General features: G+C 53.5%; 242 protein-coding genes, 2 tRNA genes, 1 other RNA gene, 6 pseudogenes and 1 riboswitch (2 of these 252 running past the window's edge). Of the genes and pseudogenes, 107 read left to right on the top strand and 144 right to left on the bottom strand.

Translation table 11 applies throughout. From position 1 onward, the window contains the following. The 5 genes from ACQG19_RS09985 to ACQG19_RS09965 all read left to right on the top strand — a co-directional run. A protein-coding gene (locus ACQG19_RS09985) for a TVP38/TMEM64 family protein (RefSeq protein WP_038979894.1) crosses the window boundary here: on the top strand, positions 1–300 show its 3' portion. 384 nt of this gene lie to the left of the window's left edge; 300 of the gene's 684 nt are visible here — the last part of the coding sequence; its start codon lies beyond the left edge, outside the window; it ends in the stop codon at positions 298–300. A 15-nt stretch (positions 301–315) separates the two neighbouring features. Then, positions 316–1,476: an ABC transporter substrate-binding protein gene (locus tag ACQG19_RS09980; protein ID WP_407200890.1), complete on the top strand. Its 1,161-nt coding sequence runs from the start codon at positions 316–318 to the stop codon at positions 1,474–1,476. Then, on the top strand, positions 1,449–2,978 hold the full coding sequence (locus tag ACQG19_RS09975; protein WP_246932028.1) for a thiamine ABC transporter permease: 1,530 nt from the start codon (positions 1,449–1,451) through the stop codon (positions 2,976–2,978). Before ACQG19_RS09980 ends, ACQG19_RS09975 begins: the two co-directional genes overlap by 28 nt. Continuing rightward, a complete protein-coding gene (locus ACQG19_RS09970; RefSeq protein WP_038419146.1) occupies positions 2,978–3,598 on the top strand; it encodes an ATP-binding cassette domain-containing protein in 621 nt (206 codons plus the stop codon). The genes ACQG19_RS09975 and ACQG19_RS09970 overlap by 1 nt, the downstream gene beginning before the upstream one ends. 73 nt (positions 3,599–3,671) lie before the next feature. Further along, entirely contained in the window at positions 3,672–4,979 is a 1,308-nt protein-coding gene (locus ACQG19_RS09965) for a sulfurtransferase (RefSeq protein WP_246932027.1), read from the top strand. Here ACQG19_RS09965 and ACQG19_RS09960 read toward each other — a convergent pair. Then, a complete protein-coding gene (locus ACQG19_RS09960; RefSeq protein WP_038419143.1) occupies positions 4,976–5,593 on the bottom strand; it encodes a CDP-alcohol phosphatidyltransferase family protein in 618 nt (205 codons plus the stop codon). The two genes, ACQG19_RS09965 and ACQG19_RS09960, sit on opposite strands and share 4 nt — an antisense overlap. After that, positions 5,586–6,155, bottom strand: coding sequence for a carboxymuconolactone decarboxylase family protein (locus tag ACQG19_RS09955; protein ID WP_038419142.1), 570 nt, complete (start codon positions 6,153–6,155; stop codon positions 5,586–5,588). Before ACQG19_RS09955 ends, ACQG19_RS09960 begins: the two co-directional genes overlap by 8 nt. Before the next feature lie 75 nt (positions 6,156–6,230). On the opposite strand from ACQG19_RS09955, the gene ACQG19_RS09950 reads away from it, so the two are divergent. Then, complete coding sequence (locus ACQG19_RS09950) at positions 6,231–6,647, top strand: pyrimidine (deoxy)nucleoside triphosphate diphosphatase (protein ID WP_038979880.1); 417 nt, start codon at positions 6,231–6,233, stop codon at positions 6,645–6,647. On the opposite strand, the gene ACQG19_RS09945 is transcribed toward ACQG19_RS09950, so the two are convergent. After that, positions 6,607–6,879, bottom strand: a complete 273-nt coding sequence (locus ACQG19_RS09945; RefSeq protein WP_013097042.1) for a YnjH family protein — start codon at positions 6,877–6,879, stop codon at positions 6,607–6,609. The two genes, ACQG19_RS09950 and ACQG19_RS09945, sit on opposite strands and share 41 nt — an antisense overlap. Positions 6,880–7,107: 228 nt before the next feature. Between ACQG19_RS09945 and gdhA the strand changes: the two genes are divergently transcribed. Beyond that, entirely contained in the window at positions 7,108–8,451 is a 1,344-nt protein-coding gene (gene gdhA / locus ACQG19_RS09940) for an NADP-specific glutamate dehydrogenase (RefSeq protein WP_148791099.1), read from the top strand. A 58-nt stretch (positions 8,452–8,509) separates the two neighbouring features. On the opposite strand, the gene ACQG19_RS09935 is transcribed toward gdhA, so the two are convergent. The 3 genes from ACQG19_RS09935 to ACQG19_RS09925 all read right to left on the bottom strand — a co-directional run bounded on the left by ACQG19_RS09935 (position 8,510) and on the right by ACQG19_RS09925 (position 12,133). Beyond that, on the bottom strand, positions 8,510–10,417 hold the full coding sequence (locus ACQG19_RS09935) for a DNA topoisomerase III (RefSeq protein WP_023620725.1): 1,908 nt from the start codon (positions 10,415–10,417) through the stop codon (positions 8,510–8,512). A gap of 4 nt (positions 10,418–10,421) precedes the next feature. Continuing rightward, a complete protein-coding gene (gene selD, locus ACQG19_RS09930; RefSeq protein WP_014831513.1) occupies positions 10,422–11,465 on the bottom strand; it encodes a selenide, water dikinase SelD in 1,044 nt (347 codons plus the stop codon). Between the two features lie 116 nt (positions 11,466–11,581). Beyond that, the gene (locus ACQG19_RS09925) at positions 11,582–12,133 is read right to left on the bottom strand and encodes an NAD(P)H nitroreductase (RefSeq protein WP_013097046.1); all 552 of its coding nucleotides are present in this window, start codon (positions 12,131–12,133) and stop codon (positions 11,582–11,584) included. A gap of 167 nt (positions 12,134–12,300) precedes the next feature. Between ACQG19_RS09925 and sppA the strand changes: the two genes are divergently transcribed. The 4 genes from sppA (at position 12,301) to ACQG19_RS09905 (ending at position 17,316) form a co-directional block, all read left to right on the top strand. Next, positions 12,301–14,157, top strand: a complete 1,857-nt coding sequence (gene sppA, locus ACQG19_RS09920; RefSeq protein WP_020690337.1) for a signal peptide peptidase SppA — start codon at positions 12,301–12,303, stop codon at positions 14,155–14,157. 63 nt (positions 14,158–14,220) lie between these two features. Then, entirely contained in the window at positions 14,221–15,237 is a 1,017-nt protein-coding gene (gene ansA, locus ACQG19_RS09915; RefSeq protein ID WP_013097048.1) for an asparaginase, read from the top strand. Positions 15,238–15,246: 9 nt separating this feature from the next. Next, entirely contained in the window at positions 15,247–15,888 is a 642-nt protein-coding gene (gene pncA / locus ACQG19_RS09910) for a bifunctional nicotinamidase/pyrazinamidase (protein WP_246932025.1), read from the top strand. Positions 15,889–16,059: 171 nt separating this feature from the next. Continuing rightward, the gene (locus tag ACQG19_RS09905; RefSeq protein WP_023620727.1) at positions 16,060–17,316 is read left to right on the top strand and encodes a glycoside hydrolase family 18 protein; all 1,257 of its coding nucleotides are present in this window, start codon (positions 16,060–16,062) and stop codon (positions 17,314–17,316) included. 60 nt (positions 17,317–17,376) lie between these two features. Here ACQG19_RS09905 and ACQG19_RS09900 read toward each other — a convergent pair whose 3' ends face one another. Beyond that, the gene (locus ACQG19_RS09900) at positions 17,377–17,655 is read right to left on the bottom strand and encodes a YeaC family protein (protein ID WP_013097051.1); all 279 of its coding nucleotides are present in this window, start codon (positions 17,653–17,655) and stop codon (positions 17,377–17,379) included. Between the two features lie 41 nt (positions 17,656–17,696). Further along, on the bottom strand, positions 17,697–18,110 hold the full coding sequence (gene msrB / locus ACQG19_RS09895; RefSeq protein WP_013097052.1) for a peptide-methionine (R)-S-oxide reductase MsrB: 414 nt from the start codon (positions 18,108–18,110) through the stop codon (positions 17,697–17,699). 341 nt (positions 18,111–18,451) lie between these two features. On the opposite strand from msrB, the gene gapA reads away from it, so the two are divergent. Then, entirely contained in the window at positions 18,452–19,447 is a 996-nt protein-coding gene (gene gapA / locus ACQG19_RS09890) for a glyceraldehyde-3-phosphate dehydrogenase (protein ID WP_013097053.1), read from the top strand. Positions 19,448–19,519: 72 nt separating this feature from the next. After that, positions 19,520–20,404 (top strand): D-hexose-6-phosphate mutarotase, encoded by an 885-nt coding sequence (locus ACQG19_RS09885; protein WP_013097054.1) that lies wholly within the window; start codon positions 19,520–19,522, stop codon positions 20,402–20,404. A 91-nt stretch (positions 20,405–20,495) separates the two neighbouring features. On the opposite strand, the gene ACQG19_RS09880 is transcribed toward ACQG19_RS09885, so the two are convergent. Next, a complete protein-coding gene (locus tag ACQG19_RS09880; protein ID WP_013097055.1) occupies positions 20,496–21,242 on the bottom strand; it encodes a MipA/OmpV family protein in 747 nt (248 codons plus the stop codon). Between the two features lie 431 nt (positions 21,243–21,673). On the opposite strand from ACQG19_RS09880, the gene yeaG reads away from it, so the two are divergent. Both yeaG and ACQG19_RS09870 read left to right on the top strand, forming a co-directional pair. After that, positions 21,674–23,608, top strand: coding sequence for a protein kinase YeaG (yeaG, locus tag ACQG19_RS09875; RefSeq protein ID WP_013097060.1), 1,935 nt, complete (start codon positions 21,674–21,676; stop codon positions 23,606–23,608). Between the two features lie 74 nt (positions 23,609–23,682). Next, positions 23,683–24,966, top strand: coding sequence for a YeaH/YhbH family protein (locus ACQG19_RS09870; protein ID WP_350389308.1), 1,284 nt, complete (start codon positions 23,683–23,685; stop codon positions 24,964–24,966). 299 nt (positions 24,967–25,265) lie between these two features. Here ACQG19_RS09870 and ACQG19_RS09865 read toward each other — a convergent pair whose 3' ends face one another. The 26 genes and pseudogenes from ACQG19_RS09865 to ACQG19_RS09740 all read right to left on the bottom strand — a co-directional run bounded on the left by ACQG19_RS09865 (position 25,266) and on the right by ACQG19_RS09740 (position 48,137). Then, the gene (locus ACQG19_RS09865; protein WP_333097958.1) at positions 25,266–25,586 is read right to left on the bottom strand and encodes a hypothetical protein; all 321 of its coding nucleotides are present in this window, start codon (positions 25,584–25,586) and stop codon (positions 25,266–25,268) included. Further along, entirely contained in the window at positions 25,586–25,825 is a 240-nt protein-coding gene (locus tag ACQG19_RS09860) for a hypothetical protein (RefSeq protein WP_350389309.1), read from the bottom strand. Before ACQG19_RS09860 ends, ACQG19_RS09865 begins: the two co-directional genes overlap by 1 nt. Before the next feature lie 82 nt (positions 25,826–25,907). Beyond that, a complete protein-coding gene (locus tag ACQG19_RS09855; protein ID WP_350389310.1) occupies positions 25,908–27,278 on the bottom strand; it encodes a phage tail protein in 1,371 nt (456 codons plus the stop codon). A gap of 60 nt (positions 27,279–27,338) precedes the next feature. Then, positions 27,339–28,304, bottom strand: a complete 966-nt coding sequence (locus ACQG19_RS09850; RefSeq protein ID WP_426725875.1) for a DUF6453 family protein — start codon at positions 28,302–28,304, stop codon at positions 27,339–27,341. Next, a pseudogene (locus tag ACQG19_RS09845) lies at positions 28,305–31,552 on the bottom strand (phage tail protein). Between the two features lie 53 nt (positions 31,553–31,605). Beyond that, a complete protein-coding gene (locus ACQG19_RS09840; RefSeq protein WP_047731792.1) occupies positions 31,606–32,190 on the bottom strand; it encodes a tail assembly protein in 585 nt (194 codons plus the stop codon). Continuing rightward, complete coding sequence (locus tag ACQG19_RS09835; protein WP_205926758.1) at positions 32,190–32,900, bottom strand: C40 family peptidase; 711 nt, start codon at positions 32,898–32,900, stop codon at positions 32,190–32,192. The genes ACQG19_RS09840 and ACQG19_RS09835 overlap by 1 nt, the downstream gene beginning before the upstream one ends. A 2-nt stretch (positions 32,901–32,902) precedes the next feature. Next, on the bottom strand, positions 32,903–33,661 hold the full coding sequence (locus ACQG19_RS09830) for a phage minor tail protein L (protein ID WP_016240208.1): 759 nt from the start codon (positions 33,659–33,661) through the stop codon (positions 32,903–32,905). Then, the gene (locus tag ACQG19_RS09825) at positions 33,658–33,996 is read right to left on the bottom strand and encodes a phage tail protein (protein WP_022648745.1); all 339 of its coding nucleotides are present in this window, start codon (positions 33,994–33,996) and stop codon (positions 33,658–33,660) included. The genes ACQG19_RS09830 and ACQG19_RS09825 overlap by 4 nt, the downstream gene beginning before the upstream one ends. Before the next feature lie 2 nt (positions 33,997–33,998). After that, on the bottom strand, positions 33,999–37,490 hold the full coding sequence (locus ACQG19_RS09820; protein WP_369706411.1) for a phage tail tape measure protein: 3,492 nt from the start codon (positions 37,488–37,490) through the stop codon (positions 33,999–34,001). A gap of 57 nt (positions 37,491–37,547) precedes the next feature. Then, the gene (locus ACQG19_RS09815; protein WP_205926764.1) at positions 37,548–37,889 is read right to left on the bottom strand and encodes a hypothetical protein; all 342 of its coding nucleotides are present in this window, start codon (positions 37,887–37,889) and stop codon (positions 37,548–37,550) included. Between the two features lie 86 nt (positions 37,890–37,975). Continuing rightward, positions 37,976–38,260, bottom strand: coding sequence for a phage tail assembly protein T (locus ACQG19_RS09810; RefSeq protein ID WP_045342758.1), 285 nt, complete (start codon positions 38,258–38,260; stop codon positions 37,976–37,978). 8 nt (positions 38,261–38,268) lie between these two features. Then, positions 38,269–38,652, bottom strand: coding sequence for a phage tail assembly chaperone (locus ACQG19_RS09805; RefSeq protein WP_001549114.1), 384 nt, complete (start codon positions 38,650–38,652; stop codon positions 38,269–38,271). Positions 38,653–38,684: 32 nt separating this feature from the next. Further along, a pseudogene (locus tag ACQG19_RS09800) lies at positions 38,685–39,104 on the bottom strand (phage tail tube protein); the annotation flags it as partial. A 127-nt stretch (positions 39,105–39,231) separates the two neighbouring features. Next, positions 39,232–39,762, bottom strand: coding sequence for a KilA-N domain-containing protein (locus ACQG19_RS09795; protein WP_023337467.1), 531 nt, complete (start codon positions 39,760–39,762; stop codon positions 39,232–39,234). A gap of 173 nt (positions 39,763–39,935) precedes the next feature. Next, positions 39,936–40,283 carry a tail completion protein gp17 gene (gp17, locus tag ACQG19_RS09790; RefSeq protein WP_369706410.1) on the bottom strand — a complete coding sequence of 116 codons (348 nt, stop codon included), beginning with the start codon at positions 40,281–40,283 and terminating at the stop codon, positions 39,936–39,938. Continuing rightward, on the bottom strand, positions 40,280–40,729 hold the full coding sequence (locus ACQG19_RS09785; protein ID WP_040117538.1) for an HK97-gp10 family putative phage morphogenesis protein: 450 nt from the start codon (positions 40,727–40,729) through the stop codon (positions 40,280–40,282). The genes gp17 and ACQG19_RS09785 overlap by 4 nt, the downstream gene beginning before the upstream one ends. Next, on the bottom strand, positions 40,726–41,064 hold the full coding sequence (locus tag ACQG19_RS09780) for a phage head closure protein (RefSeq protein WP_045357650.1): 339 nt from the start codon (positions 41,062–41,064) through the stop codon (positions 40,726–40,728). Before ACQG19_RS09780 ends, ACQG19_RS09785 begins: the two co-directional genes overlap by 4 nt. A 9-nt stretch (positions 41,065–41,073) precedes the next feature. Next, on the bottom strand, positions 41,074–41,400 hold the full coding sequence (locus ACQG19_RS09775) for a head-tail connector protein (protein WP_023330767.1): 327 nt from the start codon (positions 41,398–41,400) through the stop codon (positions 41,074–41,076). Positions 41,401–41,442: 42 nt separating this feature from the next. Next, complete coding sequence (locus tag ACQG19_RS09770; protein WP_369706409.1) at positions 41,443–42,654, bottom strand: phage major capsid protein; 1,212 nt, start codon at positions 42,652–42,654, stop codon at positions 41,443–41,445. A gap of 9 nt (positions 42,655–42,663) precedes the next feature. Further along, positions 42,664–43,512 carry a head maturation protease, ClpP-related gene (locus ACQG19_RS09765; RefSeq protein WP_083020801.1) on the bottom strand — a complete coding sequence of 283 codons (849 nt, stop codon included), beginning with the start codon at positions 43,510–43,512 and terminating at the stop codon, positions 42,664–42,666. Positions 43,513–43,525: 13 nt separating this feature from the next. Then, a complete protein-coding gene (locus tag ACQG19_RS09760) occupies positions 43,526–44,830 on the bottom strand; it encodes a phage portal protein (protein WP_058679253.1) in 1,305 nt (434 codons plus the stop codon). Then, a complete protein-coding gene (locus ACQG19_RS09755) occupies positions 44,830–46,566 on the bottom strand; it encodes a terminase large subunit (RefSeq protein WP_337254914.1) in 1,737 nt (578 codons plus the stop codon). Before ACQG19_RS09755 ends, ACQG19_RS09760 begins: the two co-directional genes overlap by 1 nt. Beyond that, positions 46,566–47,039: a phage terminase small subunit P27 family gene (locus ACQG19_RS09750; protein WP_369706408.1), complete on the bottom strand. Its 474-nt coding sequence runs from the start codon at positions 47,037–47,039 to the stop codon at positions 46,566–46,568. The genes ACQG19_RS09755 and ACQG19_RS09750 overlap by 1 nt, the downstream gene beginning before the upstream one ends. 157 nt (positions 47,040–47,196) lie before the next feature. Next, positions 47,197–47,547 carry an HNH endonuclease gene (locus tag ACQG19_RS09745; RefSeq protein WP_072204670.1) on the bottom strand — a complete coding sequence of 117 codons (351 nt, stop codon included), beginning with the start codon at positions 47,545–47,547 and terminating at the stop codon, positions 47,197–47,199. Then, positions 47,547–48,137, bottom strand: coding sequence for a hypothetical protein (locus ACQG19_RS09740; protein ID WP_369706447.1), 591 nt, complete (start codon positions 48,135–48,137; stop codon positions 47,547–47,549). The genes ACQG19_RS09745 and ACQG19_RS09740 overlap by 1 nt, the downstream gene beginning before the upstream one ends. Positions 48,138–48,303: 166 nt before the next feature. Between ACQG19_RS09740 and ACQG19_RS09735 the strand changes: the two genes are divergently transcribed. After that, positions 48,304–48,561, top strand: a complete 258-nt coding sequence (locus tag ACQG19_RS09735; protein WP_040117529.1) for a hypothetical protein — start codon at positions 48,304–48,306, stop codon at positions 48,559–48,561. On the opposite strand, the gene ACQG19_RS09730 is transcribed toward ACQG19_RS09735, so the two are convergent. Further along, positions 48,515–48,850, bottom strand: coding sequence for a hypothetical protein (locus ACQG19_RS09730; RefSeq protein WP_259387622.1), 336 nt, complete (start codon positions 48,848–48,850; stop codon positions 48,515–48,517). The genes ACQG19_RS09735 and ACQG19_RS09730 overlap by 47 nt on opposite strands. Before the next feature lie 11 nt (positions 48,851–48,861). Further along, complete coding sequence (locus ACQG19_RS09725) at positions 48,862–50,319, bottom strand: glycosyltransferase family 2 protein (RefSeq protein ID WP_350389340.1); 1,458 nt, start codon at positions 50,317–50,319, stop codon at positions 48,862–48,864. A 186-nt stretch (positions 50,320–50,505) separates the two neighbouring features. On the opposite strand from ACQG19_RS09725, the gene ACQG19_RS09720 reads away from it, so the two are divergent. Next, positions 50,506–51,039, top strand: coding sequence for a YkgJ family cysteine cluster protein (locus tag ACQG19_RS09720; protein WP_350362610.1), 534 nt, complete (start codon positions 50,506–50,508; stop codon positions 51,037–51,039). Between the two features lie 155 nt (positions 51,040–51,194). Here ACQG19_RS09720 and ACQG19_RS09715 read toward each other — a convergent pair whose 3' ends face one another. The 14 genes from ACQG19_RS09715 to ACQG19_RS09650 all read right to left on the bottom strand — a co-directional run bounded on the left by ACQG19_RS09715 (position 51,195) and on the right by ACQG19_RS09650 (position 58,597). Further along, positions 51,195–51,326 carry a hypothetical protein gene (locus ACQG19_RS09715; RefSeq protein ID WP_350415379.1) on the bottom strand — a complete coding sequence of 44 codons (132 nt, stop codon included), beginning with the start codon at positions 51,324–51,326 and terminating at the stop codon, positions 51,195–51,197. A 1-nt stretch (position 51,327) separates the two neighbouring features. Next, positions 51,328–51,597, bottom strand: coding sequence for a hypothetical protein (locus ACQG19_RS09710; RefSeq protein ID WP_350389342.1), 270 nt, complete (start codon positions 51,595–51,597; stop codon positions 51,328–51,330). Beyond that, positions 51,594–52,136: a glycoside hydrolase family 108 protein gene (locus ACQG19_RS09705; protein ID WP_350389343.1), complete on the bottom strand. Its 543-nt coding sequence runs from the start codon at positions 52,134–52,136 to the stop codon at positions 51,594–51,596. The genes ACQG19_RS09710 and ACQG19_RS09705 overlap by 4 nt, the downstream gene beginning before the upstream one ends. Next, positions 52,114–52,419 (bottom strand): phage holin family protein, encoded by a 306-nt coding sequence (locus tag ACQG19_RS09700; RefSeq protein WP_049110993.1) that lies wholly within the window; start codon positions 52,417–52,419, stop codon positions 52,114–52,116. The genes ACQG19_RS09705 and ACQG19_RS09700 overlap by 23 nt, the downstream gene beginning before the upstream one ends. Further along, the gene (locus tag ACQG19_RS09695) at positions 52,406–52,801 is read right to left on the bottom strand and encodes a phage holin family protein (RefSeq protein ID WP_022648767.1); all 396 of its coding nucleotides are present in this window, start codon (positions 52,799–52,801) and stop codon (positions 52,406–52,408) included. The genes ACQG19_RS09700 and ACQG19_RS09695 overlap by 14 nt, the downstream gene beginning before the upstream one ends. A gap of 583 nt (positions 52,802–53,384) precedes the next feature. After that, on the bottom strand, positions 53,385–53,963 hold the full coding sequence (locus ACQG19_RS09690) for a DUF1133 family protein (protein WP_045357675.1): 579 nt from the start codon (positions 53,961–53,963) through the stop codon (positions 53,385–53,387). A 13-nt stretch (positions 53,964–53,976) separates the two neighbouring features. Further along, positions 53,977–54,966 carry a DUF968 domain-containing protein gene (locus ACQG19_RS09685; protein WP_045357677.1) on the bottom strand — a complete coding sequence of 330 codons (990 nt, stop codon included), beginning with the start codon at positions 54,964–54,966 and terminating at the stop codon, positions 53,977–53,979. Positions 54,967–54,973: 7 nt separating this feature from the next. Beyond that, positions 54,974–55,768, bottom strand: coding sequence for a KilA-N domain-containing protein (locus ACQG19_RS09680; protein WP_045357679.1), 795 nt, complete (start codon positions 55,766–55,768; stop codon positions 54,974–54,976). Positions 55,769–55,838: 70 nt separating this feature from the next. Next, entirely contained in the window at positions 55,839–56,246 is a 408-nt protein-coding gene (locus ACQG19_RS09675) for a RusA family crossover junction endodeoxyribonuclease (protein WP_025760115.1), read from the bottom strand. A 19-nt stretch (positions 56,247–56,265) separates the two neighbouring features. Further along, positions 56,266–56,529 carry a hypothetical protein gene (locus ACQG19_RS09670; protein WP_350389344.1) on the bottom strand — a complete coding sequence of 88 codons (264 nt, stop codon included), beginning with the start codon at positions 56,527–56,529 and terminating at the stop codon, positions 56,266–56,268. Continuing rightward, entirely contained in the window at positions 56,526–57,467 is a 942-nt protein-coding gene (locus tag ACQG19_RS09665; protein WP_063154055.1) for a conserved phage C-terminal domain-containing protein, read from the bottom strand. Before ACQG19_RS09665 ends, ACQG19_RS09670 begins: the two co-directional genes overlap by 4 nt. Continuing rightward, positions 57,430–57,636, bottom strand: coding sequence for a DUF4222 domain-containing protein (locus ACQG19_RS09660; RefSeq protein WP_071785215.1), 207 nt, complete (start codon positions 57,634–57,636; stop codon positions 57,430–57,432). Before ACQG19_RS09660 ends, ACQG19_RS09665 begins: the two co-directional genes overlap by 38 nt. Before the next feature lie 240 nt (positions 57,637–57,876). Continuing rightward, on the bottom strand, positions 57,877–58,347 hold the full coding sequence (locus ACQG19_RS09655) for a YmfL family putative regulatory protein (RefSeq protein ID WP_350389347.1): 471 nt from the start codon (positions 58,345–58,347) through the stop codon (positions 57,877–57,879). Positions 58,348–58,372: 25 nt separating this feature from the next. Next, complete coding sequence (locus ACQG19_RS09650) at positions 58,373–58,597, bottom strand: helix-turn-helix transcriptional regulator (RefSeq protein ID WP_074169863.1); 225 nt, start codon at positions 58,595–58,597, stop codon at positions 58,373–58,375. Positions 58,598–58,704: 107 nt separating this feature from the next. On the opposite strand from ACQG19_RS09650, the gene ACQG19_RS09645 reads away from it, so the two are divergent. Then, positions 58,705–59,364 (top strand): LexA family protein, encoded by a 660-nt coding sequence (locus tag ACQG19_RS09645; RefSeq protein ID WP_063929028.1) that lies wholly within the window; start codon positions 58,705–58,707, stop codon positions 59,362–59,364. Positions 59,365–59,813: 449 nt separating this feature from the next. Here ACQG19_RS09645 and ACQG19_RS09640 read toward each other — a convergent pair whose 3' ends face one another. Further along, positions 59,814–60,314, bottom strand: a complete 501-nt coding sequence (locus ACQG19_RS09640; RefSeq protein WP_229059827.1) for a super-infection exclusion protein B — start codon at positions 60,312–60,314, stop codon at positions 59,814–59,816. A gap of 819 nt (positions 60,315–61,133) precedes the next feature. Here ACQG19_RS09640 and ACQG19_RS09635 point away from each other — a divergent pair. The 12 genes from ACQG19_RS09635 (at position 61,134) to ACQG19_RS09580 (ending at position 65,897) form a co-directional block, all read left to right on the top strand. Further along, entirely contained in the window at positions 61,134–61,493 is a 360-nt protein-coding gene (locus ACQG19_RS09635; protein ID WP_426725874.1) for a hypothetical protein, read from the top strand. Further along, positions 61,493–62,317: a ParB N-terminal domain-containing protein gene (locus ACQG19_RS09630; protein ID WP_426725873.1), complete on the top strand. Its 825-nt coding sequence runs from the start codon at positions 61,493–61,495 to the stop codon at positions 62,315–62,317. Before ACQG19_RS09635 ends, ACQG19_RS09630 begins: the two co-directional genes overlap by 1 nt. Next, complete coding sequence (locus ACQG19_RS09625) at positions 62,314–62,799, top strand: hypothetical protein (protein WP_426725872.1); 486 nt, start codon at positions 62,314–62,316, stop codon at positions 62,797–62,799. Before ACQG19_RS09630 ends, ACQG19_RS09625 begins: the two co-directional genes overlap by 4 nt. Continuing rightward, complete coding sequence (locus ACQG19_RS09620) at positions 62,796–63,035, top strand: hypothetical protein (protein WP_129318003.1); 240 nt, start codon at positions 62,796–62,798, stop codon at positions 63,033–63,035. The genes ACQG19_RS09625 and ACQG19_RS09620 overlap by 4 nt, the downstream gene beginning before the upstream one ends. Then, complete coding sequence (locus ACQG19_RS09615) at positions 63,032–63,280, top strand: hypothetical protein (protein ID WP_426725871.1); 249 nt, start codon at positions 63,032–63,034, stop codon at positions 63,278–63,280. Before ACQG19_RS09620 ends, ACQG19_RS09615 begins: the two co-directional genes overlap by 4 nt. Beyond that, complete coding sequence (locus tag ACQG19_RS09610; RefSeq protein ID WP_426725870.1) at positions 63,277–63,774, top strand: ead/Ea22-like family protein; 498 nt, start codon at positions 63,277–63,279, stop codon at positions 63,772–63,774. The genes ACQG19_RS09615 and ACQG19_RS09610 overlap by 4 nt, the downstream gene beginning before the upstream one ends. A 1-nt stretch (position 63,775) precedes the next feature. Further along, on the top strand, positions 63,776–64,081 hold the full coding sequence (locus ACQG19_RS09605) for a hypothetical protein (RefSeq protein WP_426725869.1): 306 nt from the start codon (positions 63,776–63,778) through the stop codon (positions 64,079–64,081). A 3-nt stretch (positions 64,082–64,084) separates the two neighbouring features. Then, complete coding sequence (locus ACQG19_RS09600; RefSeq protein WP_426725868.1) at positions 64,085–64,870, top strand: hypothetical protein; 786 nt, start codon at positions 64,085–64,087, stop codon at positions 64,868–64,870. A gap of 126 nt (positions 64,871–64,996) precedes the next feature. Next, complete coding sequence (locus ACQG19_RS09595; protein WP_248058919.1) at positions 64,997–65,302, top strand: ASCH domain-containing protein; 306 nt, start codon at positions 64,997–64,999, stop codon at positions 65,300–65,302. Continuing rightward, positions 65,292–65,561, top strand: coding sequence for a hypothetical protein (locus tag ACQG19_RS09590; RefSeq protein WP_426725867.1), 270 nt, complete (start codon positions 65,292–65,294; stop codon positions 65,559–65,561). Before ACQG19_RS09595 ends, ACQG19_RS09590 begins: the two co-directional genes overlap by 11 nt. Positions 65,562–65,593: 32 nt before the next feature. Further along, entirely contained in the window at positions 65,594–65,857 is a 264-nt protein-coding gene (locus ACQG19_RS09585) for an excisionase (protein ID WP_062676769.1), read from the top strand. After that, a complete protein-coding gene (locus tag ACQG19_RS09580; RefSeq protein WP_426725992.1) occupies positions 65,832–65,897 on the top strand; it encodes a phage integrase Arm DNA-binding domain-containing protein in 66 nt (21 codons plus the stop codon). The genes ACQG19_RS09585 and ACQG19_RS09580 overlap by 26 nt, the downstream gene beginning before the upstream one ends. A 52-nt stretch (positions 65,898–65,949) precedes the next feature. Here ACQG19_RS09580 and istB read toward each other — a convergent pair whose 3' ends face one another. Beyond that, positions 65,950–66,732 carry an IS21-like element ISSen3 family helper ATPase IstB gene (istB, locus tag ACQG19_RS09575; RefSeq protein ID WP_001531258.1) on the bottom strand — a complete coding sequence of 261 codons (783 nt, stop codon included), beginning with the start codon at positions 66,730–66,732 and terminating at the stop codon, positions 65,950–65,952. Beyond that, positions 66,729–67,751 carry an IS21-like element ISSen3 family transposase gene (gene istA / locus ACQG19_RS09570; RefSeq protein ID WP_000627495.1) on the bottom strand — a complete coding sequence of 341 codons (1,023 nt, stop codon included), beginning with the start codon at positions 67,749–67,751 and terminating at the stop codon, positions 66,729–66,731. The genes istB and istA overlap by 4 nt, the downstream gene beginning before the upstream one ends. A gap of 96 nt (positions 67,752–67,847) precedes the next feature. Here istA and ACQG19_RS09565 point away from each other — a divergent pair, with 96 nt between their 5' ends. Further along, on the top strand, positions 67,848–68,936 hold the full coding sequence (locus ACQG19_RS09565; RefSeq protein ID WP_426725866.1) for a phage integrase Arm DNA-binding domain-containing protein: 1,089 nt from the start codon (positions 67,848–67,850) through the stop codon (positions 68,934–68,936). Between the two features lie 278 nt (positions 68,937–69,214). Then, entirely contained in the window at positions 69,215–69,715 is a 501-nt protein-coding gene (locus tag ACQG19_RS09560; protein WP_013097062.1) for a YbaK/prolyl-tRNA synthetase associated domain-containing protein, read from the top strand. A gap of 21 nt (positions 69,716–69,736) precedes the next feature. On the opposite strand, the gene yoaI is transcribed toward ACQG19_RS09560, so the two are convergent. Next, positions 69,737–69,841: a small membrane protein YoaI gene (yoaI, locus tag ACQG19_RS09555; RefSeq protein WP_020690334.1), complete on the bottom strand. Its 105-nt coding sequence runs from the start codon at positions 69,839–69,841 to the stop codon at positions 69,737–69,739. A 145-nt stretch (positions 69,842–69,986) separates the two neighbouring features. Between yoaI and ACQG19_RS09550 the strand changes: the two genes are divergently transcribed. Continuing rightward, the gene (locus ACQG19_RS09550; protein WP_008500737.1) at positions 69,987–70,433 is read left to right on the top strand and encodes a DUF441 domain-containing protein; all 447 of its coding nucleotides are present in this window, start codon (positions 69,987–69,989) and stop codon (positions 70,431–70,433) included. Here ACQG19_RS09550 and ACQG19_RS09545 read toward each other — a convergent pair. Continuing rightward, entirely contained in the window at positions 70,417–71,208 is a 792-nt protein-coding gene (locus ACQG19_RS09545; protein WP_038979869.1) for an AraC family transcriptional regulator, read from the bottom strand. The genes ACQG19_RS09550 and ACQG19_RS09545 overlap by 17 nt on opposite strands. Positions 71,209–71,307: 99 nt before the next feature. Here ACQG19_RS09545 and ACQG19_RS09540 point away from each other — a divergent pair, with 99 nt between their 5' ends. Further along, a complete protein-coding gene (locus ACQG19_RS09540; protein WP_058679137.1) occupies positions 71,308–72,483 on the top strand; it encodes a CynX/NimT family MFS transporter in 1,176 nt (391 codons plus the stop codon). A 33-nt stretch (positions 72,484–72,516) separates the two neighbouring features. Here the strand turns inward: ACQG19_RS09540 and ACQG19_RS09535 are convergent, their stop codons facing one another. After that, complete coding sequence (locus ACQG19_RS09535; RefSeq protein WP_014831497.1) at positions 72,517–73,224, bottom strand: CTP synthase C-terminal region-related (seleno)protein; 708 nt, start codon at positions 73,222–73,224, stop codon at positions 72,517–72,519. Between the two features lie 101 nt (positions 73,225–73,325). Here ACQG19_RS09535 and ACQG19_RS09530 point away from each other — a divergent pair, with 101 nt between their 5' ends. After that, positions 73,326–73,670, top strand: a complete 345-nt coding sequence (locus tag ACQG19_RS09530; RefSeq protein ID WP_013097067.1) for a DUF488 domain-containing protein — start codon at positions 73,326–73,328, stop codon at positions 73,668–73,670. On the opposite strand, the gene ACQG19_RS09525 is transcribed toward ACQG19_RS09530, so the two are convergent. Both ACQG19_RS09525 and ACQG19_RS09520 read right to left on the bottom strand, forming a co-directional pair. Continuing rightward, positions 73,671–73,976, bottom strand: coding sequence for a hypothetical protein (locus ACQG19_RS09525; protein WP_013097068.1), 306 nt, complete (start codon positions 73,974–73,976; stop codon positions 73,671–73,673). An 80-nt stretch (positions 73,977–74,056) separates the two neighbouring features. Beyond that, the gene (locus tag ACQG19_RS09520) at positions 74,057–74,311 is read right to left on the bottom strand and encodes a putative hemolysin (RefSeq protein WP_038979863.1); all 255 of its coding nucleotides are present in this window, start codon (positions 74,309–74,311) and stop codon (positions 74,057–74,059) included. 307 nt (positions 74,312–74,618) lie between these two features. On the opposite strand from ACQG19_RS09520, the gene ACQG19_RS09515 reads away from it, so the two are divergent. Genes ACQG19_RS09515 through yoaJ form a run of 3 tightly spaced genes read left to right on the top strand, consistent with a single transcriptional unit; the run spans position 74,619 to position 75,866 of the window. Further along, positions 74,619–75,647: a sensor domain-containing diguanylate cyclase gene (locus tag ACQG19_RS09515; RefSeq protein ID WP_246932023.1), complete on the top strand. Its 1,029-nt coding sequence runs from the start codon at positions 74,619–74,621 to the stop codon at positions 75,645–75,647. Positions 75,648–75,692: 45 nt separating this feature from the next. Then, positions 75,693–75,791 carry a YoaK family small membrane protein gene (locus ACQG19_RS09510; RefSeq protein ID WP_014883431.1) on the top strand — a complete coding sequence of 33 codons (99 nt, stop codon included), beginning with the start codon at positions 75,693–75,695 and terminating at the stop codon, positions 75,789–75,791. Then, the gene (gene yoaJ, locus ACQG19_RS09505; RefSeq protein WP_071830143.1) at positions 75,792–75,866 is read left to right on the top strand and encodes a protein YoaJ; all 75 of its coding nucleotides are present in this window, start codon (positions 75,792–75,794) and stop codon (positions 75,864–75,866) included. Between the two features lie 54 nt (positions 75,867–75,920). Here yoaJ and ACQG19_RS09500 read toward each other — a convergent pair whose 3' ends face one another. Both ACQG19_RS09500 and ACQG19_RS09495 read right to left on the bottom strand, forming a co-directional pair. Next, the gene (locus tag ACQG19_RS09500; protein WP_008500746.1) at positions 75,921–76,169 is read right to left on the bottom strand and encodes a GlsB/YeaQ/YmgE family stress response membrane protein; all 249 of its coding nucleotides are present in this window, start codon (positions 76,167–76,169) and stop codon (positions 75,921–75,923) included. A gap of 279 nt (positions 76,170–76,448) precedes the next feature. Next, the gene (locus ACQG19_RS09495; protein ID WP_407200787.1) at positions 76,449–77,933 is read right to left on the bottom strand and encodes a sensor domain-containing diguanylate cyclase; all 1,485 of its coding nucleotides are present in this window, start codon (positions 77,931–77,933) and stop codon (positions 76,449–76,451) included. Between the two features lie 247 nt (positions 77,934–78,180). Between ACQG19_RS09495 and ACQG19_RS09490 the strand changes: the two genes are divergently transcribed. Next, entirely contained in the window at positions 78,181–79,707 is a 1,527-nt protein-coding gene (locus ACQG19_RS09490) for an EAL domain-containing protein (RefSeq protein WP_222168680.1), read from the top strand. On the opposite strand, the gene ACQG19_RS09485 is transcribed toward ACQG19_RS09490, so the two are convergent. The 5 genes from ACQG19_RS09485 to ACQG19_RS09465 all read right to left on the bottom strand — a co-directional run bounded on the left by ACQG19_RS09485 (position 79,685) and on the right by ACQG19_RS09465 (position 84,582). Further along, positions 79,685–79,930: a YmjA family protein gene (locus ACQG19_RS09485; protein WP_020690326.1), complete on the bottom strand. Its 246-nt coding sequence runs from the start codon at positions 79,928–79,930 to the stop codon at positions 79,685–79,687. The two genes, ACQG19_RS09490 and ACQG19_RS09485, sit on opposite strands and share 23 nt — an antisense overlap. A 71-nt stretch (positions 79,931–80,001) precedes the next feature. Then, entirely contained in the window at positions 80,002–80,349 is a 348-nt protein-coding gene (locus tag ACQG19_RS09480) for a DUF1304 domain-containing protein (protein WP_222168679.1), read from the bottom strand. Positions 80,350–80,410: 61 nt separating this feature from the next. Further along, on the bottom strand, positions 80,411–82,408 hold the full coding sequence (locus tag ACQG19_RS09475) for a BCCT family transporter (protein ID WP_038979854.1): 1,998 nt from the start codon (positions 82,406–82,408) through the stop codon (positions 80,411–80,413). Between the two features lie 143 nt (positions 82,409–82,551). Next, a complete protein-coding gene (locus tag ACQG19_RS09470) occupies positions 82,552–83,187 on the bottom strand; it encodes a response regulator transcription factor (protein ID WP_029881986.1) in 636 nt (211 codons plus the stop codon). A 330-nt stretch (positions 83,188–83,517) separates the two neighbouring features. Further along, positions 83,518–84,582 (bottom strand): GlxA family transcriptional regulator, encoded by a 1,065-nt coding sequence (locus tag ACQG19_RS09465; RefSeq protein ID WP_130626399.1) that lies wholly within the window; start codon positions 84,580–84,582, stop codon positions 83,518–83,520. A gap of 70 nt (positions 84,583–84,652) precedes the next feature. On the opposite strand from ACQG19_RS09465, the pseudogene ACQG19_RS09460 reads away from it, so the two are divergent. The 3 genes and pseudogenes from ACQG19_RS09460 to ACQG19_RS09450 all read left to right on the top strand — a co-directional run bounded on the left by ACQG19_RS09460 (position 84,653) and on the right by ACQG19_RS09450 (position 86,404). After that, positions 84,653–85,432, top strand: a pseudogene (locus tag ACQG19_RS09460) (alpha/beta hydrolase). A 25-nt stretch (positions 85,433–85,457) separates the two neighbouring features. After that, positions 85,458–86,092, top strand: a pseudogene (locus tag ACQG19_RS09455) (FMN-dependent NADH-azoreductase). Positions 86,093–86,095: 3 nt separating this feature from the next. Continuing rightward, positions 86,096–86,404, top strand: coding sequence for a YciI family protein (locus ACQG19_RS09450; protein WP_029881982.1), 309 nt, complete (start codon positions 86,096–86,098; stop codon positions 86,402–86,404). A 150-nt stretch (positions 86,405–86,554) separates the two neighbouring features. Here ACQG19_RS09450 and ACQG19_RS09445 read toward each other — a convergent pair whose 3' ends face one another. Then, positions 86,555–87,856 (bottom strand): oligosaccharide flippase family protein, encoded by a 1,302-nt coding sequence (locus tag ACQG19_RS09445; protein WP_246932021.1) that lies wholly within the window; start codon positions 87,854–87,856, stop codon positions 86,555–86,557. Positions 87,857–88,416: 560 nt separating this feature from the next. Here ACQG19_RS09445 and ACQG19_RS09440 point away from each other — a divergent pair. After that, positions 88,417–88,860, top strand: coding sequence for a hypothetical protein (locus ACQG19_RS09440; RefSeq protein ID WP_426725865.1), 444 nt, complete (start codon positions 88,417–88,419; stop codon positions 88,858–88,860). Further along, the gene (locus ACQG19_RS09435; RefSeq protein ID WP_426725991.1) at positions 88,838–89,017 is read left to right on the top strand and encodes a helix-turn-helix domain-containing protein; all 180 of its coding nucleotides are present in this window, start codon (positions 88,838–88,840) and stop codon (positions 89,015–89,017) included. The genes ACQG19_RS09440 and ACQG19_RS09435 overlap by 23 nt, the downstream gene beginning before the upstream one ends. Before the next feature lie 142 nt (positions 89,018–89,159). On the opposite strand, the gene ACQG19_RS09430 is transcribed toward ACQG19_RS09435, so the two are convergent. Together ACQG19_RS09430 and ACQG19_RS09425 are read right to left on the bottom strand one after the other, a co-directional pair. After that, positions 89,160–89,435 (bottom strand): response regulator transcription factor, encoded by a 276-nt coding sequence (locus ACQG19_RS09430; protein ID WP_407200786.1) that lies wholly within the window; start codon positions 89,433–89,435, stop codon positions 89,160–89,162. 372 nt (positions 89,436–89,807) lie between these two features. Further along, the gene (locus ACQG19_RS09425) at positions 89,808–90,194 is read right to left on the bottom strand and encodes a hypothetical protein (protein ID WP_426725864.1); all 387 of its coding nucleotides are present in this window, start codon (positions 90,192–90,194) and stop codon (positions 89,808–89,810) included. A 380-nt stretch (positions 90,195–90,574) separates the two neighbouring features. Between ACQG19_RS09425 and ACQG19_RS09420 the strand changes: the two are divergent. Further along, a pseudogene (locus ACQG19_RS09420) lies at positions 90,575–91,783 on the top strand (IS3 family transposase). A gap of 161 nt (positions 91,784–91,944) precedes the next feature. Here the strand turns inward: ACQG19_RS09420 and icd are convergent. Further along, a complete protein-coding gene (icd, locus tag ACQG19_RS09415; RefSeq protein WP_013097077.1) occupies positions 91,945–93,195 on the bottom strand; it encodes an NADP-dependent isocitrate dehydrogenase in 1,251 nt (416 codons plus the stop codon). 117 nt (positions 93,196–93,312) lie between these two features. Between icd and rluE the strand changes: the two genes are divergently transcribed. The 8 genes from rluE (at position 93,313) to ACQG19_RS09375 (ending at position 101,121) form a co-directional block, all read left to right on the top strand. Next, positions 93,313–93,966 (top strand): 23S rRNA pseudouridine(2457) synthase RluE, encoded by a 654-nt coding sequence (gene rluE / locus ACQG19_RS09410; RefSeq protein ID WP_029881977.1) that lies wholly within the window; start codon positions 93,313–93,315, stop codon positions 93,964–93,966. 9 nt (positions 93,967–93,975) lie between these two features. Next, on the top strand, positions 93,976–94,449 hold the full coding sequence (locus tag ACQG19_RS09405) for an NUDIX hydrolase (RefSeq protein WP_038419123.1): 474 nt from the start codon (positions 93,976–93,978) through the stop codon (positions 94,447–94,449). Positions 94,450–94,489: 40 nt separating this feature from the next. After that, positions 94,490–95,602: a tRNA 2-thiouridine(34) synthase MnmA gene (gene mnmA, locus ACQG19_RS09400; protein WP_013097080.1), complete on the top strand. Its 1,113-nt coding sequence runs from the start codon at positions 94,490–94,492 to the stop codon at positions 95,600–95,602. A gap of 27 nt (positions 95,603–95,629) precedes the next feature. Next, positions 95,630–96,259, top strand: a complete 630-nt coding sequence (gene hflD, locus ACQG19_RS09395) for a high frequency lysogenization protein HflD (RefSeq protein WP_130627047.1) — start codon at positions 95,630–95,632, stop codon at positions 96,257–96,259. A 19-nt stretch (positions 96,260–96,278) separates the two neighbouring features. Further along, positions 96,279–97,649 (top strand): adenylosuccinate lyase, encoded by a 1,371-nt coding sequence (gene purB / locus ACQG19_RS09390; protein ID WP_246932020.1) that lies wholly within the window; start codon positions 96,279–96,281, stop codon positions 97,647–97,649. A 123-nt stretch (positions 97,650–97,772) separates the two neighbouring features. Continuing rightward, the gene (gene phoP / locus ACQG19_RS09385; RefSeq protein WP_013097083.1) at positions 97,773–98,444 is read left to right on the top strand and encodes a two-component system response regulator PhoP; all 672 of its coding nucleotides are present in this window, start codon (positions 97,773–97,775) and stop codon (positions 98,442–98,444) included. Then, positions 98,445–99,908, top strand: coding sequence for a two-component system sensor histidine kinase PhoQ (gene phoQ, locus ACQG19_RS09380; RefSeq protein WP_029881973.1), 1,464 nt, complete (start codon positions 98,445–98,447; stop codon positions 99,906–99,908). A gap of 91 nt (positions 99,909–99,999) precedes the next feature. Continuing rightward, the gene (locus ACQG19_RS09375; RefSeq protein WP_038419119.1) at positions 100,000–101,121 is read left to right on the top strand and encodes a cupin domain-containing protein; all 1,122 of its coding nucleotides are present in this window, start codon (positions 100,000–100,002) and stop codon (positions 101,119–101,121) included. A gap of 89 nt (positions 101,122–101,210) precedes the next feature. Here ACQG19_RS09375 and pepT read toward each other — a convergent pair whose 3' ends face one another. Further along, positions 101,211–102,434, bottom strand: coding sequence for a peptidase T (gene pepT, locus ACQG19_RS09370; protein WP_013097087.1), 1,224 nt, complete (start codon positions 102,432–102,434; stop codon positions 101,211–101,213). Between the two features lie 160 nt (positions 102,435–102,594). On the opposite strand from pepT, the gene ACQG19_RS09365 reads away from it, so the two are divergent. From ACQG19_RS09365 to potD, 5 genes are all read left to right on the top strand, one after another. Beyond that, positions 102,595–103,599 (top strand): IS110-like element IS4321 family transposase, encoded by a 1,005-nt coding sequence (locus ACQG19_RS09365; RefSeq protein WP_000427623.1) that lies wholly within the window; start codon positions 102,595–102,597, stop codon positions 103,597–103,599. A gap of 428 nt (positions 103,600–104,027) precedes the next feature. After that, entirely contained in the window at positions 104,028–105,146 is a 1,119-nt protein-coding gene (gene potA, locus ACQG19_RS09360; protein WP_048971504.1) for a spermidine/putrescine ABC transporter ATP-binding protein PotA, read from the top strand. Continuing rightward, positions 105,130–105,987: a spermidine/putrescine ABC transporter permease PotB gene (gene potB, locus ACQG19_RS09355; protein WP_013097090.1), complete on the top strand. Its 858-nt coding sequence runs from the start codon at positions 105,130–105,132 to the stop codon at positions 105,985–105,987. The genes potA and potB overlap by 17 nt, the downstream gene beginning before the upstream one ends. Then, positions 105,984–106,775 carry a spermidine/putrescine ABC transporter permease PotC gene (gene potC / locus ACQG19_RS09350; RefSeq protein ID WP_013097091.1) on the top strand — a complete coding sequence of 264 codons (792 nt, stop codon included), beginning with the start codon at positions 105,984–105,986 and terminating at the stop codon, positions 106,773–106,775. The genes potB and potC overlap by 4 nt, the downstream gene beginning before the upstream one ends. Then, entirely contained in the window at positions 106,772–107,806 is a 1,035-nt protein-coding gene (gene potD / locus ACQG19_RS09345) for a spermidine/putrescine ABC transporter substrate-binding protein PotD (RefSeq protein ID WP_013097092.1), read from the top strand. The genes potC and potD overlap by 4 nt, the downstream gene beginning before the upstream one ends. Positions 107,807–107,849: 43 nt before the next feature. Here the strand turns inward: potD and ACQG19_RS09340 are convergent, their stop codons facing one another. From ACQG19_RS09340 to lolC, 6 genes are all read right to left on the bottom strand, one after another. Beyond that, positions 107,850–109,079 (bottom strand): EAL and HDOD domain-containing protein, encoded by a 1,230-nt coding sequence (locus ACQG19_RS09340; RefSeq protein ID WP_048971501.1) that lies wholly within the window; start codon positions 109,077–109,079, stop codon positions 107,850–107,852. 225 nt (positions 109,080–109,304) lie between these two features. Further along, positions 109,305–110,126 (bottom strand): Sir2 family NAD+-dependent deacetylase, encoded by an 822-nt coding sequence (gene cobB / locus ACQG19_RS09335; RefSeq protein ID WP_029881967.1) that lies wholly within the window; start codon positions 110,124–110,126, stop codon positions 109,305–109,307. A gap of 14 nt (positions 110,127–110,140) precedes the next feature. Further along, positions 110,141–111,052, bottom strand: a complete 912-nt coding sequence (gene nagK, locus ACQG19_RS09330; RefSeq protein WP_038979828.1) for an N-acetylglucosamine kinase — start codon at positions 111,050–111,052, stop codon at positions 110,141–110,143. Between the two features lie 53 nt (positions 111,053–111,105). After that, positions 111,106–112,350, bottom strand: a complete 1,245-nt coding sequence (lolE, locus tag ACQG19_RS09325) for a lipoprotein-releasing ABC transporter permease subunit LolE (RefSeq protein WP_048971500.1) — start codon at positions 112,348–112,350, stop codon at positions 111,106–111,108. Beyond that, positions 112,350–113,051 (bottom strand): lipoprotein-releasing ABC transporter ATP-binding protein LolD, encoded by a 702-nt coding sequence (gene lolD, locus ACQG19_RS09320; RefSeq protein WP_013097097.1) that lies wholly within the window; start codon positions 113,049–113,051, stop codon positions 112,350–112,352. The genes lolE and lolD overlap by 1 nt, the downstream gene beginning before the upstream one ends. Further along, the gene (lolC, locus tag ACQG19_RS09315; RefSeq protein ID WP_013097098.1) at positions 113,044–114,243 is read right to left on the bottom strand and encodes a lipoprotein-releasing ABC transporter permease subunit LolC; all 1,200 of its coding nucleotides are present in this window, start codon (positions 114,241–114,243) and stop codon (positions 113,044–113,046) included. Before lolC ends, lolD begins: the two co-directional genes overlap by 8 nt. 256 nt (positions 114,244–114,499) lie before the next feature. On the opposite strand from lolC, the gene ACQG19_RS09310 reads away from it, so the two are divergent. The 3 genes from ACQG19_RS09310 (at position 114,500) to ldtC (ending at position 120,284) form a co-directional block, all read left to right on the top strand. Beyond that, entirely contained in the window at positions 114,500–115,573 is a 1,074-nt protein-coding gene (locus ACQG19_RS09310) for an acyltransferase family protein (protein WP_048971499.1), read from the top strand. Between the two features lie 149 nt (positions 115,574–115,722). After that, positions 115,723–119,169 carry a transcription-repair coupling factor gene (gene mfd, locus ACQG19_RS09305; protein WP_020689586.1) on the top strand — a complete coding sequence of 1,149 codons (3,447 nt, stop codon included), beginning with the start codon at positions 115,723–115,725 and terminating at the stop codon, positions 119,167–119,169. A 149-nt stretch (positions 119,170–119,318) separates the two neighbouring features. Then, a complete protein-coding gene (gene ldtC / locus ACQG19_RS09300; protein ID WP_038419115.1) occupies positions 119,319–120,284 on the top strand; it encodes a L,D-transpeptidase LdtC in 966 nt (321 codons plus the stop codon). Positions 120,285–120,357: 73 nt separating this feature from the next. On the opposite strand, the gene bhsA is transcribed toward ldtC, so the two are convergent. Further along, positions 120,358–120,615, bottom strand: a complete 258-nt coding sequence (bhsA, locus tag ACQG19_RS09295; RefSeq protein WP_013097102.1) for a multiple stress resistance protein BhsA — start codon at positions 120,613–120,615, stop codon at positions 120,358–120,360. 244 nt (positions 120,616–120,859) lie between these two features. Here bhsA and ACQG19_RS09290 point away from each other — a divergent pair, with 244 nt between their 5' ends. Further along, a complete protein-coding gene (locus tag ACQG19_RS09290) occupies positions 120,860–121,501 on the top strand; it encodes a TetR/AcrR family transcriptional regulator (protein ID WP_013097103.1) in 642 nt (213 codons plus the stop codon). A gap of 54 nt (positions 121,502–121,555) precedes the next feature. Here the strand turns inward: ACQG19_RS09290 and ACQG19_RS09285 are convergent, their stop codons facing one another. From ACQG19_RS09285 to hinT, 8 genes are all read right to left on the bottom strand, one after another. After that, positions 121,556–122,095: a glycine zipper 2TM domain-containing protein gene (locus tag ACQG19_RS09285; protein WP_013097104.1), complete on the bottom strand. Its 540-nt coding sequence runs from the start codon at positions 122,093–122,095 to the stop codon at positions 121,556–121,558. A gap of 193 nt (positions 122,096–122,288) precedes the next feature. Continuing rightward, on the bottom strand, positions 122,289–123,593 hold the full coding sequence (locus ACQG19_RS09280; RefSeq protein ID WP_013097105.1) for an NAD(P)/FAD-dependent oxidoreductase: 1,305 nt from the start codon (positions 123,591–123,593) through the stop codon (positions 122,289–122,291). Between the two features lie 238 nt (positions 123,594–123,831). Further along, positions 123,832–124,374, bottom strand: coding sequence for an alpha/beta hydrolase YcfP (gene ycfP / locus ACQG19_RS09275; RefSeq protein ID WP_013097106.1), 543 nt, complete (start codon positions 124,372–124,374; stop codon positions 123,832–123,834). Positions 124,375–124,408: 34 nt separating this feature from the next. Next, positions 124,409–125,434, bottom strand: coding sequence for a beta-N-acetylhexosaminidase (gene nagZ / locus ACQG19_RS09270; RefSeq protein ID WP_044158668.1), 1,026 nt, complete (start codon positions 125,432–125,434; stop codon positions 124,409–124,411). Positions 125,435–125,445: 11 nt separating this feature from the next. Then, positions 125,446–126,270 carry a thiamine kinase gene (gene thiK / locus ACQG19_RS09265; RefSeq protein ID WP_246931446.1) on the bottom strand — a complete coding sequence of 275 codons (825 nt, stop codon included), beginning with the start codon at positions 126,268–126,270 and terminating at the stop codon, positions 125,446–125,448. After that, complete coding sequence (gene lpoB, locus ACQG19_RS09260) at positions 126,251–126,895, bottom strand: penicillin-binding protein activator LpoB (protein ID WP_104668931.1); 645 nt, start codon at positions 126,893–126,895, stop codon at positions 126,251–126,253. The genes thiK and lpoB overlap by 20 nt, the downstream gene beginning before the upstream one ends. Before the next feature lie 13 nt (positions 126,896–126,908). Next, positions 126,909–127,283 (bottom strand): YcfL family protein, encoded by a 375-nt coding sequence (locus ACQG19_RS09255; protein ID WP_023621894.1) that lies wholly within the window; start codon positions 127,281–127,283, stop codon positions 126,909–126,911. Between the two features lies 1 nt (position 127,284). Next, positions 127,285–127,644 (bottom strand): purine nucleoside phosphoramidase, encoded by a 360-nt coding sequence (hinT, locus tag ACQG19_RS09250; RefSeq protein WP_013097111.1) that lies wholly within the window; start codon positions 127,642–127,644, stop codon positions 127,285–127,287. 351 nt (positions 127,645–127,995) lie between these two features. Here hinT and fhuE point away from each other — a divergent pair, with 351 nt between their 5' ends. Next, complete coding sequence (gene fhuE / locus ACQG19_RS09245) at positions 127,996–130,185, top strand: ferric-rhodotorulic acid/ferric-coprogen receptor FhuE (RefSeq protein ID WP_151348060.1); 2,190 nt, start codon at positions 127,996–127,998, stop codon at positions 130,183–130,185. Positions 130,186–130,269: 84 nt separating this feature from the next. Here the strand turns inward: fhuE and ptsG are convergent, their stop codons facing one another. From ptsG to yceD, 14 genes are all read right to left on the bottom strand, one after another. Further along, positions 130,270–131,703 carry a PTS glucose transporter subunit IIBC gene (gene ptsG / locus ACQG19_RS09240; RefSeq protein WP_013097113.1) on the bottom strand — a complete coding sequence of 478 codons (1,434 nt, stop codon included), beginning with the start codon at positions 131,701–131,703 and terminating at the stop codon, positions 130,270–130,272. Between the two features lie 297 nt (positions 131,704–132,000). Next, positions 132,001–132,795, bottom strand: coding sequence for a metal-dependent hydrolase (locus ACQG19_RS09235; RefSeq protein WP_038419109.1), 795 nt, complete (start codon positions 132,793–132,795; stop codon positions 132,001–132,003). 10 nt (positions 132,796–132,805) lie between these two features. After that, positions 132,806–133,810, bottom strand: coding sequence for a DNA polymerase III subunit delta' (gene holB, locus ACQG19_RS09230; RefSeq protein ID WP_246931447.1), 1,005 nt, complete (start codon positions 133,808–133,810; stop codon positions 132,806–132,808). Then, positions 133,807–134,448, bottom strand: coding sequence for a dTMP kinase (gene tmk, locus ACQG19_RS09225; protein ID WP_062934271.1), 642 nt, complete (start codon positions 134,446–134,448; stop codon positions 133,807–133,809). Before tmk ends, holB begins: the two co-directional genes overlap by 4 nt. Further along, positions 134,438–135,460: a cell division protein YceG gene (gene yceG, locus ACQG19_RS09220; RefSeq protein WP_023621898.1), complete on the bottom strand. Its 1,023-nt coding sequence runs from the start codon at positions 135,458–135,460 to the stop codon at positions 134,438–134,440. Before yceG ends, tmk begins: the two co-directional genes overlap by 11 nt. A 2-nt stretch (positions 135,461–135,462) precedes the next feature. Beyond that, positions 135,463–136,272 (bottom strand): aminodeoxychorismate lyase, encoded by an 810-nt coding sequence (pabC, locus tag ACQG19_RS09215; protein ID WP_178327876.1) that lies wholly within the window; start codon positions 136,270–136,272, stop codon positions 135,463–135,465. Positions 136,273–136,393: 121 nt separating this feature from the next. Beyond that, complete coding sequence (fabF, locus tag ACQG19_RS09210) at positions 136,394–137,635, bottom strand: beta-ketoacyl-ACP synthase II (protein ID WP_028028098.1); 1,242 nt, start codon at positions 137,633–137,635, stop codon at positions 136,394–136,396. A 91-nt stretch (positions 137,636–137,726) separates the two neighbouring features. Further along, entirely contained in the window at positions 137,727–137,963 is a 237-nt protein-coding gene (acpP, locus tag ACQG19_RS09205; protein WP_003857954.1) for an acyl carrier protein, read from the bottom strand. 154 nt (positions 137,964–138,117) lie between these two features. Next, positions 138,118–138,852, bottom strand: a complete 735-nt coding sequence (gene fabG / locus ACQG19_RS09200) for a 3-oxoacyl-ACP reductase FabG (protein WP_013097120.1) — start codon at positions 138,850–138,852, stop codon at positions 138,118–138,120. A gap of 12 nt (positions 138,853–138,864) precedes the next feature. Continuing rightward, on the bottom strand, positions 138,865–139,794 hold the full coding sequence (gene fabD, locus ACQG19_RS09195; RefSeq protein ID WP_222168640.1) for an ACP S-malonyltransferase: 930 nt from the start codon (positions 139,792–139,794) through the stop codon (positions 138,865–138,867). A 15-nt stretch (positions 139,795–139,809) separates the two neighbouring features. Further along, positions 139,810–140,763, bottom strand: coding sequence for a beta-ketoacyl-ACP synthase III (locus ACQG19_RS09190; protein WP_013097122.1), 954 nt, complete (start codon positions 140,761–140,763; stop codon positions 139,810–139,812). A 6-nt stretch (positions 140,764–140,769) separates the two neighbouring features. Further along, positions 140,770–141,804, bottom strand: a complete 1,035-nt coding sequence (gene plsX, locus ACQG19_RS09185; RefSeq protein WP_072007019.1) for a phosphate acyltransferase PlsX — start codon at positions 141,802–141,804, stop codon at positions 140,770–140,772. 80 nt (positions 141,805–141,884) lie between these two features. Beyond that, positions 141,885–142,058 carry a 50S ribosomal protein L32 gene (gene rpmF / locus ACQG19_RS09180; protein ID WP_003857964.1) on the bottom strand — a complete coding sequence of 58 codons (174 nt, stop codon included), beginning with the start codon at positions 142,056–142,058 and terminating at the stop codon, positions 141,885–141,887. Positions 142,059–142,074: 16 nt separating this feature from the next. Further along, on the bottom strand, positions 142,075–142,596 hold the full coding sequence (gene yceD, locus ACQG19_RS09175) for a 23S rRNA accumulation protein YceD (protein ID WP_013097124.1): 522 nt from the start codon (positions 142,594–142,596) through the stop codon (positions 142,075–142,077). Between the two features lie 140 nt (positions 142,597–142,736). On the opposite strand from yceD, the gene ACQG19_RS09170 reads away from it, so the two are divergent. Beyond that, positions 142,737–143,321 (top strand): Maf family protein, encoded by a 585-nt coding sequence (locus ACQG19_RS09170; protein ID WP_028028074.1) that lies wholly within the window; start codon positions 142,737–142,739, stop codon positions 143,319–143,321. A 94-nt stretch (positions 143,322–143,415) separates the two neighbouring features. On the opposite strand, the gene rluC is transcribed toward ACQG19_RS09170, so the two are convergent. Further along, positions 143,416–144,363 (bottom strand): 23S rRNA pseudouridine(955/2504/2580) synthase RluC, encoded by a 948-nt coding sequence (gene rluC / locus ACQG19_RS09165; protein WP_246931449.1) that lies wholly within the window; start codon positions 144,361–144,363, stop codon positions 143,416–143,418. 571 nt (positions 144,364–144,934) lie between these two features. On the opposite strand from rluC, the gene rne reads away from it, so the two are divergent. After that, a complete protein-coding gene (rne, locus tag ACQG19_RS09160) occupies positions 144,935–148,045 on the top strand; it encodes a ribonuclease E (RefSeq protein ID WP_222168638.1) in 3,111 nt (1,036 codons plus the stop codon). Between the two features lie 40 nt (positions 148,046–148,085). Here rne and ACQG19_RS09155 read toward each other — a convergent pair whose 3' ends face one another. After that, positions 148,086–148,988: a LysR family transcriptional regulator gene (locus ACQG19_RS09155; protein ID WP_246931451.1), complete on the bottom strand. Its 903-nt coding sequence runs from the start codon at positions 148,986–148,988 to the stop codon at positions 148,086–148,088. 145 nt (positions 148,989–149,133) lie between these two features. Here ACQG19_RS09155 and ACQG19_RS09150 point away from each other — a divergent pair, with 145 nt between their 5' ends. Continuing rightward, the gene (locus ACQG19_RS09150; RefSeq protein ID WP_155022701.1) at positions 149,134–150,348 is read left to right on the top strand and encodes an MFS transporter; all 1,215 of its coding nucleotides are present in this window, start codon (positions 149,134–149,136) and stop codon (positions 150,346–150,348) included. A gap of 76 nt (positions 150,349–150,424) precedes the next feature. Here the strand turns inward: ACQG19_RS09150 and flgL are convergent, their stop codons facing one another. From flgL to flgB, 11 genes are all read right to left on the bottom strand, one after another. After that, positions 150,425–151,378: a flagellar hook-associated protein FlgL gene (gene flgL, locus ACQG19_RS09145; protein WP_013097131.1), complete on the bottom strand. Its 954-nt coding sequence runs from the start codon at positions 151,376–151,378 to the stop codon at positions 150,425–150,427. Between the two features lie 14 nt (positions 151,379–151,392). After that, positions 151,393–153,030 (bottom strand): flagellar hook-associated protein FlgK, encoded by a 1,638-nt coding sequence (gene flgK / locus ACQG19_RS09140; RefSeq protein WP_222168636.1) that lies wholly within the window; start codon positions 153,028–153,030, stop codon positions 151,393–151,395. Positions 153,031–153,105: 75 nt separating this feature from the next. After that, the gene (gene flgJ, locus ACQG19_RS09135) at positions 153,106–154,059 is read right to left on the bottom strand and encodes a flagellar assembly peptidoglycan hydrolase FlgJ (protein ID WP_020689612.1); all 954 of its coding nucleotides are present in this window, start codon (positions 154,057–154,059) and stop codon (positions 153,106–153,108) included. Continuing rightward, positions 154,059–155,156, bottom strand: coding sequence for a flagellar basal body P-ring protein FlgI (locus ACQG19_RS09130; RefSeq protein ID WP_013097134.1), 1,098 nt, complete (start codon positions 155,154–155,156; stop codon positions 154,059–154,061). Before ACQG19_RS09130 ends, flgJ begins: the two co-directional genes overlap by 1 nt. 12 nt (positions 155,157–155,168) lie before the next feature. After that, positions 155,169–155,867, bottom strand: coding sequence for a flagellar basal body L-ring protein FlgH (gene flgH, locus ACQG19_RS09125; protein ID WP_003857987.1), 699 nt, complete (start codon positions 155,865–155,867; stop codon positions 155,169–155,171). 57 nt (positions 155,868–155,924) lie between these two features. Beyond that, positions 155,925–156,707: a flagellar basal-body rod protein FlgG gene (gene flgG, locus ACQG19_RS09120; protein WP_008500810.1), complete on the bottom strand. Its 783-nt coding sequence runs from the start codon at positions 156,705–156,707 to the stop codon at positions 155,925–155,927. Between the two features lie 11 nt (positions 156,708–156,718). Further along, positions 156,719–157,474: a flagellar basal body rod protein FlgF gene (locus tag ACQG19_RS09115; protein WP_013097135.1), complete on the bottom strand. Its 756-nt coding sequence runs from the start codon at positions 157,472–157,474 to the stop codon at positions 156,719–156,721. Between the two features lie 20 nt (positions 157,475–157,494). Continuing rightward, positions 157,495–158,703: a flagellar hook protein FlgE gene (flgE, locus tag ACQG19_RS09110; protein ID WP_013097136.1), complete on the bottom strand. Its 1,209-nt coding sequence runs from the start codon at positions 158,701–158,703 to the stop codon at positions 157,495–157,497. A gap of 26 nt (positions 158,704–158,729) precedes the next feature. Then, the gene (flgD, locus tag ACQG19_RS09105; RefSeq protein ID WP_013097137.1) at positions 158,730–159,440 is read right to left on the bottom strand and encodes a flagellar hook assembly protein FlgD; all 711 of its coding nucleotides are present in this window, start codon (positions 159,438–159,440) and stop codon (positions 158,730–158,732) included. A gap of 11 nt (positions 159,441–159,451) precedes the next feature. Then, complete coding sequence (flgC, locus tag ACQG19_RS09100; RefSeq protein ID WP_013097138.1) at positions 159,452–159,856, bottom strand: flagellar basal body rod protein FlgC; 405 nt, start codon at positions 159,854–159,856, stop codon at positions 159,452–159,454. Beyond that, on the bottom strand, positions 159,857–160,276 hold the full coding sequence (gene flgB / locus ACQG19_RS09095; protein WP_013097139.1) for a flagellar basal body rod protein FlgB: 420 nt from the start codon (positions 160,274–160,276) through the stop codon (positions 159,857–159,859). It lies immediately after the preceding gene. Positions 160,277–160,433: 157 nt separating this feature from the next. Here flgB and flgA point away from each other — a divergent pair, with 157 nt between their 5' ends. The 3 genes from flgA to flgN all read left to right on the top strand — a co-directional run bounded on the left by flgA (position 160,434) and on the right by flgN (position 161,907). Then, complete coding sequence (flgA, locus tag ACQG19_RS09090) at positions 160,434–161,090, top strand: flagellar basal body P-ring formation chaperone FlgA (RefSeq protein WP_246931453.1); 657 nt, start codon at positions 160,434–160,436, stop codon at positions 161,088–161,090. 93 nt (positions 161,091–161,183) lie between these two features. Beyond that, a complete protein-coding gene (flgM, locus tag ACQG19_RS09085; protein ID WP_013097141.1) occupies positions 161,184–161,477 on the top strand; it encodes a flagellar biosynthesis anti-sigma factor FlgM in 294 nt (97 codons plus the stop codon). Between the two features lie 4 nt (positions 161,478–161,481). Beyond that, the gene (gene flgN, locus ACQG19_RS09080; RefSeq protein ID WP_028027944.1) at positions 161,482–161,907 is read left to right on the top strand and encodes a flagella biosynthesis chaperone FlgN; all 426 of its coding nucleotides are present in this window, start codon (positions 161,482–161,484) and stop codon (positions 161,905–161,907) included. A gap of 59 nt (positions 161,908–161,966) precedes the next feature. Here the strand turns inward: flgN and murJ are convergent, their stop codons facing one another. From murJ to rimJ, 4 genes are all read right to left on the bottom strand, one after another. Then, the gene (murJ, locus tag ACQG19_RS09075) at positions 161,967–163,502 is read right to left on the bottom strand and encodes a murein biosynthesis integral membrane protein MurJ (protein WP_023620179.1); all 1,536 of its coding nucleotides are present in this window, start codon (positions 163,500–163,502) and stop codon (positions 161,967–161,969) included. A gap of 129 nt (positions 163,503–163,631) precedes the next feature. Then, positions 163,632–164,555 (bottom strand): Gfo/Idh/MocA family protein, encoded by a 924-nt coding sequence (locus tag ACQG19_RS09070; RefSeq protein WP_246931455.1) that lies wholly within the window; start codon positions 164,553–164,555, stop codon positions 163,632–163,634. Positions 164,556–164,557: 2 nt separating this feature from the next. Continuing rightward, positions 164,558–165,208 carry a YceH family protein gene (locus tag ACQG19_RS09065; RefSeq protein WP_047024050.1) on the bottom strand — a complete coding sequence of 217 codons (651 nt, stop codon included), beginning with the start codon at positions 165,206–165,208 and terminating at the stop codon, positions 164,558–164,560. Positions 165,209–165,217: 9 nt separating this feature from the next. After that, positions 165,218–165,802, bottom strand: a complete 585-nt coding sequence (gene rimJ, locus ACQG19_RS09060) for a ribosomal protein S5-alanine N-acetyltransferase (RefSeq protein ID WP_013097146.1) — start codon at positions 165,800–165,802, stop codon at positions 165,218–165,220. A gap of 236 nt (positions 165,803–166,038) precedes the next feature. Here rimJ and mdtH point away from each other — a divergent pair, with 236 nt between their 5' ends. The 9 genes from mdtH to ACQG19_RS09015 all read left to right on the top strand — a co-directional run bounded on the left by mdtH (position 166,039) and on the right by ACQG19_RS09015 (position 172,720). Further along, complete coding sequence (mdtH, locus tag ACQG19_RS09055) at positions 166,039–167,247, top strand: multidrug efflux MFS transporter MdtH (protein ID WP_038419097.1); 1,209 nt, start codon at positions 166,039–166,041, stop codon at positions 167,245–167,247. A 121-nt stretch (positions 167,248–167,368) separates the two neighbouring features. After that, positions 167,369–167,929 carry a lipoprotein gene (locus ACQG19_RS09050; protein ID WP_013097149.1) on the top strand — a complete coding sequence of 187 codons (561 nt, stop codon included), beginning with the start codon at positions 167,369–167,371 and terminating at the stop codon, positions 167,927–167,929. Positions 167,930–168,056: 127 nt separating this feature from the next. Continuing rightward, a complete protein-coding gene (gene pyrC, locus ACQG19_RS09045) occupies positions 168,057–169,103 on the top strand; it encodes a dihydroorotase (protein ID WP_246931457.1) in 1,047 nt (348 codons plus the stop codon). A gap of 74 nt (positions 169,104–169,177) precedes the next feature. Further along, positions 169,178–169,423, top strand: a complete 246-nt coding sequence (gene dinI, locus ACQG19_RS09040; RefSeq protein ID WP_013097151.1) for a DNA damage-inducible protein I — start codon at positions 169,178–169,180, stop codon at positions 169,421–169,423. Positions 169,424–169,695: 272 nt separating this feature from the next. Beyond that, positions 169,696–169,950, top strand: a complete 255-nt coding sequence (bssS, locus tag ACQG19_RS09035; RefSeq protein WP_008500827.1) for a biofilm formation regulator BssS — start codon at positions 169,696–169,698, stop codon at positions 169,948–169,950. A 116-nt stretch (positions 169,951–170,066) separates the two neighbouring features. Next, positions 170,067–171,185 carry an N-methyl-L-tryptophan oxidase gene (gene solA / locus ACQG19_RS09030; RefSeq protein ID WP_102752396.1) on the top strand — a complete coding sequence of 373 codons (1,119 nt, stop codon included), beginning with the start codon at positions 170,067–170,069 and terminating at the stop codon, positions 171,183–171,185. Between the two features lie 56 nt (positions 171,186–171,241). Continuing rightward, the gene (locus ACQG19_RS09025; protein WP_020689623.1) at positions 171,242–171,355 is read left to right on the top strand and encodes a YceO family protein; all 114 of its coding nucleotides are present in this window, start codon (positions 171,242–171,244) and stop codon (positions 171,353–171,355) included. A gap of 218 nt (positions 171,356–171,573) precedes the next feature. Beyond that, entirely contained in the window at positions 171,574–172,140 is a 567-nt protein-coding gene (locus ACQG19_RS09020) for a cytochrome b (protein WP_194500750.1), read from the top strand. A 1-nt stretch (position 172,141) separates the two neighbouring features. Beyond that, positions 172,142–172,720 (top strand): YceI family protein, encoded by a 579-nt coding sequence (locus ACQG19_RS09015; RefSeq protein ID WP_040019425.1) that lies wholly within the window; start codon positions 172,142–172,144, stop codon positions 172,718–172,720. 41 nt (positions 172,721–172,761) lie between these two features. On the opposite strand, the gene ACQG19_RS09010 is transcribed toward ACQG19_RS09015, so the two are convergent. Then, the gene (locus ACQG19_RS09010) at positions 172,762–173,811 is read right to left on the bottom strand and encodes a rhodanese-related sulfurtransferase (RefSeq protein ID WP_013097157.1); all 1,050 of its coding nucleotides are present in this window, start codon (positions 173,809–173,811) and stop codon (positions 172,762–172,764) included. A 223-nt stretch (positions 173,812–174,034) separates the two neighbouring features. On the opposite strand from ACQG19_RS09010, the gene ACQG19_RS09005 reads away from it, so the two are divergent. From ACQG19_RS09005 to ACQG19_RS08995, 3 genes are all read left to right on the top strand, one after another. Next, positions 174,035–174,961 (top strand): Kdo(2)-lipid IV(A) acyltransferase, encoded by a 927-nt coding sequence (locus ACQG19_RS09005; RefSeq protein WP_020689625.1) that lies wholly within the window; start codon positions 174,035–174,037, stop codon positions 174,959–174,961. A 142-nt stretch (positions 174,962–175,103) separates the two neighbouring features. Then, entirely contained in the window at positions 175,104–176,321 is a 1,218-nt protein-coding gene (gene mdtG, locus ACQG19_RS09000; protein WP_194500751.1) for a multidrug efflux MFS transporter MdtG, read from the top strand. A 97-nt stretch (positions 176,322–176,418) separates the two neighbouring features. Further along, positions 176,419–176,793 carry a MysB family protein gene (locus tag ACQG19_RS08995; RefSeq protein WP_014831418.1) on the top strand — a complete coding sequence of 125 codons (375 nt, stop codon included), beginning with the start codon at positions 176,419–176,421 and terminating at the stop codon, positions 176,791–176,793. A 6-nt stretch (positions 176,794–176,799) separates the two neighbouring features. On the opposite strand, the gene ACQG19_RS08990 is transcribed toward ACQG19_RS08995, so the two are convergent. The 3 genes from ACQG19_RS08990 to mdoG all read right to left on the bottom strand — a co-directional run bounded on the left by ACQG19_RS08990 (position 176,800) and on the right by mdoG (position 181,186). Further along, positions 176,800–177,027, bottom strand: coding sequence for a YceK/YidQ family lipoprotein (locus tag ACQG19_RS08990; protein WP_013097162.1), 228 nt, complete (start codon positions 177,025–177,027; stop codon positions 176,800–176,802). 84 nt (positions 177,028–177,111) lie between these two features. Continuing rightward, positions 177,112–179,640 carry a glucans biosynthesis glucosyltransferase MdoH gene (mdoH, locus tag ACQG19_RS08985; protein WP_194500752.1) on the bottom strand — a complete coding sequence of 843 codons (2,529 nt, stop codon included), beginning with the start codon at positions 179,638–179,640 and terminating at the stop codon, positions 177,112–177,114. Next, positions 179,633–181,186, bottom strand: coding sequence for a glucans biosynthesis protein MdoG (gene mdoG / locus ACQG19_RS08980; protein ID WP_020689627.1), 1,554 nt, complete (start codon positions 181,184–181,186; stop codon positions 179,633–179,635). The genes mdoH and mdoG overlap by 8 nt, the downstream gene beginning before the upstream one ends. A gap of 255 nt (positions 181,187–181,441) precedes the next feature. On the opposite strand from mdoG, the gene mdoC reads away from it, so the two are divergent. Then, positions 181,442–182,581, top strand: coding sequence for a glucans biosynthesis protein MdoC (mdoC, locus tag ACQG19_RS08975; RefSeq protein WP_013097165.1), 1,140 nt, complete (start codon positions 181,442–181,444; stop codon positions 182,579–182,581). Positions 182,582–182,615: 34 nt separating this feature from the next. Here mdoC and ymdB read toward each other — a convergent pair whose 3' ends face one another. The 5 genes from ymdB to csgB form a co-directional block, all read right to left on the bottom strand. After that, positions 182,616–183,158 (bottom strand): O-acetyl-ADP-ribose deacetylase, encoded by a 543-nt coding sequence (gene ymdB, locus ACQG19_RS08970; protein ID WP_045295774.1) that lies wholly within the window; start codon positions 183,156–183,158, stop codon positions 182,616–182,618. Between the two features lie 105 nt (positions 183,159–183,263). Continuing rightward, positions 183,264–183,584 (bottom strand): type 1 fimbrial protein, encoded by a 321-nt coding sequence (locus tag ACQG19_RS08965; RefSeq protein ID WP_029881947.1) that lies wholly within the window; start codon positions 183,582–183,584, stop codon positions 183,264–183,266. A gap of 161 nt (positions 183,585–183,745) precedes the next feature. Continuing rightward, entirely contained in the window at positions 183,746–184,078 is a 333-nt protein-coding gene (gene csgC, locus ACQG19_RS08960) for a curli assembly chaperone CsgC (RefSeq protein ID WP_013097168.1), read from the bottom strand. 61 nt (positions 184,079–184,139) lie between these two features. Further along, entirely contained in the window at positions 184,140–184,601 is a 462-nt protein-coding gene (csgA, locus tag ACQG19_RS08955; protein ID WP_023620194.1) for a curli major subunit CsgA, read from the bottom strand. Between the two features lie 41 nt (positions 184,602–184,642). Beyond that, positions 184,643–185,098 carry a curli minor subunit CsgB gene (gene csgB / locus ACQG19_RS08950; protein WP_045295773.1) on the bottom strand — a complete coding sequence of 152 codons (456 nt, stop codon included), beginning with the start codon at positions 185,096–185,098 and terminating at the stop codon, positions 184,643–184,645. A 744-nt stretch (positions 185,099–185,842) separates the two neighbouring features. Between csgB and csgD the strand changes: the two genes are divergently transcribed. From csgD to csgG, 4 genes are read left to right on the top strand one after another with little or no spacing between them, the layout of a single operon-like run. After that, entirely contained in the window at positions 185,843–186,493 is a 651-nt protein-coding gene (csgD, locus tag ACQG19_RS08945; protein WP_129252626.1) for a biofilm master transcriptional regulator CsgD, read from the top strand. Positions 186,494–186,497: 4 nt separating this feature from the next. Continuing rightward, positions 186,498–186,887 carry a curli production assembly/transport protein CsgE gene (gene csgE, locus ACQG19_RS08940; RefSeq protein WP_023620196.1) on the top strand — a complete coding sequence of 130 codons (390 nt, stop codon included), beginning with the start codon at positions 186,498–186,500 and terminating at the stop codon, positions 186,885–186,887. Between the two features lie 23 nt (positions 186,888–186,910). Beyond that, positions 186,911–187,324, top strand: a complete 414-nt coding sequence (gene csgF, locus ACQG19_RS08935; RefSeq protein ID WP_029881945.1) for a curli production assembly/transport protein CsgF — start codon at positions 186,911–186,913, stop codon at positions 187,322–187,324. 26 nt (positions 187,325–187,350) lie between these two features. Next, entirely contained in the window at positions 187,351–188,184 is an 834-nt protein-coding gene (gene csgG / locus ACQG19_RS08930; RefSeq protein ID WP_028027948.1) for a curli production assembly/transport protein CsgG, read from the top strand. 43 nt (positions 188,185–188,227) lie between these two features. Here the strand turns inward: csgG and ACQG19_RS08925 are convergent, their stop codons facing one another. The 4 genes from ACQG19_RS08925 to ghrA form a co-directional block, all read right to left on the bottom strand. Continuing rightward, a complete protein-coding gene (locus ACQG19_RS08925; protein ID WP_072200468.1) occupies positions 188,228–188,710 on the bottom strand; it encodes a DUF1097 domain-containing protein in 483 nt (160 codons plus the stop codon). 96 nt (positions 188,711–188,806) lie between these two features. Continuing rightward, the gene (locus tag ACQG19_RS08920; RefSeq protein WP_013097176.1) at positions 188,807–189,361 is read right to left on the bottom strand and encodes a TorD/DmsD family molecular chaperone; all 555 of its coding nucleotides are present in this window, start codon (positions 189,359–189,361) and stop codon (positions 188,807–188,809) included. Between the two features lie 20 nt (positions 189,362–189,381). After that, the gene (locus ACQG19_RS08915; protein WP_040019375.1) at positions 189,382–190,119 is read right to left on the bottom strand and encodes a phosphatase; all 738 of its coding nucleotides are present in this window, start codon (positions 190,117–190,119) and stop codon (positions 189,382–189,384) included. A gap of 84 nt (positions 190,120–190,203) precedes the next feature. Further along, positions 190,204–191,142, bottom strand: coding sequence for a glyoxylate/hydroxypyruvate reductase GhrA (gene ghrA, locus ACQG19_RS08910; RefSeq protein ID WP_097536474.1), 939 nt, complete (start codon positions 191,140–191,142; stop codon positions 190,204–190,206). Positions 191,143–191,373: 231 nt separating this feature from the next. On the opposite strand from ghrA, the gene ACQG19_RS08905 reads away from it, so the two are divergent. Then, positions 191,374–191,461 (top strand) — tRNA-Ser (locus ACQG19_RS08905). Positions 191,462–191,592: 131 nt separating this feature from the next. Here the strand turns inward: ACQG19_RS08905 and ACQG19_RS08900 are convergent. After that, positions 191,593–192,498 (bottom strand): LysR family transcriptional regulator, encoded by a 906-nt coding sequence (locus ACQG19_RS08900; protein ID WP_350389253.1) that lies wholly within the window; start codon positions 192,496–192,498, stop codon positions 191,593–191,595. A gap of 109 nt (positions 192,499–192,607) precedes the next feature. On the opposite strand from ACQG19_RS08900, the gene ACQG19_RS08895 reads away from it, so the two are divergent. The 4 genes from ACQG19_RS08895 to ACQG19_RS08880 all read left to right on the top strand — a co-directional run bounded on the left by ACQG19_RS08895 (position 192,608) and on the right by ACQG19_RS08880 (position 194,573). Then, entirely contained in the window at positions 192,608–193,468 is an 861-nt protein-coding gene (locus ACQG19_RS08895) for a pirin family protein (RefSeq protein ID WP_023622203.1), read from the top strand. Positions 193,469–193,488: 20 nt separating this feature from the next. Beyond that, positions 193,489–194,166: an isochorismatase family protein gene (locus ACQG19_RS08890; protein ID WP_246931459.1), complete on the top strand. Its 678-nt coding sequence runs from the start codon at positions 193,489–193,491 to the stop codon at positions 194,164–194,166. 137 nt (positions 194,167–194,303) lie between these two features. Next, positions 194,304–194,391 (top strand) — tRNA-Ser (locus ACQG19_RS08885). A 44-nt stretch (positions 194,392–194,435) separates the two neighbouring features. Further along, positions 194,436–194,573: non-coding RNA, RtT sRNA (locus ACQG19_RS08880), on the top strand. A 192-nt stretch (positions 194,574–194,765) separates the two neighbouring features. Here the strand turns inward: ACQG19_RS08880 and ACQG19_RS08875 are convergent. From ACQG19_RS08875 to efeU, 5 genes are all read right to left on the bottom strand, one after another. Beyond that, complete coding sequence (locus ACQG19_RS08875; protein ID WP_038419085.1) at positions 194,766–196,271, bottom strand: alanine/glycine:cation symporter family protein; 1,506 nt, start codon at positions 196,269–196,271, stop codon at positions 194,766–194,768. Positions 196,272–196,679: 408 nt separating this feature from the next. Beyond that, positions 196,680–197,471: a phosphate starvation-inducible protein PhoH gene (phoH, locus tag ACQG19_RS08870; RefSeq protein ID WP_013097183.1), complete on the bottom strand. Its 792-nt coding sequence runs from the start codon at positions 197,469–197,471 to the stop codon at positions 196,680–196,682. 500 nt (positions 197,472–197,971) lie between these two features. Continuing rightward, positions 197,972–199,255 (bottom strand): iron uptake transporter deferrochelatase/peroxidase subunit, encoded by a 1,284-nt coding sequence (gene efeB / locus ACQG19_RS08865; protein ID WP_038419084.1) that lies wholly within the window; start codon positions 199,253–199,255, stop codon positions 197,972–197,974. 5 nt (positions 199,256–199,260) lie between these two features. Further along, positions 199,261–200,388: an iron uptake system protein EfeO gene (gene efeO / locus ACQG19_RS08860; RefSeq protein ID WP_013097185.1), complete on the bottom strand. Its 1,128-nt coding sequence runs from the start codon at positions 200,386–200,388 to the stop codon at positions 199,261–199,263. A gap of 12 nt (positions 200,389–200,400) precedes the next feature. Then, positions 200,401–201,264 (bottom strand): iron uptake transporter permease EfeU, encoded by an 864-nt coding sequence (efeU, locus tag ACQG19_RS08855; protein WP_426725863.1) that lies wholly within the window; start codon positions 201,262–201,264, stop codon positions 200,401–200,403. Positions 201,265–201,514: 250 nt separating this feature from the next. Here efeU and ACQG19_RS08850 point away from each other — a divergent pair, with 250 nt between their 5' ends. After that, entirely contained in the window at positions 201,515–202,699 is a 1,185-nt protein-coding gene (locus tag ACQG19_RS08850) for a NupC/NupG family nucleoside CNT transporter (RefSeq protein WP_013097187.1), read from the top strand. A 70-nt stretch (positions 202,700–202,769) separates the two neighbouring features. Here the strand turns inward: ACQG19_RS08850 and ACQG19_RS08845 are convergent, their stop codons facing one another. Next, the gene (locus ACQG19_RS08845) at positions 202,770–203,189 is read right to left on the bottom strand and encodes a DUF3574 domain-containing protein (RefSeq protein WP_013097188.1); all 420 of its coding nucleotides are present in this window, start codon (positions 203,187–203,189) and stop codon (positions 202,770–202,772) included. A gap of 117 nt (positions 203,190–203,306) precedes the next feature. Continuing rightward, the gene (gene putP / locus ACQG19_RS08840) at positions 203,307–204,815 is read right to left on the bottom strand and encodes a sodium/proline symporter PutP (RefSeq protein WP_029882760.1); all 1,509 of its coding nucleotides are present in this window, start codon (positions 204,813–204,815) and stop codon (positions 203,307–203,309) included. A gap of 422 nt (positions 204,816–205,237) precedes the next feature. Between putP and putA the strand changes: the two genes are divergently transcribed. Together putA and ACQG19_RS08830 are read left to right on the top strand one after the other, a co-directional pair. Beyond that, positions 205,238–209,200, top strand: coding sequence for a trifunctional transcriptional regulator/proline dehydrogenase/L-glutamate gamma-semialdehyde dehydrogenase (gene putA / locus ACQG19_RS08835; protein WP_040023863.1), 3,963 nt, complete (start codon positions 205,238–205,240; stop codon positions 209,198–209,200). A 101-nt stretch (positions 209,201–209,301) separates the two neighbouring features. Next, positions 209,302–209,691 carry a lysozyme inhibitor LprI family protein gene (locus tag ACQG19_RS08830; protein ID WP_029882762.1) on the top strand — a complete coding sequence of 130 codons (390 nt, stop codon included), beginning with the start codon at positions 209,302–209,304 and terminating at the stop codon, positions 209,689–209,691. 68 nt (positions 209,692–209,759) lie between these two features. Here the strand turns inward: ACQG19_RS08830 and rutR are convergent, their stop codons facing one another. Further along, positions 209,760–210,398, bottom strand: coding sequence for an HTH-type transcriptional regulator RutR (gene rutR / locus ACQG19_RS08825; RefSeq protein ID WP_013097192.1), 639 nt, complete (start codon positions 210,396–210,398; stop codon positions 209,760–209,762). Between the two features lie 242 nt (positions 210,399–210,640). Here rutR and rutA point away from each other — a divergent pair, with 242 nt between their 5' ends. Genes rutA through rutG form a run of 7 tightly spaced genes read left to right on the top strand, consistent with a single transcriptional unit; the run spans position 210,641 to position 216,081 of the window. Next, positions 210,641–211,732, top strand: coding sequence for a pyrimidine utilization protein A (gene rutA / locus ACQG19_RS08820; protein ID WP_013097193.1), 1,092 nt, complete (start codon positions 210,641–210,643; stop codon positions 211,730–211,732). Then, positions 211,732–212,421 (top strand): pyrimidine utilization protein B, encoded by a 690-nt coding sequence (gene rutB / locus ACQG19_RS08815; protein WP_013097194.1) that lies wholly within the window; start codon positions 211,732–211,734, stop codon positions 212,419–212,421. Before rutA ends, rutB begins: the two co-directional genes overlap by 1 nt. A gap of 11 nt (positions 212,422–212,432) precedes the next feature. After that, positions 212,433–212,819, top strand: a complete 387-nt coding sequence (gene rutC / locus ACQG19_RS08810) for a pyrimidine utilization protein C (RefSeq protein WP_013097195.1) — start codon at positions 212,433–212,435, stop codon at positions 212,817–212,819. A gap of 7 nt (positions 212,820–212,826) precedes the next feature. Continuing rightward, positions 212,827–213,627 (top strand): pyrimidine utilization protein D, encoded by an 801-nt coding sequence (gene rutD, locus ACQG19_RS08805; RefSeq protein WP_058680363.1) that lies wholly within the window; start codon positions 212,827–212,829, stop codon positions 213,625–213,627. Between the two features lie 9 nt (positions 213,628–213,636). Next, a complete protein-coding gene (locus ACQG19_RS08800; protein WP_013097197.1) occupies positions 213,637–214,227 on the top strand; it encodes a malonic semialdehyde reductase in 591 nt (196 codons plus the stop codon). Between the two features lie 9 nt (positions 214,228–214,236). Continuing rightward, a complete protein-coding gene (gene rutF / locus ACQG19_RS08795) occupies positions 214,237–214,731 on the top strand; it encodes an NADH-dependent FMN reductase RutF (RefSeq protein WP_246931460.1) in 495 nt (164 codons plus the stop codon). 21 nt (positions 214,732–214,752) lie between these two features. Then, entirely contained in the window at positions 214,753–216,081 is a 1,329-nt protein-coding gene (rutG, locus tag ACQG19_RS08790) for a pyrimidine utilization transport protein G (RefSeq protein WP_013097199.1), read from the top strand. A gap of 35 nt (positions 216,082–216,116) precedes the next feature. Here rutG and ACQG19_RS08785 read toward each other — a convergent pair whose 3' ends face one another. Next, positions 216,117–217,010, bottom strand: a complete 894-nt coding sequence (locus ACQG19_RS08785; RefSeq protein ID WP_038419076.1) for a DMT family transporter — start codon at positions 217,008–217,010, stop codon at positions 216,117–216,119. 120 nt (positions 217,011–217,130) lie between these two features. Continuing rightward, positions 217,131–217,301, bottom strand: a complete 171-nt coding sequence (locus ACQG19_RS08780; RefSeq protein WP_013097201.1) for a general stress protein — start codon at positions 217,299–217,301, stop codon at positions 217,131–217,133. 391 nt (positions 217,302–217,692) lie between these two features. Here ACQG19_RS08780 and wrbA point away from each other — a divergent pair, with 391 nt between their 5' ends. Both wrbA and ACQG19_RS08770 read left to right on the top strand, forming a co-directional pair. Beyond that, on the top strand, positions 217,693–218,289 hold the full coding sequence (gene wrbA / locus ACQG19_RS08775; RefSeq protein WP_025755888.1) for an NAD(P)H:quinone oxidoreductase: 597 nt from the start codon (positions 217,693–217,695) through the stop codon (positions 218,287–218,289). 18 nt (positions 218,290–218,307) lie between these two features. After that, entirely contained in the window at positions 218,308–218,535 is a 228-nt protein-coding gene (locus ACQG19_RS08770; protein WP_008499832.1) for a YccJ family protein, read from the top strand. 32 nt (positions 218,536–218,567) lie between these two features. Here ACQG19_RS08770 and agp read toward each other — a convergent pair. Further along, positions 218,568–219,809: pseudogene (agp, locus tag ACQG19_RS08765) on the bottom strand (bifunctional glucose-1-phosphatase/inositol phosphatase). Positions 219,810–219,961: 152 nt separating this feature from the next. Between agp and ACQG19_RS08760 the strand changes: the two are divergent. Beyond that, positions 219,962–220,405 carry a winged helix-turn-helix transcriptional regulator gene (locus ACQG19_RS08760; protein ID WP_045902799.1) on the top strand — a complete coding sequence of 148 codons (444 nt, stop codon included), beginning with the start codon at positions 219,962–219,964 and terminating at the stop codon, positions 220,403–220,405. A gap of 125 nt (positions 220,406–220,530) precedes the next feature. After that, positions 220,531–221,325 (top strand): SDR family NAD(P)-dependent oxidoreductase, encoded by a 795-nt coding sequence (locus ACQG19_RS08755; RefSeq protein WP_013097205.1) that lies wholly within the window; start codon positions 220,531–220,533, stop codon positions 221,323–221,325. A 1-nt stretch (position 221,326) separates the two neighbouring features. Here ACQG19_RS08755 and ACQG19_RS08750 read toward each other — a convergent pair whose 3' ends face one another. After that, positions 221,327–221,686: a winged helix-turn-helix transcriptional regulator gene (locus ACQG19_RS08750; protein ID WP_013097206.1), complete on the bottom strand. Its 360-nt coding sequence runs from the start codon at positions 221,684–221,686 to the stop codon at positions 221,327–221,329. Between the two features lie 100 nt (positions 221,687–221,786). Here ACQG19_RS08750 and ACQG19_RS08745 point away from each other — a divergent pair, with 100 nt between their 5' ends. Further along, entirely contained in the window at positions 221,787–222,536 is a 750-nt protein-coding gene (locus tag ACQG19_RS08745) for an SDR family oxidoreductase (RefSeq protein ID WP_013097207.1), read from the top strand. A gap of 1 nt (position 222,537) precedes the next feature. Here ACQG19_RS08745 and ACQG19_RS08740 read toward each other — a convergent pair whose 3' ends face one another. Next, positions 222,538–223,041, bottom strand: a complete 504-nt coding sequence (locus ACQG19_RS08740; protein ID WP_222168633.1) for a DedA family protein — start codon at positions 223,039–223,041, stop codon at positions 222,538–222,540. A 156-nt stretch (positions 223,042–223,197) separates the two neighbouring features. Next, positions 223,198–223,367, top strand: a riboswitch (M-box (ykoK) riboswitch). Between the two features lie 59 nt (positions 223,368–223,426). Here ACQG19_RS08740 and ACQG19_RS08735 point away from each other — a divergent pair. Then, positions 223,427–223,881 carry the beginning of a magnesium transporter gene (locus ACQG19_RS08735; protein WP_246931461.1) on the top strand. Its footprint extends 547 nt past the window's final position, so the window shows 455 of its 1,002 coding nt (coding positions 1–455); it begins with the start codon at positions 223,427–223,429; its stop codon lies beyond the right edge, outside the window.

Genomic DNA, 223,881 nt, shown 5'->3' with positions numbered 1-223,881 from the left:
GCGCGTGACGGCGCTGGGTATCTATTCGCCCTGCGCATGATGCCGTTGTTCCCGTTTTTTCTGGTCAATCTGCTGATGGGGCTGACCCGCATTGGGGTGCGTCGGTACTGGTGGGTCAGTCAGCTCGCCATGCTGCCCGCAACGGTTATCTTCCTCAACGCCGGCCGCGAGCTGGGAAAAATCACTTCGCTGCGCGATATTCTGTCGCCGGGCATGCTGTTAGCCTTTACACTACTGGGGTTATTACCGCTGATGAGCCGATGGCTGTTTTCCCGACTCCCCTCTTCGTTTAAAAAGTGAGGCATTATGCGCCGTGTGCGTTTTTGCGCGTTTCTGACCGGTCTGCTGCTGACCGCCCCTCTGTGTGCCACCGACAGCTGGCACGTTATCCAAGAACAAGCCAAAGGCCAGACCGTCTGGTTTAACGCCTGGGGAGGCGATCAGGCGGTTAACCGCTACCTCGACTGGGTCAGCGGCGAGATGAAAACGCACTACGCGATCAACCTCAACATTGTCCACCTGGCCGATGCGGCGGATGCGGTAAAACGGATCCAGACAGAAGCTGCCGCCGGGCGTAAGACCCATGGCTCGGTGGATCTTTTGTGGGTTAACGGTGAGAATTTCCGCACGCTGAAAGAGGCTAACCTGCTGCAAACCGGATGGGCACAGACGCTGCCTAACTGGCGCTATGTCGACACGGGCAAACCGGTCACGGAAGATTTCGCCCTGCCAACCGAGGGCGCAGAATCTCCGTGGGGTGGCGCGCAGCTTACCTTTATCGCCCGCAAAGCGAGCATGCCCACTCCGCCATCAGACCCGCAGGCATTACTGGCCTGGGCGCAGCAGCATCCGGGTAAAATCAGCTATCCTCGTCCGCCTGATTTTACCGGCACCGCGTTTCTGGAACAGTTGCTTCTCACGCTCACCTCCCAGCCCGATGCGCTGAAACGCGCGCCCGATGACACCTTTGCACTGGTTACCGCGCCGCTCTGGGACTACCTCGACAAACTCCACCCGCTGCTGTGGCGAGAAGGAAAAGATTTCCCGCCTTCACCTGCGCGGATGGATACCCTGCTCGCCCGCGGCAGTCTGAGCCTGTCGCTGACCTTTAACCCGGCACATGCGCTGCAAAAAGTGGCCAGCGGTGAACTGCCTGCCGACAGCTACAGCTTTGGTTTTCACAACGGGATGATCGGTAACGTTCATTTTGTTGCCATCCCGGCGAACGCCAGCGCCAGTGCGGGGGCCAGGGTGGTTGCCAATTTCCTGCTTTCACCTCAGGCGCAAATCCGCAAAGCCGACCCGGCTATCTGGGGCGATCCGAGCGTACTGCAGGCGAACACGCTGCCCGCAGATGAAGCAAAACAGCTTCAGGCCCACACGCCACAAGGGCTTCCGCGGATGCTTGCGGAGCCACACGCAGCCTGGGTTAACGCGCTGGAGCAGGAATGGCTGCGTCGTTACGGCACCCGCTGAGCGCACTCATCTGGCTGGCGATGGCGGCAGTGTATCTGCCGCTTGTTCCCGCCGCCGCCATGCTGTTGACGCCGGCGCTGTCGGCAGGAAACTGGCAACGCCTGTTTGACGACCCGCAGATCCCGCAGGCGCTCGCCGCCACCCTGGTATCCACGCTGATTGCCACTCTCGGCGCCCTGTTTATCGCCCTGATTTTCGTCACCACGCTCTGGCCCGGTGAGCGCTGGCGTCGTCTGTGTATCCGTTTGCCGTGGCTGCTGGCCGTTCCCCACGTTGCTTTCGCCACCAGCGTATTGCTGACTTTTGCCGAAGGCGGTCTGTTTTATCAGCTCTGTACACGCTGCTCCCCAATGTTGGATCGCTACGGGATTGGGCTGGGGCTAACTCTCGCCGTCAAGGAGAGCGCCTTCGTGCTGTGGGCGATATACGCGGTGTTACCTGAAACCAGACTGGCCCGCCAGAATGTCGTGTTGCAAACCCTGGGATATGGGCGGATCCAGCGGCTGTGCTGGCTGGTGATCCCGGAGATCGCGCCGGCGCTGGGTGCCACAATGCTGGCGGTGCTCGCCTGGTCCCTCTCTGTTGTGGATGTCGCCATCATCCTGGGGCCGGGGAATCCGCCTACCCTGGCGGTACTGGCCTGGCAGTGGCTGACCCAGGGCGACGTGCAGCAGCAAACGAAAGGAATGCTGCTCTGCCTGCTGATGCTCGCACTGTTGGCCGTGCTTTCGGCGCTGGGGTTCGGTATCTGGAAAGCGTGGCGTCGCACGCTGCCCGCGCTGACAGGGGTGCGACGCACGTTCCCCCTCGCGCCGCCCGCCCGTATGCTCAGCGGAATCCTCCCCGCATGCGGCATGCTTTGCGCCGGAGTGCTGCTGATGCTGGCCCAGTGGGATGATGTTAGCGCCGTGCGTGCCAGCTTATCGTTCGGCCTGCTTGCCAGCCTGATAGGCCTGATCACGATACTGCTCTGGCTGGAATGGGGGCCGCGGCGTGGTGCGCTGTGGGTCTGGCTCCCTCTCGCCCTTCCTGCGCTGCCGCTGGTTTCCGGGCAATACAGGGTGGCGTTATGGCTGGGTATCGACGGGCAGTACGCCGCCGTGCTCTGGAGCCATCTGCTGTGGGTGTTGCCGTGGATGCTGCTGATACTGCAACCCGCCTGGCGGCGCATCGATCCGCGGCTTCTCCTCACGGCCAGAACGCTTGGCTGGCGGCAGACAAAAGTCTTCTGCCTGATCAAATGTCCCCTGCTGTTGCGCCCCGCGCTGCTGGCGTTTGCAACCGGATTTTCGGTCAGCATGGCGCAATACATGCCAACACTCTGGCTCGGCGCGGGGCGTTTCAGCACCCTTACCACCGAAACCGTGGCGCTCAGCAGCGGCGGCAGCATCCCGATTCTGGCTAACCGGGCGCTGTGGCTTCTGTTGGTGACAGGGGCCGTCTTCGGCGTTGCCGCACTGTTATCCCGGCTCGCAGGCCATTATCGACGAGGATTACGTTAATGCTGAAGGTCAACAATCTCACCATTGCGCCGCTGTTCCGTGAAGTTAACTTTTATGTCCCTCGCGGTGAAATTGTCACCCTGATGGGGCCGTCCGGCAGCGGGAAATCGACCCTGTTCTCATGGATGGTTGGGGCACTGTCTGACGACTTTCAGGCGCAGGGCGAGCTGTGGCTTGACGATCGCCGCTGTGACGGGCTGCCTGTCGAGCAACGCGGGATCGGTATTCTCTTTCAGGACGCTCTGCTGTTTGACCAGTACAGCGTAGGGCAAAATCTGCTGCTGGCGTTACCGGCGCGAATAACCGGACGCGCACGCCGGGAAAGGGTGCAACAGGCCCTGGATTCAGCCGGGCTAAATCGCCACTATGCCAGCGATCCGGCCACGCTATCCGGCGGGGAGCGTGCCAGGGTGAGCCTGCTGCGGGCTCTGCTTGCCGAGCCACAGGCGTTGTTGCTGGACGAACCGTTTAGCCGCCTTGATAAATCACTGCGGTCGTCCTTTCGGACATGGGTGTTTGATGCCCTGCGCGCACGCAATATCCCGGTAGTGCTGGTCACGCATGACGATGAAGATATTCCGCCGGGTGGCGAGGTGATTGAGATTTCTCGCTGGCAATAATGTGCTAACGCAATGTTTTACCTTTCAGGAGAGACGACAATGCCCCCCTCTTTTACTGACGTCAGGTTATTCGATGAAACGTGTTTCTCAACTGACCGCGCTGGCCCTGCTTTGCGGCCTCGCCTCACTCTCTTGCATGGCCGCTGATATGCCCCATTCGCTCACACTGGCTCAGCTTCAGGAACAGCACGGCGCGGCGATCGATACCCGTGCCAGTGCGTTTTATAACGGCTGGCCGCAAACGCTGAGCGCCCCCTCCGGGCACGAGCCCGCTGCGCTTAACCTCTCTGCCACCTGGCTGAGCGCGCTGAGCGACGACCAGATTGGCCGCTGGGCAAAACAGCATCAGCTTACCCCCACAACGACTATCGCCCTCTACGGCAGTGACGCTGACAACCAGGCGGTGAGCGCCCGCCTGAAGAAAGCCGGTTATCCCCGGGTTTCCGTTCTCAGCGATGCCCTGCAGTCCCCTGAGCGTCTGCAGCGCCTGCCGCACTTTGAACAGCTCGTTTACCCGCAGTGGATTTATCAGCTTTCTCAGGGCAAACCGGTGGCAGCCGCCCCGGCCGGTGACTGGAAAGTGATTGAAGCCGCCTGGGGTGCGCCGAAGTTCTATCTACTGAACCACATTCCCGGCGCGGATTATATTGATACCAACGAAGTGGAAAGCGAGCCGCTGTGGAATAAGGTTTCTGACGACAAACTGAAAGCGATGCTGGCAAAACACGGGATCCGTCACGATACCACCGTCATTCTGTATGGTCGCGATGTCTATGCCGCCGCCCGCGTGGCGCAAATTATGCTCTACGCGGGCGTGAAGGACGTGCGTATTCTTGATGGTGGCTGGAAAGCGTGGTCAGAGGCCAACCTGCCGGTGGAAAGAGGGATGCCTGCTGATGTCAAACCCGCTCCCGATTTCGGCGCGCCGCTCCCCGGTCAGCCACAGCTGATGATCGATATGGCGCAGGCGCGCGGGATGCTGCATCGCCAGGATGCCTCGCTGGTCAGCATTCGCTCGTGGCCGGAGTTTACTGGCGAAACCAGCGGCTACAGCTACATCAAACCCAAAGGTGAAATTGCCGGTGCCCGCTGGGGTCATGCCGGAAGCGATGCCACCCATATGGAAGATTTCCATAACCCGGACGGCACCATGCGCAGCGCCGATGACATCGCCGCCATGTGGAAAAGCTGGAACATCCTGCCGGAACAGCACGTGGCCTTTTATTGCGGTACCGGCTGGCGAGCCTCTGAGGGCTTTATGTATGCCCGCGCGATGGGCTGGAAAAACATCTCCGTCTATGACGGTGGCTGGTACGAATGGAGCAGCCACCCGCAAAACCCGGTGTCGTCTGGCGAGCGCGGACCCGAAAGTTCGCGCTAGGGCGTGAGTGAACGCAGCGTCAGATACCCGCTCCAGATGCGCGTTGTGGTGGTCAGCCAGCACAACGCGCCAAATACCCACGCGAGAAGCGTGAAGTGCGCCGGAAACAGGCAGCACAACACAAACAGCACGATGGTTTCCGTCCCTTCCGTTAATCCGCCGATATAGTAAAACGACTTGTGCGCATAGCCGGGGTTATCGATATTGTGTTTCGCCGCCAGAGCGGCAAAGGCCAGAAAGCTGCTGCCGGTTCCGATAAAGGCGAACAGTAGCCAGGCCGCGGCCAGCGCATTCTCAGCGGGAGCCGCGAGGGCAAAACCAAACGGCACCAGCGCGTAGAACAGAAAATCGAGCGCGATATCCAGAAACCCGCCCGCATCCGTCAACCCTCTGCGGCGTGCCAGTGCGCCGTCCAGGCCATCCAGCAGGCGATTAACCACAATGGCGACCAGGGCCGCCGGATACCAGCCAAGCGCCAGAAACGGTAGCGTCAGCACGCCTGCGGCAAATCCGGTCAACGTTAAGCCATCGGGCGTGATGCCGGGTTTATCCAGCCAGGAGGCCAGCCGGTTAAGGGCGGGCTTTACCCGGGGGTGAAGATGTCGATCAAGCATGCGGCTTTCCTTTAAACGTGTCGCACAATCCCTGCGCCGGGATATCAAGGGCGGCATTAAAGCGGGCCGAAAGGTTTTGAAACGCAATCAGCGCCGTCATTTCACTCATCGTCTCATCGGTAAAAAGGCGTTTGAGCTCGCTTTTGAGCGCCTCATCCACCTGCGGCGGCGTGGCGGTGACGGCCTCCGCGTAGGCCAGCGCCGCGCGCTCCTGCTCATTGAAAAGCGCGGCGTCACGCCACTGACTCACGGCCTGCACTTTATCCAGCGCGCCCGCGCGTTCGGCAAGACGCAGGCTATTGGCATCAATACAAAATGCACAGTGACAGAGCTGGGATACCCGCGTCATCAGCAGCGAGCGCAGCACCGGCGTCAGGCGGGCGTTGCGTCGCTCCAGAAACCCGACAAACAGCGCCACCAGCCAGAACAGGCGCGGCATACGTCCCCACCAGCGCGTGGGGTTAAGCACTGCGCCAAAGTGTTTTTTCTGCATGGCGGCAATGGGTTTGAGGCTGGCGGGAAGGGATTCAACCGGGGCAACCCAGGGGGATGTCTCTTTCACGTGATTCTCCTGATGACTGGACTCCTGGAAAGGGCACGATAATATGGTGTTTTTCGCTATTAAGTATTGACGACCATGCTGAAAACACTCGATGTCGTTGCGGCAATCATCGAAAAAGACAATAAAATTTTACTGGCGCAGCGCCCCATGCATGCCGATCAGCCGGGCCTGTGGGAGTTTGCCGGTGGAAAGGTGGAAGCCGGAGAAACGCAGCCCGAAGCGCTGATCCGCGAGCTGCAGGAGGAGTTGGGGATCCACGCGCAACCATCGTACTACGTGGCAAGCCACCAGCGGGAAGTGTCACAGCGGTTAATCCATTTACACGCCTGGCACGTGCCCCACTTCAGCGGTGAGCTAACGGCGCACTACCACAGCGCCCTGGTGTGGTGTACGCCTGAAGAGGCGTTTGACTACCCCTTAGCCCCGGCGGATATTCCGCTGCTGGAAGCCTTTATTCTTTTACGCGACGCCAGACCAGCGGGTTCGTGCTGATGGTGCGTTCATCGCGCTGGCACTGCAGCAGGATGCCGTCCGCTTTCACCACCGCCCCTTCTGAGTAGTTCTGATCCTGATAGATGCAGCACTGGTTACAGGGCTGCGCTCTCTGGCCGCTGGAGCTAAAGACTTCCGGCGGTACGTTCACTTCCACATCCGGGCGAATGCGGTCAGCCTGCGCGCCAGCGCTCAGCATCAAACATAACGCGGTCATCACGTAACGGTTCATAGACTTCTCTTCCTGTTGTGTCCTGATAATGACTATAACGGTTAATCATCGCGGAACCTTTAATTTATCTCGTCATCGCTTTTGGTTATGACGCCGCACTGGTCATTAATTTCCCTTTCGACATAAATTTCTGCTTGCTTCGCAAAGCGGTACGGGTGGTATAGTCAAAAAAACAACACAAATCGTATAAGACACATACGGAAATTATCATAAGAGGTTCTTATATCTATGGATCAGACACGCACTCTGGAAAGTTTTCTCACCCATGTTCAGCAGCGCGACCCGCATCAGAGCGAGTTTGCGCAGGCCGTACGTGAAGTAATGACCACCCTGTGGCCCTTCCTGGAACAAAACCCACGTTATCGTCAGATGTCTTTGCTTGAGCGCCTCGTCGAACCTGAGCGCGTGATCCAGTTCCGCGTGGCGTGGGTGGACGACCGCAATCAGGTGCAGATGAACCGCGCGTGGCGCGTGCAGTTTAACTCGGCTATCGGGCCGTTTAAGGGCGGGATGCGCTTCCACCCTTCAGTGAACCTGTCGATTTTGAAATTCCTTGGCTTTGAGCAGACCTTTAAAAACGCGCTCACTACCCTGCCGATGGGCGGCGGTAAAGGCGGCAGCGATTTTGACCCGAAAGGCAAAAGCGAAGGCGAAGTAATGCGCTTCTGCCAGGCGCTGATCACCGAGCTTTATCGCCACCTTGGCCCGGACACCGACGTCCCTGCCGGTGATATCGGCGTGGGCGGGCGTGAAGTGGGCTTTATGGCCGGAATGATGAAAAAGCTCTCAAACAACAGCGCCTGCGTCTTTACCGGCAAAGGACTCTCCTTTGGCGGCAGCCTGATCCGCCCGGAAGCGACCGGCTACGGTCTGGTCTATTTCACCGAAGCGATGCTGAAACGCCACGGCTTAGGCTTTGAAGGCATGCGCGTGGCGGTCTCCGGATCCGGCAACGTGGCGCAATATGCCATCGAAAAAGCAATGCAGTTTGGTGCCCGCGTGGTCACCGCGTCTGATTCCAGCGGTACCGTCGTGGATGAAGCCGGCTTCACGGCTGAGAAACTGGCGCGTCTGTGTGAAATTAAAGCCAGCCGCGATGGCCGCGTGGCCGATTATGCCCGCGAGTTTGGTCTGACCTATCTTGAGGGTAAACAACCGTGGGGCGTGCCGGTGGATATCGCCCTGCCATGTGCAACCCAGAACGAACTGGACGTTGAAGCCGCCCGCACCTTAATCAGCAATGGCGTAAAAGCGGTAGCCGAAGGGGCGAATATGCCAACCACCATCGAGGCGACCGATCTGTTCCTGGAAGCAGGCGTACTGTTTGCACCGGGCAAAGCCGCCAACGCCGGCGGCGTGGCAACCTCCGGTCTGGAGATGGCGCAAAACGCCGCGCGTCTGGGCTGGAAAGCGGAGAAAGTGGATGCCCGTCTGCACCACATCATGCTGGATATTCACCACGCCTGCGTAGAGTACGGCGGTGAGGCCTCGCAAACCAACTACGTGCGGGGTGCGAATATCGCCGGGTTCGTGAAGGTGGCGGACGCGATGATTGGGCAGGGTGTGATTTAAGTTTCAACGTGCGGCCGGGTGCCCTCTCCCTTCGGGAGAGGGGAAAAAAACGAGGGTATCAGGCCGCGCTCTTTTTCTTTTTAAACGGTTTCTTCGCACCACCACCCGGTGCCACCATTCCTCTGAACCGCTTCACCGGCGTGCTGCGCGCCTGATCGATCAGCTGGTACAGCGTCCCCACCAGCGGCTGCATAAAGTCCTGATAACGGCACTGTTTCTCGCTGATTTGCGTCAGCACCGATTCCCAGTGCGCCGTCATATCCGGCCTGGCGGCCAGCTCCGGCAGGGAGTGGATTAATGCCCTGCCCGGCTCGGTGGAGTGAATATAGCGCCCTTTTTTCTCCAGGAAGCCGCGTTTGAACAGCAGCTCAATGATCCCCGCGCGGGTCGCTTCGGTTCCCAGCCCGTCAGTGGCGCGCAGGATCTTTTTCAGCTCTTTGTCCTGCACAAAACGGGCAATCCCGGTCATGGCGGAGAGTAGCGTCGCATCGGTGAAATGGCGTGGTGGCTGCGTCTGGCGCTCTACCACTTCCCCTTTCTCACACAGCAGCTCGTCGTCTTTAGCCACCACCGGCAGCGGAGTACCGTCGTTCTCTTCGTCACGCTCTTTGTTGCCAAGCAGCGTACGCCACCCCGCTTCCGCCAGAAAACGCGCTTTGGCAATAAATTTGCCTTTGGCGATCTCCAGCTCAATGACGCACTTGCGGAACACCGCGTCCGGGCAGAACTGCATCAGATACTGACGCGCGATCAGGTTATAGACCTTCGCTTCGTTCTCCGTCAGGTTGACGTTGCTGGCCCGCGCCGTCGGGATGATCGCATGGTGGGCATCGACTTTTTTATCGTCCCAGCAGCGGTTATGGGTATCCGGATTGACGACCGGCTGCGGCAGCAGATCCGGCGCATGCACGCTGATGGCGTTCATCACCGCGTGGCGTCCGGCAAAGTGCTCTTCAGGCAGGTAGCGGCTGTCTGAACGCGGATAGGTGATGAGCTTGTGGGTTTCGTAGAGCTTCTGGCAGATATCCAGCACGTTCTGCGCGCTCAGGCCAAAGCGCTTCGCGGCCTCAATCTGCAGGGCAGAAAGTGAAAACGGCAGCGGTGCGGGTTCGGATTCCCGTTTATCGTTATAGCTGGTGACGATGGCAGGTTGACCGGTGATCCGGTTGACCACGTGCTCCGCCAGCGGACGGTGCAGCAGACGGCCCTCTTCATCCTGATACGATTCGCAGGCATCGCTCGGCTGCCAGACGGCGGTAAAACGCTCCTCTTTCGGGGTGACGATGTGCGCTTTCACTTCGAAAAAATCTTTGGCGACGAAGTTTTCAATTTCTTCATCACGGCGCACCACCAGCCCCAGCACCGGCGTTTGCACGCGGCCTACGGAGAGTACCCCCTGATAGCCGGCATTCCGCCCAAGGATCGTGTAGGCGCGGGTCATGTTGATCCCGTACAGCCAGTCTGCGCGCGCACGGGCCAGCGCGGACACGCACAGCGGGATAAACTCGCTGTTGGCGCGAAGGCGCGAAATCGCCCGCTCCACCGCCTGCGGGTTGAGGTCGTTAATCAGGCAGCGCTGCACCTGCTGGCGTTTTTCCGGCGCCAGCTCCAGATAGTCCAGCACTTCATCCACCAGCAGTTGTCCTTCCCTGTCCGGGTCACCGGCGTGGACAACTTCAGACGCTTCATGCAAAAAGCGCTTAATGACGTTGAGCTGTTTGGTGACGGAGGGGCGCGGTTGCAGGCGCCATTTTTCCGGCACGATAGGCAGATCGTTGAGGTTCCAGCGGGCATAGCGGCTGTCGTAGACGTCTGGCTGTGCCTGCTCAAGCAGGTGACCAATGCACCAGGTGACCACCTGCCCGTTACCGCATTCAATAAAGCCGTCGCCTTTGCGATGCGGCTTCGGCAGCACATCGGCGATGGCACGAGCCAGACTCGGCTTTTCGGCAATAAACAACCGCATCGAATTAACGGATCTCAATCATCGGTCGGCCACCGCGCGCGGTCACCAGTTCGCCGATCGCCGTCAGGGTAATACCAAACTCGGCGGCCGTTGCCTGCACCTCGGCTTCTGACTCCGGCGTGACTGCCAGCAGCAGACCACCCGAGGTTTGCGGATCGCACAGCAGGTTACGCCACTCTTCAGGCATTTCGCCCATCAGATGACCATAGCTGGCAAAGTTACGCTGAGTACCGCCCGGCACGGCGCCCTGGGCAATGTACGCTTCCACGCCTGGCAGCTTCGGCACGTCCTGATACCAGACCTGCGCCTGCACACCCGCGCCCTGACACACTTCAGAGAGATGCCCCAACAGGCCAAAACCGGTGACGTCGGTCATCGCCTTCACGCCGTCGATATTGGCGAAAGCGGCACCGGCCAGGTTCATCTGGCACATCACTTCCGTTGCCAGACCTTTATGCTCGGGTTTCAGCAGGGATTTTTTCTCGGCGGTGGTCAGCACGCCAATGCCCAGCGGCTTGGTAAGGAACAGCTTGCAACCCGCCTGCGCGGTGCTGTTGCGTTTGACGCGCTCGGTAGGCACCACGCCCGTGACCGCCAGACCGAAGATCGGCTCCGGCGCATCAATAGAGTGACCACCGGCCAGGGCAATCCCCGCCTGCTGGCAGGCAAAGCGTCCGCCCTCAATCACCTGGCGGGCTATTTCTGGCGCAAGGGTGTTGATCGGCCAGCCCAGAATCGCAATCGCCATAATCGGTTTACCGCCCATCGCGAAGATATCGCTGATGGCGTTGGTCGCTGCGATGCGCCCGAAATCGAACGGGTTATCGACAATCGGCATAAAGAAGTCAGTGGTACTGATAATGCTGGTGCCGTTACCCAAGTCATAAACCGCTGCATCGTCACGCGTTTCGTTGCCAACAAGCAGGTTCGGGTCGACAAACTTCGCCTGTTCACTGTGCAGGATGGTTTCCAGCACTTTGGGGGAAATTTTACAACCGCAACCGGCTCCGTGGCTGTATTGCGTTAAACGAATGGTTTGCTCGCTCATGGACATCTCCTGTCAATGCAATCGCGCTATGGTAGCGCTCATTCCTTAAAGAGGTAAGTATGACTGTCTGAATTCTGCGGCAGATGCTCAGAATCCAGACAGTTTAGCGCGCGTTATCAGAAACGGCTGACGAAAGGCGTGGTGTCCGGCACGCTAATGGTGCTGGAGGCTTTAAGCTGAGGGGTGCCGAGATAGAGGAAACCGACGATTTTGTCATGCTCGCCGCAGTTGAGTCCGTCGCGCACCGCCGGGCTTTCAGTTAGTGGCCCGGTACGCCAGATACCGTTGAAGCCTTGTGCAACAGCGGCCATCTGCATCGCCATCACCGCGCATCCCGCCGACATCTCCTGCTCCCATACCGGCACTTTATGCTCCGCCTGACACTTCGCCACGACGGCGATAATCATCGGCGCACGGAACGGCGCATTACGGGCTTTATCGATCCCTTTCTCATCCTGACCGGCGGCAACCGCCCCCTGCTCCAGCAGCTGGCTGAAGCGCTCGCGGCCTTCACCTTCAATAATAAAGAAGTGCCACGGCTGAAGTGTGCCGTGATCCGGCGCACGCATACCGGCACGCAGAATGTTCTCCAGCTGCTCACCCGCTGGCGCAGGTTCCGCCAGACGTGACGCGCTACGGCGGTTAACAAGCAGTTCAAGTGCGTCCATTGGTTAACTCCTTTCTTGAAATTTACTCACAAAATTAACACGACGGCAGATTTTGTTACAGCCTGGCAGGCGATTCCTGCTGACAAGTGGCGGTTGGGTCATTACGATAACCCAACATTACCGTCCAGTGGCGACGGAAACAGTCATTTTCTGGTTAGGGAGAATACATGCGAACCCTTTGGCGAATCTTTGCCGGTTTCTTTAAATGGACGTGGCGACTGCTCAATTTCGTCCGCAACCTGGTGATGAACCTCGTTTTCATCCTCCTGGTGCTGGTTTGCGCGGGCATCTGGATGCACATCAGTAACGCAAACCAGTCACAGCATTCGACGCGCGGCGCGCTGCTGCTCGACATCACCGGCGTGATTGTCGATAAGCCTTCCACCAGCAATCGTCTGGGAGTGATTGGTCGTCAGCTGTTCGGCGCTACCTCGGACCGCCTGCAGGAAAACTCCCTGTTCGATATTGTCGATACCATTCGTCAGGCAAAAGATGATCGCAACATTACGGGTATCGTGCTGGATCTGAAAGATTTTGCCGGGGCCGACCAGCCTTCTATGCAGTACATCGGCAAAGCCCTGCGTGAATTCCGTGACAGCGGTAAACCGGTGATCGCAATAGGCGACAGCTACAGCCAGGGGCAATATTATCTGGCGAGCTTTGCCAATAAAATCTGGCTTTCACCTCAGGGTACGGTCGACCTGCACGGCTTTGCCACGAACGGGCTTTACTACAAATCTCTGCTCGACAAGCTGAAGGTCACCACCCACGTGTTCCGCGTCGGTACGTATAAATCTGCCGTTGAGCCATTTATCCGTGATGACATGTCTCCTGCCGCCCGTGAAGCGGACAGCCGCTGGATTGGTGAGCTGTGGCAGAACTACCTGACCACAGTTGCCAGTAACCGCCAGATTACCCCTGCACAGGTCTTCCCTGGTGCTCAGGGCGTGCTGGACGGCTTGCGCAAGGTTGACGGCGATACCGCGAAATATGCGCTTGATAACAAGCTGGTCGATGCCCTGGGAACCAGCGCGGAGATCGAAAAGTCCCTGAGCAAACAGTTCGGCTGGAGCAAAGAGGATAAAAATTACAGCGCGATCAGCATGTACGATTACGCGGCGAAAAAACCGGATGAGAGCGGTGACAGCGTTGCGGTCGTCTTCGCCAATGGCGCAATCATGGACGGTCAGGAGACTCCGGGGAACGTCGGGGGTGATACCACCGCGTCGCAGATCCGTGACGCGCGTCTTGACCCGAAAGTGAAAGCGATTGTGCTGCGTGTGAACAGCCCGGGGGGCAGCGTCAGCGCCTCTGAAGTGATCCGCGCCGAGCTGGCCGCTGCGCGTGCAGCAGGTAAACCGGTGGTGGTTTCCATGGGCGGCATGGCGGCTTCCGGCGGTTACTGGATCTCAACCCCGGCTAACTACATCGTCGCTAACCCAAGCACCCTGACCGGATCAATTGGCATCTTCGGGGTGATCAACACGGTAGAGAACAGCCTGGATTACCTGGGTGTGCATACGGATGGTGTGGCCACTTCACCGCTGGCGGATGTGTCGGTAACCAAATCCCTGCCACCTGAAGTGTCCGAGATGATGCAGCTCAGCATTGAGAATGGCTACAAGCGCTTTATCACGCTGGTCGCTGACTCGCGTAAAAAGACGCCGCAGCAGATCGACGAAATTGCTCAGGGCCACGTCTGGACAGGACAGGATGCGAAGAGCAACGGCCTGGTCGACAGCCTGGGTGACTTTGATGACGCGGTGAAGAAAGCCGCCGAACTGGCGAAGCTCAAACAGTGGCATGTTGAATACTATCAGGATGAGCCGTCGTTCTTCGATATGGTGATGGACAGCATGTCCGTCTCCGTGCGCGCCATGTTGCCGGAAGCGCTGCAGGCTTATCTGCCAGCGCCTGTCGCCACGGCCGCTAAAGCGATGAAAGCGGAAAGCGATAAGCTCGCGGCGTTTAATGATCCACAAAGTCGTTACGCGTTTTGCCTGACCTGCGCAAACGTACGTTAAACCCCGTCCCCTCTTCCGGTGAAGAGGGGATTTTTTTCTTTTGAAGAACAAGAAATCACTACCATGCAGAAGAAATCGATTTATGTAGCCTACACTGGCGGTACCATCGGGATGCAGCGCTCTGAAAACGGCTATATTCCTGTGTCCGGTCATCTTCAACGTCAGCTTGCCCTGATGCCGGAATTCCACCGCCCGGAAATGCCTGACTTTACCATCCACGAGTACGAGCCGCTGATGGACTCCTCCGACATGACGCCGGAAGACTGGCAGCATATCGCGGATGACATCAAAGCCCATTACGACCAGTACGACGGCTTTGTGATCCTGCATGGTACCGACACCATGGCCTTTACCGCCTCGGCGCTCTCCTTCATGCTGGAAAACCTGAGCAAACCGGTGATTGTCACCGGCTCGCAAATTCCGCTGGCGGAACTGCGCTCGGATGGACAGATTAACCTGCTTAACTCTCTCTATGTGGCGGCGAACTACCCGATTAACGAGGTCTCGCTGTTCTTCAACAACCGTCTGTATCGTGGCAACCGTACCACCAAAGCGCACGCCGATGGGTTTGACGCCTTCGCCTCTCCAAACCTGCAACCGCTGCTGGAAGCGGGTATTCATATTCGTCGTCTGGGCACGCCGCCTGCGCCGACCACCTCAGGCGAGCTGATCGTTCACCCGATCACTCCGCAGCCGATCGGTGTGGTAACCATTTATCCGGGCATCTCTGCTGATGTGGTGCGTAACTTCCTGCGCCAGCCGGTAAAAGCGCTGATTTTGCGCTCCTACGGTGTGGGTAACGCGCCGCAGAACAGTGAATTCCTGAAAGAGCTGCAGGAAGCGAGCGAGCGCGGGATTGTGGTGGTTAACCTGACGCAATGTATGTCCGGCAAGGTCAATATGGGCGGCTATGCCACCGGTAACGCTCTGGCGCATGCGGGGGTGATCAGCGGATTCGATATGACCGTCGAGGCCACACTGACTAAACTTCATTATTTACTGAGTCAGGATCTGGACATCCAGTCCATTCGCAGCGCCATGATGCAAAACCTGCGCGGCGAACTGACCCCGGACGAATAAGGAGGCCTCATGAAGCAACGCGCCCTGTTACTGGTCGATTTGCAAAATGATTTCTGCGCGGGCGGCGCACTGGCCGTCGCAGAAGGTGACAGCACGGTCGACGTGGCCAATACCCTGATTGACTGGTGTAAATTGCGCGGTGAAGCCGTTGTCGCAAGCCAGGACTGGCATCCGGCCAACCATGGCAGTTTTGCCAGCCAGCACGGCGTTGAACCCTTCAGCCAGGGTGAGCTCGACGGTCTGGCGCAAACCTTCTGGCCCGATCACTGCGTGCAGCAAACGGAAGGCGCCGCGCTACATCCGCTGCTGAATCAGAAAGCCATCGACGCGGTGTTTCATAAAGGCGAAAACCCGGCTATTGACAGCTACAGCGCCTTTTTCGATAACGGACATCGTCAGAAAACGGCGCTGGACGCGTGGTTACGTCACCACGAAATCACCGAGCTGATTGTGCTGGGTCTGGCAACCGATTACTGCGTGAAGTTTAGCGTGCTGGACGCGCTCCAGTTGGGTTATACGGTCAGCGTCATCACCGACGGCTGTCGCGGGGTGAACATTCAACCGCAGGACAGCGCGCAGGCGTTTATGGATATGGCCGCTGAAGGCGCGACGCTGTATATGCTGGCAGACTGGCTGGAGACGCAGGCGTAGTCTTTTATGCCGGGGGGTGGTTTCGCCTTACCCGGCATTTCCACTCCGATCCCCATAAAGTGAACTCCCTCGCATCACCAGCGAAGCGGCAATGCTATGCTTTTCAGGCTGTTTTTTCGCCACGCTTTTTCTGTGGCGTGGTTATTTTTATTCTGTCAAAGAGGAACACCTATGAAACGTTTGCCATTGCTGGCAGCTTTACCCTTGCTTTGCGCGTCAGTTGCTTACGCCGCTCCCCTGATGTCCGTGGGCTACTTTAACGGCGGTGGTGATGTTACTGCCGGACCCGGTGGCGATATCAATACGCTTGATGTCCGCCAGATCACCCACCTGAACTATTCGTTTGGCCTTATCTACAATAACGAAAAAGACGAAACCAACGCCGCACTGAAAGATCCGGCGAAGCTGCATCAGATCTGGTTATCTCCGAAAGTGGCGTCCGACCTGGCGCTTATCCCACAGCTTCGTAAACAAAACCCGAATTTAAACGTTCTGCTTTCCGTCGGCGGCTGGGGTGCCCGCGGTTTCTCTGGCGCAGCAGCCACCAAAGAGAGCCGCGCGGTGTTTATCCGCTCGGCGCAGGAGATTGTTGAGAAATACGGTCTGGACGGGATCGACCTTGACTGGGAGTACCCGGTAAACGGCGCATGGGGGCTGGTCGCAAGCACGCCTGCAGACCGGGATAACTTCACCTTCCTGCTGAAAGAGCTGCGTGCCGCCTTCGGGCAGAAAAAACTGGTCACGATTGCGGTTGGGGCCAATGCGGAAAGTCCGAAAAGCTGGGTCGATGTGAAAGCCATTGCTCCCCTTCTCGACTATATCAACCTGATGACCTACGACATGGCGTACGGCACTCAGTATTTTAACGCGAACCTGTATGACTCCAGCGCCTGGCCGACCGTGGCGGCAGCAGATAAATACAGCGTTGATTTTGTGGTGAACAATTATCTGGCCGCGGGGCTGAAGCCACAGCAGATGAACCTTGGGATTGGTTTCTATGGGCGCGTGCCAAAACGCGCTGTGGAACCGGGCATTGACTGGAGCAAGCCCGATGCGCAAAACAATCCGGTGACACAGCCTTATTTCGGCCCTCAGGAGATCGGGTTGTTCCGATCACTTGGTTATGACCTGACCAAAGATACCTACGTGAAGTACAACGATATCGTGAAGAAACTGCTAAACGACCCGCAAAAGCGCTTTACTGAACACTGGGACGACCAGGCCAAAGTGCCGTGGCTTTCCGTGAAGGGCGCCGACGGGAAGGATCTGTTTGCCCTCTCGTATGAGAATCCACGTTCCGTCGCTATCAAAGCGGACTATATCAAAGAGAAAGGTCTGGCAGGCGCAATGTTCTGGGAGTATGGGGCGGATGATAATAACCAGTTAGCGAAGCAGCTGGCAGAGTCGCTCGGGATCCCGCATAAGTAGTGAGGCAATCAAACCCTCTCCCACAAGGAGAGGGTTGAGTGAGGGCATCAACCCGCACTGTTATTGTATTTTCATCGTCGCAATCGGCTTTGGCGTGATACCAAACTCTTCCTTCAGTTCACGCTTGCTCTTCATCACCATCTGGCCGTTGGTATCGATTGTCATGTGCTGCGCATCGGTGTTGTTGCGCGCCTGCCACAGCATGACCAGCTGCAAGCTGTTCTCTTTTTGCTCCGGGGTTAAGGCAACGCCATCAGGCCATTTCCCCAGCTCAACGGCGGTGACCAGACGCTGATAAACTTCCGGCGTCATACCGTTAATCATGTCATCAATATTCACGATCTCTCCCTTTCAAAGGAATAATTTGCTGAATCGTTTTTTCAACCTTTAATCTGGTCGCCGTTTTCATCGTCGCTGAAGCTCAGAGAAGCTGAGTTTACGCAGAAACGCTCGCCCGTTGGCTGAGGGCCATCCGGGAAGACATGTCCCAGGTGCGCATCGCAGTTGCCGCAGCGAATTTCGGTACGCACCATCCCATGCGACGAGTCAGTTAAGTAGCGGATCGCGTCATCGCTCACCGGCTCGTAAAAGCTCGGCCAGCCGCAGCCAGAATCGTATTTCGTTTGTGAATTGAACAGGGGGGCGTCACAGACCAGGCAATGGTATACGCCATCGCGTTTGTTATGCAGTAAACGCCCGGTAAATGGCGGCTCCGTGCCGTGATTCTGCGTCACGTAAAACTGCATTTCTGTGAGGTTTTTTTTCAAATCGTCAGGGTTACGTTGGTTCGACATATGCTTACATCTCGCTGTAGAAACAGACACCTTTTAACCCGGATTCTAACAAAACATTAACACCCTTGCGTGCACTTTTGATCTAAACTTATGTGTCGCGAAAAGGCGGTCAGGCAATTGTGATCATGCTCACATATTTATCCTGCGAGGCCTTTAAAATTCCGGGCGCAGCCCCCATGTGGTTGCTAGCTCAAAGGGAAAGTGAGGCGAGTCAGTCGCACAAACGTTAGTCACAGGATTGATTTGTCGCAATGATTGACACGATTCCGCTTGACGCTGCGTAAGGTTTTTGTAATTTTACAGGCAACCTTTTATTCACTAACAAATAGCTGGTGGAATATATGACTATCAAAGTAGGTATCAACGGTTTTGGCCGTATCGGCCGTATTGTTTTCCGTGCTGCTCAGAAACGTTCTGACATCGAAATCGTTGGTATCAACGATCTCCTGGACGCTGAATACATGGCGTACATGCTGAAGTACGACTCAACTCACGGTCGTTTCGACGGCACCGTTGAAGTGAAAGACGGCCACCTGGTTGTTAATGGCAAAACCATCCGCGTTACTGCTGAGAAAGACCCAGCTAACCTGAAATGGAACGAAATCGGTGTTGACGTTGTTGCTGAAGCAACCGGTATCTTCCTGACCGACGAAACTGCGCGTAAACACATCACCGCGGGTGCGAAAAAAGTTGTTCTGACTGGTCCTTCCAAAGACAACACCCCAATGTTCGTTCGTGGTGCTAACTTCGAAACTTACGCTGGCCAGGATATCGTTTCTAACGCATCCTGCACCACCAACTGCCTGGCACCGCTGGCAAAAGTTATCAACGACAACTTCGGCATCATCGAAGGTCTGATGACTACCGTTCACGCGACCACCGCTACTCAGAAAACCGTTGATGGCCCGTCTCACAAAGACTGGCGTGGCGGCCGTGGCGCGGCTCAGAACATCATCCCATCCTCTACCGGTGCTGCTAAAGCGGTAGGTAAAGTACTGCCAGAACTGAATGGCAAACTGACTGGTATGGCGTTCCGCGTTCCAACTCCTAACGTATCCGTTGTTGACCTGACCGTTCGTCTGGAAAAAGCTGCTTCTTACGAAGACATTAAGAAAGCAATCAAAGCTGCTTCCGAAGGCCCAATGAAAGGCGTTCTGGGTTACACCGAAGACGACGTTGTATCTACCGATTTCAACGGCGAAGTATGCACTTCCGTGTTCGATGCTAAAGCAGGTATCGCACTGAACGACAACTTCGTGAAACTGGTTTCCTGGTACGACAACGAAACTGGCTACTCTAACAAAGTACTGGACCTGATCGCTCACATCTCCAAATAAACTGGAATGAGTGCTTGATCCAAAAAGGCGACTTCGGTCGCCTTTTTTATTTATAAGACAGAGGATTGCTTAATGATTAATAAAATTTTTGCACTTCCGGTAGTCGAACAACTTACCCCTGTGCTCTCCCGTCGCCAGATTGATGGCGCTGATGTTATCGTCGTTGACCACCCGCGAGTGAAAGCCTCCGTTGCGCTGAACGGCGCCCACCTGCTCTCCTGGAAACCGGAAGGTGAAACGGAAGTGCTGTGGCTGAGCGATGCGACCTCTTTCAAAAAAGGAGCGGCGATCCGCGGCGGCGTGCCTGTCTGCTGGCCATGGTTTGGCCCGTCAGCGCAGCAGGGACTGCCTTCTCATGGTTTTGCCCGCAACCAGCAGTGGACCCTGAAAGCGCATAACGAAGATGATAACGGTGCCGTGCTGACCTTTGAGCTTCAGGCCAATGACGAGACCCGTGCGCTGTGGCCGCACGAGTTTACCCTGTACGCCCGCTTCAAGCTGGGTAAAACCTGCGAGATTGAGCTGGAAGCGCACGGCGAGTTTGAAACGACCTCTGCCTTGCACACCTACTTCAACGTGGGTGATATCAGCGCGGTAAAAGTGAGCGGCCTTGGCGATACCTATATCGACAAAGTGGACAATGCAAAAGAAGGGAAACTCAGCGACGGCGTGCAGACCTTCCCTGACCGTACCGACCGCGTTTACCTGCATCCGGAAGCGTGCAACGTGATCCACGACAGTGCCCTCAACCGTGGCATCGAAGTGATTCACCATCATCACAGCAACGTGGTGGGCTGGAACCCAGGTCCGGCACTCTCAGTGAGCATGGCCGACGTGCCCGATGACGGTTACAAAACGTTTGTCTGCGTTGAAACGGCCTGCGTCACTACGGCGCAAAAAGCCAGCGAAGAAAAACCGTCTCGCTTAGGGCAAACTATTCGCATTGTGAAGCGCTAAGACGCGGTATTATTTTGACCGCACCAGCACAATGCAAACGGGGCGCAAGCGCCCCGTTATAATGCAAAGATTGCACTGTTTTAATGCGCAATCAGAACTTGTAGGTCACACCGACAGAGAAAATACCCGCCCAGGACTTGTCGACCATTGGGCTGTCTTTCACTTCGTCGCTCAGACGCTCGTAACGGCCAGTACCGTATACGTTCCAGTCACCCAGGAAGTTGTAGCTCGCGGTCAGCTCCAGGTACGGATCCCAGCCATCATCTGCGCTGTAGCTCTTCAGACCGCTACGACGGGACTCATTCTTAGAGACACCATAGTAGTAGTCGTTGTAGTTCTCACTGTTGTACTGCACACCAATACCTGGCGTCAGTGTTAACGCACCGTTCGTGTAGCGATAGAGCCAGGCCAGATCCCAGATAAAGCCGTTGCTGTTATCCAGCGTGTCTCCCGCCAGCGCGGTACGCAGGAAGCCATACTCGGTGTTATGCACATAAGAGAGACCCGCCATCATGGTGCTCTTACGCTTGTCGAGTCGACGCAGGGCGTGGCTGTCGCTGTCGCCCGGTTTGAAGTGCGTCGGATCGTAGTAGGCCATAATGGAGAGCTTATCGGCCGTATCGTTCCACAGATAGTAGCCGCCGCCCAGTCCACGGAACCAGAAGTTATCGCCTTCATAGGTGACAACCGGAACGGGATAAACATCACGATCATACTGTTTATACGGGCTGTTAATGACGCCAACGCCCGCACCTACCGTCCACTGGCTTTCCGCCTGTGCGGTGCTAACTGCGGTCGCGGCGAGTACGCCCAATGCCAGAAGTTTGAGTTTGGTCACAATCCATTCTTTCCTGTAGTCAAATAATCAGCGGGAGAAGTTTAACCGCCAGACCCGTACTTCCCCAAATTTTTTGCCTGCTAATCAGTTTGATTAACCCGTTATTTTTCATTTTTCAGATGACAGGCCGTTTTCACTTCTGTGACCGCAGGGTGAAAAATGCCCGTATGACATATAACGGCAATGGATATTTTTGGATGAGTTATTGATATGTCATTGAAATTAGATTTTATCAGCATGCAAGTTTTGCAAATGCCATCTACGCTTTAATTTAAGAAGAGTTTTCCTGCACGCCCCGCGGTTCTTAGCGTCTGACCTGGCACACAGGTTGCTGCTCTGGCAGTGAGGTGCGAGAGATTCTCTTCCGGGAGCCTCCACTACTCATACGAACGGCTCTTATCCTGTGCTAAAAAACGAAAGGACGGCATGCCATGAATATATTCGATCACTATCGCCAGCGCTATGAAGCTGCCAAGGACGAAGAGTTCACACTGCAGGAGTTTCTTACCATCTGTCGGCAAGATCGCAGTGCCTATGCCAACGCGGCAGAACGGCTATTGATGGCTATTGGTGAGCCAAACATGGTTGATACTGCCCAGGAACCACGGCTTTCCCGTCTCTTTTCGAATCGGGTGGTCGCCCGATACCCGGCGTTTGAAGAGTTCTATGGCATGGAAGATGCCATCGAGCAAATCGTCTCATACCTGAAGCATGCTGCTCAGGGTCTGGAAGAGAAGAAACAGATCCTCTATTTACTCGGCCCGGTGGGTGGCGGTAAATCGTCGCTGGCTGAACGGCTGAAATCGCTGATGCAGCGCGTGCCTATCTATGTGCTGAGCGCCAACGGTGAACGCAGCCCGGTGAACGACCATCCGCTGTGCCTGTTTAACCCGCAGGAAGATGCGCAAATTCTGGATAAAGAGTACGGCATTCCGCGTCGTTATCTCGGCACCATCATGTCGCCGTGGGCGGCGAAACGCCTGCATGAGTTTGGTGGCGATATCACCAAATTCCGCGTCGTGAAAGTGTGGCCATCCATTCTGGAGCAGATCGCCATCGCCAAAACGGAACCGGGTGATGAGAACAACCAGGACATCTCGGCGCTGGTCGGTAAAGTCGATATCCGTAAGCTGGAAAATTACGCCCAGAATGACCCGGATGCCTACGGCTACTCCGGCGCACTGTGCCGGGCAAACCAGGGCATTATGGAATTCGTCGAGATGTTTAAAGCACCCATTAAAGTGCTACATCCACTGCTGACGGCCACCCAGGAGGGGAACTACAACGGGACGGAAGGTATCTCTGCCCTGCCGTTCAACGGCATAATCCTGGCGCACTCGAACGAATCAGAGTGGGTCTCCTTCCGAAATAACAAAAACAATGAGGCGTTCCTTGACCGTGTGTACATCGTTAAAGTGCCTTATTGCCTGCGGATCTCCGAAGAGATCAAAATTTACGAAAAACTGCTTAACCACAGTGAGCTGATGCATGCCCCATGCGCACCGGGCACGCTGGAAACGCTGTCGCGCTTCTCCATCCTGTCGCGTCTGAAAGAGCCGGAAAACTCCAGCATCTACTCCAAAATGCGCGTTTATGACGGGGAAAGTCTGAAAGATACCGACCCGAAAGCGAAGTCGTATCAGGAGTACCGCGATTACGCGGGTGTCGACGAGGGCATGAACGGTCTGTCCACGCGTTTCGCGTTTAAGATCCTCTCCCGCGTGTTTAACTTCGACCATGCGGAAGTGGCGGCCAACCCGGTCCACCTGTTCTATGTGCTGGAGCAGCAGATTGAACGCGAGCAGTTCCCACAGGAGCAGGCGGAACGTTACCTTGAGTTCCTGAAAGGTTATCTGATCCCGAAATATGCCGAGTTTATTGGCAAAGAGATCCAGACGGCCTACCTGGAATCCTATTCAGAATACGGCCAGAACATCTTTGACCGTTACGTCACCTATGCTGACTTCTGGATCCAGGATCAGGAGTACCGCGACCCGGATACCGGACAGCTGTTTGATCGTGAATCCCTGAACGCGGAGCTGGAAAAAATAGAGAAGCCTGCCGGGATCAGCAACCCGAAAGACTTCCGTAACGAGATTGTGAACTTCGTACTGCGTGCCAGAGCGCATAACAACGGTCGTAATCCGAACTGGACCAGCTACGAGAAACTGCGCACGGTCATCGAGAAGAAAATGTTCTCTAACACCGAGGAGCTGTTACCCGTCATTTCGTTTAACACCAAAACCTCAACTGACGAGCAGAAAAAACACGACGATTTTGTCGACCGTATGATGGAAAAAGGCTACACCCGCAAACAGGTTCGTTTGCTGTGCGAATGGTATCTGCGCGTACGGAAATCGTCTTAAAACAAGTGCCCGGTAGCGTTTAACGCTCACCGGGCCGACAAAATGCAAGTTGGCAAATGCAGTACGGGGGGTATATGACCTGGTTTATTGACCGGCGTCTGAACGGCAAAAACAAGAGCATGGTGAATCGCCAGCGCTTCTTGCGCCGTTACAAAGCGCAAATTAAACAGTCGATCTCCGAGGCCATCAACAAACGCTCGGTAACCGACGTCGACAGCGGCGAGTCTGTCTCCATCCCCACCGATGACATCAGCGAACCGATGTTTCATCAGGGGCGTGGCGGCCTGCGCCATCGCGTACACCCAGGTAATGACCACTTCGTTCAGAACGACAGAATCGAGCGCCCACAAGGAGGCGGCGGCGGTTCTGGAAGCGGTCAAGGACAGGCCAGCCAGGATGGTGAAGGTCAGGATGAATTCGTCTTTCAGATCTCAAAAGATGAGTATCTCGACCTGCTCTTTGAGGATCTGGCGCTGCCTAATCTGAAAAAGAACCAGCACCGTCAGCTTAACGAATACAAAACCCATCGCGCGGGTTATACCGCGAACGGCGTACCGGCCAATATCAGCGTCGTTCGTTCGCTGCAGAACTCGCTGGCGCGGCGCACGGCCATGACGGCCGGTAAACGGCGGGAGCTGCGCGAACTGGAAAGCAGCCTGAAGGTGGTAGAAAACACAGAACCGGCGCAACTGCTGGAAGAGGAGCGCCTGCGTAAAGAGATTGCCGAGCTGAGGGCGAAGATTGAGCGGGTACCGTTTATTGATACCTTCGACCTGCGCTATAAAAACTACGAAAAACGGCCGGAGCCTTCGAGCCAGGCTGTCATGTTCTGTCTGATGGACGTCTCCGGTTCAATGGACCAGGCCACTAAGGATATGGCGAAGCGTTTTTACATTCTGCTCTATCTGTTCCTGAGCAGAACCTATAAGAACGTGGAAGTGGTTTATATCCGCCACCACACCCAGGCCAAAGAGGTGGATGAACATGAGTTCTTCTACTCGCAGGAGACCGGCGGCACCATCGTATCGAGCGCCCTGAAGCTGATGGATGAGGTGGTGAAAGAGCGTTACGATCCGGCTCAGTGGAACATCTATGCTGCGCAGGCGTCGGATGGCGACAACTGGGCGGATGATTCGCCGCTGTGTCACGACATTCTGGCGAAGAAAATTTTGCCGGTGGTGCGTTACTACAGCTATATCGAAATCACGCGTCGTGCTCACCAGACGCTGTGGCGTGAATATGAACATCTGCAATCGATGTTCGAAAATTTCGCCATGCAACACATCCGTGACCAGGATGATATCTATCCGGTGTTCCGGGAGCTGTTCCACAAGCAAAGCACATCTACTGCAAGTTAAATCATTAAAATCAGCCAGTTACATACATTTTACTGGCTGATTTATTTGCGTTTTAACGCTCAACTTTCATCATGTTTATCATCCACTTAGATTTTATTTTGGGGAAGGCTTTTTAGTGAGAAATAGCTATACGAGATACCCTGTTTTTTAGTGTGCCCGTCATGGGGTGTCGGGGGTCGGAGGTTCAAATCCTCTCGTGCCGACCAAAAACACATTGAAAACCAGCCGCTTATGGCTGGTTTTCTTATGCGCGAAAGCAAACGTGGTGAAACTATGGTGAAATGATGGTGAAAAGTTTATTAAATTGCCGGACAATCATCATCTTTAACGCGGTTGATGAAGAACGTCGCTACTCCCAGCACCTCCACTTCGGCAAGCGCTGCCCCTTCTATGGCCTCCCCATCATCCGTAATGAGCGCTTTACCCATCAGCTTTGCAAACTGCGTGCGTCCATCGCTCAGAATCAGAAGAACATCCCCCTCACAGGTTTTCACGCACGGTTCGATAACCGCAAAACCAATATCTGTCTCCAGCACTTTGCTATCCGCTCCAATGTTACACAGCACAACAGGTGAGAGCTGTTGCTCAACGTAATCTGACGCCGGTGAAGGAAAGCCCATCAGTGCACCCTCCCCATGTTACGCAGGATCCAGTACCTGTTGTCGCTACCGTCTGTCGTTTTATCAGCGAAGCCTGGCTGATTGCGCTCTATCCATGCATTGGCGTCGGCTCGGGTGAAGTGCCAGTTAAAACCACGCAACTTTTCGATAAAGCTGTCTGTTCTCAGGTAGCGGTAGCCCTTTGGGTTAAGCTCTATGGCCGCAACAAACGCGGCATGAATATCTGAAATTCGGGGCATAATCTGCACTCCCTTTATTACTGTGTTTATATACAGTATTTTCAAATGGAATGCAGATCAATTTGGGTTCGCCTATTAATTTTTAAGGCTGAATGTCTTCAGGCTGCTCTGTCAGTTCAAGAGAGGCTTCGGAAGCTCTTGTTTTCCAGATGCTATCCTCTGGCATATCGAGGCGAACGTCGATCCAGCTGTTGGCCGGAACATCCATAGGAGCCCCTTTCGTTTTAACGATCTCTCCTTCATCGTTGAGCATGTATTTTCGCTTAAACAAGCGCACCGTAAGACCACCGCTTTCAGTTTGCTCAGCTTCAACAACACCAAGCTCCCCCATTCCACCAGGATCCATAGGCGGCAAAAGCTGCCATCCAGAAGAAGCCAGACCAGCTGACCCCGTTAACAAATAGACACCAACATCCAGGCGGCTTAGTTGAATACCCTCTGCTTCCTCGTTAGCAGTACCGCATCCACACCATGAAAAACCATCTTCATAAAGATCGGTTCGCTGGTTCGTCTCTTTCGACTGAACAATACGAGCCACTGGAGATGCTGCTTTAAGTGTACCGTCGCTGGCTTTTGTCGTGTTATACGTGGTGTAAAATTCCTGCCACCCCGGAGTGGCCACATTTTCTGCCTGCGTTCGGTACCAGATACGCCCACCTTTAGCCAACCCAAGACCTGTCGCGTATATCTGCGTAATCGAATTCTTTCCGCCACGCATTCTGAAAAACTGGCCATACTTTGATGCGTCGGTCGGAAAATTCCCCGTTGTATCAGCTGTTGTCTGCCAAAGTCCCGTGGGCTCAGAAAAATAGTCAATACCGGATGAAACAGGTGTTCCTGAAGCTGTATTTCCCTCCCCGATTCCGAACCCACCTACTACCAGCAATCGTCCTGCAGTAGAATCGGTAACTGATGTCTGAAACGTCGCCGTTGCACCACTTCCCAAACCGAGGTTTGTGCGAGCGTCAGCAGCATTCTTTGCACCTGTTCCACCCTGACTGATACCAAGTGCGGTAGTCAGGCCGCTCAGGCTGGTAATGTCACTGTTAGCACCTTTCTTGGCCAGTGATTTTTGACCTGGTACGGTAACGGCAGTGCCATTGATAGTGATGGTGACATCAGATGTCCCGTTCATCACATCAGCAAAGCCGCTCATGTAGCGTTGATACATTGTGAAGGTTTCAGCGATGTCCTGCGCAAGACCATCCACACTCAAACTGTCGCTCAGAAGAATGGCATATTTGGTTCCCGCAGGGATAGCAGGGTTAGCAGCTGGCGTAATGGTGAGAGAGGTTGCGCCGCCGATGGCGGTAATCTGAAAAACCTGCACTGGACTGGTCATTGCAATAACGGTGCAGCCGTTGCGGATCAGAGAACCTGCGGCGGTAAAATTAGTACCTGTGCCGGTGACATTGTTACCACTAATAGCAATGGTGCCTGTTGTGTAAATCATATTATCTCCAGGTAATAAAAAACCCCGCCGGAGCGAGGTTGATTTAATTAGGCAGTGTATTCAGACGTACATATCGGGCAGAACCGGAAGGCTGAGCGACGTCACCGTGTTATTACCGAAAATGGCATATTGCTCGCGCCCAAGATATTTTCCGCCCTGAACTGAAGCGTTGCCGTTCTGTATTTTTATTCCGAACATTCGATATACATACATGCCGTTTACCGTATGCACCATTAGCCCAAACCTACCCAGCGGAACATATCCGTTACCGATGCTCACGGCACTTGTCGAAGGGGTCCAGAGTTGGTTGAGGTATACGAATGGTCGTTTTGTGGTTGAAAAGGTGCAGGCCCCTGCAGCATTAAAAATATTGAGCCCTGTTCCTGGCAGCGGCGCTATGCCACTGGCGAAGATAACGATATCTATCGTGCCGGTTGCGGGAGCGTCATCGTTCGTGGACGGAGGGCTGAAGAACCTGACGGTGTTACCGTCGAAGTCAATCGTGTTACCGCTATTACAGCGCCCGAAAACGATATACTTCGACTTGTCGTATCCTGCTATCGTGGGAACCGCCCACCCCCCGGTCGGAACATTAACGGTACCCTTCCAGATACACTGCCCTGACTGCGTGGCATTGGTTATCGAGGTGAAGTCAGTACTGTCGCTGATAAGCAGGCCCACCCCGCTTCGCTGACCTGTCGGAAATATCTGCCAGACACTACCGGGAAACGTATAGGTGCTATCTCTTTCACTAATGCCCAGAGCCTGCATTCTCGAATTCTGCGTAACCCTGCCACCAGAGATGGTGATGGAATTCATTTTATGCCACAGCCCCGCATCAACATAGGCAGTCGCATGCGGTATAAACAGCACCTGCGCACCTGAAACATAACCGGCAATATCCACATACTTTGATTTCTGGTAGCCAGTATCAAAGCTTGCACCAAACGACGGGCATCTCAGGCCCGCAGTTATCTCCATGCGCTTTCCGCCGTCATTTAGTTCTATCAGTAGTCCTGTCGGCATTTATGTCCACGTCCCCAGTACGATGCGGCCGCCACCCGGAATATTAATGGTTACGCCATTACCATTAATCACCGTTGTGTTGCCGGAGCCATTGAAAGAAAAATTACCGTTTGTGGCGTAAATCGAGCCGCGAACGGTCACGTTGTTAAACGTCGCGTAGCCAGATTTGTTGATGTGCCAGCCAACGTTCCCGGTTCCGTCCCAGGTTGAAGACTGAATATAGCTGCCGATTTTGGCGTTACCGATCGTCCCGTCACCAATTACTGTGTCCCGGATGATGGTTTGTCCGTTCTGGATAACAAATGGAAGAGTCACGGCGCCGCCTGCCTGGGTCATAACCGCGAAGCGGTCAGCCAGGAAGAGCACCTGCGATTGCATGCCGGATGGCGTATTCTGAACACCAATGCCCATTCCAGCCGCGTACTGGTTGCCATTTGAGTCAATAGCTACCTTGATGCTGTACATCGCATTCAGGTCGCCGTTGACGTTCGCAATGGCCTGCGCGTTGGTGGTGATCGCTGAAGTGTGCCCGTTGATGGTCGCCGTAATGCCGTTTATCTGCGTGGCCGTGGCCTGCTGATAATTGGAAAACGTCTGGTTCAGGCTGTTGATTGCTGCCTTGTTGCCGTTCACGTCAGTCTGCAAACTCAGCAGCGAACGCGCTGTTGCCTCCCTGTCGCTTGCCATAACATTATCAATACGATCGATGCTGGCCTTACTGTCACCGTACTGCGCGCTGAGTCTCACCTGCTGATCAACCTGCGCCAGCGTACTCGTTATTAGCGCGATGGAGTTACTCTGAATACCGCCGCTGGCCTTATCAGTTTGTGCACCCAGCTCTTCCAGGCGTGATGCCATTGAGGAATCGAGGTCCGTGACAACCTGGCTAAGGTCAGTGATTGATGCTGTATTCTGAGCACCTACAGCAGCTGCTGAATCAGCTTTGTCAGATGCGGCCTGAGTGGCAGCCGTCAATTGACTTACCGCAGAAGCGCGAGCTTCAGTTTCCGTAACTAACGCCTGGCGAACATCAGTAATACCCGCTTCATTCTGTGCAGTTTTCGCCTCTAGACGAGTAACATCCGTGACGCGCGCTTCCGTCTCAGTAGCGATCACCTCCCGGAGCTGTTCGAATTTCGCAGAGTTAGCCCCCTGCTGCGCAGTCTGGCGCACAACAACATCAGCAATAGCCAGGGCGTTGCCAATGATTGCTTCTGCTGTCTGCTTATTCGAACCTACTGCTGCAGCCAGACCATCGGCGTTCTCCCTAATCGCATCAGAAAGTTCGGCCAGTTTCTCGCTACTTTCTACGGCACTCTCAATCAGATCCTTGAATACCTCAGAATCTTTAATCTCCTCCAGGATCACATCGGTGATATCGGAAACATCGATGCTGGCCTGCCCGCGCACCCATTCTGTGTAACCTGATTCGTTGCCGCTGCGGTCCACCAGCTGCGCGCGATACCAGAAAATCTGCCCAGCCTTAAGGCCCATCTGCTGATATTTGCGCTGCGGGTAAGGCACATCGGCCAGCAGCATCGCATCGTCTTCGGTACCGGTCAGACTGTACTGAATTTCCGTCTTCAGCGTGTCGTCGGTGTTCGCCGGGAATCCCCAGCTCAGCTCGATACCGAAAACCACATTATCAGAAGCGATGAAGCCGACCGGTTTCGGCGGATTGCCCACTTTACCCGTAAGATTTACTTCTGATGATGTCGCCCATACTGATGAAACGTCGCTGGCGTTCACCGCCCTGACACGGACCAGATAGCGACCCGAGTAGATACCCTGAACTTCAAAGCCGAGAGAAGACGTTCGGGGCACACTAATCCAGTTGCCGCTGTCACGCCGCCATTCCGCCTCGTAAGCAACTGCACCCTGAACAGCATCCCAGGCAACGCGCATAGTGGTAATCGCAATGTTCTGGTTAACCGTAGAGTAACTGTCTACGACAATATTTCCTGGGGGAGCCTGAACCCCCGGTGGAATGACACTGACTGGCCGCTCGTCCAGTCTTGCGCCGGTATCAACAGCGGAATAGATATCAGGGTTGTAAGTCGTCCCGGTGACCTCGAAAGTACCGTCGTTGTTGTCCCGCGTTCCCGTAACACGGAAAAGCGCTATAAACAGATCGTCAGAGTCCACACCCCAGTTACATTCAGCCTCCGGCGTTTCGCTGTAGGGTGTGGTGACAGTGACTGTGTTTCCGTTAACGGCCTGGACGGTTCTGGCCTGAGCTGTGCCTGACGGAAGATTCAAAAACAGCCGGTTCCCGGCCTTCACATCAGCGGCGCGATCGAGGGTTATGTTGCGGCCGTTATCTGAGTCGCATCGATTCTTTGCCCCAGCCCGAAGCGCTCGTTCAGAATGATGTCGTAATAAATCCAGGCAGGGTTATCCGTCCATGCCCATTTAAATACGCCCTCCCATGTACCAGAGTAAGTGCGGGTTTCGGGATCATAAGTATCAGGTACACGGATGATTCGCCCTTTAGGATTGCACACAACCTGAGGAATGCCATTAGGGAACTGCTTTGCGTCAAACTCTACATACAGCAGTGCTGTGTTAACGTAGCGAAGTTTGGCGTCAATAATTTCAGTAACGGCCACAACGCGCATGGTGTCGACGATATTCACGCTCGTGGAATCCGGCGTGATTCTGCGAACCCGCAACTGCCATCCAGTCGAGGCTTTCGGAAGATTGACGCGGTGACTGCGCTCATAAAGCGACGTGGTTTTGTCATCAACAGCACCGTTAACCACCGTTTCATACGGCCCGCCATCGACCGACAGATCGATAGCATACTCGACGCGGGTGCCGACTTTATCACCGTTGTTTTTCTGGAGTAAAAGAGTTGGCCATCCCAGGCGAATTCGCAGCGCAGAGAGCTGCGTGTTGGATACCGCGCGCACGTACGGCACAGCCTGTTTCAGCTCGTATGAAACCTGAAGTTCGTTTTCAATGCCGGGGAAGCCCTGAATGTAGTCCTGGTCCTGAGTACCGGAACGGAACTCATATTTCACATTATTGAAGTTATAACTTCCGTCGGCGTTCTGAAGAGGCGTGTATGAAGATGAGTCACCAAGAAAAATGCTTTTACCATCAAGCCCGCCAGCGAACTCACCCTCTCCAAGCGCAATCAGCACCTTTGCCCTGGCGATGGACTGAATGCTGTCCGGTGCCTCAACAGGCGTTCGGGTCTGGTTGCTGCCACCTTTGCCGCGGCCTTTGATGATTGTCGTCGTCATATCGCGTCCATAAAAAAAGCCACCGTCAGGTGGCTTACAGTGGGTGGTTTGGTTTATTGCTGGTCTTCTGCATATATCCCGGCGGAGATAATAGCGCCGCCTATTTCTCGCTGACCATAAAGCAGGGGAACGGGATTGCCAGATGCCGTCGTGTTAACTGGACCACCAAACGCATAGGAGGGTTTGTTATCAGGTTCCTGACGCATTCGCAGACCTGAAACCTGAGGAGAGAGCATTTGCACTACACCGCCAACGGCCATTGCGGCACCAACGGAAAACATGAGGTTACTTGCTGCGATACTAACTCCCGGCATCCATATGGCAGCAGCGACCAGAGCCGTTCCGAGCAACGCCTGGAAAACTCCAGCTCTTTTACTACCCCTTATCACAGGGATTATTCTTAACTCATCACCCGGCCCCAGGAGTTCAAACTCTTCGTGCCCGATATTGCGACGATCCCGGAAAATAACAAAATCCAGTCCCTTTGCCCGAGCTTCACGCAGATAGGCATCAAAGCCGTCAATGGTGTTAGAAAGCGCCCTGAAAACTTCGCTGGCGGACGTTAGTGCGCGGCGATGTGTCCTGCCAAATCGCTGAGCCATTGAGCCGCTGAGTTTGATAACGGTTTTTCTTTCCATTACATCAAATCCTTATAACGCAGAATTTTGATGGTACGGTCACGGTAATAGCCACCGTAGGGAATACGCTGGCTTAGCTGGCCATACATGTGATGCAGTAGCATGTTGCCATCAAGCAAAATCCCGGCATGGTTCGGGACGGTGGACTGAACCTGCATGATAACCATGTCACCTGGCTGAGCGGGACCGTCGTACTCACGAAAACCGCATTCCTGCCAGTTGTCCATATAGAGGTTTTCACCCTGCTCCCACCAGTGGCGATCTACGCTGTAGTTGGGCAGTTCAATGCCGTGTTCGATGCGGAAATAGTCCATGATGAGAGACCAGCAGTCTGCATATCCGAGAACAAACTGGCGCCCTGTGAGGGGTCGGTCTCCGCGAGGCATGACGGTGCGAATGTCGCCCTCCGGCCACGATGCAATAATCCAGGGCAGTTCCGTGGCATCACACATCAGCATGTCGAGCTCGCTCGGCTGGGTTGTTGCCCCGTCGCCGGGATGGCTGTGGACGATCGCCACCACAGTGCCCTGCTCTTCGGCGGCCGCATAATCCTCAGGATTAAGTTCAAATTGCTCAGTCGCCGACTCAGCATTATTTTTGCAGGGGATGTATTTCTCCACCCGCCCCTTCTGAATAACCACGCCACAGCACTCCTCGGGGAAGGATGCGGCGGCATGCGCCAGAATGGCGCTAACTGTTTTGTCGCGCATGATTATCCTCTCAGAAGTGAAGCGCCGGGGAACCCGCCATAATCCAGCTGTTCATTCTCTCCGAAGCGAGGTTTACAGCCCGTTGACAGCAATCCGGAGCAAACATCCTGTGAAGGATCGTCCACCCGATTGCCGTCTTTATCGAACCAGCCGTTTTGCCCGGCGTAGGTGCAGCCGTTCCCGGTTTTGTACCAGCCCCGCATGCACCACGTGCACATTGGCTGAATTTGCCGGGTCGGAATGAGTTGCCCTCGCAAATCGGCTGGACTTGAAAGCTCAAACTCTACGGTTTCATCGTCTGACCCTGATTTACGGTCGATGTAATAAACCTGTTTGCGCTCCTCGTTGGGATTCGCAGTCGGGTTCCCGCCAGGAAAATTTCTTGCGTCCAGGTAGTGAGCGAAGGTGTCATGGATGATCACCTTTGCTTTAGCCATCCCCTGAAACCTGCGGCACAGCGCGCCAATCGTACCGCTGATGTTTGCAACGGTGAGAGAAGGCCGTGAACTCTGGCCGTCACTGCTGACAGATATGCCGGTCAGTTCATACGGCCACGCGCCATACTCCTGCCCCTGCCACCACACCGACTTCGGCTCAAGTTTTGACTCGTCGCCGCCTGCGGCGATGATTTCCGCCTCGGTATGCGGGATTGTCTCGTTGTGAAAGCGAAGAATACCGGCACCGAAAGCAGAGCCGTCCACCTCGATCAGGCGGACGCGTTTACCCGGTTCCAGTTTCTGGACATCAGATGAAATACTCATGGATGGTATGCCTGTATGAATGTGCTGCTGAGGGTGTATTTTTTGTTGCCGTGGGTAGATATCTGGAAGGATTCCGCGCGCCATAAACCTGAAGGCTCAAGCGGCGGCTTCCAGATAAATGACTTCCACCCGGCATGTCTGTTCAGAAAGTTTTTAATGGCCTGAATGTAAGCCTCGTCGCCGGTAAAGCTCACGCTCCACTGAGGTGTTACCGGGTTGATGCCGTCCCCGGCCACCTGTGTATAGCCATCGCCAAACTGCGCCTTTCGGGTACGAAAACTTGTATCAACCTGAGAGGCAACCTTTGGGCACCAGCTGAAGGTTTCGACTGCCATGGTTAAACTCCCTTGATTAATCGCCACAGAGGCGAGCCCGGCATGCTGGCCTGTTCGTTAATGACACCAGTGATGGCATCCTTAAGCTGCCTGCCTGCTGCTCCGGCGGTTCCCTGACTGGCTGCCTGTGGTGATCCACCCTGAATATTGATATCGCCGAAGTTAACTGAAGGCACACCGCCGGAGACCTGCGGAGTACCAACTGCCCGAACTCCCAGCGAACCATCAGCGGCGCGCGTAAGCGGCATAATGGCTTCCGGACCAGCCTCGGCAAAAACGCCTGCGCCTTTGGCAAAAGCAAACAGCTGAGGCGTCTGGAAAACGCCATTGCTGTAAGCGCTCAGGGACGGAGAGTCGTAAACATTACCCTTCGCATTAAAGGTAAAGTTCGCGCCAGCATTCTGAATAGCGGTACCGCTGCTGGCGGTTGCGGCTGACGAGGCACCAAAACTGAACAGTGATCCAATTGAGCTGACGCCATTAGCAACAGCCATGTTCACCAGAACGTTCTGGATAATCTTCAGTACGCTCACGCCCCAGTCCTTCCAGCTGTCAACGTTGCCATTGAGCATGTCGGTGATCGTGGTGACCGCGCCACCCATGGCCTGCTTCATGCCGTCAGCGGCCATGGAAGAATAATCAGTAGCTTCGTCCACCCAGTTCGCATAACCCTCAGACAGTCCCGTCATCCAGTCGTCACGCTGCGCATCAGAAGCTGCGTAATATCCCTCCTGGTCGCGCAGGCGCTCTTCGAGGTAGCGCTTATTAAGTGCCAGCCCCTGCTGATAGAACGTCTCGTCGATTTCACCAGCCTGACGCTGGCGGAGAAGATCGGTATTCTTCTGCTCAAACTCCTTACGCAGATTGAACTGCTCCTGAAGTCTTTCACGGAACCGGGAGCCCTGCCCGTATCCCAGCAATTGCGCTTCATTGGCTGCGCGGGCGCTGGCGTTACTGTCGGCAAGGTTGGCTTCGTAATTTCGCAGTTGCTCACGTAATTTAACCTGGTCAATCAGCGCAGCATTCTGCAATACCGTCTTTTTCTGGGCTTCTGTCAGAGAAGCAAGTTCGCCCTGGCTGACCTGGTATTTAACCTTCGCCAGTTCAGTATTCTGGCCTTGCAGGGCAATCTGCTCTTTTTGCTGCTTGATAAGGCGCTTATACACATCCTCGGTTTTCTCGCCTTCGGTTTTACCGCCCTTCGCCTTAGGTTTGTTGGCCTCATTATTCCGCCATTCAGCAAGACCGTTATTAATAAACTCCTGACGGCCTGTCTGGAATTGCGGATCACTGGTTAATCCCAGGTCATCGGCTGCATAACTCAGTCGCAGGCGCTCTTTTGCTTCACCCTTCAGGCGTGACAACTCCAGATCCCGGCGGCTCTTTTCGAGGGCATCGGTTTGCTTTTTGTCGAGATCGGCCTGCGGAAGTCTGAGCGGGACGTTAGCCAGCCCCTGACGCGCCATAAGGAGTTGGTTACCCAGTCCGAGTAATCGATTAAGTTCATCGTGCTGCCCATTCATCAACAGAAGTGATTGATAAGCCCGGTTCTGATTCGCTGCCTCCTCCCGAATTAGCGTCACACGCCGATGCTCAAGACCTTCAAGAACCTGTTGGATAGAGGCAGATTTCTCCTGCATCTGGGCAAGCCTTTCCTGCTCAACAGATAACTGTTCAGTGGCTGTAGCCAGTCCACGGGTCACGGTATCCAAAGATGTCAGGTGGTTAATCATGAAACCACCGTTGGTCGTTGGACCGGGATTACTGATCACTGACTGATAACCAGCTATCTGCTCTTTCAGATTTTCTATCTTGCTCTTTTGTTCATCTATCAGCCTGTTCTGCTCATTCAATGCTGCGCGCGTTTTCTCAGCATTGTCTGAAGCTTCAGGTAAAGACATTGCCTTCGACTTTTTACTGACTTCATCAATCGTGGTGGCGTATTCCTGCGCCGAACGCCGAGCCTGCTCCTGATTCTGATACATCGCATACCAGGCTCCTGCTCCCAGCATCACCAGACCCGGCACGCCGCCAATCAGGCCAAGCGCACCACTCATCAGGCGAGTGCCGACAGATGTTACGCTATTGAGATTGCTTTGAGTCGAAACACGATTTGAGATGTTACGGTTTAAAGCAGCCTGAGCGGCAGCCAGACGCCTTTCAGCGACAGCCTGAGCGTCGGCATTTTTAGCTGCTACCAGCCCTGCCTGCGCGCGTTCAAGTGCTGTTCTGGCTCGCACCTTTTCCGTAGCTGTACCACTGGCAAGAGCGGTAGTCAGTCTGGTATGGGCCGCAGTGACTTTTGCTTCAGCCGCCGCGACCTTTTCTTGCTGAGCCGCCTGAACATCTGCACTTCTTGAACTCTGTACTGCTTGCTGAGCCCGATAAACTTCAGCCCTGGAAGCCGCAACAGCAGACTGCGCCGCTTTATCCTGCGCGACTGCAAGGGCAACCTCTGATTTCGCAGCTGAAATTAGCGCACCTGTTGCACTCGTGGCACTGGTTACAACTCCGCTTAGGTAGCGTGCCAGTCCCACGCCAACAAGCGCCCCAGCGACTGTTGTAATTGTTGACATATTGTCAGCAACGTCATTCAGCGCGCCGCTCACTGCTGATGAAGTAAAAGAATCAAGCGTCTGGGCAACATTATCCAATCCGCCAGACAACGCATCAGTAGCACCGGTTGCCTGGTTTACACCGCCCACCCAGGCCATGAATGAGTTAGTTACTTTTTGAAGGGATCCAGAAACCGTTTGTGGCATGCTGGCAAATTCGCCCTGCAATGCTCCTAACTGGCTCATTAAAGCTGGGACAACCTTATCGATCGTAAGCTGTCCCTGGTCAGCCATGCTCTTGAGGTCTTTACGGGCTACACCCATTCCCGCAGCCAGAGCGCGGATTACCCGATCACCGGCTTCGTTAACGGCATTAAATTCTTCACCACGAAGAACGCCTTGTGCGAGCGCCTGGCTGAATTGAGTGATAACAGAACTCGCTTCCTGGGTGTTAGCCCCAGAAAGTTTGAGGCCGGTAGAGACAGCTTCTGTAATTTTCAGAACTTCGTCAGAGCTATAACCGTACTCGCGCATTGAGGCTGCTGCGCGGGAAAAAAGGTTTGCGTTATCTGAAAATGCCGTGCCGGTTCTTTGGCTGATTTCCATTAACTGACGCTGTGAAGCGGCAAAATCATCAGCAGAAGATGATGCCTGTTTAAGGCGAGCGTTTACGGAGTTCCACTCATCAGCAATCTGCACAATTTTACCCGTTGCAAAAGCTGCCGTAGCTGCGGCGGCAGCCCTTCCAGCAGATGCAAATCCGGCAGTCAAATCAGAGAGCGCCCTTTCGCTCTCTCTGGCAGCAGCAGCGGCCTGCCGACCACCATTCTGCATAGTGCGGTAATAATCCTGCCCCATTCGTGAGGCGCGGGAAATTTCCGTCTGGAATGATTGCGAGTTAGCGGAAATTTTAATAATCAATTCACGTAATGTTGCCATCACATTTCTCCAGGCGAAAAAAACCCGCCGGAGCGGGTCTGTTTTATCTATGTTTTCTTATCTACAAGATAATACCGTTTTCTCATATGAGTCGGATGTCATTGAGGGCACTCTTTCGTAGAGCACGTAACTTGTTTTCCCATTATTTTCTGTTACGTCAAGAACTACGTCATAACCCCCCATTGCCTGAGGGACGAGTATGCTTATGCCATTTTCAAGCGGCAAGGAAGTTACTGGTGTTCCATTTCCAGCCCACTTCCCAGAGACACAAGATGAGAATGAGTTAACGCTCTTATCAGATCCCCCAATGTTTACAGGCTTTGTAGCCCTAACTGAGTCTAAAGATTTACATCCAGTAACGGCGAACATAACTAATAAAATACAAACTACCTTTTTCATTTTCACACCTCCAGAAGTAAGGAGGTTATTAAAATACATAAACGTGAGCAAAGGAAATTCGAAATTCTATTTTTTGACTTTAGCATTTAATTAGTTGCCGCTGCGTTTGATAAAGCAGCCTCAAGCCCTGCAAACGGGTCCTTCGGTTCTGATTGCTCATCGCCACCCCATCGCAGGATCGCATCGTCAAGCGGTACTTTTGCCCCCTGCGAGCCGTAGATGGCAGAGACGAGCTGAGCTGCCTGAATGTCACCACGAATATCGCCAACCGGACTTTGCCTGTCGTACTCAATCCACATCAGAAGCTCGCTTGCCGTCATATTCTGCCGAAGCTCTGAGAGCGTGCGCCCCATCCGGAGCGCAAGCGACATCAGAAACTTTACGCCGGGGGTTGAGACTTTTCCCGCGCTTCGTCCGCGTTGTTGATCAGGTCAAGCGCCTGTTTGAGCAGGCGTGAATGGACGGGGCCGTAGATTTCACGCACCTGCTCTTCTTCGTCTACGCTGAATACCGGTTGCTTATCGGTGTCGCACAGGACGTCAATGAAGAGCACCACGTCAGCGCAAAGATTACGGTGTGCCTTTTCCGATACCGACACATTTTCATCATCAGCACCCGCTTTAACCACTTCCTGCCAGCGCAGCCAGGCTTCACCAGACGGCTCACGCAGAACCACTTTGACGCCTTCCCACTCAGGAACGGCGACCGTCTTATGACGAAAACCCGACATCTTAGCCAGGGCGAGATTTTTAATATTCTTCATGCGACCTCTCAGGAGCCAGACTCGATGTTTTCAGGCTTACCTTTCAGGCGCAGGGAGAACGTTGCCGCCACTACGCCGTTGGTACCGGAAGACCAGGTGTGCTGGCGGATTTCAGCCAGGAACTTAAAGCCCTTGCCGGACGGGAAAATGACCTGGAAAGCGTAGGTCGTATCGTTGTCATACGCATCACGCAAGGCGTCCTGCGCCGGATTCTTGTAGAAGTTGCCGGACAGAGAGATTTCTGACGGAGAAGGCAGGCCGTTGATGTTCTCCTGCTCGGTAGAGCAAAGTGTTGTTACGTCGATATCCTGCTTCTGACCACCGGTGAACTGAATTTCTTTGATGGTGCAACTCAGATCGAGGAAGGTTGCGGAATCCATCGTTTCTTTGGTGGCTGGCAGGGAGGAAATAAGGATCTTCGTCAGCTGCGATTTTTCATAAAGTGCAGACATAGTTGTCTCCATAAAAGTAAAAACCCGCCGAAGCGGGAGGTGGGTGTCTTTCTGAAAAGAAATTACTAAGTAAATCAATCATGCCTGGAATGCTGAGATTGTCAGCAACAAAGACCATTTCTCGAGTTTAATTGATGCCTGGTAAGTACATCTGTACTTCATCAACCACCCGCTCCCGCGCAGAAAGGAGGATTTTCTTTCTGCCGCCGACACCCCACTTCGCCATCTGGCTGGCGCACTGGCTTATCGCTTTAGTCTCAGTATTAATGATGTGATCTAATTTATTCAGGCGTGACATGGCACTGATGCCGAGGCGAACCACTGTTCTGAACACCTCATATACTTCAATCTCAAACTCAGGCTTAATCCAGGCTGCGTAGCGAATGGCCAGTAACTCAACGCCCCACACTCCAGGTTCATCACCACCATTAACAACTCTAAGTGGTTGAATTTGTTCCAGAGTGCTTTTTTGCACTTTGGATTTAAGTGCCTTGATAAATCGCTTTACCTGAGCGCTACGTAAAAACTGACTTGGACGCTGCTGCTCTGTAGCCTCTCCGTTTGCGACCGCCGCAGCATGGAGATCATTGAGGTTATAGCGTCCCTCGTCATCAACGCGAACGGAAACGCCATTTACTGATACGGTTGGATATTTCATGAGATTTACCTATAGAAAGTGAGCCTGTCACACAGAGTCAGCAGCCCCGGAGTACAACTGACTCTCAGGCTCGCTTTCTGTAGGCTCCAGGATTATAACGTGCGCGTGTGAAGCGCGGTGTCAGAGGTAATAAAAAACCCGCCGGAGCGGGTTGTTCAGGGTTGGTTAACGTTTCAGGATGTGATCCGAAAATCGATCGTGGCGCGGTAAAGCCGGAAATCGGGTTCATAGCCTTGAATTTTCGTTATCTCAGTCGGAGCCAGGGACTTAACGGCCTTCAGCGCATGATCGCGAATGGATCTGGCTTCCTTAATGGTCAGTGAGTAAACATCGATCTGCACTGATGTGCTGGATTCCGCCTGGCCACACAGTACGTCAGCGGAAACATCATCGACGATGGAAAAGATAATCCAGGGTGGCGAGACAGACGGTTTCCCGTCACTACCTAATGGCGCAACATAGGGATATACCCGTCCTTCTGCCAGGGGAGAAAGCAAGGCGTAGATATTATCTTCATTCACTTGCTCAATACCTCATCAATAGCCTGATTCATCCTGGCAATGGCGACGCTGGCGGCCTCTTCCTCGCGAGTATCGTAAGCGGGTCGCACAAACGGATGTGCAGGCATGTTCGCGGTGCCCAGCTCAACGAATCGCCAGTAAAAGGCGTTTCTCGGGTTATTCGCCTTCATCGTGTTATCGCTGTTGCCGGTGCGCAGGTTAACGCCACGAATATGGACGCCGGAAGAAATTTCCCCGCGGCGGCGGCTTTTTTGGGTCACCACCACCACGTTTTTTTTCAGTTTTCCGGTGCGTACCGGTGCACGTGCGATCACTTCTTCCTTAAGCACTTCCGCGCCGGCGCGCGTGGCATCACGAAGAACCTTATTGTTTTCGGCACGGCTAAGCGCCTCCAGATCCTTTGCGATGTCATTCAATCCGGAAAAATCGAGGCTCGTCTCAATCATTTTTCGGTCCCCTGTTTGCAAAGAATTTCGAGCTGAACACCACGAGAATCAGGGATAGGCGGACCAATAATATTCAAAATGGCCCCCTTGAACGGGCCAGTCATAACCCTGAGTCTGGACGCAGCAGTTATATCGCTACGAAACCGTGTCCATACCCTGATAGTGGCGACTGAGGTTTCAGCACCAGCGGCTACCAGCTCACGCCCACTAATGCCCTTTACTTCTGCCCATGTTTCTGCACCGTCATGCCACGTTTCAACAGGCTGACCAGAAGGATCTCTGGATGTTGTGATGTTCTGAACCACCACCCTGTGTCTCAATCTTCCGGCCTGCATAAAGTCCCCCTATACCCCGTAAATACGGTATGGCTGCAGTAGAGCTTCTACGGCGAAAGGCACCGCTGTTGTAATGTTTCCGATGTTCACAGCCTCTCGGTTTGCATACCAGTGACCAATCAGCAGTAGCATTGCCGCCTTAACATCATCATTCAGTAAAATCGGGTCTGGGTCGTCTGCGTAGCCAGGTGAGCTTTGGTTTTCATAGAGCGTTCGCCTTGTCCATGTCTGGACGTAACGCGCCGCCGCACCTGTGTAAATCTCCAGCAGAGCATCATCACCCGTAAAGTCGGTATCAATGCGGCAATGCTGTTTCACCACATTCTGATCAAGCATTAGTTTGCCCCGAAAAAAGCGGCCCGAAGGCCGCAATAGTTATCAGCTACCCGCGCCGGTGCTGAATGAACCGTACACGAACGCCTCAGGGCGTTTCACAGCCAGCGCCAGACGTTCTTCGCAGCGAATGGAGATCATGTTTTTCTCGAAGTCGTCGGCGTTTTCGGTGGAGATAACCACGTTGGCATCTTCACGATCGAACAGTTGAGCTGCGGCATTGAATGCGCCTGTCAGGAATTTGCCCTGGAAAGCTGCTGCCTCAGTTGCTACCACCGGAAGCCCCCAAAGCGTAGGGCCAGTCAGAGATGCCGGGTTAGCCAGGATATAGCGGCCCAGACTGTCTTTCGTGAGCTCAATTTTCGCCCAGTCGATGAAGTGCAGAACGTGGCCAGATGCAGGGAAACGAGCCAGTTGAGCCTGAAGCATTGCCAGGCGCAGATCATCAATCCCGTTCTGGCTCTCAACAGAAAATGCCGGGTCGAATGCTGAGGCCTGAGGAACGATGCCGTGCAGGTGCACACCAGTTCCGTCGCCGAACAAGATTTCCTGTTCCTCAACATATTTCAGGCCGTAACGCATCTCAGCGTCAACCGTAGACTGGAGTTGAGCGAAATCGTCAAGGATCTGCTTGGATGCCTTAAACATGTGCGCGATGGTTGTCACCGGCGTGATTTTAGTCGCGAATTCAATATCGCTGTAAGGTTTGGCAGTCCCCTCTGCAACGACTTTCGCTGCATTGGTAAAGCCCGTTTGCTGCACCCAGAAAATAGCCGGTGAAGATGTGCGGCCAGGCGCAATCAGATCACGAATGAAGAGACGCTGTTTTGGTGCAGTGTCGATGCCAGGCAGTCGCTGTGGTTCAACCACGCCATCTGCAACATCTGTAGAAAGCAAGGCCGCGTGAACTGGGACGCTTACGCGCTTATTGCCTTCAACGCTCGCGGCAAAGGCCTTCAACGCCTCGCTATTAATCACCACCTGTCCAACAGTTTCGGTAACTTTAGCAGCGTTGTTCAATGGCATTTGGGCAACATGCTGTTCCAGCTCACCAAGGCTGGCCTTAAGGGTTTTTTCAGCTTCCTTAAGAGCATTGAGCTCTGTCGCCATTTTATCTACAACATCTTTGGTCTGAGCTGAGAGCTGACCATTCTTTTTCGCTTCGGTCAGTGCCTCTTCTGCTTTCGCGTTGAATTTGCTGGTTGCATCTTCAATGCTGGCAGTGACTTTTTTCAGAATATCGTTTACTTCAGACATAAAGGGTCCTTATTTGACTAACGCCGCCAGGGCGCTTTCAAGTGAATTGATGGTTTCAGGTTTGATGTCTTCGGCAGCGCCCGGCGTACCGTCGTTGGTGGTGACAGCGCCAGGCATGCCACCGGATAAGGCTTTAATGAGTTTTCTGCGCTCAGAGCGCGGGGTGTTGGTCTTGGCCAGCAATGCATCAAGTTTGCGAAGCGCGGCTGCAGGCGATTCGTCGCCGTCGCTGACCGCATCAGCAGAAAGCAGGCTGTCTGCCAGTCCCTTCGCCACAGCATCACTGCCACCGATATAGCTTTCCGCGTCCATCAGCTTCTGCACGGCGGCCATATCAAGGCCGGAGCGCGCCGCGTAGATATCAGCCATAGCGGTATCGAAGGGCTCCAGCGACTGTGCCAGTTCCGCAAAGTCATGGCGATTTCCCATCGCGTATACCCAGCAGTTGTGGATCATCAGGAAGGCACCGCGGCCAATCTGAATATCATCCCCGGCCATCGCAATTATCGAGGCGGCGCTGGCGGCAATGCCCAGCACCTTCACCGTTACACGGCCTTCGTATTCGCGGAGCAGGTTATAAATAGCCAGACCTTCGAACATGTCGCCGCCCGGTGAGTTGATATTCACCGTGACGTCGGCACCGTTCATCGCCCGAAGCGCACCGGCAATACGTTTAGCTGTTACCCCTTCGCCCCAGTAGTCCTGCCCGATAACATCAAAAACAGAAATGCTGTTATCGTCGGTGGCCGCAGCTTTGATCCCACCGTCCCAGCGATCCAGTGCAGACGGTAAAGTTTCACAGGTGACACGCGCGCAGGGACGACCCGCCGGTGCAGCCGGAAGTTGTTTTTTTGTCATGTGGGTTATGCTCCTAAGCGGCCTGCTTTAGAGGCGATTGCTCATATGGAATGTCGGGGAATACGTGATTGTGAAGCTCCCTGATCGCCAGTGCCTGAACGGCAGGATTACTGTTCTCAAGGTTCTTCAGTTGTGTCAGGTTGAGCTGAACGGTGTAAATGTCGCCCCCTTCAATCGGTGGCATGTTCTCCAGACGGCGAACATCATTTCTGGACATCCAGCCATTCTGAAGCGCGCTGGTATAGTATGCAGCGCGACCGGCACTATCGGCTCGCAGTAGACCTTCAACGGAGAACTCTGCAAACACGTCATCATCGCTGTCGAGTAAGCACCGGCCAATTTCCTGCTCAATATTTACCAGCAGCGGTCGAAGGGTATGCGTCAGGAACTGCAGGTTCATCCCCTCAAGACTGGATGCCCAGCTGCTTTGTTTCGTGGTATGACCGACCATGAAAGGAGGCACGCGAAACCAGCGACAAATTTCCTCAATACTGAAAGAACGGCTTTCCAGCATCTGGGCATCTTCAGGGTTCATGGTGACGCCCTGATACTTTAACCCGCCTTCAAGTACCATAATCTTTCCGGCATTTTTAGAGCCGGTAAATGCAGCCATGTAGCCGCGAAGCCTTTCACGTTGTTCATCACTGAGAGCATTTTCAGCGGAGAGAAAACCTGAACTCTGAAGCCCCTGTTCAAAAATCTTTGCCGCAGATTCTTCAACAGCCATCGCGGCACCGATCACATCCCGGCCCGTTTTCATCGGCATCATGCCGCAAACGCCATCCAGACCGAACCCGCGAATGTGCATGATGTTTTTGACGGGAATGACGCGCTCGTTACCGTTTTCAGTGTATTTGTATTCCAGCGCCCCGGTAGTAAGACGTTTAACTACCATGTTCTGCGGCAGCAAAGGCACCAGCGAAACCAGGCGATTTGCGATGAATTTCTTCTCAATGAAGGCGTTCCCGCGCAGGCAAATACTGGCAACCACCATCAGCATAAAGCGTGATGGAGTCATTTCTGAATTGGGACGGCGACACAGTACAGAATAAGCCGGGTGGTCGGTTGCCGCTTTACGCGAACCGTCAGGCTGTCGAACGTATATTTTCAGCGGAAGGGTTGAAATAGACTCGCTTAACAGCCTTACGCATGCCCATACAGCCGATAGCTGGATGGCTTTATCGGCCGTTACCACCTTTCCGCTGCTGCTGGTACCAAACCATTCCTCCCAGAACGTGCCGGTAGTCAGGCTGATAGGCACACCAAGCCAGTTAAGCAGAGCACTTTTAACCCTGCCTGGCCGTTTGTTTTTTTTCATCAGAAACCTACCATGATGGGATTATTGAAGAATCCGGAGAGATCCTGCTGGTCGTTGCCACCGTTAACCAGAACACGGCTCATTGCTGTGAACAATGCCGCCGGGCCATCAATCTTGGCCTCCGGTGTGGACTTGTTAGGAAAAATGTTCTCGTTCCGGTCAGGTTTGACGGTTACGTTGGACATCATCCAGTTCATCACCGGGTGATCGCTGTGATGAAAGCGTCCACCGTATACCAGTGCTTCGACCTCTTTCATCGCCTCAGAGAAATTGCGAACCGTCTGCGGCACTTCCACCAGCGGCAACCCTTCCTCTGCCAGCGAAAGGCTGAACTGCGTTGCACTCCACGGATCAAAGCCGATTTCTTTCAGGCTCTCACCAGCAACCCACGTCTGCAGCTCTTCCTTAATCTGGGCATGGTCGATTACATCCCCGTCGGTAAGGATTAGTTTGTCCATCTCGGCCCACTTACGATAGAGCTCTGCCATCTGACGTGAACATTTCTCAAGGCGTCCTTCCGGCAGCCAGAATTTAAAATCCGCATGAACGTGGCCACCTGGCGCGCGCCAGACTTTAGCGGCCGCACAGATATCAATTTTGTTTGAGAGGTCAACGCCTACCCAGGAGGGATAGGTTTTAAGTTCGTGCTGCGGGGCGATAAATTCGCATTTCTCCCATTTCATCATGTCCATCCAGGCCGACTCAGCGGTAACCCAGATATTCATGTGCTTGGTGAAAAAGTTAATCCTGGCCGAAACCTGCTCTTTCGCCTTTTTAGCCAGGCGGCGCAGATCATCCCAGCGCTTACAGATACCCAGCCCCGGATTCGCCTTCTGCCAGACTTTTTCATCAAAGGGATCGTCACCTTCATCTAAGGTGTAGATGATGGCAAAAAACGTATCGTCTTTTACCAGCCCGCGCAGAACCTTGATGGCGTAATCACGCAATTCGTAACAGATACCTTCTTTGTTGAAACCAGCGGTGGTGATACCGAAAAGCAGCGATTGCAGGCGCGCGCCGGTGGCCGTCTCCAGAACGTCCCAGACGTCACGGGTTTTGTGAGCGTGCAGCTCGTCAACGATGGCGCAGTGGATGTTCAGGCCGTCGAGGTTGTTTGCATCTGATGATAATGGCTCGAATTTGGAGGCCGTTTGCTCCTGGTAGATAGCGAGCTTGTTGAATTCAAAGATCCGCCCAAGAGTGGCTTTCGCCTTCTTGACCATATTTTTCGCGTCTTCAAAAACAATTCTCGCCTGGTCACGGGTTGTAGCAGCGGAATAAACCTCCGCCCCGCCCTCGCCGTCGGCACCAGCCATATACAGCCCTACGCCGGAGCAAAGCGTTGATTTGGCATTTTTACGGGCCACCTCAACATCTGCTGTACGGAAACGCCGAACCATCACCGGCCGACCGCTGCCGTCCTTACGCAGAACGATTTCTCCCGTTTCTTCGTTAACCAGTGGGATAACAAAACCAAAAATATTAATCAGGATAAAAACATGCCAGTCCATCAGCTCGATAGGCTGGCCTGCCAGCGCGCCTTTTACGTGAGGCACAAAATTATAGAAATTCAGGATGTGCTGCGCGCGCGGCTCACTGAAGAAAATACCGCGCTCTTCGCCATGTGCCAGATCGTCAAGAAAACGCTGGCAGGCAAGGCGCACATACTCACAGGCAATAATTTCCCCAGCCACCACCCTCTCGGCGTAGCGGATGCCTTCTGCAACCTTAGCCATTAATCCCTCGCATTCATAAATTCGGTCAGCGGATCAACCGCATCAGGACCTTTGGCATTAACCTTAGAACGGCTGGCTGGCGTCATGCCAAACTCACCGAGCATGGCGCGCAGACGTTTCCAGGCATCAGCTTTCATGATGGCCGCCGGGTGAGCCTTTATCAGCACATCCCCGCTCTGCGTTTCGGTCCGGTAGGTGTAGCCCTCAACTTCAAGCGTGTCGCAGTGATGCCGGTATTCGGTATAAGCCTCAACCAGCAGCTCAAGGGCTCTGGCGTCCAGCTGAGACATCACACCGATAGCATCAAGCTCTTCAGCCATACGCTTGAACCAGTATTTCCCCTGCTTGTCGAAATGCTTCGGCGTTGGGGGTACCCCTGAAGGGGGTTTTGGTTCGTTCTCATTGATCGGGCGTTTTGATGGGTTACCTCTCACCAAACGTAGATGGGTCGGGGTTTTCGGTGGTCCAGACATAATCGAAAACTCCTATTAATCATCGAGTGGGGTACCCCTAAAAAAAGTTTTCTAACCTGCGGCGATGTGAAAAGAGGTTGGGCGGCGGTCCTTTGGGGTGATTCCCCTGAGGTTTTTACCCACCCTCCCCCTTTCTCATTTCAAATGAGAAATGATGTCATTTGAGTCTCTCGACCGCTGTCTTCGCTCTGTGGCAGGGCTTGCAGAGGCTTTCGAGGTTGGACAGGTCATCGGTACCCCCATTTGCTTTGGCGATGATGTGGTCCACCGTCTCAGCGGGTGTATACCTTCCATTTCGCAGGCATTCCTGACAAAGGTGTTTATCTCTGTCGAGAACGATTGGGCGCAGCCTGTCCCACTTGCTGCCATAACCTCGCTGATGCCTGCTCTGTCCTCGCTGATGCTGCTGCCAGCCTTCGTTAAGGTGCTTTGGACAATAGCCCGAGCGATCTGTGGTTGTGCCAGGACAGCCACGCTTGCGGCATGCCCTCGGTATTAACGCAGGCATCAGGCTAACCTCCACGCCCTGCGGCGTTCTGTGCGTGGCGCTGAGTCAGGGTGACGCTCTACCGGTTCACCATCCGCATGATCCACCAGCGACCAGCAGGGATAGACGACAATGCCACCATAAGCATCGCCCACGGCATAATCAGCAGGTTTGCTACTGTCCCATCGAGACAACACGCGCTCAATATGCTGAGTCGGCACGCTATAGCAGACGCCATGTAACAGCCGTTGCAACGTGATGTAATCAGCGCGGGTCTTATCAGCCACGATTAGCCGCTCAGCAATCTGCATCTGATACTGTGGAGGCCGCCCGGTACCGAGGTAAAAGCTCAGCATGTCATCAGGGAAACGCACCAGCCAGTCACTAACCTTTTTGCTGAATCCGAGTACCGGCAACGCGTCGTCTTCCAGCACCACTACCCGGCAGGGTTGACAGGCTGCCCATTCAAGCGCACGGCGATGATTCCAGTTAGCGCCGTGGTTACCGTCATCAATCAGCAAATGTGCGCCTAAAGCCGAGGCCAGCGCCTCAGCCTGCTGCCGTCTGGCGTGATGACCGACCACCACAAACTTAATCTCTTCAGCCACCAGCGAATCTCCAATAAAAAAAGCCGCACGATGGCGGCTACTGTCTGAATATCAGGGTGTTGCTTCTCTTTAACCCTGGTTAAGGTAAGCATTCAGCCCGTCAGTGGTGGGACACTGGCGCACTCTGTCGCGGGGGGATGGCTGATTACCTCCGAAAAGGAAAATACCCATGGGTTCCATGTCAGAACTGGAAAAAGCAGTTGCAGATTTGCAACGTGAATTAAAGATTGAAAAAGCCACCAATAAACTGGTTTTTTCTTTGATTATTGAAGCTGTTAACAAGCTGTCACCAAAACAGAATGTTGGGGACGTTCTGATGGATGTACTGAAGGAGGTTACACCGCCTGAAATTTCATCTGCCCCAGATGCTCACGAAGCGATTAAGAGAGTTGAGAAAATAATTCAGAAGAAGCAACCGCGTTCGTAACTTCCTGAATTAAATCGTCAGCGGCTCGGTGCTGAGCCGCATTCACAATCTGATCGATTACAGTTATCGCGTGAGTTTCAGCGCGCTGCTTGTAACCTTCAAGAGTAAAGTCTGACGAAATATCTTCACGGTAAGGTACAGTCAGCATTGTCTTCTTATCGAGTTGTACTTTGACGTCACCGCCAATAGCATCAACCGTTGTACAGTCCAGTCCCTCCGCTGAAGAGTAACCGTTTATTTTTAAGCTAAACGATTTTTGAGTCGGAAACTCAACCTCATATGAAATCATAAGAACTCCTGTTATTTATGGCGCCAGAAAGCGTACTCTTTACCGACACCATCGGACTTAAAAATAGTGTGGATGCGCGGGCCGGTGACAATGCGATCGCCAAAAGACTTAGCGACAATGCCAAAAGCAATCATATCCCCCACCGCAGCGCCAGCCTGTTCTTTCTTCCAGAAACGATAACTCTCGATCCGGTAGTAAAGACGGATGATGCCGTGAGCGAATGCCATAACATCAGCGCGGGTGCCACCCAGCAGACCAGCGTTAAGCATCACATCGTTGCGGTGCTCTTCAATGAACTCCTGATAAATGCGCTCCGGATGATTCTGTTTCGCCCAAGTGTCTGCATACGTCTTTGGCTCAGAGCCAACGTAAATTTTGCCGGGCTCCATTTCTGACCATGGTTCGCGGAGCATTTCGACATCAGTTCCATCGGTACACCAGACGAACCGGTATTCAGGATGATCGCGCAGGTGCTGCCAGATATGCAGCCATCGCCGGAAGTAGACATTCATTTTGACGTCAGGAACGCGGTAAAGCTCAACGTCTGCCGGGGCCGCCTGCAGTTCATCCACCAGCGCGATACGTCCACACTGCCGGAGCGAGGCCGCCCATTTATCCAGCATGTCAGGCGAGGCCGTCATTTTCGTACCGCGCTGCGGGTCAGGCTGACTGGTTAGCAGCGTTGTGATAACCACGTCGCGCTGACGCCGATATTCAACGTAACCGGTAAAGCCGGTATCACGTCGTTCGTTGTGGATCTTCACATTACGTTCCACCAGCGCCTGGCGGTCGGGCCTCGGTACTGAACGTTCCACCGCTTCATGCTCATCGAGAGAATGAATCAGCTTTTCTGAGCCGATGACGTCGGCATAAGCCCAGGTAGTCAGTCCAGCGTTATGGATACGTAGCGCGAGGTCACTGTGTTCGTACATGCCGCGACCGTATACCGGATCGAAACCACCAACCTTCTCGATAGCGCTGCGGTGGTAATACAGCATCACGCCACGCTGCCCGGTGTAAGCGATATGCTTATCATCCCTGTACAGGATAGTCATATCGTTTATCTTTCTGGGCCCAGCAAGATCGAGGAACTGATAAGCCAGATGAGGCTCGGGTGATTCGATGTAAGGTAAGTGCCAGCTATCGGCGATTGGATAAGCATCGTCATCCCATAAGAAAAGATGCTCACATCCGGCATCTATCAGGGCTGACAAGCTGGCGTTCTTCGAAGCGACAATACCAAGTGATGTTTCATGGCGAAGCAGTTGCACGCCGTCAGGCACTACTGCGGCAGGTTTTGAGCCATCATCGATAACAACCACCAGCGCGCCCGCGGGTAAGAACTTCATATGCTGAGTCAGGGCGCGGTTCAAAACGTCAGCGCGGTTGTGCGTCGTTATGGCAACGCCGATCCGCGCTGAATTAGCACAAGCTGGCGCATAAACGACGCCGTCTATAGTTACCTGCATTTTTAACCCCTACAGGGCATAATTTAAGTTATCCGCTAAAGCCATTACGATATGTCTGCCCATGGTGATGGCAATACCCCATGAAATTACATTACAAAGCTGTGTTTTTATCAGGATTCCAAACGATATTAACCACGCCTATTGTATGGTTAGGGCGACAAGCCTGATAACTGGAAGATATACTCAATGAGTTTAGAAAAATTACTAATCAAAAACAGAAAGTGCGGTTCATGCTCTGTGTGCTGCACTTCGCTACGAATTGAACAACCAACGTTAAAAAAGCTGGCTGACGTTCCATGCCAACACCTTAAACCTCAGGGAGGATGCTCAATTTATGATGAACGACCTTCTGTTTGCCGCACCTGGTATTGCGGATGGCGAATACTGGATATTGGACCAGAGATGAGGCCTGATCGGAGTGGGGTTCTTATCCGCTATGATGGCTCCTCACTCTGCTTTCAACCAGTAGACAAAAACCGCGTATCTGCTTTGATCGAACCAGAGCCCCTGAGAATTTTGGGGGGCTTGATAGCTCAAGGTATGAAAGTGGAAATATCGGTTCCGACAAAGGAAGGGTATTGCTCATCCAATATTAATGTCACTGAGCATATGTCAGAGGTGGTTAAAAGTAGAGAATACGCAAAAATGCGTTCTGCACTTTTGGCGGCCATTCAATTCGCATCACAATCAAAAACAGATCCGGTAGAACCGCTGGAGTGATTTTTCGGGTCGGGTGTAACACCCGGCTCTTTAAAATGGTACTCATTGCAACGCTTTATTTTATTTAAATGAGAAACATCCTCGTTCTCAACCGAAGACATTAATGCTTTATCAGTTCGAACATTCATTTTTTCCATTGGATGATCTTCGCTAATTTATAATTTGCAGTTCGCCTGCCACGCTTTGTTATGCGCCAGGATGTCTTTCTTCGTCTGGCGGTCCAGTACATCCCAGTCGTGCGCTGTGCCGTAGATGGGTTTAACCCAGTCGCAAGCCGTGTCCACCACCTCAACCCTTACGGGTCCAGTTGTCCCGCAGCTCGCGATCAACATCGTCATCAGGCATATGGTTAACAGTCTGCTGTACATTGCTGGCCTCTTTCGTTGCTTCTACCCGGCGTTGGGCTACTGCTTCAGTGGCTGCGGCTGTTTCTTCGGTTTTTTGCTTCTGAAACTTCGCTTCCGTTTTTGTGGTTCCTGAAGCATGACCAAAGCCGAAAGCAGCAGCTATAGCACCGAGAACAGCAACAGCCAGCCCAATAATCAATTCCATAGTCATATGGCCACCCGTTCCCGTATCCATCCGTAAACAAACGTCTCGTTCGCGCTGCGCTGTTCTGCAAGCTCGAGATAACGCTGACCCTGGCTGCAATTCAGGGCCCTAAGCATAACCAGCTCACCCTCTTTTCCGCGCCGGGAAAGATAGCTTTTTAACGCGCTGATAGTTCGCGGACCAATAAAACCATCTGCAATCAGATCGGGATAGAGCGAACCCTGAATGTTGAACACGTTCAGCCAACGCTGAAACCATTTGGTCTGCACCGATGGGCCCATGTTTACGCCTGTATCACATAGTTCGGCAGCGATGGCTGGTGATACCTCAGAAACAAGGTCGAAGCGTGGCCCTGTCCAGTAGTCAGCCGTCAGGATATCCAGCGCCTGCTGGCGGGTCAGGTTTCGCATATCCCCGGTGAATCCGTGGGCGCGAGCTACCGCTTGTGTGATCCCCCAGTTCGTTGGACCGCCCTTATCGTCAGGGTGATTAACGTAGCCGCCCTCTTTACCGAGGATGGCATTAAAAATTTCGTCTTTGGTCATGTGAATGCCTCAGGACGTCAATGATGCGCGCCACGTTTCCCCGAGCCCATAGAACGGCGGCGCATATCAGGACGTTCACCAGCACCACGAACCAGTGCGATTCATGGTACAGGCCGAACAGGTAACGGAAAGGGACGCTGGCGTATACCAGCACCGTGAAATAAGCCATCAGCGATATCAGAGGGCGATGTCTCGCCCCGCCGCGCTGGTAGAACATCAGTGCAATAACGATCACAGCAGAGATAATTGCGTTTGCCATCGCACTCGGATCACTTGTTACCATTGCTGGCCCCTCCACCACGTAAACGCGAGAGAATTCCAAACAGGCTACCCAAATCCTGACTGTTGACGAACGTCAGCAGCTTAATAGCAATAGCGGCTACGATTACCGCGCCCAGCGCATCAAGTGGCCTGTCGCTATACCCCGTCCATTTGGAGAAGTAAGAGCCAAGAAGTGGAGCGCCGATAACGCCAAAGATGAATGAGGTGATGAAGTAGCCCACCAGCTTAAGGCGACTGATATTAACCGCCGTAGCGACGTAGAACACCGCACCAGCGAATGCGCCAAACACCACACCGTAATCTATGCCGGTTGCCAGGCCGAACATGCTGGCCCCCATCAGACCACCAGCCGCTACTGTCGTGCCAGAAACAGGATCGGACATCTAGTCCCCCTCTTATTACCGTGAATCCTCTCAGTGATGAGGGGAATAAAAAAAGCCCGCTTTTGAAGGCGGGCTAATGAGTGACTATTAGTAAGTAAGGTAGGTAGTCGTGAGTCTTGCTAACTGACCTGAGTGAGACAGTATCGGGCTGGTTCACAACGGTTCAGGAGAACCATCAGGCAATTACCTTCAACACACATTTCAAGCGTAGCAGCAGTTTGCAAATTCATAAAAAAAGGCCTGCTTTTTACGGCAGGCTCTCAAGGAATTTGAAACTGTATTGTTGTTGTCATGGTGCCGGGTGCCTCCCGGTGACTCTACCCCAGTCAGCAAAGCCGCGCGCATACCTGCAGATAGCAGTTGACTGGAACGCCCTTTCGCTTAGAAAGGATTCACCACAATAATAAGTTACAACTAATCCATTCTAGCGGTCAATACATCATCGCCATGAGTCCTCTCAGAACGAGGGGAAACAAAAAAGGCCACCCGGAGGCAGCCCTTAAAATAAAAAACCCGCAGCAGTGGCGGGTTTATGTTTTGATTTGTTGCTCAGTACGCTTTACTGTCCCGAGCCTACCACAATTTAAGCACTTTCTTGCTCACTATGCAACTTAAATCTGTCGCTATTTGTGCCAAACGCGTCACAAAGTGGAGCGTACAGGATCGATTCTGCTAAACTTACCCATGTGTCGATTCGGCGTCGGCATGTGATAAGTGTCCAGTCAGGGTGTTTTGCATTCAGCTCGTTGGCCATCTGCAGTTTGCTCTTACGCAGCCGGTGACGGTCAACGATTACGCCATACAACCCACGGTATTCATCATTCATCAGGACTGAAGCAATAACACCATCCACCTTAAGGCCCTCTTCGTCGGAGCAGAACGCCAGGCCGCTTTTGTTTTTGCTGTCGAGTATTTCACGCAGATAAGATTCCAGTTCAGGTTTAGTGATGCCGGATTTCTTCATGCGGCGAAGCGCATCGTTGATAGCGGTCTTTGTGATTTTCCCCGATGCCAGCAGCTGGTTGAACATGTTTCCGCCAGAGCCGCCACCGATATAAGACCAGCGGCCCCACATACGGAGCTTGCCTTGTACCCAGATGCTTTCGAGAGTGCGAAGGCGAACCATCTCGCCAGATTTGCCAACTTCAGAAGGATTGATCATGTTGCGTCTCCACTTACGCCAGTACGCCGATTGCCAGCGAACGATCTAAAAACCGAAACAACAGCGTTAACTGGTCGCCGTGCTTCGCTTCAAATGCCACAGGATCAGCGTGCAACTCATCGTGATGCGCTCTGCACAGCGGTATCACAAACAGGTCGTGCGCTTTTGTTCCCATTCCACCCTGCCCGTGGCCTATCAGGTGGTGGGGGTCGTCTGCCTGCTTGTTACAGCAGACGCAAAGCTGGGACTTTACCCAGCGTGTCCAGTTCTCATTAACCCAGCGGCGGCGCTTTGGCCTCAGCATAAAAGACTCTGGGGTTTCTGGATCAACCTTCACCGCCACTATCTTCTTTGCTTTCTCCTGAAGGATTTCAGTCGCCGGTAATGAGGGAATAATTTCACTTTCCCGCATTACTGAACTGTGAGATTCAGGCTTAATCCTGAGTGCTTTGCTTGCCAGAGACTCAGGGATTAGGTCAGCCAGATCATTACGTACCATCCACCAGCAGAGCTCTGGAAGCGTCAGGGTGTGGTCAGAGTTAAAACCTAACTCAATATTCACCCTTTCGAGTATCCATTGTACCAGGTTCTGTCTGGCAATTCCTGCCAGCCTTTCAGTGGTTTGCTCACGTAATTGATTATCACAGCCCCAGCAAAGACGAATACTTCCTGGTGCATGGCGCAGGATTGTGAAATCTCTGGCGTGCCAGTCGTTATGTGGCCACTGACATTCGTATTTTCGTTCCAGCCAGGCATCAAGTCCACTCAGGCCGCCAGCACGCTGAATAACCCTCTCGTTCAGGAAAAGCTCCTGCATACTGACATCATCTGTCAGTGGCTGATGTGCCTCTGGAATAAGACCTGATGGCAAATGCTGGATTGCTTCTGATGGCGTCTCAATAACAACCCTTCCCTGACGAAACAGCCAGAGCAGTTCATTGCCAGGGCGGAACAGAACCACCCCGGACATTGGTGCAACTTCAGGTGTCAGTAATGCTCTCACTGTTACCTCAGGCTACGATGTCGATTATTTTAAGAAGCTCCGCAAACTTCGACTCAAAGAAATGAGGCTGAGTTTCTCGCGGGTTCGCAGGACTGGTGATGTTCTTGCCATACATGCAGCCTTTGGCAGTAAGTGACCAGAACTTTTTAACACCATTCACTCCAGACCGACTGTTTCGCTCTTTTTGTTCCACAATCCCAAAGCGGGACATCATGTGATAAACCTGATTGGCGGTGATGCGGATGTTTTTTGCTTTAAGCAGAGCGCTGAGTGATTGTGTGGGACGGCTGGACCCATCCTGCGCACCGGCAGGTGCATCGATCGCGTAATGCGGCATCAGATCTGGAAGACCAGCTACCTGCTGGAGTTTTTGATAAGCACCGAGCCTTGAAGAGTTTGAGAGGTTCAGCATTTTCGCCGCCGATTCAAGCAGGATCACGCCAGCCTGAATTTTGTCGGATGTCGGCGCATTGGATGAAGGGTTCTGTACGGCATCGAACGTTCTGATGACTTTGAGGTTAAATTTCGGGCTGATCCACATTGCATAGGAATAAACCAACTCCTTGCAGACGAATGTCCCCTGGTTAACACCACCAGTAAGGGTGACCAACGGGGCCGCTCCTGTAATTCCAGGAGCGCTCGAAATTTCAGCGATGAGTTCTTGCGTTTGGGTAAGACAGGACCAGTTGGAAGGCTGGTGACGTTTTTCACCTCCCGCCGCACGATGCAAATCATTCAGGCAGTAACGACCATCAAAATCACGGCGTACGGAAACGCCATCAATTACGAATAACTGATTCATATGTTTCTCCACTTGTTGTAGTGCGAGCGGGTCTGCACTCCCGCTTCGCTGACACTTTTTAATCTAACACTCATGCGCGTACCAATGCATTGCTATTTTGCCTACCATTTTCGACATAGCTGGCGATCGTTATTTCAACCTTCCCGCCAGGTACCTGCGGTGCCCACTCCACCAGCATTCGTTTAACCTGACTGTCATCCTCCCAGATGCCTGCATGTGTCAGTGCATCAAAAAGCGCCTTGTTGTAATTGTCGATATCGCGGCGGCGGGCATCTGGTGGATAGAGAATGATCTCAACCGCCGCTGGCGCTGTGGTTGGTTTAGGCAGGCGGCGTAATTGTTCAATAATCGCAGCGCAAGCAGCGCTCTGATATTTGCGGCCAGCAGCACTGATGAGATGGCGTCCTGCCAACGGCCCCTTATTGGGGGCTCGCCAGTAGGTGTTTACGCTCGGTGGGAACGGCAGCACCAGTTTCATAAAGTCACTCCCTGTTTCTTTAGCCATTCAACAGCTTTATCTCTGGCCTGGTCTCCACCGGATAGCGCGGGACAATAGGCCCAATTGGACCAACAGGTGCCTTTGCGTAGTAACGGAAGTTAGGACGCACACCTTTGCGCTCAGCGCGGTTAAGCATGACCAGGCGGCATACCGCACGCTGAACACTGTGCAATGCGTACTCCGGCAGTGCTGCAGCAATCTCTTTGTTCGTCAGTCCAGGGTTATTGGCCACGAATAACTGAATTGTTTTCAGAAAGCTCATTGAGTACCTCCGGAAACACGGAAACCTGAGTTGGCTGGAACGCTGTAATCAACGTTCTGGAAGTTGGCCTTAAAGTTTGGGTCAGCGCTACCGCCGAGTTGCCAACGCCCTTTGACACACGCAGGCCTTCCGCGCTTTTGCCATTTCTGAGCCTTGTCAAAATACTCAACGCAATTTTCTGGACCAAAGAGAGTGCTCGGGCGAAGGTAATCATCCATTTTTGGATCATCAGCCCATTTTGCTGTGAGATAGTCCACCACCAGCATCAGGTCTTCAGCGCTGTAGTCTTCTGACAGTCTCCCCCTGATGTATCCCAAAACGGTTTTGTTTCGCCCACCCTTCCCGTATGACGATCCAGTAACCTCGTTGAAATGGGATAAGACACGAATTGCCGGATCGATGTCGTCTGGTTGCGGCGCAACCGGACAAATAGGGTTTTTAATATCTGTAGTATTCTCTGTTGTATTCTCTGTAAGAACATCAGTGCAATTTGACCTGATGAGAGCGGTTCGTTTTGACCCGATGGAGCGTTCCACTTTGACCTCTTCCATCGGTTCATTTTGACCTGATGGAAGAGTGCATTTTGAACTCTTCGATTTGGTCACTTTGACCTCATCTAAAAGCTCGCTTTCATAGTTGATCGTGTAGTAGTTCGTCATGTCGCGCTGAGACTTGTTCAGCTGCTCAACTTTGAGCACGCCAAGGTTCTTCAGGCGGGTGAATGTGCGCTTCAGCGTAGACTCAGACCAGAACGGGAACTGCTCCAGCCACTGCTCGTTGGTGTTGTAAATCCAGCGCACGCCGTCACGCTCCAGTCCGGAGGTGGTTTCTTTAAGCCAGTAGTTCACCTGCTGCAACGCAATAGCCTCGTTCAGGCCAATGCTGTACGCAAGGTCAGGGTTAATCACTATCGGCCGGGATGGCATCAACAGGCTCATGGTCGTCCTTTAACTCTGTAAATTTACGCTGGAATTGTTCAAGAGGGCTGAAGCACTCATGATCGTACCCTTCGCGAAGGTATATAACGCGTCGAGTCTCTGGCTCCCATCTGATGACGCGGACCGGGACGCCGTAGTGGTCTTTGAATCGCCGGTTAACTTCAGCCATTCTTCACGCCCCTTCTCGTTCATCTGAGCAAAAGCCTCTACCATCGCGTTCTCTGGCTGGTAGTTGTTCACGCCAGCCTGGTCGTTTAATCTCTCCACATAGCCGAACGGGGAATCTTTTCCCACCAGTGGAAGGCATCTGAATTGCTTCGCTGGTCTTAATCGGTTTAAACTGTTCATGCGTTAGTTTCTCCACTGAATACGACACGCCACGACGCCCGGAGCTGCACACTCGCGGGCGTCACTTCTTTTGGCTTTTCTTACGGCTAAAAAGCGCGACAATTGCGCGGATTTCTTCTTCACGCGCAGCCAGGTGACGGCGGTGATACTCGTTAATTTCTTCGGCTTCATGTGGCTCAATTACTCCATCTTCCAGGGCCTTCTGAATGACGGTATCGACTCGTCCGCGTGCTGCGGATGTAGACATTGCACGATCAAACAGGTCAACGCGGTCAAGGTCTTCCATTTGAGGGACGTCCACAAGCAATGCACCACGACGGCGAGCGAAGTAATCAGCCAGGTGTGAGGTATTGGAAATATCTTCCATGGCCTCCAGCTCATATACTTCGAAGAAGCGGCAGCCGTTCTTCTCGTACAGGTTGTTGTTGAATTGCGTAACAGACATGCCAAGAGCACCGGCCATAGCCTCACGGCCACCCGGATACGATTTGCACATCGCTTTTACTACTTCTTTCAGGCTCGGCTCTACCATGTTGTTTTTCCTTTGGTAGTTATGTTTATGCAGCCGTTTCACTAGACTGCAGAGGTGGGAAAACATCATCGATACTGACTTCTGCACCGAAATCATTGAGGGCAGAAACGATTGCACGGCACTGATCGATGTTCATTTTCCTTTTGCTGTTTTCGTAGTGACAAACAGCCCCCTTTGTTACACCAAGTGCACTTGCTAAGTGCCCTTGTGTGATACCCAGCTTTGTTCTTATTGCTCGAAGATTGTTCATTGCGTTCTCCCGTTAACGATATGAATATACATTTTGTATCTTAAATTCACAAGTGAGATATACGTTTTGTGACTCGATTAAAAGTATACGGGTTGTATTATTTTGGTATGACGATGAAATGGTACGACCTAGCTAAATCCCTGATGAAATCACAGGGAATTACTCAAGAGCAGATGGCAGAACATCTTGGCATAACCAAAGGTGCAGTAAGCCATTGGTTGAATGCTCGGCGTGAGCCTAGCCTGCAGGAGATCGCACGAATCCTAGAGTTTTTAGGGAAAAAAAATTTTTCTGTTGGTGCGGGTGGTTTAATAGTTGATGAAACCATCAAAGGGGATGTTGAGTACGTTGGTAGGTATAAGCCAGGTAAAAAGTATCCAGTATTGAGTAGCGTCAAAGCTGGAGCCTGGGGGGAAGCTGTAGAAGCTTATACCCTGAAAGATATCGATCTGTGGCTTGAGTCTGATGCCCATATCCAGGGAGAGGCATTCTGGCTGGAAGTTGAAGGTGATTCTATGACAGCACCAGTTGGCCTGAGTATTCCTGAGGGTACCTTTGTCTTGTTCGATACAGGAAGAGATCCTATAAACGGTAGCTTGGTGATTGCAAAACTATCAGATACAAATGAAGCTACTTTCAAAAAATTGATCATTGATGGGGGCCAAAAATATTTAAAAGGACTAAATCCACAATGGCCACTTGTTCCAATCAATGGAAACTGTCGAATCATTGGTGTTGCCGTTGAAACTAAGCTACGACTTCTCTAAAAATCATACTATGCCCAGCTACCCGCTGGGTTATATGAATCATACTTCGCTCCTCGTCTAAATAGTCTTATACGCAACTTTCTACAACAATTCTTTCGTTAAAAAACAAATACATAATGTTAACCACGATTTTTTGTATACAAATCGTATTGACCACAATGAATACGTTTTGTATATTCAAATCATCAACAGTGAACATTGTGGGTAAGCAGTATGAGGGCAAACGTAAATAGAGAGATGGAAGCACTATCGAGAGCGTGGAAGTTTGAACCGCTCTACTCTAAGTGCCCTGAATGCGGTTGTGACCTTAAAAAGTTGCCTGAGGAATTTGCGGTTCTACCTGATACGTTCGATGAGCTGCTCATCGTAAAACGGCGTAAGAGAACAAGGATGGAGAAGATTATCTCTATTTTTCGTAAACGAATATCGCAAAGGATTAAACGTTTTGTTCAAAGGCTGGAAGATAGATGCCTTAACACATGGAAATGATATTTGTCTTCTATGACATAACCTTCCATGTCGGGTCCGCAATTAAGTGAATAGGTCTTCCTAAGAATGCCTTTATAGACGAGCTGCTCCACCACTGGATTGTGATTTTTTGCGTATACAACGTGGTTGCCGGTCTTAATGAAAGAAAGAAGGCACTGCTTTTCAGGTACTGAAAGCATGCTGACTTTTAAGCGTAAAGCCAGTGTGTGAAGCGAGTTTAAGACGGATTTAGTAGTGAAACTGGTCAGCGAAGAAATAAAAAAGCTGACGCAGAGGATCATCAGGTAGTACAGGCTGAATGCTGGAAGGAATTCCGGATTATGAGCGCCAACAGACTGCTTAACAGAGTCAGGCAGAAAAACCGTGAGAATGACGAAGATGATTAGCATATGCATTAAACGCCTAATGTCTATGTCACGCAGGATTGAACGCAGTAACTCCTGCAACCACTTGTTGTCCATCGGCGGAATCCATCACTCTCTGTAGGGGTGAGAAGATTTTAACCGATTTCTCGCTGTAGGGGTACACGAGAACCACCGAGCCTGATGTGGTGAAAAGACAGGCAGCAGTTGCAGTACGGTATATGGCACATGTGCCGCAGCGGTCCGGGGATTCCTTGCATTACTTTTTCCAGATCCAGCGGGTAGCCGGAATGTGCAAGCCAGTTGTGTACGACAGCCAGAGACGTTTCACCAGCGTGGCGATCAGGTGTGACACCTCGGAAGAGACGAGCATGCAACAGGAAAGGACACTGAGGGGCGCAGTTACCCCGAGCCGCTCTGCTGTGAGCCAGTGTTCTATCCGTTGTGGTGAATGCGCAGGCTGATGCGCACCCGTAATGGCCGGATGGATGGAAATGGGAGACTTGGGACGCGCCTGAAAGTATGGCGGCAAATACCATCAAAGCCGGAGCTCAGCACCGGCCACCACAACCAAATCACGTTAGGACCGTGGTAAACGGTAGTAGCTGTACCAGATGCTGTGTGTAGTCTTGGCGGTCGGCAGTTGTGAATGTCCTTAATGTCGACCGCCCCTTTTCACAACTGAAAGCGCGTTCAGCCGGTTCCTTGAGAGGCCTCAGTCGTTAAATCAACCTCAGGAGAACGCGCTCCCAATTGTGGAGAAGCTAACTGGCGGTGGCAGCCGCCCGTTTCACTAAGTGCCATGGTTGGGTGCTTACTAAAACGAAAACCCTTTAATTTTTGTCGCCATCCGGCGAGGGATTCGTGCAACCAAAAATCAGCGCTGTGCAGAGCGCTTATAACACGGAGAAACTATCCATGACGAACACACAGAACGTCACCGAGTTACAACCACGCATGACCAGAGAGCAGTTGATCGACGCTGCGCGTATCGCCGCTAAGTTCCTGCCTGTTGCTTCAGCACAGCTTATGAATGAGCTTGCTAATCGCCTGGACATTACCAGCGTCGCGCTGTGTGAAGCGATGGCGCAGCGTAAGGAACTGGCCGAGCAGAATGCCACCCTTCGCCAGGATGTAGCGAGCTGGGCCAAAGAATGCGACCGCATTGTGGAGCGCCACACGAAGACCAGAACAAATATGCACCTACTTGAAGCCCAGCGCGAATTACGTGAGCTGCAGCCTGTCGTATTTTCTCAGGCTAACGAGGTAGCACTCTAATGGCTAACTCATTCAAGCAAATGACCAAGGCCGGTGTAATTAAGCGTACCGATACCGGGATGTTTATCAACCTTGACGATATTCATGTTCGCGAAGGTTTTAACATCCGCGAAGACGATGAGCGTACTCGCCTGGCTAACGATGACTTATTCGATTACCTGATGAATGGTGGCGTCGTTCCGCCAATTGAAGTTGTACCGCGTGACGAAGGAGGAGTTTACATCGTTGAGGGTCATCGTCGTCACCTGGCCTATCAACGCTGTCGTGACGCAGGAAAGCCAGTTAATCGAATTCACATCATGCCATTCTATGGTAATGACCTAAAGCAAAAGGCGCGAATTTTCACGAGCGCAAGTCAGCTGTCATTGTCCCCTATCGATCAGATTAACGGCATTCGCGATTTCGCTCCATTCAATCTCACTCCGGCTGAGATAGCGAAGGAAATCCACAAGTCAGTGGCATGGGTAGAAAAGCTCATAGCTCTTAGCAATGCAAATCAAGATGTTCAAAAGGCTGTTAAGGCTGGAGAGGTATCAGTTGATGTGGCCATAGACCGCGTAAAAGAGTTCGGCGAAAAGGCCGGTGAGGTTCTTCAGAAGGATAAAGCTTCTGCTGCTGCTAAAGGTAAGAAGAAAGTAACCCGCAGCGTTATAGCACCTGAAATTAGCGTTAAGAAAGCACGTCGCCTTGTAGAGCTGATCAGCCTGGCGGGTATAAGCGACACAGGTGTTATCTCTCTTGAAGGATTGGTCCATGCCGAAGTTGTAGGGATCATCGACGAGCACAAAGCTATCGCAGCTCAGCGTAAAGGAGAAACATCGTGATTACCGAAAAAAATAATGTCTTTTATTGCGATTGTGGATTTTCTTTCCTGAGAGGTCACAGCGGCGCGCATGACTGTGCTGTTGGCCTTCGTAATAAGCTGGCCAAGTCTGTAGCCCAATGCGCGGCGCTGGCTGCGGAGATTGCGGGGATGAAGGCTGCCTTGCGCCCATCAGACATCCCGAGTGAGTGGACGGACGCATTTGGCGACACTGCAGTAATTGAGCATGACGCGACAGGAGACAATCAGGGGCACTCTGTCTCATGGTCATGGGTTGGGAATCAGGAAGAGGTTATTAAATCCGTTCTGCTTGCTGTCGATAAAGGAATCGATACACCGGCCACCGACGCTTTCCTGGGTGATGTAATGGCGCAGGGGGTGGAGATGTTCGCCAGAGAAACAGAAAAACTCGAATGGCATGAATCAACAGTAAGATTTGTGCTGAAGTTCGCCGACCATCTTCGCAAAGGAGTGCAGTCATGACACATCGCAAAATAGTCAATCGTATGCGCAAGGCTCAGCGCGTCAGCTCTTTAAAGATGAGTGAGCTTATCGAGGTCGGCATGGTCGGCGGGCTGGGTGAGAATGATGTGGAAATTCACAACATCTGCGTGGATGCCCACAACGTGCATGTTGGAATCTGGAATAAACTTCAGCGCTACATCAATCAGTTAACTCGCAAGCCTGTCGCAGTAAAGAGCAAAGGAGTGCAGTCATGAGCACACGCCGAAAAATTAACAAAATTCTTAAAGAGAAAGGCCTGTCAGCGGATGTCGAGTATGACGGAAGCGGTGCCAGCAGAGATGAATATGGTTGGTGGACTGTGACTCTCGATCCGGCATCTGCTGATTTTGTTCGCCTGAAGCTTAATGAGCCTGAATTCACCGGTTCGATAGAATTTTGCGAACTCGAAGAAGGGTTTCAACAGCTTTCTGAGTTACCTGAAATGGAGTTCGCCCAATGAGCAACATCGACAAACGCGCATTACGGAATTTAGCCACATCGTTAGATGGCGACGATTGGCACGCTGAAGGCAACAGTGTTTACGGCGGAGCATATGATGTTGGTGACAACGTTTGCTATGACCACATCGCGAGCTGCGAATCTGTTAACGGGGAAAGCCCTCACGCTGACTTCATCGCAGCAGCCAACCCCGCCACCGTGCTGGCGCTGCTGGATGAGCTGGAAGCCGCAGAGAAGCGGATTACTGAGCTGGAGCGCAATGAAATTCGCGAAGAAGGAAACCAGTTTCTCGTCGTTCGGCACCCGGGGAAGCTTCCTGTCGTGAAACACTGCGCTGGCGAACTCGAAGGCTTTCTGCGCCAACTGCTTGAGCATGACCCTATGGCAACCATCGATATTGTTACACACCGCTATTACGGCGTTGGTGGTCAATGGGTTCAGGATGCAGACGAATATCTGCAAATGATGGCAGCCGCAGCCGGTAAAGGAGAGTGATATGAAACACCAAAATTACGATCAGCGTAAAGATTTGCATCTGTGGTTCGGTCTTTCATATGCCGCGTTTCTGGTAATGCCTCGCGTAGCAATGATGCAAATGCCGAAGGAATGGCAAGAGAGTATGGCTGAACTGCTAAACCAATACGACGAAACCATTGATACATCTGCGTTTGGGGTGAAAGGTTGCCGAGTTCAAGCCCTAAATAGTGAGGGTAAGTTAATGAAGATGCCTGATGAGTTACTTAACTACCGCCATCCTCAACCCGAAGTTGTGGCGCAGTTAATGCTCAAGCATGAGGACTAACCCATGAGCACTATTACCAGAGAATTCACCAAAGAGCAGTTAATCGAATGGGCACAAAAGCATAAAAAACGCGCCGAGGAATATCTGGTCGCTGTGCCTAATGACGAGTATGGACTGAAAGATTTAGCACTGGCTGAAATCGCGCTGGCATCGCTCGAAGCGGAGGCTGTGGCATATGCAGACCTACAGGCATTCCGAAATTTTCAGGCTGGAGTCGCGAGACGAGAATGGATGTGGGCGAATCCAGACGCAGGTCTTATACCTTTGCATACCGCACCGCCAGCGCCGGTATCTGTGCCTGATGAAGACCTGCTTAACATGGCAGCATCTGCGATTGAAGACTTGCTGAGCAACAAAGATAGGCCTGGTGCCGGGGTATGGGCAGACATACCTGTTAAGTTGCGCCGCGCCGCCATGCTTCAGGGGGCCGAACCTGTAACGATGGCTAACAAGTTGCCATTCGAGCAGTGGATTTCGCAACAGACAGGCACCATTGACGTCGAATGTGGATGCGTGATGACGGAGGTGTTTTTCCACTGGTTGCGCGTTGCTTATGAGGCAGGTAATTCTCCGCATTGTCGGGAAAGCGCGGAAACGTCAACCAAATGCTGGTGCCACACCTGCCGCCCGGTGACAATTTCCGACATGCGATTCGTCGTTTGCCCTGAATGTGGTAATAAGCGCTGCCCGCACGCCAATGACCACAGGAATGCATGCACCGGAAGCAACGAGCCAGGTCAGGAAGGCGGTGCATATCCAGCAGCACCGCAGCAGGAGGTGAAGCCGTGAGCAAATCCGAAGCGCTGAAATACGCAGTGATAATTGGCTTTGGTGTGGCCGCTGGGATTCACCTTTACGTAGCCTGGGCATCTCTTCTTGAGCTTACCTGGGGAGCGGTTAAGGGAGTGTTTAACCATGGCTAACCTGCAACTGGCTGTTAACGGTGAATACTTCGACCAGATGAAGTCTGGTGAGAAAACCGAAGAGTATCGCCTGGTAAATCCGTACTGGTGCCGCAGGCTATCTCATGGCCATAACCAACAATTACCGCGGCGCTTTGATCGCCTGATTATCACCCGCGGATACCCTAAGCGCGGTGACGCGAGCAAGCGCATAGACATCCCGTATAACGGTTACGAAGTGAAGGTGATAACGCATCCGCACTTCGGCCCCGACCCGGTCAAGGTCTTCGCTATCAAGGTGAATATCGATGGCCAGTAAACTCAAACAGCGGCGCCTGCGCCGCCTTAAAGCAGACGTGGCATGGTGGCGCGAGGAAGCGGAATACGGTAATCGCCGCATCCTCGAACTGGCCGGGGAAATCGACAGGCTCAAAAAGCTGGTTATCCGTGTACCGATGCCGGTTCTTGTAACGAAGGAGATGGTCCACCAACTCTATTACACCGAAACAAAAAGATGTCGTACCTGCAATGATGGGCTCCGTGGTGGTTGTTCATCATGCATTTTCTTTAAGAGATAGCCGGGTGCAGCCGGTTAAGTGGAGATCAACGTATGGGGCAGTTAGTAACACTTCATGAGTGGGCGTCGGGTCCTAATGGGTTCAAATATCCATTAAGCAACTCAGCATTAAACAAAATAGCCAAGACCAAGCAAACTTTCCCACCAGCTTTAAAGCAAGGTCGGCGCTGGGTTATAGATGAGGACGCTCGTTTTATTGGCATGGTAGGCAATGTTGATATTTCATCATCGTTATCAGACAAGGCTCGCCAGTTAGTGGAGAAGGCAATAAATGGCAGCTCGCCCCAGAAAGCATAACGTTAAAATACCTAACCTGTATTGTGTCAACAACGGGTAAAAAGTGATCCACTTACCGCCACCACCAACGGTTTAATATTGATCCACCTTGTTTACTCAGGATTAGCTTCAGCGATAACCCCGGCCTTTCGTTTCTGCTTCAGTCGATAGCTTTCCCCTTTTATTTGCACGACATGTGAGTGATGTAAGATCCGGTCCAGCATCGCCGATGTCAGCGCTGCATCACCGGCGAACGTCTGATCCCACTGCCCGAACGGCAGGTTGGAGGTCAGGATCATCGCGCTCTTCTCGTAACGTTTGGCGATGACCTGGAAGAACAGCTTGGCTTCCTCCTGACTGAACGGCAGATAACCTATTTCATCGATGATAAGCAGCTTCGGGGCCATGACACCACGATTGAGAGTCGTTTTGTAACGGCCCTGACGCTGTGAAGTGGACAGCTGTAGCAGCAGGTCCGCTGCTGTTGTGAAGCGAACCTTGATGCCCGCCCGTACTGCTTCGTAGCCCATGGCTATCGCCAGATGCGTTTTTCCCACGCCCGATGGCCCCAGCAACACGATGTTTTCGTTACGCTCTATGAAGCTCAGGGATCGCAGCGACTGGATTTGCTTCTGAGGAGCGCCGGTGGCGAAGGTGAAGTCGTACTCCTCGAACGTCTTTACCGCCGGGAAGGCTGCCATCCGCGTGTACATCGCCTGTTTACGCTGATGCCGGGCCAGTTTCTCCTCATGTAACAGGTGCTCCAGGAAGTCCATGTAGCTCCATTCCTGATCCACCGCCTGTTGCGACAGCGCCGGCGCTGCGCCGATAAGACTGTCCAGCTGGAGCTGTTCGGCAAGCACCATCAGCCGTTGATGTTGCAGTTCGACCATCATGCGGCTCCTCTGCAGAACGTGTCATAGATGGAGAGCGGATGATGCAACGGCTGCCTGTCGAAGGTCATCAGGCTTTCATCAACCTGCACATCATACTGTTTTTTCTCCGGTGGCAGTGCCAGCATGGATTGCTGTTCCTCCACCCAGCGATCGCAGGGGCGGGTCTGGATAGTTTCATGCTTACGTTGATTGGCCACATCGTACAGCCAGCGCAGGCCGTAACGGTTTGCGGTTTCAACATCGACGGTGATCCCCATCGGACGCAGGCGTGTCATTAACGGGATATAGAAGCTGTTGCGGGCGTACTGCACCATCCTCTCCACCTTGCCTTTAGTCTGCGCCCTGAAGGGACGGCACAGGCGGGGAGAGAAGCCCATCTCTTTGCCGAACTGCCACAGGGAAGGATGGAACCGGTGCTGCCCGGTCTGGTAAGCATCACGCTGCAGCACCACCGTTTTCATATTGTCGTACAGGACTTCCTGCGGTACACCGCCGAAGAAGCTGAACGCATTGCGGTGACAGGCTTCCAGCGTGTCGTAGCGCATGTTGTCGGTGAACTCGATGTAAAGCATTCTGCTGTATCCCAGAACAGCGACGAACACATGCAGGGGTGACTTGCCGTTTCGCATGGTCCCCCAGTCAACCTGCATCTGCCGTCCGGGCTCGGTTTCGAAGCGAACGACCGGTTCTGCCTGTGCTGGCAGGGTCTGTTTACGGATGAACTCTCTCAGGATAGTAAGCCCTCCACGATAGCCCAGCTCCATGATTTCCCTGGCAATAACGGTCGCCGGGATTTTGTAGGGATGCGCATCGCTGATCCGCTTAGAGATGTAATCACGGTATTCATCGAGCAGTGATGATGGTGCCGGGCGTGGTGAATACTGCGGCTTTTCAGATTTGGCTTTCAGGTGGCTGCGGACAGTATTGCGCGAAATACCCAGCTCCCTGGCAATGGCCCGGATACTCATTCCCCGCTTGTGCAGGACTTTAATTTCCATACGAATCTCAAAAGTGATCATAAGCTCCCCTGTATTCAGAGGAGCAGATTAACCCCTGGATCAATTTTCAACCGCTGGGGTGGATCAGTTTTGCACCGTTGGTAACAGTATTGCAAGTTGGATAAACGTACATCAAAAATCTACTGGCAATATCGCCACCCCGTCACTGGGACGTTTATAGGTTTCGGGACTGATGAAGAGGCAGCAAAGGCCGCTGCCACTGAGTTGAATCGGATAACCTCTGAGCAGGAAACTCGCCAATCTTTCGCACTGATTGATATGGCCATGAAGAGCTCAGAAAAGAAAGAGCAAGGAATTCGTGTTGCAGACTGGATAAAAAGATACGTAGATATTCAGATGGAAAGGATGCGTGATGGTGAGATAAAAAAACCGACTGTCAAATCAAGAAGAATATGTGCTCAAGTTCTTGCTGACAGGGCTCCCAATATGCGCCTGAAGGATGTAGATACAAAACTAATTGCAACAATTATTGATGAATATAAATCTGAAGGTAAACACAGAATGGGTCAGCTTGTGCGTAGCGTTTTGAACGACGTGTTTAAAGAAGCGCAACACGCTGGTGAGGTTGACCCAGGCTATAACCCTGCTTTAGCAGTGAAGAACCCGATTGCTAAGGTAAAAAGAAGCAGACTGAGCATTGACCAATGGAAGTTAATTTATGAAAGTGCTGGTTCTATGCCTCCATGCGCTCAGAACTCCATGCTTCTGGCTCTGGTTACTGGCCAGCGTATTGGAGACATAGTGTCAATGAAGTTCAGCGACATCTGGGATAACCACCTTCATGTAACCCAGAACAAAACAGGCGTGAAGTTAGCTATTCCATTAAATTTAAGATGTGACGCCATTGGCATGACATTGTCAGATGTCATAAGCAAGTGTCGGGACAGAGTTGTAAGCCCATATCTAATCCACCACGTTAAACATCACGCCTATGGTAAGGCTGGCTCACACGTGCCTGAAAAAACAATATCTAAGTATTTTAAGGAAGCGAGAGACAAAGCGAATATCGTGTGGCCAAAGGATTGCAGCGCCTTGCCACCTTTCCATGAGCAGAGATCCCTTTCATCAAGAACCTATGAAGCACAAGGTATAGATGTAAAAACATTGCTTGGCAATAAGACAGAAGCTATGAGCGCTATGTATGGAGATGATCGCGGTTTGGAATGGAAAAAATTAGTTATCTAAAGGGAAGGATGAAACAGAGAGAACCCCTGATTTCCGATTAATGCGGTATACGTTTTGGGGAGTGTTTTTGGGGATGATTTGGGGAATAAATTTTCTTAATATATTACATAGAGTTACAATACTGCGAATTGCTCCACAAGCAATCGGCCACCAGCAATGCCTGACCCCACAGCCAGCGACACGCTGGCTGTTTTCTTTCCCCTTCGTCCATCCCCTTCGCAAAAAGATCTGTGTTACTGTTGGAAACTGCGTATTGGCAGATAACAGGTAAACTGACTATGTCTGATGAGGTTAAGGGTACGGCTACCCACCAGCAACTCATTTCGCTGTTAACGCAGCAAGGTGCGCGCTTTCGCGTGATGGAGCACGAGGCCGTAGGAAAATGCGAAGCGGTAAGCGAAATCCGCGGAACCGATCTGGGGCAAGGCGCAAAAGCGCTGGTCTGCAAAGTGAAGGGAAACGGCGTAAAAAAACACGTTCTGGCGATCCTGGCCGCTGACCAGCAGGCCGACCTGAGCCAGCTTGCCAGCCATTTCGGCGGCTTAAAAGCCTCTCTTGCAAGCCCGGCCGAAGTCGATCATCTGACCGCCTGCGTGTTTGGCGCTATCCCACCGTTTAGCTTCCATCCGGATCTGACGCTGGTCGCCGACCCGCTCCTGTTCGAGCGTTTTGACGAAATCGCGTTCAATGCCGGTCTGCTGGAAAAATCCGTGATCATGGATACCCAGGATTATCTGCGCATTGCCCGCCCTGAACTGGTGACGTTTCGTAAAGCGTGACCGTGATGGCTGACGCCTCTGTCAGCCTCTCTTTTCCAGAAACAGAACTGATGCGATCAAAATCACCGCAATAGCGAAAAACGATGAGGAGATAATCAGCGTTTCAACAAACATGTGATCGTTCATCTTTAGCAACCCTTTGCGATGCCTGATGCCGTTTTATCCCCTGCAAATGACACGGATATGACAATCTCCTATTTTTTTTAAACGCTGTCGTCAGCCGTTTTTCCGCGTAAAGTAAGCAGGCTTACTATTCTGGCAAGGACTCCTCATGTTTGACCCTACTCTGCTCATTCTTCTGGCACTCGCTGCACTCGGCTTTATCAGCCATAACACCACCGTCGCCATTTCGATCCTGGTGTTGATCATTGTGCGCGTCACCCCGTTAAACACTTTTTTCCCGTGGATAGAAAAACAAGGCCTGACGATCGGGATAATCATTTTGACCATTGGGGTGATGGCCCCCATTGCCAGCGGCACGCTTCCGGCCTCAACGCTGCTGCACTCGTTTGTTAACTGGAAATCACTGGTGGCTATCGCGGTGGGGATTTTCGTGTCATGGCTGGGTGGTCGCGGCGTCACGTTGATGAGCAGCCAGCCCTCGCTGGTGGCTGGCCTGCTGGTGGGAACGGTGCTTGGCGTGGCGCTCTTTCGCGGCGTTCCGGTGGGCCCGCTCATTGCCGCCGGGCTGGTTTCGCTGTTTATTGGGAAGTCGTAGTCAGGCTGGCAATATAGCGCGCGGGCGTTTGCCCCAGCCCCTTTTTAAACATCGTAATAAAGGCGGTGGTGGAGTCATAACCAAGTGACTGCGCCACCTGCTGAACTGACTTCCCGCCAATCAGCAGCTGCAACGCCACAATCAACTGCAGCTGATGACGCCAGCGGCGAAAGCTTAAGCCCGTCTCTTTGACCACCAGCCGCGCCAGGTTGCGCTCACTCATGGCAAAGTGGTTCGCCCATTGCGCCAGCGTCTGCCACGCGGCGGGCTCTTCCGCCATCTTTTCGCTCATCAACCGAATTTTAGGATGAGGGGAAACGGGCAGCTGTAAATGTTCCTGTCGCTGGAGCGGCAGTTCATCAAACAGCACATCCACCAGACGCGAGGTGGTGGCAAGCGGCAGTTGCTCACGCGTTTTTCCCGCCAGCGACAGAATCAGCTCCCGAACCAGCGGCGATATTTTCAGGGTACAGCACCGGTCCGGCAGACTGACGGCACCCGGTTCAATAAACAAAAAGCAGAGCTGCGCGCCTGGCGTGGCCCTGTTGCTGTGGGGCATCTGCCCGGGGATCCACACGGCATACTGGGGCGGTACCATCAGCATGGCATTTTCTACCTCACAGGTGATTGCACCACCCAGCGCCAGAATCAGCTGCCCTTTGCGGTGCTGATGGAGCGGAATATATTGCTCCTGCGCTACCACGCGGATGCGAAACGCGACCGCGGCATCGAATTGGCTATCGGGATCGTAGCCGTCGAGTCCCAGACCGTTCATCAGGTTGTCCGATATTAGCGATAAACTGTCATTTTAGCCTGATTTCAACCACGGCGAAAATCGGTATTGTGTGCGCTCGCCTGAACGTATGAGAAAACAATGACTACTGCTACTCGCAAAGGCGCGCTGCTGATCGCCGGCATTCTGATGATTGCCACGACGCTTCGCGTCACCTTTACCGGCGCAGCGCCGCTGCTCGATACCATTCGCCTTGAATATGGATTAACCACCGCGCAAACCGGCCTGCTAACCACCCTGCCACTATTAGCGTTTGCCCTTGTCTCGCCGCTTGCCGCGGGCGTAGCACGGCGTATCGGCATGGAGCGCAGCCTGTTCCTCGCCCTGTTGCTGATCTGCGCCGGGATTGCCGTGCGCTCTCTGCCCTCTGCGGCCCTGCTGTTTACCGGCACGGCGGTGATCGGTTGCGGTATCGCGCTCGGGAATGTGTTGTTACCGGGCTTAATCAAACGCGACTTTCCCGGCCAGGTTGCCCGCCTTACCGGGGCCTATTCCCTGACGATGGGCGTTTCGGCGGCGTTCGGTTCGGCGCTGATTGTTCCTCTCGCCCAGGGAGCCGCAGGCTGGCATGGCGCGCTGCTAATGCTGATGATCTTTCCCCTGCTGGCGCTGCTGCTCTGGCTGCCACAGTGGCGCCAGAAGCAGGTCGCCACAGTGACCGGTGCAGGAGCGCTGCACAACCGCGCCATATGGCGTTCTGCCCTCGCCTGGCAGGTGACGCTCTTTCTCGGCATTAACTCGCTGATTTACTACGTCATCATCGGCTGGTTACCCGCGATATTACTCAGCCACGGCTACAGCGAAGCGCAGGCGGGCTCCATGCACGGGCTCTTACAGCTGGCCACGGCCATTCCGGGCCTTGCCGTGCCGCTGATCCTGCATCGTCTGAACGATCAACGCGGGATCGCTGGCGCCGTAGCCCTGATGTGCGCAGTGAGTGCGGCCGGTTTCTGGTTTGCACCGGATTTGGCGGTCGTGTGGACGCTGGTGTTTGGCTTTGGCACCGGAGCAACGATGATCCTCGGTCTGACGTTCATCGGCCTGCGCGCCAGCTCTGCTCATCAGGCGGCGGCACTGTCCGGTATGGCGCAGTCGATTGGTTATCTGCTAGCCGCCTGCGGGCCTCCGCTGATGGGGAAAATTCACGATACCGCCGGTGACTGGCAGATCCCCCTTCTGGCCTGCGCGCTGGCCTCGGTGGTGATGGCCATCTGCGGCATGCTTGCCGGGCGCGACCGGGAGATCACGCCCCGCTAAAAACAGTGGCAGACCTGACGGTCTGCCTGTTATTTATCCCCGTGCCGCACGCAGCATCGCCTGTACCAACACCACCGGACGCCCCGCCAGCGCTGCACGCTCGTGCTGGAATAAGGTAATCACGAAGAACGGATGGGTGACCAGCTCTGCGGCACGGATTTCCCCCTGCTCGTCCCAGCCCGTCACGCGCATATCACCGCTCTCCAGCTCCTGCGCAAATTCCGGCGATACGCCGTAGTTGCAGTGATATCCCTCTTCAATTTCCGGCTTGCCGTAGGCTTTCGCAATAAGCGTGTTGTTACGCAGTTCAATCGCATCGGTTTTTTCCACCAGCGAGCAGGTCAGCGGCGCAATCACCATTGAGCCTTCGGTGTCCGTTTCGGCGTGCGCCGCATCGCTCCAGCCGAGCACATTACGCGCATACTCAATCAATGCATGCTGAAAACCGCCGCAGGTGCCGAGAAACGGAATGCTGTTTTCGCGCGCGTAGCGTGCAGCGATAAAGGCGGCTTCGGTGTTTTTGTAGGGGCTTGCAGGAACCAGCCAGATGGCATCGTAACCCACCAGATCTTCAGGGCTGGTCAGCTCCGTCGTCGCTAGCCAGTCGTAATCAGCGGTGAGATCCAGTACTGCAGCAGCATCATCAATGGCCAGCGGGATCGCCTGGTGCGCAATCACATCGGGATTGTAATCGCCAACCAGCGCAATGCGCAGCGTCGTTTTAACCGGGAGGTGTTCCATGAAAGGTTCCTTATGCCAGAGTATTATCAGATAACATAAGGAACCTCAGACTACCGATCTTCTGCAATAATCACAATACCTTAAATTGGGAGGGGGAAATGATGATTCAGTGCAAGCGCGTCTATGAACAGGCAGCCCCGGAGGATGGCTATCGGGTGCTGGTGGACAGACTGTGGCCGCGAGGGGTGAAAAAAGCAGACCTTGTGCATGATGAATGGTGCAAAGCGCTTACGCCTTCTGACGGGTTACGTAAGGCCTTTCACAGTGAAACCATTGATTTCGCTGCCTTCAGCCAGGCGTATCGGGAAGAGCTGGCGCAGCATAAAGACGAAGGATTGCGTCTTGCAACCCTCGCGAGACAGCAAACCTTAACCCTTCTCTACGCCGCGAAAAATACCGAACAGAATCACGCAATAGTCTTAGCCGACTGGCTGCGCCATCTGTAATTAGCTGGCCGTCAGCGCATCGAAGGTTTGCGGTGCCTCATCCGGCGTGAGCGGCAGCAGATGTTCGGCGCGCACAAACGCAAAACCGTGCTGATTATCAAAAGCGTAGACATCGCCCGTCACCAGCCAGAGCGCGCGATCCGCTGTCGCAGGCAGCTGCGTCATCACGCCATTGACCGGGTTAACGAAGCGCTGGCCGGGCTGGCAAAGGCCAAACAACTCAACGGATTTACCCACATTGCGACGGCCTGAGGCCGTGCGGGCACCAATGATCAACGCCATGCTGCCCGGTTTAAGCTGAAACATACTTCTCTCACGATAACGGTGGCCAGAAACTGGCTAAGAATAATCCTAAAGAGAAGTGTATCGCAATCTTTGTCCTGCTGTCACCTGGCGGGTTGCGGATGATCGCGGCGGTAGAGCTCCCATTCGTCGATCACTTCGCCACCGGGCAATTTACACTCCGTACGCACGCCCTGCGGGCTCTGGATTGGGATCTGCTCTCCCCCTTTTTCCAGACAATAGACAGAGGCAGGGTTAGCCATCCCCACCCTATGCGGCGGCGGTGGGGCAACAGGTGGAGACGTTTTTGTGGTACAGGCCGCCAGGGGTAGCGCGAGAGCCAAAAGCAGAAATCTCATCGTGTTGATCCTTTTTACATCATCAGAAGATAAGGGTAACGGGTCGCCGTCGCTTTCTCCATCATTTCTCCATTTTAACTGCACTTTTCAACACTATAGTGAGGCGTGTTCTCCTTATGACCAGAGAACATCATTCCGTAATCAAGATGTCTTTGCCCCGGTCTCAACAACGGGGCCTTTTTCTCCCCTGCCTGCTTCTGGTGGATATATAAAATTTTCACCATTCATGTTTTACTATGGCTGAAGTCGAAATTTTCAGCATAGCATGCAGATGCAGACGTCTTGTGCATGGGAGTCAACCTACGTCATGTCAGATATCATCCTGGCGCGAGTGTCAGAAACGCTCACCACGGAACAATCCCTTGAAAGTCTCGTTCGCCAGTTGCTGGAGATGCTGGAACTTGTGACCGAAATGGAGTCGACCTACCTGACGAAGGTCGATATCAATGCCCGTCTTCAGCATATTTTGTATGCCCGAGACAGTAAGCAGATGCAGATCCCGGAGGGACTAAGCGTGCCCTGGGGCGATACATTGTGCAAACGCGCTCTGGACAGTGACACCATTTTCAGTAACGAGGTTTCTGAACGCTGGGCGGATTGCGACGCCGCGAAAGCGCTCGGTATTACCACGTACATGAGCGTGCCGGTTCACCTGGCGGATGGTTCCCTGTACGGCACGCTCTGTGCGACCAGCACGGAAAAGAAGCTGCTCAGTGAACGCGGCGAACACGTGCTAAAACTCTTTGCCGGGCTGATTGCCCAGTATATTCAGAAAGAGTCGTTGCTTTCTCAACTTCGAGAAGCGAATGCAGCGCTCATCGCCTATTCCTTTACCGACGTTCTCACCGGTTTACCCAACCGCCGCGCCATCTTTGAAGATCTCAACACCCTGTTTTCTTTAGGCCGCCACCTTAAACGCAACGTAATTATCGCTTTTATCGATCTGGATGATTTTAAACGGATTAACGACCAGTACGGGCATGAAGCAGGCGATCAATTCCTCATTGAAGTCGGCAAACGTCTGTTAGATGAAAAGACCGAAGACGAGATTATCGGCCGCCTGGGGGGCGATGAGTTCCTGGTAGCCTGCCTGAGTAAAGCGGAAAATCAGGCTGATGAGGGTCAGATTAACCAGCTCAGGGCACGGCTTCGCGACCGCATTGCCGGCCAATACGGGTTGGGCAGTGTGAGTATTGTGTACCCGGGTGCAAGCCTGGGAGTTGTCGAAGTTGATCCTGCCGGGATGGATCCGGACAGCGCATTACGCGTCGCGGATGTTGCGATGTATCAGGATAAAAAGGGTAAAGGCAAAACGCGCTTTCACGTTTTGGATTAACCCCGTACACTCTACGGCATTCTGAAAACCAAAACAGGTGATGGCATGAGAATAGGGATCCTCTTCCCGGTCGTTATTTTTATAACGGCGGTGGTTTTTTTAGCATGGTTTTTTGTCGGTGGTTACGCGGCTCCGGGAGCATAAATGAGAAAAACCACCCTCATTATGCTGCTCGTCGCCATCGTCGCCGTTGCTGGCACGCAATTTGGCTGGTGGTAACACCGCAACGTAAAAAGGCCGCCATCTGGCAGCCTTTTTTAACGCTTATCAAACTTAGCTTTTGATTTTTCTGTAGATAAACAGAACAACCAGCGCGCCGATCACGGCGACAGCAAAACTGCCGAAGTTGAAACCGTCAACTTTGCCAAACCCGAACAGCGTACTGATCCAGCCGCCGACGACCGCGCCGACAATACCCAGTATCACGGTAACGATAAAACCACCGCCATCTTTGCCCGGCATGATCCACTTCGCCAGAATACCCGCAATAAGCCCAAAGATAATCCAGGATAAAATTCCCATAACTTTCCTCTCTGTATGGTTTTTGTCATTAAATCAACGACACAAAAAGGATAGCACAGGATCCGGGAAAGGAAATTTGTGATTAGTATCACAGCGAGAGAGTGCGCATTTAGTATCCAAAACCGCACCACACGAAATGTGGGGTTGCAACTTAAGATGAGAAAGATTATCTTTCTCAACACTGAATAGTTGAGTTAAACACTCAGGTATTCAGTACGACATTGCTCACATTGCTTCCAGTATTTTTGCCCACGCTTTAGTGGGCATTTTTTTGCCCGCTTACACGGCGATAAAGGCATAGCGGTTGCGTCCTGCGCGTTTTGCCTGATAGAGCGCCTGGTCAGCCGCAATAATAATGTTCTGCTGGCTGCCTGCAATGTCAACGGCACGTGCGGTTGACACCCCGACGCTGACCGTTACCCGTCCAAAGGGGCTAAAGGCATGCTCAATATGCAGTGAAAATACATTGCGAATGATCGTCTGGGCCAGGCGGATGGCTTCCTGAATATCGGCGTCTGGCAGGATCAGCGCAAACTCTTCGCCGCCATAACGCGCCACAAGCTGGTTGTTACGGGTAAGGCTCTCTGTGAGGCTATTCCCCAGTAGGGTAAGGCATCGGTCTCCTTCTGGGTGACCGTAGTTATCATTGTATTTTTTGAAATAATCGACATCGACAATGAGGATAGAAATTGGCGTGTCGTTATCCGCACACGTGGCGATTTCAGACAGAATTTTTTCATCAAACGTGCGGCGGTTGAAAAGCCCCGTCAGCGCATCTTCAGAGGCTATTATCTTGAGCTCTTTGTTATCTCTGGTTTTTCTGGACAGATCCGAATAGAGGAAATAAGACGCGACGATAAGCGCCACGGTAAAAATAAGAATGAGTACGGCGAGCTGAATGGCCTGCTTACGCCAGGCTGCAAGTGCTTCTTCTTTACTCACTGCAACGGTGGTGACCAATCCGTAACGTTTGTTTTTCTCAAAAGCGAAAATGCGTTCGACTTTATCAAACCGCGAAACCGAGCTGGCAATCCCTGAATTTTGTACCTTCAGGTATTCTCTGAACAGGGGTGAGTCTGAAACAATCGCGCCAATGTAGTTATTTTTAAACGGATAGCGAACCAGCAACACGCCGGATTGTGTCGTGAGGCCAATGACACCAGCATGGCCAATATTAATCTGCCCGTACAGTGCCAGAAAATTTTCGATTCCAAGCGTCACCACGACAACGCCGTTAAAGTCTCCGGTCTGCGTTTCAAGCCGTCGACTGATCGTAATCACCCATTTCCCGTTCGTTCTGCTCACGACCGGCTGGCCAATAAAAATCTGCTGACTTTTATTTTCCTTGTGATAGATAAAAAACGATCTGTCAGCCCCTTTTCGCGGCCCGGAAAAACGTCCGTACAATGCCGTAAAGATGTCACCATTGACATCGTAAATAACCACATTGTTAATCTGGCTAAGAAGATTATCCTGATTTTCTATTATCCGCTGAATATTGGTCGCCTGTTCCGGGGTCATACCATAAATGTCGATCATGTCTGAAATGGTGGTGATCAGCATTTCGCTTTGACGCATGATCCCCTCAGTATAAACATCCAGGGTATGGCTCAGGTTAGCAACGCCGGTATTAATTTGCTGAATTGACTGCTGTCTGGACGTGGTAATTTGGACCGCAAGCGACAACGAGATGATCAACGAGACAATGATGACAGTAATGGTTGTTGTGTAAAAAGTATTTTTCACATGCACGAGCTTTTCCACCTTATCACGCCTGACATCCTTGGCTGACAACTCGTGTCACTGTAACAAAGGTCAGGATAAGAGGAAAATAAATTGCACTTAAGCGCACAATAAGAAGCGGTTATTATTTTGCTTCACTAAAATTTGCGTCAGGGTTATTACGGAGATCCCTGGCACCTGCCGTTCTCCCCCGTGAGTACCAGGCTTGTACCCTGCCCCGGCTGTGTTAAGATTCACCCCATCAGGGAGCTGACAGGATAACCGGAAAATGAAAAAAATCATTGCCGTTGCTATCGTATCAACGATTCTGGTCATTCTGTCTCTGTATGCGGTGAACGCGGTTATCGTCAGCCAGCAGAAGGATAAACAGCGTGAGATCGCCCAGACGCTTTTGCACTATTCCGAAGGATTATCCGAAAGCATCGCGCTGGCCCTTAAAGAGGTAACAACCCGAGGCTGCGATCAAACCAGCCTTGATCGCTACAGAAAGCTAAAACTCGACAGCCCCTATTTTTCCGATATCGGTTTTGTTGAAAATGGGCTAGTTGTCTGTACTGCCTTTTGGGGTAAGCTCGCCACTCCAGTCCCTCTACCGACAGAACTCCATAAAACACCAAGAGGCTTTCTGTTAGCGCAGTTTTCGAGAAAAGATTTTTTCACTGGCAACGCGGCAATCTATAATAATGTAATTATTTTCACCTCGCGTTATGCCTACGATAAATTCATGCCGGTTACGGCAAACTATGCGCTGAGTACCACGACGAAAGATTTCGACCGAACTTTTTTCTCGGTTAAGCCAGATGTCATAAAACACCACTGGCCAGATTCAGCGCTATTTACCCTGATCCTGACGCAGTGCAGCACGCGATGGGACATATGCGTTACGGTGAAGCATTACGACGCGGGCCTGGCTTCGCTCCCCGTTGTGGTGTTTATTCTTCTGACGACTATTTTGTGTTTTATCTGGACCGCAATCTCGTTGTTTTTCATGCGCATTTACGAAGATCGCTTCTCACTGGAGCGAACGCTGGTTAAGGCGGTAAAAAACAATTCTATCAGCGTTAACTACCAGCCGATTATACGTATCCAGGATAAAAGCATTGTCGGGGTAGAAGTGCTGTCGAGATGGCGCGATTATCATCGCACCGATGTTTCTCCGGAACTGTTTATTCCTTTAATTAAGAAAATTGGGCTGTACCGACAGTATTATATTAATATTATTGAAAAATCGCTGTCTGAGATCGCACCGCTTGCCATTAAACATCAGCTGATGATTTCGCTGAACGTTGGGCGAACGGAGATAGAAGATGGACAGTTTATCCAGACGTTACGTCGTGAATGTGCATTTAATCACATCCCCCTGTCTTTGATAAAGGTGGAACTTTCAGAAAAAGCGGTATCCAGTGCAGATATTCTTGAAGGGTTTTGTCTGGAGCTGAAAAAACTTGGGGTGAGAATATCGATAGACGATTTCGGCGTGAAAAACTCAAACCTGGACCGACTCTCTCTGCTGGAATATGACGAAATCAAAATCGATAAGTCGCTGGTGGACGGTATCAATGAACATTATAAGCAGAATATTTTTGCTATTTTTTGCGATGCGCTTGCCAGGCTCAACAAAACGCTCGTTTTCGAAGGGGTGGAAAGTGAAACCCAGTATCGTTTTATTGCGGACAGGTATCCTGACGCTCTGATCCAGGGGTGGTACTTCTCAAAATCACTGACACGCAGTGAACTGGCGAAGAAACTTACGATGAGAATGCCCTTGCGGGCTACTCGTTCCCCCACTGATTAAGGAAATTCGCAATATCATCGATGCGTGCCGTGCGGATCCCCGCCTCACTGGCCATTTCCTGCTGGGCTTCCTCGCTGATTTCCTCGTTGTTCGTTAACCGCGTCAGCAGCAGCTGGAAATAGTACGCCAGCGCGTCATGCTCTGACTCACTGACTGGCTCAGCGGTTTCCGTCGAATACTCATCGACGATGTCATAATATTTAAGCGGAATATCGTTGTTCATAAACAGTCTCTCGTCTGTCATTTAGCGGGTGATGCACCGAGTATAGCGGACGCATTACGTTGACCAAAGTATTAGATAAGTAGCGCAAGTAAGGCAGCGAGAGCCGGCATAGCCTGAACATAGAGGATTTTTCGACTGGCAGTCGCTGCGCCAAAAATTCCGGCAAGTAGCACGCAGCTCAGGAAAAAGACGGTCACAGGGACACCGCGCTCTCCGAGCCAGAGTCCCCAGAGCAGACCCGCCGCCAGAAAACCGTTATACAGCCCTTGATTCGCAGCCAGTACGCGGGTGTCACGCGCAAAATCGGGCGTGAGATTGAAAGCCTTTTGCCCGGTTTTGGTGTTCCACAGGAACATCTCCAGCACCAGAATATAGAGATGGATTAACGCAACAATAATGATAAGTACAGTGGCTAACATGAGGCTGTCTCACACAGTCAGTGGCAAAATAAATGCCGTCCCATCGGACGGCATTTTTGTATTAACGAACCAGGTGCAGGAAGTGCAGATGTTTTTCGTACTGGTCCAGTATGTCATTGATAAGCTGTTCCTGATTCCAGCCCATCACATCATAGTTCTGACCGCCCTCTTTCAGATACACTTCAGCGCGATAATAGCGGTGTTGCTCTGCCTGTTGCTCGTCATTATCCATAGCGGCAAGAGCAAAAGTTGGCGAATTATATCCACGTAGCCTCACTTCATAAATAAAGTTCAGCTCATTGCCTAAATCAACTTCAAGCCGGAGACGATCGTCAGCCGCATCATTGATATGACTCAACGTCCCCTGCTTGTTCAGTTCTTCCTGAACCAACGTCATGGCAGGCTGGATAACGTCGTCCATAAACCGTTTCACCAGAGAACGTTTCGGCAGATAGGCAATATTGCGCAACCTTCTCTGCCACGGAATAGGGTTACGTGCGGCAGTCGGCGCAATCGTCGCCATGCTCAGACTTTCACGTTTGGTCAAATCCCGACGCAGGGCTTTTAACAGTCCGTATATTGAGATCAATAAGATCACGGAGAATGGTAATGCGCTCGCTATTGTCACGGTTTGCAGCGCGCTTAGCCCACCCGCAATCAGCAGTGCAATGGCCACAATCCCCATGAGCGAGGCCCAGAAAATTCGCTGCCATACAGGCGTGTTAGCGACGCCACCCGATGCCAGCGTATCCACAACCATCGCCCCGGAGTCAGCCGAGGTGACAAAGAAGACAATGACCATCGCCATTGCAATAAATGACAACACTGAGGAAAACGGGAAATGTTCAAGGAAATTAAACAGGGCCAGCGCGACATCCTGCTGGACGGTATTTGCCAGGTCTGTTGCTCCCTGATTCATGATGAGATAAATGGCGCTGTTACCAAACACCGTCATCCACATGAGGGTAAAACCTGCGGGGACAAACAGCACGCCCGTGACAAACTCACGAATTGTCCTGCCACGGGATACGCGCGCGATGAACATACCGACAAACGGCGACCAGGAAAGCCACCATCCCCAGTACAATAGCGTCCAGCCACCAAGCCAGTTGCTTGATTTCGGTTCGTAGGCGTAAAGGTTAAAGGTTTTACTCACTAATTCCGAAAGATAACCGCCGGTATTTTCGACAAAAGATTTCAGTAAAAGTACGGTTGGTCCAAGACACAGCACAAGCGCCAGAAGTAAAACAGCCAGACCCAGATTGAGTTCAGAGAGGATACGTATTCCCTTGTCCAGACCGGACACCACTGAAATCGTCGCTAACCCCGTGATGACTACAATCAGAATGACCTGCACCGTTTCATTGATGGGCACCCCAAAAAGATGGTTCAGACCGGCATTAACCTGCAAAACACCGTAACCCAGCGATGTGGCAACGCCAAAGACCGTCCCTATCACCGCAAAAATATCGACTGCATGGCCGACAGGACCGTAGATGCGATCGCCGATGATGGGATAGAGTGCGGAACGCAGCGTTAATGGCAAACCGTGACGGTAGCTGAAGAATGCCAGAATCAGCGCCACTATGGCATAGATGGCCCATGCATGCAGTCCCCAGTGGAAGAACGTCAGGCGCATGGCTTCTTTCGCTGCGGCTACGGTTTCAGGGGTGCCGACGGGCGGAGAAAGGTAATGCATTACCGGTTCGGCAACGCCAAAGAACATCAGGCCGATCCCCATCCCTGCCGAAAACAGCATCGCAAACCAGGAATGGTAGCTGAAATCAGGCTGGGCATGATCCGGCCCCAGTTTGATATCACCGTAACGCGAAAGACCGAGGAAAGTAACACTCAGTAAAATCAGGGCGACAGCAAGAATGTAGAACCAGCTGGCATTGGTGAATATCTGTTGCTGCAGGAGTTTGAATTTTTTGTCGGCCAGATCCGGGAATACTGCGGCAAAGGCGACAAGAAGGAAAATTAACAAAGCAGATGTGAAGAATACCGCTTTGTTAATCTGGCTTGTAGACTTCTTTGGGATAGTATCATTTTCACTCATAATCAATTCATTCCATTATCGTAGACCGCCCCGGTTGAGAGGCGTTACCTCTCATAGAGTAGCAAAATTCAACACCCCAGGGGGACAATAATCTGAATGAATGTCAGGGTGGTATAAACTGTCCGGTGACGATCGCCGCGTTATCAATAAAGCCTGCGGGGTGGACATCGGGATTTACCGATTTGCAACGTGCCGGCAGCATGCACCAGATCCGCTAACGTACGAACCTGCATTTTATCCATCACCCTGCGTCGATGTACCTTCACCGTAATTTCTGTTATGCCCAGTTCCGATGCGATTTGTTTATTTTGCAAGCCATTAATTGCCAGCTCAAAAATCTGTTTCTCACGTCGCGTCAACGCCTGGTAATTTTTACACAGTTCAAATAACCGTTGCTGTTCCAGAAAATGGTTTGTCGCGTCGATCAATACCTCATTCACCACGCGCAAAAGTTGTTCAGGTTCGACCGGTTTGGTCAAAAAATCCCGGGCGCCTGCTTTCATTGCCCGTACGCAGGAAGGGATGGAGCCGCTCTTCGTCAGAATGAGTACCGGTATAGCGCATCCACGCGCTTTGAGTGCATCCATCACGTCAAAGCCATTCATACGCGGAAGGTTTAATTCAAGTATTAAGCATGAAGGATGATCAACGATGGGAGAGGATAAAAATTCTTCGGCATTACTGAAGTCAAACGTCTGATAGCCCGCGGCTGTTAAGAACTGAACAACAAACGACCGATATGCATCATCATCATCGATAACATAAATAACCTCTTCCATATCAATTTCTCCTGATTAAATCTTTCAGGGACATAATACGAACAGTTGCGTCCATTCCCAAAGTATTTATGAATGCTAACGACATGCCGGATATCTTTTCCACACCAACAGTAGGTAAAATCAAACAAGCCAACCATTCGTCAACCGTCAGGCTTATTGACTGCGAGTAGCATGAGGACAATCCGAAAAAAAACTGAACTTTCACAACATTCGCTTTCGAGTGTGAATCTGTCCGCGCCACACTTTTATATTCAGAGGACGACATGATATTGACGGATGGTCAGCCAATCATCAGCTTAGTCACGCCCTTGATAAGCCAACAATAGCCGCTCATTCGCAGCCAGAATTTGAAGGGTTCGTTGTAAAAAGCCGCTTTCTGAAACTTCCGGGGGACATCCCCATCATGGCGCTAAAAGCGCGCCGGAAAGCAGTTTCATCGCTATATCCGCAAATATTTGCGATCTGTGAAATAGTCTTTCCTGGGCTTTCAAGAAGCACAGATGCAGTTTCAATACGAACCCGCGTAATGAAGTCTTTCGGACTTTCCTGGATGAGCGTTTTCATTTTACGGTTCAGCGTGCGGGTCGTCATATTCAGAGCTGCAGCAAGTTGCTTTACCGTCATTGCAGGGTTCTGATAACGAAGCAGACTCTCTGCTTTAGTCAGTAGAGGATGTCTTGAGTTGAGAAAACCTGCGGGCGCATAAATTTGCTGTGACAAAGGCTGGCTGTCAGCAACGGCCATGTCAGCTGTCAATTTTGCCAGCTCATTACCAGCATGATTGCGTACGAGGTATATAACCAGATCGACCCATGAAAGCGGGCCGCCCGCGGTTATCACATTGTCTTGTTCTGCCAGGGTTTTTCCCCATATGGGTTTTGCAAGTGGATAGCGTTCAGCGAAAGTTGGATATAACCACCACGTAGTGGTGCAGACCCGTCCGTTGAGCAAACCCGCCTCTCCCAGCACAAAACCGCCCGCACATGCTGAGGCAATACAGCTTCCCTCTGAATATTTAACTTTCAACCACTCGGCCGCATTCGATACAGCTGCTTTGTCAGCCGGAAATCTTTGCTCATCCAACTGCATACCGCTGGCAATGATCAGCTCGAAGTTGTCAGGTTCATTAAATGAGCCATCACTTTCGATGATTCGTCCCTGAACGTCCCTGACGGGCTGCCCATCCGCGGTAATCGTCCTGACGTCAAAAAATGGATCAGCCCTGGATAGTTCAGGGCTCACTGTAGGGTTTAGCCTGATCACCTGATTCGCCAGCCAAAACATATCAGCCAGCCCTGCCAGCGCCGAACGCATGTTGCCCGGAAGCGCAAGTAACGCAACTCGCATTTTAACCCCAGTGCCGAAGAATGTCTTATTTCGCATGTTACCTGTCATTAATGACACTTCATACCCCCTGTCAGCATGATTACACTGCCTGAAACTGAGAAATACGGGAAATATAGTTATGCGTAAGCAAAATTTAATGTCGGTCGCGCTGCGAAAAGGAGTATTTGCTTTGTGTCTTTTATTTATGAGCAACCCGCCGCTTCTGGCACAGGATTCGCGTGTAAAAAATATCGTGCTGGTTCACGGTGCCTTTGCTGACGGATCGAACTGGTCAGCCGTCATCGCTCTCCTGCAGGACCGGGGCTAACACGTTACTGCTGTTCAGAATCCCCTGACATCCTTACGAGAGGATGTGGCTGCAACAGAGCGTGTACTTGAGCGTCAAAATGGTAACGTACTGCTCGTTGGCCATTCATGGGCAGGGGCGGTGATCACCCAGGCTGGTAATGCGAATAACGTAAAGGGGCTCGTCTATTTGTCCGCCCTTGTTCCGGACAGCAATCAGTCTGTTTCTGACGCACTTGCGCACTTCAATGCCCCCATGAAAGGTATGGAAGCCGATAAAAACGGCCTCATCTGGCTTGATAAGCCACAGTTGTTTCATCAGGTTATGGCTAATGAGCTAAGCATGAAACAGAGCCTTCTGATTTCTGCGGTGCAACAGCCTATCGCCGCTGCCGCTTTTAACGAAAAAGTGAACGCGGCAGCCTGGAGAGAGAAACCCTCCTGGTATCTCATCACAGAAAACGATAACGCGCTGAACCCGTTAGTACAGGCAAATTTTGCCCGTGAAGCAGGCGCACATATCACACGAATTCACTCAGATCATCTATCCATGATTTCTCATCCCAAAGAGGTTGCAGCACTGATTGTAAATGCTGCGCAGAGTATTCACTGACCCTTACACAACAGGACGATATGCAATGAAAATTCTCCATCTTGATTCAAGTATCAATTATGAATTTTCAGTAACCCGACAGTTGTCGGCTGAAACAGTGAAACAACTGATGGCAACCAGTCAGGGGAATCAACTGACTTACCGGGATCTTGTAAAAGACGAAATCAGCCATCTCACCGGGGAAATCGCTGCAGAATTCAGGCCTGTTACCGGACGACCCGCAACTACAACGCGTCTGGACTCTGAGCGAGAATTATCAAATGCTCTGGTCTCTGAGTTTCTTGAAAGCGACGTAATTGTTATCGGAGCGCCAATGTACAACTTTTCTGTTCCCAGCCAATTAAAAGCCTGGATGGACAGAATCGCGCAGCCAGGGAAAACCTTCAGCTACACCCCAACAGGCCCTGTTGGTCTTGCGGGGGAAAAAAGAGTCATCATAGCCTCAGCCAGGGGGGGGTTTATGCCGGTACGGCATTTGAAGAAATGGACTTTCAGGAGCAATTTCTGCGTAAGTTTCTGGGCTTCCTGGGCATTTCAAATGTTGTGTTTGTCCGGGCTGAAGGCGCATCTAAAGGGGAGGAAGTAAAGCTCAGAGAACTATCCCGTGCTTTCTCTTTAATACCACAAGCCATTAATACCGTTTCTGCCGCTAAGGAATAAACCATGTTGCACGCCGTCACGCTGACTTACCTGACACAACCTGATGCGATTTCCGATCATCTTGACGCACATAAACAATGGCTGCTGAGGGGGTTTGATGAAGGAGTGATTCTTTTTGCCGGCCCGCTCAGCAATGGTGCTGGCGGCTTCATTCTTTTTCAGGGGGATAACATCAGCAATATTCATAACTTTCTTCAGGATGACCCCTTTATAATTCATAACATTGCAGATGCCGAAGTAATGAGTATTGAGCCGGCGTTATGCGCGCTGGGATTCCCAAAAAAATGGGCGGAGAACGCTCGTTTCATCTGACCATTACTCACTGTAAAGCGTCCTGAAACCTATGAAATGAGTCTGTTTCATGTATTTCGAGGACGCTTTTATTTGTCATTAAACAGCGCGCCATTAAGAATAAATCTTAGAAGCATTTTTTATTTAGCTCAGTTTTGAGGCTGCCTTTTTTTAGCTTCCATCTGATTTTTTCATTCCAAATAACCTCCGAAAATACACATAAATAATTTTAAACATCTCGATGTGGACTGATAATATAAATCCCTGCATAAACAAATAGTTAATAACTGTCAGAGAAAAAACTTCAGTAATGATAACCGCTGATGCAGCACCAATCAATCCGAACCTGATAGAAAAGAAATAAGAAAGCACCAGACTTAAAACCAATATAAATATAGTCTTCCATAATAAAAACCTATACCCAGAAAATTTAATTATTATTTTTGATGAAGCCATGCCAAGTGTAGACAATAATGTTGAGAAACATAACAAAATGCAGGGTGTTATTGACTCCTTATAGGATTCCCCGTATAGATAGAGAATTGCGAAATTTACTAAAAATGTAATCACCAACATTACCGGAATCGACAACAAAATGATATTTAAATGTAACCTGGCACCTAATTTAATTATTTTTTGATTATTTTTCTCTCGAAATAAAGATGGAAGACAAGATGTCAACAACGATAATAAAATGAAACTCCAACTCGTTGCAATGCTTTGAGAAACTGAATAAATACCGACATCATGATTTCCATATAAAAAAGAGATTATAAGCACATTCAACCTTGGATAGATCGATGAAATGATTGAAGGAATAACAAGAATGCTTCCCGCATAACTCAGATGGAATAATCTTTTTTTTAGTACACTATACTTAATTGTTACCATCCTTTTATATTGTTTTCTAAATACATATGATTTTAGAAAATAAGGAATGGCACTTATTATTATTAGAGGCAATCCAAAATAGATAATCGGCACTTTATATCTAACCATTAATGCCCTGGCTACTAAGCCGAAAATAAGGCCAACTACGTTTGCAATAGCATTAATTCTTGAGTTCAGTAGTGACTCGTTAAAACTTGTGTAAGTATCAATAGTATAAAAATAATACGCCAAACAGATTGACAGCACTAATGTCATACCTGTTAAATCCATTCTCATATTTAAAAACATTATGCAAATACTTGCAAAAATGATAAATATTATACTTCTCAACACAAATACAGGCATCATTAATTGTATGCCGCCAATCAAGTTTGTGCTTATCCTTTTATAGAATATACTATCGCTGCCAAACACCCCTACAACCTGAACAATTTGAAAAATCGCAGTTGCAATTGCTATTTGCCCAATTACCACAGGCCCCAGGTATTTAGCCACCAAAGCATTTATAAAGAAAAGGCCCACTACGCCGATTGTTTTTTCTGCAATCATCCACAAGAAATTTTTTTGAGTTTTGCTTAACACTTACTCAACCTCATTTAAATATTCATTTTATCATCATCTTTATAAAGCAAATCTATAAATTGAGTTACATCCATACTTTTTTTATTCAACCGGATAAAATAAAAAACAGCTACTATTAGTATCAATAAAGCTATGCATAACAATAGAAACAACATATCGAGCCCCCGTGTTAATACTCAGCCCAACTTCAAAAAGAGATGATTTTTTAAGTGCCAAGCATCAATCCATATAGAATTAATGAGTTGTTTTGCGCAATACCGATAAAAAGTAAATAGTCGTATATCATTCCTATATAGAAATAAATTTCCATATAAATGATTAACTCTAAAAATCACGCTCAAATAACATAAAGCCATCTTCGAATCGACTATTAACAATGATAGGTTGATAAAATCTTAAGAACTCAGCACTTACTTTTGATGATCTGGCCTATAAAAAATTAAATTATGTATAATTACACAAACACATATTTAAATTTAAACTTGCCATCTTCTAAAAAGGTTATATCATTACCTAACATCAAACTTTAAGAATGAAAATAGTAGCTGAGGCTTCACACCATGTTTAACCATATCTTAGAGATTGTTGAAGGATCTAACAAGTTTATGCGCATTTATGCGTCAAATGGACAACGAATAAACCTCATGCTTAATAATAAACCACATGTATACTTTCTCACTGAAGGTAGAGTAGACATTTATAGAAAAGCAGACGATATTTTAATTTTCACTGTATATGCGCCTTATATTCTAGGGATAATCTTTATGTTCGAAAAAGATGATTACCATTACTTTCGAGCTTCAACGGATGCAACTTTCACAGCAATTTCAACTGTGGAATTGGATTGTTTGGCTGATAGTAATAACTTGTGGAAACATTTTTTCTTAATGACTTGTGAAATCACTTTAAACTTTTTCAAAAGAGACCAGAGATTTTCATCAAAAAATGCCTACGATATTATGAAAAAACAATTTAGAAGCCATATGGGAATTACCAGAGAATGAAAGATCTCAAATTTCAGTATTCAAGTTCATTTTATCCAGAAGCTCAATTTCTCGTAGTTCCTTAAATAAAGTTTTAAAAGATTTGAATGATGGTGGATATATTAACATTCACAGAGGAAAGCTTCTAAACATCAAAAATTTACCATTAAAATATTAATCATTTAGGAGGCAGAAATATCTTTCGCCATAATGGTGTTGTTTCTGATGCAATTCTTTTGTTTTCATTGATGCGATAATTAGCATAAAAACAATAAATTGAAAATGGAATCAATACCATTATAGTTAAAATAGATATTATGTTATACGTGTTCATACAACCCTTCTTTTGTTGCCAAAGCATACATATACAATTCATGCCTATTCTTCAGGTTTAATTTTTGCAAAATATTACGCCTATGAGAGCTGATTGTCTTTTTTGTTATGTTAAGCATAATAGCAATTTTGTCATCTGTTGCTCCCTCAGAAAATAAATTTAACAGCAGGGTCTCTTTCGATGATAACTTTTTAAAATAAAGTGCATTGTGAAGATAATCTTGATTTGTTAAATCATTAAAACACTCTATATATTTATCCAAATCATAATTACATGGCAAAATTAACGTTTTTTCCGGTCTATATTTTGAAACTGCGTAACAATGTAAGAAATTATCTGTAATGATTATATCTTGAGTATGATACTTATGATAAAAAATAAGAGCTGGAAGCTTAGCGGTTTGCTCAACGTTATATGTGTAAGATTCAAATACTTTAGAATCATAAATGAGTTCCCTGATGCCGTAATATAAAAATAGTTATCAGTAATAACATATATTCTTATTATTTTTTTTGATATCATTTCATTCACCTTGAAAGTCAGAACAAATATCCTATCCCAATGATGAAAGTATCTATTTCTTTGTTATCAACAAGACCCAATTCATATCCTGTATTTAATTGAATATTGTTTGTTAAGTTGTAAAACAAACCAGTACCAAAAGCTGCCCATAAATCTCATGACTTTGATCAGGTTTCATTTTTGAACCACAAGAAATACCAGCAAGTCCATAAAAATTTATATCTTGTGTGATATTAATAGCGAGCCCCGGCATAATTGATGCGTATTTGTTTTTCAAATAAGAGTTCCCGGAACCGCTGGTATTCTGTATATAAGTACCTGATGCGACCAGTGCAAAATTACCCATATCGTGTTTAAATATCACATTCATGCCATGCATCTTTTCGGCCCCACTCTCTTTGCCTGCAGCATAATTTATAGACATTGAATTACTGGCAAATACAGGCATGGTAAAAGCGCCAAAAAAAAGAAAAGCAGCTGCTAGATTAAATTTATGCATAGTTCCTCCAATAATTTCTCTTAAATATACAGAGATAAAATTGTGTTACCAGCATATAAATACACATGCAAAAGTTTTAATTGCACAACAAAATGTTTATTTTTATATATTGACTAAGGCTACTGACACGAACCAGTCATTTCTGGATAAAGTATTTTAAGGAAATGAAATTCGGGATTGTTTATTTTTGATACATGAGGAAGTAAAGATGCGCATACAGTTGATATATTTACAGTAGATAATATACCCTACCGTAAATTGTTGTGGCAGATACAGAGAGAACTGGAAATGATGTAGCCCCCTGAAACTCCAGACAGTAGCTGTATCTCCAGATAAGAGATAGGCTTGAATATATGTCTAACACTAACGCCAATTTTGAGATGACCGGGATCCTGTTAGGGCAAGAAGTCCGTAAACGTAAAACTCCTCAGGAGAAGATCGCCATTATCCAGCAGACGATGGAGCCGGGCATGAATGTCTCCCATGTCGCCCGCCTGCATGGCATCCAGCCCAGCCTGCTGTTTAAGTGGAAGAAGCAATATCAGGAAGGCAGCCTCACCGCCGTTGCGGCCGGGGAAGAAGTTGTTCCAGCTTCTGAGCTTACTGCTGCTCTGAAGCAGGTCCGGGAGCTTCAGCGCCTGCTGGGCAAGAAGACGATGGAAGTTGAGATCCTGAAAGAAGCCGTGGAGTACGCTCAGTCGCGAAAATGGATAGCGCACGCGCCCTTGTTGCCAAAGGACGGGGAATAGCCCTGGTCAGCCGCACCATGGGCATGTCGCGTGCGCAGCTGTCACTGCGAATTAACCGTTCTGCCGACTGGCAGGACAGGCGCTGTAACCGGCGTGATGACGAAGCAGACGCTGAAATACTGTCAGAGATCCTCGATATCATCAGCGATATGCCCAGTTACGGCTATCGCCGTGTGTGGGGCATCCTGCGTACGCAACGTCGTACAGAGGGACTGCCCCGTGAACGCCAAACGGCTTTACCGGCTTATGAGCGAGCATAATCTGCTGTTACTGCATGACAAACCAGAGCGGTCGAAGCGTGAACATAAGGGCAAAATCGCGGTGGCAGAAAGCGATATGCGCTGGTGTTCAGATGGCTTCGAGTTCGGCTGCGACAACGGTGAGAAGCTGCGGGTCACGTTCGCGCTGGACTGCTGCGACAGAGAAGCCATAGACTGGGCAGCGAGCACAGGAGGCTACGACAGTTCGACGGTGCAGGATGTGATGCTGAGGTCGGTGGAAAAGCGCTTCGGCGACGGGCTGCCGACCACACCGGTTCAATGGCTGACGGATAACGGTTCAGCATACCGCGCATGAAACGCGGAGGTTCGCCAGAGAGCTGAATCTGGAGCCGTGTACAACAGCGGTGAGCAGCCCGCAGAGCAATGGCATGGCCGAACGGTTCGTGAAGACGATGAAGGAAGACTATATCGCGTTCATGCCAAAACCAGATGTGAGAACAGCCCTGCGAAACCTTGCAGCAGCTAACATTCGCGCGTTTACAATGAAAACCACCCGCACAGCGCGCTGGGATATCACTCCCCGAGGGAATATCGGCGGCAGCGGACATCGTTAACTTAAGATACAAAAGCTGTCCGGAGATCGCGGGTCAAGATCAAGAGAGAACTGGAAATAACATCTGCTTAAAAAAGGGTTTTGATAAGCTCTTGATAACCATCCGAAAAATAATAATAAAAACGGGAACCAATCGGCTCCCGTTGTTGTATAACCCAGCTAATAGATTACATATTCGCGATAATCGCGTCACCAAACTCTGAACATTTCAGCAGCTTAGCGCCTTCCATCAGACGTTCGAAGTCGTAGGTTACGGTTTTCGCGTTAATCGCGCCTTCCATACCTTTAACGATCAGGTCTGCGGCTTCGAACCATTCCATATGACGCAGCATCATCTCTGCGGACAGGATGATAGAGCCTGGGTTCACTTTGTCCTGGCCTGCGTATTTTGGTGCAGTACCGTGTGTTGCTTCGAACAGGGCGCATTCGTCACCGATGTTCGCGCCTGGGGCGATACCGATACCGCCAACCTGTGCAGCCAGGGCGTCGGAGATGTAGTCACCGTTCAGGTTCATACAGGCGATCACGTCGTATTCCGCTGGACGCAGCAGGATCTGCTGCAGGAACGCATCGGCGATAACATCTTTAATGATGATCTCTTTGCCGGTGTTCGGGTTCTTGATCTTCTGCCATGGGCCGCCGTCGATCAGCTCACCGCCGAACTCTTCTTGCGCCAACTGGTAACCCCAGTCTTTGAACGCGCCTTCGGTGAACTTCATGATGTTGCCTTTGTGAACCAGGGTCACAGAGTCACGGTCGTTGGTGATCGCGTATTCAATTGCCGCGCGCACCAGACGTTTGGTCCCTTCTTCGGAGCACGGCTTGATGCCGATACCGCAATGCTCAGGGAAGCGAATTTTCTTCACGCCCATCTCTTCGCGCAGGAATTTAATCACTTTTTCTGCGTCAGCAGAGTCAGCTTTCCATTCGATACCCGCGTAGATGTCTTCTGAGTTTTCGCGGAAGATAACCATATCGGTCAGCTCAGGGTGCTTAACCGGGCTTGGGGTGCCCTGATAGTAACGAACCGGACGCAGACACACGTACAGGTCCAGCTCCTGACGCAGTGCCACGTTCAGGGAACGGATACCGCCACCAACTGGCGTTGTCAGTGGGCCTTTGATAGCAACGCGGTAGTCGCGGATCAGGTCCAGCGTTTCTGCTGGCAGCCAAACGTCCTGGCCATAAACTTGAGTAGATTTTTCACCGGTGTAAATTTCCATCCAGGAAATTTTACGCTCGCCTTTGTAGGCTTTCTCAACAGCGGCATCAACCACTTTCAGCATTGCCGGGGTAACGTCTACACCGATACCATCACCTTCGATGAATGGAATGATCGGATTGTGAGGAACGTTAATCTTGCCGTTTTGCAGGGTGATCTTTTTACCTTCCGCCGGAACAACTACTTTGCTTTCCATTAACCTCTCCTTCGAGCGCTTCTGGTTGTTACTGATCTTATGTTAATAAATTGTAATGAGCCCTTCGATAGTACCTGATTGTCCTGCGCCATGAAAGGTCTTCGTTATTAGGCTATAATGCGGCAATTGATAACGCCTGAAAATACCATGAAGAAAACTTCTTTTACAAAACACCGGGTTGAGCGATTCAGCTCACGACAAGCCGCCAGAAGACCGCAAGAAAGCCAGCCAAAGCGGGTTATTTTGTTCAATAAACCCTACGATGTGTTGCCGCAGTTTACCGACGAAGCCGGGCGCAGCACGTTAAAGGATTACATTCCTGTTCAGGGCGTTTATGCCGCGGGTCGTCTGGACCGCGATAGCGAAGGTCTGCTGGTCTTAACCAACGACGGAGCCCTACAGGCAAAACTCACGCAGCCCGGAAAACGCACCGGCAAAATTTACTTTGTGCAGGTGGAAGGTGAGCCGGATGAAGAGGCGCTCGCCGCACTCCGCAACGGCGTGACGTTAAACGATGGCCCCACCCTGCCCGCAGGTATTGAACGTGTGAATGAACCGGAGTGGCTGTGGCCGCGCAACCCGCCCATTCGCGAGCGCAAATCTATTCCCACCAGCTGGCTCAAAATCACCCTTTATGAAGGCCGTAACCGTCAGGTTCGGCGCATGACCGCCCACGTGGGCTTCCCTACCCTGCGCCTGATTCGCTATGCCATGGGCAGTTACACGCTGGATTCCCTGGCTAACGGTGAATGGCGGGACGTTGCCCCTTAAGGAGTCAATATGTTTAAACCTCATGTCACGGTCGCCTGTGTGGTTCACGCGCAGGGGAAATTCCTGGTTGTAGAAGAGAGCATTAACGGCAAAGCGCTGTGGAATCAGCCAGCCGGGCATCTGGAAGCCAATGAAACCTTATTACAGGCCGCAAAACGTGAACTCTGGGAAGAGACGGGCATCCACGCGGATCCTCAGCACTTCATTCGTATGCATCAGTGGATTGCGCCTGATAAAACGCCCTTCCTGCGTTTTTTATTTGCCGTCGAGCTTAGCGAAACGTGCGCCACTGAGCCGCACGACGACGATATCGATCGCTGCCTGTGGGTCACCGCCGACGAGATCCTGAACGCGCCAAACCTGCGCTCGCCGCTGGTTGCCGAAAGCATTCGCTGCTGGCAGTCAGGCGCACGCTTGCCGCTGGAGGTCATCGCAGAATTTAACTGGCCGTTTACAGAGGGTGTCAATGGTGGGGGGGCGTGATAGAATACGCCGCCTTGAAGTTCAATGTCGTGAGTATTCCATGTCAGATAACAGCCAGAAAAAAGTGATCGTCGGCATGTCCGGCGGTGTCGATTCCTCCGTTTCCGCCTACCTGTTGCAACAACAGGGCTATAAGGTGGAGGGCCTGTTCATGAAGAACTGGGAGGAAGATGATGGCGAGGAATATTGCACTGCCGCTGCGGATCTCGCCGATGCGCAGGCCGTGTGCGACAAGCTCGGCATTGAACTGCACACCGTTAACTTTGCCGCAGAATACTGGGATAACGTGTTTGAGCTTTTCCTGGAAGAGTACAAAGCGGGCCGTACCCCAAACCCGGATATTCTGTGCAACAAAGAGATCAAATTTAAAGCCTTCCTCGAATTCGCGGCGGAAGATCTGGGCGCAGACTATATTGCGACCGGTCACTACGTGCGTCGCGCCGATGTGAACGGCAAAAGCCAGCTGCTGCGCGGTCTGGACGGTAATAAAGATCAGAGCTATTTCCTTTATACGCTAAGCCATGAACAGATTGCACAAAGCCTGTTCCCGGTTGGCGAGCTGGAAAAGCCAGAAGTCCGTAAAATCGCTGAAGAGCTGGATCTGATCACCGCGAAGAAAAAAGACTCCACCGGTATCTGCTTTATTGGCGAGCGCAAATTCCGCGATTTCCTTGGTCGCTACCTGCCTGCGCAGCCGGGCAAAATTGTCACCGTCGATGGCGACGAAATTGGCCAGCATCAGGGGCTGATGTACCACACCCTCGGCCAGCGTAAAGGCCTGGGTATCGGCGGTACCAAAGACGGTAGCGAAGATCCGTGGTACGTGGTCGACAAAGATGTCGAAAACAATATTCTGATCGTCGCTCAGGGGCACGACCATCCGCGTCTGATGTCCGTTGGCCTGATCGCGCAACAGTTGCACTGGGTCGACCGTGAACCGCTCAAAGGTACCCTGCGCTGCACGGTAAAAACACGCTACCGTCAGACGGATATCCCTTGCACCATTACCGCGCTGGATGACGATCGCATTGACGTGCGTTTTGACGAGCCAGTTGCAGCCGTCACGCCGGGCCAGTCCGCCGTCTTCTACAGCGGTGATATCTGCCTGGGTGGTGGGATCATAGAACAGCGCCTGCCGCTGCCGGCCGTTTAACCCGATTGCACACATAAAGGAGAACGTGTGGCGAAGAACTATTATGACATCACCCTGGCACTGGCAGGAATTTGCCAGTCAGCCCGTCTGGTGCAACAGCTGGCGCATCAGGGTCATTGTGACGCTGACGCGCTGCACGTTTCGCTCAACAGCGTTATCGATCTCAACCCCGGTTCAACCCTGGGTGTCTTCGGTGGCAGCGAAATCAATCTTCGTCTCGGTCTTGAAACCTTGCTTGGCGTGCTTAATGCCAGCAGCCGTCAGGGATTAAACGCAGAGCTTACCCGTTATACGTTAAGCCTGATGGTGCTGGAACGTAAACTCAGCGCAGCGAAAGGCGCGCTGAATACGCTGGGTGACCGCATTGCCGGCTTGCAGCGTCAGCTCGACCATTTTGATCTGCAGTCTGAAACGCTGTTGAGCGCCATGGCCGGTATTTATGTTGATGTCATCAGTCCGCTGGGCCCGCGTATCCAGGTCACCGGTTCACCTGCCGTACTGCAAAGCCCGCAGGTTCAGGCAAAAGTACGCGCCTCGCTGCTGGCCGGTATCCGTGCCGCCGTGCTGTGGCATCAGGTTGGCGGTGGCCGCCTGCAGTTAATGTTTTCTCGTAATCGCCTGACGACTCAGGCAAAACAAATTCTTGCTCATTGTTAACCTCCCGGAGTTGCGAATTATGGAATTATCCTCACTGACCGCCGTATCCCCTGTCGATGGACGCTACGGCGATAAAGTCAGCGCGCTGCGCGGGATCTTCAGCGAATATGGCCTGCTGAAGTTCCGTGTTCAGGTTGAAGTACGCTGGCTGCAAAAGCTGGCCGCCCAGGCAGCAATCAAGGAAGTTCCTGCTTTTGACGCCCAGGCAAACGATTACCTTGATAAAATCGTTGCTGACTTCAATGAAGAAGATGCTGCTCGCATCAAGACCATTGAACGTACCACCAACCACGACGTAAAAGCGGTTGAGTACTTCCTGAAAGAGAAAGTGGCAAGCGTTCCGGCGCTGCACGCGGTGTCTGAATTCATTCACTTCGCCTGTACTTCTGAAGACATCAATAACCTGTCTCACGCATTGATGCTCTCTACCGCGCGCAAAGACGTGGTTCTGCCTTACTGGCGTAAAATCATTGACGCGGTGAAAGCGTTGTCTGTGGAATACCGCGACATTCCCCTGCTCTCCCGTACCCACGGTCAGCCCGCTACGCCATCCACGATGGGTAAAGAGATGGCTAACGTGGCATACCGTATGGAGCGTCAGTATCGTCAACTGGAACAGGTTGAGATCCTTGGTAAAATCAATGGCGCGGTAGGTAACTACAACGCCCATATTGCCGCTTACCCGGAAGTGGACTGGCATCAGTTCAGTGAAGAGTTCGTGACCTCCCTGGGAATTCAGTGGAACCCGTACACCACTCAGATTGAGCCGCACGACTATATCGCCGAGCTGTTCGACTGTATCGCCCGCTTCAACACCATTCTGATCGACTTCGACCGCGACGTGTGGGGTTATATCGCGCTGAACCACTTCAAGCAGAAGACCATCGCCGGTGAAATCGGCTCTTCAACCATGCCGCACAAAGTGAACCCGATTGACTTCGAAAACTCCGAAGGCAACCTGGGTCTGGCCAACGCCGTGTTGCAGCATATGGCGAGCAAACTGCCGGTTTCCCGCTGGCAGCGCGACCTGACCGACTCCACCGTGCTGCGTAACCTGGGCGTGGGGATTGGCTATGCGCTGATCGCCTATCAGTCCACCCTGAAAGGGGTGAGCAAGCTGGAAGTGAACCGCGATCGTCTGCTGGACGAGCTGGACCACAACTGGGAAGTGCTGGCCGAACCGATCCAGACCGTAATGCGTCGTTACGGCATCGAAAAACCGTATGAAAAACTGAAAGAGCTGACCCGCGGTAAACGTGTCGATGCGGAAGGTATGAAACAGTTTATCGATAGCCTCGAATTGCCGGAAGCGGAAAAAACCCGCCTGAAAGAGATGACACCAGCGAATTACATTGGCCGCGCCATCACCATGGTCGACGAGCTGAAGTAATCTCCCCCGCCCCCTTTTCGCCCGAAAAGGGGGCTGCTTTTTCCCCGGTTTACTCAATGTTTATCCCCACAACAACATAATCAGCGTTAAACTATTCATACTATTAATTCTGGGAGAAAGATGATGCGCGTACTGGTTGTTGAGGATAACGCATTGCTACGTCATCACCTGAAGGTTCAGCTTCAGGAGATGGGACATCAGGTGGATGATGCGGAAGATGCAAAAGAAGCCGATTATTATCTCAATGAACACCTGCCGGATATCGCCATCGTTGATCTCGGGTTACCTGACGAAGACGGGCTGTCATTGATTCGCCGCTGGCGCAGCCACGATGTCTCCCTTCCTGTCCTGGTGCTGACCGCGCGTGAAGGCTGGCAGGACAAAGTGGAAGTGCTCAGTGCCGGTGCCGATGATTACGTCACCAAACCGTTTCATATTGAAGAAGTGGCGGCACGCATGCAGGCCCTGTTACGCCGCAACAGCGGGCTCGCCTCCCAGGTGATTTCCCTTCCACCTTTCCAGGTGGATCTCTCCCGTCGGGAATTCTCAATCAACAATGAAGTCATCAAACTGACGGCCTTCGAATACACCATCATGGAAACGCTGATCCGTAACAACGGTAAAGTAGTGAGCAAAGACTCCTTAATGCTCCAGCTTTATCCGGATGCCGAACTGCGTGAGAGTCACACCATTGATGTGCTGATGGGCCGTTTGCGTAAGAAGATTCAGGCGCAGTATCCGCATGATGTGATCACAACCGTGCGCGGTCAGGGCTACCTGTTCGAATTACGCTAAATGAAACGACTTATGCGGCACATTATGCCCCTTTCACTGCGGGTTCGCTTTTTGCTGGCCACAGCCGCCGTTGTGCTGGTGCTGTCGCTTTCTTACGGCATGGTGGCGCTGGTTGGTTACAGCGTCAGTTTTGATAAAACGACCTTTCGTCTGCTGCGCGGTGAGAGCAACCTGTTTTATACCCTCGCAAAGTGGGAAAACAACCAGATCAGCGTCGAGATGCCGGAGAATCTTAACCAGCAGAGTCCCACGCTGGCGCTGATTTACAATGAAAAAGGGAAACTGCTGTGGGCACAGCGTGATGTTCCCTGGCTGGTGAAAAGCATCCGCCCGGAATGGCTGAAAACCAACGGATTCCATGAAATTGAAGCCGATCTGAATACCACCAGCAGCCTGCTGCGCGAAGATCGCTCTCTGCAAAAAAAGCTGAATGAGATCCGCGCCGATGACGCCGAAACAGAAATGACCCACTCCGTCGCCATCAATCTCTATCCCGCCACGCCTGACATGCCGCAGCTGACCATCGTAGTGGTGGATACCATCCCCGTCGAGCTTAAACGCTCTTATCGGGTCTGGGGCTGGTTCGTCTACGTGCTGGCTGCCAATCTGCTGCTGGTCATACCGCTGCTGTGGATTGCTGCCTGGTGGAGTTTGCGCCCGATTGAATCGCTGGCGAAAGAGGTTCGCGAGCTGGAGGAGCATCATCGCGAGAAGCTTAATCCTGAGACAACGCGTGAGCTAACAAGTCTGGTGCGTAACCTTAACCGCCTGCTGAAAAGTGAACGCGAGCGCTACGATAAATACCGCACCACGTTGACTGACCTCACTCACAGCCTGAAGACCCCGCTGGCCGTCATGCAAAGCACCCTGCGATCCATGCGCAGCTCCAGAATGAGCGTCGATGATGCCGAGCCGGTGATGCTGGAGCAGATCAGCCGTATTTCGCAGCAAATTGGCTACTATCTTCATCGCGCCAGCATGCGTTCCGGCAGCGCCCTGCTGAGCCGGGAGCTGCACCCCGTGGCACCACTGCTGGATAACCTGACCTCTGCGCTGAATAAGGTGTATCAGCGTAAAGGGGTGAACATCAGTCTCGATATCTCTCCTGAAATCAGTTTCGTCGGCGAAAAGAATGATTTCATGGAGGTGATGGGTAACCTGCTCGATAACGCCTGTAAATATTGTCTGGAGTTCGTGGAAGTTTCCGCCCGTCAGACGGACAACGAGCTGCACATCATTGTTGAGGATGATGGCCCGGGGATCCCGCGCAACAAACGTGACGTGGTATTTGATCGCGGTCAGCGTGCGGATACATTGCGTCCCGGCCAGGGGGTGGGGTTGTCCGTCGCACGCGAGATTGTCGACCAGTACGACGGCAAAATCGAAACCGGTGAAAGTTTACTTGGCGGTGCCAGAATGGAAGTGATTTTTGGCCGTCAGCAGCCCACATCGAACGATAGTTAGCCCGTTATGTGAAAAATGCGCGGATCTCGCACCCAGGCTTCTGCGCTTCCGTTATAATCCGACTCAGTAAGAGCCTGCGGAATAAAAAAATATGGATTATCACTTAGCACTGAACTGGCCCGAGTTTATTGAACGCTACTGGCAGAAACGCCCGGTAGTTCTTAAGCGCGGGTTCAGCAATTTTGTCGACCCTATCTCGCCTGACGAACTGGCTGGCCTGGCCATGGAAAACGAAGTCGACAGCCGCCTGGTGAGCCACCAGGATGGAAAATGGCAGGTCAACCATGGTCCTTTCGAAAGCTACGATCACCTCGGTGAAAATAACTGGTCATTACTGGTGCAGGCGGTCAACCACTGGCACGAGCCGACGGCAGCCTTAATGCGCCCGTTCCGCGCCCTGCCCGACTGGCGAATGGACGATCTGATGATCTCCTTCTCCGTGCCAGGGGGCGGCGTTGGCCCACATCTGGATCAGTACGATGTGTTTATCATTCAGGGGACCGGCCGCCGTCGCTGGCGCGTGGGTGAAAAAGTGCCGATGAAACAGCACTGCCCGCATCCTGACCTGCTTCAGGTAGATCCGTTTGACGGGATCATCGACGAAGAGCTGGAGCCGGGAGATATTCTTTATATTCCGCCGGGATTCCCACATGAAGGCTACTCGCTGGAAAACTCCCTCAATTATTCTGTCGGATTCCGCGCGCCAAGTGGTCGTGAGATGATCAGCGGTTTTGCCGATTACGTACTGCAACGCGAGCTTGGCAGCCATCGCTACAGCGATCCGGATGTGCCCTCCCGCGAGCATCCGGCAGACATTCTGCCAGCAGAACTGGATAAGCTGCGCGGCATGATGCTGGATCTGATCAACGAGCCGGAACATTTCAGACAGTGGTTTGGTGAATTTATCAGCCAGTCACGTCACGAGCTGGATGTGGCACCTCCGGAGCCGCCGTATCAGGCCGACGAGATTTATGATGCGCTGCAGCAGGGTGACAAGCTGGTTCGCCTGGGTGGGTTACGCGTGCTGCGCATCGGTGAAGATGTCTTCGTCAACGGCGAGAAGCTGGATTCTCCGCATCGCCCGGCGCTGGAAGCCATCGCCAGCCATCTGGTACTGACTGCCGATACCTTTGGCGACGCCCTGGAAGATCCCTCTTTCCTCGCCATGCTTGCCGCGCTGGTCAACAGCGGATATTGGTTCTTTGAGGACTGAGTTGTAATGTATTGCCGGGTGGCGGCTACGCCTTACCCGGCCTACCTGTTCCCGTAGGCCCGGTAAGCGCAGCGCCACCGGGCGATGTCTTAACGCTTCGCGGTTAACTCCGCAATCCGCACAATCACCTTCACCGCTTTCTCCATTCCTTCCAGCGTCACAAACTCATGCTTACCATGATAGTTGTATCCCCCGGTAAAGAGATTCGGGCACGGCAATCCCATGAAGGACAGTTGCGAACCGTCGGTGCCGCCGCGAATCGGCTTCAGCACCGGTTCAATATCGCAGTCGCGCATGGCCTGCTGGGCGATATCCAGGATATGCGGATGCTCCATAACCTTCTCGCGCATATTGTAGTAGCTGTCTTCAATAATCAGCTCAATATAGCAGTCCGGGTGTAGCCCCTTACCCACCTTCTTCGCGATTTCCATCATCTTACGCTTGCGTGCTTCGAACGCTTTACGGTCAAAGTCACGCACGATGTAGTGCATCTGCGCGCTGTCCACCGTGCCTTTGATGCTGGTCAGGTGGTAAAAACCTTCATAACCTTCGGTCTGCTCCGGGCTCTCATTCGCCGGGACTTCCGCATGAATACGGGACGCCAGCGACAGCGCATTCACCATCACACCTTTGGCGGAGCCAGGATGCACATTATTACCCACAATTTTGATGGTCACGGACGCGGCATTGAAGTTTTCAAACTCCAGTTCGCCCACGCCACCGCCGTCCACGGTATAGGCCCACTGCGCGTTAAAGGCTTCGACATCAAAATGTTTCGCCCCCTTGCCCACCTCTTCATCCGGCGTAAAGGCCACACGGATATCACCGTGCGGAATATTTTTTCCTTTCAGCACCGCCAGTGCCGTCATGATCTCCGCGATACCCGCTTTGTCATCTGCCCCCAGCAGCGTTTTGCCATCCGTGGTGATCAGCGTCTGCCCGAGCAGCTGATGCAGCACCGGGAACATCACCGGCGAAAGCACTTCGTCACCTATTCCCAGCGCAATGTCACCGCCACGGTAGTTTTCCACAATCTGCGGATTAACATGTTTACCGCTAAAATCCGGAGAGGTGTCGACATGGGAGATAAAGCCAATCGCCGGAATATCACCGGGGACGTTGGCAGGCAGCGTTCCCATCACAGTGCCTTTTTCGCTCAGGGTGACATTGACCAGCCCCATGGCCTCAAGCTGCTCTTTGAGCAGGTTTAATAACTTCCACTGGCCTTCGGTGCTTGGCACCTGGCGGACACCCGGTTTAGATTGGGTATCCAGCGAAACGTACTGTAAAAAACGCTCAAGTAATTTATCCATGCAGTCACCCTCACTTTTTGTGACAACATTATCAATAAGCATCAAAACGCAAATATTGCGTCAGGTCACTTTTATCCCGCAAACGAGAATATTTAATGAGATGGTCACTCCCTCCTTCCCGGTACTATGCTGAGGACAGGCTTTCATTCGGAGAACTATCATGGAAAACATTGCGCTCATTGGTATCGATCTGGGTAAAAACTCTTTCCATATTCATTGCCAGGATCGTCGCGGGAAGGCTGTTTACCGTAAAAAATTTACCCGGCCAAAGTTGATCGAATTTTTGGCGACATGCCCCGCTACAACCATCGCAATGGAAGCCTGTGGCGGTTCTCACTTTATGGCACGCAAGTTGGAAGAGTTGGGGCATTCCCCAAAGCTGATATCACCACAATTTGTCCGCCCGTTCGTTAAAAGCAATAAAAACGACTTTGTCGACGCCGAAGCTATTTGTGAAGCTGCATCGCGTCCGTCTATGCGTTTTGTGCAGCCCAGAACGGAATCTCAGCAGGCAATGCGGGCTCTGCATCGTGTCCGTGAATCCCTGGTTCAGGATAAGGTAAAAACAACCAATCAAATGCATGCTTTTCTGCTGGAATTTGGCATTAGCGTTCCCCGAGGAGCTGCCGTTATTAGCCGACTGAGTACCATTCTTGAGGATAATAGTTTGCCTCTTTACCTCAGCCAGTTATTGCTGAAATTACAACAGCATTATCACTATCTTGTTGAGCAGATTAAAGATTTGGAATCCCAGTTGAAACGAAAGTTGGACGAAGATGAGGTTGGACAGCGCTTGCTGAGCATTCCCTGCGTCGGAACACTGACAGCGAGTACTATTTCAACTGAGATTGGCGACGGGAAGCAGTACGCCAGCAGCCGTGACTTTGCGGCGGCAACAGGGCTTGTACCTCGGCAGTACAGCACGGGAGGTAGGACGACATTGCTGGGAATTAGTAAGCGAGGTAATAAAAAGATCCGAACTTTGTTGGTTCAATGTGCCAGGGTATTCATACAAAAACTGGAACACCAGTCTGGCAAATTGGCCGATTGGGTCAGGGATTTACTGTGCCGGAAAAGCAACTTTGTCGTCACTTGTGCTCTGGCAAACAAGCTGGCCAGAATAGCCTGGGCCCTAACGGCACGACAGCAAACTTATGTAGCATAACGGCAGAAATACACCGGTTTAAAGAATTACTGATCTGGTTTTGCGAATACTGATATTGATGATACTAACGGCCCACCGGCCTGTTGAGGAACCTGTAAAACGGAAAGGCTCATTGAAGCCGTATATTTTCTGGAGGTTCATCAGGCGCGGAACTCATCAAGGCGCGGGAATAAAATCCCATTCAGACGCCGGATAGATTCAAGCAAGCCAACTTGTCGTCAAAATCGGTGTTGCAAAAACGGGAGTGACCATAGATTCCGTTTATATCGTGTACGTCAGTAAATGTAGCTTATGAATCAGTGACAAGGATTGGCGATTACAGTGGTTTGCCGTAGAATGTCCGCCCTCATTACGAGTCACCAAGGTGGTTACACACAAACCCCGCTTCGGTCTGCTGCCCGGAGCGTCTATATGGGACAGCGCAAAAATTGAATACTCAATCCCGTTCACGTTCACCACTGGTGCAACTGGAACGAATTCGTAAAAGTTTTGATGGTAAAGATGTCATTTCCGACCTCAACCTGACCATCAATAATGGTGAATTCCTCACGCTGCTTGGCCCTTCTGGCTGCGGCAAGACAACCGTACTGCGCCTTATCGCCGGGCTGGAAAGCGTCGATAGCGGCCATATCCACCTTGAAAAGCAGGACATTACCCAGGTCCCCGCTGAAGATCGTCACGTTAACACCGTCTTTCAAAGCTATGCTTTGTTCCCGCACATGACCGTGTTTGAAAACGTTGCGTTTGGTCTGCGGATGCAAAAAACACCGGCCAGCGAGATCCCGCCGCGCGTGACCGAGGCTCTACGGATGGTACAGCTGGAGGAGTTTGCTCAACGCAAACCGCATCAGCTGTCTGGTGGTCAACAGCAACGTGTGGCCATCGCCCGTGCGGTGGTCAACAAACCGCGTCTGCTTCTGCTGGATGAGTCCCTCTCCGCGCTGGACTACAAACTGCGCAAGCAGATGCAGAACGAGCTTAAGGCCCTGCAGCGTAAGCTCGGCATCACCTTCGTCTTTGTGACGCATGACCAGGAAGAAGCGCTCACCATGTCTGACCGTATCGTGGTGATGCGTGATGGTAAAATCGAGCAGGACGGCACGCCGCGTGAAATTTACGAAGAGCCGAAAAACCTGTTTGTGGCGAGCTTCATTGGCGAGATCAATATCTTCAACGCCACGGTTGTCGAGCGTCTGGATGAGCAGCGCGTTCGGGCGAATGTCGAAGGCCGCGAGTGCAATATCACCGTTAATTTTGCCGTTGAGAAGGGACAAAAGCTCAACGTGCTGTTACGCCCGGAAGATCTGCGCGTCGAGGAGATCCACGGCAATGCGCAAGCCGAAGGATTGATCGGCTATATCCGCGAGCGTAATTACAAGGGGATGACGCTGGAATCCGTTGTCGAACTGGAAAACGGTAAGATGGTGATGGTCAGCGAGTTCTTTAACGAGGACGACCCGGACTTTGATCACTCGCTCGATCAAAAAATGGTTATTAACTGGGTAGAAAGCTGGGAGGTTGTGCTGGCTGATGAAGAACACAAGTAAATTCCAGAATGTGGTGATTGCCACGATCGTCGGTTGGCTTGTGTTGTTTGTCTTTTTACCCAACCTGATGATCATCGCCACCAGCTTCCTGACCCGCGACGATGCCCACTTTGTGGCGCTGGTCTTTACGCTGGATAACTACTCACGTCTGCTCGATCCGCTCTACTTTGATGTGCTGCTGCACTCATTGAACATGGCGCTGATCGCCACCGTTGCCTGCCTGGTGCTGGGGTATCCCTTCGCGTGGTTCCTGGCGCGTCTGCCACAAAAAATCCGCCCGCTGCTGCTCTTTTTACTGATTGTGCCGTTCTGGACCAACTCCTTAATTCGCATCTACGGGCTGAAAATTTTCCTCAGCACCAAAGGCTATCTGAACGAGTTTCTGCTGTGGCTGGGGGTGATTGATACGCCAATCCGCATTATGTTTACCCCGGGCGCGGTGATTATTGGTCTGGTCTATATCCTGCTGCCGTTTATGGTGATGCCGCTCTACTCCAGCATTGAGAAGCTGGATAAACCGCTGCTGGAAGCGGCCAAAGATCTGGGGGCGAATAAGCTGCAGACCTTTATCCGCATTATCATTCCGCTGACGATGCCCGGCATTATCGCAGGCTGTCTGCTGGTGATGCTTCCGGCGATGGGCTTGTTCTACGTCTCTGACCTGATGGGCGGTGCGAAAAACCTGCTGATCGGAAACGTGATTAAGAGCCAGTTCCTTAACATTCGCGACTGGCCGTTCGGCTCCGCCACCAGCATTACGCTGACGGTGGTGATGGGTCTGATGCTGCTGGTTTACTGGCGCGCGTCGCGGCTGCTGAATAAGAAGGTGGAACTCGAATGATCGGTCGACTGCTTCGCGGCGGTTTTATGACCGCCATTTACGCTTACCTGTATATTCCGATTATCATTTTGATCGTGAACTCGTTCAACAGTTCACGCTTCGGGATCAACTGGCAGGGCTTTACCACTAACTGGTACAGCCTGCTGATGAACAACGACAGCCTGCTCCAGGCCGCGCAGCACTCATTAACCATGGCGATTTTTTCAGCAACGTTCGCCACGCTGATTGGTTCGCTCACCGCCGTGGCACTGTATCGCTACCGCTTTCGCGGTAAACCGTTCGTCAGCGGCATGCTGTTTGTGGTGATGATGTCACCGGATATCGTCATGGCGATTTCTCTGCTGGTACTGTTTATGCTGCTGGGTGTCCAGCTCGGCTTCTGGTCGCTGCTGTTTTCCCACATCACCTTCTGCCTGCCATTTGTGGTGGTGACGGTCTATGCACGCCTGAAAGGCTTTGATGTGCGTATGCTGGAGGCCGCAAAAGATCTCGGCGCCAGCGAGATGACCATTTTGCGCAAAATTATCCTGCCGCTGGCGATGCCCGCCGTCGCGGCCGGGTGGCTGCTCAGCTTCACCCTGTCGATGGATGACGTTGTGGTCTCCTCTTTTGTGACCGGGCCGAGCTATGAAATTCTGCCGTTGAAAATCTATTCGATGGTGAAAGTCGGCGTCTCGCCTGAGGTGAACGCGCTGGCGACCATACTGTTAGTGTTCTCTCTGGTACTGGTGATTGCCAGCCAGATTATTGCTCGTGATAAAACAAAATCTCAGGGGACAATGAAATGAAAAAAATGCTTGCCGCTGCGGCACTGGTGCTCGGAATGGGCGTCGCGCACGCTGATGACAGCAAAACGCTCTACTTCTATAACTGGACTGAGTATGTGCCGCCGGGTCTGCTGGAGCAGTTCACCAAAGAGACGGGCATTAAGGTCATCTACTCTACCTACGAGTCCAATGAAACCATGTACGCCAAGCTTAAAACGTACAAGGACGGCGCGTACGATCTGGTGGTGCCATCGACCTACTTCGTCGACAAGATGCGTAAAGAGGGCATGATCCAGAAGATCGACAAGTCGAAGCTGACCAACTTCAACAACCTCGATCCGCAGATGCTCAACAAACCGTTCGATCCGAACAACGACTACTCCATTCCGTACATCTGGGGTGCGACCGCCATCGGGGTTAACAGCGAAGCAATCGATCCTAAAACCGTCACCCAGTGGGCCGACCTGTGGAAGCCTGAATACAAAGGCAGCCTGCTGTTAACCGACGATGCCCGTGAAGTGTTCCAGGTGGCGCTGCGCAAGCTGGGTTACTCGGGCAACACAACGGACCCGAAAGAGATTGAAGCGGCCTATAACGAGCTGAAAAAACTGATGCCTAACGTGGCGGCGTTCAACTCCGATAACCCGGCGAACCCGTACATGGAAGGAGAAGTGAATCTCGGCATGGTGTGGAACGGCTCTGCATGGGTTGCGCGTCAGGCCGGTACGCCGCTGGAGGTCGTCTGGCCGAAAGAAGGCGGTATCTTCTGGATGGACAGCCTGGCTATTCCTGCCAATGCGAAAAACGTTGACGGTGCCCTGAAGCTCATTAACTTCCTGCTGCGCCCGGACGTGGCGAAGCAGGTTGCCGAGACTATTGGCTACCCAACGCCAAACCTGGCCGCCCGCAAGCTACTGAAGCCTGAAGTGGCGAATGATAAATCCCTCTACCCGGATGCCGACACCATCAGCAAAGGTGAATGGCAAAACGATGTCGGCGACGCGAGCCGTCTGTATGAAGAGTATTACCAGAAATTAAAAGCCGGCCGATAAGGGCCGCAGTCTGGCTCCTCACGTCGCCACGCCGTGAGGGGCCTTAACCCGCCGCATTTTCCCCCGCCCAGATCGTCGCCATTCTCATGGCATCGACAACGTCGTCATCCGACAGCCCAAGACCGTTCGCTATCCTGGCCGCCTCCTCCCACTCCTGCTGTTCATAGTGGCGGCACAGCGTCACCATATCGGCTAACACGCCTTCCTGATGACACAGGGCCTGGCTGACAGCCTGCGGCACCGCAATTTGCTTCATCAACTCCGCCATTGGCAATTCAAGCAAGGTATCAAGCAGAGAGAACAGGCCACACATAAACGCGTTTTCCGCGAGCCCCGGCGCAGGCATCTTCTCTGCAATCAGCTCACAGAATTTGCCCCGCATCATGCTCAGAGGATACAGCTCGTCGACGGTGTCGTTGCCGGCACTGGCCAGCACCACCACCGCAACAAAGCGTCGCAGCTGATTTTCCCCCAGATACCTGAGGACTTCGCTGAGCGTTAACTTGCTAAAATTGCAGGCACCGACGTGTTTAAACGCCGTGTGTTTCATATAACGCATGATCTTATAGGACAAGGTGAGATCGGTTTTTATTAACGACTCGATGATCCGAAAATCAGGTTTATTCCGCCCTACTTCCATCTGCAGGCGGAAAATCGCCAGTTGATTTTGTGATAAGCGTTTATATTTAATCACTTCAGGGCGACAGAAAAAGTAACCCTGAAAAAGCGAAAAACCGGCATCACGATAGCGTTTGAATTCCTCTTTAGTCTCAACTTTTTCAGCGAGATACTTTATATGGTGGGTCAGGTTTTTGCGAGTATTCAGGTAATCCTGAATTTGCGCTAAGGTATAATTTCTGACATCAAATTTAAGTACAGAAATATAGGGTAAAAAGCGATCCCATTCCGGCGCGAGGGTAAAATCATCAAGCGCAAAGCGATATCCGTGCGCATTCATCTCTTTCACAGCCTGCAATAACGCCTCGCCGGGAACCGCATCTTCAAGGATCTCAATGACCACGCTCTCCTTGTCCAGCGCTTCACCGCTGCGGTCGATGACCATTCTGGATGGAAAGTTGATAAACAAGGTCTGTGTCCCGGCGATACGCTGAGACGGTACAGATAAAAAATGATCGGATATCATTCTGGATGTTGCATATTCTGCCGATACATCCGGAAAACGGTTTGCCATCCCATCCCTGAAAAGCAGTTCATAAGCTACCGTATTCATATCCGGGTTAAAAATGGGTTGTCTCGCAATAAATCCGTACATATCCCATCCTCCTTATCGACGTTATATTTATTAGCATCCTCTTTCTACACCACGATAACGAGCATTATTAAGCACTATTTTGAGTGAATGCACAAAATAATAGCATCCACACTAATTAACAGGGCTTATATTGTGGTTTAGTAAACATCATTAATGGTAATTTCAGCGGACGAGTTTATAAAAAAAAAGCACCCACTGAATGGGTGCCTTTTCACACTGTCGCCATTACAGACCTTTGAGCAGCTTGTCGACGAACTCGGGTACGACCTCGCTTGCCAGCCCATAGTGCTTCTCTTCAAACTCGCTTCCCACCTGGCTGGGTTCGAGGTTGAGCTCTACGGTATGCGCACCGTGCAGACGCGCTTCGTGAACAAACCCCGCCGCCGGATAGACATGCCCTGACGTACCAATGGCGATAAACACATCCGCCATGGCCAGCGCGCTGTAAATCTCATCCATCCCCAGCGGCATTTCACCAAACCAGACCACATGCGGACGCAGACGCGAAGGGAACTGGCAGCAGTGACATTTATCCTCAGGCAGCACGTCCTCTTTCCAGTCCAGCACCTGGCCGCTCCAGGCACAGCGCACCTTCAGTAGCTCGCCGTGCATGTGGATGATGTTTTTGTTGCCGGCTCGCTCGTGCAGGTTATCAATGTTCTGCGTAACCAGCAGAAAACGGTCACCCAGCGCCTCCTCCAGCTTCGCCAGCGCCAGGTGCGCCGGATTAGGCGCTATTTCTGGCTGCTGAAGCTGACGACGGCGGGCATTGTAAAATGCCTGCACAAGATCCGGGTCACGGGCGAAGCCTTCTGGTGTCGCCACATCCTCCACACGGTGCTCTTCCCACAACCCGTCCGCAGCACGGAAGGTTCGAATACCGGACTCGGCAGAGATCCCCGCCCCGGTCAGCACCACCACTCTGGGTTTATCCATCGCTTCTGGCATCATTCTGTCTCTGAAAAAGATCCGCTGGCGCAAGCGCTCACGTAAGCGGCGTTTATTTTTGCGAAAACGGCTGAGTCGACCCTGGCGACGCGACAGCATAGTAACCTCGTAAACTAGTCGGTGAGATGAAGGAATGCGGCTCCGCGCATGCCTCCTGCGTCCCCGTGTCGCGCACGTTCAATACGCGGCACGCGGGCGACTGGCAATAAATGTCGGGGCAGACGCCCGGACAGGTGTTCCGTTATCGCGGTAAAGTTTGATAACCCGCCCCCAATCACCAGCAGATCCGGATCGACGATGGTGAGGATATTCCCCAGACACACCGCCAGCAGATCGAGATAACGTTCAACGTGCTCTCGCGCCTGCGCATCGCCTTGCTCCCACAGGGTAATGATTTGAGGGGCTTCGAGTTTCTGATGATAGAAGTGTTCGTAAAGCCATGCAAACCCACGACCTGACAGGTAGTTCTCAATACAGCCATGCTGACCACAGCCGCAGCGGGTAAGCGGGAAATCGCGTCCCACGACCTCAAGCGCGTCTACCGGTAAACGGATATGACCAAACTCTCCCGTGATATAGCTGCGCCCGGTGATCGGTTTGCCATTAATAACAATTCCCCCGCCAACGCCGGTGCCAAGGATCAACCCCATCACCAGCGGATAGTGACGGAATTCATCATCCCAGGCTTCAGAGAGCGCAAAGCAGTTGGCATCGTTATCTAAACGCACGTCGCGTTCAAGGAGAGCAGAGAGATCGGCGCGCAGCGGTTTGCCGCTGGCAGCAGGTACGTTGGCGGCATACAGCGTGCCGTCGTCGGTTTCAGGCATGCCTGGAATACCGATGCCGACGCTGCCTTTCACGCCAAAGCGTTCATCCGCTTGCGCCACCAGCGCGGCAATGGCGGTTAAAAATTCATCGTAGCTTTCGCGCGGCGTGGGAACGCGGGTTTCCCACTGCAGTTTGAGATCGTTATCAAACGCGCCGAGCGCAATTTTGGTGCCGCCAATATCAAATCCGTAATACATAACGCATTCCTCTTTTAACCTGGCGGCCCGTAAGCCGCTAGATCATGACGTAATTACTGGCCACTTAATACCCTCGCCGGATCAATTCGGCTTGCGCGACGCGCCGGATACCAGCTTGCCAGCAGACTCAGTAAAAGTGCTGTAACCAGCACATAAATAACGTCCAGCCAGTGCAATTCAGACGGCAGGAAGTCAATAAAATAGATATCACCCGACAGGAACTGGTGGCCGATCAGCTTCTCAATCCCGTTGATGATTGGCGTGAGCTGTAACGACACCACGACGCCAATCACCACCCCGCACAGGCTACCGAACAGCCCCGCCAGCAGACCATACCAGACGAAGATGGCGCGAATAAGACCGTCCTTTGCCCCAAGGGTACGCAGAACCGCGATGTCGCCACTTTTGTCTTTGACCGCCATAACCAGCGTCGAGACGATATTAAAGCACGCTACACCAATCACCAGCACCATCGCCAGATACATGATGGCGCGGATCATCTGGATATCACGATACATATACCCGTAAGTGCCGATCCAGCTTTTGATGTAGACATAGTTATTGGTCACGCTGCCCGCATCACGCACCAGTTTATTGGCATTGAAGACGTCGTTAACCTTAATGGCGATGCCCGTCACGCTGTCGCCCATGTCCAGATACTGACGTGCGTCTTCCAGCGGTACCATTGCAAAGCTGTGATCGAGTTGACCGCTCAGTTGCAGGATGCCGGTGACGTGCAGACGCACGCGCTTAGGCTGCTGCAATTTATGGTCAGCGCTGGCGTTTGGGATCATGATCGACACCCAGTCGCCCTGCTTCACTTTCAGCGCGTCGGCCACACCTTTGCCCATGATGATCTGTTGCTCACCGGCCTTAAAGTTTGCCCACGCACCGTTCTGCACATACTTCGGCAGCGCGCTCAGACGCGCCTCCTGCGCCGGGTTCACCCCTTTCACCTGGATGGCGCGCAGGTTAACACCGCTTTCCACCAGCCCTGTGAAGTTAATATAAGGTGCAGCGGCGGCAATGCCCGGCACGTTTTCCACTTTGCTGAGGGCATCATGCCAGTTGTTCCACGGCTGATTAACCGGTTCGATTTCGCCGTGCGGCACAACGGCCAGAATACGGTTATTCAGCTCACGCTCAAAACCGTTCATGGCGCTTAATCCCACAATCAATACCGCCACGCCGAGCGCAATACCGATGGTGGAGATCACCGAGATCAGGGAGACCATCCCGCCGCGACGGCGGCCACGACTGAAGCGTAGCCCGATGAGTAACGATAACGGTGAGGCCATTACTCCGCTCCCATCAGAGTCAGTTCAGCGTTCAGATGACCATCACGCATCTCAAGCTGGCGCCCCATCCGTTTTGCCAGCTGCAAATCGTGGGTCACCACCAGAAACGCCGTCCCCTGTGAGGCATTCAGCTCACCCAGAAGCTGGAAAATACTGTCAGCATTGCGCGCATCCAGGTTGCCGGTTGGTTCATCCGCCAGCACCAGACGCGGGTTGTTCACCAGCGCACGGGCAATTGCTACACGCTGACGCTCGCCACCGGACAGCTCAGACGGACGGTGGTCACCGCGATGCCCCAGGCCTACGGCTTTCAGCATGTCGCTGGCACGGGCATTAATTTCTGCCGGTTTCTTTTTACCAATCAGCAAAGGCATCGCCACGTTTTCCAGCGCAGTGAAATCTGGCAACAGATGGTGGAACTGGTAGATAAAGCCCAGCTCACGGTTACGCAGCTCCGCTTTTGCCGCAGAAGACATTTTGCTCATCGGCTGGCCTGAGAAAATTACGTCGCCACTGGTCGGCGTATCCAGCCCGCCCAGCAGGTGTAATAAGGTACTTTTGCCGGAACCGGAGCTGCCGACAATCGCCATCATCTCGCCTTCGCCCACGCTGAAGCTCACATTGTGCAGCACATCAGTCTGTACAGAGCCTTCCTGATAGCGTTTGGACAGGTTGTCGCATTGCAACAGGATCTTATTCATAACGTAAAGCCTCAGCGGGTTGAGTGGCGGCAGCGCGCCAGGAAGGATAGAGCGTAGAAAGCAGCGCAATGGCCATCGCGGCCAGCGCAATACCGACCACCTGCAGCGGTTCGATAGCAACCGGCAGCGCCGCGCCATCAAGCAGCGCGCCGATGATCGGCATTAAGTTATTCAACTGACTGGCCAGCAGCGCCCCGAGAACGGCCCCGAGTAACGCGCCAATGATCCCGGCGCTGGCCCCCTGCACCATAAAGACGGCCATAATCTGGCGCGGCGTCAGCCCCTGGGTTTGCAGGATGGCAACTTCGCCCTGCTTTTCCATTACCATCAGACCAAGCGAGGTGATGATGTTAAACGCCGCGACCGCGACGATCAGGCTCAGCAGCAGGCCCATCATATTTTTTTCCATACGCACAGCCTGGAACAGTTCGCCTTTACGCTCGCGCCAGTCCTGCCATTTTGTGCCTTCCGGCAAGGTTTGCTGGCTGAGGGTATCGACCTTCAGCGGTGCGTCGAGCCACAGACGCCAGCCGGTAATGTTGCCCACCGGATAACGCATCAGACGCGAAGCATCCTGGATATTCATGAGCATCTGGTAGCCGTCAACTTCGCTGTTGGCGGCAAACGTGCCAATAACCGTGAACAGACGCTGGCTGGGCAAACGTCCCATCGGCGTAAACTGGCTGGCAGACGGCACCATCACGCGCAGCTGGTCGCCACGGTTCACGCCAAGCTGCCCGGCAAGCTGCTCGCCGAGGATCACGTTGTATTTTCCCGCTTCCAGATCGCTTTGCTTCACGTTGACCAGATACGGCGTGAGCGGATCTTTTTGCGCCGGGTCAATCCCCAGCATGACGCCCACCGCCACGCTGCGGGCGCTTTGCAGGACGACATCGCCCGTTGTCACCGGCGCAACGCGCGTGACACCCTGTAACTTCGCCGCACTTTCCGGCAGTTGTTGCGGGTTAACGGAACCGTTGGTTGAAGAGAGAATGGCCTGCGGCATCAGCCCCAGGATGTTGTTTTGCAGCTCGCGCTCAAAGCCGTTCATGACGGAAAGCACCGTCACCAGAGCCATCACGCCAAGCGTAATGCCAATAGTCGAAAGCCAGGAGACAAAGCGACCGAAACGGTCCGCGGCGCGCCCACGCATGTAGCGTAAGCCTATGAAGAGTGCGACAGGTTGATACATGAAGTCCGTCTGTTTGCTGATAGCAGACCCACGAGTATATAAGCGAATCCGTTAAGCGTAAATGACTGAAACCGTAAGCTTTGGTAATCATTTTTCTGAAAAATTCAGATAAATCAGAATGCTACTCTTCGAATTATGGCGCTACACCCTCCACCTTTTCCGAAAAACTTCCTGATACAGACTGTTTCCCGTTACATCCCGGCTGCGTTTACCAACAATTGTTCGTTCGTTTATGGCAATAAGGTAGTTGCGAACAATGAAGCAAAAAGCATTATGGATTAACCAGATAAAGGGGCTGTGTATCTGCCTGGTGGTGATCTATCATTCGGTTATCACATTTTATCCCCATCTGACGGGGCTACAACATCCGTTGTCCGGTCTTCTCGCCAAATGCTGGGTCTATTTTAACCTTTATCTCGCGCCCTTCCGTATGCCGGTATTTTTCTTCATATCCGGTTATCTCATCCGTCGCTATATTGACGAGGTGAACTGGCGCACCAGTTTTGACAAACGGATCTGGAGCATTGTCTGGGTCCTTGCGCTGTGGGGCGTATTGCAATGGCAGGCGCTGAGCCACCTCAATGCCTGGCTGGCACCTGAACGTGAGCTGGCCACCTCCTCGAACGCCGCGTATGCCGATTCACTTTCCGGGTTTGTGCGGGGTATGCTCACCGCCAGCACCAGCCTGTGGTATCTGTACGCCCTGGTGGTCTATTTCACGCTATGTAAACTGCTTAGCCGCTGGAAGCTGCCCGTACTGGGGCTGCTGGCACTGGCCAGCATCACGATCAATTTCCTGCCGCTGCCGTGGTGGGGAATGAACAGCGTGGTACGCAATATGATCTACTACAGTCTTGGCGCGTGGTATGGCGCAGAGCTGATGGCCTGGATGAAGGGGCTGAACCTGCGTCGCACCTGGCTGGCGCTGGCCGCTTTTGCTGCGGTCTCCATGGTACTGTGGTTTGCTAACGTTCCGCTGCTGCTTTCCCTGCTGTCGATCGTGCTGATCATGAAGCTTTTCTATAGCCTCGAGCAGCGTTATGCCGTTCATCCCAGCAACCTGCTTAACGTTATCGGCTCAAACACCATCGCTATCTACACCACGCACCGCATCCTGATAGAGGCCTTCAGCCTGTTCCTGATCGGTGAGATGAATGCTGCCTACTGGCCGGTCTGGGCCGAGCTTGCCTTGATCCTGGTCTACCCGTTTGCCAGCCTGCTGATCTGCACCCTCGCCGGACTTGGCGTACGCAAAATATCGACGGCACTGTTTGGCGATCTGTTCTTCTCTCCCCCTTCCGCGAGCGCACTGTCTCCGGCAACCCGATAATACCGCCCTCGCCCCCCGTCCGGGGGCGAATCTTCCCGCGTTGCAGTTCAGATTTGCTTATGCAAAACGATCGAGGATAATAAAGACATTGCGTATCAGTGATATGCCCCAATACTGTTGGTATATCCACAAGAGACTCTGACATAGCCATGCCTGAACACTATCGTTATTCCCTGCCTGTTAAAGCGGGCGACCAGCGCCAGCTGGGCGAACTCACTGGCGCTGCGTGCGCCACGCTGGTGGCAGAAATCGCTGAGCGACATCCTGGTCCGGTGGTGCTGGTCGCCCCGGATATGCAAAATGCGCTGCGACTGCATGATGAAATTCGCCAGTTCACCGATAACCTGGTCTTCAGTCTGGCCGACTGGGAAACGCTGCCGTATGACAGCTTCTCCCCGCATCAGGAGATCATCTCCTCGCGCCTGTCGACCCTCTATCAGTTACCGACCATGCAGCGCGGCGTGCTGATCGTTCCGGTCAACACCCTGATGCAGCGCGTCTGTCCTCACAGCTATTTGCACGGCCATGCGCTGGTGATGAAAAAAGGTCAGCGCCTGTCCCGGGACGATCTGCGCGCGCAACTGGACAGCGCCGGATACCGTCATGTCGATCAGGTTATGGAGCACGGGGAATACGCCACGCGCGGTGCGTTGCTCGACCTGTACCCGATGGGCAGCGACCAGCCGTATCGACTGGACTTCTTCGACGATGAGATCGACAGCCTGCGCGTATTCGACGCCGACACGCAGCGCACGCTGGAAGAAGTGGAAGCCATCAATTTATTACCCGCCCATGAATTCCCGACGGACAAAACCGCTATCGAGCTGTTCCGCAGCCAGTGGCGCGACAAGTTCGACGTTAAGCGCGACGCTGAGCATATCTATCAGCAGGTCAGCAAAGGTACGCTTCCTGCCGGGATCGAATACTGGCAGCCGCTGTTCTTTAACGAGCCATTGCCCGCTCTGTTCAGCTACTTCCCGGCGAACACGTTGATTGTCAACACCGGTGATATCGACGCCAGCGCCAGCCGCTTTGAGAGCGAAACCCGCGCGCGCTTTGAAAACCGGGGCGTAGACCCGATGCGTCCGCTGCTGCCACCTGAAGCGCTGTGGCTGCGCACCGACGAGCTCAACGCCGAACTCAAGCGCTGGCCTCGCGTACAATTGAAAACCGATACGCTTGCCGATAAAGCTGCCAACACCAATCTTGCATTCCAGAAGCTGCCAGATTTAGCCGTTCAGGCACAGCAGAAATCCCCGCTGGAGAGTCTGCGCAAGTTCCTCGATGCCTTTACCGGCCCGGTTGTCTTCTCCGTTGAGAGTGAAGGCCGCCGTGAAGCGCTGGGCGAACTGCTGGGGCGGATTAAAGTTGCTCCGAAACGCATTTTGCGCCTGAGCGAAGCCACGGGGACGGGGCGTTATCTGATGATCGGTGCCGCCGAGCACGGGTTTATCGATACCCTCAACAACGTGGCATTAATCTGTGAAAGCGACCTGCTGGGTGAACGTGTTGCGCGTCGCCGTCAGGACAGCCGTCGCACCATTAACCCGGATACGCTGATCCGCAACCTGGCGGAACTCCATCCGGGCCAGCCGATTGTGCACCTTGAACATGGCGTGGGTCGTTATCAGGGGATGACGACGCTGGAAGCCGGTGGCATCAAAGGTGAATACCTGATGCTGACCTACGCCAACGACGCCAAACTCTACGTGCCGGTCTCATCCCTGCATCTGATCAGCCGCTACGCCGGAGGTGCAGAAGAGAATGCACCATTGCATAAACTGGGCGGTGACGCCTGGGCACGCGCCCGGCAGAAAGCGGCGGAAAAAGTGCGTGATGTGGCGGCCGAGCTGCTGGATATCTATGCCCAGCGTGCGGCCAAAGAGGGCTTTGCCTTTAAGCATGATAAAGAGCAGTACCAGCTGTTCTGCGACAGCTTCCCGTTTGAAACCACGCCGGACCAGGCTCAGGCCATCAATGCCGTGTTAAGCGACATGTGTCAGCCGCTGGCAATGGACAGGCTGGTCTGTGGCGATGTCGGCTTCGGGAAAACCGAAGTAGCCATGCGCGCGGCGTTCCTCGCCGTTGAGAATAACAAGCAGGTGGCGGTGCTGGTGCCCACCACCCTGCTCGCTCAGCAGCACTTCGATAACTTCCGCGACCGCTTTGCCAACTGGCCGGTACGCATCGAGATGCTGTCACGTTTTCGCAGTACCAAAGAGCAAACGCAAATCCTGGAGCAGGCCAGCGAGGGTAAGATCGATATTCTGATCGGCACCCACAAACTGCTGCAGAGCGACGTGAAGTGGAAAGATCTGGGGCTGCTGATTGTTGATGAAGAGCACCGTTTCGGGGTACGCCATAAAGAGCGTATTAAAGCGATGCGTGCCGACGTCGATATCCTGACCCTGACCGCAACGCCGATCCCGCGAACCCTGAACATGGCGATGAGCGGCATGCGCGATCTGTCAATTATTGCCACGCCGCCGGCGCGTCGTCTGGCCGTGAAAACCTTTGTGCGCGAATACGACAATCTGGTGGTGCGCGAGGCCATTCTGCGTGAGGTGCTGCGCGGCGGTCAGGTCTATTACCTCTACAACGACGTGGAAAATATCCAGAAAGCGGCAGACCGGCTGGCAGAGCTGGTGCCGGAAGCGCGTATTGCCATCGGTCACGGGCAAATGCGCGAACGCGAACTGGAACGGGTGATGAACGACTTCCACCACCAGCGCTTTAACGTGCTGGTGTGTACGACCATCATTGAGACCGGGATCGATATCCCGACGGCCAATACCATCATTATTGAACGCGCGGATCATTTCGGTCTGGCGCAGCTTCATCAGCTGCGTGGCCGCGTCGGGCGTTCGCACCATCAGGCCTATGCATGGCTGCTGACGCCGCATCCAAAAGCGATGACCACCGATGCGCAAAAACGTCTGGAAGCGATCGCCTCGCTGGAAGATCTGGGCGCTGGCTTTGCACTGGCGACGCACGACCTGGAGATCCGCGGTGCGGGTGAGCTGTTGGGTGAAGATCAAAGTGGCTCGATGGAAACCATCGGTTTCTCGCTCTACATGGAGTTGCTGGAAAACGCGGTCGATGCCCTCAAGGCCGGACGCGAACCGTCGCTGGAAGATCTCACCAGCCAGCAAACCGAAGTTGAGCTACGCATGCCGTCTCTGCTGCCGGACGATTTCATTCCGGATGTGAACACCCGCCTGTCGTTCTACAAACGTATCGCCAGTGCGAAAAATGAGAACGAGCTGGAAGAGATAAAAGTCGAGCTTATTGACCGCTTTGGCCTGCTCCCGGATGCCGCACGCAACTTGCTGGATATCGCGCGGCTGCGTCAGCAGGCGCAGAAGCTGGGCATCCGTAAGCTTGAGGGCAACGAGAAAGGCGGCGTGATTGAGTTTGCCGAGAAAAACCACGTTAACCCTACGTGGCTCATCGGTTTACTGCAAAAGCAGCCGCAGCATTTCCGTCTGGATGGGCCAACGCGGCTGAAATTTACGCAGGAACTGACGGAGCGTAAAACCCGTATGGACTGGGTACGCAACTTTATGCGCCAGCTGGAAGAGAACGCGATCGCATAATCTGCTCTGCCCCCGGTTGCGCCATGCTACCGGGGGTAATAATTTACAAACTCTTTTCACTTCACCCGATCTTCCCGACAGACCCCTTCGCCATAATTATCACTAACCGTTATAAAACAATCACCCTGTCATTTATATGGATTATAGTGATGATGACCTCTTCGCGTTTCACTCGCTGGATAACCGTGTTAGCGCTGGCCGCAACGGTCGCGGTTGCATTTCCCGCTCGCGCAAACACCTGGCCACTCCCGCCTGCAGGCAGTAAGGTGGTTGGGGAAAACCGTTTTCATGTGGTTGAAAACAATGGTGGATCGCTTGAGGCGATTGCCAAAAAATATAACGTCGGCTTTCTGGCCTTACTGCAGGCCAACCCCGGCGTTGACCCTTATGTCCCGCGCGCTGGCAGTGTGTTAACCATCCCGCTGCAGACGATTTTGCCGGATGCGCCGCGTGAGGGGATCGTGATAAACCTTGCCGAACTGCGTCTTTACTATTACCCGCCCGGTAAAAATGAGGTAACCGTATACCCTATTGGTATTGGCCAGTTGGGCGGTGACACGCTGACCCCGACGATGGTTACCACCGTATCAGACAAGCGTGCAAACCCAACCTGGACGCCAACGGCCAATATTCGTGCCCGCTATAAAGCGCAGGGGATCGATCTGCCCGCCGTTGTACCGGCCGGCCCGGATAACCCAATGGGCCACCATGCCATCCGCCTCGCGGCCTATGGCGGCGTGTACCTGTTACATGGAACGAACGCGGACTTTGGTATTGGCATGCGCGTCAGCTCCGGCTGTATTCGTCTGCGCGATGACGATATCAAAACGCTCTTCAACCTGGTTACGCCGGGCACCAAAGTGAACATCATTAATACCCCGATCAAGGTCTCTGAGGAGCCAGGCGGCGTGCGACTGGTTGAAATTCACCAGCCGTTATCGAAAAACATTGATGACGATCCGCAGACGCTGCCAATCAACCTGAATGCGGCGATGGTGAGTTTTAAAACCGATGCAAGGACGGATGGCATTGTGATGGAGCGGGCAATGGAAGCACGTTCGGGCATGCCGACTGACGTCACACGACATCATGGTGTCGCCCAGCAGTCGATGTAAACCCAAACGCAAAAACGCCCTGCACATGCAGGGCGTTTTTTTAGCAGTGGCATAAATGAGGGTTTAGCCAGGCTTATTTGTAAATAACAGCGGTACCGTGAAGGGTGTTAGGACCGGTTACAGAGGTAATGCGGAACGATTTCGCACCCATCTCATCCGCTTTTTGCGCCAGCTGGTCTTCCAGTGAACCCAGGTTAGTCCCGGCGCTGGCAGAGATGGTCCCTACTTTATGCTGGTCAGCAGGCGTTGACTGGACTTCCACAGCAGCAAAGCTTGCGAAAGAGAGTGAGCTAAGAACAGCAGCGGCGATGAGGGTTTTTACGTTTTTCATGATTTTTACCTTTGGCAGATGAATTTTGAGGTCGTTAGCTATTTAGTTAACGATCGATAGGTAAATGATAGATGTGATCCAGCTCACACGTCAACATGTTTTTATAACGACCATTAAATTAATTTTAATTCCGTTGTTTTTCATACCCATATGATTAATTTATTTTTCAGAAAACAGCACTGGTGGTGAAATGCGTTTATTTTTATAATGGTTATTCAACAAACCAACAGAGGACCAACGGCAAATGACAACCGATGTCACGAGTTGTGCGAAGAAAAGCCGTGGCCGACCAAAAGTGTTCGACAGGGATGCAGCGCTTGATAAGGCCATGACTCTCTTCTGGCAACATGGGTATGAAGCGACTTCGCTTTCCGATCTGGTAGAAGCCACCGGAGCCAAAGCGCCGACGCTGTATGCGGAATTCACGAATAAAGAGGGGTTGTTCAGGGCGGTACTGGACCGATACATCTCTCGCTTCGCATCGCGATACGAAGCACAGCTATTTTGTGAAGAGAAAACGGTTGAGCAGGCACTGCATGACTATTTCACCGCCATCGCCACCTGCTTCACCAGCAAAGAGACGCCCGCGGGCTGTTTTATGATTAACACCTCCGCGACGCTTGCGGCCTCCTCGAAAGAGATCGCCAACACGGTGAAATCGCGTCATGCCATGCAGGAGGAGACGCTCAGCACCTTCCTGGCCCAGCGCCAGCAGCGTGGTGAAATTCCGGCGCATTGCCGCCCTCAGGAATTAGCACAATACCTGAGCTGTATTTTACAGGGGATGTCGATTAGCGCCCGAGAAGGGGCGACGCTGGAAAAACTGCAGCATATCACCGAGACCACCCTGCGACTGTGGCCCGAACTGCTTAAAATACAGGGCTAAAAAAAAGCTCCTCAGCCTGAGCGCTTGAGGAGCTAAGTTCAGAGAACATCTTTTTTACGCTTTGTTATTCAGTACCAGCTGGCCATTTCCATCCAGCGGAATTTGTGTGCCAGGGTCTCTGTCCATACGGATTTTGCCCTGCTGGTCACCAATTTTGTACGTCACGTCATAACCCAGCATTTTTTCCGACTTGTCATAGACGGTTTTACAGCGCTGCTGTGTCGTGGTGTACGTATCGTTATCCTGCATTGCGCCCTGCACCTGGTTACCGGCATAGCCGCCACCCAGCGCACCGACCACGGTTGCCACATCTTTACCACGGCCGCCACCAAACTGGTGACCAATCACCCCGCCTGCTACCGCGCCCAGCACAGAGCCGGCAATACGGTTTTCATCCTGAACCGGACGACGATGGGTGACAGAGACGTTACGGCACTCCTGACGAGGCGTTTTAACTGTTTCTTTAATCGGGGTTGCAGAAACCACCTGCGCATACTGTGGGCCGCGATTCAGTACGTTGAGACTGGCAACGGCAGCCACACCTAACGCAGCAGCGACGCCAATCCCTATACCCGCCAACATTGATTTATTCACGGGACTTCCTCCTTTGTTGCTATTGGTAACAATTTTGCAATGCAGGCTACGCTTCGCCAATAAGACAAAGGCTCAAAAAAGTGGCTTTCAGGAGAGTGACAGGGCGTTTAGGAGAACTCTTAAGCACTCAATCTGTGATGAGCAGCATGATATGCTAAAAAATCCCTCCGGAGGGCCCGGAGGGAGAGAAAAATTAGTGCAGCTTCAGACGTGGACGGATCACGCGGTTGATTCGTCCTACCAGCATCATCAACCCGGTTTTGAAGTAGCCGTGCAGCGCAATCTGGTGCATACGGTACAGGGAGATATAGACAAAGCGTGCGATGCGCCCTTCTACCATCATCGAGCCGCGCATCAGGTTCCCCATCAGGCTGCCTACGGTAGAGAAGTTCGACAGCGAAACCAGAGAGCCGTGGTCTTTGTAGACGTAGGCCTTCATTGGCTTGCCTTTGCGCTGTGCCAGAATATTGTGCAGCACCAGGCTTGCCATCTGATGCGCTGCCTGGGCGCGAGGAGGCACGAAACCGCCTTCTGGACGCGCGCATGACGCACAGTCACCAATCGCGAAAATCTCTGGATCGCGCGTGGTTTGCAGCGTCGGCTCGGTCACCAGCTGATTGATACGGTTGGTTTCCAGCCCGCCAATGTCTTTCATGAAATCAGGTGCTTTGATACCCGCCGCCCAGACCATCAGATCCGCTTTGATGTACTCGCCATCTTTGGTGTGCAGGCCACCTTCGTCTGCGCTGGTCACCATCGTCTGGGTGAGAACACGTACGCCCAGTTTGGTCAGTTCGTTATGCGCCGCGCCAGAAATACGTGGAGGCAGCGCAGGCAGAATACGCTCACCTGCCTCAACCAGCGTTACGTTCAGCGCTTCATTGGTTAACCCTTTGTACCCGTAGCTGTGCAGCTGTTTTACCGCATTGTGCAGCTCAGCGGAGAGTTCTACGCCCGTTGCGCCACCGCCTACAATGGCGATATTCACCTTGCCATTCGCACCCATGTTATTGGTGTACTTCAGGAACAGGTTCAGCATTTCCTGGTGGAAACGACGCGCCTGGTGTGGGTTATCCAGGAAAATGCAGTGCTCTTTCACACCCGGGGTGTTGAAATCGTTGGAGGTACTGCCCAGCGCCATGACCAGTGTGTCATAGGCAAGCTTGCGCTCCGGGACCAGCAACTCCCCTTTTTCGTCACGCAGCTCGGCCAGGGTAATGGTTTTGCTCTCACGGTTGATATCCACCACGGAACCCAGCTGGAACTGGAAATGGTGGTTACGTGCGTGCGCCAGATAGCTCAGCGCGTCAACGCCCTCATCCAGTGAACCGGTCGCCACTTCGTGCAGCAACGGTTTCCACAGGTGGCTGTGGTTACGATCCACCAGCGTGATTTTGGCTTTTTTGCCGCGACCCAGCTTCTTACCCAACTGTGTCGCCAGCTCCAGCCCGCCAGCACCACCGCCTACAATCACTATCTTTTTCAATGGCGTAGTCAACGTGACCCCCTCAAATTATTAACCAATTGTTAATTAAAAGTTATAAAAATAACCCTTAATTAACAACAGGTTACAGCACTGAAACCATTCAGGTGCATTGAGAATACCACGTCAGGCGCATTGGTCATACCAAAATTGATGTGCATCAAGTTTTGGTGGCTTAAAAGTAGACAATTCTGCAGAAAAAGAAAGCCCGCCACGCTTTCGCGGCCGGGCCTGGGAGATCTTATGCAGTATATTAGCCCAGTGTTTTGAAGGCCTTGATGCGCTGCAGATGCGGGGAGATGTTCTTGAACTTGTGGGTCTGTTCTTCGTCCCAGACAATTTCATAGTAGTGATGCAACAGCTCAGCCGCACGGTGGCTGTTGAGCGCCTCATCATTACGCGAAAGGATCACCAGACAGCGGTCGCGGTTCTTTTCACGGAAATTGCTGACGCACTTGGTGGCAATATCGACATACTCTTCTGGACGGTCAATCTTGCCTTCCATGTTCTCGTTCGGGAACAGGTTAGGATTGAATACCACCTGGCGAATATCGCACAGGAACCCAATCCGCTCCGCCCAGTAGCCACCCAGCCCCACGCCGCAAATCAGCGGGCGATCGTCGATGTTGAGCTGCAGCATCTTGTCCACTTCTTTGAGCAGATGCTGCATGTCATGTTTCGGATGGCGCGTGCTGTAGCTGATCAGCCGTACATCCGGATCGATAAACTGCAGTTGCAGTACCTTCTCATGATTACCAGGACTGTTTGAGTCAAAACCGTGTAAATAGATGATCATCGTCTTCTCACCACGCTACGCCTTCCGGGAGGATTTACAGGCTGGCTTTATGTGCCTGCCAGCGCTCATTCAGTGCTTCAAGCCGGGCGTTAACCGCTTTCCAGCGTGCCGAATCCATCAGCTCCTGACGGCTAAATGAACCTTTATGATACAAATGTGTAACACGCTCTGCATTGATCGGCGACAGGTTATCCAGCACGCTGACTGCGCCTTTACGATTATTGCAGACGAGGATCATATCGCAACCTGCGTCGAGCGACGCCTGCCCACGCTCCGCGTAGCTGCCCATGATCGCCGCCCCTTCCATCGACAAATCGTCGGAAAAGATCACGCCGTTGAAACCGAGTTCCTGACGCAGCACGGTTTTTAACCAGTGCGGAGAACCGCTCGCCGGGCGCGGGTCGACGTCACTGTAAATCACATGTGCAGGCATAATGGCATCCAGCTTGTTATCGCTAATCAGCGAGCGGAACACCGACATATCTTTGGCACGAATTTCCGCCTCCGGACGCGGATCACGCGGAGTCTCTTTATGCGAATCCGCCGTCACGGCGCCGTGCCCCGGGAAGTGTTTGCCGGTGGTTTTCATTCCTGCATCGTGCATGCCGTCGATAAAGCGGGTGGCCATCTCCAGCGCAATACGGGGATCGCTATGGTAAGAGCGCTCGCCAATTGCCGCACTGATATGCCCTACGTCCAGCACCGGGGCAAAACTGATGTCGATATCCATGGCAATCATCTCGCTGGCCATCAGCCAGCCGGCCTCCTGGGCCAGATTTCCGCCCTCTTCGGTGCCGAGCAGCGCCGCGAAAGACTGGGCCGCGGGCAGACGGGTGAAGCCCTCACGGAAACGCTGCACGCGCCCGCCTTCCTGATCGACGGCCACGACCAGATGATTACGCGACGCCGCGCGGATCTGGCGAACCAGCTCACGCAACTGCGCCGGATCGTGATAGTTGCGGGTAAACAGGATGAGCCCCCCCACCAGCGGGTGCGCCAGAATTTCACGCTCCTCCGCATCCAGTTCAAACCCTTCTACATCCAACATGACTGGACCCACAGCAACCTCTCTTATCCTTTAATGTGTAACTGGCGCCAGGCATCATCTGCCAGCGCAATAAATTGTTTCTCGCCGGACTGCTGAAAACGCATTTCAAACCAGCCCGCCATCAGCATGACGACCCAGGGCCGCCAGCGTCTGACCTGACGCGCCAGCTGTCCCGCGTCCAGATGCGCAATGCGGGCGTAATCGCCGATCAGTCTTTGGCGCGCTGTATCATCTTCCACCCAGACGGCCGCCAGCTCCAGTGCCACATCCCCATCACCGGCATACTCCCAGTCGATAAGCCTGATGCCGGTGGACGTATGCACAATATTTCCGGCATGAACATCCATGTGTAATGGCGACAGCCGAAGCGGCTGAGGCTCTCCCGCAGTGCGTAACCGTTTAAGCTGCGCAAGCCACCGTGGGGTACGTCTGTCCGGTGAGGCTCGCTGCCAGTATTGTTCCAGCAAAGGGAGCAGCGTGACTCGCCACCCCAGACACGGCTGATGGTGCAACTGACAGAGCGTCGTCGCAAGCGTTGCACTGTCGGGCAGCGTATGCCGGATCTCCCCTGCCAGATACTCTACCGCCATCCAGCCCTGTCTGAAAAAGCGCGGGGCTGGCACGAGATCCGCCGGTAGACGCTTAAGGACACGAAACTGACGGCGAAAATGGGAAACGGGGGCTAAGGGATCGTGGTGATGACGCAACACCAGACGCTGCTCGCCCTGTTCCAGAATGCAACTCGCGCCGCCAAGCCCGGAGTGGGCCTGCGGCGCGATAAGACGATACTGCGGAAAATAACGCGTGAGGATCGCTTCACGCGTGCAGTCAGAGTTGCGTAACCGCACCTTTACCTGACCAGATAATCTCGCCTGTCTGAACCAGCATCAGCTGCATCTGCAGGGCTGGCGTATTCACGTTACCGGTGGCATTAGAGTACAGCACATACTGCGCACCAACGTTACGGGCAATCCCCATCGCCTTACTGCGCGTACCGAGGCTGTCCTGTGGCGACAGACCAAGCTGCTGTTTGGCTACTGCCAGCTGCTGTGCGGAAACCAGCGTAAACTTGCCGTTATTGGCCAGTGCATTGCGCAGGGTTTCTGTCGCTTCCCCGGCATTGAGTGAACCGTTAGTCCGGTTATTTACGCTATCCACCAGCAGTACGCTGCCTGCCGTTACACCCTGCGCCTGCAGCATTTTGCCCACCATCGGCTGCATCGCACCGTTCCAGTCATAATGACGCACGCGCGGCGTTGGCTGGGAGGTCTGGTCCGGATGTTCAATCGGGCCAGGCTGCGACGGGATCGTCGGTACAGACGGCACGGTTGGCTGCGGTTGCGTTGGCTGTGTCGGCTGCTCCGTACCCGGTTTTGCCTCGTCCACCGGCGCAGGCTGTTCGGTTCGCGTCACACATCCTGCAAGGAACAGTGCAAAAGCTGTCACGAGCGCATAACGGCTCATATTTTTAATCAAGGTTCACCTCTTACAAATAAAGATAAAGTCTCACCTTATGCGCACCCAGATAGTTGGCGCTACCATAGAGCGTTACCGACGATCCTGCCGGAATGGTCACGCTGCGCGGCGCTTCCAGCGGGTGCATTTCAAGACCCCGTACGTCATACCAGAAGAAACGGTAGTGCACCGTCACCGGTTCGTGTCTTTCGTTAAAGAGCGTAGAGGACGCAGAAGATTTAATTTCACTGATGGTCAACGTAGGTTGTTCTGCGGTGATGCCCGCGGCAAGTACCGAGGACTCCATCACCAGCGTCTGTTCATCACTGACGGGAATGGCCGGGCGCGTGCTGCATCCCACCATTACCAATGTCATTGCCAGCGCTGCAATACGCCCTTTTAACATGTCAAAGACCTTTATGTGACAGCATCGGTCCCAGAGGACGCCCACCCAGAAGATGCATATGAATATGATAAACTTCCTGACCACCATGGCGATTACAGTTCATGATCAAACGGTAACCGTCTTCAGCAATCCCCTCCTGCTCGGCGATTTTCGCGGCTACCGTCAGCATACGGCCTAACGCCACTTCATGCTCGGCTTTTACGTCATTGACGGTGGGAATCAGAATATTTGGAATGATAAGGATATGAGTCGGAGCCTGAGGAGAAATATCTCTGAAAGCCGTCACCAGCTCATCCTGATAAACGATATCCGAAGGGATTTCGCGGCGGATAATTTTACTGAAAATGGTTTCTTCAGCCATGACCTGTTCCTTTGTAGTTTAATCTGGCGTGGTGCGTCCGCTATTAACACAATCTCTGCATGAGTGTGTGGCACAATGGAAGAGTATGAGCGACTTTCTCCTGTCCTTTCAACCTTCTCCCCGGATTTCTTTCCTGAAAGCGTTTCAGCTGACTGAAGAGTAACCGCTCTCGACGCTTCACCACCTGAAACATAATTTCATTTCCTTTTGACACATCTGTTTACAGTGCTAATCACAATGCGTATATTTCGCATTTGCATTTTCATGCGCATTTTTAACATAGAAAACGACGTCAGCCCGTTCTCACGGGACTGTCGCACTCACCTTTCACCATTCAGTAAGGGTTTGATGATGTCTTTCATTAACCACACCAGGGATGGGCAACCGCAGCCAGCCGCCACGCCTTCGTTGCTGGCTGCCTGTATTGCTATGGCATTGATGCCAGCCGTCAGTTTCGCCGCCTCTGCAACCGAAGATACCGTGGTTGTCGAGGGCGGTTTTGATAACGCACAGGACCCGTCCAGCAGTCAGGATACGGACTACAGCGTTAAGACCACCACCACGGGGACGAAACTGTTACTGGTTCCCCGCGATATTCCGCAGTCCGTCAGCGTCATTAGCCAGCAGCGTATGGCAGATCAGAATCTGCAATCCCTCGGCCAGGTGTTAACTAACACCACCGGCGTCACCGCGCAGGTACAGGACAGCGACCGGACGGTATTTTACTCGCGCGGCTTCTTTGTCAGTAACTATGCGTATGATGATCTGCCAACCTCCATCAGCGAAGTATGGAACTTTGGCGACACCGCCGCCGATACCGCCATTTACGATCGTATTGAAGTGGTACGCGGCGCAACCGGCCTGATGTCCGGCACGGGAAATCCCGCCGCCTACGTCAACATGGTACGTAAGCATGCAGACAGCAATGAATTTAAAGGCAATGTCTCCGCCAGTTACGGTAGCTGGGACAAACAACGCTACGTGCTGGATCTGCAGGCTCCGCTGGTAGAGTCGGGTAACGTGCGCGGTCGTCTTATTACGGGTTATCAGGACAACGACAGTTTTGTTGATAACTACCACTACCGCAAAAAGTTCCTCTATGGCGTGGTCGATGCGGACGTGACTGACAGCACCACCCTGTCTGTGGGCTATGAATATCAGGAAAGCGATACCGATAACCCAACCTGGGGCGGCCTGCCAACCTGGTACAGCGATGGCAGCAAAACCCATTACAACCGCAGCCAGACCGTTGCACCAGACTGGGCTTATTCAGATAAAGACAACACCCGTATTTTCGCCAACCTCACCCAACGCTTCGACAACGGCTGGGAAGCCCACATCAACGGCATGCATGCCGACACCAACTTTGACAGCAAACTGATGTATATGTCCGGCTACCCGGATAAAGAGACCGGTGCGGGTATGGTCGGATATGGCGGCTGGAACCGCGGTGAACGTAAGCAGGATGCGGTGGATGCCTTCCTGCGCGGCGGTTTCGATCTTTTCGGTCGCCAGCATGAGATGATGTTTGGCGGTAGCTTCAGCCGCCAGCGTAACCACTATGACAACACCATGCCGGACGCGCTGTACGGCATGGTTGACGTGGGTAACTTCAAAAACTGGAACGGGAATATCGCCGATCCGCAGTGGACCCCCTGGAAGCTTTACAGTCAGGATGATATCCGCCAGTCTTCGGCCTATACCTCAGCCCGATTCTCGCTTGCCGATCCGCTATCTCTGATCCTCGGTGCGCGTTATACCCATTACAACATTCGCTATAACCCGGCGGGCTCCCCGGACACCCGCCTGGAAAGCAGTAAGGATGATGTAACGCCATACGCGGGCCTTGTTTACGATATCAATGAAGACTGGTCAACCTACGTCAGCTATACCTCCATCTTCCAGCCTCAGGACAAGCGTGACGCCAGCGGCCGTTACCTGGACCCGACAACGGGGAAAAGCTATGAAGCCGGGGTGAAAGCAGACTGGTTTAGTACGCGCCTGACCACCTCGCTCGCCCTCTTTCGCATTGAGCAGGATAATGTGGCGAATAATACCTACACCTACATGCCCAGTGGCGAGTCAATTTATGAATCTCTGGATGGGGTCGTCAGTAAAGGGATCGAGTTCGAGCTAAACGGCGCCCTGACCGATAACTGGCAGCTGACCTTCGGCGCAACCCGCTACATTGCTGAAGACAAGCGCGGCAACGCGGTTAGTTCCGATCAGCCTCGTACCACAATGAAGCTCTTTACCCGTTATCAACTGCCCATGCTACCGGCACTGGCAGTGGGCGGCGGGGTGAACTGGCAGAATAAAGTCTGGAACGATGTAGATGGCGGCCCGGCAGGTCGATCACGTGCAGAACAAGGCAGCTACGCGCTGGTTAACCTGTTCAGCCGGTATCAGGTGACTAAAGATTTTGCTGTCCAGGCTAACGTCAACAACCTGTTCGACAAAGAGTATTACGACTACGTCGGCTCTTATGTGGTATATGGCGCGCCGCTGAACGTCTCTGTAAGCGCGAGCTACGACTTCTGAGTGTTCAGCCGCTACCCGGCATAACAAAACTGCAGGCATAAAAAAGGCAGCCATTCGGCTGCCTTAGTCTCCCCAGGTCACAGCTTAGCTGTTGCGGATGTATTCATCCATTTCGGTTTTCAGGTTATCGGATTTGGTACCGAAGATTGCCTGAACACCAGAACCTGCAACAACCACACCCGCTGCGCCCAGTTTTTTCAGACCCGGCTGGTCTACTTTCGCAACATCGGCAACGCTCACACGCAGACGAGTGATACACGCGTCCAGGTTAGTGATGTTCTCTTTACCGCCGAATGCTGCAACCAGTGCCGGAGCCATTTCGCTGGTCGCGCCTGCTTTGCTGTCTTCTGTTGCATCTTCACGACCTGGCGTTTTCAGGTCCAGTGCTTTGATCAGCACGCGGAAGATGGTGTAGTAAACAACGGCGTAGCACGCACCCACGATTGGGAACAGCCACAGTTTGCTGCTGTTACCGGACAGAACGATGAAGTCGATCAGGCCGTGTGAGAAGGACGTACCGTCACGCATACCCAGCAGGATACAGATTGGGAACGCCAGACCCGCCAGAATCGCGTGGATAACGTACAGGATCGGCGCAACGAACATGAAGGAGAACTCGATCGGCTCGGTGATACCGGTCAGGAACGAGGTCAGCGCTGCGGAGATCATGATACCGCCCACTTTTGCACGGTTCTCTGGTTTAGCAGAGTGCCAGATTGCAATTGCCGCGGCTGGCAGACCATACATTTTGAACAGGAAGCCACCAGACAGTTTACCTGCAGTTGGGTCACCCGCCATGTAACGTGGGATATCACCGTGGAACACCTGACCCGCTGCGTTGGTGAATTCACCAATCTGCATCTGGAATGGAACGTTCCAGATGTGGTGCAGACCAAATGGCACCAGGCAACGCTCGATGAAGCCGTAGATACCAAACGCCACAACCGGGTTCTGATAAGCAGCCCACTGAGAGAAGGTCTGGATTGCCGTACCGATTGGTGGCCAGATGAAGGACAGGATCACACCCGTGAAAATCGCTGCCAGACCAGAGATGATCGGAACGAAACGCTTGCCCGCGAAGAAGCCCAGATACTCAGGCAGCTTGATGCGATAGAAGCGGTTAAACATATACGCTGCAATCGCACCGGAGATGATACCGCCCAGAACACCGGTATCCGCCAGGTGTTTCGCTGCGATCTCTTCAGCAGGTAAATGCAGAACCAGCGGTGCAACCACAGCCATGGTTTTCACCATGATGCCGTAGGCAACCACTGAAGCCAGCGCAGAAACGCCGTCGTTATTGGTGAAGCCCAGAGCAACACCGATAGCGAAGATCAGCGGCATGTTAGCAAAGACAGAACCGCCTGCTTCGGCCATTACGTGGGACACTACGGCTGGCAGCCAGCTGAAGTTTGCAGAACCGACACCCAGCAGGATACCTGCGATAGGCAGTACGGATACTGGCAGCATCAGCGATTTACCGACCTTTTGCAGGTTAGCAAATGCATTCTTAAACATAATTGAGAGTGCTCCTGAGTATTTGTGCTTTTTTTACGCTTTCACGCATTGGCCCGGGGGGAGTACCGTGCCGTGGACAGGACATCTAAGCGCCCTTTATTTATTACACAGAGTAAAATAATTCCCTCTGAGTTTGTTTGACGGCTATCACGTTTCAGCTTAAGACGGTCGAAAAACTTTCAGTTATTTACAAAAAGCATTTCTGGATGTGTCTAAAAACACCATCACCGCCCCAAATGAGGCGGTGAACTTTACTCGGTTTAACTATTAATTACGAGCCTAAAAAAAACAGGTGTATCAAACAGAGTGCAGGCGGGCGGGGTCAATATGGAACAGTGTAGAGAAGTTTTCCGTCGTGACGCGGGCCAGCTCTTCGATACTGACGCCCTTCAGAACGGCCATGTATTCAGCCACGTCTCTCGTCATTGCTGGCTGGTTTTCTTTACCGCGATGCGGTACCGGAGCCAGATAAGGAGAGTCTGTTTCCACCAGAATACGATCGAGCGGAACATAACGCGCAGCATCGCGAAGCTGCTCAGCGTTACGGAACGTCACGATCCCGGAAAACGAGATATAAAACCCTAAATCAAGCAGTTTTCCCGCCGTTTCTCTGTCTTCTGTGAAACAGTGTAGTACGCCACCGCAATCCGTCACGTTTTCTTCCCTGAGGATCGCCAGGGTATCGGCGCGGGCATCGCGGGTATGAACGATAACCGGTTTGTTAAGCTCACGGCCAATGCGAATGTGATGGCGGAAGGACTCCTGCTGACGCGCCATGGTCTCCGGCGTGTAGTAATAGTCCAGCCCGGTTTCCCCCATCGCTACCACGCCCTCTTCGGCCGCCAGACGACGTAGCTCCTCGACGTCGTATGCTTCATCCTGATTGAGCGGATGCACGCCACAGGAAAAGACCACATTAGGGCGAACGCCCACCAGCTCACGCATGGTGCGATAGCCCGGCAGCGTGGTAGCCACCGCAAGGCAAAATTTCACATCGCGGGCGGCGGCTTTAGCCAGCACGTCGTCCACGTCTTTATGCAGGGATTGATAATCCAGGCCATCGAGATGGCAGTGTGAGTCGACTAAAAACATAATGTCTCTCTCAGAGATGGGAAACAGGCGGAGTAACGCCTGGTTGCAGGTAATGTTCGATACGCAGTAACTGGTCGGTCAGTACAAGCTCGCGATTAAGACCGGTTACCGTTAAAAGTTGTTCGCGGCTCTGGCAAGTATCGTGCAGGATCGCACGCAACGTGGCGCCTGGCAGACGATTCGCCAGCGTGTTTACCAGTGGCCAGACATCGGGATTGGTCAGCAGCGTGGCCCCCTGTTGGATCTTGAGGGCATCCAGAAGTAAGGCAGCCAGCCAGTGCAGACGCTCGGCAGCCCGATCGCTGTTAAGTGCAGGCAGTACGCTCAACCAGTCACCGCTCTCCAGCGCAGAGGCAACGGCGCGGCAAAGCGCTTCTCGTTGCGACCAGACGTCCGCCTGCAGCAGAGCCAGCGCCGCGGCAGGTGCGCCGCTGCTGAGGCGCAATGCGGACAACGCGCTATCCTGTGACGTTGTCACCTCACGCTCCAGCCAGCTCAGCGCCCACGATTCCTGGGGAGTCGCAAGGTGATGAAGCCGACACCGACTGCGTAACGTCGCCAGTAATCGACCCGGATCGCGGCATGACAGGAAGAACCACGTTTTTTCCGGTGGCTCCTCCAGCGTTTTAAGCAGCGCGTTTGCCGCCGCCTCGGTAAGCAACGCCGCGTCTTTCAGCCAGACGACTTTTGCGCCACCCAGTCGTGCGTGCTCGTATAATTTTTCACTGACTTCACGCACGGCATCGATACCGAGCGCACTTTTGCCCTTCTCAGGCTCCAGCGTGTAATAGTCAGGATGTGTGCCCGCCTGCATCAGCTGGCAGCCGCGGCATTTACCGCAGCTTTTGTGACCTTCTGGCTGCTGGCACATCAGAAAACGGGTGATGGCGTAGATCAACGCATCTTCACCCATGCCCGGCAATGCCTGAATCAGTAACGCATGATGCCCCCGTCCGGCCTGATAGCTGGCGATCAGCTGTTCAAAGTGCGGGCGCAACCATGGGTACCATTTCATGCCTGTTGCTCCTGTAGCCAATTTTTGACAGTTTCCTCAATGGACCGGGTCACCTCTTCCAGGGACTGCGTCGCATCAATGGTGCGAATGGAACTGTCCTGACTGGCGAGTTCAAGATAACGCGCGCGGGTGCGATTAAAGAAGTCGAGCGACTCTTGCTCAATGCGATCCAGCTCGCCGCGCGCGCGCGCGCGCTTCAGGCCCACTTCCGGCGTTACATCCAGATACAGCGTCAGATCGGGGCGGAAATCCCCTAATACTGCATCACGCAACGTTGCCAGCATTGTCTGGTCAATTCCGCGTCCCCCACCCTGATACGCCTGAGTCGACAGATCGTGACGGTCGCCAATGACCCACTTGCCAGCGGCCAGAGCCGGTTTGATGACCGTCTCTACCAACTGCACGCGAGCGGCATAGAACATCAGCACTTCGGCTTTGTCAGTGATAACTTCATCGCCCACGGATTTGATATCCAGCACCAGGCTGCGCAGCTTTTCAGCCAGCTGCGTACCGCCGGGTTCACGGGTAAACACCATGTCCGCAACGCCGAGCGTTTTCAGCGTTTCGATTACCACGTTGCGGGCTGTGGTTTTACCGGCTCCTTCGAGTCCCTCAATGACAATGTATTTACTGCGCATTTTTTTCCTTAAGTGCCTTCAGATAATCCTGAACGGAGCGATTATGGCTGGCAAGGTTGGTGTTAAAGGTATGCCCCCCTTTTCCATCAGCCACAAAGTAGAGATACGGTGTTTTTGCCGGATGCGCGGCCGCCTTAAGCGAGGCTTCGCTCGGCGTGGCAATCGGGCCTGGCGGCAGGCCGCTAATAACGTAGGTATTATACGCCGTCGGCGTCTCCAGATCTTTTCGTGAAATCTTGCCGCTGTAGCTCTCACCCATTCCGTAGATCACGGTAGGGTCAGTTTGCAGGCGCATGCCAATGCGCAGTCGGTTGATAAAGACCGACGCCACCTGGTCGCGCTCTGAAGCCACCGCGGTCTCTTTCTCAATAATTGAGGCCATGGTGACAAACTGGTTTTGATCTTTATACGGCAGGCCATCGGCGCGCCCTTCCCACGCAGATTCCACCGCCGCGACCATTTTTTTGTGCGCACGCTTCAGGATCGCCACATCGGTTGTTCCGGCTGTATACATCCAGGTGTCCGGCCAGAACCAGCCTTCAACCCACTCGGGATGTTCAAATTCAAGTACCGCGGCAACCGTCTGGTAACTGTCATCTTTTAGCGTGTGTTTAATATACGGCGCATCACGCAGCTGTTTGAGGTAATCGCTAAGGCGCATCCCTTCAACAAACCGCAGCGGGAACTGTGCTTCTTTGCCGCTTTCCAGCAACTGCAGCATCTCTCTGACGGTCATCCCGGGCGTGAAACGATAGGTGCCAGCTTTAAAATGAGACAGCTCAGGTTCCACACGCAATAACCACTGGAACACGCGTGGACGATTAATGATTTTATCGCCATAAAGCTGTTCACCGAGCGCCAGTCGCCCGGTTCCCGCTTTCAGGGTAAAGATCGTTTCGTCCTTAATCAGGATCTTACTGTCCGCCAGCTGGCGAACTTTCCACATTCCCGCGCCGCCAGCGATACCCAGCGCAACGATTAGAAGGAGGACAAAGCGCAACATTTTCTTCATGACTATCTGGTTTGCTCACATATCGGGGCTAAAAAAGAGAACAGCTCGCGCGATGGCAAGCAAATTTGACCATAAGCGCGGACAGGTATGACCGGCATCAGCGCGTTGCAAATAACGATTTCATCTGCTGCCTGCAACGCCTCTTCGCGTGCGTTAACTTCGACAACGTGAAAGTCAGAGCGTGCCAGCTGCTGCAAACAAAACTGACGCATAATACCGTTGACTCCCGCCTGTTCCAGCGAAGGCGTGAAAACAGTCTTGCCCTGCCGCCAGAATAAATTAGCCGCACAGCATTCCGTAATGAACCCTTCGCTGTCAAGAACCAGCGCTTCATCGGCTGTCGTCTGCTCAAGATGAGTACGGATTAGCACCTGCTCAAGACGATTGAGATGTTTTATCCCGGCAAGCATGGGGTTTCTTCCCAGACGTACCGGGCTGAGCGTCAGGGTAACGCCCTCTTCACGCCAGCGCGGATACTGGGCAGGATACGCAGAAGCCGACAGGATCCGGGTGGGATGTTGGCAACTGGCACCGCTATAACCCCGTCCACCGCTGCCGCGGCTGATAATGACCTTGAGTACCCCACTGGGCTTTCCGGACGCAAGCTGGCGCATTTCCTGGCGCAACGTGTCCCATTGCGTAAAGGGGATCAGTAACGTTTTGCAGGCCGTTTGCAGACGACGTATATGCGCATCCAGCAGACACACGTCGCCATCCGCAATGCGCGCCGTGGTAAAGCAGCCATCACCAAACTGAGTCGCCCTGTCGCTTGCAGGCAGAGATTCTTGCTCAAGGCCATTGATTAAAAACATGGTGGCTCCTTATGCGTGGGCGTTTAGTCTGGCAGGATGTCGTGCAGCCGACAAGAAGATTAGCCTGAATAAAAAAGGCCCGACAAGCGGACCTTTTTTCACAGCCATAGGGTACGCAGACTCAGATCTTTTTGAAGATCAGAGAACCGTTAGTACCGCCAAAGCCGAAGGAGTTACACAGGGTGTACTCCATTCCACTCACCTGGCGCGCTTCGTGAGGAACGAAGTCCAGATCGCAACCTTCATCCGGGTTATCCAGGTTGATGGTTGGCGGAACAGCCTGGTCGCGCAGCGCAAGAATAGAGTAAATAGACTCTACAGCCCCCGCCGCACCCAACAGGTGACCGGTCATGGATTTTGTGGAACTGACCAGTACGCGGCTGGCAGATTCACCGAAGATAGACTTAACAGCCTGAGCTTCTGCTTTATCGCCCGCAGGGGTAGAGGTACCGTGTGCGTTAACGTAGCCGATTTGCGCTGGGGTAATACCCGCATCGCGAATCGCGTTTTCCATGGCCAGCGCGGCGCCCGCACCATTTTCTGGCGGTGACGTCATGTGATAGGCATCGCTGCTCATACCAAAGCCAACGACTTCAGCATAAATTTTCGCGCCACGTTTTTTCGCATGTTCGTACTCTTCCAGAACGAGCATACCTGCACCATCGCCCAGCACGAAACCGTCACGGTCTTTGTCCCAAGGACGGCTTGCCGCCTGAGGATTATCGTTGCGGGTAGACAGCGCGCGCGCAGCACCAAAGCCACCCACGCCAAGCGGGGTACTGGCTTTTTCAGCACCGCCCGCCACCATAGCATCTGCATCGCCGTACGCAATCATACGCGCGGCCTGGCCGATGTTATGCACGCCAGAGGTACATGCGGTCGCGATAGAAATGCTTGGCCCACGCAGACCGAACATGATGGTCAGGTGACCCGCCACCATATTAACAATCGTGGACGGAACGAAGAACGGGCTGATTTTACGCGGTCCGCCATTCATGAGAGATGAATGGTTTTCCTCGATCAGACCAAGACCGCCAATCCCGGAGCCAATAGCGGCACCGATACGGGTTGCGTTCTCTTCCGTAATTTCAAGGCCAGAATCCTGCATGGCCTGAACGCCAGCGACAATTCCATATTGAATGAAGGCATCCATCTTGCGCTGTTCTTTGCGCGAGATGATCTCTTCACAGTTAAAATCCTTTACTAAGCCAGCAAATTTCGTTGCATAGGCGCTAGTATCGAAATGGTCGATTAGGCTGATGCCGCTCTGACCGGCAAGGAGAGCTTTCCAGGTGGACTCTACGGTATTGCCGACAGGAGACAACATGCCAAGTCCGGTCACAACTACACGACGCTTAGACACGTTTGTCCTCCAGGGAGGGATAAAAAAAGAGATTCGTGGGACTAAAAAAGATAAAACTCAGGCGGTCGAATGACCGCCTGGAGATGTTCACTTACGCCTGGTGGCCGTTGATGTAATCAATGGCAGCCTGAACGGTGGTGATCTTCTCAGCTTCTTCGTCCGGAATCTCAGTATCAAACTCTTCTTCCAGAGCCATTACCAGCTCAACGGTGTCAAGAGAATCTGCGCCCAGGTCTTCAACGAAGGAAGCGGAGTTCACAACTTCTTCCTGCTTAACGCCCAGCTGTTCGCCGATAATTTTCTTAACGCGTTCTTCGATAGTGCTCATACTCTTAAATTTCCTATCAAAACTCGCTTTCGCGATGGTTTTCGTAGTGTATAAAATGTTGAAAAATTTGCAACTAAATCCCGGCAGGTCTTACCACGATTTTACGTTATTTTGAGGCCAATCCCCCCAATAACGCAAATATTTTCGATCGTGATTAAACCATATACATCCCGCCGTTGACGTGGAGGGTTTCACCAGTGATGTAACCCGCTTCGTCAGAGGCTAAAAATGCAACCGCGCTGGCAATTTCTTTAGGGTCGCCTAAGCGGCCCGCAGGAACAGCTGCCAGCGTACCCGCACGCTGCTCATCAGTCAGCGCACGCGTCATGTCCGTTTCAATAAAGCCCGGAGCAACAACGTTTACAGTAATCCCGCGGGACGCGACTTCACGCGCCAGCGACTTACTGAAACCAATCAGACCTGCTTTCGCCGCAGCGTAGTTAGCCTGACCAGCATTTCCCATGGTACCAACCACAGAACCGACAGTGATAATACGACCATGACGCTTTTTCATCATAGCGCGCATTACCGCTTTTGACAGACGGAATACAGATGACAGGTTGGTTTCGATAATATCGTTCCACTCGTCGTCTTTCATTCGCATCAACAGGTTATCGCGAGTGATCCCGGCATTATTGACCAGAATATCCACTTCGCCAAACTCTGCGCGAATATTTTCCAGAACAGATTCGATAGATGCAGGTTCGGTCACATTCAGTACCAGACCTTTACCGTTCGCACCCAGATAGTCGCTGATGGCCTTCGCGCCATTCTCGCTGGTTGCTGTACCAATCACTTTCGCGCCGCGCGCGGCCAGTGTTTCAGCAATTGCACGCCCGATACCGCGGCTTGCGCCAGTGACCAGGGCAATTTTTCCTTCAAAACTCATGGTATTCCTCTTTTATTGCGAGAGTGCCGCTTCAATGGCTTCCGGCTCGTTAATCACCGAGGCAGTCAGGGTGTCAACAATACGTTTTGTCAAACCAGTCAGGACTTTCCCTGGGCCGACTTCGTACAGGTGCTCAACGCCCTGAGAGGCCATAAACTCAACGGTTTTGGTCCACTGTACCGGGCTATAGAGCTGGCGAACCAGCGCGTCACGGATAGCCTCCGGCGTGGTTTCACATTTCACATCGACGTTGTTCACAACGGAAATCGTCGGTGCGTTAAAGGTAATTTTTTCCAGTTCAACCGCCAGCTTGTCAGCAGCAGGTTTCATCAGCGCACAGTGGGACGGAACACTCACTGGCAGCGGCAGCGCACGTTTCGCGCCCGCGGCTTTACAGGCTGCACCTGCACGTTCAACCGCTTCTTTATGACCCGCGATAACCACCTGGCCTGGCGAGTTGAAGTTAACCGGTGAAACCACCTGACCTTCTGCTGATTCTTCACACGCTTTTGCGATGGAAGCATCGTCGAGACCGATAATAGCAGACATGCCGCCCGTGCCTTCTGGCACCGCTTCCTGCATGAATTTACCACGCAGTTCTACCAGGCGTACCGCGTCAGCAAAGGCGATCACACCGGCACAGACCAGTGCAGAGTATTCACCCAGGCTATGGCCCGCGAGCAGGGCTGGCGCTTTACCGCCCTTCTGCTGCCAGACGCGCCACAGCGCAACGGATGCGGTCAGCAGTGCTGGCTGAGTCTGCCAGGTTTTGTTCAGCTCTTCGGCCGGACCTTGTTGGGTCAGCGCCCATAAATCATAACCCAGCGCATCGGAAGCTTCACGGAAAGTCTCTTCGATTACCGGATAGTTTGCTGCCATTTCAGACAACATCCCAACGGTTTGAGAGCCCTGCCCCGGAAACACAAAAGCAAATTGCGTCATCTTTTAATCCTTATCCTAGAAACGAACCAGCGCGGAACCCCAGGTGAACCCGCCACCGAAGGCTTCAAGCAAGACCAACTGGCCCCGTTTGATTCGTCCGTCACGTACCGCTTCATCAAAGGCGCACGGTACTGACGCCGCAGAGGTATTGCCGTGGCGATCGAGCGTCACCACAACGTTATCCATCGACATGCCCAGCTTTTTCGCGGTTGCACTGATAATACGCAGGTTCGCCTGATGCGGCACCAGCCAGTCGAGTGCGGTGCGCTCAAGGCCATTCGCCTCCAGCGTTTCATCAACAATGTGGGCCAGTTCCGTCACCGCGACCTTAAACACTTCGTTACCTGCCATGGTCAGGTAGATAGAGCTATCCGGATTCACACGGTCGGCATTAGGCAGCGTTAACAGTTCGCCATAGCTACCGTCAGCATGCAGATGCGTGGAGATGATGCCCGGCTCTTCAGACTGACCCAGCAGTACGGCACCCGCACCATCACCAAAAATAATGATCGTTCCGCGATCGGTTGGATCGCAGGTACGCGCCAGCACGTCAGCACCGATCACCAGCGCATACTTCACCGCGCCGGATTTTACATACTGATCGGCAACGCTCAATGCGTAGGTGAAACCCGCGCACGCTGCGGCAACGTCAAACGCCGGGCAGCCTTTAATACCGAGCATATTCTGCACCTGGCACGCTGCGCTTGGGAAAGCATGCGTGGCCGATGTTGTGGCAACCACGATCAAACCAATCTGATCTTTATCGATGCCCGCCATCTCGATAGCACGCTGTGCAGCTTCGTAACCCATGGTGGACACGGTTTCGTCTGGCGCGGCGATACGACGTTCACGGATACCTGTGCGCGTGACAATCCACTCGTCAGACGTATCTACCATTTTTTCCAGATCGGCGTTGGTTCGCACTTGTGTTGGCAGATAGCTGCCGGTACCAATAATCTTCGTATACATGTACGCTCAGTCACTTTTAGCTAATACAGATTCCAGGCGAGCGGCAATCCGCTGAGGGACTTGTCGCTGCACCGCCTGCACTGCCTGTTCAATGGCGACAGTAAATGCTCGCTGATTGGCGGCACCGTGACTCTTGATCACAATGCCGCGCAATCCTAACAGACAGGCGCCATTATACTGGTCGGGGTTGAGGTGACTGAATCGCCGCGTCAGGCTTTTTTGTAACCAACGCTTTAATAAAATCAGCCACCAGGCGCTTTTTTTACTTTCTCCCTGCGATTTGAGGAGAGAAAGGAACATTCGCACAACCCCTTCCATGGTCTTCAACGTCACGTTTCCAGTGAACCCATCACACACCAGAACATCCGTTTTCCCCGTCAGCAACTCATTGGCTTCGAGATAACCAATATAGTTGATGGAGGGAACCTGTTTAAGCAATTCGGCAGCCTCACGAATGCTGTCCAGGCCTTTGGTCTCTTCTTCACCTATGTTCAGTAACGCAACACGGGGATTGGTGATCCCGACCACTTCTTCTGCCAGCACCGACCCCATCACGGCAAACTGAGCCAGCATTGTACTATCACAATCGACGTTAGCGCCCAGATCGAGCACCACCGTTTTGCCCTTTTGCTGATGCGGGAGTACCGTCACCAGCGCCGGACGCTCAATGCCCTCAATAGGCTTCAGCAGTAATTTCGACAGCCCCATCAGCGCGCCGGTATTTCCCGCGCTGACGCAGGCCTGCGCACGTCCTTCTTTTACCAGCTCCAGCGCCATTCGCATAGAGCTGCCACGGCTATTGCGAATCGCCTGCGATGGCCGGGCATCACTGGCAATAACTGACTGCGCAGGAATAATCTGCAGACGTGAACGTTGTTCGAAGTCAGCTTTTGCAAGTAATGGCGTGATTGTGTCGGGATTGCCGACTAAAAGAAGTGTGAGTTGCGAATTAGAATTCAGTGCCTGCAATGCTGCAGGCACTGTCACGGAAGGCCCAAAATCTCCTCCCATGACATCTAACGCCAGGGTTAGACGTGTCAAGGTATCGTCGCAGCCTGGTTCGGTAAATTCCCCGTTTGCACGGGGAGTTCCTCACTAAGCCTAATCACGCAAACGCGTGATTACTTAGTGATAACCTTGCGGCCGCGGTAGAAACCGTCAGCAGTGATGTGGTGACGCAGGTGTTTCTCACCAGAAGTCTTGTCTACAGACAGGCTGGTAACTGCAGTCAGCGCGTCATGGGAACGACGCATGCCACGTTTGGAACGGGTTGGTTTATTCTGTTGTACGGCCATGGACCTTACTCCTCAATTACTTACGCTTTAAGCTGGCTAATACGGCAAATGGGTTTGGTTTTTGCGCTTCATCAGGCAGTTCCCCAAAGACCATGTCCGCCTCGGACACTTCACAGTGTTCAGAATCATGCACCGGAACCACTGGCAAGGTGAGGATGATTTCATCTTCAACCAGAGCCAGAAGATCGATTTCACCGAATTCGTTAACCTCAATCGGCTCATACGCTTCCGGGAGTGCCTCAGCCTGTTCGTCAGAACGAACCGGACTGAAACAATACGTTGTGTGAACGTGCTGTGTGAACGGTTTCCCGCAACGCTGACATTCGAGCGTTACCGTCACCTTTGCATCACCGGTTAAAACGGCAAGACGCTGGTTATCGATAGCGAACGACATGGAGCATTCCACATCACTGTCCACACTGACTACGGATTCGGCAATACGCTCAGCCTGATCGGAAGTATAGATACCTTCGTAATCGAGGCGTTTTTGAGCCGTACGAACCGGATCAAGAGTCAGGGGTAATTTTACCTTTTGCATAGGGCGCGCATATTAACTTTGTAACGTCATATAGTCAAAGAAAAAGGCAACCAGGGCTGCCTTTTGCCAATTATTCGCACACATTGCGGCCTGTAGTTTAAAATGGCTGGCATCGATACGCTATATCTGGTGATAAAAATATGCCAAATCTCGTTCTCGCTTCCACTTCTCCCTACCGCCGAATGTTGCTGGAAAAGCTCGGGATCCCGTTTGTGTGTGCCGCGCCGGACGTTGACGAGACGCCACAACCTGGCGAGTCGCCGCGTCATCTAGTGACGCGTCTGGCGAAAGAGAAAGCACAATCGCTTGCCGCACAATACCCTTCGCATTTGATTATAGGCTCCGATCAGGTTTGCGTGCTGGATGGTGTCATCACCGGTAAGCCACACACCGAAGAGAATGCCTGTAAACAGCTTATGCAGGCGCGCGGCAATATTGTTACCTTTTATACCGGCCTCGCGCTCTACAACTCCGCCGTGGGCCACCTGCAGACCGAATGCGAACCGTTTGATGTTCACTTCCGACACCTGAGCGAGCAAGAAATCACAGATTATGTGCGTCGTGAACGGCCTCTCAACTGCGCCGGCAGTTTTAAAAGTGAAGGTCTTGGGATTGCGCTCTTCGAAAAGCTGGAGGGGCGTGATCCGAACACGCTGGTGGGCTTACCGCTGATTGCGCTGTGCCAGATGTTAAGACGCGAAGCGTGTAATCCACTGACGGCGTGACCGTTGCGGCCTGATGCCCTCACCCCGGCCCTCTCCCACAGGGAGAGGGTGCAAACATTAAAAACGGCAACTCCGTTGCCGTTTAACTTTTACCTTAGCCGCGCAGAACTTTCAGGCAGCGTTTCAACTGCTCATCCAGCGGCGCTTCAATACGTATAGTCTCGCCGGTATTCGGATGGGTAAACTTCAGCGCTGCCGCATGCAGGAACAGACGCGACAGCCCCGTCCCCGCCAGTTGCTTATCAAATTCCCTGTCGCCATAGCGATCGTCAAACGCAATCGGATGACCCGCAAACTGGGTATGCACGCGAATCTGGTGGGTTCGGCCCGTCACCGGGCTACAGCGCACCAGGGTGGCAAACTCATAGCGCTCTTCCACTTTAAAGCGCGTCTCAGACGGTTTACCTTCCTGGCTGACACGAACGATTCGCTCACCGCTTTGCAAAATATTTTTCAGCATTGGGGCCTGCACCACTTTCACGTGGGACTGCCACTGACCGCGCACCAGCGCCAGATAATTTTTCTGCATCCCTTTTTCGCGCAGCTGCTCGTGCAACGAGCGCAGGGCTGAACGTTTTTTGGCGACCAGCAGCACGCCAGAGGTGTCACGATCGAGACGGTGAACCAGTTCGAGGAAACGGGCTTCCGGGCGCAACGCGCGCAGCCCTTCAATCACGCCGAAACTGAGACCGCTGCCGCCGTGTACCGCCGTACCCGACGGTTTATTCAGCACCAGGATGTGGTCATCTTCATACAGGATCACATCACTCAGGGCGGCCACCTTCTGCAGCTTAGGCGACACGACCTCTTCTTCACGTTCGGCAACACGCACCGGCGGGATACGCACTTCGTCACCGGCTTCGAGCTTATACTCAGGCTTCACGCGTTTTTTGTTAACCCGCACCTCGCCCTTACGCAGGATGCGGTAAATCATGCTTTTTGGTACCCCTTTCAGCTGGGTGCGCAAAAAGTTATCGATACGTTGCCCCGCTTCATCATCGGCGATAGCAACCATTTTTACGGCTGGAGTCTCTGTTTTCATGGTTGGCGATTCTAAATATCGTCAGGCATTAGCGCCACTCATTTTTCTATGCTTATATTTACTTTTATCCGGCCTGCCCCGGTTTCGCGCAATCGATTTGGTGGTTATTAAACCAATCACCATCCTGAAGTGAAGAAACTGTGAGTAACCGGGTGATAATTGGTAAAAGTCATCTTGCTATAACCCGGCGAGCAGTGGAATAATGAAGCCGTTTTCCGCGTTAAATCCGGGTTTTGTAAGGATGTCGACGGAATGACCAATTTTGTCTGACCGATCATCCACGCAGCAATGGCGTAAGACGTATTGATCTTTCAGGCAGTTAGCGGGCTGCGGGTTGCAGTACTTCCCGGTATAAGGATTGTTCTCTGGAGAGTTCTACCCAGGCAATTCCCCTGATAATTGCGCTGTGTTTCCGTATGAAACACAGGCAACCGACACTCTGCGCCTCTTAAGCGAGCGACAACCGTGAGGTTGGCGACGTGAATAGACACGAGGCCATCGGTTCATACCCCGGAAAGCGTCACCTTGCCCGCAGCTTTGTCGTCAATGTAAGAATAACGAGTAAGTTACGATGAAAAGAATGTTAATCAACGCAACTCAGCAAGAAGAGTTGCGTGTCGCCCTTGTGGATGGGCAGCGCCTGTACGATCTGGATATCGAAAGTCCTGGACACGAACAGAAAAAAGCGAACATTTACAAAGGTAAAATCACCCGCATTGAACCAAGCCTTGAGGCTGCATTTGTCGATTACGGTGCTGAGCGTCATGGTTTCCTCCCTCTGAAAGAAATCGCCCGCGAATATTTCCCTGCTAACTACAACGCTCATGGCCGTCCGAATATCAAAGATGTTCTGCGTGAAGGTCAGGAAGTGATTGTTCAGATTGATAAAGAAGAGCGCGGCAACAAAGGTGCCGCACTGACAACCTTTATCAGCTTGGCAGGAAGTTATCTGGTACTGATGCCAAACAACCCGCGTGCGGGTGGTATCTCTCGCCGTATCGAAGGCGATGACCGTACCGAACTGAAAGAAGCGCTGGCCAGTCTTGAACTGCCGGATGGCATGGGTCTTATCGTGCGTACCGCCGGTGTGGGCAAATCTGCCGAAGCGCTGCAGTGGGACTTAAGCTTCCGTCTGAAGCACTGGGAAGCTATCCAGAAAGCAGCAGAAAGCCGCCCTGCTCCGTTCCTGATCCACCAGGAAAGTAACGTTATTGTACGTGCCTTCCGCGACTATCTGCGTCAGGATATCGGTGAAATTCTCATCGACAACCCGAAAGTGCTTGAGCTGGCTCGCCAGCACATCGCCGCACTGGGTCGTCCGGACTTCACCAGCAAAATCAAACTGTACACCGGCGAAATCCCGCTGTTCAGCCACTATCAGATTGAATCCCAGATTGAGTCCGCCTTCCAGCGTGAAGTCCGTCTGCCATCCGGCGGTTCTATCGTTATCGATACCACAGAAGCGCTGACCGCTATCGACATCAACTCCGCACGTGCGACGCGCGGCGGCGATATCGAAGAGACCGCCTTCAACACCAACCTTGAAGCCGCTGATGAAATCGCCCGCCAGCTCCGCCTGCGCGACCTGGGTGGTCTGATTGTTATCGACTTTATCGACATGACCCCTGTTCGTCACCAGCGTGCGGTTGAAAACCGTCTGCGCGAAGCGGTGCGCCAGGATCGTGCGCGTATCCAGATTAGCCATATTTCACGCTTCGGCCTGCTGGAGATGTCCCGCCAGCGCCTGAGCCCGTCTCTGGGCGAATCCAGCCATCACGTTTGCCCGCGCTGCTCCGGTACCGGGACCGTTCGTGATAACGAATCTCTGTCTCTCTCTATTCTGCGTCTGATTGAAGAAGAAGCGCTGAAAGAGAACACCAAAGAGGTTCACGCCATTGTTCCGGTGCCAATTGCCTCCTACCTGCTGAACGAAAAACGTGCCGCGGTGAGTGCCATTGAAGCGCGCCAGGGCGGCGTTCGCTGCATCATCGTGCCAAACGACCAGATGGAAACGCCGCACTATCACGTGCTGCGTGTCCGTAAAGGCGAAGAGACCAGCACGCTCAGCTACCTGCTGCCGAAGCTGCATGAAGAAGAGATGGCGCTGCCATCTGATGAAGAGCCAGCCGAGCGTAAACTGCCAGAGCAGCCTGCGTTAGCGACCTTCATCATGCCGGAAGCTCCGCCAGAAAGTGCCCTGGAAAAACCAGCGGCTAAACCTGCGGCACAAAAACCGGCAGTGGCGGCAAAAGCCGAGCCAGCACAACCGGGTCTGCTGAGCCGTTTCTTTGGCGCGCTGAAGAAAATGTTCGCAGGTGAAGAAGTTCAGCCAGAGCAGCCGAAAGAAGAACCTAAAGCGGCTAAACCTGAGCGTCAGCAGGACCGTCGTAAGCGTCAGAACAACCGCCGCGATCGTAATGACCGCAGCGACCGTAACGAGCGTCGTGACAACCGTTCGGACAACAATGAAGGCCGTGAGCAACGCGAAGACAACCGTCGCAACCGTCGCGAGAAACAACAGCAGAACGTTGAAGATCGTGAAATTCGCCAGCAGGCGGGCGATGAGTCCGAGAAGAGCAAACAGCGCGACGAGCAGCAGCCTCGCCGTGAGCGTAACCGTCGCCGTAACGACGAAAAACGCCAGGCGCAGCAGGACGTTAAAAACCTGAATCGCGAAGAGCCTGCTGAGCAGCAGGAGACCGAGCAGGAAGAACGTACTCAGGTTATGCCACGTCGTAAGCAGCGCCAGCTGACTCAGAAAGTGCGCGTCGGTGCTGTTCAGGCAGAAGAAACCGCAGCTGTCGCAGCCGAAGTGACAGAAACCACAACGGGCACGCAGGTTGCGAAAGTTGACCTCCCGGCCGTCGTGGAAAATCAGATAGAGCAGGATGAAAACAGTGAAAACCGTGACAACGCGGGTATGCCGCGTCGCTCGCGCCGTTCTCCGCGTCATCTGCGCGTGAGCGGTCAGCGTCGTCGTCGCTACCGTGACGAGCGTTACCCAACGCAGTCCCCAATGCCAATGACCGTGGCGTGCGCGTCACCTGAAATGGCATCCGGTAAAGTCTGGATCCGCTACCCTGTTGCTCGCCCGGAACAGGCTGTTGAAGAACAGGCAGTGACCGAAGAGGTGATTGCACCAGCACCAGCACCAGCAGCAGCGGCAGAAGAGGTTGTAACGGCAGCGGCAACCGTGGTTGAACCACAGGTTGTTGAAACTGAAGCACCTCACGCTGTGGACGTCGAAACCACCCATCCAGAAGTGATTGCTGCTCCGGTTGATGCCGCGCCGCAGCTTATTGCCGAAGAAGATGCCGTGGTGGCTGAAGAAGTAGCTGAAGAGGCTGAACCTGTAGCCGCAGTGGAAGAAACCGCTGAAACCATCGTTGAAACCACGACCGAAGAGGTTGTGCAGGACGTTGAGATTCAGGTTGAACCTGTTGTTGAAGAAGCGAAAGCGCCGGAAGTGAAACCCGAGCCGGTGAAGGTTGCCGTCGCGCCTGCGCACGTTGCCACAGCACCGATGACTCGCGCCCCTGCGCCTGAGTATGTGCCTGAAGCACCGCGTCACAGCGACTGGGTTCGCCCGGAGTTCAACTTCGAAGGTAAAGGTGCTGCCGGTGGTCACAGTGCTACGCACAAGGCTACTGCACCAGCAACCCGTCCGCAGTCAGTTGAATAACGCACGCTAAGTGTGAAAGCCGACCTTCGGGTCGGCTTTTTTATGGCTGCTGTAGCGGCTTTCTCATTCCAGTGACCTCCGGCATGATCTGCCGCATCAACTCCAGAAAACGCCGCAAGCGCGCCGGATAGTAGCGGGACCAGGGGTAAACCAGATGCACCGGTAACGCCGCCGGCTGCCACTCGGGCAGTAAATGCACCAGCCGCCCTTCCCGAATATCCTCCTGCACTGTCCAGCTTGATACCACCGCCACGCCAAGCCCGGTGAGAGCCGTATTGCGTGCGACATACAGACTGTCGGTACTGAGGCGGGGAGTAATCGCCACGCGCGCGGTGGCTGGCGAGGCATCGTGAAAAAGCTCCACATGGCGCTGGTAGAAAGAGCTGATGGCTATCCAGGGAAGCTGCTGCAAATCTTCCGGGGTGTTAACCGCCGGAAAACGGGCCAGCAATGCCGGAGAAGCCACCACTGAGCGCGGCACCTCAGCCAGCAGCACGGACACGGTCGCCGGGTCAACCTCGACGCCCACCCGAATCGCACAGTCAAGGTTGTCGCCGAGAAAGTCAGCCGACCGGTCGTTGAGCATCCACTCAATAGAAAGCTGCGGATAACGCTGCAGAAATTCGGTTAACGGTTTCAGGAGCTGATCCTGACCAAACGCGTGCGGGGCGCGTACCCGCAGGACGCCTACCGGTTCGTCTTCCGTCTGCCCTACCTCATCTTCCAGTGCCAGCCAGCTGTCAATCACCCGACGGGCGTGCTGATAGCAGCGCTCGCCGTCATCCGTCAGACGCGTCGTGTGAGTAGTGCGCAATATCAGGCGCACACCGAGCATCGTCTCAAGCGACTGCAACCGTCGGCTCACCGTGGCCTGGGTGGTTGCCAGCTGCCGTGCCGCCGCAGAGAGGCACCCGGCCTCAACAATACGAACAAACGTCCGCATTAGCTCCACCCTGTCTATACGCTCAACTCTTTTAATCATCTTTTTGCCTATACGCTAAACGTATAAGCGTTTTACCACCGGGCCCGCTACCGCTGCAAGGCATGCTGATAAAAAATAGCCACACACGATGAATGAGGAACATCTTATGAACACAACATCCGCCGCCCATGCCGTAAGCCGCTGGGTCATCTTAATGCTGGCGCTCGGTGCGGGCTTCAGTGTGGCATCCATCTATTATGCTCAGCCTCTGCTGCCGCTGATGGGCGCTGACCTGCACCTGAGTATCGAAGGAATGGGCATGGTCCCGACGCTTACCCAGGCGGGATATGCTCTGGGGATCCTGTTCCTGCTGCCGCTCGGCGACCGACACGACCGCAGAACACTGATCCTGATAAAAAGTGCAGCCCTGGCGCTATTTCTGCTTAGCTGTAGCCTGACCGGACAAATCCACTCCCTGCTGCTGGCAAGTCTGCTTATTGGCGTGGCCGCCACCATGGCGCAGGATATCGTCCCTGCCGCTGCAATCCTTGCGCCGGAAGGCAAACAGGGGAAAACCGTCGGTACGGTGATGACCGGTCTGTTGCTGGGTATTCTGCTCTCCCGAACCGTCAGCGGCGTGGTAGGTGAGGCTTTTGGCTGGCGCGTCATGTACCAGCTGGCTGCCGCAAGCATTGCGTTTATCGGCGTTGTTATGTGGGCCGTACTCCCGCGGTTTGCCATCCACTCCACCCTGAGCTATCCGGCGCTGCTGCGTTCTATGGAACACCTGTGGCGTCGTTATCCGGCTCTGCGCCGCGCGGCGCTGGCTCAGGGTTTTCTGTCGATTGCCTTTAGCGCCTTCTGGTCCACGCTGGCAGTGATGCTGCTGGAACGTTATCACTTAGGAAGTGCGGTCGCGGGGGGATTTGGTATTGCGGGTGCTGCAGGTGCGTTAGCCGCCCCGCTGGCGGGAGGTCTGGCCGATAAGCTGGGCGCCGGAAAAGTCACGCAACTCGGTGCGCTTCTCGTGACCGTCTCATTTGCCCTGATGTTCCTGATGCCCGCGCTGGGCCTTCATGGACAGCTCATCCTGATTGCCCTCTCCGCCGTCGGGTTCGATCTGGGTCTGCAGTCAAGCCTGGTGGCGCATCAGAATCTGGTGTATAGCCTTGAGCCGCAGGCCCGTGGACGCCTGAACGCCCTGCTCTTTACGGTAATCTTCATCGGCATGGCACTGGGCTCTGCGCTGGGCAGTAATATCTATACGCTGGCGGGATGGACCGGGGTGGTCGCGCTTGCGACGGTATGCGGCGTCATTGCGCTGGTCATTCGCCTGATTGAGAGCGCTCGCGTCAGCGCCGTGCAGGCAGACATCGCCTAAAAAAAATGCCCAATCCAGACGGATTGGGCAGTCAAAACATGCCCAGTTTCAAGACATGTTCTAAGAGGTAAAGATGTTATTTGTTCAACTGGAACAGCGACATACCCTGCATATCGCTAAACGCTTTATAGGACGCCTGCAAGGCAGCCTGCTGCATAATGTAAGAAGAAATGGCACTGTTCCAGTCAACATCGACCAAATCGCTCATCTGCTGAGTCTGCCCCAGCGCACGGTCATCGCCCAGGTTATCGAGTTTTTCCAGTTCGTTCATCTTGGTACCCACATCCGCCACGACGGTAAGGACATTGTTCTGGGTATTGGTGATGCCGATCTGTGCATCAGAAATCGCTTTGTTCTGCACTTCCGCCGCCGCAGAGTCGTTATCAACAGGAACCTTGAGCGCGGAAATCGCCGAGTCGAGGATCTTGAACATATTCGTCTCGCCATAACCGCCGCCAGGCAGTTCTTTGGCGTTACTGGTAATACTTTCGAAGATCTGCTGACCAGTGTGGCTAATCACCATATTACGGGCGGTATCAACCTGCTGAGAGATGGCCTGAGTTCCCCCGTTGTAATCACCGGTAACGGAATCAAACGGTGGCGCTTCGGTCTTATAGCCAGCAAAAATATACCGACCATTACCATCCGCTGAGTTTGCCAGGTTCATCAGCTGATCGCGGATACCCTGCAAGTCACTCGCCAGTGACAGACGATCGTCATCACTTAACGTGCCATTTCCTGCGTTAACGAGTTTCTCTTTCGCACTGGTAATTGCCGCGTTAACCTGGCTCAGCACGTTATCTTCCAGAGAGACTTTTTGCGTGGCGAACGTTCTCGCCAGGGCAAACTGGCTATTCTGGGATTGAGATTGTGACAGCACAACCGCCTGCGACGCCGCAATAGGATCGTCCGACGGACGGTTCACACGCTTACCAGTGGACATTTGCTCACCGTAGCTCAGCCACTTGCTCTGGGAATCGGTGATTCCCCGCATGTTCTGGTCGTACATCATCTGGGTGCTAATACGCATTTTTCACCTCAGCCTTAGCGAATATTGATAATTGCATCAAAAAGCGTGCTGGCAGTTTGTAAAACCTGCGCATTGGCAAGGTAATACTGCTGATAGCGCTGCAGGTTGCCATACTCTTCGTCGAGGTTTACCCCAGAGATGGACTGCTGCTGCTTAGTCAGTTGCGTCGCCACATTCGCTTTCGTTTCGCTGCTGGTTTTCAGCGCGGCGGTTGAGCTGCCGACCGTACTGACAAGGGAAGCATAGGCATCGTTGAAAGTCTTATTGCCGCCAACAACCTTACTGTTTTGCAGATCGAGCAGTTTTTGTCCATTGCGGTTGTCGCTCTCGCCGCCGTTGCTTGCGGATGCCATAGCCAGTTTGGACTCATCTTTGAACTTGAGCTCCATATTGACGATGACATCAGAAACAGGCTTGACGATGAAACTGTCTTTGGCGTTCGCACTACCGGTCACGTTGACGCTCAGGCCATCAAAGGTGAGATTGCCACTTGCGTCCGGGGCCATGGTGAAGCTGGTTTTATCCGAACGGGTGATAGTCCAGTCGGTGCCGTTAAACTGCAGCTTATAATCGGTGGCCTGCACTTTGGTGCTGTCTGCCACAGTGGCCGTCATTGCGGCCGTACCGGTATTGCGACTGTTGGTTACCACGGCTGGCGAACCAAAGTCGAACAGCTTGCCACCGGCATCGCCATTGGCATCAAACCCGGCTTCATGCTGCTTATTCATAGCGTCCGCAAAGGCCAGTGCCAGCTGGTTGAGGTTGTTACGCGCTTTATCCAGATCTTCTGAGCGGAACGTAAACAAGCCCCCCAGCGAACCGGTGGTGACCATTTTCTCGGGAATTTCGACGTTGCCGGACACCTCATCGCTGTAGGCGATAGTCGTCCGGGTCGGATCGGCGCTGGATTTCACCGCGGCTAACTGGTTTGCTTTGCTCCCCTGCACCAGGCTGTAACCGTTGCCAAAGGAGACGTTATAGGTGCCACCATCCTGAACAGCCACTTCAACACCCACAATTTGGTTCAGCTCACTCACCAGCTGATCGCGCTGATCCAGCAGGTCATTTGGCGATGACCCTGCCCCTACGCCGGTGAGACGTGAAATCTGATCGTTCAGATTCGCAATCTGTTTTGCGTAGTTGTTGATCTGCTCAACGCTTGAAGCGATGGCGGTATTAACCTGAGAATCCTGATCGCGAAGATACTGGTCGTTCGTTTTAAACTGATTGACCAGACCATCCGCTTTTCCCAGCACCGTCTGTCTTGCGGCCGGGTCTTCCGCGTTGCTCACCAGCGTTTGCAGGCTTTTAAAGAAATCCTGAAGCGTCGTCGAAAGTGAGTTGGTGGAATCAGAGAGCACATCGTCAATTTTTGACATCTGCTGATAGCGCGTCGTCAGACCGCTACTCTGCGTTTGCGCGGCGCGCAGTTGGTTGGTGATGAAAGCATCATATTCACGCTGCACACCAGACACATACACCCCGTTGCCCACCCAGCCACCGCCGGTCAGCGTGCTGTTAGACGCACCCAGCACGGTCGTCTGGCGGGTGTAACCTGCCACGTTATAGCTTGAAATGTTATTACTGACGGTATTGAGTGCCGCCTGAGCAGCACTGAGGCCACTCATGGCGCTGTTAATCAAACTGGACATGGAGGTTCCTTTTATTCGTTCAGACACGAGTCCTGATGAAAGTTATCGGCAGCCTCCACCGGGACTTGAGAAGTTTCAGAACAGATTTTCGATATCTGTGCTATAGGCTTTGCTGACTTTCTCGCCCATCGATTTAAGCTGCTGAATCATGCTGGTGAGCTTACGCGCATAGTTCGGGTCGGTGGCATAGCCCGCATTTTGCAGGGCCTGCGCACCCTGCTCAGGCGTAGCCGCCTGCGTAACGGCGGCATAACGCGGGTTGCGGCTCAACAGGCCCACATAATCGGACAACGCTTCCAGATAAGAGCTGTAAACGCGGAATTTTGCTTTGATCTTCACCGCCGCTCCGTTTTCATATTCGGTGGTGGTGATCTCCGTTGTCGGCCCCTTCCAGCTGGCATTCGCCTTCACGCCAAAGATGTTGAAGCTCGGCTCGCCGTTTTCTTTACGGATCTGGCGCTGACCCCAGCCCGATTCCAGCGCGGCCTGGGCCAGAATCAGGTGATGTGGTACCCCACTCTGTTCACTGGCAAGACGGGCCGGCAGCGAAAGCTGTGCCAGGAAGTCTTTGCTGTCGCCGGAGAGCGGCTCATCGCTGCTCACCGTCGCCTTCGGTATCGCTTTACGCACCATTTGCGTCAGCGCCTGGTTCTGATAGCTGGTCACCGTTTGCAGGTCGAACTTCATCGGCACCTGCTGCGGCTCATCCTTCGGCTGGATCCCCTGCGCGGCTTCGGTCTGTTTGACTATCATGTCAGCCAGACCGAGCCCTTTACCGGCGGTCATCTGCTGCGCAATCTGTTGGTCATACATGCTGGTATACAGGCGCGTTGAATCACTGCTGAACATGCCGTCTTTAGGCAGAGTTTCACGCATGCTCTTCAGCATCATCTGTACAAACATCCCCTCCACCTGGCGGGCGACCGGGCGGATATTCGCCGCCGGGTCTTTGCCTGCCTGGGTTTTCAGTTCGTTAAGCGACTGGGCATCCCAGGCCGCGCTGGTCAACAGTTTGCTATCGGTCAGCATCAGATGATTTCCAGTTTGGCGCGCAGACAGCCCGCACTTTGCATGGATTGCAGAATAGACATCAGATCCATCGGCGTTGCCCCCAGGGCATTCAGGGCACGCACCACGCTGTTGAGGTTGGCACTGGAGCGTACGCTCTGCAGCGAGCCCCCGCTCTGACGCAAATCGATCTGGGTTTGCGGCGTTACCACCGTCTGCCCACCACCAAACGGGGTATCCGGCTGGCTGACGTTGGCGGAGCGGTTGACCGTTACCGAGAGGTTACCCTGCGCCACAGCGCAACTGTCCAGCGACACTTCACGGTTCATCACCACCGAACCGGTACGGGAGTTGATGATCACTTTGGCATCCTGAACAGGGACGTTCACTTCCATGTTCTGGATATCGGCCAGCATGCGCACCTGGTTGCTGCCGCCCGTTGAGGTGCGGATCTGCACGGTACGGGCGTCCAGCGCCGTCGCACTGCCATAGCCGCGGCTGCGGTTGATGGTGTCGGCGATCTGCTGCGCCATGGTGAAATCTTCGTTGTTCAGCTGCAGGTTGATGGTATTCCCCGCGCCGAACTGGGTCGGCAGTTCACGCTCAATGATTGCACCGTTAGTGATACGCCCGCCGTTCAGCTGGTTGACCTGCACGCTGCTGCCGCCTGCAGAGGCCCCCGCGCCGCCCACCAGAATGTTACCCTGCGCCAGGGCATAAACCTGGCTATCCACCCCTTTCAGCGGAGTCATCAGCAGCGTACCGCCGCGCAGGCTTTTGGCGTTACCCATGGAGGAAACCACCACATCGATGGTCTGCCCCTGACGCGCAAACGCCGGGTAGGAAGCGGTTACCATGACCGCCGCCACGTTTTTCAACTGCATGTTGGTGCCCGCCGGTACGGTGATACCGAGCTGGGACAGCATGTTGTTCAAGCTCTGGGTGGTGAATGGCGTCTGGGTGGTCTGGTCACCCGTGCCATCCAGGCCAACCACCAGACCATAGCCAATGAGGGAGTTTTCACGCACGCCCTGAACGCTGGTGAGATCGCGAATGCGGTCAGCCTGGGCAAATGTTGCCACCAGCATCAGCGCCACGGCGAAGATCGATTTAAACATGGGTCACCTCGCTTACATCGGCGATAAATTAAGGAAGAAGCGCTGCAGCCAGCCCATATTTTGCGCTTCGTTGATATAGCCGTTACCGACGTATTCAATGCGCGCATCCGCCACCTGGGTGGACGGAACGGTGTTGGTGCCGCTGATGGTGCGAGGGTTAACCACACCGGAGAAGCGAATGAACTCAGTGCCCTGGTTAATGGCGATCTGTTTTTCACCCACCACATGTAAATTGCCGTTAACCAGCACCTGGTCAACCGTTACCGTCAGCGTGCCGCTGAAGGTATTGCTGGCGTTCGCGCCACCTTTACCGTTAAAGGTATTGCCGCCAGACGCCTCAACATCCGCACGTGCATTGCCGAAGAGTCCCTGCAGATAGCGCGGTACGGTATCGAAGCCAAAATTGGTTTTGCCATCGCGGCTGGCATTCGCCGACGAGCTCTTGCTCGCGCTGACGTTCTCCTGCAGCACAATGGTCAGGGTATCGCCGACGTTACGCGGGCGACGGTCTTCAAACAGCGGCTGATAACCATAGTTGATCGGCTGCGCGGTCTGGAAAATGGAGCCGTTCACCACTGGCGCAGGGCCAGGAACGGGTTGGGCGGTCGTCGCACCCTGGACCAATGGTTTAGACGGGATCCAGGCACATCCGCTAAGGGTGACGGCCAGAACAGTCAGAATCGGATAACGAAACGCCGCGTTTTTTTGCATTGCCTTCATCTTCGAAAACAGGGAGCCGGTGCGGCGTTCACCGCACCGGGCTGCACCTTAGAGTTGCGTCAGTTTCTGCAGCATCTGGTCGGTCGTCGACACTGCTTTACTGTTAATTTCATACGCGCGCTGGACCTGGATCATATTCACCAGCTCTTCCGCCACGTTCACGTTCGAGGTTTCCACATAACCCTGATACAGCAGCCCTGCCCCGTTCAGGCCCGGGGTGCTCTCATTCGGCGTACCGGAGGATTGCGTTTCGGTGTAGAGGTTCTCGCCAATGCTTTCCAGACCGGTATCGTTCATGAAGGTGGTCAGGTTGAGCTGCCCCACCTGAACAGGCGCGGCCTGTCCCTGCTGGGTGACGCTCACCACGCCGTCACGCCCGATGGTGATGCTCAGGGCATTCGCCGGGATCGTGATAGCAGGCTGAACCTGGAAACCACCGGCCGTGACCAGCTGGCCGTTCTGATCGACCTGGAACGAGCCGTCACGGGTATAGGCAGAGGTCCCGTCAGGCAACTGCACCTGGAAGAAACCCTGGCCTTTAATGGCGACGTCTTTGCTGTTGTTGGTCTGAGACAGGTTGCCCTGGCTGTGCAGACGCTCGGTGGCGACCGGACGAACACCGGTACCGATCTGCAAACCTGACGGCAGCGTGGTTTGCTCAGAGGACTGCGCACCCGGCTGACGAATGGTTTGGTAAAGCAAATCTTCGAAAACGGCACGCTGACGCTTGAAACCATTGGTGCTGACGTTTGCCAGGTTGTTGGCAATCACATCCATATTGGTTTGCTGCGCGTCCAGGCCAGTTTTCGCGATCCATAAAGAACTGATCATAGGGAGTCCTGTTAACTCATAGCCAGAAGTTGGTTAGCTTTGCCCGCGTTTTCATCAACGCTGCTGATAATCTTCATCTGCATTTCAAAACGACGGGCGCTGGCGATCATGTCGGTCATGGCTTCGACCGGCTTGACGTTGCTGCCTTCCAGAACACCGGACATCACGCGAATGGTCGGGTCGGCCTGAAGCGTGGCGCCACGGGTGGCCTGAGCCGCCTGGGTCAGACGGAACATACCGTCATCACCACGCTGCACCTCTTTGCCATCCGCTTTGACCAGCTTCAGACGCCCGACGGGCGCAACGGTATTGGCCGGGTCGCCGGGGTTCAAGGCGGAGATGGTACCGTCTGCGGCGATGGTCAGCTCTGAGCCTTCCGGCACCGTCAACGGACCCGCTTCACCCATTACCGGGTGCCCCTGAATCGTCAACTGGCCTGTGGCACTGACCTGGATATTTCCGTTGCGGGTATAGCCTTCGCCGCCGTCTGCCGTTTGCACGGCCAGCCAGCCGTCCTGCTGCAGAGCAACGTCCAGCGGACGGGCGGTGTAATCCATCTGCCCTGGCGTCATGTCTGCACCCGGCGTGGAGGCGGTAACCAGCGTACGCGTCGGCAGGGACAACCCTTCTACCGGCACCGCACGCAGCGCATTGAGCTGTGCGCGGAACCCCGGCGTAGAGGCGTTCGCCAGGTTGCTGGCGGTAACGGCCTGCTGATTGAGCGTCTGACTTGCCGCGCCCATCGCGGTATATATTGCGTGATCCATTGCGCTTTCCTGTTAGCCGCTTAACGCAGGTTAACCAGCGTGTTGAGGATCTGATCCTGGGTCTTGATGGTCTGCGCGTTCGACTGATAGTTACGTTGCGCGACAATCATGTTCACCAGCTCTTTACTCAGGTCGACGTTAGAGGCTTCCAGCGCACCGTTGGTCAGCGTACCGAAGTTACCGGAACCCGCGGTACCCAGCAGCGCGACGCCGGAGGACTGCGTGGCAGACCAGACGTTGTCACCTTCAGACTTCAGACCTTCGTTGTTGGCGAAGTTTGCCAGCACGATCTGGCCCAGAACCTGGGTCTGTTCGTTGGAGTAGTTACCGACCACGGTGCCGTCGTCGTTGATCTGGTAGCTCACCAGGTCGCCCGGTTTAAAACCATTCTGGCTGGTTCCAACGATGTTGTTCGCACCAGTGTTCTGCTGCATGGAGTTCGCAAAACTCATGGCGAAGGTCGCAGGCGTGGCACCAGGAATGGTCGCGGTAGTCAGGTTGATGTTGCCACCGCCGATCAGCGTACCGTTGTTGTTGAAGGTCAGCGTCGTGGCGAGAGAGGCCGTGCTGCCTGCCACGCTACCGTCCTGGGCATACACTTTCCAGGAGTTAGCCGGGGTCGCATCTTTGACGTAAAACAGGTTCATGTTGTGCGCATTACCCTGGCTGTCAAAGACGGTGACCGTACCTTTTTTGTTGTAAGTATCCGGGTTGGCCGGATCAAAGGCGGTGGTCGGTGCGGTATCGGTGGAGTTGAGGTTAATCTGCTGGGAAGCCGTGGTGGTGGCCTTCGCGGCCATCAGCGTGGTCGGGATATTAATAGGCTGTGGGTTCGCACCGGTCTGAACCGTTGATGGCGTCCCGGCAACCGGATAACCGGTTAATTGCATCCCCTGCATGTTCACCAGGTTACGGTTTTCGTCCAGCTTGAACTGGCCGTTACGGCTGTAGAACACCGAGCCGTTAGCATCGACCATACGGAAGAAACCGTTCTGGCTGATGGCAACGTCCAGGCCTCGACCGGTATTGGTGGTGGTGCCGTCGGTAAAGTCCTGGGTAATGCCTGCAACTTTTACGCCCAGACCCACTTTGGAACCGGCAAACATATCTGCAAATGAAGCAGAACCGGATTTAAAACCATAGGTCGCGGAGTTGGCGATGTTGTTGCCAATGACGTCCAGGTTGGTGGCCGCAGCATTCAGGCCGCTGACCGCTTGAGAAAAGGCCATGACTTACTCCTGATAAGTGTTAAGGCTTAGATAATCTGCCGAACTTCGTCGAGTGTGGTGGTACCAGAAGTACCCAAATCCAGTTTGTTGCCATCGCTACCTTTAATGACGCCCTGGACCAGCGCAAACTGCAGCGGCTGAGCCACCAGCTGGGTAGAGCCATTGCTGGCACTGATTGCCACTTTGTAAGAACCGTTTGGCGCTTTGGTGCCGTCGGCCAGGCTGCCATCCCAGGTAAAGGTATGAACGCCCGCCTTCAGTTCGCCGATATCAATCGTGCGAACCACGGCGCCGGTAGCGTCGGTGATCGTCGCGGTGACTTTGTCGGCCGCCTGCTGCAGCTCAACGCCAAACGGCGTGGTGGTGGTGGTCGTGTTGCCTTCGGTAGTGCTGGTGCCCGCCAGGATCGTGGTGCCCGGGATCATCACCCCGTGACCAATCAGGCTCGCAGCCTGCAGGGACTGGCTGTTATCAATTTGCCCGGAAACAGAGCCGAGGGTGGTATTGAGTTTCTCAATGCCGCTGACGGTACTGATCTGCGCAAGCTGCGTGGTCAGTTCGTTGTTCTGCATGGGGTTGGTGGGATCCTGGTTCTTCAGCTGTGCCACCAGCAGCGTCAGAAAGCTGCTTTGCAGATCGGAGGCGTTACTTCCCGTCAGGGAGCTGGAACCCGTCGAACTTTTGGCGCCACTGACGCCCGAGTTCGTTGGATCATTCACATTAACGGCGATGGACATGCATGTCTCCTTTACTGGCCGAGAGTGAGGGTTTTGAGCATCATGCTCTTCACGGTATTAAGCACTTCGACGTTTGCCTGGTAGCTACGTGAGGCGGACATGGAGTTCACCATCTCCCCCACCACATCCACGTTTGGCATTTTCACGTAGCCGTTCGCATCCGCCAGCGGGTTGCCGGGCTCATACACCAGCTTGTCCGGTGCCTGGCTTTCCACCACGTCAGAGACTTTCACCCCGCCCGTCGCCGCGCCTGGTGCAGCATCCACCTGGAACACCACCTGCTTTGCACGATAAGGCTGTCCGTCAGGTCCGGTCACGCTGTCGGCGTTCGCCAGGTTACTGGCAGCCACGTTCAGGCGCTTGGACTGCGCGGTTAACGCCGAGCCGGCGATATCGAAAATATTCAGCAAGGCCATTTATCCGTTGCCCCCCTGCAGGACGTTCATCATGCCTTTGATCTGTCCGCCGAGTACGGTCAGGCCCATCTGGTATTTCAGGCTGTTATCGGCAAACTGCGTACGCTCCCGGTCCATATCCACGGTGTTACCGTCGAGTGAAGGCTGGTCGGGAATGCGATAAAGTAAATCGGTCGTGGGCGCCGTCATCGCCTGAGCAGGAATATGGCGTGAGGAGGTCAGAGCGAGCGCGACACCGCTCCCTTCTGCACGTCCACGCTCCATCACTTTTTTAAGCTCACTGGAAAAATCAATATCGCGCGCCTGATACCCTGGCGTATCGGCGTTGGCAATATTGGCGGCTAAAATCTCCTGCCGCTGGGCGCGTAAATTGAGCGCTTCCTGCTGAAAACGTAACGCGGCGTCGAGTTTATCGAGCATGTCTCCTCCGCTGATGGCAAAATTTCAGTTCACAGCTTAAATCTCACCCCGTCACCCCTATCGACGGAATAAGCGCAAAATGCGTCGCTATTTATTCCGTTGATGCAAAACCACTGCAGGTAGAATCCTCTCAATTCGGGTAACGGTGGAATGTGCGATGCAAACGTTAAAACGCGGCCTGGTGGCTACGGCCCTGCTTTTCAGCCCCCTGGTACAGGCTGAAGTACAGGATCAACTGACGGCTTTCTTTGCTCAGCAACTGGCGGGCTTTAGCGACGAAGTCAACGTCACCGTGCGCACGCCACCTAATCTCTATCCCTCCTGTGAGCAGCCGTCGTTCAGCGTAACGGGCACCACAAAACTGTGGGGGAACGTGAACGTGCTGGCGCGCTGTCCGGGTGAAAAACGCTATTTACAGGTTGTGGTACAGGCGACGGGCAATTATGTTGTGGCCGCCGTTCCCATTGCTCGCGGCAGCATGTTGCACGCCAGCAGCGTGACTCTGAAACGCGGTCGTCTGGATCAGCTTCCGCCGCGCACCATGCTTGACATTAACCAGGCACAGGATGCCGTCAGCCTGCGTGATGTCGCGCCAGGCCAGCCGATACAGCTCTCCATGCTGCGTCAGGCATGGCGGGTTAAAGCGGGTCAGCAGGTGATGGTGGTGGCCAACGGCGATGGTTTTCAGATAAACAGTGAAGGGAAGGCATTAAACAATGCCGCGGTGGCACAAAATGCCCGCGTCAGGATGTCCTCAGGCCAGGTGGTTAGCGGAACCGTCGATTCTGATGGGAATATTCTGATTAACCTATAATCTTTTTAAAGAAATCGCTGCGACTGCCGATAAATAATCAACTAATGATGATGTCAGGCGCCAACGCCGCGAACCCTCGATGAGGACAACACTATGAGCATTGATCGTACATCAGCCCTGAAGCCGGTAAGCGCTGTACAGCCTCGCGAAACGAATGACGCCACGCCGCAGAAAACGCGTGTGGAAAAACCGTCAACGTCCAACAGCACCAGCGTCACCCTGAGCGATGCTCAGGCCAAACTGATGCAGCCAGGCAGCAGCGATATCAATATGGAACGCGTGGAAGCGCTGAAAACGGCTATTCGTAATGGTGAGCTGAAGATGGATACCAGCAAAATTGCTGACGCCCTGATTCAGGAAGCACAGAGTTTCTTACAGAGTAACTAACCGTATGAGTCGACTGTCAGAAATACTGGATCAAATGACGGTTGTCCTGAACGACCTGAAAACGGTCATGGACGCGGAGCAACAGCACCTCTCTTCCGGTCAGATCAACGGCAGCGCGTTGCAGCGTATTACGGAAGATAAAAGTTCGCTTCTGGCGACGCTGGACTATCTGGAACAACAGCGTCGCGCTGAGCAAGATCCTAAGCGCAGTGCGAATGACGATATTGTAGAACGCTGGCAGACCATTACAGAAAAAACCCAGCATCTGCGCCATCTCAATCAGCACAACGGCTGGCTGCTGGAAGGCCAGATTGAGCGTAATCAGCAAGCGCTTGAGGTGTTAAAGCCGCATAAAGAGCCCGGGCTGTACGGTGCGGATGGTCAAACATCAACGGCACGTGTCACGGGCGGGAAAAAGATTTCGATTTGAAGCCCAGGCGACAAATCAGGCAGCGGGGAGCACCCTCAGGTGAACTCCCCTTTTGGCGTTTATGCGGTACGGCGGGCAAACTCTTTCACTTTGAAGCCCAGCACCGCGAGCGTCGCAAAGTAGGCCACAACCCCAACACCCACAACGGCCATCAGCCGCATCAGACGGTAAAGCATGGTGCCCTGCGACCATTCCGGCATGACATGCAGCATGCCAAGCAACGCCGCAGCCATAACCAGCACCGCAACGATCAGACGCACAAAGAAGCTTTTCCAGCCCGGCTGCGGCGTGAAGATATCCTGCTTACGCAACTGCCAGTACAACAGCCCGGCGTTGAGACAGGCCGCAAGACCAATAGACAAGGCCAGACCGGCGTGCTTAAGCGGGCCAATAAAGGCCAGGTTCATCAGCTGAGTCATAATCAGCGTCACAATGGCAATTTTCACCGGCGTTTTGATGTCCTGGCGCGAGTAGAACCCTGGTGCCAGCACTTTAACGACGATCAGCCCCATCAGCCCCACCGAGTAGGCAATCAGCGCCTGCTGCGTCATTGACGCGTCAAAAGCGGTGAATTTGCCGTACTGGAACAGGGAAACGGTCAGCGGCTGCGCGAGGATCCCCAGCGCTACCGCACTCGGCAGCGCCAGCAGGAAGCAGAGACGCAGCCCCCAGTCCATCAGACGGCAATATTCGTCATGGTTTCCGCTGGCAAAACTTTTCGACAGCGACGGCAGGAGAATAGTCCCCAGCGCCACCCCCAACACCCCGGAGGGAAACTCCATCAAACGGTCCGCGTAGTACATCCACGAAACGGAACCGGATTTGAGGAAAGAGGCGAAGATAGTGTTGATGATAAGCGAGATCTGGCTAACCGAAACCCCGAGAATGGCAGGCCCCATCTGCTTAATCACGCGCATCGCACCGGCGTCACGGAAATTAATTCGCGGCAGAACCAGCATGCCGATTTTCTTCAGATGCGGCAGCTGATACGCCAGTTGCAACACGCCGCCCGCCGTCACCGCCCAGGCCAGCGCCAGCACCGGCGGGTTGAAATGGGGTGCGGCGAACAGCGCAAAGCCAATCATGCTGATGTTAAGGAAGGTTGGCGCAAAGGCCGGAACGGAAAAACGGTTCCAGGTATTGAGGATTGCCCCCACCAGCGAGGCCAGGGAGATCAGCAGAATATAAGGAAAGGTAATACGCAACAGTTGAGTGGTCAGGGCAAATTTATCTGCCGAGTCCGCAAAGCCGGGTGCCGTCACCATAATCACCCAGGGCGCAGCCAGCATCCCGAGCACCGTTACGATCGCCAGGGCCAGCGTCAGGAGGCCTGAAACGTAAGCGACAAATACGCGCGTGGCGTCTTCACCCTGCTTGCTTTTATATTCCGCCAGGATAGGAACGAATGCCTGGGAAAATGCCCCCTCGGCAAAAATGCGACGCAATAAATTCGGCAATTTGAACGCGACGAAAAAAGCGTCCGTTGCCATCCCTGCACCAAATACTCTTGCCACAATCGCATCGCGCGCAAAACCCAGCACGCGGGAAAACATGGTCATCGAGCTGACTGCCGCCAGCGATTTTAATAAGTTCATTAATGAGAATTCCCACAACCCTACGGATTTCCAGGACGGGTAAGCGAAAGCGCCACCCATTGAAACCAACAAACGGCGCTTAGTCTACCCGGATTTAAGGGAATTACTATCGGCAGATGTTACAGAGAATTATTCGCTCATGGCCTCTCGCCAGAGCCGCTCAACAATGCGTTGTGCCATGATGGCCTGCTCACCGGATGTTTCCGGAACCGTCTGATTTTGCACACAGGTGATAAAGTGGCGGGCGCATCCGTCAAAGCCGCGCTGCTCAAGGGTGCTTTGCCAGCCAGGCGCCGGTAGCGTGACCACGCCGCTGCCTTTCTCTTCGCGCCATTCGCGCATGTCGGTAATGTCATACAGGGCACCATCCGTGACCGCCTGCACAGACTCCCGCTGACTGCCGGCCCGGCGATGCATGCTGGTGGTGACCTGCAGATGCTCAAGAGCAAAATGGTGCTCAGCGTAAACCATATGGCCCTGATCGTTGGTCAACAGGGTGCCGCTTTTAAGCTGGGCTTGCCCGTTGGTTAGCCAGAGCGCCGTATCTACCACGTGCAGGTAATCATCCAGAAGGGTAAAGCGCAGATCGTTCGGTCCGACGCTGTCGGTACGATGCTTGTCCATTCGCAGGGACGCGAGCCCACCAGACCTGGCCTTCAACTGCTGGTAAAGCGGCGCAAAACGGCGGTTGAAACCCACCATCAGCGTCAGTTTTTTGCGTGCAGCGAGTTCAATCAGCCGTTCGGCATCCTGAATGTTTTCCGCCAGGGGTTTATCCACACAAACATGGACCCCGGCATTCAGTAATTCGCTGACCACCTGATAATGGGTGGCGGTAGAGGTGTGCACAAAGACCGCATCGCAGTCGCGCGCCAGATCCTGAAGCGATGCCGCATACGGCATGCGCCAGGTTTCGCAGATCCGCTCGGCCTTCTCGCGGGTAGGTGACCACGCCCCTTGCAGCGTCCAGTCCGTCGCGGCCCCCAGAACAGGCAGCCAGGCCTTTTGCGCAATACCGCCCAGCCCTACCACGCCAACGCGTAATTTTTTCACCGTCAGTCTCCTAAATGTGCCAGCAATGCATCCAGGCGTTGTTTCAGCCCGGCCACCTCTTCCTCCAGCGCCTCTACGCGTGCCGCGAGGCTGTCATGCGCGGCGGGGGCAGCCGAATCTGCTAACACCGTTGACGGATCAACCTCACCGCTAAACAGGTGCATATAGCGGCTTTCACGTTTCCCCGGCTCGCGCGCCAGACGTACCACGTAAGGGCCATCCTCGCGGGTGGCAAGCCCGTCCAGGGTCTGCTCAACCTCCTGCATATCGGCGAACTCATGCATGCGGGAGGCCCGGGTGCGCAGTTCACCGGGTGTTTGCGCGCCGCGCAGTAACAGCGTGGTGATCACCGCCACCTCGGCGGCACTCAACTTCAGATCGCCGAACTCAGAATTGCAAAACCGCTGCTCGTACTTGGTCACGCGGTTACCGAAACCGCTGACCGTGCGCAGGTAATGGCGTTTAACCAGTTCATCGAGAATATCCTGCACCTCATGTTCGCCGAGATTCATCACCGGCTCACGGTTGGTTTTCTGGTTACACGCCATCGTCACGGCATTGACGGAGAGCGGATACTGTTCCGGTGTGGTGACCTGTTTTTCCAGCAGGCAGCCAATCACACGCGCTTCTGTTGCGCTTAACTGATATTTCATCTCTTCTCCTTAGCGGCCTGCCGTCCAGTCCCGGGTGGTTAATGCTGTCAGTACGTGGTCGCGCCACTCTCCGTCTATCAGCAGATAATCTTTGGCGTACCCCTCTTTCTCAAACCCCAACCGCGCGAGCAAATTACCGCTGCGCTGATTGTGTGGCATGTAGTTCGCCATAATGCGATGGATATGTTGCGTGCGCTGCATATAACGGATCGCCACCGTTAGCGCCTCATACATCAGCCCCTGCCCTTGCCATTTCTGGCCGATGGAGTAGCCGAGGTAGCAGGCGTGAAACGATCCGCGCACTACGTTGGAAAAGTTGGCAATGCCGATGATCTCTTTTTCCTCCGGATCCAGCAGCGCGAAATAGAACGCGCTTCCCTGCTTGTGGAATTCTGCAATCATGCTGAGGCGCGCCTGCCAGCCGGAAGGGTAGCAGTGGCTCTCATCCCGAACGGGTTCCCAGGGTTTTAAAAACTGGCGATTCTCGGCGTAATAATCCGCCAGACGCCAGGCATCACGCTCGTGCACCAGACGAACAACCAGCCTGTCCGTTGTCAGACGCACTTTTGGCACATTACTGCGATAGCCAAACATCGATACCACTCCTTCCCGTCACTTCTGCTTACCCATTAGCTTTACTATACCTGCGCCTGTGCCGTCTGTGAAAACAGTGACATACCATTTTGACCTCTTTTCACATTTTTCGATGAGAACTCTCTATCAAAGCGCTCTTTTGATAAAAAAATATTGTCACGCGCGGGGGTGGGAAAAAACGTGGCGACACCGCAGAATGTTAGCGTGCTCACCATCCTGTTTTCCCTGGAGGGAAAATGTCCCGCTTATCACAGGCCAGGAGCCTGGGTAAATATTTCCTGCTAGTCGATAACATGCTGGTCGTGCTCGGCTTTTTTGTTGTGTTTCCCCTCATCTCGATCCGCTTTGTCGATCAAATGGGCTGGGCGGCACTGATGGTCGGTATCGCGCTCGGGTTACGCCAGTTTGTCCAGCAGGGTCTGGGCGTGTTTGGTGGCGCCATCGCCGACCGCTTTGGTGCCAAACCGATGATCGTGACGGGCATGCTGCTACGCGCGGCAGGCTTCGCCACCATGGCAATTGCCCAGGAGCCGTGGCTGCTGTGGTTTTCCTGCTTCCTCTCCGGTATCGGCGGCACCCTGTTTGACCCGCCGCGCACCGCGCTGGTGGTTAAACTCATTCGTCCGCAGCACCGGGGACGCTTCTTCTCAATTTTGATGATGCAGGACAGCGCCGGGGCGGTGATTGGCGCCCTGCTGGGAAGTTGGCTGTTGCAGTACGACTTTCGTCTGGTCTGCGCGGCGGGTGCACTGCTCTTTATTCTGTGTGCGCTCTTTAATGCCCTGTTTCTGCCGGCATGGAAACTGTCAACGGTCAAAGCCCCGGTACGCGAAGGTCTTGGCCGCGTGCTGCGAGACAAACGCTTTGTTACGTACGTGCTGACCCTGACGGGGTATTACATGCTGGCCGTTCAGGTCATGCTGATGCTGCCGATCATGGTAAACGACATTGCGGGCACCCCGGCCGCCGTAAAATGGATGTACGCCATAGAAGCCTGCCTCTCTCTGACCCTGCTCTACCCGATCGCCCGCTGGAGCGAACGGCGTTTTCGCCTGGAGCATCGCCTGATGGCAGGGCTGTTATTGATGACGCTCAGCATGATGCCCATCGGGTTGGTGAACTCGCTCCAGCAGCTGTTTACGCTGATTTGCACCTTCTATATCGGCTCCATTATTGCCGAACCGGCTCGTGAAACGCTGAGCGCCTCGCTTGCCGACGCGCGCGCTCGCGGCAGCTATATGGGGTTCAGCCGCCTGGGGCTGGCCTTTGGCGGTGCATTGGGTTACGCCGGCGGCGGCTGGCTGTTCGATGCCGGAAAAGCCCTAAGCCAGCCGGAACTGCCGTGGGTCATGCTCGGCGTGGTCGGCTTTATGACGCTCCTTGCGCTGTGGTGGCAATTTAGCCAGAAGCGCAGCGCGAGCGGCATGCTCGAACCTGGGGCATAATATTCCCTGCGGCGGGGCCTCTCCCGCCGCCATTATCAGTTTTTTCTGCTGGTTTCCGCTATTTCACCCTGACATACTGGCGTAACAGGACAGTAGCGCCGATTTTTCGTTGAGGAACACTATGAAAAAAATTGTCATTGCCGCCGCATTCATTGTCAGCGGCCTGCTGGTAGGTTGTAACCAGCTTACGCAATACACCGTCAGTGAGCAGGAAATTAATCAGGCGCTGGAAAAACATAATAACTTTTCAAAAGACATTGGTGTGCCGGGGCTTGCCGATGCGCATATCGTCCTCAGCAACCTCACCAGCCAGATTGGGCGCGAAGAGCCGAATAAAGTCACTCTCGCCGGGGATGCCAATCTCGATATGACCTCTCTCTTCGGTAACCAGAAAGCCAACATTAAGCTGAAGCTCAAGGCGCTGCCGGTCTTTAACAAAGAGAAAGGGGCCATCTTCCTGCAGGAGATGGAAGTGGTAGACGCGGACGTCACGCCGGACAAGATGAAACCGGTCATGCAGACCCTGATGCCCTACCTGAACCAGTCCCTGCGCAACTACTTTAACCAGCAGCCGGCCTATGTCTTAAGTGAAGACAAGAGCAAGGGTGAGGCACTGGCGAAAAAATATGCCAAAGGCATTGAGGTGAAACCGGGAGAGATCGTTATTCCATTCACCGATTAACCTGAAGGGGCGCAAAAGCGCCCTTTTTTTTACGGAAAAGTGTGCAAACGAAAACGTTTCCGCTTATGATTTGTGTCCGGCAAAAACAGCCATCCTAATGACTGATTCCTGACAAGCCGGAGCTTCCATGACTGCACAACCCCAGGTTCTTAAAATCCGCCGCCCTGACGACTGGCATATCCATCTGCGTGATGGCGATATGTTGAAAACGGTCGTGCCGTATACCAGCGAAATTTATGGCCGCGCGATTGTCATGCCTAACCTGGTTCCACCAGTCACCACCGTTGATGCCGCTATGGCTTATCGCCAACGAATTCTTGATGCCGTGCCGGCAGGACATGATTTCACCCCGCTGATGACCTGCTATCTGACCGACACCCTTGATCCGAATGAAGTGGAACGCGGCTTTAATGAAGGCATGTTCACCGCGGCGAAACTCTACCCGGCTAACGCTACCACCAACTCCAGCCACGGTGTCACCAGTATTGACGCCATCATGCCGGTTCTGGAACGCATGCAAAAACTGGGCATGCCGCTGTTGGTACACGGTGAAGTGACCCACGCCGACATTGATATCTTCGACCGTGAAGCCCGCTTTATCGAAACCGTAATGGAGCCGCTACGCCAGCGTCTTCCTGCGCTTAAAGTGGTGTTTGAACACATCACCACCAAAGATGCCGCAGAGTATGTCCGCGATGGCAATGAGCTGATTGCCGCCACCATCACACCACAGCATCTGATGTTTAACCGCAACCACATGCTGGTTGGCGGCGTTCGTCCGCATCTCTATTGCCTGCCGATTCTGAAGCGTAACGTTCATCAGCAGGCGCTGCGTGAACTCGTTGCCAGCGGTTTCTCCCGCGCCTTCCTCGGCACGGACTCCGCGCCTCATGCACGCCACCGCAAAGAGGCCAGCTGCGGTTGCGCAGGCTGCTTTAACGCCCCTACCGCGCTCGCCAGCTACGCCACCGTGTTTGAAGAGATGAATGCCCTGCAGCATTTCGAAGCGTTCTGCTCGCTCAATGGACCACGCTTCTACGGGCTGCCGGTCAACGAAACGTTCATTGAACTGGAGCGTAAAGAGAGCCGCGTGGACGAGGCCATTCCGCTGACGGATGACACGCTCATCCCATTCCTTGCCGGTGAAACCGTCAACTGGACGGTAAAACGCTAAAAAAACAGTGCCCCTTGTTGTCAAACCCATAATATACCTGTATAAATAAACAGTATATTACACAGGGGGCATTTATGCGTATTGAAGTCACCATAGCCAAAACAACCGTTCTGCCTGCTGGCGCGCTTGATGCGCTGGCCGGTGAATTATCCCGCCGTATTAACAGTACTTTCCCTGACAACGCTGGTGCCGTAACGGTTCGTTATGCGGCTGCAAACAACCTCTCCGTCATTGGCGGCGCGAAAGAAGATAAAGACCGTATCAGCGAAATCCTGCAGGAAACCTGGGAAAGCGCCGACGACTGGTTCATCACAGATTAATCTTGCTCCCTCATTGTTCTTTTTTGCCGGGTCGCCCCGGCTTTTTTTCGTCTGAAATCCGGTTCGTTCAAATTAATTCGGCAACAAATTTAAAAATCGTGAACAAGGTGGTGTTTTATTGTTCGAACAATCCTAAAAAGCAGAAAAATGTGTTGCCAACTGTTTATTTTTCCCTTGCGAACCCTTATTACTTGTATACTGAAGATGCTTTCAGAAAAACATGCATTGAACCTCGGAGCCGTTGTCTTCTAACACGCATTAAGGGGGTTATAATGGAAAAGAATAGCGAAGTCATCCAGACCCATCCGCTTGTTGGCTGGGATATCAGTACCGTAGATAGCTACGATGCGCTGATGCTGCGTTTGCACTACCAGACCCCGAATCAACTCAACCGTGAAGAAGCGGAAGTTGGACAGACGCTGTGGCTTACAACAGACGTCGCCCGTCAGTTTATTTCTATTTTAGAGGCAGGTATTGCCAAAATAGAATCTGGCGACTATCAGGAAAATGAGTATAAACGGCACTAGGTTTATACCTATTCTTCGCTCAACAGGCACCCTCCGGGTGCCTTATTTATTTCTCCCTTGTGTCAGCCCGCATAGTTAATTACTCTGCTAACAAAGCGTGAGTTCGAGAGATGGATATGAGATACGACTTAATCATTATTGGTAGCGGATCCGTGGGGTCTGCCGCCGGTTATTACGCAACGCAAGCGGGTCTGAAGGTCCTGATGATCGATGCCCACCGTCCTCCCCATGCAGAGGGCAGCCATCATGGCGACACCCGGCTTATTCGCCACGCCTATGGTGAAGGCGAGCGCTATGTTCCGCTGGTGCTTCGCGCCCAGACGCTATGGGATGAACTGGCGAAGCTGACGGAAGAACGCATTTTCGAACGCACGGGCATCATCAACCTGGGCCCTGCCCGCTCTGATTTTCTGGCCAACGTTGAACGGAGTGCGAAAGCGTTTAATCTTGATGTGGAGAAGCTGGACGCGGCAGGCATCATGGCCCGTTGGCCAGAGATTGCCGTCCCGGACGATTATATCGGCCTGTTTGAAGCCAACTCCGGGGTCTTGCACAGTGAAACGGCCATCAAAACCTGGATCGATCTTGCGGAAAAAGCGGGCTGCGCTCAGCTCTTCAACTGTCCGGTGGAATCCCTCACTCATCACGCTGATGGCGTTACGGTCACCACTGCGGACGGAGAATATTCAGCGTCCCGTCTGCTGATTAGCGCAGGCACCTGGGTCACCCGTCTGCTGCCCGATCTGCCTGTTCAGCCGGTGCGCAAGGTCTTCTCCTGGTTCCAGTCGGATGGCCGTTACAGTGCACAGAATAAATTCCCGGCATTTACCGGGGAGTTACCGAACGGCGATCAGTTTTACGGCTTCCCGTCTGAGAAAGACGCGCTCAAAATCGGAAAACACAATGGCGGGCAGGCGATCTCCTCCCCTGAAGAGCGTAAACCGTTCGGTGCATACCCACAGGATGGCTCCGAAGCGTTTACCTTCCTGCGCAATATCCTGCCGGGCGTAGGCGGTTTACTGTATGGTGCTGCCTGCACCTACGACAACACGCCGGACGAAGACTTCATCATTGACACCCTGCCGGGGCATGACAACACGCTGCTTATCACTGGCCTCAGTGGTCATGGCTTCAAGTTCGCCTCCGTGCTGGGCGAAATCGCTGCGCAGTTTGCCCAGGGGATCGCACCGCAGTTTGATCTCACCCCCTTCTCACTTTCGCGTTTTAGCAGATAATCCGCCGCGGGTTTCGGACGTCCGGAACCCGTTTTCTAGACAGAAAACGGGACATTATGCGCAGGATCGTTGGCTTTCTTATCAATAACATTCGTGAGCATTTTATGCTCTATATTTTATTATGGGTGCTGCTGGCACTCATCGATATTATTTACATTGTATTTTACTGAAAAGTGAAGCTGACAATTACTGACATTACTTTAGGTTAGCTTAATCTTTTGCTTGCTGCTTATTCCGCCTTGCACGAAGCGATTGAATTACATTTGCGGATCATTTTCAAAACCGCTGAAATAAATAAAATAAAAATCTATATTCAATTATTTCAGTTGCAATATCATTTATTCCCGTTCATTTTTACTACTCTGTTTTTCTTCGAATGGTCATTCTGATGCAATTGCGTAACTCCTCTCAGCGCTACGGAATAATATCCATGTGTTTACACTGGATAGTTGCTCTTACCGTTTATGCAATGTTCGGACTGGGTCTGTGGATGGTGACGCTCAGTTATTACGATGGCTGGTATCACCAGGCACCAGAACTGCATAAAAGCATCGGCATCCTGCTGATGATGACGTTGGTTATTCGCGTGATCTGGCGTCACATTTCCCCGCCGCCCGCCGCGCCCAAAACCCACAGTATATTAACGCGTGTCAGCGCGGTTGCCGCGCACGTTACGCTCTATATCCTGCTGTTCGCCATTCTGATTAGCGGGTATCTCATTTCCACTGCAGACGGCAAGCCGATTAACGTCTTTGGCCTGTTTGAGGTTCCGGCCACGCTCTCTGACGCAGGGGTTCAGGCCGACACCGCAGGCGTGGTGCATCTCTGGCTCGCGTGGAGCGTGGTGATCCTGTCTGTCCTGCACGGGCTTGCCGCCCTTAAACACCATTTCATCGATAAAGACGATACGTTAAAGCGCATGCTTGGCCGTTCGTCAGTTGACTCTGGAGCATAAAATGAAAAAACACCTGCTGGGTATCGCATTAGGTTCTCTGTTATTCACCACCGGCTCTGCCGTGGCGGCTGATTATAAAATTGATAAAGAAGGCCAGCATGCTTTCGTCAATTTCCGTATTCAGCACCTCGGTTATAGCTGGCTGTACGGTACCTTTAAAGATTTTGACGGCACATTCACCTTTGACGATAAAAATCCTGCCGCCGATAAGGTCAATGTGACCATTAATACGAATAGCGTCGACACCAACCATGCAGAGCGCGATAAACATTTGCGTAGTGCGGAATTCCTGAATGTATCAAAATTCCCACAGGCGACCTTTACGTCGACCGAGGTGAAGAAAGAAGGTGATAAGCTGAATATTATCGGTAATCTGACGCTCAATGGCGTCACGAAACCGGTGACCCTGGAAGCCAAATTACTCGGCCAGGGTGACGATCCGTGGGGTGGCAAACGCGCAGGTTTTGAAGCCGCAGGGAAAATTCATCTGAAAGATTTTAATATCACCACGGATTTAGGTCCGGCATCTCAGGACGTAGAACTGATTATTTCCGTTGAAGGTGTTCAGCAGAAGGCATAATAAACACGCCCGGCAGGGTTTGACGTTGCCGGGCGTCATTATCATTCCGGGTCAGGAATACCCAGTTTGGTATTCAGGCGGCCTCGGGATTTATTAAAAATCTTATTGCCGTTTTCACGTCCCGCACGACGGCGGCGCTGCTCCTCTTCCGGCAGCATGCTCTCTTCACTGCAAAGTTCGCTACAGCAGCCGTTAAATTTCTCTGCGCACGCCGGGCACTGAATAAACAGCAGATGACAACCGTCATTTTTGCAGTTGGTGTGGGTATCGCACGGTGCGCCGCACTGGTGGCAATGGGCAATCACGTCTTCTGAAATACGCTCACCCATTCGCTCGTCAAAGACAAAGTTTTTACCGATAAAACGCACCGGTAACCCCTGCTCACGGGCACGGCGGGCATACTCGATGATACCGCCTTCGATATGCCAGACCTTATTAAATCCGTTATGTTTCATCCACGCGCTGGCTTTTTCGCAGCGAATACCGCCGGTGCAGTACATAACGATTTTCTTATCTTTATGTTCCTGCATCATCTCAACCGCTTTCGGCAGTTGCTCGCGGAAGGTGTCGGCCGGGATTTCCATTGCGTTCTCGAAATGGCCCACTTCATATTCGTAGTGGTTACGCATATCGATGAATACCGCGTCAGGGTCATCAAGCATCGCATTGACTTCCGCCGCCTTCAGGTATTCCCCCACGTCGGCCGGGTTGAAGGCCGGGTCGTCAATGCCGTCTGCCACGATGCGCTCACGCACTTTCATACGCAGCACCCAGAATGATTTACCGTCATCGTCCAGGGCGATGTTCAGGCGTAAGCCGTTCAGCGCCGGATCGAAGCCGTAAAGAAAATCGCGGAAGGCGCTCACGTTGCTTTCCGGGATGCTGATCTGGGCGTTGATACCTTCACGCGCCAGATAGACGCGCCCAAAGACGTTCAGCGCGGTGAAGGCTTTATAGAGCTCATCGCGGGTCGCTTGCGGATCGTTGATCGTGAAGTATTTATAGAATGAGATGGTCGTGCGCGGTTCGGTTTCAGCCAACATACGCGCTTTCAACATCTCATTCGATACGCGGTTGTGTAACACTGGCATGGTGTACAAGTCCTGCAATCGTTATTGAGAAAGGAAAATCGGTCGGCATCATATAGCAAACAATAACAATTTACATCCACACAATTTACGCTACATTTCTGTCAGCCTGAACTATGCGTCATAACATTTGCTGCATTAGCGCGCGTTTCGACATCAGACATTTTGGCTATGTAGTAAAAAATGAGACACTAAGACCTTCAGGACGTTAGAAAACAGGACCGACATGACCCAATTACCGAAATTTACCGTCACCCTTTTGCATCCTCGCTATTGGTTGACCTGGCTTGGCATTGGCTTTTTATGGCTTCTGGTCCAACTCCCCTACCCGGTTATTTTCCGTCTGGGCAAAAGCCTGGGTCGTCTTGCGCAAATGTTTATGAAGCGTCGCGCCAGAATCGCCTACCGCAACCTTGAACTGTGCTTCCCGGACATGAGCGAGGCTGAACGTCATGACATGGTGACCAGGAATTTCGAGTCTGTCGGCATGGGGCTGATGGAAACAGGAATGGCGTGGTTCTGGCCAGACAAACGCATGGCGCGCTGGAGCGTCGTTGCCGGTACGGGGATGGAGCCGGTACATTCGCTGCAGGCGAATCAGACGGGCGTGCTGCTGATTGGCGTACACTTTCTGACCCTGGAAATCGGCGCCCGTATGTTCGGTATGCAGGCGCCCGGCATTGGGGTTTATCGTCCAAACGACAACCCGGTTATTGATCTGATCCAGACCAATGGCCGTATGCGGTCCAACAAAAGCATGATCGACCGTAAGGATCTGAAGGGTATGATCCGCGCCCTCAAATCAGGTGAAGTGGTCTGGTATGCCCCCGATCACGACTACGGCCCGCAATCCAGCGTATTTGTTCCGTTCTTTGCCGTTGAAGAGGCGGCCACCACCACGGGCACCTGGATGCTGGCACGCATGTCCAAAGCCGCCATCGTCCCTTTTGTTCCGCGCCGCAAACCGGATGGTTCGGGTTACGAATTGATTATGCTGGAGCCCGAACTGGCGCCTCCACTGGATGATGCTGAAACCACCGCACGCTGGATGAACGGCATTGTCGAGAAATGCATTATGCTCGCACCGGAGCAGTACATGTGGCTGCACCGCCGCTTTAAAACGCGGCCAGAAGGTACGCCGTCCCGCTATTAATTCCCCCTGCGGCCCTTTGGGCCGCTCCCTGTTTTAGCTTTAAAAGCTCTCCCTCATTGCGGCAATCATAACCCAGGCGCATAATTAGCAGGCTTATTACTTCATGCCTTACGGTGCGCTGCACCTCATTATGCGGATTGTTATGTCACCCTCAGATGCCCCCATAAACTGGAAACGTAACCTTACGGTTGCCTGGCTTGGCTGTTTTCTTACCGGCGCGGCGTTTAGCCTCGTGATGCCCTTTCTGCCCCTGTACGTTGAACAACTGGGCGTGACGGGCCACAGTGCGCTCAATATGTGGTCTGGTCTGGTGTTCAGCATCACTTTCCTCTTCTCCGCCATTGCTTCGCCGTTCTGGGGCGGCCTTGCCGACCGTAAAGGGCGTAAAATCATGCTGCTGCGCTCGGCGCTGGGAATGGCCATCATCATGGCGTTAATGGGTGTGGCGCAGAACGTCTGGCAGTTTCTGATTTTGCGCGCGCTACTTGGCCTGCTGGGAGGATTTATTCCCAACGCGAATGCGCTGATCGCCACCCAGATCCCGCGTCATAAAAGCGGCTGGGCGCTCGGGACGCTCTCAACCGGAGGCGTCAGCGGCGCCTTGCTGGGACCTCTGGCGGGCGGCTTGCTGGCGGACAGCTATGGCCTACGCCCGGTATTTTTCATTACTGCCAGCGTGTTGTTCCTCTGCTTTATCGTTACGCTGATCTGCATTCGTGAAAACTTCACCCCCGTCGCCAAAAAAGAGATGCTCCACGCACGGGATGTGCTGGCTTCACTCAAAAACCCCAGACTGGTACTGAGCCTGTTCGTGACGACCCTGATTATTCAGGTCGCGACCGGTTCGATTGCCCCTATTCTGACGCTGTACGTTCGCGATCTGGCAGGTAACGTGAGCAACATTGCGTTTATCAGCGGGTTGATTGCCTCCGTACCCGGCGTGGCGGCGCTGCTTAGCGCCCCGAGGTTAGGGAAACTGGGAGACCGCGTCGGCCCGGAAAAGATCCTGATTTGTGCGCTGGTGATCTCCGTGCTGCTGCTCATTCCCATGTCGATGGTGCAATCACCCTGGCAACTGGGCGTTCTGCGCTTTTTGCTGGGTGCCTCCGACGGGGCGTTACTGCCCGCCGTTCAGACCCTGCTGGTTTACAACTCCACGAACCAGATCGCCGGGCGTATCTTTAGCTACAACCAGTCATTTCGCGACATCGGCAACGTTACCGGCCCGCTGGTGGGGGCCGGGATCTCCGCCAGCTTCGGTTTTCGCGCCGTGTTTATCGTCACGGCGGGCGTAGTACTGTTTAATGCGGTTTACTCGTGGTTCAGTTTATCCCGGACATTACGGCCGGTGGCGGAATAAGACAAATACGTGACGGCTTATTTTCGCATTCATACTTGCAGAATCAGATATTCAGCTATTCTTTCCCTGAAACCTTCTGGAAAACAGGGAGACACCAATGACCATGTACGCCACGCTGGAAGAAGCTATTGATGCCGCTCGTGAAGAGTTCCTCGCCGATAACCCCGGCGTTGATGAAGAAGATGCGGACGTGCAACAACTCAACATCCAAAAGTATGTCCTTCAGGACGGAGATATTATGTGGCAGGCCGAATTCTTTGCTGACGAAGGTGAAGAAGGCGAATGTTTGCCGATCCTGAGCGGTGAAGGAGCTCAGGCCGTCTTTGATGGTGACTATGACGAAATTGAGTTGCGTCAGGAGTGGCTGGAAGAGAACACCCTGCACGAGTGGGATGAGGGTGAATTTCAGCTCGAGCCACCGCTGGATACGGAAGAAGGTCAAACCGCAGCTGACGAATGGGACGAGCGTTAATTCCCGCTACTCATAGGGGCCGTGGCTGGCATCGATGGGCAACAACAGCGTATCGAAAATCAGCGAGAACGGCAGATCGAGCACCGTCAGGTAGCGCCATGCGGAATCCCGGACATCCCATTTCACGCCCGGATAGTACTGATTCCCGTGGCCCTGCCCCGGAATGGTGCGACTGATGATGCTGCCGCAGCCGCTCAGCAGACATGCCATCATGACGACGATGATTATTTTCATCCGTTACCTCTAAAAAAATACCGGCGTTTAAGCCGGTATTTTATCTGGCGGGTGGCACATTGCTTACCCACCCTACGTTGCCACTTACTTCGCCTTCAGCGCCAGCGGGTTAAGCTTCAGATCGTTGTAGTAGTTCACCCACGAGGAGTAGCGCTCCGGGGAAGACCACACACGGTAGTGCAGACGCGACATAGTCACCGGATCGCTTAACAGCACCAGACGGCGGTCGCGGTTAAGTTTCTCTGGCGTCTCGTTCAGCGCCTGTTCAACGTGACGATCGCGGGCAATCTCCAGCACCTTACTGGCACGGTGACGCGCGGTAGCCATTGCCGTTGCCAGGGCGTTAAACGACGGGTTAAACACCGCGTGCATAAAGCCATCATCCAGCGTACGACGGCGGTTCTGCTCCAGATAGGTGTCAGTATCCACCAGCACCTGCGGCGGCGAATACTCTTCCGGGATCAGGAACAGCTTCCAGCGTTTGGTACGCAGGCCAACCGTTGAGCGGCTTGAAATGACCGACACAAACGGCGACAGGATCAGCGAGAAGACAATCGGCGCCAGCCAGAACAGGAAGCGCAGATCCAGCCATGCCATCCCAGCAGCCCACACCAGCCCCAGCAGCAGCTGCGAGCCATGACGCATAAAGGCTTCACCCCACGGCGTGGAGTCATCATCACGCTGCGGTGAGTTCCAGACCACTTCCCAGCCCAGGAACGCGCTGACCACAAACACGGTATGGAACAGCATACGTACCGGTGCCAGCAGCACGGAGAACAGCACTTCCAGCAGCAGTGAAACCGTTACCCGCCAGAAACCGCCATACTCCTTCGAGCCTTTGCACCAGATCAGAATGATACTGAGCAGCTTCGGCAGGAACAGCAACACCATGGTGGAGGCAAACAGCGCTATCGCCAGCTCCGGACGCCACTGTGGCCACACCGGGAACAGCTGACGCGGTTGCAGGAAGTACTGCGGCTCCGTCAGCGCATGCACCACCTGCAGAGCCGTGGACAGCGCCAGGAACATAAACCACAGCGGCGCGGAAAGATAAGACATCACGCCGGTCAGGAACACCGCACGGTGAACCGGGTGCATCCCTTTCACGAGGAACAGACGGAAGTTCATCAGGTTCCCGTGACACCAGCGGCGGTCACGCTTAAGTTCGTCCAGCAGGTTCGGCGGCAGTTCTTCATAGGATCCAGGCAGATCGTAGGCAATCCAGACGCCCCACCCTGCACGACGCATCAGCGCCGCTTCGACGAAGTCGTGCGACAGAATCGAGCCGGCAAACGAACCTTCGCCCGGCAGCGGTGCCAGCGCACAGTGCTCAATAAACGGCTTCACGCGGATAATGGCGTTGTGACCCCAGTAGTGGGACTCACCCAACTGCCAGAAGTGCAGACCGGCAGTAAACAGCGGCCCGTAAACACGGGTGGCAAACTGCTGGCAACGCGCGTAAAGCGTGTCCATGCCGGACGCTTTTGGCGAAGACTGGATGATACCCGCGTTCGGGTTAGCTTCCATCAGACGCACCAGACCGCTCAGACAATCACCGCTCATCACCGAGTCGGCGTCCAGCACCACCATGTAGCTGTACTTGTTACCCCAGCGACGGCAGAAGTCATCGATGTTACCGCTTTTACGCTTCACACGACGACGGCGGCGACGGTAGAAGATCTGACCTTCGCCCTGTACTTCTGCAATCAGCTCCATCCAGGCTTTTTGCTCGGCAACGCAGATGTCCGGATTGTAGCTGTCGCTCAGGATATAGACGTCGAAATGGGCGGCGTTACCGGTCGCCTTAACGGACTCCCAGGTTGCGCGCAGCCCCGCGAATACGCGGTCAACGTCTTCGTTACAGATAGGCATAATCAGCGCCGTGCGGTGCTCAGGATTCAGGGGTTCATCCCCGACCGTAGACGCCGAAATGCTGTATTTGTCTCGTCCCATCAGCAGCTGCAGGAAGCCCATCAGCGCGGTCCAGAAACCGGCCGAGACCCAGCAGAAGAGAACGGCGAACAGCAGAAGAATGCCACTTTGCAGGATATACGGCAGCAGTTGCATGAAGGAGACCCAGATATCCTGGCCCATCATGTCTGCCGGGTTGATCAGCGCCCAGCCCTGGTAAGGCAGAATCGTCTTCATGTACCAGGTTGCGACAACCGTCTGCGCCAGCGTCAGCAGCAGAAGAATGTAGCGACGGATCGTCCCCACGGTACGCCATTTCTGTTCGGAGGCCTGCTCTTCTTTTGTCAGACGCGACAGATAACGTGGCGTCACGTCACGCCCGCGCAGGCGATCCCAGAAGCGGCCAACCGGGTTGGTACGCCAGGGGTCGGGGAACATGGAAGAACGCGTTGCTTTCGGCATCGCCTGAAGCTGATCGCGTCCTTCGTCGTCTTTAATCAACTGCCCTTCTGCCAGCGAGTCCGGCCATGCCTGCTCCAGACGTGCCTTCACTGACCCCAGCGGAGAATCGTCATCACGTGAAAACTGACGATGTTCCCCATCCAGCGCGGCATGTACCGCGCGGATGTCGCTCTCAGGCAGTGCCGCTTTTTCGATATCCGTCAGCGGCATGGCATCAATATATTCAGATGTATTATTCATTGGCAGGTAGCTGATAGCTCCAGGTTTCACTCAGCGGCTGATCGTTACTGACCAGCGCAGCGCGCATTTCAGTGGTCTGTTTCGGATCTTTCACTTTCACGCGCAGGGTCAGACGCCACCCTTTCGTTACCGGGTTGTAACGTACGGTGTTCTCAACGATCTCACCGTTATCACCGATGCTGGCCTGGGCGGTCACGGCAGTATCTGGCGCCAGTTTTTTCATGTCCTGGCCGGTGAAGTCCACCACGAAAGCGACGGTACCGTCAGGCTGACGGATAAGATTAGACTGTTTCACGTCACCCGTTGAACGGCGAGTCTGCATGACATACGCGTTATCCGGCGCATGCAGTTTGTCTTCGTCGCGGCTAAAGGTGATCGTGTATTTGAAGTTCATCTCTTTCCCGGCTTCCGGCAGCTGATCCGGCGTCCAGTAAGCGACAATGTTATCGTTGGTTTCATCATTGGTTGGGATTTCAACCAGTTCAACCTTCCCTTTGCCCCAGTCACCTTTCGGGGTCACCCACGCGCTTGGACGCAGGTCGTAGCGGTCATCCAGATCTTCAAAGCGAGAGAACTGACGGCCACGCTGCAGAAGACCGAAACCTTGCGGGTTTTCCATCGCAAAGCTGCTGACAGCCAGATGTTTCGGGTTGTTCAGCGGACGCCAGATCCACTCACCATTACCAGCATGAATAGACAGGCCGTTGGAATCGTGCAGTTCAGGACGGAAGTTGGTCGCCGGTGACGGCTGGTTCGGCCCAAACAGGAACATACTGGTCAGCGGCGCAACGCCCAGTTTACCCACTTTGTCGCGCAGGTAGACTTTAGACTGCACGTCAACCACCGTGTCACGCCCTGGCATGATCACAAAGCGGTACGCGCCCGTTGCACGCGGGGAATCCAGCAGTGCGTAGATAGTCAGACGTTTATCCGTTGGTTTTGGACGTTCGATCCAGAACTCGCGGAAACGTGGGAATTCTTCACCTGATGGCAGCGCGGTATCAATAGCCAGGCCGCGCGCAGAAAGCCCGTACACCTGTCCCGCGCCAATAACGCGGAAGTAGCTGGCGCCGAGCATGCTGACGATTTCGTCGTTTTTATCTTTGCTGTTGATCGGGTAAAGCACCTTGAAGCCTGCAAAGCCCAGATCTTTAACCGTATCTTTGTCGTGCTGCACATCGCCAAAATTGAAGTAATCCGGGCTGTATTTGATTTTACGTACCGCCGTTGCCGTCACTTCATTGATGGCAACAGGGGTATCGAAGTACATACCCTGATGATAAAACTCAAGCTTGAACGGGGTCTTAATATTGTTCCAGTACGCTTTATCGTGATTGAACTGGATCTGCTGATAGTCCGCATATTTCATGTCGCGGAAAACGGAGGGCAAGTTACTTTTCGGCGCTTCGTAGCTCTTGCCTGCCATCGATTTTGCCTGTTTTGCGACATCGTCGATGTTAAAGGCCAGTGCCGATGAGGTATACAGGGATAACACCACTGCAGCACCCAACCAACGCATTTTCATCATCTGTGGTTTATGTTTCATAATAAGTAAGCACTTCCCCCTTTGTGTGCTTATATCGATCCGATCCATTTTAATGGAAACTCAGGCAATCCGACAACATTATCACCGCTTTGTTCAGCTCGCTGGCTCAGGGATTAAGCAAATGAAAGAACCCGCTTTTCACTTTGCGTGCTTATCCTGGAGACAGGGTGTCGGTCTTGGTGTAGGGTTGGCTTCGAATGTAACCATTATGAGTCTTAGGGATAAGGCGAAAAGTCTGAGAATGCACAAAGTTATATGAGCACAACACCTGTAGAACGTGAATACTTCCTCGACTCGATCCGGGCATGGCTGATGCTATTGGGGATCCCCTTCCACATTTCACTGATTTACTCCAGCCACACCTGGCATGTTAATAGTCAAATGCCCTCCTGGTGGCTGACGCTGTTTAATGACTTTATTCACGCCTTCCGCATGCAGGTGTTTTTTGTCATTTCAGGTTATTTCTCTTATATGCTGTTTCTGCGCTACCCCATCAAGCGCTGGTGGAAAGTGCGCGTGGAGCGCGTCGGCATTCCGATGCTCACCGCCATTCCTCTGCTGACGCTGCCGCAGTTCATCATGTTGCAGTACGTAAAGGGTAAGGCGGAGAACTGGCCTAATCTGTCGCTATACGAAAAATACAACACCCTGGTTTGGGAGCTGGTGTCCCACCTCTGGTTCCTGCTGGTACTGGTGGTCCTTACCACAGTCAGCGTGTTGATTTTTAGCCGCTTTCGCCGCCATTTAAGCGACAAAGCTAACGCCTTTTTCGCCAGTATCACCCTGGGAAAACTGTCGCTGCTCTTTTTGCTGCTGGGCATCGCCTATGCGGCAGTGCGACGGACGCTGTTTATTGTTTATCCGCCGATTCTGAGCGACGGATTATTCAATTTTGTGGTGATGCAGTCGCTGTTCTACATCCCCTTCTTTTTAATCGGGGCGCTGGCCTTTATTTATCCGAAGCTTAAGTCACTGTTTACGACGCCCTCACCGTGGTGTGCTTTTGGTGCCGCCATCGCGTTTGCGGCCTATCTGTTAAATCAGCGCTACGGCAGCGGCGATGCGTGGATGTATGAAACCGAGAGCGTCATTACCATGCTGCTGGGCCTGTGGATGGTGAATGTGGTCTTTGCGCTGGGCCACCGGCTGCTTAATTTTAAGTCCAGCCGCGTCACCTATTTCGTCAATGCTTCGCTGTTTATCTATCTGGTGCACCATCCCCTGACGTTGTTCTTCGGGGCCTATATCACACCGCATATCGCCTCTAACACGCTGGGCTTCTTTACCGGGCTGGTCTTTGTGATTGGAATCGCCATCGTGCTTTACGAAATCCACCTGCGGATACCGCTTCTGCGTTTCCTTTTCTCCGGGAAACCGCAGGTAAGAGCATCATAAAAAAACGCGGCGCACTCAGTGCGCCGCGTGTGTTTCAGGTCTCTAATTCCTGTCCGCGCTGGGTCAACAGCCGCTGATAAAGATGCAGTGTCTCCTCATCGAAACAGACAAATGTCACTTTTTCGGGCATCGGTTTAAGCGACAGGTAACGATACACGGTGTCTACCGCAATCGTCGCTGCGGCAGCTTTCGGATAGCCATACACTCCGGTGCTGATGGCCGGAAACGCCATGGTTTTATAGCCATTATCAGCGGCCAGACGCAGGCAGTTTCGGTAGGCCTCTTCGAGGATACTCGCCTCATGCCGATCGCCGCCATGCCATATTGGCCCCACGGCATGAATCACCGCTTTCGCGGGAAGATCGCCCGCAAGCGTAATAACGGCATGACCCGGTGGGCACTCCCCCTGTTGCTGACGCACAGTCTTGCAGGCTTCCAGCAGTTGCGGTCCGGCAGCCCGGTGGATAGCGCCATCCACGCCACCGCCGCCCATCAGTGACGGATTGGCTGCATTGACGATCACATCAACGTGCATCGTCGTAATATCGCCATGAATAACGTCAATTTGCGGTTTCATAAATACCCTCTGCTTCCCGCCATTTTCTTAAGTGTATCGCAGAGGTACCCGAGAGAAAAAACTATCGGGAAAAACCTCTTCCGCCGTAAAGCGGAAGAGCACACATCAGCGGTACTGAATTTGTACCACCGCGAGCGTTTTTTCAGGATTGAGGTACTTCATGCTGAGGGTGGCAAGGCTGGTATCGGTCACATGGCCATTAAGTGCATCTTCATAACTGACTATGCGCGTATGAATCCGGTTATTTTCCGGGCATGACAACGCAAACTGCCGCGTTTGTGCAGTCACTTCACAGGGGTCGGCGACAATCGCGCCGCGAAAATGAATGACCCCACCCTCAACAACCGTCGCCGCAAAAACCGGGGTTACAAAAAGAGAAACGAGCAGACTAAAACCAGAAGCGAGTTGAGCGATATATTTGGTCACGTGTATGTACTCCTCAATGAAAATCGTCCTTGAGGGGTAAAAGCGCTCCATTAAAGCAAACGTAGTTTCACGTTCCGGAACTTAGTTGCTCAGTTCCTGTTATCAGCATAGCTCAACGGTGAAGGCATGCCACATTGGCAAATCATTGATTTTATGAATGATTAAAGCCTCTTCTCCGGCGGTGACCACTGCTGTGATAAATGAAGCGATTTACCATCAGAGACGGTGACAATAATGTTCACCGTATCCCCCGTACCAATATTTAAACTCAGCCGCATTAAATCGATCGTCTGATTAGCGGGGATAAAAAGCCTGTTTTGCTGGCGTGATGTACTTTGGCCACTCTGCCCTTCCCGTTCAGCCACGATTTGTACCTGACAATCACACGGCGTTGTCAGCGTAACCTGGGGAATAATGGTGGTCATATCGCCCTGCTGCGATGTGTTAAACGTTATTTGACTGGAAAGCGCGGCAAGGAGAATTAAGGTATTCATGATGCACTCCCGAAAAAAAACAGGGCTGAGGCCCTGTTTTTTTGTAGCACAGATTTCAGTATTAATACTGATAAGCTGCAGCGTGGTTACCAAAACCAATCTGGGTAACATTGACCGTAGAATTAGACGCAGTCTGATCAACCATTGCGCCGTTAAATCCACCGTACTGGCTCACATTCATTGTAGAGTCGTGACTGTTCCATTGATCAAGCGTTGCGCTGTTGGCAAAACCATTCTGAGTCAGAGAGATGGTGCTGTCGTCAGAACCTTGTCCAACATCTGCGCCATTACCGCCACCGCTCTGGCTAATAGACAGCGTTGAATCTCTGGCATTGGTCTGCAAGGCGACAGCTGAGTTACCGCCACCGTTCTGGTAAATATTCAGGGTTGAATTTGGGCCATTACCGCCTTGACCATGGCCATGACCGTGTCCATGGCCCCAGCCACCTTGATCAATGAGACCGGCCATAGCACTACCAGAAACGACGATTGCTGCAAGAGCTGCCACTTTGATAAATTTCATGGTAAAACCCCCATCGGATTGATTAAAGTCGCCGCGAATAACTAACGTTGAATAACGCGAATTGCCATTTGCGACTGTTTTTGCACTACAACTGCGTTTTTCTGTGTACCGTACTGCGTGATGCTTGCCCTATTACCCGACCCTTTCTGGATAATTTTCGCACTATTACCAAATCCGTCCTGCGTAATATCTGCATCATTCGCAAAGCCGCTCTGAGCAATATACGCAATATTATAAGTCCCTGATTGATCAACCCGCGCCCTGTTACCTGACCCATCCTGGGAAACGATGGACAATAATTTTGAACCGTCCTGGCGCACCTGAGCGTCATTAAGTACACCCTGTTGACCAATAATGGCTGCCTGATTTAATGATGTACGGCTTAATTCATTTACCGCAAAGTTATATTCAGAGGTAGCCAAATCTGAACTCGCCGCGGTGACAACCCCAGGCGCTCCCAGTAATGTAAACATCATAAATAACGATGTGTTTTTCATGTTGCCACCCTGGACCTGGCTGATTTAAAAGACTTCAGGTTAGAACAACGCATATTTTGTTAACGCGTCGTTACGGTGAAGAGTATGTCTGCCGAAACACGTTAAATATCTCACCCGCGCGGCTTATTTTTATTTTTCAGGTCACCTCAAAGTAGTAATTCCTGAACAAAAATAGCGATAAGTGAAGCCATTTAATTTTTATAAAGCCTTATCCATCGCAAATGGGTGAAACATCGCAGCGGCTGTTCCGACGCGAGAGAGGAAGGGTTAAACGTAACGACAGGATGACATTAACGTTAACGTGTGACACAAGACGCGATTTCTTAAGGCGAAGCGGCATGCATTCCGTAGGTTAGATTTTTTTTGAAACTAATACTTTAAAATTTCTGAAAAAGAATAACATAAAAACATTAAAATCAGACACATAGAAATATTTGTATGATTTTTAAAATCTGTGCATCATTATTTAGCTGTACAACTTTTTCATCAATTAAAGGCTTTCAAGAAGGTACGAATTCATAAATTAATATTGATTTTTACATCTTGTTACACGTTTAACACTTGCTTTAAACTTCGTAAAAGCTAGATTGAAATTAGATGTACGAAAATCGTTTTATATTTTCCTCCCCTGTGGAGGTTATGGTTTGATTCTACACACAGCAGCGCAACATCTGTCAGTACTTCTGGTGTCCTCTTTTCGCAGGAGGACAACTGCCAGGTGTCATAAAAAAGTGGGGTTTCATCATGTATAATGAAGTCCATAGTTTACATGGTCATACATTACTGTTGATCACAAAACCTTCTTTGCAGGCGACCGCTTTATTACAACATTTAAAGCAATCTTTATCACTGAACGGGAAATTGCATAATATTCAACGTTCTTTCGATGATATTGTACCTGGCTGCATTATTCTTTTCGATATGATGGAAGCGGATAAAAAGCTCATCCATTACTGGCAAGATACTTTGAGCAGGAAAAACAATAACATCCGCGTGTTATTATTGAATACGCCTGACGAGTATCCTTTCCGGGACATTGAAAGTTGGCCGCATATCAATGGCGTGTTCTACGTCACTGAAGAAGAGAATCGGGTGGTAGAAGGCCTGCAAGGTATCTTGCGAGGAGAATGTTATTTTTCGCAAAAGCTGGCCAGCTACCTTATCACGCACTCCGGAAATTACCGCTACAACAGTTCAGAGTCAGCACTGCTAACGCACCGCGAGAAAGAGATCCTGAACAAATTGCGCATTGGTGCTTCAAATATTGAAATCGCCCGTTCGTTATTTATCAGCGAAAATACGGTAAAGACGCACCTTTATAATCTTTTCAAGAAGATAGCTGTTAAAAACCGAACTCAGGCGGTTTCATGGGCAAACGATAACCTCAGGCGTTAATCACATGAAACGCACCATGAGTTGGATTGCCGCAGCGGGCTTTCTGCTCGCTGCCGGGAACCTGAAGGCCGTCGAGGTCGAAGTTCCCGGATTGTTAACGGACCATACCGTCTCTTCTGTCGGACACAATTTTTATCGTGCCTTCAGTGATAAATGGGACAGTACGTATCCTGGAAATATAACAATCAACGAGCGGCCCAGTGCACGATGGGGAAGTTGGATAACAATAACGGCTAATCAGTTCGTTATTTATCAAACATTTTTATTTCCCACCAAAATAGACTTCGATAAAAACGTAGCCTTGGCGCTGGCGCAATCAGAAGACGCTATTAATCGCATGCAAATAGACAAAGCGCTATTAAGCACAAGAGATTTAGCAAAAGACGAGTTCTAGCGAACCTATATCCGGAGGCTGTCATGCGTATTGCATATGCAGTTGTTTCGATAATGCTCATCACCCCATTAAGCTGGGCCGGGAATATGACATTCCAGTTCCGTAATCCCAACTTTGGTGGTAACCCGAATAATGGGGCATTCATGTTAAATGAAGCCCAGGCGCAAAATTCTTATAAAGATCCCAGCTTCGAGGATTTTAGCGTGGATACGCCATCCGCACTGGACAACTTCACCCAGGCAATCCAGTCGCAAATTCTGGGCGGTTTGCTGACCAATATCAACACCGGCAAACCCGGCCGCATGGTGACCAATGACTTCATTGTCGATATCGCCAACAGGGACGGGCAGCTCCAGTTGAACGTTACCGATCGTAAAACCGGAAAAACCTCAACCATTCAGGTTTCCGGTTTACAAAATAACTCGACTGACTTTTGAACAACCCCAAAATAAGGACAACGATCATGCAGCGATTCCTGATACTTGTTGCAGTGTGCTTATTGAGCGGTTGTTTAACTGCTCCACCTAAAGAAGCTGCAAAACCGACATTAATGCCTCGGGCTCAAAGTTATCGTGATTTAACCCATTTGCCTGCCCCGACAGGTAAAATATTTGTCTCCGTCTACAACATTCAGGATGAAACCGGGCAATTTAAACCTTACCCGGCAAGTAACTTCTCTACGGCCGTACCGCAAAGCGCCACCGCCATGCTGGTGACCGCGCTGAAAGATTCGCGCTGGTTTATTCCTCTGGAACGTCAGGGGCTGCAAAACCTGTTAAATGAACGAAAAATTATTCGTGCGGCGCAGGAGAATGGTACCGTTGCAGATAATAACCGCATGCCGCTGCAATCTCTGGCTGCGGCGAATGTTATGATTGAAGGGTCGATTATCGGTTACGAAAGTAACGTGAAATCTGGCGGTGCTGGCGCACGTTATTTCGGTATCGGTGCAGATACGCAGTATCAGCTCGACCAAATTGCCGTTAACCTGCGTGTCGTTAACGTCAGTACCGGGGAAGTGCTCTCTTCGGTAACCACCAGCAAAACCATACTCTCTTATGAAGTGCAGGCCGGGGTGTTCCGCTTCATTGACTATCAGCGTCTGCTGGAGGGTGAAATCGGTTATACCTCTAACGAGCCGGTGATGATGTGCCTGATGTCAGCCATTGAAACCGGAGTTATCTTCCTGATAAATGATGGTATCGACCGCGGGCTGTGGGATCTGCAAAACAAAGCAGACGTGCAAAACCCGGTACTGGTGAAATACCGCGATATGTCGGTTCCTCCGGAATCCTGACAGGACGCGCATAAAAAAGGCGAGATAGTTATCTCGCCTTTTTTTATTCACTCACCGCTGGCACGTTTTGCGCTTTTTCTCGTCGTGCCGCCAGCCACAGACCACTGTTCTTCATGGCATAGCCAAACAGCAACCCCAGCGCCAGCGAGGGGACCACCAGCTTCCAGTCACCCTGCCCCGCAAAGGTGGCACACGCCCCCATAAACGTGCCGGGTACAAACGACAGCAACAGATGCTTTGCCTGAACGCACATCAAAAAGGCGACCACACCCGTCATGATATAGCCGAGGATCTCCAGATGCGGAGCGAGCGCACTGCCCTTCATGATAACCAGCGCCCAGATAACGCCGCTCATCAGAGTGCAGCCTGAGATAAAAAGCCCTTTGATCCCACCCTGCGGGCAGGCGAAGTAGGCCGTGCAGCCGAGAAATCCAGCCCAGCTGAGCAGTCCGAGAGAGACGGCTACCCATCCCCAAAGCCCGGAGAGGATACCTGTTGTGAGTGCGATACAAAGTAATATGTTCATGGCGCGCATCTTAGCAGAAGCGCGCCATGGAAATGAGATCAGAAGCACATTATATGCAAGATGATGCGTTGCGTTGCAGAACTAATGTGATCATGATCACTCTTCATTCTCTTCTTCCAGCTCATCCCACATTGCAGCGATGGCGTCACGCGTCAGGGGAGCCAGCGTTCTCCAGAATGGCGAGGTGGCATGCGCTTCAACTTTCCCAAGGAATGTCCCGACCCACGGCAGCAGGTACATTTCGAACAAGGTTTCGATGGCTTCGTTCTCATCGTCACCGGCGTGGTCCTCAATCCAGGATGCGGCCAGCAGCAGCGTACCGATATGATCGGCAGGCGTGTCGGTCAGCGGCATGCCGCGCTCTGAAAGAAAAGCGCGCACTTCCGCTTCCGTTGCCCCTTCCTGCCAGGCAGAGCGGTAAGGTGAAACACGGCACTCTTCCCCCACAAACAGCGCGTTGTAATCTGTGGAGATTTGCTGCATGTCGCAGCTTTTCTGCAGGCGCTCCAGTAAATCATCCTGTTCCAGCGGCCAGTTCTGCGCCAGTTTCCCTTCACGAATTAATGTAAAGAGCGGGACCAGCAGCGGGTCTTGAGGCTGGCGGTAGTACAGCGTACCCAGCACGCGGCAAAGGATGGAAAACTCATTCATTTTTTTATTCCATTACACAATTAAAGATCGGCAAATTCGGCAATCGGTTCCATTCCGCGCGACTCAAGGAAATCGAGCATGCGACGAGGGGTCACGTTCAGGATTTGCGCTTCCGGGAAGTTAACATCATTCAGCACTTTCAGGCACTCGCTGAAATCACCCAGTGTGAACGCAGTATGGGAATCTGAACCCAGCGCCACCATGCCTCCTGCATCACGCACTGCGGCCGCCACTTCGCGGCAGTTCGCTTCACTGCCCTTACGCGAGTGCACGAAGGAGGAGTTGTTAATCTCCAGCGCCACGTGATGCTTCGCTGCCGCCTGCGCGACAGCCTGAATATCAATTGGGTACTTCGGGTTGCCAGGGTGGCTAATAATATGCACGTTGCCGCTGGCAATGGTGGCAATCATCGCCGCGGTGTTGGTTTCTTTATCCTGAGGCGCAAAGACAGGTTCATGGAAACCGGCGAGAATAAGGTCAAGAGATGTCAGCATCGGGCCGGTGCAGTCGATCTCACCGTCGGTATTTTTAATGTTCGCCTCAATGCCACGCAGTATCCCAATACCGTCCACCAGGCGTGGCCAGATCCGCATATTCACAAAATGCCAGTAGTGCGGCGCATCCGCCATATCCGGGCCATGATCGGTGATCGCAAAAAGCCTGATGCCCTTGAGCTTCGCTTGTGCAATGTAATCATGGAGGTTGCTATACGCGTGGGTGCTGGCGACGGTGTGCATATGCAGGTCAACGGGATACATCTCTCTCTCCTCTGCGATTTTTTCAAAGGATAGCAGTTATCTGCTGCGATTATTAGCAAAAACCCGGCTAACGCCGGGTTTCACTCAGTAGCCGCGCGTTCTGTCGACCTGCCCGGTCACCGCGTTGCCCTGCTCTATCTCACTGATGGTGTGCGTAATATAGGCCACCGCCTCTGCCGGACGCGTCACGGCGGCGACGTGTGGGGTCATCGCCACGCGCGGATGTGCCCACAGCGGGCTCTCTGCCGGCAACGGCTCGCGGCTGTACACATCCAGCATCGCGCCTTTCACCTTGCCACCATCAAGAGCTTTGAGGAGATCGGCTTCCACCAGATGAACCCCGCGCGCCAGATTCATCACGTAACTCTGATCCGCCAGCTGATTCAGAAGCGCGCTATTAATAATGCCGACCGTTTCCGCCGTATTCGGCAACAGATTGATCAGTACGCGCGTCCCCTTCAGAAACGCCGGGAGTTCATCTGTTCCGGCAAAACTCTCAACGCCAGGATAGTTCTTGCGGCTGCGGCTCCAGCAGCGCAGCGGGAAGCCCCACGGTGCAAGCGCTTCGGCCACTTTTGAGCCGAGCACGCCCGCCCCGAGAATACCGATGGTAAACTCTTCACGTTGATATTCTGGCAGCGGCTCCCAACGGGATTGCAGTTTTAAGGCCTGATAATCGTCAAAACGCCGGAACCAGTGCAGCACCTGACTCACGGCATATTCCTGCATTTGCTGGCCCATGCCGGTATCTTCCAGGCGGAACAGGGGGATCTCCTCCGGCAGCATTTCAGGGTGCGCTTTCAGTTTGCTCAGAATGGAATCCACACCGGCACCGAGGGCAAAAACGGCCTTCAGCTTGCGCCCCTGGAGCATCTCGACCGGGGGATGCCAGACCAGCGCGTAGTCTGCATGTTCGTTATCACCGCGCTTCCATTCACGCACGCGCGCCCCCGGTAACGCTGCCGAAAGTGCCTTAATCCAGTAAGCCGTATCAAAAGTGGGGTGATAGAAGATAATATCCATACTCATTCCTGCCTTTTTTGCGCTGTTTTATTTTCATTTTCAACTGGATTGCCAGCATAACAAATTTATCGCCGGACCGCGTTGCCGATAAAAAAGGCGCTTTCAGCACATTTAAGAATCATGTTGTTTGAAGTTTGTCTAAATGCGCTAATTTACTGAAAAAGTGTGTTGACGGCTGTTCGGCTTTTCCTTACATTAGCGCCCGTCCCGACAACAACGGGATGACAATATGGTGAGGTGTCCGAGTGGCTGAAGGAGCACGCCTGGAAAGTGTGTATACGGCAACGTATCGGGGGTTCGAATCCCCCCCTCACCGCCATATTTAAAGAAGAGCTCGCATGAAAATGCGGGCTTTTTTTTCGCATGTTGCTCGCTTGAGGGGGATGAGAACCTTGAGCCCCCTGCGCTCTTTATGTCGGGTGGCGCTGCGCTTACCCGACCTACAAAAAACTACTCTTCAACCATCCGTGCATACTCTTCTGTAAGAAAATCCACCAGCGCCCTGACGGACGGCAGTAATCCGCGTCTTGATGGATAAACCGCATGAATCACTTCTCTTTTTGGCTCCCACGCCTCCAGCACCCGAATCAGCTCTCCTGATGCCAGCTGATCTTTCACCATCAATATCGGCAGTTGCACCACACCGATCCCCGCCATGGCCGCTTCACGCAGCGCCAGCATGTCGGTGGTAATCAGGCGCGGGGTAAAATGAATTTCTGCTTTCGCGCCTTCCGGGCCGCATAATTGCCATTTATGGATATGCTTACCCTCGCCCATACTCAACCCGGGCCAGGCGCTGAGTTCTGACGGCATCGACGGTTTTCCCAGGCGTTCAATCAAGGCCGGGCCCGCGACCAGGCAATGTCCCCGGTCGGCAAGCACCCGTAATACCAGATCGCTGTCATCAAACGGACGGGGACGCACACGGATCGCCACATCCACACCCTCCCCCACCAGATCAACCCGCCGGTTCGTTGCTTCCAGCTGAAGGTTGATCCCGGGATAGCGCACCATAAACCGCGCCAGCATCGGGCCAACATGCACATGCAACAACGTGACAGGACAGGTAAGCCTGACGATACCGCGCGGTTCCGCCTGCAGCGCGGCCACGGCTTCTTCCGCCGCTTCCGCTTCAACCATCATGGCTTTGCAGTGTTGATAGAACGTCTGCCCGACCTCCGTTACCGTAAATTGTCGCGTTGTACGTTGAATTAACCGCACGCCGAGCCCCTCTTCAAGCTGCGCAATACGGCGGCTCAGCCTCGACTTAGGCAGATCGAGTGCCCGCCCTGCTGCAGCAAAACCACCGTAGTCGACCACTTTCACAAACCACACAAAGTCATTGAGATCCTGCATAAATCCTCATCGTTCTATTTTCAGAACAGTGAATGCCATTTTCACTCTCTACCGGAACATTAACTCTGAATATAAGCTAATTACATCAACAGAACATCAGGAGTTCATCATGAAAAACGTAACAGGCGTCTATACCGCCCCCCGTCAACACTGGGTTGGCAATGGTTTCCCGGTGCGTTCGATGTTTTCTTATCAGACACACGGCGAGTCGCTGAGCCCGTTCTTACTGCTGGACTACGCAGGCCCACATACCTTCCCGGCGGACGGCACAAAACGCGGGGTGGGCGAGCATCCGCATCGTGGTTTTGAAACGGTCACCATCGTCTATTCCGGCGAAGTGGAGCATCGCGACTCCACCGGCAGAGGCGGCGTCATTGGTCCGGGCGACGTGCAGTGGATGACAGCCGGTGCAGGCATTCTGCATGAAGAGTTCCACTCCAGCGCGTTCGCGCACAAAGGCGGAGAACTCAAGATGATGCAGCTTTGGGTCAACCTGCCGGCGAAAGACAAAATGGCCACGCCGGGCTATCAGAGCATTACCAAAGCCGATATCCCGGTGGTCACGCTGCCCGACAACAGCGGCTCGCTGCGGGTTATCGCTGGTCACTACGACGATGTTAGCGGCCCGGCGCATACCTTCTCGCCGCTGAACGTGTGGGACATTGCCCTCAACCAGGGCAGCCACGTCACGCTCAGTCAGCCAGAGGGCTGGAGCACGGCGCTGGTGGTGCTGGAAGGCCATGTCACGGTGAACGGTACGGCTCACGCGGGAGAAGCACAGCTGGTGGTCATGAGTCAGGAAGGTGACAGGTTACACCTGGAAGCCAGCAGCGATGCCAAAGTACTGCTGATGGCCGGTGCGCCGCTGAATGAACCGATTGTGGGCTACGGCCCGTTCGTGATGAACAGTAAAACCGAAATCAATGAAGCCATTCGTGATTTCAACTCCGGCCGTTTCGGCCAGATCTAACCGTAATAAAGGAGATGAACATGTCTACACCTGCCAACTTTAATGGAGCACGTCCGATCATTGATGTGAACGATGCGGTGATGTTGCTTATCGACCACCAGAGTGGCCTCTTCCAGACCGTCGGCGATATGCCGATGCCAGAGCTGCGTGCCCGTGCGGCGGCTCTGGCGAAAATCGCGACGCTTGCGAACATCCCGGTGATCACCACCGCTTCCGTCCCGCAGGGCCCGAACGGTCCGCTCATCCCGGAAATTCATGCCAACGCGCCGCATGCACGGTATGTGGCACGTAAAGGGGAGATCAACGCCTGGGATAACCCGGAATTTGTGGCTGCGGTTAAAGCCACCGGACGTAAGACGTTGATTATCGCCGGTACCATCACCAGCGTCTGCATGGCATTTCCGTCGATTAGCGCAGTGGCGGATGGCTATAAAGTCTTTGCGGTGATTGATGCGTCCGGTACTTACAGCAAAATGGCGCAGGAGATCACCCTGGCCCGTGTGGTGCAGGCGGGCGTGGTGCCAATGGATACGGCGGCTGTTGCCTCTGAGATCCAGCGGACATGGAACCGTGAAGATGCGGCCGAGTGGGCAGAAGTCTACACGCACATTTTCCCGGCGTACCAGCTGCTGATCGAGAGCTACGGTAAGGCGCAGGAAGTGGTGAAAAACAGCGAAACGCTCGATTCACAGCGTTAAGCGCGCGTGCTGTGACCAAAGCTGATTAAGGCTTAACCGAACACGCACTAAAGCTGAAAATCTGCTTGACCGTTTTAGCGCAACTCCCTATAGTAGCGCCCCGTTGCCCCCCAAGCGGTCAGGCAGCAAAACAATATGGTGAGGTGTCCGAGTGGCTGAAGGAGCACGCCTGGAAAGTGTGTATACGGCAACGTATCGGGGGTTCGAATCCCCCCCTCACCGCCATATTCAAGACAAGAGCTCGTGCGAAAGTACGGGCTTTTTTCTTTTATAGTCTCCGAAAGGGGGGGATGAGAATCCCCGACCGGGGTTCGACAACTGGCGACAGCCAGTTGGACAGACTGCGAGCGCAGCGAACAGGCTGCCCGAAGGGCGAGCGAAGCGAGTCAATCCCCCCCTCACCGCCATATTCAAGACAAGAGCTCGTACGAAAGTACGGGCTTTTTTCTTTTATAGTCTCCGAAGGGGGGGATGAGAATCCCCGACCGGGGTTCGACAAAGACAGTTCAGCAACGTAGTCGCCTTATTCGCCGGGTGGCGCTAACGCTTACCCGGCCTACAAGACCCATGGGCCCGTAAATTAATACGGGCTACCACGATTAATTGTTCAGTTTCCCTGCGTTCTGCTCTCTCACGACAGAAGTCGTCTGTTCTGGATTTGCAGCAGGTTCATCTTTACGCTCTTCCAGCCAGTAATCCGCATTTTTAATCCCCAGTCGAATCGGGTCAAAGTGCGGATCCACCCCCTGCGCATTCTGAATTTCATAATCCTTAAGGCTGGCAAACGCTTTTTTATGTAAAAGCACAATGGCAATAATGTTAAGCCATGCCATCAGCCCTACCCCAATATCCCCCAGCCCCCATGCCAGATCCGCCGTACGAACTGTGCCATATACCGTTGAAGCCATCAGGCATAATTTGAGCACGAATGTCAGCCATGGACGGTGAATTTTACGGTTGATGAAGGCGATATTGGTTTCAGCAATATAGTAGTAAGCAATAATGGTCGTGAAGGCAAAGAAGAACAGCGCAACAGCAACAAAGTAATTACCAAAGCCTGGCATCATACTTTCCATTGCCGTCTGCACATAGCCAGGCCCTGCTGCCACGCCGGAAATACCGGTATAGAGTGCAGCACCGTCAATGCCCTGCACGTTATACAGACCGGTGATCAACAGCATAAACCCGGTCGCCGAGCAGACAAACAGCGTGTCGATATAGACCGAGAAAGCCTGAACCAGCCCCTGCTTCACCGGATGGCTCACTGCCGCCGCAGATGACGCATGCGGCCCGGTACCTTGCGCCGCCTCATTGGAATAGACCCCGCGCTTAACGCCCCACATGATAGCCTGACCAAGAATGGCACCAAAACCAGCTTCCAGACCAAAAGCGCTTTTCCAGATCAACAGAATCACACCAGGAAGCTCGGTAATATTAATGGCGATAATAACGCAAGCCACAATAATATAGCCGAGCGCCATAAACGGAACGACCATACTGCTAAAACTGGCGATCCTTTTTACACCACCAAAAATAATAAAACTTAACAGTACGGCAAGTAATGCTGCCGTGACATTTGGATCAAGCCCAAATGCAATATCCAGGCTGGCACCAATCGAGTTTGCTTGTACCCCTGGCAGTAATAAACCGCAGGAGAAAATGGTGACGACGGCAAATAACCATGCATACCATTTAACGCCTAATCCTTTTTCAATATAAAAGGCAGGACCGCCACGATATTCACCGTTGATTTTTTCTTTATAAACCTGGCCCAACGTAGATTCCACAAACGCAGAGCTGGCCCCCAAAAACGCCACAATCCACATCCAGAAAAGTGCGCCCGGTCCACCGAAAGTAATAGCGGTGGCGACGCCAGCAATGTTCCCGGTCCCTACACGCCCTGCCAGCGTCATCGTCAGTGCCTGGAACGACGATACGCCAGCATCGGTAGGACGCCCCTGGAACATCAAGGTAATCATATGTTTTATATGACGTAACTGCAAAAAACGACTACGTAATGAGAAATAGAGGCCGACACCCAGACATAAAAATATTAACGCCGGGCTCCAGATAACACCGTTAATTGCACCAACCAGTTCGTTCATGTATGACCCTCAACGTGATGTTCCAGGGAAACGGTTCCCCATGGGATTTTCTTGTTAGAATGTTGTTTGAATCAGTACGAAACATAGAGAATTAGACACAATACACCAACTTAATTTTCACATCTTAGTAACATTATGTGACAACATTCACGTTTAAATTTGAGCGAACAATTAGCGCGATCATGATATTCATGGGTACTTTGTGGATATTATAAATACACATCACATTTCGCTGAGCGTGATAAAAAACCAGCGTCAAAAATGAATAACCGACATGATGAATTCCGCAAGACAGGCAATCTTTTAAAAGACAACCAGACGCGAGTCGTGAGAAGAAATAAAAGAAGCTTCCCGGCATTACGCCGGGAAGGGATGACAGGTGAGCGGTAAAACGGCGATGTTTTACCGTCAGTCGGAATAGACTTCCAGCGTGCGCTGGCACAGCGCCGACCGCACACAATCTTCTTTGGTAAAGCGTACTACCCCAATCATGTCGTCTTCCTCAAAACGTGACATGGCGTCGCTCAAGCCGGATTTCACGCCGGATGGCAGGTCACACTGGGTAATATCGCCATTGACGATAACCGTCACGTTCTCCCCGAGGCGCGTTAAGAACATCTTCATTTGCGCAGCGGTCACGTTCTGAGCCTCGTCAAGAATGACGACCGCATTTTCAAATGTACGTCCGCGCATATAGGCGAACGGCGCGATTTCCACCTTGCCAATCTCTGGTCGCAGGCAGTACTGCATAAAGGATGCACCCAGTCGCTTCACCAGCACGTCATAAACGGGCCTGAAGTAAGGGGCAAACTTCTCCGATATGTCACCGGGTAAGAAGCCGAGATCTTCATCAGCTTGCAGTACCGGACGGGTAACAATAATTCTCTCCACGTCCTTATGGATCAGGGCCTCCGCTGCTTTGGCTGCACTGATCCAGGTTTTCCCGCATCCGGCTTCACCGGTTGCAAAGATGAGCTGTTTACTCTCGATAGCATTCAGGTAGTGCGCCTGAGCCTCATTGCGCGCCACAATTGGGGAATTATCACGGCTGTCCCGCGCCATGCCAATTGCTTCTACGCCACTCATCTGCACAAGCGAGGTGACCGATTCTTCTTCACGCTGTTTATGACTACGTGAATCCCGTCTCAGCACACGTTTTGCTTCGCGACGAGCTTTGATCACTGCTTTTTGTCTTCCCATGGATAGCACCTTGAGTTGTTGGTATTCATCACACGCGCCAGTTTCGGCACGATTATGCGCACGAACATCAGAGGGTTGGCTTCCTTGTAAGCCATTGCTTGCCTTACCGGATGACGATACAGAATAGCTACGCGCACCATTCTGCACGTCGGTAGAATCTGGTTTCTGAATAGAAGGGGAGAATTTAGTGGTGAGGAAATCGCTGCCGGAGTCTGAGCCTCCGCGCCGGGTACTGCGGTTGTTGTGTTTACCTTGTCCAGTACAGGACGATACCATTCGCGATCTCCATAGTGATTCAGCATCACTGCCGGGAACTACCGCTGTCTTATCTTAAGTACATCAGGGATTATCATAAATGCAACATTTATTTTACCTGAATGCAACTTTTAAGACTGCTCCTGCAGTTGAAAACAGTCTCATACAGGAATATTACAGAAATATAACAGAGGGATAGTCATATGAAAAAATAATGTCCCCACGAACTATCGCAGGGACAATTATCAGGCTTCTATCAGCCCTTGCGCGAGCCAGGCGTTTGAATCGCGCACGCCTGGCAGCGCGAAGAAATAGCCGCCGCCGATAGGTTTAACGTACTCTTCCAGCGCTTCGCCGTTTAACCGCTTCTGCACGGTGAGGAAGCCCTTCTCCAGATCGTGCTGATAGCAGACAAACAGCAGCCCCATATCCAGCTGACCGGAATTGGTCACCCCCAGCGAGTAGCTATAGCCCCGGCGCATCATCAGGCTTGACTGCGTCTCTTTGGTGCGCGGATTCGCCAGCCGGATATGGCTGTCCAGCGCAATGGTATCGCCATTAGGATCGCTGGCGTAATCCGGCACATCATGCTCGTGCTTCATGCCAAGCGGCGCCCCGCTCTGCTTGTCACGGCCAAAGATCGTCTGCTGCTCTTTAAGCGGCGTGCGATCCCAGAATTCCACATGGAACTGAATCACCCGCACCGCCTGATAGCTCCCGCCGACGGCCCAGGCAGGCTCACCCTGATCGGCTGTGACCCAGACGACCTCTTTCATTAGCGCGCCGTTGCTGCTGTCCGGGTTGGCGGTGCCATCCTTAAAGCCCAGCAGGTTCACCGGCGTCTCTTTGCCTTTGCTGCGGGCAGCATGGTCAGAGATAAACCCTTCCCGCTTCCAGCGCACGCTCAACAGATCAGGCGTGTGTTTGATGATATCCCGCAGAGCGTGGATCACCGTGTCCTGCGTGTTAGCGCAAATCTGCAGGAGCAGATCGCCGTGGCAGAGAGCAGCATCCAGAGAATCATTCGGGAAACGCGTCATTTTTTGCAGCGCTTTCGGCTTCTGTTTTGCCAGCCCGTAACGTTCATCAAACAGCGATTCGCCCAGCGACACCGTAATGGTCAGATTATCCGGGGCGATGAACGACCCTAAGATCCCCGAGTCCATAGGCGGCAGTCGTGGATTTGGCGTTTCTGGCGCCGGTCCCCCTGCAGTCAAAAACGCGATGCGCGTGGTCAGCAGGCGAAACAGGCGCTCCAGGTCAGCTTTATCACTTGCCAGCGAATCAAAGGCCACCAGCATCATGGAGGCCTGCTGTGGTGTCAGAATGCCCGCCTGATGTTCGCCATAGAAAGGCTGCGTCTCCATACGGGCATCCGGTGACAGCGTACCGGGCGCACTTTGCGGTTTTACCGCATGCGCCACCGGACACCCTCCGGCCAGGGCAAATGCGCCCCCCAGCGCCCCTACCCCTTTCAACAACCGACGACGTGACGGTTCTGCCACGTCGTATTCGTCATGCTTGTTCATCGTGCTTAGTCCAGACCCAGTACGCCACGCAGCAGGGAGAGATCTTCCGCCAGGGTGGTAATCGGGCCTTTCAGCGCGTTACGGTCGGCGTCGGTCAGTTTGTCGTAGGTTTCAAACCCGTCTTTGGTGCGGTACTTCGCCAGAATGGTGTCGACTTTCTTAAAGTTGGCATCCACTTTTGCCAGCAGCTCGCTATTCTCTTTCTGCAGCTGTGGGCGCAGCAGGTTAACAATTTTCTGCGCGCCATCGACGTTCGCCTGGAAATCCCACAGATCAGTGTGGCTGTAGCGATCTTCTTCACCGCTGATTTTGCTGGCGGCCACTTCTTCAATCAGTCCGGCCGCACCGCCCACCACTTTAGATGGCGGGAAGGCCAGCTCGCTGATGCGCTTTTGCAGCTCCAGCACGTCGCTGTTGAGCTGATCGGCATACTTCTCCATCCCTTTGGTAGAGTTATCGCCAAACAGGGCTTTCTCCAGACGGTGGAAGCCGGTGAATTTTGGATCGGCCGCTTTCTGCTCGTAATCGTCTTCACGGGCATCAATGCTGCCATCAAGATCGGAGAACAGCTCCGCAATCGGCTCAATGCGCTCGTAGTGCTGACGGGTGGGCGCATACAGGGATTTCGCTTTGTCGATATCGCCCGCTTTCACCGCATCCGTAAAGGCTTTGGTTCCCGCTGCCAGGTCTGCCGTCTCTTTGATGACATACGCTTTATAAGCGGTGATGGCATCGCCCAGGCTCAGCAGGGCCGTGCCTTTCGCGGCATCCGCTGTGGCATTCCCCTTAACGATGAGCTTACCTTTCGGGTTGGTCAGCAGACCGCAGGTCATGTCATATTCACCCGGCTGCAGGTTAGCCGTCATTTTCTGGCTAAAGCCCGGCGCGATATTTTCGCGCTCTTCCACGACCATCACGCCTTTGAGAATTTCCCACTCCAGCGCTTTCTGGCTGTGGTTCTGAATAATAAATTGTGTCTTACCGCTGTTGACCGTAATGGTCATCGGCTCACACTGCTTATCATTCACCGTCACCTTGACCTGTGGAATATCAGCAGCCTGAGCGGCGAAGGCAGAAGCAACAAGCGCTGCCACACCAACCTGTAACGCACTACGACGAAATTGAATTGCCATGACCCTTCCCTTTTAAAAGTATGTTGTAACTACAGTAAGCACATCAGGGCGCAGTACGCGACGGCTGAGCGCTGGGGCCGATGGCATAAAGAAGAGCGCCAGCGCCGGAATAAGATAGATAAAGTACATCGCCACTTCACTGACGCTTGGCGTTTCCTGATAGCCGAAGATCCCTTCGAGCAGCGTGCCGGTCAGTGAATGGGTAGAAAGAACATTGCTAAGATCGAACGCCACATCCTGGAAGTGGTTCCACAGACCCGCCTCATGGAAAGCGCGGATCGCCCCTGCCGCCAGCCCTGCGGCCACCAGCAAAATGAACAGGCTGGTCCATTTAAAGAAGGCCCCCAGGTTCAGGCGAATGCCACCCCAGTAGAGCAGGAAACCCAGCACCACGGCCGTTGCCAGCCCCAGCATCGCCCCCAGTGGTGGCCAGATCCCCACATCCTGCTGAAAGGCAGCCAGCAGGAAGAAAACGGATTCCAGACCTTCACGCGCCACGGCGAAAAAAACCATCATGATCAGCGCCCAGCCGTGATGATTTCCCTTCTGCAGGGCATTATCTACCGCCTGCTCCAGCTGCACCTTCACGTTACGCGAGACTTTACGCATCCAGAACACCATCCAGGTGAGGATCACCACCGCTATCACGGCAACGATACCTTCGAACAGCTCCTGCTCTTTCTGCGGGAATTCACCGGTGGTTTCATTGATCAGAATGCCCAGGCCCAGACAGAGCGCAGCGGCGAGGAAAACCCCTATCCACATCACCCCAATCCAGCGTCCGCGCTGGGTTCGCTTCAGATAACTGGCGATGAGGCTAACAATGAGGGCCGCTTCCAGGCCTTCGCGTAACATAATGAGAAATGGAACAAACATGCAGACACCTTAAATGTTTATCGCGGTCAACTGATGCAAAGAAAGGTAAATTCTTGTGATAGTGATTATCATTACGGCGATAAGAAAAACAAGCGAAATGTGTGGTTTTTGATGACGAGTTGTAAACGCATCGCGGGGTAATAGTTGCGCTCGTGACGTTCCGGTTTATAAGGTATAACGAAAATGCCCATTTACGGTTAATCAGCGCTGTGGCTAAATATCCGCCTCGCAAACTAACCGAAAATAAACCATGTTTAAGATTGTCCATTTCCTGCTGGCGCTGGTGATTATTCTTGCGCTTGCCTGGCTGGTAAGTTTTGACCGCCGAAAAATTCGCATTCGCTTTGTTTTACAGCTGATCGTTATTGAAATTGCGCTGGCGTTCTTTTTCCTGCACGCCGAAAGCGGGTTATTCCTGATTAAATACATCTCCGGTTTCTTTGAATCACTGCTCAAATTTGCCGGCGAAGGGACCAATTTCGTCTTTGGCGGAATGGGTGAAAAAGGGCTGGCGTTCATTTTCCTCGGCGTGCTTTGCCCGATTATTTTTATCTCCGCACTCATTGGTATTCTTCAGCACTGGCGCATTCTGCCGATTTTTATTCGGCTGATTGGCACGCTGCTGTCAAAACTGAACGGCATGGGCAAGCTGGAATCCTTTAACGCGGTGAGTTCACTGATCCTCGGACAGTCTGAAAACTTTATTGCCTACAAGGGCGTACTGGGCGATCTCTCGTCACGTCGTCTGTTCACCATGGCGGCCACGGCCATGTCGACCGTCTCCCTGTCGATTGTCGGTGCCTATATGACCATGCTCGACGCTAAATTTGTGGTGGCGGCGCTCATTCTGAACATGTTCAGCACCTTTATTATTCTCTCCGTCATCAACCCGGTTCGCCCGGAAGCGGAGCCGGATATTAAGCTCGAAAAACTGCATGAATCCCAGAGCTTCTTCGAAATGCTGGGCGAGTATATTCTGGCCGGTTTTAAAGTGGCGATGATTATTCTGGCGATGCTGATTGGCTTTATTGCGCTTATAAGCGCCATTAACGCCCTCTTCTCCAGCGTATTTGGTATGAGCTTCCAGCAGATCCTGGGCTATGTGTTTTATCCGCTGGCGTGGCTGGTGGGTATTCCGCTGAGCGATGCCTTAAATGCCGGCAGTATTATGGCAACTAAGCTGGTAGCGAATGAATTTGTGGCGATGATTGAGCTGCAAAAAATTGCGCATCAGATGTCACCGCGCGGGCTGGGGATTTTATCCGTGTTCCTGGTGTCGTTCGCCAACTTCGCCTCCATCGGTATTGTCGCAGGTGCAATCAAGGGCCTGAACGAGCAGCAGGGCAACGTGGTGTCGCGGTTTGGTCTGCGTCTGGTGTATGGCGCGACGCTGGTGAGTTTGCTGTCGGCGAGCTTTGCGGGCCTGGTATTGTGATGTGATGCCGGGTGGCGCGCAGCGATCCCGGCCTACGATGCAACAACGGCGGGTTATCCCGCCGTTTTCTTTAAAACTGCACACACACCGGCTGATCGACCCGCATCACCGACTCCTGCGCAAAGCGGGATTTATAGATACCGCGTAACGCCTCAATGTTCTTCTCGCTCTGCGCATCTTTTCCGTGGATCAGCATCAACGCCTTGCTCGGCTCACGCGCCACTTTACCGTCGTTGCCCAGCCACTGTCCGCGCGCATCAAACACCGTTAAGCCATCACGAAAACGCGGCGTCACGTCCCGGTCAACAAACTGCTGCCATTCGTCGGGGGTGATCTGCGCCCCGGCCGGACGATTTAAGCCGAAATAAAGCGTGGTCTGCTGCATCTGGTTATCCACTTTGCAGGTGTCAGTCGCCGTATGCTGCGACGGTGCCGTACAGCCAGCCAGCATCAGGAATGCCGCTGCCAGTAACCCTGTTTTGATTGTCATGCTTCGCTATCCTCATTGTTATAAGTGCAGCGATATCACCGTAAATTACGGATTTTGGCAAGAAAAAAGCCGGGTGGCGCTGACGCTCACCCGGCTTACAGTGTGCAGGAAGAAAAATTACTCAGCCTGTAGCTTCGTCGGCGGCGCAGTGTGGTAATGGGCATCCGCTTCCGCAAAGCGTTTCTGCATGGAGGCAGACGGCGCTTTACCCAGCAGGCTAAAGACCACAATACCGAGACTGCCGAAGATGAAACCCGGGATAATTTCGTACAGGCCCAGCCACGCGAACTGTTTCCAGACGATAACCGTGACCGCACCGATAATCATCCCCGCCAGCGCGCCGTTACGGGTCATACGCGACCACATCACGGAGAACAGCACCACCGGACCAAACGCCGCACCAAAGCCCGCCCACGCGTAGCTCACCAGACCCAGCACGCGGTTTTCCGGGTTCGATGCCAGCGCAATGGCCACCAGCGCCACCACCAGCACCATGAAGCGCCCTACCCACACCAGCTCTTTCTGGCTTGCACCTTTACGCAGGAATGCCTTGTAGAGGTCTTCGGTGATCGCACTGGAGCAGACCAACAGCTGGCAGCTCAGGGTGGACATCACCGCCGCCAGAATAGCGGAGAGCAGAATACCGGCGATCCACGGGTTAAACAGCACCTGCGCCAGCTCGATAAACACACGCTCGGCGTTCTGGTTTACCGCGCCCGCCTGCGCCGGGTTGTTGTTGAAGTATGCAATGCCAAAGAAGCCCACCGCGCACGCCCCTGCCAGGCAGAGGATCATCCACGTCATACTGATGCGACGCGCATGAACGATGGTGTGGTGAGAATCGGCCGCCATAAAGCGCGCCAGGATATGCGGCTGACCGAAATAGCCTAGACCCCAGCCCATCAGGGAGACGATGGCGACAAAGTTCAGCCCTTTCAGCATATCGACGTTTTCAATGCTCTTCTGCTTGATCACTTCCAGCGACTCGCCAAAACCACCTACGGTGAAGATCACAATCACCGGGGTCAGGATCAGGGCGAAAATCATCAGGCTCGCCTGCACGGTGTCGGTCCAGCTTACCGCCAGGAACCCACCCACGAAGGTGTAGAGGATGGTAGCCGCCGCACCGGCCCACAGGGCGGTTTCGTAGCTCATGCCGAAGGTGCTTTCGAACAGACGCGCACCGGCCACAATGCCGGAGGCACAATAAATAGTGAAGAACAGCAGGATCACCACCGCCGAGATAATGCGCAGGATGCGGCTGTTATCTTCGAAACGGCCGGTGAAATAATCCGGCAGCGTCAGGGCGTTGTTGTTCACTTCGGTATGCACGCGCAGACGGCCTGCTACCAGCTTCCAGTTAATCCACGCCCCGAGAGTCAGGCCAATGGCGATCCAGCTTTCAGAGATGCCGGAGATGAAAATCGCACCCGGCAGCCCCATCAGCAGCCAGCCACTCATGTCCGATGCCCCCGCAGAAAGCGCAGTCACCATTGGGCCTAAACTGCGGCCACCCAGAATGTAGTCGTCAAAGTTCTTTGTAGAACGCCATGCCAAAAACCCTATCAGGATCATGCCAAAAATATAAACGAGAAATGTCACCAGCATCGGTGTGCTCATTGCCATTCAAATTCTCCAAAAGTCGAGCGACAACCGTCCGGGTTGCCTTGTTATGTCATCACCGGAACGGGGTGATGGGTATCTGTGTTTCTGTTGGCCGCGCGTATCCTGCCGTAAGCAGTGCTCGCACACAAACGATTTAACACTGCATTTACATCAAATTCATCCCCGGTTTTATATGTCTTTCCTATAGGTTGCACTCGCTCACATTTATACGGGTTGCACCTTTTAAAAGTGTTAAGTACCGCATAAAAACAAGCTTCGTATGCAGAAGCCAGCGCTTTTTTCCAGCTAACCATCCGTTAACAATCCATTCATTTTTCAGCTTGCTAGCCGGGTCACATTTAACACGGTTGCACAAAGTTGCAACATGGTGGATATTTCAGGCTAACCACCGAACACGATCAAAGAACAACAGGAGTTTTGGCATGGGCATGACCACCATGGGGGTTAAGCTGGATGACGCAACCCGCGAACGGATTAAGACCGCAGCAACCCGCATTGACCGCACGCCGCACTGGCTAATCAAGCAGGCAATTTTTAACTATCTCGAACGGCTTGAGAGCGACGAAGGTCTGCCCGAGCTGCCCGCCCTGCTGGCAGGTGCCGCCAATGAGAGCGAAGACGCGCCGGTTGCTGGCGACGAGAATCATCAGCCGTTCCTGGAGTTCGCGGAGCAGATCCTGCCGCAGTCCGTCAGCCGCGCCGCCATTACCGGTGCGTACCGCCGTGCTGAAACGGACGCCGTGCCAATGCTGCTGGAGCAGGCTCGCCTGCCTGAAGCCGTCGCCGCGCAGGCGCACAGCCTGGCGTATCAGCTGGCCGACAAACTGCGTAACCAGAAAACCGCCAGCGGCCGTGCCGGTATGGTGCAGAGCCTGCTACAGGAGTTTTCCCTCTCCTCCCAGGAAGGCGTGGCGCTGATGTGTCTGGCAGAAGCACTGCTGCGTATTCCTGATAAAGCCACCCGCGATGCGCTGATCCGCGACAAAATCAGCAACGGCAACTGGCAGTCACACATTGGCCGCAGCCCGTCGCTGTTCGTTAACGCCGCCACCTGGGGTCTGCTGTTTACCGGCAAGCTGGTCTCGACCCACAACGAAGCGAACCTCTCCCGCTCCCTGAACCGTATTATCGGCAAGAGCGGCGAGCCGCTGATCCGCAAAGGCGTGGATATGGCGATGCGCCTGATGGGCGAGCAGTTTGTTACCGGTGAAACCATCGCCGAAGCGCTGGCCAACGCCCGCAAGCTGGAAGATAAAGGGTTCCGCTACTCTTACGACATGCTGGGTGAAGCGGCTCTGACCGCTGCCGACGCGCAGGCCTACATGGTCTCTTACCAGCAGGCGATCCACGCCATCGGTAAAGCGTCCAACGGTCGCGGTATTTATGAAGGTCCGGGCATCTCAATCAAGCTCTCCGCCCTGCACCCGCGCTACAGCCGCGCGCAGTACGACCGGGTGATGGAAGAGCTCTACCCGCGCCTGAAATCCCTGACCCTGCTGGCGCGCCAGTATGACATTGGCATCAACATCGACGCCGAAGAGGCAGACCGTCTGGAGATCTCGCTCGATCTGCTGGAAAAACTGTGCTTTGAGCCAGAACTGGCAGGCTGGAACGGAATTGGCTTTGTTATTCAGGCCTACCAGAAACGCTGCCCGTTCGTTATTGATTACCTGATTGATCTGGCCAGCCGCAGCCGTCGTCGCCTGATGATCCGACTGGTAAAAGGCGCTTACTGGGACAGCGAGATCAAACGTGCCCAGATGGAAGGTCTGGAAGGCTACCCGGTTTACACCCGCAAGGTTTACACCGACGTCTCTTACCTCGCCTGTGCGAAAAAACTGCTCGGCGTACCGAACCTGATCTACCCGCAGTTCGCTACCCACAATGCTCATACCCTGGCGGCGATCTATACCCTGGCCGGGCAGAACTACTATCCGGGCCAGTACGAATTCCAGTGCTTGCACGGCATGGGTGAACCGCTCTACGAGCAGGTCACCGGTAAAGTGGCAGAGGGCAAGCTGAACCGTCCGTGCCGTATTTATGCTCCGGTCGGTACCCATGAAACCCTGCTGGCGTACCTGGTGCGTCGTCTGCTGGAGAACGGGGCGAACACCTCCTTCGTTAACCGCATTGCCGATACCACCCTGCCGCTGGACGAACTGGTTGCCGATCCGGTGCAGGCCGTTGAGAAAATGGCGGCTCAGGAAGGCCAGATTGGTCTGCCGCATCCGAAGATTGCCCTGCCGCGCGAGCTGTACGGCAAAGGCCGCATCAACTCGGCGGGTCTGGATCTCGCCAACGAACACCGTCTGGCGTCCCTCTCTTCTGCCCTGCTCAACAGCGCGCTGCAGAAATGGCAGGCCAAACCGATGCTGGAACAGCCGGTCGCAGACGGCGAGATGCAGCCGGTGATCAACCCGGCAGAGCCAAAAGATATTGTCGGCTACGTGCGTGAAGCCACGGAAGCGGAAGTGGAGCAGGCGCTGGAGAGCGCGGTAAACAACGCGCCAATCTGGTTCGCCACCCCGCCGCAAGAACGTGCCGCCATTCTGGAACGCGCCGCGGTGCTGATGGAAGATCAGATGCAGTCGCTCATTGGTATCCTGGTGCGCGAAGCGGGGAAAACCTTCAGCAACGCCATCGCCGAAGTCCGTGAAGCCGTCGACTTCCTGCACTACTATGCAGGCCAGGTGCGCGATGATTTCGATAACGAAACGCACCGCCCGCTTGGTCCTGTGGTCTGTATCAGCCCGTGGAACTTCCCGCTGGCGATCTTCACCGGCCAGATTGCCGCCGCGCTTGCCGCAGGCAACAGCGTGCTGGCCAAACCGGCGGAGCAAACCCCGCTGATTGCCGCTCAGGGGATTAACATCCTGCTGGAAGCGGGCGTACCGGCGGGCGTGGTGCAGCTGCTGCCAGGCCGGGGTGAAACGGTGGGTGCGAAGCTCACCGCGGATAACCGCGTGCGTGGCGTGATGTTTACCGGCTCGACCGAAGTGGCCTCCCTGCTGCAGCGTAACATCGCCACCCGTCTGGATGCCCAGGGCCGCCCAACGCCGCTCATCGCGGAAACCGGCGGCATGAACGCCATGATTGTCGACTCCTCTGCTCTCACCGAGCAGGTAGTGGTAGACGTGCTGGCCTCCGCCTTTGACAGCGCGGGTCAGCGCTGCTCCGCCCTGCGCGTGTTGTGCCTGCAGGACGACGTGGCCGACCACACGCTGAAGATGCTGCGTGGTGCCATGGCCGAGTGCCGCATGGGCAACCCGGGCCGCCTCACCACCGATATCGGGCCGGTGATCGACGCGGAAGCCAAAGCGAATATTGAAAACCACATTCAGGCCATGCGTGCCAAAGGCCGTCCGGTGTTCCAGGCCGTGCGCGAGAACAGCGAAGATGCCCGCGAGTGGCAGACCGGCACCTTTGTGCCGCCTACGCTTATCGAGCTGGCAAGCTTCGACGAGCTGAAAAAAGAGGTCTTCGGCCCGGTCCTGCACGTGGTGCGTTACAACCGTAACAACCTGAATGCATTGATTGAGCAGATCAACGCCTCCGGCTATGGCCTGACGCTCGGCGTGCATACCCGTATCGACGAAACCATCGCCCAGGTCACCGGCAGCGCCAAAGTGGGCAACCTGTACGTCAACCGCAACATGGTTGGCGCGGTCGTGGGCGTGCAGCCGTTCGGCGGCGAGGGGCTCTCCGGCACCGGTCCTAAAGCGGGTGGCCCGCTCTATCTGTACCGTCTGCTGGCGAACCGTCCTGAGCGCGCGCTGGGCGTGACGCTGGCACGCCAGGACGCGGACTATCCGGTGGATGTCCAGTTGAAAACCGTGCTGACGCAGCCGCTGGAAGCACTCATCAGCTGGGCGGAAAAACGTCCTGAGCTGCGCGCTGTCGCACAGCAGTACGGCGAGCTGGCGCAGGCTGGCACGCAGCGTCTGCTGCCGGGTCCTACCGGCGAACGCAACACCTGGACGCTGATGCCGCGCGAACGCGTGCTGTGCGTGGCGGATAACGAACAGGATGCGCTGGTTCAGCTGGCCGCCGCGATGGCAACAGGTTGTGAAGTGCTGTGGCCGGAAGACGGTCTGCACCGCGATCTGGCGAAGCAACTGCCGAAAGCGGTTTCTGCCCGCATTCACTTTGCGAAGCCTGATGCCCTGCTTGCGCAGCCGTTTGACGCGGTTATCTACCACGGTGATTCCGATCAGCTGCGCGAACTGTGCGAGCAGGTTGCGGCCCGCAGCGGGGCGATTGTTTCGGTGCAGGGCTTCGCTCGCGGTGAAACCAACCTGCTGCTGGAGCGCCTGTACGTGGAGCGTTCGCTCAGCGTCAACACCGCGGCAGCGGGCGGTAACGCCAGCCTGATGACAATCGGGTAATCGTGTACACTCTCCCCGGTGACGCTACGCTAACCGGGGCTACAACTTCACCTTAGGCCGGATAAGCACAGCGCATCCGGCTTTTTTACACGGAGGGGATGATGAAAAGAGTATTTCTCGCAGGCGCCGCCCTGCTGCTGAGCGCCAGCGCGCTGGCCGACGAGTGCGACAACGCCACTACGCAGCTTGAACTGAATACCTGTAGCGCGCAGCAGTACCAGGCCGCTGATAAAAAGCTCAACCAGACTTATCAGTCCGCCATTAAGCGTGCGGCGGCCCCACAGCGTGACCTGCTGAAAAAGGCGCAGCAGGCGTGGATCGCCCTGCGCGATGCGGATTGCAATTTTATCGGTTCTGGTACCGAGGGAGGCAGCGTGCAGCCTATGATCATTAGTCAGTGCCTGACGGAGAAAACAGTGGAACGCGAGGCGTTTCTGGCCTCGCTGATGCAGTGTGAAGAGGGCAACTTAAGCTGTCCCCTCACCCCATAGGGGCGAGGGATAAAAGACAGCACAGAACAGTCCCCTCTCCCCGTGGGAGAGGGTTAGGGTGAGGGAAACTAGCGCACGCGGATCCCTTCAATAATCATCCGCTGCACGTTTTCGAGAGTGCTCTGGAAAAACGCTTCGTCCTGCAGCGTCTTTCCGGTTACCGCTTCCACCTGGGCCGCAAAGTCAGCGTAGTGCTGGGTGGCGGCCCAAATCATAAAGATCAGATGCTGCGGATCGACAGGTGCCAGTTTGCCGCTGGCGACCCACCCGGCGATGATCGCGGATTTATCGTCCACCAGCTGTTTTAAATCCCCCGTCAGCTCTGCCTTCAGCAGCGGCGCGCCCTGCAGCATCTCCAGACAGAACAGCCGGGATGCCTGCGGATAATCACGGGAGACCTCCAGCTTCAGGCGGATGTACTCTTTGATCGCCACCAGCGGGGCGAACTCCTGACGAAAGGCCTTTAGCGGCGCCAGCCAGATATCCAGGATCTGCTGCATTACTGCCACATACAGCGCCTCTTTCGACGGGTAATAGTAGAGCAGATTGGTTTTGGACACCCCGGCCTGCTCCGCCACCTGTTCCAGGCGCGTGCCGTGAATGCCGAACTGTGAAAAGGTCTCCAGCGCCGCACTGAGGATGGCGTGCTTTTTGGCGCTCACCGCCTGCGAACGTTTACCTGCTGTTTTCACTGCGCCTTGTGTCATCCCGCTCTCCTTATTCTGCGTTGCCAACAGCATAGCAAAACCCCCGCCTCGCCACGACATTCTGCACTCCCATCGCGCATGAATGCCTGTTTTGTGTGCAATGTTTTTGACCATTTAGTCCACTTTTGTCACGTTCAATTCACCAACCATTGATTAACACATTAATAACAAAGCCATTTTGAAAACTGGCACTCCCTTTGCAAAACCCTGTTCACCTGCAACGTAGTGAAGAGAGGTTCGTGATGAAAATTGGCGTATTTGTACCCATCGGCAACAACGGCTGGCTTATCTCGACCACTGCTCCGCAATACATGCCGACCTTTGAGCTGAACAAAGCCATCGTGCAAAAAGCGGAGCACTACCATTTCGACTTTGCACTTTCGATGATCAAGCTGCGCGGCTTTGGCGGCAAAACCGAATTCTGGGATCACAATCTGGAGTCCTTCACCCTGATGGCGGGCCTGGCGGCGGTGACGTCACGGATTCAGATCTACGCCACCGCCGCCACGCTCACCCTGCCGCCAGCCATTGTCGCGCGGATGGCCTCCACTATCGACTCCATCTCCGGGGGACGCTTTGGCGTCAATCTGGTCACCGGCTGGCAAAAGCCGGAGTACGACCAGATGGGGCTCTGGCCGGGAGATGAGTACTTCTCGCGCCGCTATGAGTACCTTACCGAATACGTGCAGGTGCTGCGCGATCTCTGGGGTACCGGCAAGAGCGATTTCAAAGGTGACTACTTCACCATGAATGACTGTCGCGTCAGCCCGCAGCCTTCTGCACCAATGAAGGTGATCTGCGCCGGGCAGAGCGACGCGGGAATGGCGTTCTCGGCAAAATACGCCGACTTCAATTTCTGTTTCGGTAAAGGCGTCAACACCCCCGCCGCCTTCGCCCCAACCGCCGCACGCATGAAAGAGGCCGCCGACAAAACCGGCCGTGATGTGGGCTCTTACGTGCTGTTTATGGTCATTGCCGACGAAACCGATGAGGCCGCGCGCGCCAAATGGGAGCGTTATAAGGACGGGGCCGACGACGAGGCCCTGAGCTGGCTCACCGAACAGAGCCAGAAAGATACCCGTTCCGGCGCGGACACCAACGTGCGCCAGATGGCCGACCCGACCTCTGCCGTCAATATCAACATGGGCACGCTCGTCGGCTCGTATGCCAGCGTTGCCAGAATGCTCGACGAAGTGGCCGCCGTTCCCGGCGCGGAAGGTGTTCTGCTGACCTTCGACGATTTCCTCACCGGTGTGGAGACCTTCGGCGAGCGCATTCAGCCGCTGATGCAGTGCCGCGCTCACATTCCTGCCATAACCAAGGAGGTGGCGTAATGACAACCCTTAATGCCCGTCCGGAAGCCATCACCTTTTCTGCACCGCAGAGCGCGCTGATTGTGGTGGATATGCAAAACGCCTACGCCAGCCCCGGCGGTTATCTGGATCTGGCGGGGTTTGACGTCTCCGCCACCCGGCCGGTGATTGAGAACATCAAAACCGCCGTCGCCGCCGCACGCGCCGCCGGGATGCTCATCATCTGGTTTCAGAACGGCTGGGACGATCAATACGTGGAAGCCGGTGGCCCCGGCTCGCCCAATTTTCACAAATCGAACGCCCTGAAAACCATGCGCAAACGGCCCGAACTGCAGGGCAAGTTGCTGGCTAAAGGTGGCTGGGATTATCAGCTGGTGGATGAACTGGTGCCGGAGGCAGGCGATATCGTGCTGCCCAAACCGCGCTACAGCGGCTTTTTCAACACGCCGCTCGACAGCCTGCTGCGCAGCCGGGGCATTCGTCATCTGGTCTTTACCGGCATTGCCACCAATGTCTGCGTAGAGTCGACCCTGCGCGACGGCTTCTTCCTCGAGTATTTCGGCGTGGTACTGGAAGACGCCACTCATCAGGCGGGGCCGGAATTTGCCCAGAAAGCGGCGCTGTTCAATATCGAAACCTTTTTTGGCTGGGTCAGTAACGTCGCCGATTTTTGCGACGCCCTGAACCCGCCGCTCGCCCGTATCGCCTGAGGAGACATACGATGCCGAAATCCGTGATTATTCCACCGGGCACCAGCACGCCGATTGCGCCGTTTGTCCCCGGCACGCTCGCCGATGGCGTGGTGTACGTCTCCGGTACTCTGCCGTTTGATAAAGACAACAACGTGGTGTTTATCAACGACCCAAAGGCGCAAACGCGCCACGTGCTGGAGACGATCAAGACCGTGATCGAAACCGCGGGTGGCACGATGGAGGATGTGACGTTCAACAGCATCTTTATCACCGACTGGAAAAACTACGCCGCGATTAACGAGATCTATGCGGAGTTCTTCCCCGGCGATAAGCCGGCCCGCTTCTGCATTCAGTGCGGGCTGGTGAAGCCGGACGCGCTGGTTGAAATCGCCACCGTTGCGCACATTGGAAAGTGAGGCTGCCATGAAGCTCTCCGTCTCACCGCCCCCGTTTGACGGCGCGCCCGTCGTGGTGCTGATTGCCGGACTCGGCGGGGGCGGCAGCTACTGGTTACCCCAGCTAGCCGCGCTGGAACAGGAGTATCAGGTGGTCTGTTACGACCAGCGTGGCACCGGCAATAACCCTGACACCCTGCCGGAAGAGTACACCCTGGCGCAGATGGCCGGTGAGCTGGCACAGGCGCTGACCGCGGTCGGCATCACCCGCTACTGTGTGGTCGGCCATGCGCTGGGGGCGCTGATCGGCCTGCAACTGGCGCTCGACACCCCCGATGCGCTCAAAGCGCTGGTGTGCGTCAACGGCTGGCTGACGCTGAATGCCCATACCCGACGCTGCTTTCAGATCCGCGAACGGCTGCTGCATGCCGGTGGCGCGCAGGCGTGGGTAGAGGCGCAGCCGCTGTTTCTCTATCCAGCAGACTGGATGGCCGCCCGCGCACCGCGTCTGGAGGCAGAAGAAGCACTGGCGCTGGCGCACTTTCAGGGCAAAAACAATCTGCTGCGCAGGCTGAACGCGCTGAAAAAGGCCGATTTTAGCCGCCATGCCGCCCGCATCGCCTGCCCGGTACACCTTATCAGTTCCGCCGACGACCTGCTGGTGCCCTCTGTCTGCTCGTCTGAGCTGCAGGCGGCGCTCCCGCACAGCCACAGCGTGGTGATGCGCCAGGGCGGTCATGCCTGCAACGTCACCGAGCCGGAAACGTTTAATACCCTGCTGCTTAACGGGCTTGCCAGCCTGCTGCACAGCCATGAACCCGCTTTATAAGGAGTTTCGATGAGCGAAGCCATTACCTCTGCCGCGCTGGATTCACTGTTCACCGGCGCACGCACCCACAACGGCTGGCTGGACATACCGGTCAGCGACGAGACGCTGCGCGAGATCTACGACCTGATGAAATGGGGGCCTACCTCCGCTAACTGTTCCCCGGCCCGTATTGTTTTTGTGCGCAGCGCAGAGGGTAAAGAGAAGCTGCGCCCCGCACTTTCCAGCGGCAACCTGGAGAAAACCCTCACCGCACCGGTCACCGCGATTGTGGCGTGGGACACGGAATTTTATGAGCGTCTGCCTGAACTGTTCCCGCACGGGGATGCGAAGAGCTGGTTTACCACCAGCCCAGCGCACGCTGAAGAGACCGCCTTTCGCAACAGCTCCATGCAGGCTGCTTATCTCATCTTTGCCTGTCGCGCCCTGGGGCTGGACACCGGCCCGATGTCCGGTTTCGACCGGCAAAAAGTCGACGAAGCCTTTTTCACCGGCACGCTGCTGAAAAGCAATCTGCTGATCAATATCGGCTATGGCGATGTGGGCAAACTCTACGGCCGTCTGCCGCGCCTGGCCTTTGAAGACGCCTGCGGGCTGGCGTAAGGAGCCATCATGACGACACCCGATAAACAAACCTTTCGCGATGCCATGGCCTGTGTGGGCGCGGCGGTCAATATCATCACCACCGACGGCCCTGCTGGCAGAGCGGGCTTCACCGCCAGCGCCGTATGCAGCGTCACCGACTCGCCCCCGACGCTATTGGTGTGTCTTAACCGCGGCGCGTCCGTCTGGCCGACGTTTAGCGAAAACCGCACCCTGTGCGTCAACACCCTGAGCGCCGGACAGGAGCCACTCTCCAACCTGTTTGGCGGCAAAACGCCGATGGAAGATCGCTTCGCCGCTGCCCGCTGGCAGACGGGCAAGACGGGCTGCCCGCGTCTGGAGGAGGCGCTGGCCTCGTTTGATTGCCGTATCAGCCAGGTGGTCAGCGTCGGCACCCACGACATTCTGTTTTGCGACATCGTGTCCATTATCCGCCACCCCGCCCCGCAGGGGCTGGTGTGGTTTGACCGCGGCTACTACGCGCTTATGCGACCCGCCTGTTAACCCTTCTTAAGGAAGCAGCTCATGGCAATGTTCGGATTTCCCCACTGGCAGTTGAAATCGACCTCTACAGAACCTGGCGTGGTCGCGCCGGATGAACGGCTCCCGCTCGGGCAAACCCTGGTGATGGGCGTCCAGCACGCGGTCGCCATGTTTGGCGCAACGGTGCTGATGCCGATGCTGATGGGCCTTGATCCCAATCTCTCCATTCTGATGTCGGGTATTGGCACCCTGCTGTTCTTTTTTGTCACCGGGGGGCGCGTGCCCAGCTATCTGGGCTCCAGCGCCGCCTTTGTCGGCGTGGTCATCGCCACCACCGGGTTTAACGGTCAGGGGATCAACCCCAACCTCAGCGTCGCCCTCGGCGGCATTATCGCCTGTGGTCTGGTCTATACCCTGATTGGCGTCGTGGTGATGAAGATCGGAACACGGTGGATCGAGCGAATGATGCCGCCAGTGGTTACCGGCGCAGTGGTGATGGCGATTGGCCTGAACCTGGCGCCAATTGCCGTGAAGAGTGTCTCCGGCTCGCCGTTTGAGAGCTGGATGGCGGTGATCACCGTGCTGTGTATCGGTCTGGTGGCGGTATTCACCCGCGGCATGGTCCAGCGTCTGCTGATTCTGGTCGGGCTGATTGTGGCCTGTCTGATCTACGCCCTGCTGGCCAATGTCTTTGGTTTCGGCAAGCCTGTCGACTTTACCCTGCTCCATCAGGCTGCCTGGTTCGGTCTGCCGCAGATCACGTCGCCAACCTTTAACACGCAGGCCATGATGCTTATCGCCCCTGTCGCGGTGATCCTGGTGGCGGAGAACTTAGGGCACCTGAAGGCCGTGGCGGGCATGACCGGGCGCAGTATGGATCCGTATATGGGGCGCGCGTTTGTCGGGGATGGCCTGGCGACGATGCTCTCCGGGTCGGTGGGCGGCAGCGGTGTCACCACCTACGCCGAGAACATTGGTGTGATGGCGGTAACGAAAGTCTACTCCACGCTGGTGTTCGTGGCGGCGGCGGTCATGGCGATGCTGCTCGGCTTCTCACCAAAATTTGGTGCGCTGATCCACACCATTCCCTCGCCGGTCATCGGCGGCGCATCGATTGTGGTGTTCGGGTTGATTGCCGTGGCGGGAGCGCGCATCTGGGTACAGCATCGCGTCGATCTCAGCCAGAACAGTAACCTGATTATGGTGGCGGTCACGCTGGTGCTGGGTGCAGGTGATTTTGCCCTGACGCTGGGCGGATTTACGGTTGGCGGGATTGGTACGGCGACCTTTGGGGCGATCCTGCTTAATGCCCTGCTGAGCCGCCGGAAAGGGGATGAAGCGCAAGGGGAAGCCATCACCCCCTCCACCTGATATAAAGGCCCCTTACTTGCCGGGTGACGCTGCGCTTACCCGGCAATCGCCTTACGTCTTTTTTTGAGCTTTAGCTCACTCACCAGCACCCCAACAACGATAAACGCCGCGCCGACCAGCGCCAGCAGCGGTAAGCGTTCTCCGGCAATGCGTCCAAAAATCCCCGCCCAGACCGGTTCACCGGTGTAGATCACCGTCGCCCGCGTCGGCGACACGCTGCGCTGTGCCCAGTTCATGGTCACCTGAATAATGGCGCTGAAAATACCCAGTCCCAGTGCCACCACCACCAGCCCGGCAGACATCGGCGGAACCGACTCCCCTGCCGGAACCATCGTCGCGAACGCCACCAGCGACGCCGTGGCAAGCTGTACCACCGTGACGCGCTTAACGTCGACCTTCCCGGCCCAGGCGCTAATGAGGATAATTTCCGCGGCAATCGCAATGGCTCCCACCAGGGTAATGATCTCGCCCGGCCCCATTGCCAGCAGGTTATTTTCCGGCCCGGCCAGCAAAATCAGGCCGATGAACGCCAGCACAATACCAATGCAGGACATCACACCCGGCAGGCGTCCCAGACACAGCCATTGCAGTAACGGCACCAGCGGCACATACATGGCGGTGATAAAGGCCGATTTACTGCTGGAGATTGACTGTAACCCCCACGTCTGCAGGCTATACCCCATGGCAATCGCCACGCCAATCGCCACCCCGGCCTTGAACTCCTGCAGGGTCAGTCCGCGCAGGGTTTTCAACGAGATCAACCCCACGGCAATCGCTGCCGTCGCAAAGCGCAGGCCGACAAAGAAGAACGGATCGCTCAGGGTGACCGCATACTGGACGGCGAGAAATGTTCCGCCCCAGAACATGGTGATCAGAATGAGGATCGCTTCCTGAGGTTTGACGGAGAAGGTAAAACGAGAAACAGACATGAGGCACCAGAACGTAGAATGAAGGGACTAGTGTGCGATGCCTTTGATTGCAGTTCAATGTTACAGAAATAAAAAAACCGCCGGGAGATCCCGGCGGCAGAGGTCTTTCAACCCGGCGACTTACTTATTACCGCCATGGCTGTTTTTACCCCCTTTTTTGCCAGCCTCAGATGCGCGCTGAGGGTCATTTTTAAAATTACCCCCGCTATGCTGGCCACCTTTACGGCCTGCTTCTGATGCTCTTTCACGATCTTCGGCGAAATTACCTGAACCACCACGATGGTTTGCCATCTCTAACCTCCAGTATGTGAAACATTAGACATCATATTGCATTCAGTAAAAGAGGATTCTTTCACCTCGCGGCTCAAGGACAGCGCCTTTATCTGTGCCGCGTGAAACTAAGCTTAGTGGACTGAGGGTATCCGGCAAGCTGTAGTTAATATTCTGCAACAAGATCTCAGTCTTTTGGGTGAGAAAACGCGGCGGTCATTCATAAGCCTTTCTTATCATTTCAAAAATCGTCGGCGGTAAAAATGTTTCATTTTGCTACAAGCCGCGATGGTCAGCATATTGTTATAAATCAAAGAAATGCCGTTCATTTTTGCAGTCTGGCTGTGATGTCATATCTTTAAATGAACGCAGCGATTCGCTGTCAGAAAAAACAAACGAGGAGTGATGCAAAATGGCTAAAGTTCTGGTGCTCTATTATTCCATGTATGGACACATTGAAACCATGGCTCACGCGGTAGCAGAAGGTGCAAACAAAGTGGACGGCGTGGAGGTTGTGGTAAAACGCGTACCGGAAACCATGCAGGCAGAAGCGTTCGCCAAAGCCGGAGGAAAAACCCAGAATGCGCCGGTCGCCACGCCTCAGGAACTGGCGGATTACGACGCCATTATCTTCGGCACCCCCACCCGTTTTGGCAATATGTCAGGCCAGATGCGCACCTTCCTCGATCAGACGGGCGGGCTGTGGGCCTCTGGCGCACTGTACGGCAAACTCGCCAGCGTGTTCAGCTCCACCGGGACCGGCGGAGGCCAGGAACAGACGATTACCTCAACCTGGACTACCCTTGCTCATCATGGGATGGTGATTGTACCGATTGGCTATGGCGCGCAGGAACTGTTTGATATCTCTCAGGTACGTGGCGGCACACCTTACGGTGCAACCACCATTGCCGGTGGCGATGGATCCCGACAGCCGAGCAATGAAGAGCTCGCTATCGCCCGCTATCAGGGTGAATATGTCGCGGGTCTGGCCAAAAAACTGAACGGCTAACTCAACAGGAGGACAAGCATGCCAACTCAAGAATCCAAAGCTCACCACGTGGGCGAATGGGCAAGTTTACGCAATACCTCTCCGGAGATCGCCGAAGCCATTTTTGAAGTCGCGAAATACGACGAAAAACTGGCAGAGCAGATTTGGGAAGAAGGCAATGATGAAGTGCTGGTACGCGCCTTCGAAAAAACGGACAAAGACTCGCTCTTCTGGGGTGAGCAAACCATCGAACGTAAAAACGTCTGAGCGTTTCCCCCCGCCTGCGCGGGGGGATTATCTTATTTCGCCGCGTCGTTCATCACCGTATTAAATTTATCGATCGGGCAAAAACCGTTCGCATCCACCGGACACCCCTTCAGTTCCAGCGTCACGCGCTGCGCCGGAGACTGCAGCGACAGCACGCTGGCGTTACGCAGCTGCTCTGAGCTCTGATACACATACTCAATTTTCATCAGCTCGCGGTTGCCGTTTTTGTCGTGCCAGCGCTGGAAGACAATTTTGCCGCCGATTGGGGTGCGCTCCTGCTGGTCATGCAGCTGGTACGGCTTGAAGTCCAGCGCCGTCAGCAGAGAGGCAATGTTGGAGTCATGCCCCACCAGCAGGGTGATTTTCGGCGCTTTTGCCTGATCGGTCACCAGGGCGTTATCGATATACTTCACCAGCGGTTTGGCGACGTTTTGCGCCACCTCGGTTGAGGTAAACAGCGAGTCCTGATATCCGTTTTTCAGCTTCGACAATACGCGCCACTGCTGGTCGGTTTTAATCTCTCCCCAGGCCACCTAGTCGGCCGGGAAGCCTTCGTAATACTGCAGCGTGAACGCATCCACCAGCGAGTTGCCCACTTTCAGCGGCCCGGAAACGCCCGGTTCTTTTTCGTAGTCGGCGCTGAAGGTATCTTTCGCGTCTGCCAGTGAACAGACTTTTTTCTCTTTGCACGACGGTGAATCGGCGTAGTTCGTCATCTGCTCCAGCAGCTTATAGCTTTCGCCAAGCTGCATTTTCTGCCGCTCGGACTCCATCGCCTTGAGCGCTTTTTCGCGGAATTCCAGTGAGTTATCGGTAATCACCGGGTTAAAGGTTGGGTCCATGGTGCCCATTTTGTCCTGATGGTGCACAGGCACGTCGCAGCCCGGGAAAGCCCCGGTAATGAAGAACTGCGCGGTGGCTACGGTGCGCTGCAGGCTGTTGGCGTAAGCATAAACGCTCTCCGCCGGTGGACATTCTCCCGTCTTCACCATCCCCTGCTGGGCCAGCCACTCGCGCATGTAGTGCCCCATGTAAACCTCCAGCACGCCACCTTTGGTGGTGAGCTGACCGCCCGGCACTTCCCATTCAGGCCATTGCTTTGGCGTGGACTGCTCCAGCACGCTGCCGTTATTGGCGAGCGGTGCGCGCAGGTTGTGACGGCTCATAATTAAAACTTGCTCCAGCTGATACCCTTCCGGCGTCTCTTGCGCCTGCACCCCGGAGGCTGCTGAAAAGAGACCGGCTACGGCCACCGCGAGTAGTGCTTTTCTCATCCCTAATTCCTCACTCGTTTTAAAATGTCGCGTTCAGTGTGACAGATCCGTGACAATTTTCCGGGAAGCATTTCTCAAACTGATGAATAACACGCTTACCCGGTGAGCAGATTAGTTTTATAATAAAACTACATACGCCCGGAGATTTGCCTGTGAAACGCACCCGTCTTGAAGAGAGTACCTGCCCTGTCGCCCGTTCGCTGGATATCATCGGCGACTGGTGGTCGCTGCTGATTGTTCGCGACGCATTGCGCGGGATTAAACGCTTCGGCGAGTTCCAGAAAAGCCTCGGTATCGCGAAAAACATGCTGACCGCGCGGCTAAAACTGCTGGTCGATGAAGGCATCCTCCGGCTCCAGCCCGCCTCCGACGGCAGCGCCTGGCAGGAATACGTTCTGACCGACAAGGGACGCGCACTCCAGACGGTGCTGGTTGCCCTGTCCCAGTGGGGCAATGAATTTTTGTTTGCGGAAAACGAATGCGGCACCGTTCTCATTGATAGCGAACAGCGCAAACCGCTGCGTAAACTGCTGCTTATCGCCGATGATGGCCGCGAACTTACGCCTGAAGAGATCGTGGCTAAACTTCCCTCCTGATCGTACCCGACGGCAAAAGCACAAAATGACCACCAATATAGTTGCATTATAAAACCAAATAGCAGACAGTGAATTCAGTTTCATATTGAAACCAAATAACCCACTTTGCTTTGAGGTAACACACGATGACTACGCAAATCACTACCGCCCTGATTACGGGTGCCTCTTCCGGGATTGGTGCCGTCTATGCCGATCGCCTTGCCGCGCGCGGCGCTAACCTGGTCCTGGTCGCCCGCCGCGAGGATCGGCTGCAAACCCTCGCCGCCGACCTGCGCGCGCGCTATGGCGTGACCGTCGATATTCTGGTGGCCGATCTCACCGATGAAACCGGGATCCGCGCGGTAGAAGACGAACTGCGTAGCAATACCGCCATTGATGCGCTGGTTAACAACGCCGGCACCGCGCAGATGGCGCCGTTCCTTGCGGGTGATGTGGCCCAGCATCAGGCCATTAACACCCTCAATACCACGGCGCTGATGCGTCTGACCTATGCGATCCTGCCGCGCCTGGCGCAGAATAACCACGGTACGCTTATCAATATCGCCTCGGTGTTGTCCCTGCACGTACGTGCCGGCAGCGCGCTGTACAGCGCCACCAAAGCCTGGGTGCTCAGCTTTACCCGTGGGTTACAGGAGGAGTTTGCCGACAGCAATCTGCGTATTCAGGCCGTGTTACCCGCCGCAACGGCAACAGAAATCTGGCAGCATTCCGGCGTGACGGTGAACGATCTGCCGGAAGGCTCGGTGATGACCACTGACGATATGGTGGATGCTTCGCTGGCGGGTCTGGATCAGGGCGAGCTGATTACCATTCCGCCAATGCATGATGCCAGCCTGTGGGATCGCTACGAAACGGCACGTCTGGAACTGTTTAACAGCGCCCGCACCGGCATACCGGCGCCGCGCTATGTAAAACAGTAGGCTAACGCTCAAGCTGGTCGCCGTACTCACTCATCCAGGCGGCCAGCGGCGAGAGCGCCCCTTGCAGGGTCAACCCCAGCCCCGTTATCTGGTACTCCACGCGCGGTGGGATCTCCGGGTAAACCGTGCGCGACACCAGCCCGCGCTGTTCGAACAGCCTGAGCTGCTTCGTGAGTTCTTTCTGCGTGATGGGGGCGGTAGCGCGCAGCAGATCGCCAAAGCGTACCGGCGCATTGAGGATAATCAGGCGATAAAGAACAGGGATCGCCCACTTCCCGGAAATCAGGTTCACAAACTGCGTCATCGGGCAGACATAAACCTCAGAATTTTTTTCACAACGTATATCGAGCAATTCCGCCATAGCACACCTCTTGCCGCATTAGTATCCAATTGGTACCTGGTTTCCTTTCGATACTAACGTTTCTATAGTGCTTTCTCCAGAGACATTTCAGGAGAAGAACATGGGTCGTTTAGCAGGTAAATATACGCTGATTACCGGCGGAACCAGCGGCATTGGCCTTGCCACTGCGCAGGTGTTTCTCGCCGAAGGGGCGCATGTCGCCGTCACCGGTCGTAACCCGGAAACGCTCGCCGAAGCAGAGCGCATTCTGGGCGATAAGGCCTGGGTGATCCCGACCGATGCGGGAGATATTGCTTCGCAAAAAGCGCTGGCGGAGACGCTTGCCGCCCGCTGGCCACGCCTGGACGCGGTGTTTCTCAACGCCGGCGACGTGACGCACGCACCGCTGGAAGCGTGGCAGGAAGAGGCCTGGGATCGTCTGATGGGCATCAACCTGAAGGGACCGTTCTTTTTAATTCAGGCGCTGCTGCCGCTGCTGAATAATCCGTCCTCGGTGATCCTGTGCGGCTCCGTAAGCGCGCGCATCGGCCTGCCCACCAGCAGCGTGTATGCCGCGAGCAAGGCCGCCCTGCTGTCGCTGGCACGCACACTGTCGGCAGAGCTGTTACCGCGCGGCATTCGCGTTAACGGTCTGAGCCCCGGCCCGGTAGAAACCCCGGCCTTTACGAAAACGGGCTTAAGCGAAGAAACGCTTAACGCGATGATGGCGGAGATCATCAAGCTTGTGCCGCTGGGCAGAATGGGCTCGACGACGGAGCTGGCAAAAGCCGCGCTCTATCTGGCCTCCGACGAATCCAGCTACACGGTAGGAACGGAACTGCTGGTCGACGGCGGAATGGGAAGTTTGTAACTTAAAAGGCGCTGATGCCGGTGACAATGCCGACATACAGCGCCGCCCAGACGGCGGCAGAAAACAGGCTGACCGCGTAAACCTTCACCCGGTTGAGCCTGAGCATGCCCGCCGCCAGCGGCACGATATAGCGCAGTACCGCCAGAAAACGGGCGGTGAAGAGCACCAGCACGCCGTTTTTCTGTAGCTGATGCTGCACCCGCAAAAATGTATCGGCATGTCTTGAGGTAATGCGCGTCACCAGCGGCGTATGCCCCATCAACTGACCGATATGATAGTTCAGCAGCGAACCGAGCGTGGCCCCCATCACCACCGCCAGCCACGTCAACGCCGGATGCAGGCTCGCCTGGCTGACGGTGATCCCGGTCAGCAACATCACCGAGGCGGGCGGCAGCACGGAGGAGATCAGCACCGTGGATTTACTCAAAGCCAGCACGAAGAGCAGCGCAAAGAGATGCGTCGGATAATGCGCAAAATGATTGAGCAGATTGTCAAACCACGCCACCTTGTTCTCCTCGTGAATATTTACCTTCTTATTAAAGTCGAGCAAGTTTAAATAAAGACTCAACGCGTCATGAATAATGAATACATAAACATTCCCTAAACATTTTTTAAATTCCAGAGCGGGAAAATAAAATAAGCGTATTATCCCGCTGGTTTACAACGATCTCGTTATGGCGAGGCTCCTGTACAAATACACGTTATCGCTCTGGCAGGTTCGAGAGAACCCGCACAGGGTAAAACAGGCACTGTCGAATCAAGGCTTTGTCAGTATAACTTCCCTTACGGGATACGGTGTACAGTGCTGAACCCAGGACGTGGGGATCTCCTCTTCGACATGCCCTGTCTTGCTCGCCCCTGAGAGATTTTTTATTCAAAGGGAATTCACTATGTCTTACGCTATTCACAACCAGAACCCGGTATTCAATGACAGCGCCATCGCGCAATATAGGAATACCGATTTTATTGTCCTCGATATTTCATTATGCGTGGCGCTGGCGCGCGAGCAGTTTTTCGAAAAATTAAAAGACGATGATATTCCGTCGCATATTTTCATTGAAGATCAGGGTCGCCTGGCAGGCATGATTGCGGTACGCAAATTGCTGCAAACCACCGATACCGTACAGCCGGTAAAATCGCTGATGCTGTCGCAATTTCTGCAGGTCAAACCGGAAGATGAGCGGGCCGATGTCGCCGGACTGCTGGCTCACAGCGGTGCGGATGTAGTGCCTGTTGTCACCCACGGCAAGCTGGTTGGCTGCCTCACCGAGCGCGAAATGGCTCACCTGCTGGAAGACGATGTCACCGAAGATGCCCAGCGCCAGGGGGCCACGCTGCCGCTGGA

The sequence above is a fragment of the Enterobacter cloacae complex sp. 277I4 genome (genome assembly GCF_050031465.1).
In the GTDB taxonomy this organism is placed as follows: Bacteria; Pseudomonadota; Gammaproteobacteria; order Enterobacterales; family Enterobacteriaceae; genus Enterobacter; species Enterobacter cloacae.
This window is presented reverse-complemented; position numbering and strand designations above follow the sequence as displayed.

Bases quoted from the DNA above. Each gene is read 5' to 3' on its own strand.
- ACQG19_RS09975 (WP_246932028.1), top strand. From the start codon at position 1,449: ATGGCTGCGTCGTTACGGCACCCGCTGAGCGCACTCATCTGGCTGGCG.
- ACQG19_RS09970 (WP_038419146.1), top strand. From the start codon at position 2,978: ATGCTGAAGGTCAACAATCTCACCATTGCGCCGCTGTTCCGTGAAGTT.
- ACQG19_RS09965 (WP_246932027.1), top strand. From the start codon at position 3,672: ATGAAACGTGTTTCTCAACTGACCGCGCTGGCCCTGCTTTGCGGCCTC.
- ACQG19_RS09960 (WP_038419143.1), bottom strand. From the start codon at position 5,593: ATGCTTGATCGACATCTTCACCCCCGGGTAAAGCCCGCCCTTAACCGG.
- ACQG19_RS09950 (WP_038979880.1), top strand. From the start codon at position 6,231: ATGCTGAAAACACTCGATGTCGTTGCGGCAATCATCGAAAAAGACAAT.
- ACQG19_RS09945 (WP_013097042.1), bottom strand. From the start codon at position 6,879: ATGAACCGTTACGTGATGACCGCGTTATGTTTGATGCTGAGCGCTGGC.
- gdhA (WP_148791099.1), top strand. From the start codon at position 7,108: ATGGATCAGACACGCACTCTGGAAAGTTTTCTCACCCATGTTCAGCAG.
- ACQG19_RS09935 (WP_023620725.1), bottom strand. From the start codon at position 10,417: ATGCGGTTGTTTATTGCCGAAAAGCCGAGTCTGGCTCGTGCCATCGCC.
- selD (WP_014831513.1), bottom strand. From the start codon at position 11,465: ATGAGCGAGCAAACCATTCGTTTAACGCAATACAGCCACGGAGCCGGT.
- ACQG19_RS09925 (WP_013097046.1), bottom strand. From the start codon at position 12,133: ATGGACGCACTTGAACTGCTTGTTAACCGCCGTAGCGCGTCACGTCTG.
- sppA (WP_020690337.1), top strand. From the start codon at position 12,301: ATGCGAACCCTTTGGCGAATCTTTGCCGGTTTCTTTAAATGGACGTGG.
- ansA (WP_013097048.1), top strand. From the start codon at position 14,221: ATGCAGAAGAAATCGATTTATGTAGCCTACACTGGCGGTACCATCGGG.
- pncA (WP_246932025.1), top strand. From the start codon at position 15,247: ATGAAGCAACGCGCCCTGTTACTGGTCGATTTGCAAAATGATTTCTGC.
- ACQG19_RS09905 (WP_023620727.1), top strand. From the start codon at position 16,060: ATGAAACGTTTGCCATTGCTGGCAGCTTTACCCTTGCTTTGCGCGTCA.
- msrB (WP_013097052.1), bottom strand. From the start codon at position 18,110: ATGTCGAACCAACGTAACCCTGACGATTTGAAAAAAAACCTCACAGAA.
- gapA (WP_013097053.1), top strand. From the start codon at position 18,452: ATGACTATCAAAGTAGGTATCAACGGTTTTGGCCGTATCGGCCGTATT.
- ACQG19_RS09885 (WP_013097054.1), top strand. From the start codon at position 19,520: ATGATTAATAAAATTTTTGCACTTCCGGTAGTCGAACAACTTACCCCT.
- yeaG (WP_013097060.1), top strand. From the start codon at position 21,674: ATGAATATATTCGATCACTATCGCCAGCGCTATGAAGCTGCCAAGGAC.
- ACQG19_RS09870 (WP_350389308.1), top strand. From the start codon at position 23,683: ATGACCTGGTTTATTGACCGGCGTCTGAACGGCAAAAACAAGAGCATG.
- ACQG19_RS09865 (WP_333097958.1), bottom strand. From the start codon at position 25,586: ATGGGCTTTCCTTCACCGGCGTCAGATTACGTTGAGCAACAGCTCTCA.
- ACQG19_RS09860 (WP_350389309.1), bottom strand. From the start codon at position 25,825: ATGCCCCGAATTTCAGATATTCATGCCGCGTTTGTTGCGGCCATAGAG.
- ACQG19_RS09855 (WP_350389310.1), bottom strand. From the start codon at position 27,278: ATGATTTACACAACAGGCACCATTGCTATTAGTGGTAACAATGTCACC.
- ACQG19_RS09850 (WP_426725875.1), bottom strand. From the start codon at position 28,304: ATGCCGACAGGACTACTGATAGAACTAAATGACGGCGGAAAGCGCATG.
- ACQG19_RS09840 (WP_047731792.1), bottom strand. From the start codon at position 32,190: ATGGAAAGAAAAACCGTTATCAAACTCAGCGGCTCAATGGCTCAGCGA.
- ACQG19_RS09835 (WP_205926758.1), bottom strand. From the start codon at position 32,900: ATGCGCGACAAAACAGTTAGCGCCATTCTGGCGCATGCCGCCGCATCC.
- ACQG19_RS09830 (WP_016240208.1), bottom strand. From the start codon at position 33,661: ATGAGTATTTCATCTGATGTCCAGAAACTGGAACCGGGTAAACGCGTC.
- ACQG19_RS09825 (WP_022648745.1), bottom strand. From the start codon at position 33,996: ATGGCAGTCGAAACCTTCAGCTGGTGCCCAAAGGTTGCCTCTCAGGTT.
- ACQG19_RS09820 (WP_369706411.1), bottom strand. From the start codon at position 37,490: ATGGCAACATTACGTGAATTGATTATTAAAATTTCCGCTAACTCGCAA.
- ACQG19_RS09815 (WP_205926764.1), bottom strand. From the start codon at position 37,889: ATGAAAAAGGTAGTTTGTATTTTATTAGTTATGTTCGCCGTTACTGGA.
- ACQG19_RS09810 (WP_045342758.1), bottom strand. From the start codon at position 38,260: ATGTCGCTTGCGCTCCGGATGGGGCGCACGCTCTCAGAGCTTCGGCAG.
- ACQG19_RS09805 (WP_001549114.1), bottom strand. From the start codon at position 38,652: ATGAAGAATATTAAAAATCTCGCCCTGGCTAAGATGTCGGGTTTTCGT.
- ACQG19_RS09795 (WP_023337467.1), bottom strand. From the start codon at position 39,762: ATGAAATATCCAACCGTATCAGTAAATGGCGTTTCCGTTCGCGTTGAT.
- ACQG19_RS09785 (WP_040117538.1), bottom strand. From the start codon at position 40,729: ATGATTGAGACGAGCCTCGATTTTTCCGGATTGAATGACATCGCAAAG.
- ACQG19_RS09780 (WP_045357650.1), bottom strand. From the start codon at position 41,064: ATGCAGGCCGGAAGATTGAGACACAGGGTGGTGGTTCAGAACATCACA.
- ACQG19_RS09775 (WP_023330767.1), bottom strand. From the start codon at position 41,400: ATGCTTGATCAGAATGTGGTGAAACAGCATTGCCGCATTGATACCGAC.
- ACQG19_RS09770 (WP_369706409.1), bottom strand. From the start codon at position 42,654: ATGTCTGAAGTAAACGATATTCTGAAAAAAGTCACTGCCAGCATTGAA.
- ACQG19_RS09765 (WP_083020801.1), bottom strand. From the start codon at position 43,512: ATGACAAAAAAACAACTTCCGGCTGCACCGGCGGGTCGTCCCTGCGCG.
- ACQG19_RS09760 (WP_058679253.1), bottom strand. From the start codon at position 44,830: ATGAAAAAAAACAAACGGCCAGGCAGGGTTAAAAGTGCTCTGCTTAAC.
- ACQG19_RS09755 (WP_337254914.1), bottom strand. From the start codon at position 46,566: ATGGCTAAGGTTGCAGAAGGCATCCGCTACGCCGAGAGGGTGGTGGCT.
- ACQG19_RS09750 (WP_369706408.1), bottom strand. From the start codon at position 47,039: ATGTCTGGACCACCGAAAACCCCGACCCATCTACGTTTGGTGAGAGGT.
- ACQG19_RS09745 (WP_072204670.1), bottom strand. From the start codon at position 47,547: ATGCCTGCGTTAATACCGAGGGCATGCCGCAAGCGTGGCTGTCCTGGC.
- ACQG19_RS09735 (WP_040117529.1), top strand. From the start codon at position 48,304: ATGGGTTCCATGTCAGAACTGGAAAAAGCAGTTGCAGATTTGCAACGT.
- ACQG19_RS09730 (WP_259387622.1), bottom strand. From the start codon at position 48,850: ATGATTTCATATGAGGTTGAGTTTCCGACTCAAAAATCGTTTAGCTTA.
- ACQG19_RS09725 (WP_350389340.1), bottom strand. From the start codon at position 50,319: ATGCAGGTAACTATAGACGGCGTCGTTTATGCGCCAGCTTGTGCTAAT.
- ACQG19_RS09720 (WP_350362610.1), top strand. From the start codon at position 50,506: ATGAGTTTAGAAAAATTACTAATCAAAAACAGAAAGTGCGGTTCATGC.
- ACQG19_RS09710 (WP_350389342.1), bottom strand. From the start codon at position 51,597: ATGACTATGGAATTGATTATTGGGCTGGCTGTTGCTGTTCTCGGTGCT.
- ACQG19_RS09705 (WP_350389343.1), bottom strand. From the start codon at position 52,136: ATGACCAAAGACGAAATTTTTAATGCCATCCTCGGTAAAGAGGGCGGC.
- ACQG19_RS09700 (WP_049110993.1), bottom strand. From the start codon at position 52,419: ATGGTAACAAGTGATCCGAGTGCGATGGCAAACGCAATTATCTCTGCT.
- ACQG19_RS09695 (WP_022648767.1), bottom strand. From the start codon at position 52,801: ATGTCCGATCCTGTTTCTGGCACGACAGTAGCGGCTGGTGGTCTGATG.
- ACQG19_RS09690 (WP_045357675.1), bottom strand. From the start codon at position 53,963: ATGATCAATCCTTCTGAAGTTGGCAAATCTGGCGAGATGGTTCGCCTT.
- ACQG19_RS09680 (WP_045357679.1), bottom strand. From the start codon at position 55,768: ATGAATCAGTTATTCGTAATTGATGGCGTTTCCGTACGCCGTGATTTT.
- ACQG19_RS09675 (WP_025760115.1), bottom strand. From the start codon at position 56,246: ATGAAACTGGTGCTGCCGTTCCCACCGAGCGTAAACACCTACTGGCGA.
- ACQG19_RS09670 (WP_350389344.1), bottom strand. From the start codon at position 56,529: ATGAGCTTTCTGAAAACAATTCAGTTATTCGTGGCCAATAACCCTGGA.
- ACQG19_RS09665 (WP_063154055.1), bottom strand. From the start codon at position 57,467: ATGAGCCTGTTGATGCCATCCCGGCCGATAGTGATTAACCCTGACCTT.
- ACQG19_RS09660 (WP_071785215.1), bottom strand. From the start codon at position 57,636: ATGGCTGAAGTTAACCGGCGATTCAAAGACCACTACGGCGTCCCGGTC.
- ACQG19_RS09655 (WP_350389347.1), bottom strand. From the start codon at position 58,347: ATGGTAGAGCCGAGCCTGAAAGAAGTAGTAAAAGCGATGTGCAAATCG.
- ACQG19_RS09650 (WP_074169863.1), bottom strand. From the start codon at position 58,597: ATGAACAATCTTCGAGCAATAAGAACAAAGCTGGGTATCACACAAGGG.
- ACQG19_RS09645 (WP_063929028.1), top strand. From the start codon at position 58,705: ATGACGATGAAATGGTACGACCTAGCTAAATCCCTGATGAAATCACAG.
- ACQG19_RS09640 (WP_229059827.1), bottom strand. From the start codon at position 60,314: ATGGACAACAAGTGGTTGCAGGAGTTACTGCGTTCAATCCTGCGTGAC.
- ACQG19_RS09635 (WP_426725874.1), top strand. From the start codon at position 61,134: ATGACGAACACACAGAACGTCACCGAGTTACAACCACGCATGACCAGA.
- ACQG19_RS09630 (WP_426725873.1), top strand. From the start codon at position 61,493: ATGGCTAACTCATTCAAGCAAATGACCAAGGCCGGTGTAATTAAGCGT.
- ACQG19_RS09620 (WP_129318003.1), top strand. From the start codon at position 62,796: ATGACACATCGCAAAATAGTCAATCGTATGCGCAAGGCTCAGCGCGTC.
- ACQG19_RS09615 (WP_426725871.1), top strand. From the start codon at position 63,032: ATGAGCACACGCCGAAAAATTAACAAAATTCTTAAAGAGAAAGGCCTG.
- ACQG19_RS09610 (WP_426725870.1), top strand. From the start codon at position 63,277: ATGAGCAACATCGACAAACGCGCATTACGGAATTTAGCCACATCGTTA.
- ACQG19_RS09605 (WP_426725869.1), top strand. From the start codon at position 63,776: ATGAAACACCAAAATTACGATCAGCGTAAAGATTTGCATCTGTGGTTC.
- ACQG19_RS09600 (WP_426725868.1), top strand. From the start codon at position 64,085: ATGAGCACTATTACCAGAGAATTCACCAAAGAGCAGTTAATCGAATGG.
- ACQG19_RS09595 (WP_248058919.1), top strand. From the start codon at position 64,997: ATGGCTAACCTGCAACTGGCTGTTAACGGTGAATACTTCGACCAGATG.
- ACQG19_RS09590 (WP_426725867.1), top strand. From the start codon at position 65,292: ATGGCCAGTAAACTCAAACAGCGGCGCCTGCGCCGCCTTAAAGCAGAC.
- ACQG19_RS09585 (WP_062676769.1), top strand. From the start codon at position 65,594: ATGGGGCAGTTAGTAACACTTCATGAGTGGGCGTCGGGTCCTAATGGG.
- istB (WP_001531258.1), bottom strand. From the start codon at position 66,732: ATGATGGTCGAACTGCAACATCAACGGCTGATGGTGCTTGCCGAACAG.
- istA (WP_000627495.1), bottom strand. From the start codon at position 67,751: ATGATCACTTTTGAGATTCGTATGGAAATTAAAGTCCTGCACAAGCGG.
- ACQG19_RS09560 (WP_013097062.1), top strand. From the start codon at position 69,215: ATGTCTGATGAGGTTAAGGGTACGGCTACCCACCAGCAACTCATTTCG.
- yoaI (WP_020690334.1), bottom strand. From the start codon at position 69,841: ATGAACGATCACATGTTTGTTGAAACGCTGATTATCTCCTCATCGTTT.
- ACQG19_RS09550 (WP_008500737.1), top strand. From the start codon at position 69,987: ATGTTTGACCCTACTCTGCTCATTCTTCTGGCACTCGCTGCACTCGGC.
- ACQG19_RS09545 (WP_038979869.1), bottom strand. From the start codon at position 71,208: ATGAACGGTCTGGGACTCGACGGCTACGATCCCGATAGCCAATTCGAT.
- ACQG19_RS09540 (WP_058679137.1), top strand. From the start codon at position 71,308: ATGACTACTGCTACTCGCAAAGGCGCGCTGCTGATCGCCGGCATTCTG.
- ACQG19_RS09535 (WP_014831497.1), bottom strand. From the start codon at position 73,224: ATGGAACACCTCCCGGTTAAAACGACGCTGCGCATTGCGCTGGTTGGC.
- ACQG19_RS09530 (WP_013097067.1), top strand. From the start codon at position 73,326: ATGATTCAGTGCAAGCGCGTCTATGAACAGGCAGCCCCGGAGGATGGC.
- ACQG19_RS09525 (WP_013097068.1), bottom strand. From the start codon at position 73,976: ATGTTTCAGCTTAAACCGGGCAGCATGGCGTTGATCATTGGTGCCCGC.
- ACQG19_RS09520 (WP_038979863.1), bottom strand. From the start codon at position 74,311: ATGAGATTTCTGCTTTTGGCTCTCGCGCTACCCCTGGCGGCCTGTACC.
- ACQG19_RS09515 (WP_246932023.1), top strand. From the start codon at position 74,619: ATGTCAGATATCATCCTGGCGCGAGTGTCAGAAACGCTCACCACGGAA.
- ACQG19_RS09510 (WP_014883431.1), top strand. From the start codon at position 75,693: ATGAGAATAGGGATCCTCTTCCCGGTCGTTATTTTTATAACGGCGGTG.
- ACQG19_RS09500 (WP_008500746.1), bottom strand. From the start codon at position 76,169: ATGGGAATTTTATCCTGGATTATCTTTGGGCTTATTGCGGGTATTCTG.
- ACQG19_RS09490 (WP_222168680.1), top strand. From the start codon at position 78,181: ATGAAAAAAATCATTGCCGTTGCTATCGTATCAACGATTCTGGTCATT.
- ACQG19_RS09485 (WP_020690326.1), bottom strand. From the start codon at position 79,930: ATGAACAACGATATTCCGCTTAAATATTATGACATCGTCGATGAGTAT.
- ACQG19_RS09480 (WP_222168679.1), bottom strand. From the start codon at position 80,349: ATGTTAGCCACTGTACTTATCATTATTGTTGCGTTAATCCATCTCTAT.
- ACQG19_RS09475 (WP_038979854.1), bottom strand. From the start codon at position 82,408: ATGAGTGAAAATGATACTATCCCAAAGAAGTCTACAAGCCAGATTAAC.
- ACQG19_RS09470 (WP_029881986.1), bottom strand. From the start codon at position 83,187: ATGGAAGAGGTTATTTATGTTATCGATGATGATGATGCATATCGGTCG.
- ACQG19_RS09465 (WP_130626399.1), bottom strand. From the start codon at position 84,582: ATGACAGGTAACATGCGAAATAAGACATTCTTCGGCACTGGGGTTAAA.
- ACQG19_RS09450 (WP_029881982.1), top strand. From the start codon at position 86,096: ATGTTGCACGCCGTCACGCTGACTTACCTGACACAACCTGATGCGATT.
- ACQG19_RS09440 (WP_426725865.1), top strand. From the start codon at position 88,417: ATGTTTAACCATATCTTAGAGATTGTTGAAGGATCTAACAAGTTTATG.
- ACQG19_RS09425 (WP_426725864.1), bottom strand. From the start codon at position 90,194: ATGCATAAATTTAATCTAGCAGCTGCTTTTCTTTTTTTTGGCGCTTTT.
- icd (WP_013097077.1), bottom strand. From the start codon at position 93,195: ATGGAAAGCAAAGTAGTTGTTCCGGCGGAAGGTAAAAAGATCACCCTG.
- rluE (WP_029881977.1), top strand. From the start codon at position 93,313: ATGCGGCAATTGATAACGCCTGAAAATACCATGAAGAAAACTTCTTTT.
- ACQG19_RS09405 (WP_038419123.1), top strand. From the start codon at position 93,976: ATGTTTAAACCTCATGTCACGGTCGCCTGTGTGGTTCACGCGCAGGGG.
- mnmA (WP_013097080.1), top strand. From the start codon at position 94,490: ATGTCAGATAACAGCCAGAAAAAAGTGATCGTCGGCATGTCCGGCGGT.
- purB (WP_246932020.1), top strand. From the start codon at position 96,279: ATGGAATTATCCTCACTGACCGCCGTATCCCCTGTCGATGGACGCTAC.
- phoP (WP_013097083.1), top strand. From the start codon at position 97,773: ATGCGCGTACTGGTTGTTGAGGATAACGCATTGCTACGTCATCACCTG.
- phoQ (WP_029881973.1), top strand. From the start codon at position 98,445: ATGAAACGACTTATGCGGCACATTATGCCCCTTTCACTGCGGGTTCGC.
- ACQG19_RS09375 (WP_038419119.1), top strand. From the start codon at position 100,000: ATGGATTATCACTTAGCACTGAACTGGCCCGAGTTTATTGAACGCTAC.
- pepT (WP_013097087.1), bottom strand. From the start codon at position 102,434: ATGGATAAATTACTTGAGCGTTTTTTACAGTACGTTTCGCTGGATACC.
- ACQG19_RS09365 (WP_000427623.1), top strand. From the start codon at position 102,595: ATGGAAAACATTGCGCTCATTGGTATCGATCTGGGTAAAAACTCTTTC.
- potB (WP_013097090.1), top strand. From the start codon at position 105,130: ATGAAGAACACAAGTAAATTCCAGAATGTGGTGATTGCCACGATCGTC.
- potC (WP_013097091.1), top strand. From the start codon at position 105,984: ATGATCGGTCGACTGCTTCGCGGCGGTTTTATGACCGCCATTTACGCT.
- potD (WP_013097092.1), top strand. From the start codon at position 106,772: ATGAAAAAAATGCTTGCCGCTGCGGCACTGGTGCTCGGAATGGGCGTC.
- ACQG19_RS09340 (WP_048971501.1), bottom strand. From the start codon at position 109,079: ATGTACGGATTTATTGCGAGACAACCCATTTTTAACCCGGATATGAAT.
- cobB (WP_029881967.1), bottom strand. From the start codon at position 110,126: ATGCTGTCGCGTCGCCAGGGTCGACTCAGCCGTTTTCGCAAAAATAAA.
- nagK (WP_038979828.1), bottom strand. From the start codon at position 111,052: ATGTATTACGGATTTGATATTGGCGGCACCAAAATTGCGCTCGGCGCG.
- lolE (WP_048971500.1), bottom strand. From the start codon at position 112,350: ATGGCCTCACCGTTATCGTTACTCATCGGGCTACGCTTCAGTCGTGGC.
- lolD (WP_013097097.1), bottom strand. From the start codon at position 113,051: ATGAATAAGATCCTGTTGCAATGCGACAACCTGTCCAAACGCTATCAG.
- lolC (WP_013097098.1), bottom strand. From the start codon at position 114,243: ATGTATCAACCTGTCGCACTCTTCATAGGCTTACGCTACATGCGTGGG.
- ACQG19_RS09310 (WP_048971499.1), top strand. From the start codon at position 114,500: ATGAAGCAAAAAGCATTATGGATTAACCAGATAAAGGGGCTGTGTATC.
- mfd (WP_020689586.1), top strand. From the start codon at position 115,723: ATGCCTGAACACTATCGTTATTCCCTGCCTGTTAAAGCGGGCGACCAG.
- ldtC (WP_038419115.1), top strand. From the start codon at position 119,319: ATGATGACCTCTTCGCGTTTCACTCGCTGGATAACCGTGTTAGCGCTG.
- bhsA (WP_013097102.1), bottom strand. From the start codon at position 120,615: ATGAAAAACGTAAAAACCCTCATCGCCGCTGCTGTTCTTAGCTCACTC.
- ACQG19_RS09290 (WP_013097103.1), top strand. From the start codon at position 120,860: ATGACAACCGATGTCACGAGTTGTGCGAAGAAAAGCCGTGGCCGACCA.
- ycfP (WP_013097106.1), bottom strand. From the start codon at position 124,374: ATGATCATCTATTTACACGGTTTTGACTCAAACAGTCCTGGTAATCAT.
- ACQG19_RS09255 (WP_023621894.1), bottom strand. From the start codon at position 127,283: ATGTTAAAAGGGCGTATTGCAGCGCTGGCAATGACATTGGTAATGGTG.
- hinT (WP_013097111.1), bottom strand. From the start codon at position 127,644: ATGGCTGAAGAAACCATTTTCAGTAAAATTATCCGCCGCGAAATCCCT.
- fhuE (WP_151348060.1), top strand. From the start codon at position 127,996: ATGTCTTTCATTAACCACACCAGGGATGGGCAACCGCAGCCAGCCGCC.
- ptsG (WP_013097113.1), bottom strand. From the start codon at position 131,703: ATGTTTAAGAATGCATTTGCTAACCTGCAAAAGGTCGGTAAATCGCTG.
- ACQG19_RS09235 (WP_038419109.1), bottom strand. From the start codon at position 132,795: ATGTTTTTAGTCGACTCACACTGCCATCTCGATGGCCTGGATTATCAA.
- holB (WP_246931447.1), bottom strand. From the start codon at position 133,810: ATGAAATGGTACCCATGGTTGCGCCCGCACTTTGAACAGCTGATCGCC.
- tmk (WP_062934271.1), bottom strand. From the start codon at position 134,448: ATGCGCAGTAAATACATTGTCATTGAGGGACTCGAAGGAGCCGGTAAA.
- yceG (WP_023621898.1), bottom strand. From the start codon at position 135,460: ATGAAGAAAATGTTGCGCTTTGTCCTCCTTCTAATCGTTGCGCTGGGT.
- pabC (WP_178327876.1), bottom strand. From the start codon at position 136,272: ATGTTTTTAATCAATGGCCTTGAGCAAGAATCTCTGCCTGCAAGCGAC.
- acpP (WP_003857954.1), bottom strand. From the start codon at position 137,963: ATGAGCACTATCGAAGAACGCGTTAAGAAAATTATCGGCGAACAGCTG.
- fabG (WP_013097120.1), bottom strand. From the start codon at position 138,852: ATGAGTTTTGAAGGAAAAATTGCCCTGGTCACTGGCGCAAGCCGCGGT.
- fabD (WP_222168640.1), bottom strand. From the start codon at position 139,794: ATGACGCAATTTGCTTTTGTGTTTCCGGGGCAGGGCTCTCAAACCGTT.
- ACQG19_RS09190 (WP_013097122.1), bottom strand. From the start codon at position 140,763: ATGTATACGAAGATTATTGGTACCGGCAGCTATCTGCCAACACAAGTG.
- rpmF (WP_003857964.1), bottom strand. From the start codon at position 142,058: ATGGCCGTACAACAGAATAAACCAACCCGTTCCAAACGTGGCATGCGT.
- yceD (WP_013097124.1), bottom strand. From the start codon at position 142,596: ATGCAAAAGGTAAAATTACCCCTGACTCTTGATCCGGTTCGTACGGCT.
- ACQG19_RS09170 (WP_028028074.1), top strand. From the start codon at position 142,737: ATGCCAAATCTCGTTCTCGCTTCCACTTCTCCCTACCGCCGAATGTTG.
- rluC (WP_246931449.1), bottom strand. From the start codon at position 144,363: ATGAAAACAGAGACTCCAGCCGTAAAAATGGTTGCTATCGCCGATGAT.
- rne (WP_222168638.1), top strand. From the start codon at position 144,935: ATGAAAAGAATGTTAATCAACGCAACTCAGCAAGAAGAGTTGCGTGTC.
- ACQG19_RS09155 (WP_246931451.1), bottom strand. From the start codon at position 148,988: ATGCGGACGTTTGTTCGTATTGTTGAGGCCGGGTGCCTCTCTGCGGCG.
- ACQG19_RS09150 (WP_155022701.1), top strand. From the start codon at position 149,134: ATGAACACAACATCCGCCGCCCATGCCGTAAGCCGCTGGGTCATCTTA.
- flgL (WP_013097131.1), bottom strand. From the start codon at position 151,378: ATGCGTATTAGCACCCAGATGATGTACGACCAGAACATGCGGGGAATC.
- flgK (WP_222168636.1), bottom strand. From the start codon at position 153,030: ATGTCCAGTTTGATTAACAGCGCCATGAGTGGCCTCAGTGCTGCTCAG.
- flgJ (WP_020689612.1), bottom strand. From the start codon at position 154,059: ATGCTGACCGATAGCAAACTGTTGACCAGCGCGGCCTGGGATGCCCAG.
- ACQG19_RS09130 (WP_013097134.1), bottom strand. From the start codon at position 155,156: ATGTTTAAATCGATCTTCGCCGTGGCGCTGATGCTGGTGGCAACATTT.
- flgH (WP_003857987.1), bottom strand. From the start codon at position 155,867: ATGCAAAAAAACGCGGCGTTTCGTTATCCGATTCTGACTGTTCTGGCC.
- flgG (WP_008500810.1), bottom strand. From the start codon at position 156,707: ATGATCAGTTCTTTATGGATCGCGAAAACTGGCCTGGACGCGCAGCAA.
- ACQG19_RS09115 (WP_013097135.1), bottom strand. From the start codon at position 157,474: ATGGATCACGCAATATATACCGCGATGGGCGCGGCAAGTCAGACGCTC.
- flgE (WP_013097136.1), bottom strand. From the start codon at position 158,703: ATGGCCTTTTCTCAAGCGGTCAGCGGCCTGAATGCTGCGGCCACCAAC.
- flgD (WP_013097137.1), bottom strand. From the start codon at position 159,440: ATGTCCATCGCCGTTAATGTGAATGATCCAACGAACTCGGGCGTCAGT.
- flgC (WP_013097138.1), bottom strand. From the start codon at position 159,856: ATGGCCTTGCTGAATATTTTCGATATCGCCGGCTCGGCGTTAACCGCG.
- flgB (WP_013097139.1), bottom strand. From the start codon at position 160,276: ATGCTCGATAAACTCGACGCCGCGTTACGTTTTCAGCAGGAAGCGCTC.
- flgA (WP_246931453.1), top strand. From the start codon at position 160,434: ATGCAAACGTTAAAACGCGGCCTGGTGGCTACGGCCCTGCTTTTCAGC.
- flgM (WP_013097141.1), top strand. From the start codon at position 161,184: ATGAGCATTGATCGTACATCAGCCCTGAAGCCGGTAAGCGCTGTACAG.
- flgN (WP_028027944.1), top strand. From the start codon at position 161,482: ATGAGTCGACTGTCAGAAATACTGGATCAAATGACGGTTGTCCTGAAC.
- murJ (WP_023620179.1), bottom strand. From the start codon at position 163,502: ATGAACTTATTAAAATCGCTGGCGGCAGTCAGCTCGATGACCATGTTT.
- ACQG19_RS09065 (WP_047024050.1), bottom strand. From the start codon at position 165,208: ATGAAATATCAGTTAAGCGCAACAGAAGCGCGTGTGATTGGCTGCCTG.
- rimJ (WP_013097146.1), bottom strand. From the start codon at position 165,802: ATGTTTGGCTATCGCAGTAATGTGCCAAAAGTGCGTCTGACAACGGAC.
- mdtH (WP_038419097.1), top strand. From the start codon at position 166,039: ATGTCCCGCTTATCACAGGCCAGGAGCCTGGGTAAATATTTCCTGCTA.
- ACQG19_RS09050 (WP_013097149.1), top strand. From the start codon at position 167,369: ATGAAAAAAATTGTCATTGCCGCCGCATTCATTGTCAGCGGCCTGCTG.
- pyrC (WP_246931457.1), top strand. From the start codon at position 168,057: ATGACTGCACAACCCCAGGTTCTTAAAATCCGCCGCCCTGACGACTGG.
- dinI (WP_013097151.1), top strand. From the start codon at position 169,178: ATGCGTATTGAAGTCACCATAGCCAAAACAACCGTTCTGCCTGCTGGC.
- bssS (WP_008500827.1), top strand. From the start codon at position 169,696: ATGGAAAAGAATAGCGAAGTCATCCAGACCCATCCGCTTGTTGGCTGG.
- solA (WP_102752396.1), top strand. From the start codon at position 170,067: ATGAGATACGACTTAATCATTATTGGTAGCGGATCCGTGGGGTCTGCC.
- ACQG19_RS09025 (WP_020689623.1), top strand. From the start codon at position 171,242: ATGCGCAGGATCGTTGGCTTTCTTATCAATAACATTCGTGAGCATTTT.
- ACQG19_RS09020 (WP_194500750.1), top strand. From the start codon at position 171,574: ATGCAATTGCGTAACTCCTCTCAGCGCTACGGAATAATATCCATGTGT.
- ACQG19_RS09015 (WP_040019425.1), top strand. From the start codon at position 172,142: ATGAAAAAACACCTGCTGGGTATCGCATTAGGTTCTCTGTTATTCACC.
- ACQG19_RS09010 (WP_013097157.1), bottom strand. From the start codon at position 173,811: ATGCCAGTGTTACACAACCGCGTATCGAATGAGATGTTGAAAGCGCGT.
- ACQG19_RS09005 (WP_020689625.1), top strand. From the start codon at position 174,035: ATGACCCAATTACCGAAATTTACCGTCACCCTTTTGCATCCTCGCTAT.
- mdtG (WP_194500751.1), top strand. From the start codon at position 175,104: ATGTCACCCTCAGATGCCCCCATAAACTGGAAACGTAACCTTACGGTT.
- ACQG19_RS08995 (WP_014831418.1), top strand. From the start codon at position 176,419: ATGACCATGTACGCCACGCTGGAAGAAGCTATTGATGCCGCTCGTGAA.
- ACQG19_RS08990 (WP_013097162.1), bottom strand. From the start codon at position 177,027: ATGAAAATAATCATCGTCGTCATGATGGCATGTCTGCTGAGCGGCTGC.
- mdoH (WP_194500752.1), bottom strand. From the start codon at position 179,640: ATGAATAATACATCTGAATATATTGATGCCATGCCGCTGACGGATATC.
- mdoG (WP_020689627.1), bottom strand. From the start codon at position 181,186: ATGAAACATAAACCACAGATGATGAAAATGCGTTGGTTGGGTGCTGCA.
- mdoC (WP_013097165.1), top strand. From the start codon at position 181,442: ATGAGCACAACACCTGTAGAACGTGAATACTTCCTCGACTCGATCCGG.
- ymdB (WP_045295774.1), bottom strand. From the start codon at position 183,158: ATGAAACCGCAAATTGACGTTATTCATGGCGATATTACGACGATGCAC.
- csgC (WP_013097168.1), bottom strand. From the start codon at position 184,078: ATGAATACCTTAATTCTCCTTGCCGCGCTTTCCAGTCAAATAACGTTT.
- csgA (WP_023620194.1), bottom strand. From the start codon at position 184,601: ATGAAATTTATCAAAGTGGCAGCTCTTGCAGCAATCGTCGTTTCTGGT.
- csgB (WP_045295773.1), bottom strand. From the start codon at position 185,098: ATGAAAAACACATCGTTATTTATGATGTTTACATTACTGGGAGCGCCT.
- csgD (WP_129252626.1), top strand. From the start codon at position 185,843: ATGTATAATGAAGTCCATAGTTTACATGGTCATACATTACTGTTGATC.
- csgE (WP_023620196.1), top strand. From the start codon at position 186,498: ATGAAACGCACCATGAGTTGGATTGCCGCAGCGGGCTTTCTGCTCGCT.
- csgF (WP_029881945.1), top strand. From the start codon at position 186,911: ATGCGTATTGCATATGCAGTTGTTTCGATAATGCTCATCACCCCATTA.
- csgG (WP_028027948.1), top strand. From the start codon at position 187,351: ATGCAGCGATTCCTGATACTTGTTGCAGTGTGCTTATTGAGCGGTTGT.
- ACQG19_RS08925 (WP_072200468.1), bottom strand. From the start codon at position 188,710: ATGAACATATTACTTTGTATCGCACTCACAACAGGTATCCTCTCCGGG.
- ACQG19_RS08920 (WP_013097176.1), bottom strand. From the start codon at position 189,361: ATGAATGAGTTTTCCATCCTTTGCCGCGTGCTGGGTACGCTGTACTAC.
- ACQG19_RS08915 (WP_040019375.1), bottom strand. From the start codon at position 190,119: ATGTATCCCGTTGACCTGCATATGCACACCGTCGCCAGCACCCACGCG.
- ghrA (WP_097536474.1), bottom strand. From the start codon at position 191,142: ATGGATATTATCTTCTATCACCCCACTTTTGATACGGCTTACTGGATT.
- ACQG19_RS08900 (WP_350389253.1), bottom strand. From the start codon at position 192,498: ATGCAGGATCTCAATGACTTTGTGTGGTTTGTGAAAGTGGTCGACTAC.
- ACQG19_RS08895 (WP_023622203.1), top strand. From the start codon at position 192,608: ATGAAAAACGTAACAGGCGTCTATACCGCCCCCCGTCAACACTGGGTT.
- ACQG19_RS08890 (WP_246931459.1), top strand. From the start codon at position 193,489: ATGTCTACACCTGCCAACTTTAATGGAGCACGTCCGATCATTGATGTG.
- ACQG19_RS08875 (WP_038419085.1), bottom strand. From the start codon at position 196,271: ATGAACGAACTGGTTGGTGCAATTAACGGTGTTATCTGGAGCCCGGCG.
- phoH (WP_013097183.1), bottom strand. From the start codon at position 197,471: ATGGGAAGACAAAAAGCAGTGATCAAAGCTCGTCGCGAAGCAAAACGT.
- efeB (WP_038419084.1), bottom strand. From the start codon at position 199,255: ATGAACAAGCATGACGAATACGACGTGGCAGAACCGTCACGTCGTCGG.
- efeO (WP_013097185.1), bottom strand. From the start codon at position 200,388: ATGGCAATTCAATTTCGTCGTAGTGCGTTACAGGTTGGTGTGGCAGCG.
- efeU (WP_426725863.1), bottom strand. From the start codon at position 201,264: ATGTTTGTTCCATTTCTCATTATGTTACGCGAAGGCCTGGAAGCGGCC.
- ACQG19_RS08850 (WP_013097187.1), top strand. From the start codon at position 201,515: ATGTTTAAGATTGTCCATTTCCTGCTGGCGCTGGTGATTATTCTTGCG.
- ACQG19_RS08845 (WP_013097188.1), bottom strand. From the start codon at position 203,189: ATGACAATCAAAACAGGGTTACTGGCAGCGGCATTCCTGATGCTGGCT.
- putP (WP_029882760.1), bottom strand. From the start codon at position 204,815: ATGGCAATGAGCACACCGATGCTGGTGACATTTCTCGTTTATATTTTT.
- putA (WP_040023863.1), top strand. From the start codon at position 205,238: ATGGGCATGACCACCATGGGGGTTAAGCTGGATGACGCAACCCGCGAA.
- ACQG19_RS08830 (WP_029882762.1), top strand. From the start codon at position 209,302: ATGAAAAGAGTATTTCTCGCAGGCGCCGCCCTGCTGCTGAGCGCCAGC.
- rutR (WP_013097192.1), bottom strand. From the start codon at position 210,398: ATGACACAAGGCGCAGTGAAAACAGCAGGTAAACGTTCGCAGGCGGTG.
- rutA (WP_013097193.1), top strand. From the start codon at position 210,641: ATGAAAATTGGCGTATTTGTACCCATCGGCAACAACGGCTGGCTTATC.
- rutB (WP_013097194.1), top strand. From the start codon at position 211,732: ATGACAACCCTTAATGCCCGTCCGGAAGCCATCACCTTTTCTGCACCG.
- rutC (WP_013097195.1), top strand. From the start codon at position 212,433: ATGCCGAAATCCGTGATTATTCCACCGGGCACCAGCACGCCGATTGCG.
- rutD (WP_058680363.1), top strand. From the start codon at position 212,827: ATGAAGCTCTCCGTCTCACCGCCCCCGTTTGACGGCGCGCCCGTCGTG.
- ACQG19_RS08800 (WP_013097197.1), top strand. From the start codon at position 213,637: ATGAGCGAAGCCATTACCTCTGCCGCGCTGGATTCACTGTTCACCGGC.
- rutF (WP_246931460.1), top strand. From the start codon at position 214,237: ATGACGACACCCGATAAACAAACCTTTCGCGATGCCATGGCCTGTGTG.
- rutG (WP_013097199.1), top strand. From the start codon at position 214,753: ATGGCAATGTTCGGATTTCCCCACTGGCAGTTGAAATCGACCTCTACA.
- ACQG19_RS08785 (WP_038419076.1), bottom strand. From the start codon at position 217,010: ATGTCTGTTTCTCGTTTTACCTTCTCCGTCAAACCTCAGGAAGCGATC.
- ACQG19_RS08780 (WP_013097201.1), bottom strand. From the start codon at position 217,301: ATGGCAAACCATCGTGGTGGTTCAGGTAATTTCGCCGAAGATCGTGAA.
- wrbA (WP_025755888.1), top strand. From the start codon at position 217,693: ATGGCTAAAGTTCTGGTGCTCTATTATTCCATGTATGGACACATTGAA.
- ACQG19_RS08770 (WP_008499832.1), top strand. From the start codon at position 218,308: ATGCCAACTCAAGAATCCAAAGCTCACCACGTGGGCGAATGGGCAAGT.
- ACQG19_RS08755 (WP_013097205.1), top strand. From the start codon at position 220,531: ATGACTACGCAAATCACTACCGCCCTGATTACGGGTGCCTCTTCCGGG.
- ACQG19_RS08750 (WP_013097206.1), bottom strand. From the start codon at position 221,686: ATGGCGGAATTGCTCGATATACGTTGTGAAAAAAATTCTGAGGTTTAT.
- ACQG19_RS08745 (WP_013097207.1), top strand. From the start codon at position 221,787: ATGGGTCGTTTAGCAGGTAAATATACGCTGATTACCGGCGGAACCAGC.